Origin of the sequence: Thalassotalea sp. Sam97 (genome assembly GCF_041379765.1) — a bacterium.
GTDB lineage: Bacteria > Pseudomonadota > Gammaproteobacteria > Enterobacterales > Alteromonadaceae > Thalassotalea_A > Thalassotalea_A maritima.
Genome location: NZ_CP166919.1, coordinates 1,441,035 through 1,671,720 on the forward strand (window position 1 = coordinate 1,441,035; position 230,686 = coordinate 1,671,720).

198 protein-coding genes, 25 tRNA genes, 1 pseudogene and 2 riboswitches (2 of these 226 only partly in view) are annotated in these 230,686 nt (G+C 43.1%); of the genes and pseudogenes, 148 read left to right on the forward strand and 76 right to left on the reverse strand.

Annotation, left to right across the window (positions count from 1 at the left end; genetic code table 11):
• Positions 1-761: the 5' portion of a zinc transporter ZntB gene (locus ACAX20_RS06360; protein ID WP_371189312.1), read on the reverse strand. The gene continues 190 nt to the left of window position 1, outside the view; 761 of the gene's 951 nt are visible here — the first part of the coding sequence; its start codon is at positions 759-761; the stop codon falls past the left edge of the window.
• A gap of 305 nt (positions 762-1,066) precedes the next feature.
• Positions 1,067-3,217 carry a catalase/peroxidase HPI gene (katG, locus tag ACAX20_RS06365; RefSeq protein ID WP_371189313.1) on the reverse strand — a complete coding sequence of 717 codons (2,151 nt, stop codon included), beginning with the start codon at positions 3,215-3,217 and terminating at the stop codon, positions 1,067-1,069.
• A 200-nt stretch (positions 3,218-3,417) separates the two neighbouring features.
• Between katG and ACAX20_RS06370 the strand changes: the two genes are divergently transcribed.
• The 14 genes from ACAX20_RS06370 to ACAX20_RS06435 all read left to right on the forward strand — a co-directional run bounded on the left by ACAX20_RS06370 (position 3,418) and on the right by ACAX20_RS06435 (position 21,246).
• Positions 3,418-3,660 (forward strand): YdcH family protein, encoded by a 243-nt coding sequence (locus tag ACAX20_RS06370; protein ID WP_371189314.1) that lies wholly within the window; start codon positions 3,418-3,420, stop codon positions 3,658-3,660.
• 13 nt (positions 3,661-3,673) lie between these two features.
• Positions 3,674-4,345: an NAD(P)H-dependent oxidoreductase gene (locus tag ACAX20_RS06375; RefSeq protein ID WP_371189315.1), complete on the forward strand. Its 672-nt coding sequence runs from the start codon at positions 3,674-3,676 to the stop codon at positions 4,343-4,345.
• A gap of 9 nt (positions 4,346-4,354) precedes the next feature.
• Positions 4,355-6,265, forward strand: a complete 1,911-nt coding sequence (locus tag ACAX20_RS06380; protein ID WP_371189316.1) for a monovalent cation:proton antiporter-2 (CPA2) family protein — start codon at positions 4,355-4,357, stop codon at positions 6,263-6,265.
• 703 nt (positions 6,266-6,968) lie between these two features.
• Positions 6,969-7,424 carry a ribosome maturation factor RimP gene (gene rimP / locus ACAX20_RS06385; protein ID WP_371189317.1) on the forward strand — a complete coding sequence of 152 codons (456 nt, stop codon included), beginning with the start codon at positions 6,969-6,971 and terminating at the stop codon, positions 7,422-7,424.
• Positions 7,425-7,494: 70 nt separating this feature from the next.
• Entirely contained in the window at positions 7,495-8,991 is a 1,497-nt protein-coding gene (gene nusA / locus ACAX20_RS06390) for a transcription termination factor NusA (protein ID WP_371189318.1), read from the forward strand.
• A gap of 23 nt (positions 8,992-9,014) precedes the next feature.
• Entirely contained in the window at positions 9,015-11,654 is a 2,640-nt protein-coding gene (gene infB / locus ACAX20_RS06395; protein ID WP_371189319.1) for a translation initiation factor IF-2, read from the forward strand.
• 90 nt (positions 11,655-11,744) lie between these two features.
• The gene (gene rbfA / locus ACAX20_RS06400; protein ID WP_371189320.1) at positions 11,745-12,140 is read left to right on the forward strand and encodes a 30S ribosome-binding factor RbfA; all 396 of its coding nucleotides are present in this window, start codon (positions 11,745-11,747) and stop codon (positions 12,138-12,140) included.
• A 2-nt stretch (positions 12,141-12,142) separates the two neighbouring features.
• Positions 12,143-13,087 carry a tRNA pseudouridine(55) synthase TruB gene (gene truB, locus ACAX20_RS06405; protein ID WP_371189321.1) on the forward strand — a complete coding sequence of 315 codons (945 nt, stop codon included), beginning with the start codon at positions 12,143-12,145 and terminating at the stop codon, positions 13,085-13,087.
• 170 nt (positions 13,088-13,257) lie between these two features.
• Positions 13,258-13,527 carry a 30S ribosomal protein S15 gene (gene rpsO, locus ACAX20_RS06410; protein WP_371189322.1) on the forward strand — a complete coding sequence of 90 codons (270 nt, stop codon included), beginning with the start codon at positions 13,258-13,260 and terminating at the stop codon, positions 13,525-13,527.
• A gap of 439 nt (positions 13,528-13,966) precedes the next feature.
• Positions 13,967-16,075, forward strand: a complete 2,109-nt coding sequence (gene pnp / locus ACAX20_RS06415; RefSeq protein WP_371189323.1) for a polyribonucleotide nucleotidyltransferase — start codon at positions 13,967-13,969, stop codon at positions 16,073-16,075.
• A 204-nt stretch (positions 16,076-16,279) separates the two neighbouring features.
• Complete coding sequence (gene nlpI, locus ACAX20_RS06420) at positions 16,280-17,170, forward strand: lipoprotein NlpI (RefSeq protein ID WP_371189324.1); 891 nt, start codon at positions 16,280-16,282, stop codon at positions 17,168-17,170.
• Between the two features lie 11 nt (positions 17,171-17,181).
• The gene (locus ACAX20_RS06425; RefSeq protein WP_371189326.1) at positions 17,182-18,573 is read left to right on the forward strand and encodes a hypothetical protein; all 1,392 of its coding nucleotides are present in this window, start codon (positions 17,182-17,184) and stop codon (positions 18,571-18,573) included.
• Positions 18,574-19,093: 520 nt separating this feature from the next.
• Positions 19,094-20,854 (forward strand): SufS family cysteine desulfurase, encoded by a 1,761-nt coding sequence (locus ACAX20_RS06430; RefSeq protein ID WP_371189327.1) that lies wholly within the window; start codon positions 19,094-19,096, stop codon positions 20,852-20,854.
• A gap of 5 nt (positions 20,855-20,859) precedes the next feature.
• A complete protein-coding gene (locus tag ACAX20_RS06435) occupies positions 20,860-21,246 on the forward strand; it encodes a VOC family protein (RefSeq protein ID WP_371189329.1) in 387 nt (128 codons plus the stop codon).
• Positions 21,247-21,256: 10 nt separating this feature from the next.
• Here ACAX20_RS06435 and ACAX20_RS06440 read toward each other — a convergent pair whose 3' ends face one another.
• Positions 21,257-22,024, reverse strand: coding sequence for an ElyC/SanA/YdcF family protein (locus tag ACAX20_RS06440; RefSeq protein ID WP_371189330.1), 768 nt, complete (start codon positions 22,022-22,024; stop codon positions 21,257-21,259).
• 300 nt (positions 22,025-22,324) lie between these two features.
• Positions 22,325-22,499, forward strand: a riboswitch (Lysine riboswitch).
• Positions 22,500-22,591: 92 nt separating this feature from the next.
• Here ACAX20_RS06440 and lysC point away from each other — a divergent pair.
• A complete protein-coding gene (gene lysC, locus ACAX20_RS06445; RefSeq protein ID WP_371189331.1) occupies positions 22,592-23,968 on the forward strand; it encodes a lysine-sensitive aspartokinase 3 in 1,377 nt (458 codons plus the stop codon).
• A gap of 55 nt (positions 23,969-24,023) precedes the next feature.
• Here the strand turns inward: lysC and ACAX20_RS06450 are convergent, their stop codons facing one another.
• Positions 24,024-24,503: a glutathione peroxidase gene (locus ACAX20_RS06450; RefSeq protein ID WP_371189333.1), complete on the reverse strand. Its 480-nt coding sequence runs from the start codon at positions 24,501-24,503 to the stop codon at positions 24,024-24,026.
• A gap of 95 nt (positions 24,504-24,598) precedes the next feature.
• On the opposite strand from ACAX20_RS06450, the gene ACAX20_RS06455 reads away from it, so the two are divergent.
• The gene (locus tag ACAX20_RS06455) at positions 24,599-25,468 is read left to right on the forward strand and encodes an NAD(P)-dependent oxidoreductase (RefSeq protein WP_371189334.1); all 870 of its coding nucleotides are present in this window, start codon (positions 24,599-24,601) and stop codon (positions 25,466-25,468) included.
• Positions 25,469-25,521: 53 nt separating this feature from the next.
• Here the strand turns inward: ACAX20_RS06455 and sbcB are convergent, their stop codons facing one another.
• The 3 genes from sbcB to ACAX20_RS06470 all read right to left on the reverse strand — a co-directional run bounded on the left by sbcB (position 25,522) and on the right by ACAX20_RS06470 (position 29,960).
• The gene (sbcB, locus tag ACAX20_RS06460; RefSeq protein WP_371189335.1) at positions 25,522-26,982 is read right to left on the reverse strand and encodes an exodeoxyribonuclease I; all 1,461 of its coding nucleotides are present in this window, start codon (positions 26,980-26,982) and stop codon (positions 25,522-25,524) included.
• 227 nt (positions 26,983-27,209) lie between these two features.
• Positions 27,210-28,658 carry a sodium/proline symporter gene (locus ACAX20_RS06465; protein WP_371189336.1) on the reverse strand — a complete coding sequence of 483 codons (1,449 nt, stop codon included), beginning with the start codon at positions 28,656-28,658 and terminating at the stop codon, positions 27,210-27,212.
• A 159-nt stretch (positions 28,659-28,817) separates the two neighbouring features.
• Positions 28,818-29,960, reverse strand: a complete 1,143-nt coding sequence (locus ACAX20_RS06470) for an acyl-CoA dehydrogenase (protein WP_371189597.1) — start codon at positions 29,958-29,960, stop codon at positions 28,818-28,820.
• Between the two features lie 236 nt (positions 29,961-30,196).
• On the opposite strand from ACAX20_RS06470, the gene ACAX20_RS06475 reads away from it, so the two are divergent.
• From ACAX20_RS06475 to ACAX20_RS06485, 3 genes are all read left to right on the forward strand, one after another.
• Positions 30,197-30,868: an isochorismatase family protein gene (locus tag ACAX20_RS06475; RefSeq protein ID WP_371189338.1), complete on the forward strand. Its 672-nt coding sequence runs from the start codon at positions 30,197-30,199 to the stop codon at positions 30,866-30,868.
• A gap of 86 nt (positions 30,869-30,954) precedes the next feature.
• Positions 30,955-31,920, forward strand: a complete 966-nt coding sequence (locus ACAX20_RS06480; RefSeq protein ID WP_371189339.1) for a polysaccharide deacetylase family protein — start codon at positions 30,955-30,957, stop codon at positions 31,918-31,920.
• 22 nt (positions 31,921-31,942) lie between these two features.
• The gene (locus ACAX20_RS06485; protein WP_371189340.1) at positions 31,943-32,866 is read left to right on the forward strand and encodes a polysaccharide deacetylase family protein; all 924 of its coding nucleotides are present in this window, start codon (positions 31,943-31,945) and stop codon (positions 32,864-32,866) included.
• 137 nt (positions 32,867-33,003) lie between these two features.
• Here the strand turns inward: ACAX20_RS06485 and ACAX20_RS06490 are convergent, their stop codons facing one another.
• From ACAX20_RS06490 to ACAX20_RS06510, 5 genes and pseudogenes are all read right to left on the reverse strand, one after another.
• Positions 33,004-33,444 (reverse strand): DUF2141 domain-containing protein, encoded by a 441-nt coding sequence (locus ACAX20_RS06490; protein WP_371189341.1) that lies wholly within the window; start codon positions 33,442-33,444, stop codon positions 33,004-33,006.
• A 37-nt stretch (positions 33,445-33,481) separates the two neighbouring features.
• Positions 33,482-33,976: a flavin reductase family protein gene (locus ACAX20_RS06495; RefSeq protein WP_371189343.1), complete on the reverse strand. Its 495-nt coding sequence runs from the start codon at positions 33,974-33,976 to the stop codon at positions 33,482-33,484.
• A gap of 23 nt (positions 33,977-33,999) precedes the next feature.
• On the reverse strand, positions 34,000-34,983 hold the full coding sequence (locus ACAX20_RS06500) for a hypothetical protein (RefSeq protein ID WP_371189344.1): 984 nt from the start codon (positions 34,981-34,983) through the stop codon (positions 34,000-34,002).
• A gap of 238 nt (positions 34,984-35,221) precedes the next feature.
• Positions 35,222-36,532, reverse strand: a complete 1,311-nt coding sequence (locus ACAX20_RS06505) for an NAD(P)/FAD-dependent oxidoreductase (protein ID WP_371189599.1) — start codon at positions 36,530-36,532, stop codon at positions 35,222-35,224.
• Positions 36,518-36,691: pseudogene (locus ACAX20_RS06510) on the reverse strand (rubredoxin); the annotation flags it as partial. The gene ACAX20_RS06505 and the pseudogene ACAX20_RS06510, both read right to left, overlap by 15 nt.
• Positions 36,692-36,996: 305 nt before the next feature.
• On the opposite strand from ACAX20_RS06510, the gene ACAX20_RS06515 reads away from it, so the two are divergent.
• Positions 36,997-38,217 (forward strand): Rieske 2Fe-2S domain-containing protein, encoded by a 1,221-nt coding sequence (locus ACAX20_RS06515; protein WP_371189345.1) that lies wholly within the window; start codon positions 36,997-36,999, stop codon positions 38,215-38,217.
• Positions 38,218-38,288: 71 nt separating this feature from the next.
• Here ACAX20_RS06515 and ACAX20_RS06520 read toward each other — a convergent pair whose 3' ends face one another.
• Positions 38,289-38,870 carry a hypothetical protein gene (locus ACAX20_RS06520; RefSeq protein ID WP_371189347.1) on the reverse strand — a complete coding sequence of 194 codons (582 nt, stop codon included), beginning with the start codon at positions 38,868-38,870 and terminating at the stop codon, positions 38,289-38,291.
• A gap of 180 nt (positions 38,871-39,050) precedes the next feature.
• Here ACAX20_RS06520 and ACAX20_RS06525 point away from each other — a divergent pair, with 180 nt between their 5' ends.
• Complete coding sequence (locus ACAX20_RS06525) at positions 39,051-39,854, forward strand: SDR family NAD(P)-dependent oxidoreductase (protein ID WP_371189348.1); 804 nt, start codon at positions 39,051-39,053, stop codon at positions 39,852-39,854.
• A 103-nt stretch (positions 39,855-39,957) separates the two neighbouring features.
• Here the strand turns inward: ACAX20_RS06525 and ACAX20_RS06530 are convergent, their stop codons facing one another.
• Complete coding sequence (locus ACAX20_RS06530) at positions 39,958-41,283, reverse strand: MFS transporter (RefSeq protein ID WP_371189350.1); 1,326 nt, start codon at positions 41,281-41,283, stop codon at positions 39,958-39,960.
• Between the two features lie 9 nt (positions 41,284-41,292).
• A complete protein-coding gene (locus ACAX20_RS06535; protein ID WP_371189351.1) occupies positions 41,293-41,988 on the reverse strand; it encodes a hypothetical protein in 696 nt (231 codons plus the stop codon).
• 235 nt (positions 41,989-42,223) lie between these two features.
• On the opposite strand from ACAX20_RS06535, the gene ACAX20_RS06540 reads away from it, so the two are divergent.
• The 16 genes from ACAX20_RS06540 (at position 42,224) to ACAX20_RS06615 (ending at position 60,576) form a co-directional block, all read left to right on the forward strand.
• The gene (locus ACAX20_RS06540; RefSeq protein ID WP_371189352.1) at positions 42,224-43,900 is read left to right on the forward strand and encodes a carbon-nitrogen hydrolase family protein; all 1,677 of its coding nucleotides are present in this window, start codon (positions 42,224-42,226) and stop codon (positions 43,898-43,900) included.
• A gap of 3 nt (positions 43,901-43,903) precedes the next feature.
• Positions 43,904-44,653, forward strand: coding sequence for a hypothetical protein (locus ACAX20_RS06545; RefSeq protein WP_371189354.1), 750 nt, complete (start codon positions 43,904-43,906; stop codon positions 44,651-44,653).
• Between the two features lie 80 nt (positions 44,654-44,733).
• Positions 44,734-46,005, forward strand: a complete 1,272-nt coding sequence (locus ACAX20_RS06550) for an acyl-CoA dehydrogenase family protein (protein ID WP_371189355.1) — start codon at positions 44,734-44,736, stop codon at positions 46,003-46,005.
• Between the two features lie 20 nt (positions 46,006-46,025).
• On the forward strand, positions 46,026-47,471 hold the full coding sequence (locus tag ACAX20_RS06555; RefSeq protein ID WP_371189357.1) for an aldehyde dehydrogenase: 1,446 nt from the start codon (positions 46,026-46,028) through the stop codon (positions 47,469-47,471).
• Complete coding sequence (locus ACAX20_RS06560) at positions 47,471-48,910, forward strand: aldehyde dehydrogenase (RefSeq protein ID WP_371189358.1); 1,440 nt, start codon at positions 47,471-47,473, stop codon at positions 48,908-48,910. The genes ACAX20_RS06555 and ACAX20_RS06560 overlap by 1 nt, the downstream gene beginning before the upstream one ends.
• A gap of 24 nt (positions 48,911-48,934) precedes the next feature.
• A complete protein-coding gene (locus ACAX20_RS06565; RefSeq protein WP_371189359.1) occupies positions 48,935-49,762 on the forward strand; it encodes an alpha/beta fold hydrolase in 828 nt (275 codons plus the stop codon).
• A complete protein-coding gene (locus ACAX20_RS06570; RefSeq protein WP_371189361.1) occupies positions 49,743-50,369 on the forward strand; it encodes an isochorismatase family protein in 627 nt (208 codons plus the stop codon). Before ACAX20_RS06565 ends, ACAX20_RS06570 begins: the two co-directional genes overlap by 20 nt.
• 34 nt (positions 50,370-50,403) lie before the next feature.
• On the forward strand, positions 50,404-51,615 hold the full coding sequence (locus ACAX20_RS06575) for an FAD-dependent oxidoreductase (protein WP_371189362.1): 1,212 nt from the start codon (positions 50,404-50,406) through the stop codon (positions 51,613-51,615).
• A gap of 108 nt (positions 51,616-51,723) precedes the next feature.
• Complete coding sequence (locus ACAX20_RS06580) at positions 51,724-51,969, forward strand: hypothetical protein (protein WP_371189363.1); 246 nt, start codon at positions 51,724-51,726, stop codon at positions 51,967-51,969.
• Positions 51,970-52,126: 157 nt separating this feature from the next.
• Positions 52,127-52,282: a hypothetical protein gene (locus tag ACAX20_RS06585; RefSeq protein WP_371189365.1), complete on the forward strand. Its 156-nt coding sequence runs from the start codon at positions 52,127-52,129 to the stop codon at positions 52,280-52,282.
• A gap of 430 nt (positions 52,283-52,712) precedes the next feature.
• Positions 52,713-55,358, forward strand: coding sequence for a TonB-dependent receptor (locus tag ACAX20_RS06590; protein ID WP_371189366.1), 2,646 nt, complete (start codon positions 52,713-52,715; stop codon positions 55,356-55,358).
• Positions 55,359-55,451: 93 nt separating this feature from the next.
• Entirely contained in the window at positions 55,452-56,228 is a 777-nt protein-coding gene (locus ACAX20_RS06595) for a hypothetical protein (protein WP_371189367.1), read from the forward strand.
• Between the two features lie 78 nt (positions 56,229-56,306).
• Positions 56,307-57,317: a hypothetical protein gene (locus ACAX20_RS06600; protein WP_371189368.1), complete on the forward strand. Its 1,011-nt coding sequence runs from the start codon at positions 56,307-56,309 to the stop codon at positions 57,315-57,317.
• A gap of 188 nt (positions 57,318-57,505) precedes the next feature.
• On the forward strand, positions 57,506-58,705 hold the full coding sequence (locus ACAX20_RS06605) for a CaiB/BaiF CoA transferase family protein (protein WP_371189370.1): 1,200 nt from the start codon (positions 57,506-57,508) through the stop codon (positions 58,703-58,705).
• Positions 58,705-59,625 (forward strand): hydroxymethylglutaryl-CoA lyase, encoded by a 921-nt coding sequence (locus tag ACAX20_RS06610; RefSeq protein WP_371189371.1) that lies wholly within the window; start codon positions 58,705-58,707, stop codon positions 59,623-59,625. Before ACAX20_RS06605 ends, ACAX20_RS06610 begins: the two co-directional genes overlap by 1 nt.
• Positions 59,626-59,871: 246 nt before the next feature.
• Positions 59,872-60,576, forward strand: coding sequence for a hypothetical protein (locus ACAX20_RS06615; RefSeq protein WP_371189372.1), 705 nt, complete (start codon positions 59,872-59,874; stop codon positions 60,574-60,576).
• A 166-nt stretch (positions 60,577-60,742) separates the two neighbouring features.
• Here ACAX20_RS06615 and ACAX20_RS06620 read toward each other — a convergent pair whose 3' ends face one another.
• From ACAX20_RS06620 to ACAX20_RS06655, 8 genes are read right to left on the reverse strand one after another with little or no spacing between them, the layout of a single operon-like run.
• Positions 60,743-61,603, reverse strand: coding sequence for an oxaloacetate decarboxylase (locus tag ACAX20_RS06620; RefSeq protein WP_371189374.1), 861 nt, complete (start codon positions 61,601-61,603; stop codon positions 60,743-60,745).
• Positions 61,604-61,615: 12 nt separating this feature from the next.
• Positions 61,616-62,392, reverse strand: a complete 777-nt coding sequence (locus ACAX20_RS06625) for a hypothetical protein (protein WP_371189375.1) — start codon at positions 62,390-62,392, stop codon at positions 61,616-61,618.
• 33 nt (positions 62,393-62,425) lie between these two features.
• Positions 62,426-63,151, reverse strand: a complete 726-nt coding sequence (locus tag ACAX20_RS06630; protein WP_371189376.1) for an alpha/beta hydrolase — start codon at positions 63,149-63,151, stop codon at positions 62,426-62,428.
• On the reverse strand, positions 63,144-63,983 hold the full coding sequence (locus ACAX20_RS06635; RefSeq protein ID WP_371189377.1) for a hypothetical protein: 840 nt from the start codon (positions 63,981-63,983) through the stop codon (positions 63,144-63,146). The genes ACAX20_RS06630 and ACAX20_RS06635 overlap by 8 nt, the downstream gene beginning before the upstream one ends.
• Position 63,984: 1 nt before the next feature.
• A complete protein-coding gene (locus ACAX20_RS06640; protein ID WP_371189379.1) occupies positions 63,985-65,313 on the reverse strand; it encodes an MFS transporter in 1,329 nt (442 codons plus the stop codon).
• An 11-nt stretch (positions 65,314-65,324) separates the two neighbouring features.
• On the reverse strand, positions 65,325-66,149 hold the full coding sequence (locus tag ACAX20_RS06645) for a hypothetical protein (RefSeq protein ID WP_371189380.1): 825 nt from the start codon (positions 66,147-66,149) through the stop codon (positions 65,325-65,327).
• Positions 66,150-66,184: 35 nt separating this feature from the next.
• Positions 66,185-67,063 (reverse strand): SDR family NAD(P)-dependent oxidoreductase, encoded by an 879-nt coding sequence (locus ACAX20_RS06650; RefSeq protein ID WP_371189381.1) that lies wholly within the window; start codon positions 67,061-67,063, stop codon positions 66,185-66,187.
• Complete coding sequence (locus ACAX20_RS06655) at positions 67,060-67,980, reverse strand: NAD-dependent epimerase/dehydratase family protein (RefSeq protein ID WP_371189600.1); 921 nt, start codon at positions 67,978-67,980, stop codon at positions 67,060-67,062. The genes ACAX20_RS06650 and ACAX20_RS06655 overlap by 4 nt, the downstream gene beginning before the upstream one ends.
• A gap of 121 nt (positions 67,981-68,101) precedes the next feature.
• On the opposite strand from ACAX20_RS06655, the gene ACAX20_RS06660 reads away from it, so the two are divergent.
• Both ACAX20_RS06660 and ACAX20_RS06665 read left to right on the forward strand, forming a co-directional pair.
• Positions 68,102-68,596: a VOC family protein gene (locus ACAX20_RS06660; protein WP_371189383.1), complete on the forward strand. Its 495-nt coding sequence runs from the start codon at positions 68,102-68,104 to the stop codon at positions 68,594-68,596.
• On the forward strand, positions 68,589-69,284 hold the full coding sequence (locus ACAX20_RS06665; protein WP_371189384.1) for a hypothetical protein: 696 nt from the start codon (positions 68,589-68,591) through the stop codon (positions 69,282-69,284). Before ACAX20_RS06660 ends, ACAX20_RS06665 begins: the two co-directional genes overlap by 8 nt.
• A gap of 38 nt (positions 69,285-69,322) precedes the next feature.
• Here the strand turns inward: ACAX20_RS06665 and ACAX20_RS06670 are convergent, their stop codons facing one another.
• From ACAX20_RS06670 to ACAX20_RS06680, 3 genes are all read right to left on the reverse strand, one after another.
• Positions 69,323-70,123 carry a DUF5694 domain-containing protein gene (locus ACAX20_RS06670; RefSeq protein ID WP_371189385.1) on the reverse strand — a complete coding sequence of 267 codons (801 nt, stop codon included), beginning with the start codon at positions 70,121-70,123 and terminating at the stop codon, positions 69,323-69,325.
• A gap of 262 nt (positions 70,124-70,385) precedes the next feature.
• Complete coding sequence (locus ACAX20_RS06675) at positions 70,386-71,513, reverse strand: hypothetical protein (RefSeq protein ID WP_371189386.1); 1,128 nt, start codon at positions 71,511-71,513, stop codon at positions 70,386-70,388.
• A gap of 269 nt (positions 71,514-71,782) precedes the next feature.
• Positions 71,783-72,550 carry a GntR family transcriptional regulator gene (locus ACAX20_RS06680; RefSeq protein ID WP_371189387.1) on the reverse strand — a complete coding sequence of 256 codons (768 nt, stop codon included), beginning with the start codon at positions 72,548-72,550 and terminating at the stop codon, positions 71,783-71,785.
• Between the two features lie 268 nt (positions 72,551-72,818).
• Between ACAX20_RS06680 and ACAX20_RS06685 the strand changes: the two genes are divergently transcribed.
• Together ACAX20_RS06685 and ACAX20_RS06690 are read left to right on the forward strand one after the other, a co-directional pair.
• Positions 72,819-73,493, forward strand: coding sequence for a hypothetical protein (locus ACAX20_RS06685; protein ID WP_371189388.1), 675 nt, complete (start codon positions 72,819-72,821; stop codon positions 73,491-73,493).
• Positions 73,494-73,502: 9 nt separating this feature from the next.
• Positions 73,503-74,159 (forward strand): glutathione S-transferase family protein, encoded by a 657-nt coding sequence (locus tag ACAX20_RS06690; RefSeq protein ID WP_371189390.1) that lies wholly within the window; start codon positions 73,503-73,505, stop codon positions 74,157-74,159.
• A gap of 15 nt (positions 74,160-74,174) precedes the next feature.
• Here the strand turns inward: ACAX20_RS06690 and ACAX20_RS06695 are convergent, their stop codons facing one another.
• Positions 74,175-74,882: a Crp/Fnr family transcriptional regulator gene (locus ACAX20_RS06695; RefSeq protein ID WP_371189391.1), complete on the reverse strand. Its 708-nt coding sequence runs from the start codon at positions 74,880-74,882 to the stop codon at positions 74,175-74,177.
• A 233-nt stretch (positions 74,883-75,115) separates the two neighbouring features.
• On the opposite strand from ACAX20_RS06695, the gene ACAX20_RS06700 reads away from it, so the two are divergent.
• The 7 genes from ACAX20_RS06700 to ACAX20_RS06730 all read left to right on the forward strand — a co-directional run bounded on the left by ACAX20_RS06700 (position 75,116) and on the right by ACAX20_RS06730 (position 84,115).
• Positions 75,116-76,501: an MmgE/PrpD family protein gene (locus ACAX20_RS06700; RefSeq protein ID WP_371189392.1), complete on the forward strand. Its 1,386-nt coding sequence runs from the start codon at positions 75,116-75,118 to the stop codon at positions 76,499-76,501.
• On the forward strand, positions 76,491-77,873 hold the full coding sequence (locus ACAX20_RS06705; protein WP_371189393.1) for an MmgE/PrpD family protein: 1,383 nt from the start codon (positions 76,491-76,493) through the stop codon (positions 77,871-77,873). The genes ACAX20_RS06700 and ACAX20_RS06705 overlap by 11 nt, the downstream gene beginning before the upstream one ends.
• A 57-nt stretch (positions 77,874-77,930) precedes the next feature.
• Positions 77,931-79,352: a phenylacetate--CoA ligase family protein gene (locus tag ACAX20_RS06710; RefSeq protein WP_371189395.1), complete on the forward strand. Its 1,422-nt coding sequence runs from the start codon at positions 77,931-77,933 to the stop codon at positions 79,350-79,352.
• A 22-nt stretch (positions 79,353-79,374) separates the two neighbouring features.
• On the forward strand, positions 79,375-80,742 hold the full coding sequence (locus tag ACAX20_RS06715; protein ID WP_371189396.1) for an amidase: 1,368 nt from the start codon (positions 79,375-79,377) through the stop codon (positions 80,740-80,742).
• Between the two features lie 25 nt (positions 80,743-80,767).
• Entirely contained in the window at positions 80,768-81,928 is a 1,161-nt protein-coding gene (locus tag ACAX20_RS06720; RefSeq protein ID WP_371189397.1) for a CaiB/BaiF CoA transferase family protein, read from the forward strand.
• A 190-nt stretch (positions 81,929-82,118) separates the two neighbouring features.
• Positions 82,119-83,078 (forward strand): alpha/beta fold hydrolase, encoded by a 960-nt coding sequence (locus ACAX20_RS06725; protein WP_371189398.1) that lies wholly within the window; start codon positions 82,119-82,121, stop codon positions 83,076-83,078.
• Entirely contained in the window at positions 83,078-84,115 is a 1,038-nt protein-coding gene (locus ACAX20_RS06730; RefSeq protein WP_371189400.1) for an alpha/beta hydrolase family protein, read from the forward strand. The genes ACAX20_RS06725 and ACAX20_RS06730 overlap by 1 nt, the downstream gene beginning before the upstream one ends.
• 58 nt (positions 84,116-84,173) lie before the next feature.
• Here ACAX20_RS06730 and ACAX20_RS06735 read toward each other — a convergent pair whose 3' ends face one another.
• From ACAX20_RS06735 to ACAX20_RS06745, 3 genes are all read right to left on the reverse strand, one after another.
• Entirely contained in the window at positions 84,174-85,016 is an 843-nt protein-coding gene (locus ACAX20_RS06735; RefSeq protein WP_371189401.1) for a hypothetical protein, read from the reverse strand.
• 115 nt (positions 85,017-85,131) lie between these two features.
• Complete coding sequence (locus ACAX20_RS06740) at positions 85,132-85,644, reverse strand: 3-isopropylmalate dehydratase (RefSeq protein ID WP_371189402.1); 513 nt, start codon at positions 85,642-85,644, stop codon at positions 85,132-85,134.
• A gap of 8 nt (positions 85,645-85,652) precedes the next feature.
• The gene (locus ACAX20_RS06745; RefSeq protein ID WP_371189404.1) at positions 85,653-86,963 is read right to left on the reverse strand and encodes an aconitase/3-isopropylmalate dehydratase large subunit family protein; all 1,311 of its coding nucleotides are present in this window, start codon (positions 86,961-86,963) and stop codon (positions 85,653-85,655) included.
• Positions 86,964-87,151: 188 nt separating this feature from the next.
• On the opposite strand from ACAX20_RS06745, the gene ACAX20_RS06750 reads away from it, so the two are divergent.
• From ACAX20_RS06750 to ACAX20_RS06820, 15 genes are all read left to right on the forward strand, one after another.
• Positions 87,152-87,910, forward strand: coding sequence for an enoyl-CoA hydratase/isomerase family protein (locus ACAX20_RS06750; protein WP_371189405.1), 759 nt, complete (start codon positions 87,152-87,154; stop codon positions 87,908-87,910).
• A gap of 225 nt (positions 87,911-88,135) precedes the next feature.
• Positions 88,136-88,885, forward strand: coding sequence for a hypothetical protein (locus tag ACAX20_RS06755; RefSeq protein ID WP_371189406.1), 750 nt, complete (start codon positions 88,136-88,138; stop codon positions 88,883-88,885).
• Complete coding sequence (locus ACAX20_RS06760; RefSeq protein WP_371189408.1) at positions 88,878-90,068, forward strand: class I SAM-dependent methyltransferase; 1,191 nt, start codon at positions 88,878-88,880, stop codon at positions 90,066-90,068. The genes ACAX20_RS06755 and ACAX20_RS06760 overlap by 8 nt, the downstream gene beginning before the upstream one ends.
• A gap of 22 nt (positions 90,069-90,090) precedes the next feature.
• Positions 90,091-90,450 carry a hypothetical protein gene (locus ACAX20_RS06765; protein ID WP_371189409.1) on the forward strand — a complete coding sequence of 120 codons (360 nt, stop codon included), beginning with the start codon at positions 90,091-90,093 and terminating at the stop codon, positions 90,448-90,450.
• Between the two features lie 133 nt (positions 90,451-90,583).
• Complete coding sequence (locus ACAX20_RS06770; RefSeq protein ID WP_371189411.1) at positions 90,584-90,892, forward strand: REDY-like protein HapK; 309 nt, start codon at positions 90,584-90,586, stop codon at positions 90,890-90,892.
• A gap of 8 nt (positions 90,893-90,900) precedes the next feature.
• Complete coding sequence (locus tag ACAX20_RS06775) at positions 90,901-91,743, forward strand: SDR family NAD(P)-dependent oxidoreductase (RefSeq protein ID WP_371189412.1); 843 nt, start codon at positions 90,901-90,903, stop codon at positions 91,741-91,743.
• A gap of 14 nt (positions 91,744-91,757) precedes the next feature.
• On the forward strand, positions 91,758-92,678 hold the full coding sequence (locus tag ACAX20_RS06780) for a polysaccharide deacetylase family protein (RefSeq protein WP_371189413.1): 921 nt from the start codon (positions 91,758-91,760) through the stop codon (positions 92,676-92,678).
• A gap of 1 nt (position 92,679) precedes the next feature.
• Positions 92,680-93,588: a CoA ester lyase gene (locus ACAX20_RS06785; RefSeq protein ID WP_371189415.1), complete on the forward strand. Its 909-nt coding sequence runs from the start codon at positions 92,680-92,682 to the stop codon at positions 93,586-93,588.
• 14 nt (positions 93,589-93,602) lie between these two features.
• Positions 93,603-94,121 carry a MaoC family dehydratase gene (locus tag ACAX20_RS06790; protein ID WP_371189416.1) on the forward strand — a complete coding sequence of 173 codons (519 nt, stop codon included), beginning with the start codon at positions 93,603-93,605 and terminating at the stop codon, positions 94,119-94,121.
• A gap of 128 nt (positions 94,122-94,249) precedes the next feature.
• A complete protein-coding gene (locus tag ACAX20_RS06795; protein WP_371189417.1) occupies positions 94,250-95,425 on the forward strand; it encodes an acyl-CoA dehydrogenase family protein in 1,176 nt (391 codons plus the stop codon).
• Between the two features lie 44 nt (positions 95,426-95,469).
• Positions 95,470-96,660: a CaiB/BaiF CoA transferase family protein gene (locus ACAX20_RS06800; RefSeq protein WP_371189419.1), complete on the forward strand. Its 1,191-nt coding sequence runs from the start codon at positions 95,470-95,472 to the stop codon at positions 96,658-96,660.
• Between the two features lie 22 nt (positions 96,661-96,682).
• Positions 96,683-97,861 carry a CaiB/BaiF CoA transferase family protein gene (locus ACAX20_RS06805; protein ID WP_371189420.1) on the forward strand — a complete coding sequence of 393 codons (1,179 nt, stop codon included), beginning with the start codon at positions 96,683-96,685 and terminating at the stop codon, positions 97,859-97,861.
• A 327-nt stretch (positions 97,862-98,188) separates the two neighbouring features.
• Entirely contained in the window at positions 98,189-101,119 is a 2,931-nt protein-coding gene (locus ACAX20_RS06810; protein WP_371189421.1) for a TonB-dependent receptor plug domain-containing protein, read from the forward strand.
• A gap of 61 nt (positions 101,120-101,180) precedes the next feature.
• Positions 101,181-102,371, forward strand: a complete 1,191-nt coding sequence (gene nagA, locus ACAX20_RS06815) for an N-acetylglucosamine-6-phosphate deacetylase (protein ID WP_371189601.1) — start codon at positions 101,181-101,183, stop codon at positions 102,369-102,371.
• A complete protein-coding gene (locus tag ACAX20_RS06820) occupies positions 102,325-103,233 on the forward strand; it encodes a dihydrodipicolinate synthase family protein (RefSeq protein ID WP_371189423.1) in 909 nt (302 codons plus the stop codon). Before nagA ends, ACAX20_RS06820 begins: the two co-directional genes overlap by 47 nt.
• A 234-nt stretch (positions 103,234-103,467) precedes the next feature.
• Here ACAX20_RS06820 and nagB read toward each other — a convergent pair whose 3' ends face one another.
• Genes nagB through ACAX20_RS06840 form a run of 4 tightly spaced genes read right to left on the reverse strand, consistent with a single transcriptional unit; the run spans position 103,468 to position 108,273 of the window.
• Entirely contained in the window at positions 103,468-104,274 is an 807-nt protein-coding gene (gene nagB / locus ACAX20_RS06825) for a glucosamine-6-phosphate deaminase (protein ID WP_371189424.1), read from the reverse strand.
• Between the two features lie 3 nt (positions 104,275-104,277).
• On the reverse strand, positions 104,278-105,135 hold the full coding sequence (locus tag ACAX20_RS06830; RefSeq protein ID WP_371189426.1) for an ROK family protein: 858 nt from the start codon (positions 105,133-105,135) through the stop codon (positions 104,278-104,280).
• Positions 105,136-105,143: 8 nt separating this feature from the next.
• Positions 105,144-105,839 (reverse strand): N-acetylmannosamine-6-phosphate 2-epimerase, encoded by a 696-nt coding sequence (locus ACAX20_RS06835; RefSeq protein WP_371189427.1) that lies wholly within the window; start codon positions 105,837-105,839, stop codon positions 105,144-105,146.
• Between the two features lie 10 nt (positions 105,840-105,849).
• Entirely contained in the window at positions 105,850-108,273 is a 2,424-nt protein-coding gene (locus ACAX20_RS06840; protein WP_371189428.1) for a sodium:solute symporter, read from the reverse strand.
• A 327-nt stretch (positions 108,274-108,600) separates the two neighbouring features.
• On the opposite strand from ACAX20_RS06840, the gene ACAX20_RS06845 reads away from it, so the two are divergent.
• A complete protein-coding gene (locus ACAX20_RS06845) occupies positions 108,601-109,431 on the forward strand; it encodes an alpha/beta hydrolase (RefSeq protein WP_371189429.1) in 831 nt (276 codons plus the stop codon).
• A gap of 130 nt (positions 109,432-109,561) precedes the next feature.
• Here ACAX20_RS06845 and ACAX20_RS06850 read toward each other — a convergent pair whose 3' ends face one another.
• Together ACAX20_RS06850 and ACAX20_RS06855 are read right to left on the reverse strand one after the other, a co-directional pair.
• Complete coding sequence (locus ACAX20_RS06850) at positions 109,562-110,269, reverse strand: transcriptional regulator NanR (RefSeq protein ID WP_371189431.1); 708 nt, start codon at positions 110,267-110,269, stop codon at positions 109,562-109,564.
• Between the two features lie 194 nt (positions 110,270-110,463).
• Positions 110,464-111,117 carry a DUF2982 domain-containing protein gene (locus ACAX20_RS06855; RefSeq protein ID WP_371189432.1) on the reverse strand — a complete coding sequence of 218 codons (654 nt, stop codon included), beginning with the start codon at positions 111,115-111,117 and terminating at the stop codon, positions 110,464-110,466.
• Between the two features lie 161 nt (positions 111,118-111,278).
• On the opposite strand from ACAX20_RS06855, the gene ACAX20_RS06860 reads away from it, so the two are divergent.
• From ACAX20_RS06860 to ACAX20_RS06885, 6 genes are all read left to right on the forward strand, one after another.
• Positions 111,279-111,611: a DUF4870 domain-containing protein gene (locus ACAX20_RS06860; protein ID WP_371189433.1), complete on the forward strand. Its 333-nt coding sequence runs from the start codon at positions 111,279-111,281 to the stop codon at positions 111,609-111,611.
• A gap of 218 nt (positions 111,612-111,829) precedes the next feature.
• Positions 111,830-115,291 carry an exodeoxyribonuclease V subunit gamma gene (gene recC, locus ACAX20_RS06865; protein ID WP_371189435.1) on the forward strand — a complete coding sequence of 1,154 codons (3,462 nt, stop codon included), beginning with the start codon at positions 111,830-111,832 and terminating at the stop codon, positions 115,289-115,291.
• Positions 115,292-115,293: 2 nt separating this feature from the next.
• The gene (gene recB / locus ACAX20_RS06870) at positions 115,294-119,046 is read left to right on the forward strand and encodes an exodeoxyribonuclease V subunit beta (protein ID WP_371189436.1); all 3,753 of its coding nucleotides are present in this window, start codon (positions 115,294-115,296) and stop codon (positions 119,044-119,046) included.
• Positions 119,043-121,025 carry an exodeoxyribonuclease V subunit alpha gene (recD, locus tag ACAX20_RS06875; RefSeq protein WP_371189437.1) on the forward strand — a complete coding sequence of 661 codons (1,983 nt, stop codon included), beginning with the start codon at positions 119,043-119,045 and terminating at the stop codon, positions 121,023-121,025. The genes recB and recD overlap by 4 nt, the downstream gene beginning before the upstream one ends.
• 4 nt (positions 121,026-121,029) lie before the next feature.
• Positions 121,030-121,539 carry a DUF3087 family protein gene (locus tag ACAX20_RS06880; protein ID WP_371189439.1) on the forward strand — a complete coding sequence of 170 codons (510 nt, stop codon included), beginning with the start codon at positions 121,030-121,032 and terminating at the stop codon, positions 121,537-121,539.
• Between the two features lie 251 nt (positions 121,540-121,790).
• Complete coding sequence (locus tag ACAX20_RS06885; RefSeq protein ID WP_371189440.1) at positions 121,791-123,977, forward strand: winged helix-turn-helix domain-containing protein; 2,187 nt, start codon at positions 121,791-121,793, stop codon at positions 123,975-123,977.
• 133 nt (positions 123,978-124,110) lie between these two features.
• Here the strand turns inward: ACAX20_RS06885 and ACAX20_RS06890 are convergent, their stop codons facing one another.
• Together ACAX20_RS06890 and ACAX20_RS06895 are read right to left on the reverse strand one after the other, a co-directional pair.
• On the reverse strand, positions 124,111-124,497 hold the full coding sequence (locus ACAX20_RS06890; RefSeq protein WP_371189441.1) for a DUF3718 domain-containing protein: 387 nt from the start codon (positions 124,495-124,497) through the stop codon (positions 124,111-124,113).
• Between the two features lie 778 nt (positions 124,498-125,275).
• The gene (locus ACAX20_RS06895; RefSeq protein WP_371189443.1) at positions 125,276-126,463 is read right to left on the reverse strand and encodes a cation:proton antiporter; all 1,188 of its coding nucleotides are present in this window, start codon (positions 126,461-126,463) and stop codon (positions 125,276-125,278) included.
• A 109-nt stretch (positions 126,464-126,572) separates the two neighbouring features.
• On the opposite strand from ACAX20_RS06895, the gene ACAX20_RS06900 reads away from it, so the two are divergent.
• Entirely contained in the window at positions 126,573-128,165 is a 1,593-nt protein-coding gene (locus tag ACAX20_RS06900; RefSeq protein WP_371189603.1) for a Na/Pi cotransporter family protein, read from the forward strand.
• A gap of 69 nt (positions 128,166-128,234) precedes the next feature.
• The gene (locus tag ACAX20_RS06905; RefSeq protein WP_371189444.1) at positions 128,235-128,930 is read left to right on the forward strand and encodes a 3'-5' exonuclease; all 696 of its coding nucleotides are present in this window, start codon (positions 128,235-128,237) and stop codon (positions 128,928-128,930) included.
• 47 nt (positions 128,931-128,977) lie between these two features.
• Here the strand turns inward: ACAX20_RS06905 and ACAX20_RS06910 are convergent, their stop codons facing one another.
• On the reverse strand, positions 128,978-129,385 hold the full coding sequence (locus ACAX20_RS06910) for a hypothetical protein (RefSeq protein ID WP_371189445.1): 408 nt from the start codon (positions 129,383-129,385) through the stop codon (positions 128,978-128,980).
• Between the two features lie 243 nt (positions 129,386-129,628).
• Here ACAX20_RS06910 and ACAX20_RS06915 point away from each other — a divergent pair, with 243 nt between their 5' ends.
• The 3 genes from ACAX20_RS06915 (at position 129,629) to ACAX20_RS06925 (ending at position 134,666) form a co-directional block, all read left to right on the forward strand.
• Positions 129,629-130,075 carry a CBS domain-containing protein gene (locus ACAX20_RS06915; RefSeq protein WP_371189447.1) on the forward strand — a complete coding sequence of 149 codons (447 nt, stop codon included), beginning with the start codon at positions 129,629-129,631 and terminating at the stop codon, positions 130,073-130,075.
• Positions 130,076-130,226: 151 nt separating this feature from the next.
• Positions 130,227-134,096 carry an ATP-dependent RNA helicase HrpA gene (gene hrpA, locus ACAX20_RS06920; RefSeq protein WP_371189604.1) on the forward strand — a complete coding sequence of 1,290 codons (3,870 nt, stop codon included), beginning with the start codon at positions 130,227-130,229 and terminating at the stop codon, positions 134,094-134,096.
• A 255-nt stretch (positions 134,097-134,351) separates the two neighbouring features.
• Entirely contained in the window at positions 134,352-134,666 is a 315-nt protein-coding gene (locus tag ACAX20_RS06925; RefSeq protein WP_371189448.1) for a PilZ domain-containing protein, read from the forward strand.
• 145 nt (positions 134,667-134,811) lie between these two features.
• Here the strand turns inward: ACAX20_RS06925 and ACAX20_RS06930 are convergent, their stop codons facing one another.
• Positions 134,812-136,002 (reverse strand): class I SAM-dependent rRNA methyltransferase, encoded by a 1,191-nt coding sequence (locus ACAX20_RS06930; protein WP_371189449.1) that lies wholly within the window; start codon positions 136,000-136,002, stop codon positions 134,812-134,814.
• A gap of 99 nt (positions 136,003-136,101) precedes the next feature.
• Here ACAX20_RS06930 and ACAX20_RS06935 point away from each other — a divergent pair, with 99 nt between their 5' ends.
• Together ACAX20_RS06935 and ACAX20_RS06940 are read left to right on the forward strand one after the other, a co-directional pair.
• Positions 136,102-136,371 carry an acylphosphatase gene (locus ACAX20_RS06935; RefSeq protein ID WP_371189451.1) on the forward strand — a complete coding sequence of 90 codons (270 nt, stop codon included), beginning with the start codon at positions 136,102-136,104 and terminating at the stop codon, positions 136,369-136,371.
• A 45-nt stretch (positions 136,372-136,416) separates the two neighbouring features.
• Positions 136,417-137,388: an NAD(P)H-quinone oxidoreductase gene (locus ACAX20_RS06940; RefSeq protein WP_371189452.1), complete on the forward strand. Its 972-nt coding sequence runs from the start codon at positions 136,417-136,419 to the stop codon at positions 137,386-137,388.
• Between the two features lie 193 nt (positions 137,389-137,581).
• Here the strand turns inward: ACAX20_RS06940 and ACAX20_RS06945 are convergent, their stop codons facing one another.
• A complete protein-coding gene (locus ACAX20_RS06945) occupies positions 137,582-137,803 on the reverse strand; it encodes a DUF1653 domain-containing protein (RefSeq protein WP_371189453.1) in 222 nt (73 codons plus the stop codon).
• A gap of 20 nt (positions 137,804-137,823) precedes the next feature.
• Positions 137,824-138,138 carry a putative signal transducing protein gene (locus tag ACAX20_RS06950; RefSeq protein WP_371189454.1) on the reverse strand — a complete coding sequence of 105 codons (315 nt, stop codon included), beginning with the start codon at positions 138,136-138,138 and terminating at the stop codon, positions 137,824-137,826.
• A 274-nt stretch (positions 138,139-138,412) separates the two neighbouring features.
• Between ACAX20_RS06950 and ACAX20_RS06955 the strand changes: the two genes are divergently transcribed.
• Positions 138,413-138,994: a hypothetical protein gene (locus tag ACAX20_RS06955; RefSeq protein ID WP_371189456.1), complete on the forward strand. Its 582-nt coding sequence runs from the start codon at positions 138,413-138,415 to the stop codon at positions 138,992-138,994.
• A 192-nt stretch (positions 138,995-139,186) separates the two neighbouring features.
• On the opposite strand, the gene ACAX20_RS06960 is transcribed toward ACAX20_RS06955, so the two are convergent.
• The 10 genes from ACAX20_RS06960 to ACAX20_RS07005 all read right to left on the reverse strand — a co-directional run bounded on the left by ACAX20_RS06960 (position 139,187) and on the right by ACAX20_RS07005 (position 140,560).
• A tRNA-Met gene (locus ACAX20_RS06960) sits at positions 139,187-139,263 on the reverse strand.
• A 67-nt stretch (positions 139,264-139,330) separates the two neighbouring features.
• A tRNA-Met gene (locus ACAX20_RS06965) sits at positions 139,331-139,407 on the reverse strand.
• Positions 139,408-139,474: 67 nt separating this feature from the next.
• Positions 139,475-139,551: transfer RNA gene (locus ACAX20_RS06970), tRNA-Met, on the reverse strand.
• 67 nt (positions 139,552-139,618) lie between these two features.
• A tRNA-Met gene (locus ACAX20_RS06975) sits at positions 139,619-139,695 on the reverse strand.
• A 68-nt stretch (positions 139,696-139,763) separates the two neighbouring features.
• Positions 139,764-139,840 (reverse strand) — tRNA-Met (locus ACAX20_RS06980).
• Between the two features lie 67 nt (positions 139,841-139,907).
• Positions 139,908-139,984: transfer RNA gene (locus ACAX20_RS06985), tRNA-Met, on the reverse strand.
• Between the two features lie 67 nt (positions 139,985-140,051).
• Positions 140,052-140,128, reverse strand: a tRNA-Met gene (locus ACAX20_RS06990).
• A 67-nt stretch (positions 140,129-140,195) separates the two neighbouring features.
• A tRNA-Met gene (locus ACAX20_RS06995) sits at positions 140,196-140,272 on the reverse strand.
• Positions 140,273-140,339: 67 nt separating this feature from the next.
• A tRNA-Met gene (locus ACAX20_RS07000) sits at positions 140,340-140,416 on the reverse strand.
• A gap of 67 nt (positions 140,417-140,483) precedes the next feature.
• Positions 140,484-140,560, reverse strand: a tRNA-Met gene (locus tag ACAX20_RS07005).
• A gap of 247 nt (positions 140,561-140,807) precedes the next feature.
• Here ACAX20_RS07005 and rlmKL point away from each other — a divergent pair.
• From rlmKL to ACAX20_RS07035, 6 genes are all read left to right on the forward strand, one after another.
• Positions 140,808-142,940: a bifunctional 23S rRNA (guanine(2069)-N(7))-methyltransferase RlmK/23S rRNA (guanine(2445)-N(2))-methyltransferase RlmL gene (rlmKL, locus tag ACAX20_RS07010; protein ID WP_371189457.1), complete on the forward strand. Its 2,133-nt coding sequence runs from the start codon at positions 140,808-140,810 to the stop codon at positions 142,938-142,940.
• 2 nt (positions 142,941-142,942) lie between these two features.
• Positions 142,943-143,203, forward strand: a complete 261-nt coding sequence (locus ACAX20_RS07015) for a glutaredoxin family protein (protein ID WP_371189459.1) — start codon at positions 142,943-142,945, stop codon at positions 143,201-143,203.
• Positions 143,181-145,097 (forward strand): ABC transporter ATP-binding protein, encoded by a 1,917-nt coding sequence (locus ACAX20_RS07020; RefSeq protein WP_371189460.1) that lies wholly within the window; start codon positions 143,181-143,183, stop codon positions 145,095-145,097. The genes ACAX20_RS07015 and ACAX20_RS07020 overlap by 23 nt, the downstream gene beginning before the upstream one ends.
• Positions 145,094-146,845, forward strand: coding sequence for a DUF3466 family protein (locus ACAX20_RS07025; RefSeq protein WP_371189461.1), 1,752 nt, complete (start codon positions 145,094-145,096; stop codon positions 146,843-146,845). Before ACAX20_RS07020 ends, ACAX20_RS07025 begins: the two co-directional genes overlap by 4 nt.
• Positions 146,846-147,082: 237 nt before the next feature.
• Positions 147,083-147,712 carry a uracil phosphoribosyltransferase gene (gene upp, locus ACAX20_RS07030; protein ID WP_371189462.1) on the forward strand — a complete coding sequence of 210 codons (630 nt, stop codon included), beginning with the start codon at positions 147,083-147,085 and terminating at the stop codon, positions 147,710-147,712.
• 1 nt (position 147,713) lies between these two features.
• Complete coding sequence (locus ACAX20_RS07035; RefSeq protein WP_371189463.1) at positions 147,714-148,928, forward strand: uracil-xanthine permease family protein; 1,215 nt, start codon at positions 147,714-147,716, stop codon at positions 148,926-148,928.
• A gap of 556 nt (positions 148,929-149,484) precedes the next feature.
• Here ACAX20_RS07035 and fabA read toward each other — a convergent pair.
• Positions 149,485-150,000 (reverse strand): bifunctional 3-hydroxydecanoyl-ACP dehydratase/trans-2-decenoyl-ACP isomerase, encoded by a 516-nt coding sequence (gene fabA / locus ACAX20_RS07040; protein ID WP_371189605.1) that lies wholly within the window; start codon positions 149,998-150,000, stop codon positions 149,485-149,487.
• 172 nt (positions 150,001-150,172) lie between these two features.
• On the opposite strand from fabA, the gene ACAX20_RS07045 reads away from it, so the two are divergent.
• The 22 genes from ACAX20_RS07045 to ACAX20_RS07150 all read left to right on the forward strand — a co-directional run bounded on the left by ACAX20_RS07045 (position 150,173) and on the right by ACAX20_RS07150 (position 158,473).
• Complete coding sequence (locus ACAX20_RS07045) at positions 150,173-150,436, forward strand: hypothetical protein (protein WP_371189464.1); 264 nt, start codon at positions 150,173-150,175, stop codon at positions 150,434-150,436.
• 16 nt (positions 150,437-150,452) lie between these two features.
• A complete protein-coding gene (gene uvrY / locus ACAX20_RS07050) occupies positions 150,453-151,097 on the forward strand; it encodes a UvrY/SirA/GacA family response regulator transcription factor (RefSeq protein WP_371189465.1) in 645 nt (214 codons plus the stop codon).
• Between the two features lie 3 nt (positions 151,098-151,100).
• Positions 151,101-152,933, forward strand: coding sequence for an excinuclease ABC subunit UvrC (uvrC, locus tag ACAX20_RS07055; RefSeq protein ID WP_371189467.1), 1,833 nt, complete (start codon positions 151,101-151,103; stop codon positions 152,931-152,933).
• Between the two features lie 188 nt (positions 152,934-153,121).
• Positions 153,122-154,015: a sulfurtransferase gene (locus ACAX20_RS07060; RefSeq protein WP_371189468.1), complete on the forward strand. Its 894-nt coding sequence runs from the start codon at positions 153,122-153,124 to the stop codon at positions 154,013-154,015.
• 116 nt (positions 154,016-154,131) lie between these two features.
• Entirely contained in the window at positions 154,132-154,737 is a 606-nt protein-coding gene (gene pgsA, locus ACAX20_RS07065) for a CDP-diacylglycerol--glycerol-3-phosphate 3-phosphatidyltransferase (protein WP_371189469.1), read from the forward strand.
• Between the two features lie 304 nt (positions 154,738-155,041).
• Positions 155,042-155,117: transfer RNA gene (locus tag ACAX20_RS07070), tRNA-Gly, on the forward strand.
• Between the two features lie 41 nt (positions 155,118-155,158).
• Positions 155,159-155,232, forward strand: a tRNA-Cys gene (locus ACAX20_RS07075).
• A 4-nt stretch (positions 155,233-155,236) separates the two neighbouring features.
• Positions 155,237-155,323, forward strand: a tRNA-Leu gene (locus ACAX20_RS07080).
• Positions 155,324-155,359: 36 nt separating this feature from the next.
• A tRNA-Gly gene (locus ACAX20_RS07085) sits at positions 155,360-155,435 on the forward strand.
• Positions 155,436-155,462: 27 nt separating this feature from the next.
• Positions 155,463-155,538: transfer RNA gene (locus ACAX20_RS07090), tRNA-Gly, on the forward strand.
• Positions 155,539-155,582: 44 nt separating this feature from the next.
• A tRNA-Leu gene (locus ACAX20_RS07095) sits at positions 155,583-155,669 on the forward strand.
• Between the two features lie 67 nt (positions 155,670-155,736).
• Positions 155,737-155,812 (forward strand) — tRNA-Gly (locus ACAX20_RS07100).
• Positions 155,813-155,839: 27 nt separating this feature from the next.
• Positions 155,840-155,915, forward strand: a tRNA-Gly gene (locus ACAX20_RS07105).
• A gap of 36 nt (positions 155,916-155,951) precedes the next feature.
• Positions 155,952-156,027, forward strand: a tRNA-Gly gene (locus ACAX20_RS07110).
• A 45-nt stretch (positions 156,028-156,072) separates the two neighbouring features.
• Positions 156,073-156,146, forward strand: a tRNA-Cys gene (locus tag ACAX20_RS07115).
• A 4-nt stretch (positions 156,147-156,150) separates the two neighbouring features.
• Positions 156,151-156,237: transfer RNA gene (locus ACAX20_RS07120), tRNA-Leu, on the forward strand.
• A gap of 41 nt (positions 156,238-156,278) precedes the next feature.
• A tRNA-Gly gene (locus ACAX20_RS07125) sits at positions 156,279-156,354 on the forward strand.
• A gap of 41 nt (positions 156,355-156,395) precedes the next feature.
• Positions 156,396-156,482: transfer RNA gene (locus ACAX20_RS07130), tRNA-Leu, on the forward strand.
• 66 nt (positions 156,483-156,548) lie between these two features.
• Positions 156,549-156,624: transfer RNA gene (locus ACAX20_RS07135), tRNA-Gly, on the forward strand.
• Between the two features lie 144 nt (positions 156,625-156,768).
• Positions 156,769-157,413 (forward strand): DUF2959 domain-containing protein, encoded by a 645-nt coding sequence (locus ACAX20_RS07140; protein ID WP_371189471.1) that lies wholly within the window; start codon positions 156,769-156,771, stop codon positions 157,411-157,413.
• Positions 157,414-157,492: 79 nt separating this feature from the next.
• Complete coding sequence (locus tag ACAX20_RS07145) at positions 157,493-158,083, forward strand: DUF4136 domain-containing protein (RefSeq protein ID WP_371189472.1); 591 nt, start codon at positions 157,493-157,495, stop codon at positions 158,081-158,083.
• Between the two features lie 39 nt (positions 158,084-158,122).
• Complete coding sequence (locus ACAX20_RS07150) at positions 158,123-158,473, forward strand: HIT domain-containing protein (protein WP_371189473.1); 351 nt, start codon at positions 158,123-158,125, stop codon at positions 158,471-158,473.
• Positions 158,474-158,617: 144 nt separating this feature from the next.
• Here ACAX20_RS07150 and ACAX20_RS07155 read toward each other — a convergent pair whose 3' ends face one another.
• Both ACAX20_RS07155 and ACAX20_RS07160 read right to left on the reverse strand, forming a co-directional pair.
• Positions 158,618-159,880: an OmpP1/FadL family transporter gene (locus ACAX20_RS07155; RefSeq protein WP_371189474.1), complete on the reverse strand. Its 1,263-nt coding sequence runs from the start codon at positions 159,878-159,880 to the stop codon at positions 158,618-158,620.
• A 228-nt stretch (positions 159,881-160,108) separates the two neighbouring features.
• Positions 160,109-161,059 carry a M28 family peptidase gene (locus tag ACAX20_RS07160; protein WP_371189476.1) on the reverse strand — a complete coding sequence of 317 codons (951 nt, stop codon included), beginning with the start codon at positions 161,057-161,059 and terminating at the stop codon, positions 160,109-160,111.
• A 331-nt stretch (positions 161,060-161,390) separates the two neighbouring features.
• Between ACAX20_RS07160 and ACAX20_RS07165 the strand changes: the two genes are divergently transcribed.
• From ACAX20_RS07165 to ACAX20_RS07200, 8 genes are all read left to right on the forward strand, one after another.
• Positions 161,391-162,722: a serine hydrolase domain-containing protein gene (locus ACAX20_RS07165; protein WP_371189477.1), complete on the forward strand. Its 1,332-nt coding sequence runs from the start codon at positions 161,391-161,393 to the stop codon at positions 162,720-162,722.
• Between the two features lie 329 nt (positions 162,723-163,051).
• The gene (locus ACAX20_RS07170) at positions 163,052-164,005 is read left to right on the forward strand and encodes a hypothetical protein (protein ID WP_371189478.1); all 954 of its coding nucleotides are present in this window, start codon (positions 163,052-163,054) and stop codon (positions 164,003-164,005) included.
• A gap of 166 nt (positions 164,006-164,171) precedes the next feature.
• Positions 164,172-164,285, forward strand: a riboswitch (TPP riboswitch).
• Between the two features lie 96 nt (positions 164,286-164,381).
• A complete protein-coding gene (locus tag ACAX20_RS07175; RefSeq protein WP_371189479.1) occupies positions 164,382-166,469 on the forward strand; it encodes a TonB-dependent receptor in 2,088 nt (695 codons plus the stop codon).
• Positions 166,470-166,521: 52 nt separating this feature from the next.
• A complete protein-coding gene (locus ACAX20_RS07180; protein ID WP_371189481.1) occupies positions 166,522-166,806 on the forward strand; it encodes a hypothetical protein in 285 nt (94 codons plus the stop codon).
• A 10-nt stretch (positions 166,807-166,816) separates the two neighbouring features.
• Complete coding sequence (gene pnuC, locus ACAX20_RS07185; RefSeq protein WP_371189482.1) at positions 166,817-167,443, forward strand: nicotinamide riboside transporter PnuC; 627 nt, start codon at positions 166,817-166,819, stop codon at positions 167,441-167,443.
• The gene (locus tag ACAX20_RS07190; RefSeq protein WP_371189483.1) at positions 167,430-168,359 is read left to right on the forward strand and encodes a phosphotransferase; all 930 of its coding nucleotides are present in this window, start codon (positions 167,430-167,432) and stop codon (positions 168,357-168,359) included. The genes pnuC and ACAX20_RS07190 overlap by 14 nt, the downstream gene beginning before the upstream one ends.
• A gap of 58 nt (positions 168,360-168,417) precedes the next feature.
• Positions 168,418-169,515: a sensor histidine kinase gene (locus ACAX20_RS07195; RefSeq protein ID WP_371189485.1), complete on the forward strand. Its 1,098-nt coding sequence runs from the start codon at positions 168,418-168,420 to the stop codon at positions 169,513-169,515.
• Between the two features lie 5 nt (positions 169,516-169,520).
• Positions 169,521-170,342 carry a LytR/AlgR family response regulator transcription factor gene (locus ACAX20_RS07200; RefSeq protein ID WP_371189486.1) on the forward strand — a complete coding sequence of 274 codons (822 nt, stop codon included), beginning with the start codon at positions 169,521-169,523 and terminating at the stop codon, positions 170,340-170,342.
• Between the two features lie 169 nt (positions 170,343-170,511).
• Here the strand turns inward: ACAX20_RS07200 and ACAX20_RS07205 are convergent, their stop codons facing one another.
• The 3 genes from ACAX20_RS07205 to ACAX20_RS07215 form a co-directional block, all read right to left on the reverse strand.
• On the reverse strand, positions 170,512-171,531 hold the full coding sequence (locus ACAX20_RS07205; protein ID WP_371189487.1) for an ATP-dependent 6-phosphofructokinase: 1,020 nt from the start codon (positions 171,529-171,531) through the stop codon (positions 170,512-170,514).
• A gap of 716 nt (positions 171,532-172,247) precedes the next feature.
• Complete coding sequence (gene pyk, locus ACAX20_RS07210) at positions 172,248-173,687, reverse strand: pyruvate kinase (protein WP_371189489.1); 1,440 nt, start codon at positions 173,685-173,687, stop codon at positions 172,248-172,250.
• A gap of 21 nt (positions 173,688-173,708) precedes the next feature.
• The gene (locus ACAX20_RS07215) at positions 173,709-174,560 is read right to left on the reverse strand and encodes a MurR/RpiR family transcriptional regulator (RefSeq protein WP_371189490.1); all 852 of its coding nucleotides are present in this window, start codon (positions 174,558-174,560) and stop codon (positions 173,709-173,711) included.
• A gap of 399 nt (positions 174,561-174,959) precedes the next feature.
• On the opposite strand from ACAX20_RS07215, the gene zwf reads away from it, so the two are divergent.
• The 5 genes from zwf to ACAX20_RS07240 are packed head-to-tail and all read left to right on the forward strand — an operon-like array spanning position 174,960 to position 180,579.
• On the forward strand, positions 174,960-176,426 hold the full coding sequence (zwf, locus tag ACAX20_RS07220; RefSeq protein WP_371189491.1) for a glucose-6-phosphate dehydrogenase: 1,467 nt from the start codon (positions 174,960-174,962) through the stop codon (positions 176,424-176,426).
• Complete coding sequence (pgl, locus tag ACAX20_RS07225; RefSeq protein ID WP_371189492.1) at positions 176,427-177,119, forward strand: 6-phosphogluconolactonase; 693 nt, start codon at positions 176,427-176,429, stop codon at positions 177,117-177,119.
• Between the two features lie 2 nt (positions 177,120-177,121).
• The gene (gene edd, locus ACAX20_RS07230) at positions 177,122-178,948 is read left to right on the forward strand and encodes a phosphogluconate dehydratase (protein ID WP_371189494.1); all 1,827 of its coding nucleotides are present in this window, start codon (positions 177,122-177,124) and stop codon (positions 178,946-178,948) included.
• Positions 178,949-179,926, forward strand: a complete 978-nt coding sequence (locus tag ACAX20_RS07235) for a glucokinase (protein ID WP_371189495.1) — start codon at positions 178,949-178,951, stop codon at positions 179,924-179,926.
• Positions 179,923-180,579: a bifunctional 4-hydroxy-2-oxoglutarate aldolase/2-dehydro-3-deoxy-phosphogluconate aldolase gene (locus ACAX20_RS07240; protein WP_371189496.1), complete on the forward strand. Its 657-nt coding sequence runs from the start codon at positions 179,923-179,925 to the stop codon at positions 180,577-180,579. Before ACAX20_RS07235 ends, ACAX20_RS07240 begins: the two co-directional genes overlap by 4 nt.
• A 54-nt stretch (positions 180,580-180,633) precedes the next feature.
• Here the strand turns inward: ACAX20_RS07240 and ACAX20_RS07245 are convergent, their stop codons facing one another.
• The 4 genes from ACAX20_RS07245 to gap form a co-directional block, all read right to left on the reverse strand.
• A complete protein-coding gene (locus ACAX20_RS07245) occupies positions 180,634-181,959 on the reverse strand; it encodes an IS4 family transposase (RefSeq protein ID WP_371188834.1) in 1,326 nt (441 codons plus the stop codon).
• Between the two features lie 197 nt (positions 181,960-182,156).
• Positions 182,157-182,462: a Bor/Iss family lipoprotein gene (locus ACAX20_RS07250; RefSeq protein WP_371189497.1), complete on the reverse strand. Its 306-nt coding sequence runs from the start codon at positions 182,460-182,462 to the stop codon at positions 182,157-182,159.
• Positions 182,459-182,764, reverse strand: a complete 306-nt coding sequence (locus ACAX20_RS07255; RefSeq protein ID WP_371189499.1) for a Bor family protein — start codon at positions 182,762-182,764, stop codon at positions 182,459-182,461. The genes ACAX20_RS07250 and ACAX20_RS07255 overlap by 4 nt, the downstream gene beginning before the upstream one ends.
• Before the next feature lie 224 nt (positions 182,765-182,988).
• Complete coding sequence (gap, locus tag ACAX20_RS07260; protein ID WP_371189500.1) at positions 182,989-183,990, reverse strand: type I glyceraldehyde-3-phosphate dehydrogenase; 1,002 nt, start codon at positions 183,988-183,990, stop codon at positions 182,989-182,991.
• A gap of 300 nt (positions 183,991-184,290) precedes the next feature.
• Between gap and gndA the strand changes: the two genes are divergently transcribed.
• The 3 genes from gndA to ACAX20_RS07275 all read left to right on the forward strand — a co-directional run bounded on the left by gndA (position 184,291) and on the right by ACAX20_RS07275 (position 188,084).
• Positions 184,291-185,817: an NADP-dependent phosphogluconate dehydrogenase gene (gene gndA, locus ACAX20_RS07265; protein ID WP_371189501.1), complete on the forward strand. Its 1,527-nt coding sequence runs from the start codon at positions 184,291-184,293 to the stop codon at positions 185,815-185,817.
• A 14-nt stretch (positions 185,818-185,831) separates the two neighbouring features.
• The gene (gene msrB, locus ACAX20_RS07270; protein WP_371189503.1) at positions 185,832-186,218 is read left to right on the forward strand and encodes a peptide-methionine (R)-S-oxide reductase MsrB; all 387 of its coding nucleotides are present in this window, start codon (positions 185,832-185,834) and stop codon (positions 186,216-186,218) included.
• Between the two features lie 420 nt (positions 186,219-186,638).
• Complete coding sequence (locus ACAX20_RS07275; protein ID WP_371189504.1) at positions 186,639-188,084, forward strand: glyceraldehyde-3-phosphate dehydrogenase; 1,446 nt, start codon at positions 186,639-186,641, stop codon at positions 188,082-188,084.
• Between the two features lie 241 nt (positions 188,085-188,325).
• Here ACAX20_RS07275 and ACAX20_RS07280 read toward each other — a convergent pair whose 3' ends face one another.
• Positions 188,326-188,565, reverse strand: coding sequence for an RNA recognition motif domain-containing protein (locus ACAX20_RS07280; RefSeq protein ID WP_371189505.1), 240 nt, complete (start codon positions 188,563-188,565; stop codon positions 188,326-188,328).
• A gap of 365 nt (positions 188,566-188,930) precedes the next feature.
• Between ACAX20_RS07280 and ACAX20_RS07285 the strand changes: the two genes are divergently transcribed.
• From ACAX20_RS07285 to ACAX20_RS07310, 6 genes are all read left to right on the forward strand, one after another.
• Positions 188,931-189,413: a TlpA family protein disulfide reductase gene (locus ACAX20_RS07285; protein ID WP_371189507.1), complete on the forward strand. Its 483-nt coding sequence runs from the start codon at positions 188,931-188,933 to the stop codon at positions 189,411-189,413.
• A gap of 108 nt (positions 189,414-189,521) precedes the next feature.
• Positions 189,522-190,649, forward strand: a complete 1,128-nt coding sequence (locus ACAX20_RS07290; protein ID WP_371189508.1) for a M14-type cytosolic carboxypeptidase — start codon at positions 189,522-189,524, stop codon at positions 190,647-190,649.
• A 167-nt stretch (positions 190,650-190,816) separates the two neighbouring features.
• On the forward strand, positions 190,817-192,292 hold the full coding sequence (locus tag ACAX20_RS07295) for an alanine/glycine:cation symporter family protein (protein ID WP_371189509.1): 1,476 nt from the start codon (positions 190,817-190,819) through the stop codon (positions 192,290-192,292).
• Positions 192,293-192,383: 91 nt separating this feature from the next.
• Positions 192,384-192,707 (forward strand): hypothetical protein, encoded by a 324-nt coding sequence (locus ACAX20_RS07300; RefSeq protein ID WP_371189510.1) that lies wholly within the window; start codon positions 192,384-192,386, stop codon positions 192,705-192,707.
• A 23-nt stretch (positions 192,708-192,730) separates the two neighbouring features.
• Positions 192,731-193,036 carry a YeaC family protein gene (locus ACAX20_RS07305; protein ID WP_371189512.1) on the forward strand — a complete coding sequence of 102 codons (306 nt, stop codon included), beginning with the start codon at positions 192,731-192,733 and terminating at the stop codon, positions 193,034-193,036.
• Positions 193,033-195,804, forward strand: a complete 2,772-nt coding sequence (locus tag ACAX20_RS07310; protein WP_371189513.1) for a DUF349 domain-containing protein — start codon at positions 193,033-193,035, stop codon at positions 195,802-195,804. Before ACAX20_RS07305 ends, ACAX20_RS07310 begins: the two co-directional genes overlap by 4 nt.
• A gap of 317 nt (positions 195,805-196,121) precedes the next feature.
• Here the strand turns inward: ACAX20_RS07310 and sppA are convergent, their stop codons facing one another.
• A complete protein-coding gene (gene sppA, locus ACAX20_RS07315) occupies positions 196,122-197,999 on the reverse strand; it encodes a signal peptide peptidase SppA (RefSeq protein ID WP_371189514.1) in 1,878 nt (625 codons plus the stop codon).
• 235 nt (positions 198,000-198,234) lie between these two features.
• Here sppA and ACAX20_RS07320 point away from each other — a divergent pair, with 235 nt between their 5' ends.
• Both ACAX20_RS07320 and ACAX20_RS07325 read left to right on the forward strand, forming a co-directional pair.
• Positions 198,235-198,918 carry a DoxX family protein gene (locus ACAX20_RS07320; RefSeq protein ID WP_371189607.1) on the forward strand — a complete coding sequence of 228 codons (684 nt, stop codon included), beginning with the start codon at positions 198,235-198,237 and terminating at the stop codon, positions 198,916-198,918.
• A 476-nt stretch (positions 198,919-199,394) separates the two neighbouring features.
• Positions 199,395-199,949 carry a nitroreductase family protein gene (locus ACAX20_RS07325; RefSeq protein ID WP_371189515.1) on the forward strand — a complete coding sequence of 185 codons (555 nt, stop codon included), beginning with the start codon at positions 199,395-199,397 and terminating at the stop codon, positions 199,947-199,949.
• Between the two features lie 75 nt (positions 199,950-200,024).
• Here ACAX20_RS07325 and ACAX20_RS07330 read toward each other — a convergent pair whose 3' ends face one another.
• From ACAX20_RS07330 to ACAX20_RS07340, 3 genes are all read right to left on the reverse strand, one after another.
• Entirely contained in the window at positions 200,025-202,508 is a 2,484-nt protein-coding gene (locus tag ACAX20_RS07330; protein ID WP_371189516.1) for an ABC transporter permease, read from the reverse strand.
• A 12-nt stretch (positions 202,509-202,520) separates the two neighbouring features.
• Positions 202,521-203,204, reverse strand: a complete 684-nt coding sequence (locus ACAX20_RS07335; protein WP_371189518.1) for an ABC transporter ATP-binding protein — start codon at positions 203,202-203,204, stop codon at positions 202,521-202,523.
• 80 nt (positions 203,205-203,284) lie between these two features.
• Positions 203,285-204,541, reverse strand: coding sequence for an efflux RND transporter periplasmic adaptor subunit (locus tag ACAX20_RS07340; RefSeq protein ID WP_371189520.1), 1,257 nt, complete (start codon positions 204,539-204,541; stop codon positions 203,285-203,287).
• 336 nt (positions 204,542-204,877) lie between these two features.
• Here ACAX20_RS07340 and ACAX20_RS07345 point away from each other — a divergent pair, with 336 nt between their 5' ends.
• The 6 genes from ACAX20_RS07345 (at position 204,878) to ACAX20_RS07370 (ending at position 209,334) form a co-directional block, all read left to right on the forward strand.
• On the forward strand, positions 204,878-205,597 hold the full coding sequence (locus ACAX20_RS07345) for an isoprenylcysteine carboxylmethyltransferase family protein (protein ID WP_371189522.1): 720 nt from the start codon (positions 204,878-204,880) through the stop codon (positions 205,595-205,597).
• Between the two features lie 398 nt (positions 205,598-205,995).
• Positions 205,996-206,466 carry a GNAT family N-acetyltransferase gene (locus tag ACAX20_RS07350; protein WP_371189524.1) on the forward strand — a complete coding sequence of 157 codons (471 nt, stop codon included), beginning with the start codon at positions 205,996-205,998 and terminating at the stop codon, positions 206,464-206,466.
• A 66-nt stretch (positions 206,467-206,532) separates the two neighbouring features.
• Positions 206,533-206,778, forward strand: coding sequence for a DUF2164 domain-containing protein (locus tag ACAX20_RS07355; protein ID WP_371189525.1), 246 nt, complete (start codon positions 206,533-206,535; stop codon positions 206,776-206,778).
• 144 nt (positions 206,779-206,922) lie between these two features.
• Positions 206,923-207,861: a phosphotransferase gene (locus tag ACAX20_RS07360; RefSeq protein ID WP_371189526.1), complete on the forward strand. Its 939-nt coding sequence runs from the start codon at positions 206,923-206,925 to the stop codon at positions 207,859-207,861.
• A gap of 303 nt (positions 207,862-208,164) precedes the next feature.
• On the forward strand, positions 208,165-208,776 hold the full coding sequence (locus ACAX20_RS07365; RefSeq protein ID WP_371189528.1) for a hypothetical protein: 612 nt from the start codon (positions 208,165-208,167) through the stop codon (positions 208,774-208,776).
• A 75-nt stretch (positions 208,777-208,851) separates the two neighbouring features.
• On the forward strand, positions 208,852-209,334 hold the full coding sequence (locus tag ACAX20_RS07370; RefSeq protein ID WP_371189529.1) for a hypothetical protein: 483 nt from the start codon (positions 208,852-208,854) through the stop codon (positions 209,332-209,334).
• Between the two features lie 152 nt (positions 209,335-209,486).
• Here ACAX20_RS07370 and asnS read toward each other — a convergent pair whose 3' ends face one another.
• Entirely contained in the window at positions 209,487-210,887 is a 1,401-nt protein-coding gene (gene asnS, locus ACAX20_RS07375) for an asparagine--tRNA ligase (RefSeq protein ID WP_371189530.1), read from the reverse strand.
• Positions 210,888-211,098: 211 nt separating this feature from the next.
• Positions 211,099-212,397, reverse strand: coding sequence for an adenosylmethionine--8-amino-7-oxononanoate transaminase (gene bioA / locus ACAX20_RS07380; protein ID WP_371189532.1), 1,299 nt, complete (start codon positions 212,395-212,397; stop codon positions 211,099-211,101).
• A 138-nt stretch (positions 212,398-212,535) separates the two neighbouring features.
• Between bioA and bioB the strand changes: the two genes are divergently transcribed.
• Genes bioB through bioD form a run of 4 tightly spaced genes read left to right on the forward strand, consistent with a single transcriptional unit; the run spans position 212,536 to position 216,304 of the window.
• Positions 212,536-213,603, forward strand: a complete 1,068-nt coding sequence (gene bioB, locus ACAX20_RS07385) for a biotin synthase BioB (RefSeq protein ID WP_371189533.1) — start codon at positions 212,536-212,538, stop codon at positions 213,601-213,603.
• Positions 213,604-213,611: 8 nt separating this feature from the next.
• Positions 213,612-214,811, forward strand: a complete 1,200-nt coding sequence (locus tag ACAX20_RS07390; protein ID WP_371189535.1) for an aminotransferase class I/II-fold pyridoxal phosphate-dependent enzyme — start codon at positions 213,612-213,614, stop codon at positions 214,809-214,811.
• Positions 214,789-215,583, forward strand: a complete 795-nt coding sequence (gene bioC, locus ACAX20_RS07395; protein WP_371185046.1) for a malonyl-ACP O-methyltransferase BioC — start codon at positions 214,789-214,791, stop codon at positions 215,581-215,583. Before ACAX20_RS07390 ends, bioC begins: the two co-directional genes overlap by 23 nt.
• Before the next feature lie 40 nt (positions 215,584-215,623).
• Positions 215,624-216,304: a dethiobiotin synthase gene (gene bioD / locus ACAX20_RS07400; RefSeq protein WP_371185048.1), complete on the forward strand. Its 681-nt coding sequence runs from the start codon at positions 215,624-215,626 to the stop codon at positions 216,302-216,304.
• A gap of 130 nt (positions 216,305-216,434) precedes the next feature.
• On the opposite strand, the gene ACAX20_RS07405 is transcribed toward bioD, so the two are convergent.
• Complete coding sequence (locus tag ACAX20_RS07405; protein ID WP_371185050.1) at positions 216,435-216,854, reverse strand: type II toxin-antitoxin system HicB family antitoxin; 420 nt, start codon at positions 216,852-216,854, stop codon at positions 216,435-216,437.
• Between the two features lie 545 nt (positions 216,855-217,399).
• Here ACAX20_RS07405 and ACAX20_RS07410 point away from each other — a divergent pair.
• The 7 genes from ACAX20_RS07410 to ACAX20_RS07440 all read left to right on the forward strand — a co-directional run bounded on the left by ACAX20_RS07410 (position 217,400) and on the right by ACAX20_RS07440 (position 225,941).
• Positions 217,400-218,071, forward strand: a complete 672-nt coding sequence (locus ACAX20_RS07410) for an OmpA family protein (RefSeq protein ID WP_371185052.1) — start codon at positions 217,400-217,402, stop codon at positions 218,069-218,071.
• Positions 218,072-218,440: 369 nt separating this feature from the next.
• Positions 218,441-219,748: a conjugal transfer protein TraF gene (gene traF / locus ACAX20_RS07415; RefSeq protein ID WP_371185054.1), complete on the forward strand. Its 1,308-nt coding sequence runs from the start codon at positions 218,441-218,443 to the stop codon at positions 219,746-219,748.
• 220 nt (positions 219,749-219,968) lie between these two features.
• A complete protein-coding gene (locus tag ACAX20_RS07420) occupies positions 219,969-220,274 on the forward strand; it encodes a hypothetical protein (protein WP_371185056.1) in 306 nt (101 codons plus the stop codon).
• 145 nt (positions 220,275-220,419) lie between these two features.
• On the forward strand, positions 220,420-221,400 hold the full coding sequence (locus ACAX20_RS07425; RefSeq protein WP_371185057.1) for a helix-turn-helix domain-containing protein: 981 nt from the start codon (positions 220,420-220,422) through the stop codon (positions 221,398-221,400).
• 391 nt (positions 221,401-221,791) lie between these two features.
• Entirely contained in the window at positions 221,792-222,040 is a 249-nt protein-coding gene (locus ACAX20_RS07430) for a helix-turn-helix transcriptional regulator (protein ID WP_371185059.1), read from the forward strand.
• A gap of 99 nt (positions 222,041-222,139) precedes the next feature.
• Complete coding sequence (locus tag ACAX20_RS07435; protein ID WP_371185061.1) at positions 222,140-224,194, forward strand: hypothetical protein; 2,055 nt, start codon at positions 222,140-222,142, stop codon at positions 224,192-224,194.
• A gap of 478 nt (positions 224,195-224,672) precedes the next feature.
• Positions 224,673-225,941, forward strand: coding sequence for a hypothetical protein (locus ACAX20_RS07440; protein WP_371185063.1), 1,269 nt, complete (start codon positions 224,673-224,675; stop codon positions 225,939-225,941).
• 416 nt (positions 225,942-226,357) lie between these two features.
• Here the strand turns inward: ACAX20_RS07440 and ACAX20_RS07445 are convergent, their stop codons facing one another.
• From ACAX20_RS07445 to ACAX20_RS07470, 6 genes are all read right to left on the reverse strand, one after another.
• On the reverse strand, positions 226,358-226,852 hold the full coding sequence (locus ACAX20_RS07445; RefSeq protein WP_371185065.1) for a hypothetical protein: 495 nt from the start codon (positions 226,850-226,852) through the stop codon (positions 226,358-226,360).
• Complete coding sequence (locus ACAX20_RS07450; protein ID WP_371185067.1) at positions 226,852-227,958, reverse strand: tyrosine-type recombinase/integrase; 1,107 nt, start codon at positions 227,956-227,958, stop codon at positions 226,852-226,854. The genes ACAX20_RS07445 and ACAX20_RS07450 overlap by 1 nt, the downstream gene beginning before the upstream one ends.
• Positions 227,856-228,098, reverse strand: a complete 243-nt coding sequence (locus ACAX20_RS07455; protein WP_371185069.1) for an integrase arm-type DNA-binding domain-containing protein — start codon at positions 228,096-228,098, stop codon at positions 227,856-227,858. The genes ACAX20_RS07450 and ACAX20_RS07455 overlap by 103 nt, the downstream gene beginning before the upstream one ends.
• Positions 228,099-228,249: 151 nt before the next feature.
• Positions 228,250-228,326: transfer RNA gene (locus ACAX20_RS07460), tRNA-Pro, on the reverse strand.
• Positions 228,327-228,437: 111 nt separating this feature from the next.
• Positions 228,438-230,120 carry a DUF3413 domain-containing protein gene (locus ACAX20_RS07465; protein WP_371185071.1) on the reverse strand — a complete coding sequence of 561 codons (1,683 nt, stop codon included), beginning with the start codon at positions 230,118-230,120 and terminating at the stop codon, positions 228,438-228,440.
• 26 nt (positions 230,121-230,146) lie between these two features.
• On the reverse strand, positions 230,147-230,362 hold the full coding sequence (locus ACAX20_RS07470) for a DUF1414 domain-containing protein (protein ID WP_371185073.1): 216 nt from the start codon (positions 230,360-230,362) through the stop codon (positions 230,147-230,149).
• Positions 230,363-230,468: 106 nt separating this feature from the next.
• Here ACAX20_RS07470 and yejK point away from each other — a divergent pair, with 106 nt between their 5' ends.
• Positions 230,469-230,686 carry the beginning of a nucleoid-associated protein YejK gene (yejK, locus tag ACAX20_RS07475; RefSeq protein ID WP_371185075.1) on the forward strand. It continues 934 nt past the right edge of the window, so only the first 218 of its 1,152 coding nucleotides appear in the window; it begins with the start codon at positions 230,469-230,471; its stop codon lies beyond the right edge, outside the window.

A 230,686-nucleotide genomic window follows, 5' to 3' on the forward strand; every position in this document is an offset into this window, starting at 1 on the left:
TTATTCATGGTTTGGCCTAATTGGACGTTAATTTCTTCTTGTAATACATTGGCACGCTCTTTACATAAATCGAGCTCTTCAATATATAACTGCAGGTGGTTAAGTGCTTCTCGTATTTCAGCTTTTTGCTCTTGCTCTATCAGCTTATTCTTATCGCTGATTAAAACGAGTAAAGCATCACGTTGCGGGCCAAGGTAGCGCCGAATGGATATAATTTGTCGACGAAGATTAGCCAGATCTGATTGGGATATCGTCTGTCGGTTGTCAATAACGCCATCTTCAAATGTTGACAGTGTTTCTTCGATAAAATGCACGGTACCCGCCATGTTGTCATTTAGGTTGTATATCAATTCAACCAGCCAATGGCTTGGCGACCTTGGACCACGCTGATGGTGTATATCATCGGCAATGCTCTCGAGCGACACTAGGCGCCGCCTGCCAGTCGACACAATATCATCAGCAGTCATAAAAATTCGAATCGACACCATGTCTTCAGGGTCGGAATTTTTTGCTAAATTAATGCCGCGCAGAGAGACGATAAGACCTTCGTCAATTAAATTCGCTCGCGGTCTGGTTTCTTCCGAAAGCAGTGCATCGACAACCATACTATTGAGCGCTAATTTCTCAAGTTGCTGTTTTGTATCCACATCGGTGTAATTAAGGTGTAACCAACGACAGATGTTTTTCTCTTGGCAATCTTGCGTATATTTGGCTTGCTGTTGCAAGTTAAAGTCATATTCTTGTAATGCTTGATTGTTCATAGATAGCTCAAAAATGTCGTGGTTTATCTAGCGTATTGTTGGGGTACTTGGTCGTGAGTTTATTATGTCACGTGTTATTGATAACTAAATGATATTTTTTCTTAAAAAGCAAGATATTAGCCACGCTATTTTGTTGCCGAGACAAGTAACGGTAGGCAACAAAGAAAGAAGGTAGTGAAATAAGTGGCGTGCTGCAGTTTTGCAGATTAAGCGCTAGATACCGATAAGGCTTTTTATCTAGCGCTTAACACTTAGTGTTGAACATTTGCGCTCAATAACTCGAGCTCAATAATGCTGGCTTAGCGTCACTGGTCGAAGCGATCTGCGTTCATCACTTTTGTCCATGCGCGAACAAAGTCATCGACAAATTTTTGCTTGTTGTCATCTTGTGCATAATGTTCTGCGTAAGCTCGCAAGATGGAGTTTGAACCAAAAACAAGGTCAACACGCGTCGCAGACCAAACAACGTTTTCGCTGTCTCTGTCAATGCCCAGGTAATGATCGCCATCAGGTTGCCATTGATATTTCATATCCAGTAAGTTTACAAAGAAATCATTGCTTAAGGCGCCAACGCTTTGGGTTAACACGCCGTGCTTGCTACCACCGTAATTGCAACCCAATACACGCATACCGCCAAGCAAAACAGTCATTTCCGGGGCGGTGAGTCCCATCAGTTGACATCTATCGAGTAGCATTTCTTCAGCGGTTACCACATAGTCATCTTTTATCCAGTTGCGAAAGCCATCATGCAGTGGTTCAAGTACCGAAAACGATTCGGCATCGGTCATATCTTGTTCTGCATCGCCACGACCTGGTGTAAATGGCACAGTAATGTTAAATCCTGCTCGACTGGCGGCGTTTTCGATACCAACATTACCGGCAAGAACTATAATATCCGCCAAACTGGCGTTGGCATTTTGCGCTATGGGTTCTAGTGTGGTTAGTACCCGAGCTAAGCGACCAGGTTCATTACCCGGCCAATCTTTTTGTGGTGCAAGGCGAATACGAGCACCGTTAGCGCCACCACGCTTATCCGATTGGCGGAAGGTTCGGGCACTATCCCAAGCGGTCGTGACTAAATCACTTATCGACAGGTCGGTATTATTGATCGCCGCTTTTACTTGGCTTATATCAAATGTGCTATTGCCACTTGGTACGGGATCTTGCCAAATAAGTTGCTCATCAGGTACATCAGGCCCGATGTATCTGCACTTAGGGCCCATATCGCGATGGGTTAACTTAAACCAAGCACGGGCGAACACATCTTTAAAATATTCTGGATCTTGATGGAATGTTTCAGAAATCTTGCGATAATCCGGATCCATTTTCATCGCCATATCGGCATCCGTCATCAGCGGCATGGTGCGAATAGATGGGTCTTCTACATCAACTGGCATATGCTCTTCTTTAATGTCTACTGGGCGCCATTGATTGGCACCGGCTGGGCTTTTGCTTAATTCCCACTCGTAATTAAGGAGCATTTCAAAATAACCGTCATCAAATACCGTAGGGTTGCTTGTCCAAGCGCCTTCAATGCCACTGGTGACGGTATCTCGTCCAATCCCGCGACTTTTTTTGTTAAGCCAGCCAAAACCTTGATCTTCAATTTCAGCACCTTCTGGCTCAGGACCTAATATACTTGCATCGCCATTGCCATGTGCTTTGCCCACCGTGTGGCCGCCGGCAGTTAAAGCAACGGTTTCCTCGTCATTCATTGCCATGCGAGCAAAGGTTACACGAATATCATGCGCGGTTTTAAGTGGATCGGGCTGGCCATCAACCCCTTCAGGATTGACATAAATAAGGCCCATCATCACAGCAGCTAGCGGATTTGCTAAATCACGCTCGCCAGAATAGCGGGTGCCTTCGCTACCAGACGGCGCTAACCATTCTTTTTCTGACCCCCAATATGTATCTTTTTCTGGGTGCCAAATATCGGCTCGGCCAAAGCCAAAGCCAAAGGTTTTTAATCCCATTGATTGATAAGCTAAGGTACCAGCGTAGGCAATTAAATCTGCCCAGCTCAATTTATTGCCATATTTTTTCTTTATTGGCCATAGCAAGCGGCGAGCCTTGTCTAAGTTACCATTATCAGGCCATGAGTTAAGAGGCGAAAACCTAAGATTACCGGTACCTGCACCGCCACGACCGTCGGCAATTCGATAACTACCGGCGGCATGCCATGTCATACGGATCATCAATCCACCATAGTGTCCCCAATCCGCAGGCCACCAAGATTGGCTATCGGTCATCAGGGCGGTTAAGTCTGCTTTTAATGCAGCATAATCCAAGCTTTTAACTGCTTCTTGGTAATCGAAGTCGGCTTCCATAGGATCGGTTTTCTGATCGTGTTGATGCAAAATATCTAGATTCAACGTTGTCGGCCACCAACTATCATTTGACTGTTCGTTTTTGGTTAATGCGCCGTGGGCGATAGGGCACTTTCCTGATGACATAAAGATCTCCGTTCTAACAAGTTAACAAGTAATTACAGATACCTATAAGGTATAGGTTAGTTATCTGTGATAAGCATAATTAGCTAAAGAATAAGCAGGCGAATTACCCTAATGATAATTCCTGTCTATACTCAACTTACGAAGACGATCTGGTGCGTTTCGTCATTCTTGTTAGGTAACAATTAATTTGGAGAAAGCATATGTTAGGTGAAAAACACTCGCTATTGGATGACTTCCCAGAGTTTAGTGAGGTAATAAAGAAATTAATGGCGGATAGTCCGCAATTTTCTGAGAAAAACAAACGCTATAATGAGCTCGATAAAGAAATTCGCGTGTTAGAGCTTAATAATGCACCTATCGATGACGAGGCGATGCACCAGTTAAAACATGATCGAGCAGTGTTAAAAGACGAGTTATTTGAGGCATTACAGAGCGCTAATTAACCTCAGTTTATTCATGAAAAAGATCTTGCTGCTGTGTGCTCATCCTTCACCACATCGCTCAGAGGTTAACAAACCGCTTTTTGACAACGCCTCAGCGTTGGATTTTGTAACGGCAGTAGATATTTACCGAGAATATCCGCGCTTTGACATTAACATTGATCGCGAACAACAGCGCTTATGTGAGCATGACGTGATCATCTTTCAATTTCCGTTTTATTGGTATTCAACGCCTTCCATTTTAAAAGAGTGGCAAGATTTAGTGCTAGAATACAATTTTGCCTATGGCACTAAAGGAACTGCACTGCATGGCAAAACATTTTTGTGTGCGATCAGTGCCGGCGGTGCAGAAAACGCCTATCGTGCCGAAGGTTATAATCACTTCACTGTACGCGAACTACTGCAACCGTTGGAGCAAACGGCACGATTGACGGGGATGAATTACTTACCTCCCTTCGCCATATTTTCAAGTCGTTCGGCTAGCGAAGACGAACGACTTGAGCCGCACATTGCTCATTGGCAACAGCTCTTGCGGGCACTACACCTTAATACTCTCGATATAAATAAGGCGCAACATCTCAATACCCTCAATGATGACTTAACGAATCTTATCACCGATACTGTCAACGCAGAGCCTAACTCTGACGCCATCGTGGCAAAGCCTGCTGGTCCCCCCATTGATGATTAAGGTACGACGATGACGGTCTATTTCATTCAAGCCTTTATTTACTTAGTCTCTGCCGTCATTATGGTGCCATTAGCGAAGAAGTTTGGGCTTGGCTCGGTGTTAGGCTATTTGATTGCCGGCGTATTGATAGGGCCAGTGCTTGGTATTGTTGGTCAAGAAACTGTATCCATTCAGCACTTCGCCGAGTTCGGTGTGGTGATGATGCTTTTTCTTGTTGGCTTGGAGCTAGAGCCAAAAATGCTTTGGCAAATGCGCAATCGCTTACTTGGCTTGGGTGGGTTGCAAGTGGTGTTAACCGCGGGGTTAGTTACGCTCATAGCGCAGATGTTAGGGCAACCGTGGAACATCGCTTTGGCAATTGGTTTGATATTTTCTTTGTCATCAACCGCCATAGTTTTACAAACCTTTAATGAGAAAGGCCTCACCAAATCCGAAGGCGGCCAGAATGCGTTTTCTGTTTTGCTTATGCAGGATATTGCCGTTATACCAATGTTGGCACTGATTCCTCTGCTCGCCATGCCGGAAGTCGCCGATGCCGCGCTGCATCTACAAAATGAAGTCGATCACCACCAAGAGTTTAATTTAGTGGCAGGCTTACCAGCATGGGCGTATACCTTAGCGATAATAGCCAGTATTGCGGTTGTGATTGTAGGCGGTCATTTTTTAAGTCGGCCATTATTTCACTATGTGGCAAACTCAGGCTTAAGAGAAATTTTTGTTGCCACTGCGTTACTATTGGTTATTGGTATTGCTGCGTTGATGAGCCTCGTGGGATTGTCTCCTGCACTTGGTACCTTTTTGGCAGGTGTGGTGTTGGCGAACAGTGAGTTTAAGCACGAGCTAGAATCGAATATTGAACCATTTAAAGGCTTATTACTTGGCTTATTTTTTATCACCGTTGGTGCAGGCATTAGCTTTGATATTTTACTAGAAAACTTTACCCTTATTGTCGCTTTAACTTTAGGCCTTATGCTTTTAAAAGCCTTGGTATTGTGGGTTTTGGCGATGATTTTTAAAATTCGTGACTCAAATCGCTGGTTGCTTTCATTGAGTCTAGCGCAAGCGGGCGAATTTGGTTTTGTGTTACTGAGCTTTAGTCTGCAAAACCGTGTCTTGCCGGCGGAGCTCGTTGCTATATTACAAATGGTGGTGGCGATATCGATGTTTTTAACGCCAGTATTATTTATTTTATTTGATAAAGTGATATTACCCCGTTATCAACAAGAGGCTAACGACCAGCAATATGATGATATCGATGATAGCAGTAAAGTTATCATTGCCGGTATTGGCCGTTTTGGACAAATAATCAATCGTTTACTCACCTCAAATGGTATCCATACGGTGGTTCTAGATCGTGAAGCCTCGCAAATCGAAAATATGCGGGCGATCAATATAAAAAGTTACTTTGGTGATGCCAGCAGACCGGAGTTATTACATACTGCGGGTATTGAAGATGCAAAAGTATTTGTTGTAGCAATTGATGGCCGCGATGAATGTAAAGAGCTAGTACATCATGTTAAGCATACCTATCCGCACGTAAAAGTCATGGCGCGCTCGTTTGATAAAGGTCATAGCTATGAACTACGTCTTGCTGGTGCCGACTATATCATGGCAGAAACGTACCATTCAGCACTGGAAATGGGCGGCGAAGTGTTAAATTCAATGGGCTTCCACCCATTTAGTGTTGAGCAGAAAAAACGTCACTTTATTAAAGCGGAACGCGAGGCATCGTCTGCCTTATTTGAGATTTGGCGAGGGGGCAGCGAAGTGGAGCAGTTTGATCCGGATTTTCAGTCGTTATTTATGAAGATGGAAGATACTCTGCGCAATCGCATGCAAACAGATCGACTCGATAAGCACAGCCCAGAAGAACGAGGCTGGACACCTCCTCCCAAAGGTTATGAACGTAAATTAGATTAATGCCAATCATTTTAGGACGAATGTTTTTAAATAATTGAAACCTTTAAGAATATGCTCGTTCAGCACAGTCTACACCTCAAAAAATCGATAAGCTTTTCATACCATTAGCAGCTATAATCCAGAATCACGATTCGAATGAAACAAATAATACGTAGGTGAAGATTTTTTGTTTGTCGTTATGTCATGTCTTAGGACTACTTTTTATCTGCGAGTGTGATGTGAATAAACTTATATCGTAACCAGCGAGTGGTCTGTCACTGATTCATTCATAGCAAGTTTATAATCAGAATTTGCCAACCATAAGGCATTGAACTAACTCATATCGATTGCCATTATCACACCATTGGCTAAAACTAACTCAAGCTTGGTATTGCTCTTTCACTCTCATCCATATATACTTTGCACAGCTTTGACGTGGAATGATTTTTTGCTTACAACTCTAAAGCATAAATCCTAAGTTTCACGGCCTGTATAAGATAAATCGAATCTTACTCGGCTATCTTTTACTGTTCACAGAGGGTTGTTTTAGAGGGCCCCGTGTGAATTGGGGCTTTTTCGTATTTGGTTACTGGTAAGTGATACGTCATACGAAACCCATAAAACCTACTGTTTTCTGGCGCCCTACATTGGTGAAAGAAAATAGCTTTAAGGTTGAGATAATTACTGGGCCAATGGGCCCATTTTTTGTTTATGGAGAATGTTTTTGAGTAAATTTGAGCAAAAATTGACTGAGTTGCTGCGTCCTGCTGTTGAAATGACTGGCAAGGAACTATTAGGTGTTGAATACATCAGTGCCGGTATGCACTCGGTATTGCGCTTGTATATTGATCATGAAGACGGTGTGAATGTTGACGATTGTGCGGAAGTATCGCGTCAAGTGAGCGCTGTATTAGACGTAGAAGATCCGATTAGTACGGAATACAACCTTGAAGTATCGTCACCTGGTGTCGATCGACCTCTATTTGAAAAAAGCCACTTTGAAAAAGTGGTTGGTGAAACAGTGGATGTGAAGCTAGGCATGCCAATCAATGGTCGCCGCAAATTTAAAGGTGAACTACAAGCAGTTGAAGGTGACACTTTAATTGTTATTGTTGATGGCCAAGACTACGAGTTACCTGTTGGTAATGTCGAGCGTGCCTATTTAATTGCTAAGCTCTAGTCGCAAACCGTGTTTGCAGTACGACTAGCGCATCAAAATATTGAAAATAAAGAAGTGAGGCTTTAATAGCATGAGTAAGGAAATTTTACTGGTTGTTGATGCAGTTTCTAATGAAAAAGCATTGCCGCGTGAAGACATTTTCAAAGCGATGGAAACAGCGCTTGAAACTGCCACTAAGAAAAAATATGAAGGCGATATTATAGTCCGCGTAGAAATTGATCGCAAAACCGGCGAGTTTGATACGTTCCGTCGTTGGCAAGTTGTTGAAGACGCGCCAGAAGCGATGGAAAACCCGTTTGCACAAATGAGCTTATCTGCTGCGCAATATGATGAGCCTGAAATTCAAATTGGTGATTTTGTTGAAGAACAAATTGAATCGGTTAAATTCGACCGTATTACCACGCAAACGGCAAAACAAGTTATTGTACAAAAAGTTCGTGAAGCAGAGCGTTCAAAAGTTGTTGAAGAATATCGTGATCAGTTAGGCGAAATCATCACTGGTGTAGTGAAAAAAGCCAGCCGTGAGTCGATTGTTCTTGATTTAGGTAACAATGCTGAAGCGGTTATTTTCCGTGACGATATGCTACCTCGCGAAGTATTCCGTCCAGGTGACCGAGTACGCGGTTTACTTTACGATATTCGCCCTGAAGCTCGCGGCGCACAACTATTTGTGTCTCGTTCTAAACCAGAAATGTTAATCGAGTTATTCCGCGTTGAAGTGCCTGAAATTGGCGAAGAAATGCTGGAAATCAAAGGTGCAGCTCGTGATCCCGGTAGCCGCGCTAAAATAGCTGTAAAGTCAAATGACAAGCGTATCGACCCAGTTGGTGCGTGTGTTGGTATGCGTGGTTCACGTGTACAAGCGGTGTCTGGTGAATTAGGCGGTGAGCGTGTTGATATCGTGTTGTTTGACGATAACCCAGCGCAATTCGTGATCAATGCAATGGCGCCAGCGGAAGTTGCTTCAATCATTGTTGATGAAGACCGACACGCAATGGATATTGCGGTTGAAGAGAGCAACTTAGCAATGGCTATTGGTAAGAGCGGTCAAAACATTCGTCTAGCAAGTCAGTTAACCGGTTGGGAACTGAACGTGATGACGGTTGAAGATATGAAAGCCAAACATGAAGCAGAAAATGACAAGGTCATTACTCTGTTTACTGACAAGCTAGATATCGATGACGACTTCGCCACCATGTTAGTAGAAGAAGGTTTCTCGTCACTTGAAGAAATTGCTTACGTACCAGTGAATGAATTATTGGAAATCGAAGGCCTTAACGAAGATATCGTTGAAGAGCTTCGTGAGCGAGCAAAAGCTGCGCTAACTACCGCAGCATTAGCGACAGAAGAAAGTCTTGAAAACGCTGAACCAGCGGAAGATTTACTAAACCTTGAAGGTATGGATAAGCATTTGGCTTACGTTCTAGCAAGCCGTGGTGTAATTACCTTAGAAGATTTAGCCGATCAGGGTGTCGATGAAATCGCTGACATCGAAGAACTGAACGAAGAAAAAGCGGCAGAGCTTATTATGGCTGCCCGAAACATTTGCTGGTTTAACGAAGAATAAACTAAGCAAGGAGAAAAGAATTAATGACAGATGTAACTGTAAAACAACTTGCTAGCGATATTGGTACCGACGCAGAGCGTTTGGTAACCCAATTTGCCGATGCTGGCATTAAAAAAAGCGCTGATGACAATGTAACCGAGCAAGAGAAACAAGCTCTGTTAGAGCACTTGAAAAAGCAGCACGGTGACACTTCAGACGCGGAACCAACGCGTATGACATTGAACCGCAAGAAAAAATCTACTTTATCTGTAGGTAGTGGTTCAAAAGCAAAACAAGTTCAAGTTGAAGTGCGCAAGAAGCGTACTTACGTGAAAGCAAGTGATCTAGAGCTAAAAGCACAAGCAGAAGCCGAAGCGAAAGCAAAAGCGGAAGCCGAAGAACAAGCTCGTTTAGAAGCTGAAGCAAAAGCAAAAGCAGAGGCCGAAGCGAAAGCTAAGGCTGAAGCAGACGCCAAAGCGAAAGCCGAAGCTGCAGCTAAAGCGAAAGCTGCTGCTCAAGCTAAAGCAGAGCAAATCGAAAAATCTGAGCCTAAAGTTGAAAACGAAGAAGAAAAAGCGATTCGTTTAGCACAAGAAGCGGAAGCTGCAGCAAAAGCTGAAGAAGAAGCACGTAAATCAGCTGAAGAAGCGGCACGTCTTGCTGAAGAAAATGAAGCCCGTTGGAAAGAGCAAGAAAAAGAGCGTAAGGCAAAAGAAGAAGAAGTTGTTCATGTAACATCTTCTGCTTATGCACAAGAAGCTGAAGATCAAGCGGACATGCAAGAAGAGAAGAAAAACCGTCGTAAGAAGAAGAAAAAAGGCGGTAAAGATGATACTTCTGCACGTGGACGCGCTGGTCGTGGCAGACAAAAGGGCACGTTAAGTGCACCAACGTCACTGCAGCACGGCTTCCAAAAGCCGGCCAAAGACATCAAACGTGAAGTGCGTTTAGGTGAAACAATTTCTGTTGCTGAACTTGCTGATAAAATGGCTGTAAAAGGCGCAGAAGTTGTAAAAGTGATGTTCAAAATGGGTGCTATGGCAACCATTAACCAAGTAATTGACCAAGAAACAGCGCAATTAGTTTGTGAAGAAATGGGTCATAAAGCGGTTCTAGTAAAAGAGAATGCATTAGAAGAAGCGGTACTTGAAGATCGTGGTGATGCCGGTGAAGCGGTAACACGCGCACCAGTTGTTACTATCATGGGTCATGTTGACCATGGTAAAACGTCATTACTTGATTACATTCGTGAAGCGAAAGTTGCTGCAGGCGAAGCCGGTGGTATTACTCAGCACATCGGTGCGTATCACGTAGATACTGACAAAGGTATGGTTACGTTCTTAGATACCCCAGGTCACGCAGCGTTTACATCGATGCGTTCACGTGGTGCAAAAGCGACCGACGTTGTAATCATTGTTGTTGCAGCCGATGACGGTGTAATGCCGCAAACAATCGAAGCAATTCAGCATGCTAAAGCTGCTGAAGCGCCGATCATTATCGCTGTTAACAAAATGGATAAAGAAACTGCAGATCCAGATCGTGTTATGAACGAGTTAGCTCAACACGATGTTATCCCTGAAGACTGGGGTGGCGATGTACAGTTTGTTAAAGTATCAGCAAAATCAGGTATGGGTATTGATGAGCTACTTGATGCGGTACTACTTCAAGCCGAGGTTCTTGAACTAACAGCGGTTGTCGACAAAATGGCAAGCGGTGTGGTGATTGAGTCTAAACTTGATAAAGGTCGTGGTCCAGTTGCTACTGTTCTTGTACAAGAAGGTACACTGAAGCAAGGTGACATCGTATTGTGTGGTCTTGAATACGGTCGTGTTCGTGCCATGCGTGACGAATTAGGTCGCAGCATTAAAGATGCTGGTCCATCAATTCCGGTTGAGATTTTAGGTCTATCAGGTGTACCACAATCAGGTGATGAAGCTACCGTTGTTAAAGATGAGCGTAAAGCACGTGAAGTTGCTTTATATCGTCAAGGTAAATTCCGTGATGTGAAACTTGCTCGTCAACAGAAAGCAAAACTTGAAAACATGTTTACTGACATGGCGGAAGGTGATGTGGCTGAAGTGAACATCGTTCTAAAATCTGATGTACAAGGTTCTCTAGAAGCGATTTCTGATTCACTACTTAAACTTTCAACAAACGAAGTTAAAGTGAAAATCATTGGTTCAGGTGTCGGTGGTATCACAGAAACAGATGCAACCTTAGCTGCAGCGTCAAATGCGATTATTCTAGGCTTTAACGTTCGTGCCGATGCAGCAGCGCGTAAAGTTGTAGAATCTGAGAATATCGATTTACGTTACTACAGTGTTATTTACCAGCTAATTGACGAAGTGAAAGCGGCAATGAGTGGTATGTTAGCACCTGAATTTAAGCAAGAGATCATTGGTCTAGCTGAAGTACGTGATGTATTTAAGTCACCAAAAATTGGCGCTATCGCAGGTTGTATGGTTACCGAAGGTATCATCAAGCGCAGTGCGCCGATTCGTGTACTACGTGAAAACGTTGTAATTTACGAAGGTGAACTTGAGTCACTACGTCGCTTTAAAGACGACGTTAGCGAAGTTCGTAAAGGTACTGAGTGTGGTATCGGTGTTAAGAACTACAACGATGTTCGTGTTGGTGACCAAATCGAAGTATTCGAAACCGTTGAAGTGGCACGTACCCTTTAATCGCGTTTCAATTTAACGATAAAAATAGGGGCTAAGCCCCTATTTTTGCCTGTAGTGTACAAACTCAGGTATTTTTAATTGGAGAACACAATGGCCAGAGAATTTTCCCGTACCGATCGGGTGGCGCAACAAATCCAAAAAGAAATTGCGGTAATTATCCAGCGTGAAGTGAAAGATCCTCGCCTTGGTATGGTAACAGTATCGGCAGTCGACGTTAGCCGTGACTTAGCCTACGCAAAAGTGTTTGTGACATTTTTCAATATTGACGATGATAAGATCAAAGATGCGTTGGCTATTTTGAATGATGCGGCTGGTTATATTCGTTCGTTATTAGCGAAAACGTTACGCGCACGCATTATGCCGCAGTTACGCTTTGAGTATGATAAATCATTGGTGGAAGGGGTGCGTATGACCAACCTTGTAAACCAAGTTATCGCTGAAGATGAGCGTAAAATGAATAAAGATGACGTGGATCAGGAAGACTAGCCATGGCAAGACGCAGAAAAGGCCGTCAAGTAGACGGCGTTTTGTTGTTAGACAAACCATATGACATGTCTTCAAACCATGCTTTGCAAGCGGCAAAACGTATTTATTTTGCTAACAAAGCTGGTCATACAGGGGCGTTAGATCCATTAGCAACGGGTATGTTACCGATTTGTTTTGGCGAAGCGACTAAGTTTTCACAGTTTCTGTTAGACACCGATAAAACTTATATTGTTACGGCCAAACTGGGTATTCGTACCACCACCAGCGACGCTGATGGCGAGGTCGTTAGTGAAAAACCGGTTAACGTTTCAGACGAGCAACTATTACGTGCAGTAGATACTTTTCGTGGTAAGTCAAAACAAGTACCGTCAATGTACTCTGCGTTAAAGTATCAAGGTCAACCTTTGTACAAATATGCTCGCGAAGGTATCACTATCGAACGTGAAGCGCGTGATATAGAAGTGTACCGCCTTGATCTGATGCGCTTTGAAAACGATGAAGTGGATATGGAAATTCACGTATCCAAAGGCACCTACATTCGCACAATCGTTGACGATTTAGGAGAGTTGCTTGGCTGTGGTGCGCACGTCAGTATGTTACGACGCACAACGGTTGGTAATTATCCCGTTGATAAAATGGTTACGCTTGAGCAATTAGAGCAGTTATTAGCGACTGCGAAAGAGCAGGGTGTGCAACCATCTACGTTACTGGATCCGTTACTATTACCAATGGATACTGCGGTATATGAATTACCAGAAGTCAACGTAGATAGCGGATCAGGCCACTACTTGCGCCACGGTAACCCCGTGATGGTACCAGGACTCATGGAAACTGGTTTGTTAAAAATCACCCTTGGTGATGAACGCCAGTTTATCGGCGTAGGTGAACTTAACGACGATGGTTTACTTGCGCCTAAGCGCTTAGTGGTTGAGCACAATCCATCGTAAACGCTTTGACAGATAACAGAGTGCGATACTAAATCGATACCTTGGCAATGACCGCGAAATAGCTTGCATAGCCATTAAATCGTGATATTATACGCGCTCTTTTCCGCACTGCTGAATTAGTGTTTGGCTTGCGGGTTTGTTTAAACACTGATTAACACTAAGGTAAAATTATGTCTTTATCAGCTCAAGAAAAAGCAGCAATCGTTGCAGAATACGCGACTAAAGAAGGTGACACTGGTTCTCCAGAGGTTCAAGTAGCTCTTTTAACTACTCAAATCAACCACCTACAAGGTCACTTCAAAAAGCACATCCACGATCATCACTCACGTCGTGGTCTACTTCGCATGGTTAGCCAGCGTCGTAAGCTTCTTGACTACGTTAAGCGCAAAGATGTTGCTCGCTATCAAGATCTAATTCAACGTTTAGGCATCCGTCGCTAAGACAGAGCCCAAACGGTGGAAAAGGCCAGTGCTATGCACTGGCCTTTTTTGTATTTCAACACTTTCTAAAACACTTCCAAATACACCTATAATTACTTTTTGCCTCATTCGGACTTTGTTGGTATTGATTTATATGTCCGGGTGTCATTAGGTTATTAGTGTCCCTTAATGCACGATTCCGCGTCCTATTAGCTTGGCCCTATCCATAACGGTTAAGATCTCACTTAACAGGGCGCTAATGTTGATGATGGTGATTGTATGGTACAGACATATTGGTTCACGATTAGGTTGAATTGTTATTGATTAAACAATAAACACAAAACCACACCAAATAGTTTTGCTTTATCGGTAGCAATCGCAAGTGATTTGCGTATAATTAACCGCGAAATTATATATGAAAAAATGTTAGAGCAAGGGCTCTATAAAATAAGGAAAATCAATGACTCCGATCACGAAAACTTTTGAATTCGGACAGCATAAAGTAACACTAGAAACAGGTGTTATTGCTCGTCAAGCAACTGCAGCTGTTATGGCATCAATGGATGATACCTGCGTACTAGTTACTGTTGTAGGTAAAAAAGAAGCGGTACCAGGCCAAGACTTTTTCCCACTAACAGTAAACTACCAAGAAAAAACATACGCCGCGGGTAAAATCCCGGGTGGTTTCTTCAAGCGTGAAGGTCGTCCTTCAGAAGAAGAAACACTAACGGCTCGTTTGATTGACCGTCCAATCCGCCCTCTGTTCCCAGAAGGTTTTACTAACGAAGTTCAAGTAATTGTTACGGTTGTTTCTGCAAACCCAGAAATTGCACCTGACATTATTTCTCTACTAGGTACTTCAGCAGCGTTAGCGATTTCAGGTATTCCGTTTAGTGGTCCTGTCGGTGCTGCACGTGTTGGTTATGTTGATGGTCAATACGTACTTAACCCGCTACAGTCTGAGCTAGCTCAAAGTAAACTTGACTTAGTGGTTGCAGGTACTGAATCAGCGGTATTGATGGTTGAATCTGAAGCAGATGTTTTATCTGAAGACGTTATGCTAGGTGCTGTGGTATACGGCCATGAGCAATCACAAGCTGCCATCAATGCGATTAAAGAATTCGCAGCAGAAGTAAATACTCCTGCATGGGAGTGGACTGCACCTGCTAAAAATGAAGCGCTAGTAGCAAAAATTGCTGAATTAGCGTCGGCAGATATCACTGACGCATACCAAATCACTGAAAAAGCGAAACGCTACGACGCGATTGGCGAGATCAAAACACGCGTTTGTGAGCAACTTGCTACTGAGTTAGCTGAAGGTGAAGAACTAGACGAGCGTGAAGTAAAAGACCTTGTTCACGATCTTGAGAAGAAAATTGTACGTGAACGCATCACTCAAGGCGCGCCTCGTATTGACGGTCGTGATCCGGAAATGGTTCGTGCACTTGACGTGATGACTGGTGTTCTTCCGCGTACTCACGGTTCAGCGGTATTTACACGTGGTGAAACGCAAGCGTTAGTAACAGCAACGTTAGGTACTCAGCGCGATGCACAACGTGTTGAAACCATCTTAGGTGAACAAACTGATCACTTCATGTTGCATTACAACTTCCCTCCGTTCTGTGTTGGTGAAACTGGTTTCATTGGCTCACCAAAGCGTCGTGAGATTGGTCACGGTCGTTTAGCTAAGCGTGGTATTTTAGCGGTAATGCCAAGCATTGACGAGTTCCCATACTCGGTTCGCGTGGTTTCTGAAATCACAGAATCAAATGGTTCATCATCAATGGCTTCTGTATGTGGTACGTCATTAGCATTGATGGATGCCGGTGTACCAATTAAAGATTCAGTTGCTGGTATCGCAATGGGTCTTGTTAAAGAAGGCGAAAACTTTGTTGTTCTTTCTGACATTTTAGGTGATGAAGATCACTTAGGTGATATGGACTTTAAAGTGGCCGGTACAAGCAACGGTATCACTGCGCTACAAATGGATATTAAGATCGAAGGTATTACCCAAGAGATCATGCAAATCGCGCTTAACCAAGCAAAAGGCGCACGTATTCATATCCTAGGAGTTATGGATCAAGCGATCAGCGAAGCGCGTGATGATATCTCTGATTTTGCACCACGTATCCACACCATGAAGATCAGCGCTGATAAGATCCGCGACGTGATTGGTAAAGGCGGTGCAACGATTCGTCAGTTAACGGAAGAAACCGGCACAACCATCGAAATTGAAGACGATGGTACAGTTAAGATCGCAGCTACAAGTGGTGAGCAAGCACAAGATGCTATCGCTCGCATTGAAGCAATTACAGCTGAAATCGAAGTAGGCAAGACCTACACTGGTAAAGTTGTTCGTATCGTTGATTTTGGTGCGTTTGTTAACGTATTACCAGGTAAAGATGGCTTAGTTCATATTTCACAAATCTCAGAAGAGCGTGTAAATAATGTGACTGATCACCTATCTGAAGGTCAAGAAGTAACTGTTAAAGTGCTTGAAGTTGACCGTCAAGGCCGTGTTCGTTTAAGCATGAAAGAAGCCGATATCAAAGGCGATTCAGCTGAGTAATATCGATTCATTGTAATAAAAAAGCCGGCAATGCCGGCTTTTTTATTATCTATTTATTTCCCACAACCATGATACATTGTGTAATGACGGATAGTTACGAGGTTATCGTCAGTTATTTCAATGACCTTTATTTTTGTGTTTGCATGCTGCTGCGATATACTTAGGCAATAATGAGCTATTTATATCAATATGTTAGGGACATCTGTGAAACTTCTTCGTTTATTTCCGATTGCTATATTCGCTGTAGCTATACAAGGCTGCAATAACACACCTGATTCTTCATTAACACAACCCGCGTCGTCACAAGCTCAAGTACTTATTACCAAACCGAGACTGGTTAGTGCACAAAGTGAGTTAGCTATTGCTCGGTTGACCGAAATTTTAACGCGCGCCGAGATAACCGAAGAGCAACGAGCAAAACTGATGTATGATCGAGGCGTTGTTTATGACAGCGTTGGCCTTCGCTCATTAGCTCACTACGACTTCCAGCGAGCACTTAAACTCCAACCTGACTTAGTCGATGGCTACAACTTTCTTGGGATAAACTTTACGCAGAGGCAACAGTTCCTGCAAGCCTATGATGCGTTTGATACGGCAATTGAGTTAGATCCAGATCATGATTATGCTTATCTTAATCGTGGTATTGCTTTGTATTACGGTCGCCGACCTGAACAGGCGCTCGCCGACTTGCAACGATTTCAGCTTGATGAACAACAAGACCCATACAGAATAGCGTGGCTATATCTTGTTGAGCGAGATATTGATCCCGTTAAAGCCAAGCAGTCGTTACGTGAGCATTTTAAACAGCTACAGCACGATAACTGGGCAAATAATATTTTAGCCTTATTGCTGGAAGATATTAACCAACAGCAGTTCTTATCGACAATCTCAGTAGGCGTTAGCGATCACAATCAGTTATTAGACCGCTTATGTGAAGCGTACTTTTATCTTGGCAAGTACCACCAATATCAAGGTAATATAGAAACCTCACAAGATTATTTTCGCTTAGCGTTGACAACGAACGTTTATGAATTTGTTGAATATCGTTTTGCCGAATTAGAATTGGCGTTGCATGAAAAGGAAATGACGCCTTAATAGGTATGTTTTTGTTAAGATTTTTATTTATTTTTTGCTTGAGCTTGCTGTTATCGGCGAGCTCTTTTTCTTTATATGACTTGCTATCAAAAAAGATTGCAGCAAAGGGCTATTCGTCGGCTCAACTGGAATTAGCAATAAAACATGATGTAACTGAAGCACTGCGTGTCGATATTGAAAACCATAAGACTGGTAGTCGAACATGGTTAGCATTAGCAAAAAAATTAGCGCGAACAGACGCCGATTTTGCTTGGCAGCTACATCACTATTATCAGGCTCACAATGTTCGCAATAGCGCGTATTTTAAGAACCGTGCTTTAGCAATGGGGTTTAAACCTGCGGTTATTGACCAAGCTCAACAACTTGCAACGCGCGGTAGTTATGTCGCCGCGCTTAAGCTACTGCAACCCTTAGATGATGAAACAAAGTTTGAGCTTGCTCTAGATTATGTAATTGCCTCAGGCTCAACTGAGCGGATAACAAAGCTTCTGAGTGAGTCATCAAAATATCTCAATAAGCAAAGATTAACCGAACTGCAACGCTATCATATAATTAAGACGGCTAATACTCGCGAAGAAAAGGTGTATTGCCCGTATCCGGTCCAGTTTTTTGCAACTACGCTTGGCCATTTGCAAAAGATCGATGAGCATATTAAACAATTAGAAAAACAACCGGCTTTGAGTCAGTATTTCTGTTTTTTAACACCGAAGTATATTGCCAAGCAGAACTTACAGTGCACAAATGACGCAAGCACTCGATTGACATGTTCATTTAATCAAATTGCGATTGCTAAAATAGCAAACAATGTACGCTACGTTGGTGTGTTGGCAACGCAAGGCATCGCGAATGTCAATAATGGCATGATATTTATCGATCAACACGATACGTTAGATGTGTTTGAACATGAACTCTGGCATTTACTGGGTTTTATCGACGAGTACCCATTACCTGAGTTGCATGGTGCGTGTGACCGCGCAGGCTCACCATCGCATAATATTGTTGTTACCACTAAGCGTTATTTTACAAATGAGCAAGAGGCTCGTCAGTGGCTTAAAGAGCATGTTCAATGGTCATCGTTGATTTTACCGACTACGCCGATAGGTATGAACACGGCGCAAGGATTTCGCTTAGGAACACCGTTAGACTATCGGGTGCATGTAGGCTTGTATCCAGCACGTACTTGTGATCATAGTAATAATGCCTTGCAAGCATACAAGCCAGTGTATTCGTACAGTAAAATGGAATATTACGAAACGTTATTTCCTGCAGATTACCTTGCATTATTTAAGTTAGCACCGACGCGATATTTAATGCCAAGTTATCAACATTTCTTAGCTCGTCAACAAAAGAACTCGGCTATCGAAGTAAGGCTATCTAATATCAATGCCAACGCAGTTGATTAATCAATTTCAATAATAGGGCTACAGGTGGCAGGCAAAAAAATAGTCGCTGATGCGACTATTTTTATTATTTTATCAGCTTCATCGATTTGGGTACTGCTGTTGTGTCATCTTCGAAGTTGTTATTAATAGATGAAGAATTAAGTTTAACTCGAGCAACTGGCCACACTGTTTTGTTATTATAAGTCAATGTACTACTTTTGCCTCTCAGGGTAAACGTCGATTCCTCTTGCTGGTTATTTTCAAACCAAGAGAACAATGTCATGTTCTTCCCTCTTTATTGTTGTTACATAAAACGTTTTAACATCACACAATTTCATCGTTAACGGGCTTATATCGACATAGTTAACTATGAGAATCGGCCAAGCAATTACCGCTCGCTTAGAGTTATTAGCTTAGTCAAAAAATATTGATTTTGCTTAATAAATTTTTATCTATTGCGCTGACAAACATTGTCATCAAGCTGGTGTTCTGCGTTATAATCGGTGTTATCTAAGATAAAACAAGGTTTTTAAGCTTTTCTATGTCGCACTTTTCTGTTGAGCAGTTCCGTAAGCGTTTTCCGCTGTTTGATGAATCCAATCCTAATCGGAATGTGGTGTATTTTGATAATGCTGCCACCACACAAAAATTCGCCAGTGTGATTGAGGCTATGGACCAGTTTTATAAGCAATACAATGCGAACGTGCATCGCGGTTCACATCGACTCAGTAGTATAGCAACTGAACGTTATGAGCAGGCGAGAGAGCGAGTACGATCGTTCATTAACGCCAAGTATCAGCAAGAGATCATTTGGACCAAAGGTACTACGGAAGCACTTAACTTATTAGCTGCAACAATTGGTGAGCAACGAGTGTCGACCGGCGACGATATTGTTATCTCGGCAGCAGAGCATCATGCTAATTTAGTCTGTTGGCAACAATTAGCAAAACGAAAAAAAGCCAACTTAGTGGTGCTGCCACTTAGCTCAAACGGCACAATCGATGTTGAGCAAGGACGCCGACTTATCACCTCCCGATGCAAAATTCTGGCGATTGCTCATGTGTCAAACGTAGTGGGCAAATATAATGATATTAGCGCACTTATCGGGCTTGCTCGGGGAGTAGGTGCAAACGTTATCATCGATGGTGCGCAATCTATTGCCCATTTTAATATCGATGTCCAAGCGTTAGATTGCGATTTTTTTGTGTTTTCTGGTCATAAGGTTTATGCCCCCACCGGAATTGGTGTGCTCTACGGAAAAAAAGCACTATTAGAAGCTATGCCTGCCTATCACTATGGTGGTGAAATGATCAAGCATGTCTCTTTTGAAGAAACCATTATCAATGACTTACCGCACAAATACGAGGCAGGAACACCGAATATCGCTGGCGTTATCGGTTTGGATGCGGCGATTTCTGAATTGTCTTCACAATCTTCGCTAGCAAGTTGGGAAAATGATTTATTAAACTATGCATATCAGCAGCTTATCACAATACCCAAAGTCAAATTATTGTTTCAAGGTTGCCCTGATATTGGCTTATTTAGCTTTACTGTTGATGGCCTGCATCATCAAGATGTTGCTAGTTACCTTGATAGTCATCATATCGCGGTTCGCGCCGGGCATCACTGTGCGATGCCATTGTTGGCTAGTTTAGGTCTGCAAGGTAGTGTACGCATGTCGCTGGCACCATATAACACCAAAGCGGAAGTCGATTACGTTATCTCACATTTGCGCCAATGTATTATTGAAATGACTAATGGTGACACTTCGCAAAACGTTAAAATTAGCCAAAATAGTACATTGCCAACATCGCAAAATCATGCGGTTAAGCAACAGGTATCAATAGCTGACGAAATACAGCAGATATCGGCGCCACAGCAAGTAGACGCCCTAAACACTTTACCGTCTGCAGAACAAGTCATTGCTCAGTTTGAGACGTGTAAAGGTTGGGATCAACGGCATCGGCAAATTATGTTACTGTCTAAACAACTACCGCGACTCGATAAATCAGCTCGTAACGATGATTTACTCATTTCTGGTTGTGAAAGTAAGGCATGGCTACAACAAGAGCAGCATGACGGAAAATATTATTATCGAGGCGACAGCGATGCGCGTTTAATTCGCGGCTTGATGGTGGTTATTTTCAGCCTGTTTCAAGGCAAGCCCGTTGCACAGGTGAGCACTGATGATGTATCAAGTTATTTTCAGCAATTAGGCTTGTTGCAACATCTGAGTCCATCGCGTGGCAATGGCGTACGTGCTATCGTTGATCGAATCTTTAGCTTACAACAGGGAGGTTAACATCGGTGTCTGCAATAGAAGGTATTGGTCAGATTGCAATAACAACGGATAACCTCAAACGTAGCAAGCAGTTTTATACACAAGTCTTAGGTTTGCCATTACTGTTTGATGTGGGCGAGCATTTATCATTTTTACAATGTGGTGATATCCGCCTGATGCTCACAACTTTGCAGGGTGATAAAGCCGAACATCACACATCGGTTATTTATTATAAAGTCGCTGATATAGAGCAAATGTTTATCAACTTAAACGCTAAACAGGTGGTTATTGAGCGTGAGCCCGCTCTGGCGGCGACATTAGACGATCATCAGTTATGGTTAGGCTTTATCCGCGACCCAGATAATCACTTAGTGGGAATTATGGCGGAAAAGCCTTTAAAATACGGTGCTTAAGTAGGCTGGATTAGTTTGCCAGTCCGGCAAAAATCATTTTAATGAGCTGCCAGACTTGGCCGATAAATTCATAAAAGAAAAGCTCAGATGTTTCGAAATGCTTGCCATGGGGGGCAATAACGCGCCAATTCAGTTCGCTGTGTTTGGCCCGAAAGCCGGTTGGCGCGGCAATAGGAGCTAATCCTCGTTGTTGAAAAAATGTCATCGCTCTTGGTATATCGCTGGCATTTGTTACTAAGGCAAATTGTTTATGAGTAAGTAGCGGTGTTAAATAAATCGCCTCTTCTTCGGTATCCCTAGCTTGTTCAATGGCGATAATATTGCCGCTATAACCGAGTTCAATAAGCGCATCTTTCACCATTTGTGCGTTAGTGACATTATCAGTCATTGCAGCACCTGAGGTAACAATCGTCGCTTCGGGATGTAAATTGGCAATGCGTAGCCCTTCCACCATGCGTTGTAAGGAACAGGTTTTGAGTTGCTGGCTATGTGCTAGGCGCTTATCAGCGCTATGACCGCAACCCAGAACTACAATATAATCGAGCTTTTCAACCTGCTGTTGATATACCGGGTATTGTCCCTCCAATGTTTCGATTAAATGCTCACTAACAGGTTTTGTTGCCAATAAATATAGGGCTAACAGGGCGCATAGGGATATGATTTTCGCCTGAACGTGATATTTTTTTCGCGCAATGAAGGCCAAGATCAATACGACGATAACAATGATCTGAGGCTGTAAAAAAAAGGCGATAAATTTTTTTAGTAAAAAGGTATCCACGTTTATTACTCTCTTGTTGTTTGTTATAGCATACCTGATCTGCATCTGGAGTTAATGGTTATTAGTAACAAAGGTAAATATTATTCAGGTAAAAATTCAATTTGGCGTGTATAAATTAACTAAGATCCGACACTTTTGTTTACCGCGAACTCATCCGAGCATTTAAGTTAGTAGAACTTTTACTCAAATGGTGGTTGCAATAGAACGTTTGATACGCTTTAATGCTGAGAGTTAAGTGTCAGATCCTATTGATATTTATATCAAGTTACTCGCTGTCATAGCGATGATAGGCTTTGATTTAACACCAGAAGAGGCTGCGTTAGCCAGGTAGATAATTCTAGGTACCATCAACCACAGAAAATTATCGAGGGGGACTAACGCCGAGGGTATAGCGCCTGATGGGAGGCCTGTACTCGGTCATTATGGTTGAATCCTGATGACTGTCACCGGTGAACGGTGGAGAGCTTCTGGCTGAAGATGTAGAGATCCTAATCCAAGCTGTTCAGTCATGCTCTTCCTTTGATTGTTTACCTTTATAACGAATAGGTAATATAGGGAGAATATCCAATGGTAAATACCGAAACCAATAGCTGTTTCAATAGCAGACTCAATGTTGCCAAATTTGGTGGTACTAGCGTCGCTGATTTTGACGCTATGTTGCGTTGTGCAAAAATTATCAAAAATAATCCTGATACCCGTGTCGTCGTTGTTTCGGCAAGCGCTGGTGTTACCAATGAATTAGTGCGTTTAGCTAACGACCAACTTGAACCAAATCAGCAACAACAAATACTCGAGACTATTGCTCAAATTCAACAGCGCATTATCACTCAACTAGCTGATGCTAGCGTTGTGCGCCAACAGGTTGATTTGATCCTTGATGAATTGAGTAAGTTAGTTACAGAACAGAGTATATCTCGCTCGGTACGCCATGCAGACGCAATTTTAGCCTGTGGTGAGCGGATGAGTTCGGTGATATTTGCTGAAGTACTACACATGATTGATGTACCAGGGCAAATGTTTGACGTGCGTCGCGTAATGCGCACTGACAGCCTGTATGGTCAGGCTAATGTAAACATTGATGAGTTAAAAAATCGCTGTCAGAGTTTATTGCAACCGTTACTGAGTGATCATGTTATTGTTACTCAAGGCTTTATTGGCGAAGACCAGCTAGGTTATACGACGACGTTAGGGCGGGGTGGCTCTGATTATTCCGCGGCATTATTAGCAGAAGCACTGAATGCAGATAATCTACAAATTTGGACTGACGTGGTCGGTATATTTACCACTGATCCGCGCATTGCCAGTAGCGCTCGAGCGATCCCTGAAATCAGTTTTGGTGAAGCTGCGGAAATGGCGACCTTTGGTGCAAAAATTTTACACCCTGCAACGTTAATACCAGCAATGCGTTCCGATATCCCAGTGTTTGTTGGCTCATCAAGAGAGCCAGAGTCAGGAGGCACCCAGATTCGTCAACAGGTAACATCAAAGCCGAGATATCGCGCCATTGCCATGCGCAAAGAGCAAACGTTAGTTACGGTAAAAAGTCCGGCGATGTTACATGCAAGTGGCTTTTTGGCAGAGGTTTTCGCGATTTTGGCAAAACATCAATTAAGTGTTGATTTGATCACCACCTCCGAAATTTCGGTTGCCATGACGTTTGATAATCCCGTTGGCTCAACCCAAGCATTGATCAATCAACAAGTATTGGCCGAACTCGAACAATTGTGTGATGTCACGGTTGAGCACGACCTGTGTTTAGTGGCAATTGTTGGTAATAATCTACAAAGTACCAATCAATTGGGTAGCAGTATTTTTGATCACCTAGAAGATACTTCAGTAAGAATGATCTGTCATGGTGCTAGTGCCAATAATTTGTGTTTTTTAGTCAATGAGCAAGATGGCCATCATGTGGTTGAAACCTTACACAATAAGCTATTTGCATAACTTTGCTCAACGTACAAGCTCATCAAAATGAGCGCATTATTTAATGCACTTGGTATTACAATAAGCGCTCAATATCTTTACTAATATCTTCAGGCTTAGTCATCGAGCCATAACGCTTAGTTACCTTACCGTTGCTGTCGACCAAAAACTTGGTAAAATTCCATTTTATTTTCTTTGAACCCAAGATACCTTTGGCATTATTTGTTAAATAATCAAATAATGGTTCGGCATTATCACCGTTGACATCCACTTTACTAAACAGATCAAAATGAATGTTAAAGTTTAGATCGCAAAAGTTGCGAATTTCATCGTCAGAGCCTTGTTCTTGTTTACCAAACTGATTACAAGGAAAAGCCAAAATTGCTAAGCCTTTATCTTTATATTTTTGATAGAGCGTTTCCAAACCCTGATATTGTGGTGTAAAACCACAGGCGCTGGCAGTGTTAACGATAAGCATAACCTGATCTTTATAGCTCACCATGGGTACCACGTCGCCTTTATTGTCTGTTACCGTAAAATCATAAATTGATGTCATAAATTTGCGCCTATGTGATGTGCATTGCTTTGCGTTAATTAATCTACTTGATATAAACTAGCACCCTCTAATTTAAAAGTAAAAAAGGGTTAAAAATGACAAACGTTGCCTTTATTGGTTTGGGTGTTATGGGCTATCCAATGGCCGGTCATTTACAAAATTCAGGGTATCAAGTGACGGTGTATAACCGTACCACAGAAAAAGCAAAGCGTTGGGCTGATCAATACGCTGGCGAGTATGCAACAACGCCAGCGCTTGCAGCAAAAAGTGCTGATATTGTATTTTGTTGTGTCGGTAACGATGATGATGTTCGTCAGGTTGTGTATGGCGATGACGGCATACTATCAGGACTAAAAGAAGGCGGTATTTTAGTTGATCATACAACGGCTTCAGCTGAATTAGCTCGAGAGCTTGCGCAAGAAGCGCAGCGTCAAGGTAAGTATTTTATAGATGCCCCGGTTTCTGGTGGTCAAGCGGGCGCCGAGAATGGTCAACTTACCATAATGTGTGGTGGCCCAGAAGATGTATTTGCTAAGGTGCAACCTGTGATGGAAGCTTATGCCAAATTCAGTCAGTTACTAGGACCCGTTGGCAACGGTCAGATTGCCAAAATGGCCAACCAAATATGTATCGCAGGTGTGGTGCAAGGCTTGAGTGAAGCATTGAATTTTGCGCAACGTGCAGGCTTGGACGCTGACAAACTGGTTGAAACCATCTCAAAAGGTGCAGCAGGCAGTTGGCAGATGGAAAACCGTTATAAAACCATGTACGCCGGTGAATATGACTTTGGTTTTGCGGTTGATTGGATGCGTAAAGATTTAGCGATCGCCTTTGCTGAAGCGAAAAAGTACGATGCCAAATTACCGATGACTGAAATGGTTGATGGTTTTTATGAAGAAGTGCAAAAGCTAGGCGGTAACCGTTGGGATACATCAAGCTTAATCGCACGCTTTAAAGATAAGTAACTTATATAATGGCGCCTGGTTATAGCCAAGGCGCCGACATTTGTATTGTCTAATTAGTTTTGCACGTACAAGTACAGCGCCTTTAATATGGCGATTTTGTTGGCATCTGCCTCATGTTCATGAGCTAGATTTTCAATCTTCATCATGTACTCATCAAGGCTTAAGCCGTTTTCACCATATTGCAGTTTGTTTTGGCAATACTGCCGCCATTTATGCTGCTCATCGGTTGCTAGTGTATACGGATAGTTACGCGCTCGATAGCGAAATAATAGGGTATCTAAGCGCTCGTCGATAAAATTAAACGGGTGAGTGGCTAATTGCTCAGGGGCAAGTTCATGCACCATCGCCATTTTATGTTTGTCCGCAGGCGAGAAAAAATCGCCAGAATACAAGGCATGTTCGGCATCGTCTTTGGCTAACTTGTCGTAGTCGCGGGTAAATACATCGATTAACTTTTCTTTAATCGCAACTGCGTGCTCTTTCACCGCTTTAAAGTTGGCTAAGCAAGCCTCACGGTCGATGCCAATGGTCGCTGCTCTCTCAGGGGTTAGCACTTTTGCTGGGGCAACCGCTGGGCACTTATTAATGTGAATTTGTTTAATGGGAATTGGCAGTAGGCCTTCGGCTCGTAATTCATCATGGCGCGTGTATAAACGTTGCTTAATGGTATCGGCATCAAGTTCTAGCAGCGGCGAGATATCCTTTGATAAGTCGATACAGGTCACGGCATTTTTATTACTCGGATCAAAGTCGATAGGCATAAACCAACTGGTATTGCGTTGTTCGCGACTGACACGCCCTGAAGTATGCAAAAACGGTGTCATTTCATAGGTATTGATAAGCTCAGCAACTTTTTGCTTACTGCGCATGGCAAATACGTAGTTATATAATTTGGGTTGCTTTTCTTTTATTAACTTAGCAAAGGCGATGGTGGCGTAAACATCACTCATGGCATCGTGGGCTGCTTCATGACTGATCCCATTGGCGGCAGTTAATAGCTCCAAACGAAAGCTCACTTTTCCTTCATCGTCTGCTGGCCAATTAATTCCATCTGGTGCTAGGGCATAACACATGCGTGCCATGTCGATTATATCCCAGCGACTGTTACCATGTTGCCATTCACGTGCGTAAGGATCGTAAAAGTTACGATAAAACAAATAACGTGACACTTCATCATCAAAACGAATTGAATTGTAGCCTGCAACACAGGTGTTCGGGACCGTGAATATTTGCTGAATACGTTTGGCAAATTCAGCTTCAGGTAAGCCTTCGCGTTGTGCTTTTTGTGGCGTAATACCGGTAACTAAACAGGCACCCGGATTGGGAAGATAATCGGCAGGTGGCTGGCAATAAAATACCTCAGGCTCGCCGATAATATTTAAATCTAAGTCAGTACGAATCGCCGCAAACTGCGACGGCTTATCGTATTTTGGCGAAATACCCCAAGTCTCATAGTCGTGCCACACGATGCTTGGCTGAATGTCGTTATTGTTATTTGCTTTATCGTTACTCATTTTATCTCTATAAAACAGTACTTATTTACCTGCCATATTAGTTGTTCACTCTATCATAGCCTTGCCTTAATGTCCTCGAATTTAACGAGTGGCACCAAAAATTTAAGGCCAGTAGTTGACCGTGAAATAGCAACTTATTTCGATATCTGTAAGCGAGGTTTATCTGAGATGTTAATGTCATTTGAGCCGAGGTGAGTTAAAACTACCTAGCGCCGTTAATGACTTAGCTAAAAACGAGAATCGGTTGCGGTACCTATTAACCGTTGTTTCTCTTTAGCGTAACGACGCCTGCCAAGCCATGCGATAAATAACGCACTCAGAAACGGTACAGTCCGTTCGATGTAGTCCCCTGGCGTTGATGGCAAATAGCTAAGCGCCACAGCAAAGCCAAAACCACAGCTAATCGATGCAAGCGCGTAGCGAGCATCTATTTTGTGACCAATCAAAATAATGATGAGTATCGGACCAAATGCGGCGCCGAGTGCGTTCCATGCGAATAATACCCGTGAAAAAATATCTTCAGGTGCGTACAAGGCGATTAGCATCGATAGTAAGCACATAAACACCACTGTCCAGCGGGCGTTGTTGAGTTTTTGCTTGTGCTTCTTATCTGTTGTTAAGTCACAGCAAACAGCCGCTGAGCTCACCAGTAGCTGGCTGTCCGCGGTTGACATTACAGCTGATAGGATTGCAGCGATAATAACGCCCGCAATGACGGGGGGAAATAATTGGTTGGTTAAAATCAGTAACGCTTCTTCGTTATTGCTAACGGGGTCAATTAACACACGTGCGCACCAGCCCACAATCAGCATGCCAGTGATGACGATGGCTGCCCAAGTGACAGCGATTATTGTGGCCTGACGGACAGCTTTTTTATCACCGATCGCCATCATTCGGTTGACCACATGAGGTTGTCCGGGATTACCTAAACCAATTGCCAACAACCCGGCAATAAATGCCAAACCAATAAAACCACTATGGGCTCCGGAAAACGACAACTGCTGTTCGCTAAATGCGGTTTGCATTTGCAGCCATAATTCGCTTGGGCCGCCGACAGTGATTAGCGCAGCAACCGGCACGATCAAAGCTGCCAGTGCCATTAATAAACCTTGCATGGTATCGGTAATACTGACTGCCCAAAAACCGCCTAATAAGGTATAAAACAAAATGATTGCGGTACCGGTGATAACAGCTTCGGGCATGGAAATGTCAAATGTGCTTGCAAACGTGGTCCCCGCGGCTTGAAATTGTGCGGCGATATAGAAGGTAAAAGCAAACACAATACAAAAAGAGCAGACGACAATAATATGGCGAGTGTTGCCTGTGATGTTATTGGCAATAAATTCCGTTAGGGTGATGGCTTTGTGCTTTTGGTTTTGATCTTGTAGTCTTGGCGCCAGCCAAAGCCAGTTGAATAGATAGCCACACACGACAGCAGGCACAATCCATATGGCGGATAGCCCCATGACGTAGGCTGCACCGCTCATGCCCAATAAGGTCCAAGCCGAAGAAGCACTCGCTGCTGAGCTAATTGCCGCAACCCAAGGACCCAATTGATGACCAGCGATAAAGTAGTCTTCGGTATTATGGGTTCGCTTATTCGCCCATAAACCAATACCAATAAGAACCAGTTTATAGATAATAATGGTGGTGAGAACAGTATCGCTATAGCTCATAGTAAGGCCGTTATGATCAAATACTAATGCCAATATAGCAATCAATCATACCTATTTCATTGATATTAATAAGATTAATTGACCTTTGCTCAATAGTTATAGCTTGCAGGCTACAGTTTCACTTTGATTGCAAAATCAAATGCTATTACGCTCTTGTCGTTAACCAAATGCAGCTAACCCGGTTTGTTGTCGGCCTAAAATTAACGCATGAATATCATGCGTACCTTCGTAGGTATTAACGGTTTCTAAGTTGATCATGTGACGCATCACGTGAAACTCATCGGCAATGCCATTTGCACCATGCATATCACGAGCAACACGGGCGATATCAAGCGCTTTGCCACAGTTATTGCGTTTAATTAAGGAAATCATTGCTGGTTCAAATTGCTGTTGTTCAATCAAGCGTCCGACTCGTAACGAGGCTTGCAATCCTAGGGTGATTTCGGTTTGCATATCGGCGAGCTTTTTTTGAAATAGCTGAGTTTGCGCCAATGGCTTGCCAAACTGTGTTCTATCGAGGCCATACTGACGAGCGCGATGCCAGCAGTCTTCCGCAGCCCCCATTACTCCCCATGAAATGCCAAAACGTGCCATGTTTAAGCAACTAAACGGTCCCTTTAAGCCTCGTACGTCTGGAAACATGTTTTCTTCAGGGACAAACACGTTATCCATCACCACTTCACCGGTGATGGAGGCTTTTAACGACAGCTTGCCATTAATTTTAGGGGCGCTGAGGCCTTGCATGCCTTTTTCTAGAATAAAACCACAAATTTGATTGTCATGGGCGTCAGATTTTGCCCAGACAATAAACACATCAGCAATTGGGGAGTTGGTGATCCACAACTTATTGCCGGTAATGCGATAGCCGCCATCTACTTGACGAGCGCGTGTGGACATACTCGCCGGATCTGAGCCTGCATTAGGCTCCGTTAACGCAAAGCAACCGATCCATTCGCCGCTCGCGAGCTTTGGCAAATACTTTTGTTTTTGTGCATTGCTGCCCCAGGTATTAATGGGGTGCATGACAAGTGAAGACTGTACGCTCATCGCACTACGATAACCTGAATCAACGCGCTCAACTTCACGAGCAATTAAACCGTAGGAAACGTAAGAGGCACCAGCACAGCCATAACCGTCGATGGTTGCACCAAGTAAGCCCAGTTCTCCAAACTGACGCAATATCATAGGGTCAAAATGTTCATCGCGATTGGCCTTTAAAATACCTGGTTGTAATGTATATTGACAAAATTCTCGGGTCATATCGCGGATCATCCGCTCATCTTGGTGTAACTGCTCATCCATTAATAAGATGTCGTCCCAATTAGCATGCCAGCTTGGCTGATTACTTTCCACACTCATTCTCCACACTCATTCATTGTTAATGACTACATGATAGGCAAATTGACAAATGTCCATCTGCAGTATCTGCGTGATTGTCTTGCCACGAGTCGTTATTAATAATGGACATAAGCTTAACAACGCAAATGTGATAAGAATATGTCAAATATCAAGTTTGCTGAGATACACGGTGCCTTGTTATGGAAACAACCTCGAAAACGGCAAAACAGCTTTATCACGAAATAAGAGCCAACCCGGAGCGAAAAAAATTTGGTTTTGGCCGTAAAGCTGTACTGGTGAATATTGATTTACAAAAAGCGTATACCAGTGTCGAACTATACAAAACAGCGTATCAAACCGATCCAAACCAAATGGATTATATCAACGCTTTGGCCACTGAATTTCGTCGCCTAGGCTGGCCTGTGGTTTGGACACACGTCGCCTACATGGACTCTGCTGAAGATGCCGGCGTTTGGGGAACGCGCACCAACACCGAAGATTCGTTGCAAAACATTAAATTTGCTTCGGATCGCAGCGAATTTGATCCACGCTTACAAATCGACCATCAAAACGATGTCATATATTTGAAAAAGATGCCATCGGCGTTTTTTGAAACAGCACTGCAGTCGTTATTGGTGTGGCATCAAGTTGATACGGTTATTGTCACCGGGGGATCAACCTCAGGTTGTATTCGAGCTACGGCTGTTGACAGTTTATCTCGAGGTTATCGTACCATCGTCCCCGAGCAATGTGTTGCCGATAAACATGAGAGTTTTCATTATGCAAATTTGACCGACTTATTGCTTAAATACGCTGATGTTGAATCGGTTGATGATGTTTTAAGTTGGCTGGCAATGCAACACTGCGAGTAAGCATTACGAAGGCTGTATTAAGCAGGTAACAGCAAGTAGGTAGCCCTCAGTAGGCAATACTAAGTTGGTAATATTAGGTAGGCAATATGAAAGCGACTCCGGGTTATTATGATTACTGGCCCTATCACAACAGACCCAAAATAACGTGGCCCAACGGAGCACGCATCGCGTTTTGGGTAGCACCTAACATTGAGTTTTATGAATTAGACCCGCCCGTTAATCCGCACCGAGTGGCTTGGCCACAGCCGTATCCAGCCATCGCAGGCTACTCTATTCGAGATTATGGCAATCGGGTAGGGCACATCAGGCAAATGCGTTTACTCGACAAATACGGTATTCGAGGCTCAATTTCACTGTCGACGGCGCTTTGTGATCATCACCCCGAAATAATCAGTATGTGCAGCGAACGAGATTGGGAGTTTTTTTCCCATGGTATATACAACACCCGTTATACCTACGGTATGAGCGAACAACAAGAGCGCGACATGATCAAACAGTCCATGGAAGCGATATACCAGCACACCGGGCAAATGTGTGCTGGTTACTTGGCTCCCGCGCTATCGCATTCTGAGTTGACCATTGATTTGTTTGCCGAAGTGGGTAGCGAACTGTTTGGTGATCAAGCAGGAATTTATACCTGTGACTTATTCCATGATGATCAGCCAACGCCTATTCGTACGCGCTCAAATAAACGTTTTGTGTCGATTCCTTATTCACTCGAGATGAACGACACCATCGCGTTTGTCGTCAACAAGGTTGAACCTCGTCGTTATGGGCAAATGCTGAAAGATAATTTTGATCGTCTTTACGCCGAAGGGCAGCAATCGGGCACGGTCATGTGTATTCCCACTCATAATTATCAAATAAGTTGCCCACATCGCTTAAAAGCATTTGAAGAAGCGCTTGATTATATTACGTCACATGATGATGTATGGGTGACAACCGGCAGAGACATTGCGCAATACTATCGAGACCATTACTTCGATATGATGCGCCAAGATATCAAAGAACGTCATGCAGTGTCCTTGGCGCCGGATGAAAAGGGTATGTAGCCAGTACTAAAGGTTTAAAGCGATGACATTAGATAAACACTATATGCAATACCCAAAGCGCCGTTACGGTATGGATCACGAGCGTTATACCTGGTCGATGCTCGCACAGCGTAACCCTGTAACGTGGCCTGATAATAAAAAACTTGCTGTATGGGTTAATGCAGGTTTGCAATTTTACCCGCTCAATCAACGGGGCATTCCGTTTAAGGTACCGGGTGGTATGACAATGCCTTATCCCGATTTACGTCACTTTACCTTGCGAGATTATGGCAATCGGGTTGGCATATACCGCTTTTTAGATATGTTCGATCGTTATGATGTTAAACCGACGTTTGCAATCAGCACAGCGTTAGCACAACAAACGCCATATCTTATGGAGCAGTTGGTTAAGCGTGGCGATGAAATCATGTGTCATGGTTGGCATATGGACGCGCTACATTATGGTGGACAAGATAACGCAGCAGAAGCAGAACTTGTCCAGCAATCGCTGTCTATTTTGCGAGAATTAAGTGGCCAGGCGATAAGAGGCTGGGTATCGCCCGCCAAAAATCAAAGTGAAAAAACCCCAGAATTATTGAAGCAAAATGGCATCGACTTTCACTGTGATTGGGTCAACGATGATATGCCTTATCGCTTTCATACCGAGTGTGGTGATATGTGGTCGATGCCGTTATCTACTGAGCTTAGTGATCAATATATTTTGATGAATAATTTACACAGTGAACAAAGTTATCTTGAGCAAATACTTGATGCCACTGACGTGTTGGCAACGGAAGCGAGTGAGCAGGGAGGGCGGATTTTGGCACTCCAAATTCATCCATGGCTGCTCGGTCAACCGCACCGCATTGGTTATTTAGAGCAGGTGTTTCATGCGTTAGCGAACAGAACGGATGTGTGGTTTGCTTCTGCCAGTGACATCTTAGATAGCTTTATTGAGCAACAATAATATAACGTTACCAATTAGCGATAAGCGCGAATAACGTGCATACGTTGTTGAGTAATCTGCTATTCATGGCAAAGTTGTGCATGCCAAAACAGCATGCTCTTTGCGACGCGATGTACTAATGCAACGACAATGGGCAGTTAAATTTCGACGATATTGACAACTTGTGTGGCGCCATCACTGGTCAGTGTAAATTTTGCGTCTTTATAACGAGGTGGCCCCATAGAGCCTTTAGCGTTATTGGATGTAGCAACAGGTTCACGCGGGATCCCTAGCCAATTGGCATCCATTTCTTTGTTTTGATCCCAGTCTTGGAAAATATGCAATCCGTATTCGCCTTCGGGTAAGTCTAAATTGGTGGTGATTACGCCATCCGTCACTTCGTTTTTCAAGGTAACGATGTGCTGATGAAAAATGTCACGTTGTTTGTCTTCCATCCATGTTTTCTTTGATGTGTATACGTTGATCACCAAATCACCTTTATCGGATGTTAAACCGTGTACTTCAACGGTTAACGAGGCGGCAAAGCTTGATGCACAAAACAGTGATGCAGCGCAAGCCAGGGATGTTGTCCAGTTCATAGAGTACCTCTTATAAGCCAGTTGCCTATTTAGTTGCTTAAGCCAATTCTTTCGTCAGTTGCGCGTAACGCCCTGCGTAGAATACTAAGGGCTCTTTATTCGATTTAACATCAAAAGCTAATACTCTGCCAACCATGATCAGATGGTCGCCACCTTGATATTGGTGCTCAAGCTCGCATTGAAATCGAGCATAATAATGGGTTAATAGTGGCACACCATAAGCGCTCATTTCAGTTGTGGTTTGCGCAAATTTGTCGGCACCTTGGCGAGCAAATAAGTTCGATAATTGTTGTTGATCGTCTGCAAGTACATGCACGGCAAAATGCTTAGCTTCAATAAACGCTGGCAATGAATGCGCGCGTTTATCAATACTCCAAAGGATCAACGGTGGTGTTAACGATACGGAATTAAAGCTGGATATGGTCATGCCGATTTTCTCATCACCTAGCGCCGTGGTCATGATGGTTACCCCTGTTGGGAATGTCCCAAGGGCATTTCGAAACAATGTTGCGTCAATTGTGGGCGCAGTCATAGTGTCTCCCTCATAGTGTTTCGTTAACTCACACCGTTACCTAGATAACGTGCTGACAATACGCACTCACCTTGGGTCCAATTTAGGACGCCAAACGTGGTATAGCGCTCTTTGTTTGATTGATAAAATTGCCACACACAACACAAGGTATGATCATCATCAATGAGTGTGTCACGACTTTTTAGCTTGAATGCTTCACCGTAAAAATGCTGTGTACTCCATAGATAACGGCCATACGCACGGCCATTGCCAAACACATCCGGGCCATGAAAACTATGCGTGTTGTTAACGCGAGAACGCTTGTAACTAAATTGTCGATCAATAGCCCCCGTAATGCTCACGGTGACTTGGGCATCGGTCAAGGTTAATGGCAGGTAGTCAATAACCACATCAGCATGACCAAGTAATGTTTGCTCGTCATCGTAAACGTCTAATGTCCCGGTCCAAGAGCCTTGATGTTTTACGGGTAAGATAAATGGTTTGAGTGCGTTTTGTCGTTCACTGTCGAGAAACTCTGCGACCTTTTGTTGAGTTTGCACATTGCTATCGTGATCGTCAGTCACCACATAAAGCCCGTTGAATACAGCAATCAATGTATCTGCTTCAAACAATTGTGAGGAATAGACTTGCAGGCCATGCTCTGGCAGGATGAGGTTAACGGTGCGCAGATCTGTGTTCCAACCCGGTGAAAAATAGTTCGAGTCGACGAGTAAGCCATAAGGGCGCCCTGAACCAATGAAATCGGGTCCGCAATAAACTCGGTCTTGATCGGAGTCGATAACGCCAAATTCAAAACGCGCGCCTGCGGTATCAAAGCGATTACGTAATGGCCCGGCATTTTGAAAGTTGGTTTCCATCCAATAGGTGGTTTTATCGCCTTCAAATACCGATGCTCGATTGACTTTATTAAAACCGGTATGGCTGCCATCAGCATCAAACACACTGGGCAGTCCGTGCCATTCACCGCTGATCGCTTGTTGAAAATTACTGGGTTTTTTATTCGTCATGACTGCGTCTCTGGTTGTAACCTATTTGGTTTAGCTGTTGTTCAGTGCTTAGCGCTTGTTCGGAATATGCTGTTATCAAGCTTATTTGGACCGTACGTCGTTCTTATTACCATCTTAGCTACGGTGATAACAGATATTGTTTATAGCATTTGGCACCTATTGAACAAATGCGAAAAAGCAAAAACACCGCGGATCCCCTGTACTGTTACTTTGCAACTCTCATCTCGCGACTATCACCTTAATGCGAATCAAGCATAGTTGGGCATAAGCGAAGAAGCTCCGCCTGATGCACAACTTGATCGCCGCTAAGGGCAAAACCCAGTATTTCACCGTGATCATTTTTTAATAACGCTTGCACACCTTGCTCACGGTCAACGACTGTGTGCCATTGTCCTAGTGATGGGTTTGCTGGTAAGCAAACAACAACAGGATGTATGGTCGTTTTAATGATGATTGGCATGGCAGGATAGTGCACCTTACTAGGCATACCGCACAATGTCTTTGCTAATGCTTTGGCTTGCTGCATGAGAGGGGCAATGTAAAACATCAATAAACCATCGACTTCGGCGCAATCGCCAAGGGCATAGATATTTGGCTTGGACGTTTGTAAATATTGATTAGTGATGATGCCTCGGTTCGTTTCGATGCCTGCATTTTGAGCAAGCTCTATTGCAGGCTTGAGTCCTGTAGCCGCCAAAACCATGTCCGCTTCAATCGACTCACCGTGCGCTAATTTAACGCAGACGCCGGATTGTGTCGGTTCAACGCTGTCGACGGAAGCGTCAAAATGACAGCGCGCGCCTTGAGATTGTAATGCGTTGGCAAGACGCGTTGAGATACTGTTGGGTGCGAGACGAGTGAGCAGTGTTGGCATAGGGTCAACAATATCAACCTGAAATCCGGCCTGTAAAAGATCGTTCGCGTATTCACAGCCAATTAATCCTGCGCCAATAATAACCACATGCTTTTGATGCGTGGCCACCGTCTTGGTTCGAAAGCACCGATAGTCATCTAAGCTGTTGATGCTATAAACTTTTCCTGGGCATTGTTGTAAAGTTGGGGGCAAATTGCTGTAAGCCCCTGTTGCCAAGACCAGTTTATCGAATTGATAAAGACTGTGGTCATCGCATAGGATCGTTTGCTGGTTGATGTTAATGTCGGTGATCTTGGTATGCACCTGAATGTCGAGTCGGTATTGCTGTGCCATTTGTTCGGCGGTTTTTTGAATGAGATCTCCGGCTGTTTTATCGTTGGCAAACCCTGTTGATAGCATAGGTTTTGAATAGAAACTGCCATCATCAGCAGTGAATAAACGAATAGAAACGTCGGGATCGTTGCGACGAATTTCTTTGGCGAGTGAATAACCGGCAAGCCCAGTACCAATGATGGCGATCCGCTCAGCACTTGCTTCAGATTTTGTCGCGGCGATAGGTGCTTGTTGCGGTTGTGCTAGGGGGGAACGTTGCACCGGCGGTACTGGTGTCAACGACTCGGTGCTAGGTGACGTAGCTTCAGGGACCGCGTCTACTGAACCATGCACTTCAATCATCTCAAAGTCTTCTTTACCGACGCCACATTCTGGGCATAGCCAATCACTGGGAATATCTTGCCAACGCGTGCCGGGTTCAATACCGTCTTCAGGCCAGCCTTTGGCTTCATCATAGACCCAGCCACAAACCTGGCATTCCCATATTTTGTATTGCGTCATTAATGTTTTCCTCAGAGCCGATGGATAGTCGTTTTGGTGCATTCGTCATAGGACAAATCAATGTTATATTGATATAACATAATACTTGATGGTATGGTTTGACAATAGTTAGCTGATAAATACCTGATGTTACAGGGAGATACGTTAGCCATATGAATTGATATAAATCGATTTTACTGGCTAGCGCGCTGTTTTTTGCGAGCAAGTGGACGTATTCTTCTATCTATCAGGCGACTTAATAATATCCATTGCTAGGTCAACAGGCCCTAGCAGGGCTCGTGGCCTCTAACGTAGGAGAATATGTGATGATAACAAACTTATGGTACGTCGCTGAATGGTCTGACACAGTTAAAGACAAGCCAGTGAAAGCGAAACTGTTGGGACAAAATCTCGTACTGTTTCGTGACTTACAAGGCAAAGTGATGTGTCTTGCCGATGTTTGTTTGCATCGCGGTGGCTCACTGTCTGGAGGTTGGGTAAACAAAAAACGAGACTGCGTTGTCTGTCCCTATCATGGCTGGGAATATAACGGCAAAGGAAAGTGTCAAAAAATTCCATCGGAAGGGGATGATTTTAAGGTGCCACCGCGCTTTAAAGTTGATGCCTATCCGGTAGAAGAAAAATACGGCATGATTTGGGTGTTTATGGGCGACTTAGAAGAAGACAAACGTTATCCCATTCCGCCATTACCTGAATTTGACAACCCACAATGGCGCGGCTTAAAAACTGAATTTACTTGGCAGGCGGAAGCATCGCGGGTGGTTGAAAATGGCATCGATATTGCGCATGCCTCGTTTGTTCACCCGGTATTTGGTTATCCATCGACTGCCGAGGATAACTATATAGATGCGGTCGAAAAGCACGAATGGTGGGCAAAATCGACTAATGTTATGTTTCCGCCACAACTTAAAGGTGGCTTTTTAGGCTGGCGTAATTTCATCCGAAAAGATAAGCAGGAAACGCGTGTTCATCCAGAGTGGCACTTGCCTGGAATGGTGGTGAGGATCCAAATTGATTTACGTCCAGGTTGGCACATTGTAATGTTTGATGCCAATACCCCAATTGATGAGCATACCACCCGTACTTTTGCCTGGCAGTTTAGAACCTTTTTCAAACAAAAAATGTTTGATAAAGGCTCAATGAAACGACTAAACACCATTTTGCAAGAAGATGCAGCCATTGTTGAAGCCTCTAATCCGTATTACTTACCTGAAACCTTAGCCAACGAAGTCTCCGTTAAATCGGATAAATTTATGAGTACATTTCGCATGGCTAGACGTAAATTAATTGAGGAAAAAGGCTGGCAAATTGACATGGATAAACGCGATGAGTATCACGGTAAGAAAGTGTTGACCATTGCGTCTCCTGTACGTCGTGAAGCGGAACAAGAAGGACAGGGATGGGTATTTGAAAAAATGCCAACGGTACCAGCAAGTAAGGGGCAAAATGTAAAAAATCAATTTGAGCAAGATGTGGAAAAACTTACTACCGATTCAGCCAATTCAAACGACAGTTTTGTGGTTTAACCTAATGGGCTAAATGTAGCTAAGTAGGTATAGCTCAGTAGATTTAGGAGAGTAAGTTTATCGGATCACGTTTAGGTAACGAGATGTTGCCATATCGTTGCCTTAAAAGGTTGCTCATGTACCGCTCCAGTTGTGCCTCGCGGATCGAGAGGGTGACGTTTTAAACATTGCGATGAAAGCTTTTTGCCATGGGCGGTTAAGGTCCGTATGGCCATTCCGTGACGATATAATACGGTATGACGAATACGTGTTGTCGGACTGGTTAAGACGATGAAGTCCGGTTCCATATAGACATCGGTGGCTTGGTTTAACTGGCGAGAATTAAAAGTGACAATGTTCGGTCCACCACTCATGCCAATGTTTTCGTAAGCGCCCTCGCCGAGTGAATCAAACACCAAGACACCGTTAATAAGGGTTGCCGTAAAGGTTTTTGCTGTTGCTTTTCTGCCATTCAAATGGACATTGGTTAGCTTCAACGTTTGCTCACAAAAATCGATATACACTAAATTTTCAAACGGCGATTGACCGGGCGTACCTGATAGATTATCGCTTTTCAAAGGCTGTCCATCTAACTCAAAGCAGTCTACTTTATCATGCCATATACCGTGCATGTTCGTTAGTGTATGTCCGACGCTACCATGGGGGAATTTCATTATGATGTTCCAGTGTAAAATATCTTTATTTGTGTTATAGATATAACATTATCTCATTATGGTGGTGGGCTCAAGTCCGCAGTCCCTCATGTATGATGATGGTAACATTGTGACTCTGCATAGAGTCACCCCTAAATTGAGTAATCATAAATCGACTAACCACTAATAAGCGAGGTTGTTATGACATCCGTAGTGATAACTGGTAGTACCCGTGGCATCGGCCTCGGTTTAGCGGAAAACTTTCTAAAGCGAGGGTGCCAAGTGGTGATTAGCTCCCGCCATCAAAACGATGTGGATAACGTCGTTTATCGACTTGGCCAGACGTTTGGTGATCAGCAAGTTACCGGAAAGGCGTGCGATATTTGTGATGCAGGGCAGCTTAGTGCGCTTTGGGAGCATGCTAAAGATAAATTCAATGGTGTGGATATTTGGATCAATAACGCCGGTATGAGTATTTCAAGAGCACCACTTGTCGAGCAATCGGCTGACGATCTCACGCATATCGTACAAACCAATTTTACCGGGGCGCTGCTGGCGAGTCATGTTGCCCTTAAAGGTATGCAAAAACAAGGATTTGGTCAGCTTTGGAATATGGAAGGCTTTGGCTCAAATGACGCGACGCAAGCCGGTATGACGGCATATGGTGCAACCAAACGTGCGGTGCGTTATTTAAATAAGTCGCTGCAAAAAGAAATCAAAGGTACAGCACTGCAAGTCAACACATTAAGCCCAGGTATTGTTATTACCGACTTACTTATTGGCGATTATGATACCCAATCTCAAGCGTGGCACAAAGCAAAGAAAATCTTCAATATTTTGGGGGATAAAGTCGATACCGTCACGCCATGGCTGGTTGATGGCGTTCTTAAAGCCAACAAAAGTGGCAGTAAAGTCGTTTGGTTAACGACGGGTAAGGCGTTTCGTCGATTTTTAACCGCGGGATTTAATAAGCGCGATTTATTTGTCGATATTGAAGGGGTCTGATCAAAATACTAACCTATCACCGAACGTTAAGGTGATAGGTTAGTATGTCAACGACTAAGCTTGTTGACCATAGAAATTAACCACAGCGCATTTACCACAGTTGTTAGGCACTGGCTTGAATGGCTTCAGCATTTTTGGCCAGTGTCGCTGATATTTTACTTTTTGCAAGACAGCCCCAAATAAACACTGCTAACGCACATAGACCAATAAATACAAACGGCCCTGATTCATTCCAGTGATCAAATAAATAACCACCGATAATACTGGAGACTAAAATACCAATCGCGCCACTTAAATTAAAAATACCGATCACGGCACCTCGATTTTTCGTTGTGGTTTGCTCAGCAATCAACACCCCAGAGGTAATGATACCGCCAATTTCACTTAGGCCAATGATAACAACGACAACCATCATAGCTGGGCCAAATGGATCACTAATAAAATAGGTGGATGTATAGCCAATAAAGGAAATAAATAAGGCGATCAGCAAGGCCGTAACCCGATTTATTTTATCCGTCAGAATGCCAAAAAACGGTGCGCCTAGCAATGCACAGCCTTGGGCTATAGCGACGACAATGCCGGCTTTTTTAAGGGCCTCCGAGGCACTCATACCGACTTCCGCGGTACCATAATTTGAAAGCCATAAGGTCATAAATGCCCCGACAATGGTTAAGTTTGCTCGAGACACAAACGATGCGGCATAAGCCAAGGCGATACCTTGATCTTTGGCGGCTTTGATCCCTTCTATTGCTTTCTTCACGGTACTGTCATTGTGCGCTATCTCATTTTTGACGTGAGATTTTAAGCCAAGCCAGCTGATGATGGCGATAACAAACGCAATACCAGCGGCAAGCTGGTAGGTTGTTATGCCGGCATCGACGGCCGACATGCCTTGATTTTGAAAGATTTCGGGCAACCTTAACAGCACAAACAGGGCGGTTACTGCGCCGATACCATTACACATCCCTTGAATGCCGGCTGCTTTACCGCGACTTTTATTTTGCGCATAATCAGCAACCAAGGTCACAATCATGCAAGTCGCTGCGGCGATACCTACGCCATAGATGCATCGGTAGATGACCAATTGTGTCACCGAGTCAGCATGCGGGTATAGGTACAAGGCGATGGCGATTAAGGTAAAACCTATCGACATAATAACTTTGCGACCCACTTTATCAGATAACGCGCCCCATAGGCCAACCGTGATGATAATCGCGATTTCACCCCAAAAATTAAGCGTTCCGGTTACGATGCCATGTTCCGATTTGTCAATATTCATGATTTCGGTGTACAGATATGGCTGAAACGCATTAATAAACGTACCTAATAAAATCGTTGCCACACACGTGATATAGAAGGTTGACATATTCCAGCCACTGACCCCTTCATGGGTATAAATACCGAGGTATTTTTTTTGTTTGCTGTTCATTTGTGATCCTTAATTGGTATTCATGGCGGGCGTGGACGATGTCTCGGTCGCGCTTTTAAACAGTAGATAACCGGCGATGGCCCATGCGCCTTGCGTGGCCGCATTAACGATTTCTTCTATCCACTGCATGGCTTCACTTTGATCGCCGGTTCGGGCTAGGCCTGACATGGCGAAGACACCAATGATATTGAGAATAAAAAATAACCCGGCAGCAAGGTTTCCAACATCAAAACTGTGTTTAGCGGCATGAAAAGTAAAGACGCAATTGGCGATGGTTAATGGTAACAGCAGGACTAAAAACCATAAGCGTTGCTCTGGGAACGACATAGCTAAATACAGCGAAATACTGGCAAATAACAGGATTATACTTGCAGGACATCGCCATGCGGTCGGTTTAACCGGATCGTCTCTATATTGGCGTCGATAGACCCACATACAAAATGCCAGTAGCACAAAACCGGGGGTCATGAGTACAAATAACGCATTATTTAAGACACTAATGTGCACATCATTTAAGGCAATAATGAGTTTCCATGTCGCTTTGCAAAGTCCTGCAGAGATGATCAGCAAGGCTGCCGTTACCACGAGTTTAGGGTAAGCAAAATCACCTTGGTTAATGACTCTGACGATAAAATATAGCCCAGTCGCAGACAAGATAATGGGTACATAATCGAACACAGCCAGCGCAACACTGTATTGGTACATAAAGATGTCCTCAATATTCGTTAACAGTTGATAACACCATAACATCACCTTGGTTGATTTGTTATGTACATATGTCATTTTTAAAGATAATTGCCATTGACTAAAAGATATAATGTTAATACTTTAAGTCAATGGTTTTGTGTTTATTTAACTGACAAACTTAGCAAATATCGACACAGTGGTTCAGTACATTTAAGATTTTGATTTGCATTAAGTTTTATATGGTGAGGTTTTTATGGTGAGAGTCGCTGCGGCACAATATGCGGTTACTAATGACGTAGTTGCGAACCTTAAAAATAGTGTTCGTATGATCGAAAAGGCGGGCAAATGCGAGCCGGATCTGATTGTTTTACCGGAATTTGCCAACCACAATTCATGGTATGACAACGCTGAGCACTGTTATCAAGTGGCGATTGACTTAGAGGGGGATTTTGCCCAGCAAATCGCCCAAGCAGCGCAGCGAGTAAGCGCCTATGTGGTCATAAATTGTACCGTTCGACGAGACGGTGGCGACGTAACCGGAACCAGCTTATTGTTTACACCCGATGGGCAAATGATTGGCGAAAACGATAAACAAGTTTTAATAGGCCATGAAAATGACTTTCTTGTAAAAGCACGCAAACCAGGACCAATCATAGAAACCCCCATCGGCCGTTTGGCGATGTACTCATGCATGGATGGCGTAATTAATGAAACCCCTCGGGGATTAGCACTGCGCGGAGCACAAATACTGTGTAATTCTCTTAATTCCTTCGCATTAGATGAAGGTTCGTTGCACATTCCCGTTCGAGCAGCGGAAAATAAAGTGTTTGTTGTAGCAGCCAACAAAGTCGGTCCGCTAATTCCACAAGACATGTTAGAGGCCGTGGCCGAAGGGATTAATATTCCCGTTGAATTTTTATCGGGTGCAGGAGAGTCGCAAATTGTTGCGCCAAATGGCGATGTGCTAGCCAAAGCAGGTCAAGGCGAACAAGTGATTTGGGCAGATATTGATCCAAGCCTTGCCGATATCAAACTGCGTCCTGATGGAACCCATATTTTCAGCAGTCGTCGCAGTGAATTGTATCAATCATTAGGGGAAAACCCGGACTCTCAATCCTTTCCCACTTTTCAAGGGGCTGATGATGTATTGGTAAGCGCATTGGCCGTCACCGACCTAGGTGATGCGTTAACGCAAATTAACTTAAGCATTGAACATGGGGCAAAATTGATCACCTTGCCCGAATTGTTTTGGCAGAAAGATGCGCCACCTGATGTGCTCGCGATGCAAAGTACAGGGGTAGTTGATGCGATCAAGCAAAGTTGCCCGACTGATGTCTATATTGCTTTAAGTATTATTGTAAATACAGAGCAAGGTTATCAGCATCAGGGGATTATCATTAATGACGATAGGGTTGTTTTGCGTCAAGCACAAGTGCATGGTTCAAACCGTCTCGCCTATAGCCCATTAGCCTCTGAATTTGAGGTGCTAGACAGTCCCTATGGCAAGTTGGCACTAATACTTGAAGATGATGCCATTTATCCTGAAAGTTTTCGACTAATTGCTATGCAAGGCGCACAAGTGGTTTTCGCCCCGATTAATTTGCAAGAAGCTTGGCAAGCAAATACTGGCATCATTGAGCGTGCATCTGAAAACAGAGTAAACATTATTGCGGCCAGTCCAAAGCCGCAAGATTGTTTAATTTGCAGCTTACAGAAAGATTTCACCATCATGACACCGTGGCAAGATCGACAGTTTGATGGTTTATTAAGTCAATGCAATGTCCATACATCGCCATTGGTACCACTGCTTGCCACGATTTATCCGCGAGCGGCGGAGAATAAAATCGTTTCCCATCAAACTCATCTTATTAACAGTCGCCCATGGCAATTAATGTCAGCCATGTTAAGCCCCAAGACAGAGCAAAGGTAATTTATGTCATATCAGTCATTAGCTGCCAAATTATCAAACGATACCATTGACAATATTGTCGACCATTTTGCGCTTGATGAAATTAAAGGAGCCGACGATGGCCCATACATGAGCTTAGTTTCCCATGCGCCGATGGCCCAAGGCGTGATTGGTCATGTCAGGGTTTTTGTCGGTAAGCCACTGGAAAAACTGGTGACCTGCTCTATTGTCGTCCCACAAATTATGTTGGACTCGCATATGTTGTTTGCATTTAGTGAATCAGACACGGCCATCCCGCATTTCACCTTCGATTCGGTAAAAGCAGGGGAGCATTATGCGTTTCATCTTGATCTTACCCCACGTGTCGATTTGGCAGAATTTACCGATTACATGAACAACGTCTATCAGCCACTTACGGACATTTTTAATGCAGCGGAAGCGATTGAAAGCATCACGAGTGCGCAAATTTCACCGCGTCAACGGGCAATTATGTCGCCATGGATGCTAGTACATCGTGCTGATGAGGTAGGTTTTAAGGCCTTGGTACCGTATTTAGATGATTATCTAAAGCATTGGTACGCACTGCATCGAGAAGGGGTTGCCTGTCCACTAACTAGCGAACGTTTGGCACAGCGAGATAAGGCCAATCGTGCTGCAATTTTTTCGCCAGAAATTGATCCTGTTTGGCCACGCATCCAAGGCATTATTGGCCCTGATGCTGTAGAACAATTGCGAGCATTACTTAAAGGTGGAGACGTTAACGTTGACGTCTAACAAATACAAGGCAGTTGCTGTTACGAGCTGTTGAAGCCAGGTGGTTCGAGCACCTAGCGAGGCAAAATCGAGGAGAAACTATGAAATACACCGGTGAATATTTTGTTGAAGGTATGAGCGAGGCAGAACGCAGTCGTGCTGAGCGGGTCGAATCGGTTTTGAGCACCATAAAAGACGCATCCGCAGAAGTTGATCGTCGCGGTGAGTTTTGTACAGACCACATCGGTACCCTAGCTGACGCGGGTTTACTTGGTTTGATCATACCCGAGCAGTATGGCGGTTTAGGCGGTGGACTTAGAGATCTTGCCGCCGCAACATTTGCCTTAGGCACGGTATGCCCTTCAACCGCATTGACGTATTTTTTTCATTGTTCTTCGGCCTCAAGGGGCTTGTTAGCACTTGAAGCGATAGAGCAAGGCTTGTTTAGCCAAGAGGAAATACCTCAGGTAAAAGCCTTTGCCGAAAAAGTACTGACTACGATGGGCCGTGATGGCCAGTGGTTGGCTAACTTTGCTTCTGAGTCGGTGAAATCAGAGCAAGCCGCAATTACCATATCTACCAAAGCAAAAGCTGTTGAAGGTGGCTATTTATTGACTGGTGTAAAGTCGTTCGGGTGTGCAACGGGAGTTGCCGACCAATATTTGGTGACCGCAAGTTTAGATGGCTATGATGATGCCAGTGGCTTATCGACTTTTTTTGTACGTCGAGATGCGCCAGGTGTTAGTGAACGACAAAAATGGGATGCAATTGGCATGCGAGGTACGGCAACACATGGGCTTATTCTTGACGACGTATTTGTTGCGCATGAGGATGCGCTTACGATCCCGTCGGCGTTTGTGCGGTGTATGCAAATGAGTCGAGGCAGTTTTGTTGGTAATCAATTGGCGGGCATCGCGGTGTATTTGGGACAAGCATTTGCGATTTATCAAACCACTTTATCTACGCTTACCCAGAGTAAATTTGGGGATAGCGACAAAAGCATCGCTTCATCACCAATGCATCAACAGCTCATCGGTGAAATGCTGTGTGATTTAGAAACCGCGATGCTGTGGTTGCGCCGTCAGCTAGAACTTGAAAGCAGTGAGCAGGATATCTTACCGAAAATGGAGGTCGTCAAGCGCTGGCGTTTGTGCAAAGGGCAAGTGTCCGAATATGGTTTTAAGGTAGCGGTGAACGCACTTAAATGCACCGGTACCAGTGGTACCGGATTTTCACAGCCTAGTGCCCGAGGTTTACGCGATATGGCCATGGCCTTGGTGCAAGCATTTCCGGCTGAGCGTGGGCGATTGATGGCCGCACAAATGGAAGTGGAAGGGGCTGAGCAGCATCAATTTGGCGTGGCTAAGTCGTGAGCAGTGCGAAGGATGTTTTGATGAGTTACCAATTTGCAGAGCAACGCCTCTATATTGGCGATGATTGGCACAAACCTGCTCGGATACTCCCGCAAATGCTTAATGACGCGAATACCGGCGCTGAATTAATGCCTCAGTGTGCAGCAAGCGATGAGCAAATAGAGGTGGCCGTTCAGTCGGCAAAAAACAGTTTTGATACTGGTGTATGGCCTGCGCTAAGTTATCACCAGCGAGCTGATTACCTCGACAAAATTGCAGATAATATGCTCGACAAAGAGATGGACATCGCCATGGCTGACAGCATTCAAACCGGTGTCATACTGGCACTCACTCGCCAATTTGCCAAAGTGTGTTCATTAAGTTTTCGCCATGCAGCTAAGCTGTTACGAGAATTACCAGAGCAACAAGAAATGGCTGGCGAGCGCGGCAAAATTGTTGTTGAACGTTTACCTCTTGGTGTTGCGGGCATTATTGCACCATGGAATGCGCCATCCGGTATTGCCTGCCATAAGCTCGCCAGTGCGCTGGCAGCTGGCTGTAGTGTTGTATACAAACCGTCTGAGTGGACCACAGCCAGTGCGCAATATATCAGCGAGGCGATTATTGATGCAAATCTCCCCAAAGGGGTCTTTCAATTATTGCTTGGTGATGGAAGTGTGGGTGAAAAAATTGTTGCCCATCAATATATCTCAGCCGTGTCGTTTACAGGTGGTGCCGTTGGTGGCGAACATGTTGGACGAATTTGTGGTCAACAGATCAAACCGGCGCAACTCGAGCTTGGTGGTAACAACGCGCTGGTGATACTGGCAAGTGCTGATCTTGACGCCGCGGCTGAAGGGGTTGTTACAGGTTTAACGACGATGAACGCTCAATGGTGTCGAGCCGTTGGACGCATCATTGTTGATGCCTCGGTCAAAACTGAATTGATGGATAAGATCAAACAACGCTTGGCCCATATTCGTCTTGGTCACGCACTAGATAGTGACTCACACATGGGACCTTTGGTACATCAAGGACACTGGCAGCATATTCGAGACCAGGTGCAATACTATCAGCAACAAGGTGGTAACGTGGTGCAAATGACGTCACTACCGGATGATGAGGAGCTTGTGGGTGGGTGGTTTTTCCCGCCGACGCTAATTGAGGGATTAACCCCTGAGCTAACGTTACAAGAAACATTTGGTCCTGTCGCCACGGTGCACACCTTTACGTCGCTGGAGCAAGCGATAGCTATGGCCAATCAAACCAACTATGGACTGGCAGCTTATGTGTTCGGCGAAGAATCACACGCATGGGATGTTGCCCGCCGTGTTATCGCCGGCGTTGTAAAAATAAATAACGTTAGCTTGTTTGCATTACGTGCGGACTTACCGCGAGCAGCTTGGCGTCAAAGTGGTCTGGGTGATGAAGGGATCCGTGAAACGTTCGAATTTTTTCGGGGCACGCGGGTGACAGGGGTGGGCTAATGAGAAAATATCAACTGTTTATCGGTGGTCGCGATGTTGCGCCAACGTCGCAAGATTACTTTGATGTCGTCGCACCGGCAGAGCAAACGGTTATTGCTAAGGCAGCAAGGGCTGGTCACGCGGATGTTAACGCAGCTATACTGGTTGCTCATCAGGGATTTACGCAGTGGTCTTTATTAGCACCGAACGCGCGAGAAGCTGCGCTATTAAAAGCCGCAGATATCATCGCGCAACAGGGCACTGAGCGGTTATTGGATATATTGATTGATGAAAGTGGCTCGACCATTAGCAAAGCGAAAGTGGAAATTGCCTATAGTGTCGATTTGTTGCGCACAGCCGCTGGGGAAGCACGTCGTTTGTACGCAGAAACTTTCCCCAATGATAACCCCCAGCGTATTTCGATGGTGATACGAGAACCGCTTGGTGTGGTGGCTGTTATATCACCATACAATGCGCCGTTAGCGTTGTTGTGTAAAATGGTGGCGTTCCCGCTTGCCGCAGGTAATGCGGTGGTGGTTAAACCGTCGGAGCAAACGCCGATTATCGCCATCGAATTTGCCAAAATGCTGGTGGAAGCGGGGATCCCCGGCGAGGCACTTAATATATTAACAGGGTTCGGCGAGGAGTGTGGTGCACCTTTAGTAGAGCATGAGAGTATCGATGCTATTGCCTTTACGGGTTCTACGGAAATCGGTCAACGCATAGGACGCAATGCCATTCATCGCATGGTCAAAATGCAACTGGAGTTAGGTGGCAAAAGTGCCGCTATCGTCATGCCTGATGTTGACGTAAATAAAGCAGCTGAGATTGTCGCACAAGGCATATTCACCCACGCTGGGCAAATTTGTATGGCCAATTCACGGGTGGTTGTTCATAAAGAGATATACGCTGATTTTATTAGCGCACTGCACAAACAGTGTGAAACTCTTTGTGTGGGTAATTTACGTGATGAGCAGTGTGTCTATGGGCCTCTGATCAATCAAGCCGCGGTCGATAAAGTTGAGTCGCATGTCGCCGATGCATTAGCAAAAGGGGCGACTCTACTCACTGGTGGTCATGTCATCTCGGGCTTAGTCTACGCGCCAACCATATTATTAGAAACGCCACGAACCAGTTTAGCATGGCAAGAAGAGTCATTTGCTCCTTTGCTTAACATTGTTTGCGCCGATAATCTTGAGCAAGCAATAGAGATAGCCAATGATTGTCAATTCGGCTTATCAGCCAGTGTGCTAACAACCAACATCCATTGGGCGATGCAAGCGGCTAGGGGGATCAAGTCTGGCGCTGTTCATGTGGGCATGCATGCGTTTCAATCTAATGCCTTAGCGCCTATTGGTGGCAGTAAACTCAGTGGTATTGGTCGCAGTGGTGGTGCTTACTCGACGCAAGAGTTTACCGATGTGAAGTGGGTAAGCATCGAGGTAAATTCGCCGTTTTAGTGTGCAGCGATGAAGGAAGGTTGAATGACGCATCAATGTAAGATCCATCGCCATTTTGCCGATACAGACTTTGGTCAGCTACATTATTATGCCGCAGGCTCGGCGCAAAACCCCATATTGTTGCTATTGCACCAAGCGCCGAGCAGCGGAGAGATGTTTCTTCCGGTGATGTCACATTTAATGGACAACTATTACTGCATTGCACCGGACTTGCCTGGTTTTGCCAACTCGTTTGCCATTAACAGTAGCCAACATACAATCGCCTTTTATGGCGATTGTATACGGCAACTGGTGAGTGAGTTAATGACTGAGCATAACATGCACCAGTACTACCTACTTGGTCATCATACAGGTGCCGCGGTTGCCAGCTATATGGCAGCAACGGATGAGCATGTGAAAGCATTGATATTGAGTGGGCCAACGTTGTTGCCTGATCCTATTCGAGCGTCATTAGCGGACTCCGTTAGTCGATTATCGTCGGGTAATTGCGCCGATGATCTGCAAGTGTTGTGGCATTACATCCGAGGGAAGGATCCACAAATAGATGTGTCTATCAGTCAGCGAGACTTTTGTATCGCCCTCGCACTTGGTGATGATTATCCTTTGGTTTATCAGGCCGTCGCAGACTTTACTTGTCATGACTACATGCAGAAGATTGTCTGTGCAACGCTGGTCTTTGCCGGTAGCCGAGACGCATTACACGAGTATGTCCCGTTAACTTTAAAGGCCATTTCAAGCAGCACATATATTGATGTCGGTGATAGCAATACCTATGTATTTGAAACACATAGTGAAAAGGTTGCAAAGATCATAAGCAAATTTTTAGGGAGTGATGATGGATTTAGCGCGTAAATCATTAGGTCTTGGCGATAAGCCAGCGCTGATTGTTGTTGATATGATCAACGGTTTTACCGATAGTCGCAGCCCGCTAGGGTGTGATTGTCCTGAGGTAATGTCTGCAAATCAACAATTATTGTTTGCGTTTCGTAAAGCGTCGTTACCTGTCTTTTTCACAACGGTTGTTTATCGTAATAAACACCAAGCGCATGTGTTTCGTAACAAAATCCCTGATCTCAATATGCTCACGCCAAACTCGCACTGGGTTGAGGTTGACGCCCGCTTAGGGGGGAAACAAGACGACGTCGTCATTGAAAAGCAGTGGGCGAGCAGTTTTTTTAAGACGGATTTAGCAACGAAACTGTTAGCACACAATGTCGACTCTTTGGTCGTCACAGGTTTAACCACAAGTGGTTGTGTTCGTGCGACCGTGGTGGATGGCTTGCAACACAACTATCGTGTTGTGGTGGCAAAAGAGGCGGTCGGTGATCGAAATGAGGCCGCCCATCATGCCAATTTACATGATATGCATGCCAAGTATGCTGACGTACTCTCTGTTAATGACGTGATTAGACATATTACGTCAATTGCACAAAAACGCATAGCTTGTACGCCATCTTGATACAACTTGGCTAAATATGAACGAGGAACGATCCATGGACGCAATTCAACAATTACCTGTTATTATCGCTGGCGCAGGGCCTGCAGGGTCGGTATTAGCGCTTGCCCTAGCAAAATACGATATTCCTGTCATGCTGTTAGAAAAACAGCAGACATTGCCTATTGATTTGCGAGCGTCAACATTTCACCCACCAACGTTAGAACTGTTACATAAACTTGGCGTTGTGGATGAGATGATCGCAATGGGCTTAGTGGTCGATAGATATCAATATCGTGACAGAAAAACACAACAAGTGGCTGAATTTGATATGTCGCTTATCAGTGATGAGACGACATTTCCATTTCGATTGCAGCTCGAGCAGTACGAGTTAACGCACATCATTGCCCGTCATTTAAAGCAATATCCGCATGTAACGGTTTTATTTGAACACGAAGTAGTCGATTTTACTCAAGATGAACATGAGGTCAGTGCCGTAGTAAAAACGCCTCATGGCAATATCAACATTGCCGGAAGCTTTTTATTGGGCTGTGATGGGGCATCGAGTAATGTACGAAAAGCCGCGAACATCGATTATTGTGGCTTTACCTATGATGAGAAATTTTTAGTAGCCAGTACGAACTTTCCGTTTGAGCAGGTGTTCGATAATCTATCTTACGTCAATTATGTCTCAGACCCAGACGAATGGTGTGTGATATTACGAACCGACAAAATATGGCGGGTGTTATGGCCAACCGATCCAAATCAAGTTGATGAAGATACGCTGTTAAGTGAAGCCTATATTCAAGAGCGACTGCAGCATTTGTACCCTAAAAAAGGCGATTATGATATTGGCCATCGTACCTTATATAACGTCCATCAACGGGTAGCTGAAACGTATTTTAAGGGCAGGGTGGTCTTGGTCGGTGATGCATGTCACATCAACAACCCATTAGGCGGTATGGGCATGAATGGCGGTTTGCACGATGCGTTTAACTTGGCCGATAAATTGGTGGAGATCATCGTAAATGGTTCTGAACATAATGAAAAATTTGCCCATTACGACAGACAACGAAAAGACTTAGCGGTGCAATTTGTTCAACAACATACCATAGCCAATAAAAAGTTGATGGAAGCGACCGATCCGAACGTACAATCAGAGCGTCAAAAAATGTTTATGGAAACCGCCGCAGATCCTATTAAAGCCAAACAATTTATTATGGAACGGGCCATGATTGACTGTTGGCGAGATTCGTTACGGGTACCGTGATTTTCGAGAATGGTTCTATTTTTTGTTCAGTTGCAATACATACACAACAAATACGTCGCTTTGTAGGGCCGAGTTGTCGTCTTACCCCTAGAATATGGACGAATTGACATGGAAAATGAAGTATGTTTTTGCAAGGCATGCAACCAAGATACAGACCACGCCAGAGTTATAGTTAAACCTCAGCTTAAAGAAGCAAAAAGTAGAAAAGAGAAAGTAAAAGAGTTTCTTTCGGCTTTGATTGCTGGCTGGGGCGCAGGTGCAACTGCTGGTTTCATGGAACTACGAGAACTACATGTGATCTGTACAAATTGCGGTCATAAAAATATTGAAAACTATCGAGGCGACTTAAGCTAACAAGCAACTAAAGCGGGACTTTTAACAATTGGCTCGGTTCCGCTCCGCTTCACATTTTAGGCAACTGTTAAAAGCCTTTAGAGTGGGCGTTGCCACTTCATAGTACGCATATATTAGATCTTGCTAACAGGCCGAGTTTGGTACAAGGAAGAAGTTTATGGCAAATGATATTAAAAAAATTGAAACTCAGACGAAATCTCAGGAACAAAATAAAGAGCTTCAATCCGACAGCAAAACGGATGGCTACGGTTATATTGATAAACCGAACGCAATTGTCGGCTTGATTGACTTAGTTAAGTCGTTATTTAAATAGTTGACGTACTTCCGCTTCTGGCACAACTCGGCCGTCTAAATTCTGGTTAAACATACTAACATATAAACTTATTATCATTTGTTAATGTAATTAATCCCATAGGCTATTTCGTTACACTATCTTTCTACTCCCTTATTTTTTAAGTGTTTTTAGTAAAGTTAAACTGACAAATGTCAGTTTTTTTGCGTCTGCTCTCTTCCTTTTGCGTCATTGTATTAACATTATGTCAATTGTGTTTAAATTTTATTGCAAAACAGCGTTTTTATAAGTAGTTTGGGATTCGGGTTGGCTAAAAATAAAACAACAATCAACCTGTAAGTCGGCAACAAAATTCAAGCATGGTCATAATGTTTGTAAGCGCATGTAAGTATTGTGGTCATGATCGCAAGCAGGCAACGAATAAACGTAAAGGCGTTTCCTGGGGTTGAATATGAAAAACAAAACAAAGTTGTCACTACTGATCTCCTCGATATTATTATCGCAGAGTGGGGTAGCTGCTGAGCAAGAAACTAGCGGCGCGGTCGATGAGTCTGATATCGAGCGTATTACGGTTACTACGCGTAAGTTAAAAGAAACCATTGAAACTATCCCGCTGTCTATTTCGGTGCTTAATAACGAAGCCATCGAAAAGAAAGGGATTGAAACCACACAAGATCTTTCCAAATATATTGCTGGCGTATCATTTGATGTTGGTGCAGCACCAACGGATACCCGTCCAGCCATTCGCGGTCTGACAACAGAGCGTGGTCGCCCAAACGTGGCCATTTTGGTTGATGGCATTGATATTTCATCCGAATCGATGACCTTATCAGGTGGTGGTATGACCGCCAACATGCGTTTGATGGACCTACAACAGGTTGAAGTCGTAAAAGGCCCACAATCGGTTAACTACGGTCGTAGTGCATTTGCCGGCGCGATAAACTATGTTACTAAAAAACCGGGCTTTGTTTTTTCAACCAAAGCCGATTTCAATTTCGATGAACACGATACTCAAGAAGCGGCTGTGCGCATAGAAGGTGGCCTTACTGAGAATCTAGCCGCAAGCTTAAAAGTGGCGAGTTGGGATACCGATGGGGTCTACACTAACCCGAACACCGGTGGTAAATTAGGTACAGGTGAGTCAGTTGGGGCTGCGCTTGGTCTGTATTATGTTGGTATGGATTGGACGGCGTATTTTCGCGTCGAACATTCTGACGAAGAATACAGTCCTAGAGCCATTGCAGTGAAACATGTGGTACACCCTGGTACTTTCCAAGATCTCGCAACCAATCCTTTTGCCACAGGCGTATACGCTGACGGCGTTAAGATAGTGCCGTACGAAGAGGGTGTCGATTGTTCAAATGCCATGCCGTTTTGGGCAACCAGTCCAGGCGTTCAAGCGATAAAAAATGTCCCCGGTATTGGTGCAATGATGGTACCACCTGGCAGTGATGCACCATGTCGTCCATTTTTTGATGGTCGTATCGATGCCGATGAGTCACACATTGACTTGTCTGCTAACCCTTTTACTGGCAAAGACTACGATGGCACTGACGTTGAAAATACTCGAGCGTCGTTGATTATTGATTATGAAATCAATGATGAGCTGATGTTTATGGCTATTACGGGGTGGGGAAACAACGATAGCACGACAATAGAAGACTTTGATTTGTCCGATTTCAGTTTGCTATCTGCGCCGCAAGGCATCCCACCTATGGTGCCACCGTTTACCCAATATGGTATGCAAGCAGAAGCAAACATGATCTATGAGCTACAACAATTTAGCCAAGAGTTGAAGGTGATCGGTGAATACGAAACTTATTCGTGGGTTGTGTCTGCGCTGTTCTTAGATGAGTCTATGGATACCGGATTTGGCACACAATTTTGGATGCGTGAAGGAGTCGATGTTGCCACCTTAATGAATCAATTGCCACCATTTATTCCTATGGCGAATGATGCACCAAGCGCGACACCATATTACACGCCGATGACACGGGACACAGAGCACTGGTCGCTCGCAGCATTGTTTAAATACGCAGTTACTGAAGACGTGAATCTGACGTTTGAAGGACGGTACATTGATGAAACCATCGATTACACCGGCAATGCCGATGATCGCGGTTTCTTGACCGCCCACGGTATGGATAACCGCATGATCTTTGATCCGATGACGCGCTCGATGATACCTAATCCAAATTACTTTACCGAAAATACCGTCAGCAGTAATGAATTTGTGCCACGTTTATCGGTTGATTGGCAACTTAATGATACCGTATTTACTTACGCATCAGCGGCAAAAGGCTTTAAACCGGGTGGTGTGTCCACGACCGATGGTAATGGTGACGTGTCAACGGGTGAATACAATCCAGAAACACTATGGGCATATGAAATTGGTACAAAAGCCTTCTCAGAAGAAAACAATGCCATGGTATCTATGGCGTTATTCTACTGGGATTATACCGATCAACAAGTCCCATTTACGGTAACCGACCCTGTCACCGGTATGGCAAGAAACTCCATACTAAATGCAGGTGAAACATCAGTAAAAGGCCTAGAATTAGAGTCGGTTTGGAATATGACACCAAACTTTAACTGGTCATTAGGTTATGTTTATTCTGATGCGCAGTATGAAGATTTTAATGTCGCCGAAGTGATTGCCGCCAGTGATACCGGTGCTCGTTTGTCTACAGTAGATAAAGCGCTATCTGGTAACGACGATGGTGACTACAGTGGTAACCAGTTACCGCTATCAGCGAATCACAGTGTCACCACCAGCTTTAAGTACAATCGTCCACTTGAAACCATGGACTTATTTGTTGAGTTGTTTGGTGAGTATCGCTCCAAACGTTATATCGACTCGGGTGAACACGCATATTTACCAAGCTATGACGAATGGGATCTGAACATTGGTTTAGAAGGTGATAATTGGATGGTGAACGCCTACGTCAATAACTTATTTGATGATGACAAGGTTAAATCAGCCATTGCCAATGTGAATTATGGATTTTTTCCTGATGGACGCAGCTTACCGTCAATTGTTGCGGCAACATTACCCATGCCACGCACCGTTGGTATTCGTTTTAGTATCACATTCTAATAACGAATTAGGTATCAGTGTTTAGGGATACATTTGTATCCCTTTTTTATTCATTATCCTGCATTACAGGTTATTCAAAGGTAGCAAAACACTATGGACAATTATCAAATTGCAAAGCGTGCGCAAATTGGCGTAATTATTCCGTCAACCAACACCGGGGTAGAGTATGATTTACAAAAGTTTCAGCTCGATGGCGTTAGTTGGCATGCCTCACGGTTTTATATTGAATTACGCAACTGGGCAGATGAAATGGCCAAAACCGGTGAAGACGAAAACACCGTGTTTGAACGTTTTTTAGATATTATGCGTGGTGAAATACCTAATGCTACCCGCAACGTAATGAGTGCTAAGGTTAGCCATGTAATGCTGGGCATGTCGGCGGAGACGTTTTGGGGCGGACTTGAAGGTAATATTGCCTTTGAAAACGACATTAAAGCGCAGATTGGTGATTTAGGGTTAACCACCGGTGCAGGGGCGACAAAACAAGCACTTGAGTTGTTTGGTGCAAAAAAAATCTCTGTTATTACACCATACCCCGAGGTGGGAGATAACAATGTTATCCGTTTTTTTTCAGATATTGGTTTTGATGTGCATAAAGTGAAAGGCTTAAATCGCCCCTCGGCAACGGCCATCGCTGAGACCAAAATTTCCGACGTACTCTCTGCAATTCATGAGGTAGACCATGACAGCGTCGATGCTATCGTCCAATGTGGTACGAACCTATCAACCATCGATTTATTTCCAACGTATGAGCACATCCTTGCTAAGCCGTTGATACCCATAAATGTTGCAACGGTGTGGCACGCATTAAGGGCGTGTGGTGTTAATGACAAAATAACTGGTAAAGGGCGATTATTGGAAGAGTTTTAAGCTGCTGTTGACGATATTGATATCCAGCATTCAGATAACTCTCTTAAGACCCTCGCTTAAGAACTTAGGCTAATCGTAATGCATGATCGTAGCATCATTCTCATACCACCGACGATAGTCGTGCTGTTGTTGATTAATGCGCTGTTAATGTGGCTTATTTGGTGGGTAGGGCCGTACAGTGAGCACATTAACTTTGTCGCCGATAAGGGGGCAACATGGTACTTTTGGCAACGACCGGATCCTAACTGGCTAACCCGCCTGTCAGCGTGGGGGAGTTTTGTCGCCCACCAAGTATTCTTCTGGTGGTTAATTTACGATGCGAAAACAAAAAAGCAGCGTGGCACACTTAACTACAGTCATCGCTTACAACGCCACAATTACGTTGCTTTGCTAGGAAACTTGGCCTTTGTGCTTTGGCACATTATCCAAACCTCACTGTTTTACGATGGCTTAGCACAAGATACACACGTGTTTTCCGGTCAATTTGCGGTGATATTGTTATTATCATTGGTATTGGTTCTGGAGAACAAACGTAGAGGTTTATTGTTTGGTTACCGTATTGGTTGGCTAAGCAATGTCCAGTATTTGGTCAAGGAATATCATGGTTATTATTTTAGTTGGGCCATTATTTATACCTTTTGGTATCATCCTATTGAGATCACCGCAGGTCACATGCTCGGCACGTTTTACGCGCTGATGATCCTAACCCAAGGCTGTTTACTTTACACACGCTATCACCGCAACCGCTACTGGACCGTACTTATCGAAACATTCGTCTTTCTTCATGGCGCTGTGGTTGCCTACTACTCGGTTTATCACAATGTGTGGTCGATGTTCGCGTTTGGCTTTTTGACCATGTTTATCATTACCGGTATCTATGGATTGGGATTGAAACGAAAAACCATTGCCATCATCACCGGCTGCTATGTATTGGGCTTATGCGTATTTTATCGTACTGACATAACTGCTATGTCAGAAGTGGTGCGTATTCCGATTATTTTACTGCTTGTTGCCATAGTGCTTGGTGCATTACTCTATCCAGTTACCCATCGTAACGTGACGGCTAAAAAGCAACTGAAAGGGGAGTAAGGCTCTCATAACATAGCTAGTTGCCTTTTGCTCATTATCGCTAGCAGAGCGCTTGCATCCTCGGCCTCATCATTACACCCTAATACCAGTACAGTGAAATCGCATACAGCAAAAACTAACGCGGTAAAACTAACGCGGTAAAACTAACACGGTAAAATTTAGGTCAATATTATGGAGTGTCTGTTGATATGAGCAAACCACTTTCAGGGTTAAAGGTTATCGATTTAACCCATATGCTTTCAGGCCCGTATGGCGCCATGTTGTTAGCAGATATGGGGGCTGATACCATTAAAGTAGAGCCTCTTGAAGGTGAAGGAACACGCAAATTATTGGCCACCGATCCGGATAATTCAGTCAATGGTTTTGGCGCGTATTTTATTACCCTAAATCGAAATAAACGGTCGATGGCAATCGACTTAAAAACAGTTGAGGGCAAGCAGTTATTTTACCAACTGATCGCCGAAGTCGATGTGGTGATTAATAATTTTGCGCCAGGTGTGCCTCAGCGGTTAGGCATTGATTATGACTCGTTAGCTAAATATAACCCTGCGATCATCACGTGTTCTATCACCGGTTTTGGCTCTGACGGCCCCGGACATAAACGACCGGCCTTTGATCAAGTAGCGCAAGCGTTTGGTGGTGGCATGTCTATTACCGGTAGTGATCCAAACAACCCTATGCGTGCTGGTATTCCAATTGGCGATTTAAGTGGTGGTATGTTTGCGGTGATGGGGATTTTAGCCGCAGTTATCGAGCGTCAAACATCGGGTAAAGGACAGCACATTGATATTTCGATGTTGGATTGTCAAGTGTCGCTGTTAAATTACATGGCAACCATGCACCTGATCTCAGGTAAAGATCCGTTTCCAATAGGCAATGGCCATTTTGTGCACGTACCCTACAACAGTTACCCGACGAAGGATGGTCATATTATTTTGGCCGTTATTACCGACAATTTTTGGCAAAACTTAACGGCTATCATCGATGTTGAGGCTTTTAAAGACAAAAAATACGATACCCAACCAGGCCGATTTGCCGATAAGCAGTTTATTGATGCCACACTGGCGGAAATTTTTGCAACCAACAGCAGTCGCTATTGGCTTGATAAACTTGAGGCTGCGCGCATACCTTGTGCACCGGTTAATAAATTCTCTGATGTGTTGAATGATCCACAAGTCAAACATCGCAACATGGTGGTTGATATATATCATCCGGATGGACAATCGACGAAAGCACCAGGCAATCCAATCAAAATGTCGAGAACAAGTGATGATAGCTATACGCCAGCGCCTCATGTTGGCCAACACAGTGAACAAATCTGTAAAACCTTGCTTGATTTAGATGATCAAACGATAGCGTTTTTACGTGCTAAGGGGATCATTAAATAATGCCTGGTCAGTATATTCAGATCACCGATGTGGGACCGCGCGATGGTTTACAAAATCATGTGGTTTCATTATCCGCAAAACAGCGTGCCGAGATGGTGAATGATTTACTGCATTGCGGTTTAAAGCGTATTGAAGTGGGCGCTTTTGTCTCAGCAAAAGCGGTGCCGAACATGGCAGGTAGCGAGCAAATATTTCCTCTTTTAGAGGAGAGCGATTGCCGTTTCCAGGCGCTAATCGTAAACCCAAAAGGTTATCAGCGCGCAAAAGCTGTCGGTGCCAAACACTTGACCATGGTGATCTGTGCAAGTGAGGCCATGAATCAGAAAAACACCGGCACATCAATAGTCGATGCAATGGCGCAAACCAAGCAAATGATTCGCCAAGGCCACGACGATAACATCACCATTAGTTGTTGCATTGCGGTTGCGTGGCATTGCCCATTCTCGGGACCTACACCGACGGAGCAAGTGGTTAACATGGTGCGCGCATTGGATGAAGCGGGGGCGCACAGTATCGTACTGGCTGATACCATTGGCGCGGCAAACCCACAGCAGGTGAGCGATTTACTTGCACTACTCACTACGGTGGTATCGGTTGATAAACTCGCATGTCATTTTCACGATACGCGCGCAATGGCTCTAGCAAATGTCTATGCGGCACTGCAACATGGCATACGTCAATTTGACGCATCATTGGGTGGGTTGGGCGGTTGTCCGTTTGCTCCAGGGGCGACAGGTAACGTTGCGACAGAAGATGTGGTTATGATGCTAGAGCAAATGGGTTATCAAACAGGCATTGATCTCAATAAGCTTATGCAAGTGAGCGATAAAGTAGGAGCGTGGCTTGATGACAAAATTGGCGGCAGGGCAGATACTTGGCGACAACTACAACGCCATCGAAAGCCATCTATGTTGGCGTAAAAAGGCTACTTTTACAAAGGTTAGGGTTCACCTAAGTTAACCTTCAAAATGGTTAACCAAGCTTTTGATAAATGTATGCTTAGCCTGAGATGTTGAATGTGATTTATTGAGAGTAAGTTTTTGATTTTTAATGCTATAGTGTCATTAATGGTGCTGATTTTAGTGTCAATAACGCAAGTGTTTTCATAAAAATATGAGCAACTAGTAGTCTGCGTGGGTGTGTTATCGTGATCAGGGAGAATGGCTATGTTAACCCTAGTATTTGTGTTTTTTATTTTGTGTCATTTGACAATGCTCAGTGTATCGAGCAAAGCAAATAGCAATCAGTTTACAACCTGGTGGTTGAGGATCCTGCTATGTGGGGTGTTATACGATAACATCGTTGTGATGCTATCAAGCATTTACGGGGCAGACGAGCGGTTATCCATAATGCATCAAATGCGTTGGTATTTACACTCGCTTATTTTACCGTTTTTGACCGTGTTTACCTATAAAATGCTTGAACATGCTGGTTATCAAGGTGTGCGTAGTACCTGGTGTAAATTACTCTTTGTGCTGGTAACAGTCATCTCATTAGGCTATGGCATTTGGCATGAAATACTCAACCTTGAGTTAACGACCCGTATGGTATCAACGCCGCTTGGTGATATTGAACGCTTTGTTGCGGTATCGAAAGCCCCACCGTTTGCGACCATAGGTACCAATTTATTTGCGATTATTTGGTCTGTGGTCATTTGGAAAAAAGCACGCTGGCCATGGATGTTTGCTGGTTCCTTGACCATCTTTTTAATTAATGGCGCATCGGTTGCCTCACCTTATGGCTTTTTATTCGGTAACATGGCGGAAGTTGTGTTTATCGCATCGTTACTGGCTACCGCAATCCACTTTACGCCTAAGCAACGGACGCCGTTAACAACCTCTAGCTATCAGCAAACAGCGCGACAAAAATAGCGCGACTAAGGTAGATCGTCAAAGCAGTGCTTCGAACTAGAGGATCGCACCTTTGCACAAGGCAAGTGCGTTTACTGAGATAAACGCTCACCGTTTCGTTGGTATTGCAACCTATTTCTGATGGCAGAATTGATAAGGTAAGGAATTATTGACGTATTTTACGTTGTTAGGGTTGATACTGATCGCCGACGGCGAGCATGTCGCTTACGTTTAATAGGTCATTGACTTGTTGCAACTGCCAGAGTTCTTCTTGATAATCTACGGTCGAGCCCGATGCCTGAATATGCTGCAGTAAATGCTGTGCTTTGGGTATGAACGCATTAAGCAAAGCAATAGGGTATAACGCCAGTTTATAATTCAGGATCGCTAAGTCATAGCTGGTACTGATTGGACTGTTGCCCCCTTCTACCAAATTATGGACGAGCGGTACACGTTCTCCAAACTCAGCTGAGATGGCTTGCATTTGCTCACGGGTTGTTGGTGCTTCAATAAACAGTAAATCAGCGCCCGCTAATAGGTATTGTTCGGCCCTATATAAAGCCTCATCAAACCCTTCAACGCCTAGAGCATCTGTGCGGGCGATAAGCAAGGTATCAGCTGACCTGCGCGCATCGACAAAGGCATGAATTTTTCCTACCATTTCTGCGCAGGGAATCACTTGTTTTCCTGCCATGTGCCCACAACGCTTGGGCATGAGCTGATCTTCAAGTTGCATGGCATTGGCACCGGCGCGCTCTAATAGTTTAGTCGTGCGCTGGGTATTCAACGCATTACCAAACCCGGTATCGATATCTACAATCAACGGTAAGTCATTATATTCACGAATAGCGCGGATCGTATCTGCGATGTCATGAATACCAAGTAACCCAATATCAGGAACACCAAAACGAGAAAATGCCAAGCCTGCGCCCGAGACAAACGCTGCGTCAAAGCCAGCCTTAGTGACTAAGTGGCAGGAGAGGCCATCAAAAATGCCGGGTACTTTAATGATCCCTGGCTGCTCTAGGCACTGCACTAATGTACGCATAACAATAACCGCTTAACCAGGAATATGGGTGTGCTCTGCCAGTAACGAGCCGTATCCAAATACTTTGTCATGAATACCATTAGAGCGCAGAGCATGCCAAAAGGTTAGGGCATTGATGGCAAGTACCGGTTTACCAAGCTCTTGCTCAAGTTGCGCTGCCAGTTCGACAAAATATAAATTGGTACCGGCTTGTAAAATTAAATCGACGTCATCGCCATTGACCTGTTTTACCAGCTCTCGCGTTTTGGCGAAACTTTCATGGGCAATCTCGACCGGTCCAGATGAGCAATGACCTGTTATGCGCACAACATCATAGCCAATATCACCTAAAAATTTCACCACCATGTTATCGCCTACTGGCATATAGGGCGTGACCACTGCAATGCGCTTGACCTCGGGATAACATTTTAAGGCATCCATGATGGCTTGAGCACCAAAGGTGATTTGGCAATTTCCCTCTTGCATAGCGATGCTATTGTATTTATTAAATTCGCGATCAGAACGGTCTTTACCATCCCAAAACGTCTCTGCAGAGTAGCCGAATATGACATGATCCGGTCGACAGGTGAGCGCATCGCGCAAGCCTTGCTCGGTCGCATCACCAATCGCTTTAACCATGGCCACAAATTCGTCTTCGTTAGTGACATGAAATGGCGGGATAACACAGCCTCGTGTCGCTAAAATGACGCCTTCTGGTTTCATTTTGTTGTATTCGACTTCAACCGCTGTGTTGGTACTTGGCACTAACAGCGCAAATTTTTTACGATAACCATAATAATCGAATGACATAAAGGGCTCCTATTTCGTTAGGTTGTCCTGATGTTAATCAGCAACCTTAGAGACAAAATCCAGCGTGTGTCTTAGCACAAGGTTTTGTTGCTCTGTACGGCTGATCAGATCGTGTTGTTCGTTTAAAGTGTCAGCAAAATGGGCAAAGTGCCAATGGTTTCCCCCTTCGATGTAACTAAACTCGGTGCGTTCAGGCATTTTTTCTTGGTGTGAGGCAATTTTAACCGGTGTCGATTGCAAATCTTTGTCGGCAACAATACTGAGTACGGGGAGTGTCAAGTGACTGATGTCACTGCCTGGGTAGGATGCCCAAAACATCAATCCCGCAAGTTTGTCATTGGCGGATTTGGCATACTCGGCTGCCGCTACGCCACCTAATGAGTGGCCGGCGATAAACCACGTATCGATTTCAGGGTGTTGCTCAATAACGTCATTGGCTTTATTTATCCCTAAAAAGGCGGTATTAAGCGGCATTGGTACAACTGCAACGAACAGGCCATGTATCGCGAAGTTATGGGCGAGGGGGGCAAATGTATCGGCACTGGTTTTTCCGCCGGGGTAAATAATTAAGCCAACATGGGTGCGTAGTTGAGGGGCAAATGACAGATAACCCTCGCGATTAACTGTAATGCCGGTCGTCGACTGTAATGCCTGCTCGGCTGCCGCATGTTGATGTGGGTACGGAATACTCATCCATACAGCGACACCGACAACGAGTGCGAGTAGACACAGTATCAAATATTTAAAGATATTAATCATAATAATATGGTTGTCCGTTACGTTCTTCACCAGCAAGAATTCGCACTAAGCGATCGGCCGCAGGTTTACCGACTAATCGTTCCGCAATCGGATTCGCCGGGTCTAGGTAAACAATGGATCTACGTTGCTGATAGTCGTGTTGGCGGCGCTTTTGGCAACGTGCTTTATCATTATCGAGTTCCGCGTTTTTAACCAGACTGAGCCAGTGTTTAACGACTGCCCAAATGTTAGCTTTTGCTTGCTCTTCAAAAAACGAAAGTGGTCCAACGCCCGCAATAGCACAAGGGCTAAGACTGGCGCGAATAAATGGCATCGCAGCGTTAAAAGGTTTAACGCGTTGTGCAAATAACGCATTTTGGTGTTCTAACACGGTATCGTTTATCGCATCATAGTATTTCTTAACATAGTTAGGGTGCGTCACGAGCTCGCAGCGTGGCATCATATCCACATAATAAAACGCTTCTGGCAGGGTACCAAAGGCCATGCCGAGATGTGGTACATCGTTAGTGTCCTTCATCCAAAACGTTAAATGAATGTTGGTAAAGGTGTTTTGTGGCTGACCAATATCAGAGTGAATAACCCAGTCGATTGGGTTGTTATCGTTACCACAAAAATTACGCATACGTCCCAGATGATTGCCGTCTAAATCATCAAAGTGATGGATATCTTCACACCCCAAATCTTCAGTAAAATCCAGTTCACTGCTAATGTATTGCCAGATTTCATCGCGCAAAGCGAGCACGCGCTGATAGGTTTCCTCGGTATTTTGTTTTATACCATGCTCAACATGGCGGGCAAACTCTTTAGTGATCATCGGTGATGACGTTGTCATGTTACTCTCCTTGCGATAAGAGTGTTGGTTCGCTATTCAGTGTGTTAGATATGTTGATGTCTTCGTGTGGTGCGACTTTCCAACTCCACAGGAAAACAATAAAGTTAAAGGCGCCGAACACCACAAACGGTGTTGAAGGGCCAAATATTGCAAATAACGCACCGCCGCCAGCGGTAGCACATAAAATGCCAAATGCACCAGCGACGCCAAAAAAGCCAATGACGGCTCCTCGCCGGTTTTTGGGAGCGCTCTCGCCGACCAAGGCTTGTGATGAAATAAAAGCGCTGATCTCGGCGATACCCATGAACAACAACAAGGCAAATACCCAGGTGGCGGTGGGATCGCTAACAAAATACATGGCGGTGTAAATGATGGCGGCAAAACCGGATGCGAACGTAACGGCTCGTACTCGGCTGATTTTATCGTTGAACCAGCCCATCAAAACCGATCCAAAAAGTGCACCAACAACCACCGTTAAAATGGCCGGCACGGCGAGTTGTTGCATTGCTTCACTCGGGCTGAGTGCCATATTGGCACTGCCGTATTGCACCAACCATAACCCCATAAAAGCACCGGTTACGGCTAAATCTCCACGTGATATAAATGCCGCGCCGTAACTTAGAGCAATTTTTGCTGACTTACTTTGCCTGGCGCCAAAACGAAGTTGTTGCCAGAATGTTTCGCGCGATTTGTTCACTTTACCGGCGATGTTCGATAAGCCAAAAAAGGCGATTATTGCGCCGATCACGCCCATGCTGCCGGCAATAGCGAATGTCGCTTGTTGTGCGGCGAGTTCGCTTGCACCAGATTGCACAAATGTATTAGGTAACGAGGCTAAAATGGGAGGGATAAATGCGCCAAAGGTTGCGATCAGTGCCTGTAGACCGTTTGCCTTGCCACGATTATGGTTTTGTGCGTAATCGGCAATAATGGTCACCATCATACCAACCATCGCGCCACTGCCAAACGCGATGACGATACGAAATAGTACTAATTCGGTGATGTTTGATGCCATGCCATAGCAAGCAAAGCCGATAGCGGTTGTGAACAAGCCAAAGGTATAAACATATCGACGACCAATGCGATCGGCGATAACGCCATAAAGTGCCAAGGTAATGATAAAAATCACTTCTTGTAAGGCACCAAGCAAACCAGTGACGGTTGCTTGTGTTTTAAAGTCAATGCCCATTACTTGCAGTAATCCAGGCTGTAATATCGACAAAGCGCCGGCATAGCCAGATGAAATCAACACGGCAATAAAATAGGCAATAACGTGGTGACGTTTAATGCCAGAGACGAAATCGATGCCAAGAAATGTAATGGGTCTCATGAATATGATGCCTACTTACTTGTTACTTCGTGCATTTGCGCTCGTCCCATACGGAGCTCAACCATGTTTTGCACTTCGTCTTCGCCAAACACATTTGCGGCCAGTTTATTCATTGGGTCGCGTGCATAGCTAAGCTCGCGGATCAAATGATCTTGCTGCTGTAATGTTGCGCGCTGGTTTAATGGTACAGGCGTTGCTTGGTCAAGCCACATTAACCAGCGGTCGACCATTTCGTGCAAGTAGGCTTCAAAAATGTCGATGTTGGCATGATTTAATTCGCCCATCAGGCTTTGCGTTGCAGGATTAACCAGTGCCCGCATGTAAGGGCCATGGCTGACCGACCAATGAAAGTTATCGTTACCTCTCAAGGTCATATACCAATCATTGACCTCTCCACCATAATATTTATCAAGGTAATCAGGATTGGTGAGCAGGTTTTTGCGCGGAGTGTAATCGCAATAGCAAAATAAATGGGGAACGGTGCCAAAGACAATAACCAGATGCGGAACGTCGGTTTGCTGATCCAAAAAGGCGGTGGTGTTCATATCCAAAATGGATGCTTTGCGGTTGCCAATCCATGAATTAACTAACCATTCAACACCATTGCCTGTCCACGCTTTATATGAACCCTCAAATTCACCGTTAGGTGAGGTGTAATAATCGCGTTCATAGGTACTTGGGTGCTGGGTTAAATCGGAAAAATGTGTGGCGATTTTTTGTTTTAACTCGCTAAGGATCCCCCAGCAACGATGCCAATATTGGCTGACATCCACATTCGGGTTTTCCGCTAAAAATTGATCGAGTGTTTTTGTTTCTTTATTGACTGTCGTTGTCATCTGTTTTCCTATATCCTAGGGGCAATAGACCCACGTTATAAACCATATTGTGCAAATTTATCTTTTGGTGTTTTAAACACAGAGCCAAGAAAACGTAGGGTCATTTTTCGCGGGTTTAACCACGCAATTTTTTCCCCTGTTTTATTGACAAGGAGCATTTTATCGACCAGAAATGGTGCAACGGTGTCAACGTGATCGCATAGCACATTGGCCATTTTGCGACGTTTTGAAAAATTGGCCATGTTCTGTTTGGCTTCACGTATCACACCTTCGGTTATCACCATGCCTGGCCTGACTTTGCCGACAATGATTGGTGTATGCTTTAATTCTTTACTTAGCGCGTTGGTAAAGTAATCTAAGCCACGTTTTGTGGTGCCATAAACCCCCATCCCTTGAAAATATTCACCGTCAGATCCGCCACCCAGCATATTAAATATTTTGCCATGACCTTGTTGTAACATCTTTGATGCAACGGTTTGACAACAGTTTATGGTGCCAAGGATATTGGTGTTAACCATATGCGTCACTTCGCTAAACGGCGTGTCTACAATCGACCACGTTGTTCTGGCAAGACCCGCATTGTTAATCCATATATCGACACAACCAAACCGTTCGATGGCTTGTTGCCATAGCGTATTGATTTGCTCGGGCGATGTGGTGTTGGCGGCGACGCCCAGTAATTGTTGCCTAGATTGTTGTATCGATTTTTGCGTGTGGTGCCCGCTATTTGGACTATCGTCTGATGACGATTGATTGATGATATCTACGATACAAGCATCAACATCGGCTTGCGATCGGCCCGAGATAACGACATTGTGGCCGCGTTGAATAAACGCTTTAGCGAGCCCTTTACCAATGCCCTTGGTCGATCCGGTAATGACGATGGTTTGCTTAACGCTGGCGGAACCTGTCATTGCGATACCACCGAACTTTGTTGGCTTTCCACGACAGCACGATTGGGATCGGTGTGTTTTACCGTGTAGCCGGTTTGGTATAGCTTGTCGGCACTGATCTTGCGATTGGGTGCTTGTATTTGGTTTAAAAATCGCAATCGTTGCCAGCCTTGTTGATCGCATATGGCGTCAAAGACTTGCTTATTGGTGTAGGGCACATGATGGTTGTCACAGACATTATATATACCCGTAAGATCGTGCTCGATAACATGGCAAACCGCATCAACGACATCGTTAAAGTGAATCGCATAAAGTGGCGCGTTAGCGCCAAAAATAGCATTCCCTTGAAAGTATTCTATTGCCATATTCACTCGTTGGGTAAAATCGAGATCGCCGGGGGCACCGTACATATCCGGAAAACGAAGTACGCAACCTTGCGTGGATTTAAGTACGTGCTGTTCGGCCCGTTGATAATACTTTGAACTGGGTTCATCGTGATTTGCTGTCGGCGTGTTTTCGCTGATTGGCGCATGATCATCACCGCCATCACCATAAACCGAAAAGCTCGATAAAAATACCACTCGAGGACATGCTTTGGCGGCACTGGCACAGCTTAGCTCTAACGCTTGGTGATAATGTCGCTCTCGCTCTTCAATGGTTCGTGTATTTTTTACGTTAGGGGCAACCGTCGCTATGATGACATCACAACCGTGGGATGCCTCAACAACCTTATCCGTTTGCTCGCCAGTAAGAATAAACACCTGATCAACCAGGGTTTCAAGCTCTGGTGCTTTAGCCGGTGTCGTGGTGGTGCCAACAACCTGATGACCTTGTGTTTTAAGCTTTTTCGCCACAGCCTTGCCGACATGACCGAGCCCTAAAATTAATACCTTCATATTTATTTGTTCGACTTTACTAATTGCTTTATAAGACCTAATGTATTAACAATATAACAAAGTGTCAAATATTTGATATAGATATATGTCATTTAGTTAGCCTCACTCATGAAGAACTGAGTGTTTGGCTCGATGATGATGTCATAACAAGCAAGGAAAGATCATGAATAAGAGTGCGATGATTGGTAGCGTATTGACGGATTACATTGTCGGCTTAGGGCACATCGGTTACGTGGTGAACGATATTATTGATGCCATAGAAACGTATCAGCGTGTGTATGCACTTGATGAGCGAGATATTGTTGTATTTCCTGAATTGTCTGTACGAGATACAGCAACACGATTTGCATTTATCACCATAAATGACGTTCAAATTGAACTGATTCAGGCGCTGAAACCTCCTTTTACCGAATTACTTGGTCAAGCGCTCTGTGGCGGTGGAGGTATAAATCATTTAGCTTGGCAAGTCACGGATATCGAGGCATGTTTGGCGATATTAGCTGAGCAAAATATTGTGCCAGGATATGTCACACCCAATGGTGTTGTTGATACCGGAACAAAGAAAATGGTCTATTTAGACCCAAACTGTATTGATGGTCATTACATTGAGCTTATTGAAGTTAAGCTAACAGGCGTTAAGGCCGAACCCAGTGGATAATTCGCTGTTAGCATTGCTTGACGAACATACGCCGTTATCGCCCATTCAAAGGCAATACTTTTCGCCTGTGGCACAAGGACATTATCATTATCAACTCAATCAACAGGAAGTTGGTATTCAAGAGCCGTGGCAGATCTTAGAAAATGATCAGGTGTCTATCATACGCAGTGTGCGCTATGTAAAAGACCAAGCGATTGCCTTGGCGGTAGTCAATCACACCACATCGGTGGCTCAAACGATAGACATTCATTTTAAACCGTGTGATGGTGCCGATGTCTTGGCACAATATAGCGTTACAGGAGATGGTCACTGGCACGTAAGTCAACGCCATTGTGGCGATCTGTTTAAGTATTCAGGTCATGTGCGAAATGGCGCAGTTTATCCACTCTTGCGCGTTTTTACCGGCAATATGTTACAACATTGCCAGAGCAAAGATGATCAACCATGTCCCGTTTTGCTACCCGATATTCGTGTTCAAGCGAGTGGCAATAACAAGTTAAAACCACACATAGATTGGCGTTACAGTCGGTGTGTTGAAGAAACCGAAAAAGGACGTAAGTTTACTTGTTCGAGCCAACATTACGATGAAGGCAATGCTCACTTTTATGTTAATCAAGATAACATCCTTGATTTTTACCAATGGCAACAAGATGAGGCTCAGCTGTGGCAAGTACAACTAAGGTCATAACCAGAACTGAGCTTTATACCCTTATCTTTTATACCTGCTTACTCAGCTAATAAGGGGATGACACTTGCAGCTGTTCTGTCTGGGTCGAGTGCAAGCAGATCTTTGAGAATGGCCGTGTGCCCTTGACCACCTAAGACAAAAACACGAGTTCCTGGTTGGGCGTAATGCTGAACATTGGCATACATTCGAAAGTTTCTATGCCACCAACTGGCGGCAGCGTCAGCGCCTTCAAATTTATCGCCACTACCAACGTGATTTAATCGAATATATAACGATTTATTCTGGGTATCTTTGTCGTCTTGGTTATGAACGAGTAAAATATGTGGTAATTCTTTGTTTTGATGCAGTCGTGTATGCTGTTCGGTAATTTCTTTAATGGCATTATCAAAGGCGGACTTATTCTTGCCATTTTCTTTATCAAGCCATTGCATTAAACCTTTAGCGTTCCAACTGATTTCGCGCTCATCGTAACAAACAACGCTCGCATTACTTTTTAACGCGATTCGAAAGCCGAGTTGAAAATTCTCGTTCACAGGTAGATCAAACGCACCAGCTTTATACTCGTTAAATCGATCCGTGTATTTTTCTTGTTTGTTGGGAGGGCACTCAATTAATACGTGCGTGGGTGCGTATTGTTCACTCACTCTACTGGTAAAACGTTCAATATATTGCTGGTTTTTATCGGTACGTACATCGATGATGTGTGTCTTCACCACGTCTTTACCCGGGTTGGCAAAATGGAAGGTGCCCATGATCATGACCGAAGGTTTTTCTTCGGCTTGAACACTTGTTGGTAGACAAAGAGCAGCGAGTAGCAGTAGCCATTGTTGTTTCATCATGGTTTCTCCTGAAAGGCTTAGTTAATTATTCGAACTAATTAAGCAAAAACTGTACCGAGACAAAAGCCTTAAATTATCTAGGCTGGACCTGAGAGGAGATATAACGAGTTGGTGTGGAACACTATTTGTTGTCACATTTACCCACGTGTTGCGTTAAATCACACCAAGAAATGATATTTTCTAGCAACATCATATTTGATGTTAGTTGGTTGAAAAGGTTAATTAACTTAGGGCGAGAGGAATGTTAAATAATTACAAGTTGTTAATTTCCTGTGAGGCCATTGTGATACTCTAATTGATACATAACAATTTCTTCGGATATTAAATTACCTTTAGAGTCAAACTTGTGTTCCGTTTGTTCTAGCGGATGATTATGTTGGTTATATATGTATGATATTTTTATAATGATACTCTCATATGAAGTATTGTCGTAGCGTTTTATGTGATGGCCATGCTCATTAAAATAGTCACCGAGATGTAACTTTCTTTTATATATATCGCATGGTGCGGGTTTAAAACTGATATTATCTCGGTATTTTGTGTTTTCAGTGAAATGGACGTGAAAATTTGTCACTACGCATTCTCTTCCTCTATTTATTTCCGCTAAAAAGTAACTTGTACCGCATGGCTCCGGTTTGAACGTTTCTTTGCTTTTTATGTGTCCATTGTCGTGATGATTATAAAGTGTCACTTTACATATATTGTCGCTTTCCTCGACACGGTAGGCTATCAATCCGTCTTGGTTTTTTGCGTATAAAAAACGTTTATCGCCTTTTTTAGACTTTAGGGAAATATGCACTTTATTTCCTTTGTAAGTGTATAAATAAACTTCGTCTTCTGAACCATCTTCATTATATGTAATATAAGAAGAAATTCGATCCGCTAAGTAGTTTATTCTATAACCTATTTTACCGGATGGTATATTATGTCTAAAAAAGTCTTCAATGCTAAGTTTTACTTTTCCATTTTCTAAACTTATCGTTCTTATGGATTTTACTTCGCTGTTAACTCTTTGAATTATGATTTCGGTAGGAGTATTTTTTAATAACGTTTTTTGAGGTTTAAAAGAAGGAGTGGTTACTTCCTTGTCGCTAAAAACAGAGATCATATTAGCACCAAGAAACCACCCATTAGGGGCATAAAGAAACACCTGTTTGTCATGAAAAAATAGAGACCGTTTTTCTTCTCCAAAAAGCTTTTTAATTGAATAGTTTTTTTGTTCCAAATAAATACTCTTCAAGCCTATATTTGTATCTTTGTTTCTAAATGGGGTTGTATTCTCTATGTGTTCAGAAAGGATGCCATAATGATTATAATAATCCCAATAAACAGCAGCGGATGGGAAGCTAAAAAATATAGTGGCATACACTAGAGTAGCGGCGTTCTTCATGACACGTAAAGCCTAAATAATTTTTCATTAACTAAATCTAGCACAGCAAAATAGGCTCATCCACCCAGAGAAAAAATGCCTAATTTGACCATTTGACGATACTTATAACCTCTTAATGCTGACAGTATTACAAAAAGCTCTAAATGCGGTGAATCACGCATTAATGTATCGATTGATTGTTGATATGAAATTAATTCGGGTATGAAGAGAACTGTTTAGAGTTTTCTTCATACCATTGGTTAAAGGCAGTAGTAGGGTTGGCAGAATCCTTACTTCATTGAAAATTGCATTTCAAATTGATACTTATCTGGGCGAAATACCGCGTACATATGATCAAATAACTTGTTGTTAGCGTCGTACATAGAGCGATCAAGAAGCAGCAATGGTCTGCCAGTAGGTATGTCTAACACCAATGCTGTATCCATATTCGATAGGGTGGCCGTAACACGTTGTTTGACTTGATCTAACTCAATGCCCGCACTTTTAAATATTTCTGAACGAGCGCGTTTTTGTACTTCTTGTTCATTATATTGCTCGCCAATATCACGCGTCCAACTCACATAATAACCAAATGGAATACCATCAATCAGACGTACTCGAACCGACTGAATTAATTCGTCTTCAGGGCCGATACCAAAACGTTCTTGAATATCGAGCGGTGGGACTGTTTTTCGAAATTCAAGCGAGCGAATCTGTGTTTCTTGACCTATCGTTTTAAGGTTTTCTAACAAGCCGGATAGTGGCGCAGTTAACTGCTCAGCTCGATGTTTGTAGATAACATGAGAGCCTTTGCCACGACGGCGAGCAATATAACCTTCTTCGGCTAACTCATCCATCGCGCGTTTTGCGGTAATGCGCGATACGGAAAACGCATCCGACAATTGATGCTCGGTTGGCATCTTTTCACCAAAGGGAATTTCTCCCGAATGAATTTTTTCTTTTAAAAATAAATATACCTGATGATAGAGTGGCGTTGGTACATCAGATTTTAACGCTTGTCCTAAGCGAGGATCACTTAGTAACTCTTCAAATGTCATATGGGTTCTTCTTTTATGGTTATAAATTTATGTCTTCATCGACAGTGAGAACAGAGTCGTTGCATGAGTAGGTCTATTTTTAATTTAGCGCATAATGACATAAAAACATAATGATATAAAGACCATACAAATAAGATTCGGCAATATGTCATATGTCATTTCAACCTGAGCGCTAGTTTGTTTTAATAAATTCATCTTTTCATTGTCCCTTATATTTGATGATGCTTGACCTTAAGTTAGGGTTTAAAACGACAAAGAGACGAAACAAATGACTGAATACTTACTTTTCAAGTTGTTGCATTTACTGTTGTTCGTTTATTGGCTAGGTGGTGACTTAGGCACATTCTATGCCTCTCGATTTGTTGCAAAGCAAGGCGTCAGCGCTCAACAGCGTAAAACAGCATTAACCATCATGATGGGCGTAGATCAAGGTCCTCGCATATGTATGGCACTGATTTTAGGGCCGGGTATGCAAATGGCACATAGCACGGGTTTAATCCATTTACCTTGGTGGGGAATGATGTTGGTTTGGAGTGTGTGTGCCATTTGGCTCGCGTTGGTGCTAATGATCCACTTTTCAAATAATCGCACGTTAGTTGCAAAGTTAAGCCAGTTTGATTTTAAATTTCGTATCGTCGTTATTGTATCGTGCTTATTATTGGCGATTGAATTTTTTGTCTCGTCTAGCCCACAGTTTATACAAGCGAGTTATATTGCTTGGAAGCTAATATTGTTTGCGTTACTCGTTGCCTGTGGGTTAGGCATTCGAGTACAACTCAAGCCTTTTGTTTCGGCGTTTGGGGAAATGCTTAAATCGGGACCGAATGCCGAGGTTGATGGGCGCATGGCAACGTCTTTAGCGAAAGTTAGGCCGTTTGTGTATGTGATATGGTGTGGTTTACTGGTTAATGCGGCGATTGGCTTACATTTAATTTCGCTGTAAGGAATAACAATGCGTCTATTTAGTTCTAATTTTTCTCCGTATGCCACGCGAGTTCGAATTCAAATTCGCAAAAAAAACTTGCCTATTGATATATGCCCACCCGAACCGGCTTTGCGAACCCCCGCGTTTAAAAAAGCGTTTCCCCTCGGTAAAATTCCTGTTCTCTTGTTGGATGATGGGCAACACATCGCCGAGTCATTAACCATTATGCATTACTTGGAAGCGATATCGTCGAAAACTTCATTACTTAGCGACGATGCTCTTAACAATGCGCAACTCGATCAGTTGGCACGCTATGCCGACTTGCATTTAGGTCCGGCGTTGTTTCCCATGTTTAGGGCGTTGCTTATGGGCAGCGAAATTAGCGTAGAAAATGAAATCAACAGTCTGAAAAGCGAATTAGCCAAGGGTGAACAACTAATGAAAGAGCTCGGTAGTGCGCGTTCATTGCATGTCGCTGATATCGCCCTCGCCACAACCATGTTTTTTGCAGTAGAAACGCCGAAACTGTTTACCAATGAAGATATATTGTCCTCATACCCTAATTTACAACAATGGTGGCAATGGGTGTGCGCTGATGCCGACGTTGAGTTTGGCGTTTATGAAATGGCTCAAGCGCTCGATCAGTTTTTGCAAAACCAAACGATTCAGAGCGCCCAGCGTTAAATCTTCTTTAGTAGCTTATCGGTGTATATAGTCATCAAGCGCTTGGTGGTTATTAATTGCGATCAATGAATTACTGCTTATGTTGATCCAACCTTGTCGTTTCAACTTGGTAAAACCTCGACACGCGGTAGATACCGTCATACCTAAATAATCGGCAATATCTTGGCGACTCATCGGTAAATGATACTGACCCTTGTGACAAAATAAGCGCTTCTCCATTTCCAGTAAAAAATGCGCAAGTCGTTGGTGGGCAGTGCGTTGTCCCATGACAAATAAGTGGTCAAGCATACGGGCTAGCACCATTTCCGTACGGTTATGGAATTTTTTCGCGACATCGTGGTGATGATCAAAATACATTTCCAAATCGCGACGCCGTATTTTGATGGCAGTTAATTCGGTTAGGGCTTTGGCGCTGAAATTGTAGGTATCAATGCTAGCCGTTGAAAGGCCAAGAATGTTACCCGTAAACAAAAACGCATACACTTGACGGGCACCATTGGATGCCGTTCGCTCAAGCATTACCGTGCCCGAGGTCGGAATATAAACAAAATCTGCGTTCTTGCCTTCTTGCAGTAAATATTGCTCAGGTGCAACGGTTACTTCTTCTGCTTTTTCGGCGAGCAGTTGAAGGAATTCGTCACCACCGTTTAACGTATCTATCGTTCGACCAAAACAGCTCGATAAGGCATTTTTAATTGAGATTTTACTAATATCTAAGCTCATGATTACCGTCACATTTTGTTGTTTTTTATGCTTAAATTTAAATTTACACAGTATGCTTTAGGTTTGCCAGAAATTTAGCACAAAATGTGTTCAATTTATTTTTCTTGTTGGTAATAACATCTTGGATCTAAATTGATATTAGTCATTTATAAGCGGTTAAAAACGTGCGCATTCTTGCATCAGGCAAGGCTCAGACGATATGTTTACTATGAGCTTATTGATGGATGAAAAATGTGCCAACTCATGATGATAATCATACTCAATCTTTAACAGAGCAGCTGATATTTGAAACTTATCGTAAACCGGTATCTGATGATGACTTGCATCGCAGCGCGCAACATGTGCTGGACTTTCTGGGCTGTGCAGCCGCAGCGATGAACAGTGATGCGGCAAACAGTTATCGACAGCTTCTTAACGACAGTATATCCGGTCCTGTTAGCGCTGTTTTTTGTGGCCGTTATGAATTACAAGCCGGATTGTCGTTCAATGCTGCGATTGGTAACGTGCTGGAGATGGATGATATCCATCGAAGTTCTACTCTTCATCCTGGACCTGTGATCATACCGGCCGCGTTAGCGGTTGCCCAGTGGCAAAAGGCAAGCATGAGCGATTTTCTTGTCGCCATCATTAAAGGTTATGAGCTTACGATTCGTCTCGGCCAATCGATAGGTCGTAGCCATTATCAATATTTTCATAATACGTCGACCTGTGCGAGTTTGGGCGCCGCGTATAGTGCCGCGCTGTTATTAAAACTCTCGCCGGCACAGTGTGTTGCTGCGGTGGGCAATGCAGGCTCTCGCACGGGTGGTGTCTGGCAAATGCGTCATGAATCGGTCATGACTAAACAGTGGCACAATAGTGAAGCGGCCAAAAGCGGCGTTAATGCGGCGGTAATGGCACGCTACGGTGTTACCGGACCGGCGTTTATTCTTGAGGGAGAGCAAGGGCTCTTTCAGGCTATGAGTCATGACGCGGATACCACAATGTTTATGCGCAGCTATGCTCATTGGTTGATCCATGAGGTAAGCTTTAAACCGTGGCCAGCATGTCGGCATGCTCACCCTGCTATTGATGTGTGCCAGCAAGTACTAAGGCAATTAAAGCACCAAGGACAGAGCGTTAATGCTCTTGATATTGAAGCAATCGATATCGACACCTATCAAGACGCAATAACCTTTTGTGATCGTCGTATTATTGAATGTGAAACGCATGCTAAGTTTTCTATTCAACATGCTATTGCCGCCTTGATATTGTGTGGTGAGCCAGCATTGGCACACTATCAACAAGCCATTTACGATGACCCAAGAATCATTGCCTTACGTGAAAAAGTTCGCGTAGGATTGTCAGTCAATATTGAATCGGACTATCCAAATCATTATGGTGCGCGCTGCCAAATACGCTTGCTCGATGGTACCTCTTGTCAGGCTTACAGCAAAGATACGCTTGGTGATCCAGAGCGTCCGTTAACATCACATCAATTAACCAACAAAGCTTTGATGTTGCTCGCACATGGCAAGGTTGACGTCCAAACTGCCCGGCGGCTTGCAAGTCTAGACTGGTATCAGCATAGGGATTTAACGGCACTAACGGGTTTATTGGAGCCGAGTGATGAAAGCTAGTCGAACGCATGGTACTGCCACTGAGCGCCTATTTGATTATTTGCAACAGCTAACGTATAGCTCGCTACCAGCATCAACCTTAACCGCAGCGAAGTGTTTTATGTTGGACTCGATTGGTGTTGGCATCAGTGGCTCACGGGTTGATCGCGTTAGTGAAGTGAAAGCTGCTACGCATTTGTGGGGGCATGCAGAGCAGGCGCAGGTATGGACGACCGGCGAGTGGCTCCCCGCCACATCAGCAGCGCTGATAAATGCGTATCAAATCCACAACCAAGAATGGGATTGCCTACAAGAGGGGGCGGTGGTGCACCCAATGGCCACCATATTATCGGCGTTAATGGCCTTTGGTCAGCGTCACTCCGTGAGTGGCCAACAACTCGTGCTTGGTTTGGTCGCTGGCGTTGATATCGCTACCATTATTGGCCAGTCGGCGACATCGGCACTCAAGTTCTTTCGTCCCTCTGTATGTGGTTGTTTAGGCGCGAGTGCAGGTATTTGCGTGATGATGGGCATTAAAGGGGAGCGCTTAAAAAATGCTTTGGGGATTGCATACAGCCAACTTAGTGGCACGATGCAAGCGCATGTTGAGGGCTCGCCAACGCTGGCAATGCAAGTTGGTTTTAATGCACAAAATGCCATCATGGCGGTAGATATGGCCGAAGCAGGCTTTGCAGGGCCGCATGATATTCTCGAAGGACCGTTCGGTTACTTCTCATTATTTGAGGATGGCTATGATCTTGCGCCGTTTTTCACGCAGTTAGGTCAGCAATTTCAAATTGAAACATTAAGCCATAAACCTTTTCCAACAGGGCGTGCGGCGCATGGCACCATAGAAGCATTACAAACATTACAGCAACGTCATGGATTTAGTGCAGGTGATATTATGGCCGTTGAGGTATTAGCACCGCCTTTGGTTAACCGGCTCGTTAATCGACCGGTTTTAAATGATATGGATGTTAACTATGCCAAACTGTGCAATGGCTTCATAGGTGCGACAACGCTATTAACCGGTGGGGTCGGCGTTAACGATTTTGACAGCGAACATCGTCACGATGCTCAGCGCTTAGCGTTGGCGAAAAAATTTACCATGCAGCAAAACAGCATCGTAGACGCCAATGCCTTAGCACCCATTGAGGTTACCGTGCGACTAAATAATGGAGCTACGTATCAAATCGAGTTGAGACACATCTTAGGGCATCCGCAACACCCACTTACGATTGAGCAACAGTTGGAAAAATTTCATCGCGCCTGTGCAAGTGCACAAAGGCCATTTACGTCCCAACAAATCGATAAATTGATAAATAGCATAGACGCCATCGAGCAAATCCCGAATATTAACAACGTGATAAAGCAAATGGTCGGTGAGCTGTGACAGTAGATGTTCAGACAGCACAGACCACAATCTCTGATGACAAACAAGAGTGATGAAATGACTTGCTATCCGACCTACCTTGAATGTATTGATATTGAGCAATTACTTGAGGACTATCCGCTAGACGATACTTTTTTGCAACGCTTTCAACAGATGAGCAGAGCGCAATTAGTAGAGCTACAAAATCAACGATTTATGCAAGTGGTAGAACGCGCATGGCAAATCCCATTTTACCAACGAATATGGGGCGAGGCTGGTGTCACGCCACATGATATACAATCATTGCAAGATATTGAAAAGCTGCCGTTGATCAGTAAGTCAGATATCATGGCTAGCGTTGAACAGTTTCCGCCATTTGGCGATTTTCATGGTCTTGATGACATACCTAGATCGCAACGGCCGCCGGTGGTGTTTCATACAACCAGTGGCACCACTGGCACACCACAACCTTTGCTATTTGGCCCTAAAAGCCGGGAAATTCAATCGTTATTGGTGGCGAGATCTTATCGTTTTATGGGTTTGCCAGCGGCGGCAACGATTCAAAGCTGTTATGGCCATGGCATGGTTAATGGCGGCCACTATATTCGTGAAGCCATCACCCATTACACCAACTCGATATTATTAACGGCCGGTACCGGCATTGAAACGCGCTCAATCCAACAAGTGCAGTTAATGAAAACCTTTGGTGTTAATGTGTTGGTCGGTTTTGTCGATTACATTATGCGGTTAGCGGACGAAGCGAGAGCACAAGGGCTAGAGCCTGGTAAAGATATCTGTATTGACATGATCATTGGCCATTTTGGCATGGAATCTCGTCAAGCCATCGCTGATGCGTGGGGTAACCCGAAAACGTTCGACTGGTACGGTGTTGGTGATACTGGCTGTATTGCTGCCGAAGGGCCTGATAATGACGGTATGTATGTGTGGGAGGACGCGCATTATTTGGAATTACTCGACCCTAACGATAACAGTCCTGTTAGCCCCGGTATGCCAGGGAATATGGTGGTGACGTGCTTGTATAAAGATGATGTATATCCAATTATCCGTTTTAACACTTGTGACATCAGCGAAGAAATCGTCGGAGCCAATCAATTTAACTTACCGTTTCGCCGCATCCGCGGTTTTATGGGGCGCAGCGATAATATGGTTAAATTGCGCGGCATCAATATTTATCCTCAGGCAATTGGTCCTATCTTATCAGCCATGCCAGACTTTATAGGCGAGTATGTGTGTGAGGTGGTTCGCGATGCCACAGGGCGAGATGATTTAATTGTTCATATTGAAGTTGCAAACACAGAGAATACAAAGGACTCATTGGTAGAGCGCTATCGAACGCTATTAAAACAAAAACTCGGTGTTATGGTACAAGTTAGACTTCATGGCGCAGGTCAATTGGCGTCACTGACACAAGTAGACGTTAAGCAAAAGCCGATCCGGTTGATTGATAACCGTTCTGTCGATGTTAAATCGACCGAATAGGTTATTATGAATTAGGTACGTTATGGATATTGATGTTGAATTGTTGTTTGCTGATTTAAGCGAACAAATTGCCACAGTGCGACAAGGTAAGATTGCTAGCCAACAGTTATTTGCTATGCAATGTGCGTATAACGAACAACTCAACGCCCACATTAATGCCTATATTTCGTTAGCCTCAGGAGATGAAGCCACCGCCAAAGTTTCAGCGACAGATATTACCGAACGTACCTTGGCGGGCGTTGCCATTGCAGTTAAAGACAACATTGATATTGCAGGATCGGTTACTACCGCTGGGTTAGGGATCTTTCGACAAAACATGGCGCAGCACGACGCTATTGTATGTCAACGGTTACGCCATCATGGTGCGCGTTATAGTGGCAAACTCAATTTGCATGAAGGCGCGCTCGGTGCAACCAATCATAATACGCATTATGGTCATTGTTACAATCCTCACGATCTGCAACGAACACCAGGGGGCTCATCTGGTGGCAGTGGTGCCGCTGTTGCAAGCGGTATGGCGGCGTTGGCGTTAGGGACAGATACGATGGGTTCAGTGCGCATTCCTGCCTCATATTGCGGGGTATTTGGCTTTAAGCCAAGTCACGGCGCTGTGCCGAATTTGGGCAGTGTGCCTTGTGCGCCGCAATTGGACACCATTGGTCCATTGGCACGAAGTGCCAAAGATATCAGTTTGGCGTTTGAATTAATGCAAGGGGTTGCTCACCAAGATGCTAGCTCACAATCAATAGATTATCTTACCAGTAACAAACCCTTGACGTTATTGGTTCCAGAGGATCTGTCACATTGGCGTGTTGTTGATGATATCCAACGCGATTTTTACCGCAATGTATTAGCTTTCAAAGATATAGGCTGTCAAATAAAGTACATTGACATGACTGACTTTGATTTGAGCCAAGCAAGACGAGCCGGGTTATTGATTTGTGAAGCAAACATGCGTCATTACTATCAAGATTCATGGCGAGAAAGGCGAGACGAGTTTTCGCCTTACTTGCAGCGTTTACTGGCCTATGTTGACACAAAAACACCCGTCGATTTGATTGATGCCGAGCAATGGTTTGCACGGGCACGAGTCTGGCTAGGTACGATTTTTAGTAAAGGCGATATGCTATTGATGCCAACAACACCACAACGTGCCTTTATGATGACGAGTGATATCCCAGCGAATCAAGCAGATTTGAGTTGTTTGGCTAATTTTACTGGGGTGCCAGCACTGTCGATACCCATGATATCCGATAACCCATTGCCTGCGGGAATGCAGCTGATAGCGCCTTTTGCAGGCGACCGGCAGTTGCTGTCTCTTGCTGATCGCTGGCAAGAGCACACGGGGTTTTCGTGCTCAATACCTAAAGACGTTTTAACGTTGATCTAGTAGATTATCAATAAGGTGAAATGCTATGGCGGGACCACTAACGGACATTAACGTACTGGATTTGACACGTATATTGGCCGGTCCATGGGCGACACAAGTGCTGGCCGATTATGGTGCTACGGTATGGAAAATAGAGCGCCCTCATGTTGGCGATGATACCCGTCAATGGGGCCCGCCATATATTAAGGATCAAGCGGGAGAGAATACTCAAGAATCGGCATATTACGTTGCTGCAAACCGCAATAAGCAGTCGTTTGCGATTGATATTAAAACTGAGCAGGGGCAACAAGTCATCTATGAAATGGTAAAAAATGCCGATATTTTTATCGAGAATTATAAAGTGGGTGGACTGCAAGCCTATGGTTTGGACTACAAGGCGGTCAAAGCGATTAACCCAAACATTATTTATTGCTCTATTACCGGCTTTGGCCAGACAGGCCCTTATGCCGATAAAGCCGGCTACGATGCGATGATCCAGGCGCTTGGCGGTTTAATGAGTGTCACCGGAGAAAGTGATCAGCACCCTGCTGGTGGGCCACAAAAAGTCGGGGTAGCGGTGTCCGATTTGATGACAGGTATGTATGCGGTATCGGCGATTTTGGCGGCATTACACCACAGATCACTAACGGGGCAGGGCCAATACATCGATCTTGCCTTGTTTGATACGCAAGTCGCTTGGCTTGCTAATCAAGCCAGTAATTATCTTATATCTGGCGAGGTACCTGAGCGTCTTGGCAGTGCACATCCTAATATTGCCCCGTATCAAGTCGTGAAAGTGGCTGGTGGGCATATGATGTTAGCCGTCGGTAATGATCGACAATTTCAGGCGTTATGTCAGATCTTAGGCACACCAGAGTTGGCAAAGGATAAAGATTATTCGAGTAATGCACAGCGAGTGCGTCATCGTGATGTGTTAATCAATCGGCTTGAAGCAATATTACTAACTCATGATTGTCAGCATTGGTTGGCACAGCTAGCTAAGGTAAACGTGCCTTGTGCGCCAATCAATCGTCTGGATACCGTGTTTGCCGATCCGCAGATACAACATCGACAAATGCTATTTGAGCTGCCTCATCCTAAAGGGGGCATGGTGCCACAGGTTGCCAATCCGGTAAAATTCTCCGAAACACCGATAGAATACCATCACCTAGCACCGATGTTAAATCAACACGACGAAACGGAGTAATACCTTAATAAACTGATATTTATCAATTTTATTGTTGTCATATAGCATCGATTTGATGATAACTGTCGTTACAATAAGTAAGATTTGCTCGCCAGGCGCTTACTGACTTGATGTGACAGGCTTTGTATTACGAGCTAAGCGTTACAGACTATGCGTTTTCAGGCTAAACGATACGGAATGGGGGATATTTGTGCTCTATTATGTTGGAACATTAATAAAGTGGCTTTTATTGTCATTGCTGATCATCATCGTTAGTTATTGTACATGGGTTTTGATAGCGTTTCGCGATATTCCTGTACAACAATTAGAAAAGCAATATGGTGGCGGTAACTTGCAACGAGTGGTAATCGATGGTGTCGATCTACGGTACAAGGTGGAAGGGCAAGGACCGGCGTTGGTGCTCATTCATTCGCATTTTTATTCAATGCGTCAATGGCAGCCTTGGGTTGACACACTCAGCAATGATTTTACCGTGATCCGCTATGATTTGACCAGCCATGGTCTTACTGGGCCAGATCCAAGCGATGACTATTCCCGAGCAAGAGGCGCATCGTTACTGACCAAATTGCTTGCTCAGCTAAACATTCATCAAGCACACATTGTTGGCTCATCAACAGGCGGCGGCATTGCGTACCATTTCGCCGCGAATCACCCCGACAAAACTCTCAGTTTAACGTTGATCAACACACCGGGCATGCCTAAGGTAGCTAATAAATACATGGATACTGAGTTGCCATCGTGGGGAGGATATCTACTGTATCTGCTGCCTGAGTCGTTATTCAAGCCCTTTTTGCAAGCCCCGGTGATTGATAAGTCGTTAATTGATGATGCCATGGTCGAGGAGTTCCATCATATGTATCGACGAGAAGGTAATCGCCTAGCAGAGTATCGTCGTCTGCAACAATATGATAAATCTGATGTGACGCCTTTGCTTAAGAATATTACGGCGCCAACACTGTTGATGTGGGGCGCAGATAACCCACAACTGCCGGTCGCTCATGTGAGCGAGTTTGCAGAAAAGCTGGTTAATACCAAAACACTAGAACGCATTATTTATCCTGAAACTGGACATGTTATCCCACTTGAGCGCCCGTATCGTTCCGCTAAGGACACCAAAGCGTTTATTGACCGAGTAACAGGGCGATTATAATGAGCGTTTGGCAACGAATCATGGGTATTGTCGGTTCAATCGCATTGTTACTGACGTCACTAAGTGGTTGTAACGACGCGATCAGCTTACCACAGGCACAGCCTTTGTCGGCAAGCTCAGAACAACTTATGGCGATCCCCTTTATTGATAAAGGCCCTTATCAGGTGATTATTAACCGTGATGTTACGCTCCATAATCCTGATCTCCAGCGCGATTTAGATATCAGCGCATTTTATCCTGAGCAAGGACAACAGTTTCCGCTGGTTATTTTCTCACCTGGTTTTGTTGCCCACAAAGACACTTACGATAATGTTATCGCTTATTGGGTAAGTCACGGCTTTGTCGTTCTCGCCGTTAACCATCAAGACTGTTGTAGCATGGTGTCTGGCATTATAAAGAGCATGTGGTTTGGCAATTTTGGTTTGGTAGAGCAACGTGTTAACGATGTTCGCTTTTTACAACAATCGTTAGCTGAACTTGTCAGTCAGTACCCATTTTTGCAAAACAAATTCGATGCCGAGAACTTGGCGATTGCGGGCCACTCATTTGGTGGTTTCACCGCACAACTGTTTGCAGGCGCGGGAACCTATAACCCAGATGATGAACGTTATCACTACATTGCCATAGATAACGTCAAAGCGGTGTTGGCCATTTCCCCCCCTGGGCCGATGTTTGATGTGATCACAGACAAAAGTTGGCAAAAATTGAGTCTGCCGACATTCATCAGTACTGGTACATGGGATGTTGATGGACGTTTTTTTAAAACCTGGCAAGTGCATAATATGTCGTTTGACACGGCCTTGCCAGGTGATAAATACTCATTAGTAACGCAAGGGGCTGATCATTATTTTGGCAACTTGATTTGTCGCCCAGAACGAGAAGAGTTACCACAGCATGATGCGTTGCGCATGCTCAATGCAACGTCGACGTTATTTCTAAAAAGCTATCTGACCGATGAAGTTGTGAGCAAGCAGCAGTTACAAACCCTAGATTTAGGTGGGGTTACTAACGGCTTTAGCACGTTAACACGGCGTTAGTGTTTCGGTGAGTTACTTAGAGTTGATGAGGCTTTATAAATGGCGCCTATAGCAAATATCAATACCGCGCCTCAATAAATTCAATCCACTCTCCTGCCGTACCTTGTACAAACAGCGCACGGCAATTATCGCAATAATGACCTTGATAATGATTATCTAGGTCGATAATAGGGCGGTCTAACTTTTCACTCAGTAGCTCAATATCTTCAGTAGCAATGGTCACCATGGCGATACCGCTTGGCAAACGAGTGTCAGAGAGCGATGATAATTGTTCATCGCTGATTTCGTCTATTTCGAGTAATGTTTGCCCTTTTAATTGTAATGTCGCTACCGGGTACTGGTGCTCAAGCGGGTTGTTTCTTGCTTTGCTTAACGCGGTAATCTTGGTATCAAACATGAGACCTTGATCGGCATCGTGTAACCGTTGATAAAAGCCTAAGGTATGCTCTCGGTTAGTGGTTGCAAGAACCGGGATAAACAAGTCGCCGATGTCCGCTTCGGTCATGGGCAGTTCGAACGGGGGCACAGGGGAATCGATTTGTGTCAAATACAACACTTCACCCATCGGCCCTTGCACCTGCATTGCTTTTATTGCGTTACTCAATTGCAAATAGGCAGGTGGACTAATGATCTCAAAACCAGAGGTTAATCGCTTGGCAATAGCATCAACATCGCGAACATTAATTTCGAGGCTCATCCAACCCGGTCGAAGCAGAGCATTATCATAAGGTGCGTGTTTATCTTCAACCAGTCGCAACCATGAATGACCATTGCTGGCGGCTAAAATATGCATGCGATTACCCGCGAGGTTGGGTTGCTGCCAAAACATCGCTTGTTGTGGTGATACCACAAGGGCTTGTACCAGTTGAAAGCCAAGTTGCTGGCTGTAGGTCTGGCTCATGTGCTCTATGTTATTACAACATAATGTTGCGCCTAAAACGGGGCCGAGTTGTCTGTTTGTTTTGCACATAGATTACGTCCGCTAATGAGTTACTATGTTGAGAGCTGAGACGGAATCATAGAGTGATTTTTTTGTCCAGATCTAATGTTGTTTTTAGATAAGGAATCAATCCACCTGCATCGATAATGGTTAATAACTTTGGCGCCATGGGCTCACACGCAAAGCTTTGCGCGAGTGTACGGTTGTTTATTCTAGCGTTTGCCACGTTGACGGCAATAGAGTGACCTTGCTCGATGGCGGACAAGGTAGGGCATATCAACACGGGTAGACCAAGATTAATGGCATTACGATAAAAAATTCTCGCACAGGATTTTACCACGACGGCAGCGATGCCCAACTCAAGTAATGCCTGTACGGCTTGCTCTCTTGACGAGCCAATACCAAAAGCATGGCCAGCGATAAGGATATCACCCGGTTTAACTCGTTTGGCAAACCTTGGGTCGATAGCCTCTAAGCAATGCTGCGCAAGTTTTTCAATCGGTGCTTTCATGTAGGCACCTGGTGCCAATAAATCGGTATCGATATTATCACCGTAAACCCAAGCGTTACCGTGTTTTTCAATATTCATATGACTTCCTATTGCCGTGCGATTGGATCGCCCTCGATTGCTGGTGTATCAATGTACGGTCGTGGATCGGCAAGCTTCCCTGCAATGGCGCTGGCGGCCACTGTATAAGGCGAGCCAAGATACACATTGGATTGTGGCGAGCCCATTCGGCCTTTAAAGTTACGTGATGTTGACGAGATGCAATTTTCACCGGATGCTATCGCCCCCGCGCCCATTCCCGCGCATGCACCGCAACCGCTAGGCAGTAAAATCGCCCCCGCTTCAGTTAAAGTCGCCAAGGTACCGTCTTTTGTGGCTAACTCGGTTGTTTTTACTGTCGCCGGTGCCACCAATAACCGTGTGCCAGCTGCTACCTTGCGCCCCTTGAGCACTTGAGCAGCCATGTGTAAATCCGATAACTTAGCACCAGTGCAGGCGCCGATGTAGGCTTGTTGAATGTCAACCGAATCTATGGCGTTAATGGCATGGGTATTTTGTGGGCTGTGGGGGGCGGCGATTTGTGGCTCAAGCGTTGTGACATCAAGGTCAATAACCGCATCGTATACCGCGTGCTCATCTGACTGCCACTCAAGTAAACGTTCATCACAGGCCTTACCCAGATCCCGAAGCCATGACAAGGTTGTTTCATCTGCACCAATTACCGCAGTTTTTGCGCCAAGCTCGGCTGACATATTACATAACACCATACGCTCAAACATCGGCATTTGACGAACGGTAGAGCCGGAAAACTCAAGGACTTTGTAATCATTGTTATTGCCGAGTTGTTTGCATAAATAGAGCATGATGTCTTTGGCACTACAACCTTTGGGCATTATGCCGTCGAGATTAATGCGAATGGTTTTTGGGACTTTGATCCAAATTTCACTGGTAGCCAGTACACCGGTCATTTCGGTTGCGCCGATGCCGACCATAAACGTTGAAAACGCGCCACCTGTTGGCGAGTGAGAGTCTCCACCGACAAGAAACATGCCGGGTTGTAAATGCCCCTGTTGCGGTAACATGACATGACAGATCCCTTGCATATCATAAAAATGATCAATGTTGTTGTCGCTCGCCCAGCGGCGCGTTAAAGCCAATATCTCGGCACTGTCCGCATCAGTCGCGGGCACGTAATGATCGCTGACTAACACCACTTTACTGGGATCAAAGACGTTGACGCCTAACTCATGCAAGCGAGGTTGTACACGTCTGGGCCCAGAGGAGTCATGCATAAGCACTAAATCGACTTGACAGGTAACGATTTCACCTTCGACAACCGTGGCTTTACCACAGGCTTTTGCAATCAACTTTTGCGCTAAGGTTTGTGGGGTATAGGTCATAATTTGTTCCTAATCATCCGTCAAAATTGCCTATTATCAATTACTTATTTTATCTTTGTGGGATATATGTATGGCCTGTGCTTAAATCAAAATGTGCTTTCACTGTGAACTCGCTTTCGGGTTACTGTGCGGTTTCACTAAGTCATCAATGTAGCGTGTATCGCTCTAAATTTTAATGATAAATGTCAATGGTTAAGCTAGAACTCAACAAACGTAAGCAACATATCATCGCCACCATCATGATTGATCGCTCTGAAAAGCGTAATGCGTTTACCGAGCAAATGTGGTTGCAACTCCATCAGATTTGTGTGCGACTAAAACAAGACATCAAACCGCATGTGGCCGTGATCCAAGCGTCTGGTGAGCAGGCGTTTTGTGCAGGCGCTGATATTAGCGAGTTACATACCATGATTGGTGACAGCGGACGAATAAGCGCGCATAACCAGCTGATCCAAGATGCACAGATGGCATTACAAACACTTGATTGTGCAACGCTGGCGATGATTAACGGTGATTGTATTGGTGGCGGCGTCGGGATTGCTTTAGCATGTGACTTTCGTGTCGCGGTTACGCACGCCACATTTGCCATTACCCCCGCAAAGTTGGGGTTGTTGTACTCGTTAAATGATACCCGACGTTTGATTGCGCATGTGGGTATCGCTCGTGCTAAGCAATTATTGCTCCTCAGTCAAAAAATCAATGCGCAACAGGCCGTAGAGTGGGGCATGTTGAATGATGTAGTGAGCAGTAAAAGCCTTGCTCTGATCAAGCAGAAGTATATCGACCAGTTAGCAAAGGTTAGTGGACATGCCATCAGTGGTATAAAACAAACAATCCGTCATTTATATGATCAACAATCGGACGAATTACATCTTCGGGAATTATTTAGCCAAGCGTTCGACAGCGACGACTTTCATCAAGCGGCGAGCCAGTTTATCCAAAAATAATGTCATAAAACGTCTCTGTGGTTAGAGCTGAGAGATTAAATAATCGGGGTTAAGCGATCAAAGGTTAGTGTCTCGAATTGACATAAATCATAGCGAGATTATGTGAGTCACGTGAAGATAGAGAAAAGGTCAACAGACGCTCGTTCGAACAATTAGCGTCTGATCGTTAATAGTAACCATGACATAGTGACGACTAAATAGTGGTGGTAGCGGGGATTAATTATCATGCAAAGAACCATTCGTGGCACGATTGCCTATACCAGCCATCAGCCAGAACGTTATGGCCAACACCGAGGTCGGGAATTCTTTACCCTGACGCAACAAGTTGATGGTACACAAGTTCTGCACGCGCATTGTGAAATAGACGACCAACCGAATGTTATTCGCGATGTGATGCTCGCCATGGATGCCGATGCCAGCCCGATTGATTGTTCGGTGAGACTGTCGGTGGGAAATGCCTATGAGGGCTCTGCGTGGATGCGTTTTGCCAAACATTATGTTGAGTGTGAGAGTCATAATCAACGCGATGGCCGAATAACACAGCGTGTCGACATCGATGAGCCGGTAAAGTGGCTACAAGCCCATCCCATTGTTGGTGATGCAATATTAATGAAGTTGTATGATGTCTCTAATGGACCAGGAAAAACATTTTTCCCCAATATTTTTTTAACCTCACCAGATCACCGCGGAGCGACTGGTCCTATGTTGTTTAAAACGGGCTTTGGTATTCGTTATGTGGGGTTGGATACGATCACGGTTGGTGCAGGAACCTTTGCAGCCCGTCACTTTCAAATTGTCGATACCGCTGGTAACTTGCCTGAAGAGCACCCGCCTTACGATCTTTGGTGTACCGCAGATGATGATTACTTATTTTTAAAAGCGCGTGTTGAAGGCTACATGATGACCCACTATGAGTTAATGGATTATCAGATCATCCAAGGAGAGCTAAACAAGGGGGAGCTAAATTATGACTAAACCTTTACCGTCATGGACGACCCTCAACAAACACCAAGTCTTTGCAAATGGTTGCCACGATGATGTGGCTCGCATGGACTTTCTTACCCATTTGAATGCGTACCTTGGCGCAAACGTTTTGCCCGGGGTTAAAACAGCCTATCAACAGCAAGTGTTGCCGGCGTATATTGCCGAACACGGTCATGAGCCTCGCGATCGTCATGAAATCCGTAATGCGATGTTAAACAACAGTTATTTTCAATTTTGGAGTGCATTGCGTCGCAATACCATGGAAATGCGTCATCAAGCAGGCCGTGCGCAAGTGCTTGGGCAAATAGAAGCCTTGATGGCAAAGGTTACTCACTATACAGAGCATGTTGATGGTTTGCAGCTCGATGGCAGCGTAGCCATTCCTGACAATATCGGTTTGGTTGATATTCATTGTCAACCGGGTTGTTATTACCAAGAGTATTTCCCAGATGACATCACCGTCGCTGCAAGTTATGACCTAGGGCTATTTGTGACCACTGCAGGTTTGCTAGGCTCGCTTAACGATGGTGGTGGTCAAGCGATTTGTCGTTATCTTAGTCAACAGTTTCCCGATTTTTCTCCAAAAAAGATCCTCGATATTGGCTGTACCATCGGTCATAACATTGTGCCCATTGCACAAGCTTTTCCAGATGCCGAAGTGATTGCCGTGGATGTGGCTCGCCCGTGTTTGCGTTATGGTCATGCCAGAGCAAAAGCATTAGGCGTAAACAACATCACCTTTGTTCAAGCCAATGCTGAAGATCTTTCGATGTTTGATGATCACAGTTTTGATTTGATCACCACGGCAATGTTTTGGCATGAAACATCGGCTAACGCCATGCCGGCTATTTTTAAAAGCATTTATCGATTATTAAAACCTGGTGGATTGACGTTGCATTTGGAGCAACCGCAATATCTAGGAATGGATGTTTATGAGCAGTTTATTCGCGATTGGGATACCTATTTCAATAACGAGCCATATTGGGGCCCGATGCATGATCTGGACTTGCAACAGGTGGTGAGTCAAGCAGGTTTTCATGGCGATGATTTATTTCAAGCGAAGATGGTGTCACTAGTCGATGAGCAAATTTATGGCAAACGCGAGCATGGCGAACAAGGTGAGGACTATGGTCGAGCACCGGTATGGAATGGGTTTGGCATATGGAAACAATAATGGCAACAAAAGGGGCACTAATATGCTTGATGATGAGCGAATAAAGCTTGCAAACACCAAGGCTAAAGGCAAACGCCCGTACTTTTTAGAAGATAAACAAACCGAGCAGGTGCTATCGATAGCCATGAGTTTAGCGATGGAGCTCAATGTAGTTAGACAACGCACAGCAACGCTGGAGTGTCTCCTTATTGAAAAAGGTGTTTTGTCACAAGGGGAAGTTGACGGGTTTATCGCCGAGCGAGACGAAGCCGAAAAACGCAGCATAGACACTCAACAATATCTTGCCCGTATCTTACGTATTGTCAGCCAAGAAGAGCAAGAGATGCAAAATAATGATGATGACATAAGTACGATTCAACAGAAATTAATGCGCCGAACGTAAGCGGTACAATTGTTACTAACAATTTGTTGCCGTTGTTTTTATGGGCGTCATCAGTTGGATTGGCAAATATCAATTACAAGCGTGATACGAGTGCCTAATATGATTGTAAAGCAATGTGATAGGTAGAGAACAAATGACAACAATCGTCGTGCTGTTTAATTTAAAAGATGGAGTAAGTGAAGCGGATTACCAACAATGGGCTAAAGAAACCGATTTACCGACCGCAGGGGCTTTGCCATCGGTAGACAGTTTTGAGGTTTTACGTAGCCAAGGGCTACTTATGTCGGATATGACGCCACCGTATCAATACATTGAAATTCTCAAAGTGAACGATATGGCGACATTTGCGAAGGATGTTTCCAGTGATGTGATGACAAGAGTCAGTGCTGAGTTTCAGCATTTCGCTGACAATCCCATGTTTATCCTTTGCGAATCGCTCTAGGAGCATTTATGTCACTGTACCCAGAACTCGAGAATAAAGTGGTGGTGATCACCGGTGCCGGTCGTCATCAGGGACTTGGCGAAGCAATGGCAAAACGCCTTGCCGAAGAAGGCTGTAGGGTTGTGATCACTGACGTTGGCCATGCAAGTGGCGAATATATGCCTGAGTCGGCCATTGGCACGACTCAAGAAATGGAACAGATCGTGGCCAAAATCAGACAAGCGGGTGGGGAAGCGGTTGCATATCATTGCAATGTTTTAGATGCCGAAGAACTCAAAGCAACCGTTCAATTTGCGGTCGATACTTATGGCGCTATTGATATTTGGATAAATAATGCCGGTATTGGCTATTTGATGAAACCTATTTTGGATATGGAGGTGAATGAATGGGATACGGTACTCAATGTCAATCTTAGAGGTACATTTTTAGGGATTAAATACGCCGCAGAACAAATGGTTAAGCAAGGACATGGCGGTAAAATTATTAACATTGGCTCGCAAGCATCTAAGTCAGCGTTTGCTCATGCGTCAGCGTACACCACCTCGAAACATGGTATGAATGGTCTTACCCGAGTTGCGGCGCAAGAATTGGGTCCTCATAACATTCACGTCAATCAAATCTGTCCTAATCATGTCACCACGGGGCTTGGCGCGTGGCAAAATCAGCATTTTAGTGAAGTTACTGGTAAAGGCTACGAGCAATATATGCAAGACATGCGTGATCGCATTCCATTAGGCCGACCCGGTTTACAACAAGATATTGCCAATACTTGTGCGTTTTTGTGCTCAGATCAAGCCTCATATATTACCGGCGAGTGCATGAATGTGTCAGGTGGCGAAGAGTATCATTAGCTTGGGAGAAAAGCATGGCAAATTACACATGGCCAAATAATGCTCGGCTTGCCTTGTCACTGGTGGTAAATGTGGAAGAGGGATCGGAATATAGCACTAAGGATGGCGACCGTAAAATGGAGCCGGTTGATGAGCTACAAGTCCACGTAGCGAAGCCTTTGCGTAATTACGGCAACGAGTCAAATTATCAATATGGTCTAAAAGAAGGCGCGCCAAGGATAATTAATTTGCTCGATAAATATCAAATCCCCGTAACGTGGGCAGCCGCCGCCTTATCGCTGGAGCGGGCCCCCGAGTTGACGCAAGCGATTCGTCGTCGAAAAGATGAAGTGTGTGCACATGGCTACCGCTGGGTACATCAATTTAACATGGACAAAGATAGCGAAGCGCAATTTATTCAGCAGGCCACCGAGTCAATCGAGCAAACCATAGGCAAACGTCCACAAGGTTGGCTGTCACGCTATTTATTGACCGATAATACCCGAGATTTGCTGCGTCAATCTGGCTATTTATATCATATGGACGATTACAGTGCCGATGCGCCTTTTTATGCCGATGGTGATAGCAACAGCATGGTGATTATGCCATACGCCATAGACAGCAATGACATGAAAATGTGGGTGGCGCCAAGCTATACGCCAGATGCATGGCTCAAGTATGCAAAAGACAGCTTTGATACGCTATATCAAGAAGGCGCAGAGCAACCAAGGATGATGAGTTTAGGTTTACATTTACGCATCATTGGTCGTCCTGGACGAATTTGGGCACTGCAAGCCTTTTTAGATTACGTGACAAGTAAAACGGATGTTTGGTGTGCTACGCGTGAACAAATAGCACGCCATTTTATCGAGCAATCTGCTCCCCCAAAAACCAATCAGAGCGGTCAGTTTGAGCAACATCCGGTCACCTCGCATTGTACACCGGCGTCGAATTAATATGACATTACCGTTATTGCGAAGTGTATTATTCGTCTCTGGTAGTCAGCCGAAAAGGTTTATTAAAGCGTTTCAATCGGGCGCTGATGCGGTTTGTATTGATTTAGAAGACGCCGTTTTGCCAAAAGATAAGGATGCCGCTCGAAGTCATTTGGTTAACTATCTCGATTCACTGATGACTACACAGCAACAGTCATCATGTCCTTTATTGGTAAGGATTAATCCTATCACCAGTGACGAGGGGCGACGCGATATCGAGGCTTTAATGAGCAGACAAAACTGCCCAACAGCGATTATTCTCGCAAAGACCAATTCTGTTGATGACATTATCACGGCAGATACAGCACTTGCCAATAGCTCAATAGGTTTGATCGCCTTGCTGGAGACGGTTGCTGGCATTGTTAATGCCGCATCGATTGCAACAGCAAGTGATCGGTTAGAGGCTATCATGTTTGGTGGTGCCGACTACAGCGCCGAGATTGGTTGTGATTTTTCCTTTGAACCCCTGTTATTAGCGCGCTTGCAGTTGTGCCAAGTCAAAGGACTCAAGTGCTTACAATTGATAGACGTACCCCATATTCATTTAAATGATCTTGATGCTTGTCACCAAGAATCCGTGCGGGTTAAGGCACTGGGTTTTACCGCAAAAGCGGCGATACATCCCAAACAACTTAGCGCTATCCATCAGGCATTTAGCCCTTCGGTATCTGAGATAAATCAAGCCATGGATATTGTCATGGCTTCGCATAAGGCGAGCGATGGCGCAATATGTGTCAATGGTCAAATGGTCGATAAGCCGGTCGTACTTGCAGCCCAAAGAACCCTTGAGTTGGCAATGAGCGCAGGTATTGATCATTCAGCAATACATTCAGAAATTTATTCTACAACTAACAATCAGCAATCAAGATGACATAGGGATGGCGTATGGTGCAACGTAGCAAACAAGTTGGTGATAATCGTTTTCGAGAAAGCTTTGGTCGCCATTATGAAGAATTTGCCATAGGTGATATATACGAGCATCGGCCAGGGCGGACAATTACCAAAACAGATAATACCTGGTTTACCTTATTGACCATGAATACCCACCCGATGCACTTTGATGATGAATATGCTAAACACAGTGAATTTGGTAAATGCATTGTCTGTTCACCGTTTACGGTTGCCTTAATGGTGGGCATGAGCGTCACCGATTGCAGTCAAAAGGCGATTGCTAATTTGGGTTGGGATGACATAAAAATGACGCACCCGTTATTTGAAGATGACACGCTAACGTGTGAATCGCAAGTGCTCGATAAGCGAGAGTCAGAATCCCGTCCAGGTGCCGGTATTGTCACTATTCGTACAACCGGATTTAACCAACATGGAAAGGTTGTATGTAGCTTTATTCGCAAAATGTTGATCGCCAAGCACGGTTTTTCTGTCGAAGACCAAGCTAACTATTAACGCTGAAAAAATTAACGTGAGTCGCTTATGCAGAACAGCCTAAACATGACACGTAGGGCAAAGTATGTAGGTAAAAAAATTAGGCAGGCCAACACCGTTAGGTTAAGCCATGATGAGGAGACATATTGATGTCTGAGCATTATACCCAAGAAGATGAAATTGCAATTTTAGATATGATTGCAAAGTGGGTCGATAACGAAGTTGCCCCAATCGCCAAAGAGTTTGATCACCAAGATAAATATCCACATGATCTGGTTGAACAAATGGGTGAGTTGGGTTTGTTCGGTGCAACCATTGGTAGTGAATGGGGTGGTATGCAATTACCGGCATCGATTTATGCAAAAATCGTGATCAAAGTTGCATCGGTATGGATGGCACCTGGTGGAATTTTTAACTCTCATCTCATTCAAGCATCGGCAATCGAGCGTTGCGGTACACGTGAGCAAAAGCAACGCATTTTACCACGTATGGCGACGGGTGAGTTACGTGGCGGTATTGCCTTGACCGAACCCAATGCCGGCACAGATCTGCAAGCGATTACCACCACGGCGGTGCGTGATGGTGATGAATATATCATCAATGGTGCCAAAACTTGGATAACCAACTCGTTAAATGGCAACTCATTGGCGGTTCTCGTTAAGACCGATTTAGATATTAACCCACGTTATAAAGGTACCAGTTTATTTTTTATTGAAACCAAGGATAGCGATGGTCATTTTAAGTCCGGCATCGACGTTATTAAGATGCGTAAACTTGGTTATAAATCCATTGATACCTGCGAAGTTGTGTTCAGCGATTTTCGAGTGCCTGCGAGTAACCTAATTGGTGGTGAAGAAGGACAGGGTTTTTTCCAAGCGATCGGAGGTTTGGAGTTGGGGCGGATCAATGTGGCAGCGCGTGGTGCGGGCATTGCTAAAGGCGCATTAGCCTTAGCTGTTCGTTATGCGCAAGAACGTGAAGCGTTTGGTAAACCCATTTGCCAACATCAAGCGATTCAATTGAAACTCGGCGAAATGGCAGCCAAAGTCGAAGCGTCGATGCTGTTAATTGAACAGGCAGCAGCCAAATATGATGCCAATCAACGCTGTGATATGGAAGCGGGAATGGCGAAGTATTTTGCTTCGGAAACAGGCGTGTTTTGCGCCCAAGAAGCAATGCGCATATTTGGCGGCTATAGCTATTCGGTGGAATATGATATTGAACGTTTTTATCGAGATGCGATGCTTATGTGTATTGGTGAAGGCACCAATGAAATGCAACGTATGATCATCGCCAAACAATTAATTGAACGTCACCCGATCTAACGGGAAAAGCTCGTGCATATTGACCGCACTGATCAGGAGGACTTATGACGACACTACCATTACAAGGTATTCGTATTTTGGCAATCGAGCAATATGGTGCTGGTCCCTATGGCTCTATGTACCTAGCTGAACTTGGCGCCGAAGTGATTAAAATTGAAAATCCGAAGGCACGTGGGGATATTGCGCGGCAAACCGGACCTTACTTATTAGGCGACAATGATAGTCTGTTTTTCCAAACCTTTAATCAAAATAAAAAAAGCCTTAGTTTGGATTTAAAAACACCACAAGGACGAGAAATTTTTGCCAAATTAGTGATCAGTGCTGATGCTGTTCTCAACAACTTGCGGGGCGACCAGCCCGATAAACTGGGGATCACCTATGATGCCTTAAAATCATTGAATCCGAAAATTGTCTGTGCCCATCTAAGCGCTTATGGCCGAGATAACGATCGCGCGCATTGGCCAGGCTATGATTATCTGATGCAGGCTGAAGCCGGGCTTATGTCTCTTACTGGTGAGCCGGAGCAGGCACCAAGTCGATTTGGTGTTTCAATGATCGATTTTATGTCAGGTGCCGTGACAGCAATGGGCGTTACCGCTGCGATGCTCGGCGCTCATCGTCAAGGACAAGGTTGTGATGTTGACGTGTCTTTGTTCGATGTGGCATTGCATCAATTATCATACCCGGCTACTTGGTATCTTAATACGGGGCACATTACGGAGCGCACGGCCCGCTCGGCACACCCTTCAACCGTACCGTGCCAGTTGTACACGACCGCCGATGGTCATATCTTTGTTATGGCAATGACGGAAAAATTTTGGCAGGCACTGATAGATATATTGGCGGATCAACGCTTACGTGATATGAAATTTGCGACGGTAGAAACTCGTCGTCAACACCGCCAACAGCTTAGTAACATCATAGACTCTATCTTATCAACGAAAAATACCGAGCATTGGCTGTCAAAATTTGCCGGAAAATTGCCATCTGCGCCGGTCCATAACTTACAACAGGCGTTAACAAATCCATACTTGCAACAAGTTGGGATGATCCAACACATTGCCCACCCAGAAAGCGAACAGTTACAAGTTTTAGCAAACCCGATTAAAGTCAATGGCCAACGCCTATCTGCTTCAAGTGCGGCAGGAATGGGCGCAGATACTGATGATGTGTTACGGCATATGGGGTATCAACAGGAGCATATTGAACAACTTCGCGCTAGCGGCGCGATATAGCTAACTAAATATAGGTAATTAGATGAAACTCAACGGCATACGCGTACTTGATTTATCGATGTTTTTACCTGGCCCGCATCTAACGATGATGATGGCCGATCATGGTGCTGACGTGATTGCACTAGAGCCACCAACAGGCGAACCAGTAAGACAAGTGGGCTTAACACAAGGTGAGCACAGCGTTTGGTTTCGTAATATTTTTCGTGGCAAAAAAAGCATTAACCTTAATTTGAAACAACAAGCAGGCAAAGAGGCTTTACTCGCGTTAATTAAAGAGGTTGATGTGATTGTCGAAGCGTTTCGGCCAGGCGTTGTACAGCGCTTAGGCATTGACTACGACACAGTAAACGAGATCAATCCACGCATAGTTTACTGCTCTATATCCGCATATGGGCAAACGGGCGATAAACGGCTTCAACCAGCACATGATTTAAGTATTCAGGCTGACTCTGGTGCGGTATTTTTAAATCAAGGGCAAGACGGTCAACCGGCGCAGCCCGCAATGCCAGTTGCCGATATGGCGGGCAGTTTAATGGCGCTATCGGGGATCTTAATGGCGCTATATCGCTGTCAACAAACAGGCCGAGGTGACTATATTGACATATCTATGCAAGATTCACTGCTTGCATGGTACGCCAATGTTATGGGCCCGCCGTTTGCAGAGAAACGCTCACCTGTTCCAAGGCACGAGCGAAGCTGGGGTGGGGCGGCCATGTATAATATTTATAAAACGTTGGATGAAAAGTATCTAACCTTGGGTGGTAGTGAAGCAAAATTTGCCCATAATTTATTGAATAAATTTGAACGCTTAGATTTGTATCACTACAGTACCTTGCCACCGGGCCCTGAACAATTGCCGTTGAAGCAGTTTTTCGACGAGACGTTTGCCGCTCAGCCAATGAGTTATTGGCACGACTTTATGGCCGATATCGACGTGTGTTGGTCGCCGGTTCGTGACCTATATGACGCGATTTGTGAGTCACATTTACAGCAACGAAACATGATTTTACGTGATGAACAGGGTAATCAGCATTTAGGTGTACCCATTAAATTTCAGCAAGAGCCAGCACAGCCTGTCTTAACGTTACCATCATTTAGCCAAGATACCGAATATGTGTTAAAGCAACTTGGTTATAGTGATACTGACATCGCTAACATGGCTAACAATAACGCGTTTTATCGAAAGCCTCGTATTGGTTAAGATTAAATTGAGTATTAACCACATCAACCCATAGCGCATGCCATAGAAACCGGTTTTTAATTATTTCATTAATCTAAGACGAAGTGTGACGCTCAGATCATGCAGTCTTCTTTCCCACTTATAAAGTTTTTCTTTCTGTTTTAGACATTTAAATAACCAAATTGTATAAAAAATGATTTTGACAAGAAAATATTTTTAGTGCTATGGTGGTATAACAGGTTGATCGGGTAATGGCTGAATAGCATGAGTGGTACCGTTCGTAATGTTCCATGGATAATTGGGAACACTTGTTAGGCACGACAACAATTAAATCTTGGGAAAACCATAATGAATAAGTTAACCAAAGCAATATCAGGTGAAAAGCGCAATCTTTCTTTAATCACTCTTTGTGTTTTAGGTGCGTTATCAAACGCACATGCATCAGAAGACACTCAAGACATTGAACGCATCGCTGTTACCGGTTCAAACATTCAAGGTACTACGGCAAATTTTACATCCAGTTCTCCTATCACTGAAATCAGTGATGAAATCATTGAAGGTGTGGCATCGATTTCTGTTGGTGAAATTTTAAATAGAATTCCTTCAATGACTAACGAAGCGAGTAATGCCACCAGTAATAATGACACCGGTGGTAATGCTGGTGTCAATACTACGGCACTACGTAACTTAGGTGCATCGCGCACATTGGTGTTGATTAATGGCCGTCGTTATGTATCGGGTGTTTCTGCAGGTGAAGGTTACGGTGTTGATTTAAACTCAATACCTACCGCTATTATTGAGCGCATCGATATATTAACTGGTGGTCAATCAGCGGTTTATGGCTCGGACGCGGTCGCTGGTGTCATTAACATTATTACCAAGAAAAACTTTGATGGCGCAGAATTAAATGTTTATGGCTCGCTTCCAGAAGAGTCGGGTGGCGCACGACAAAGTCTTGATTTAACAATGGGTAAGAACTTTGACAGCGGTAATGCTTGGGTATCACTTGGCGTATCAAATCAAGATAAACTGTTGGCATCGCAACGTGATCACTCTGCACAACTAGTTAAACCCGCTGATTTAGACGGTGATGGTGTTCTTGAAGCTTTGGTGTTTGAAGGTTCATCATTTGTACCAGGAACCCGAATTTTAGGTGGTGGGTTGAGTATTAAAGGTGACGGTACGGCATTTAATGGCGCGTTTCCACAAGTCATTAATGGTGAAATGCAAGGTGATACCGATCGTTTGAACTTTAATGGCTGGCGACATGCGATTACGCCTTTTCGTCGTATCAATGTGGCAAGTGGGATTAGCTATGACTTATCAAGTAAATCATCGATAGAGTTTGAATTAAATTATGCAAGAACCAACACGTCTACGTACATTGAGCCTGTTCCGTTAAATATTACCACCGAAGTGTTCGGTACAAACCGTGGAGGTACGACGGGGATTGATATTGCGACAAGTCCATTTTTTGTAGGCTCAAGTGCCGGTGAGCAGCTTGTTACTTCGTTAACAGCACAAGGTTTAGATACGTCATTAGACAATATTGGTAATGTGTTTCGACGTGGGGTTGAATTTGGTCAGTTAGGTGTCGCTAATGAACGTGATACGTTCCGCGTCGCGACGGCACATAACTACGAGTTTGATAATGGCTTTTTCTTAACAACCTCGGCGACCTTTGGTGTTACCAATCAAAATCAGCGAAATTCAGGTGACGTCAACTTAGAGCGTATCGCTAATACGCTAAGGATTGAAGAAGACGGCAATGGTGGTTACCAATGTGTTGATCCAATCGATAGAGCCAATGGCTGTGTGCCGACCAATCCATTTAACACCCCTGACAGCTTAGCTGGCCAAGCAGGTATTTTAGGTTTTTCTCCGGAAGCGGTGGATTACATTTCAATTGAAACAGGCCAAGTGGGCAAAGTTGAACAACAAGTGGTGAATACCATTTTGACGGGTGACTTACCATTTAGCGTCAATGGCGATGATATTTTATTTGCGGCTGGCTTAGAGTATCGCCGTGAAGCGGGTGAAGAAACCCCTGATGGTTACCGCCAACAAGTCGGTATTTCACGCCGTACACAAGTATTCCCAACGAAAGGATCGTATCATGCTATTGAAGCTTTTGGTGAAGTTATCGTCCCAGTCACTGATAACATTACCTTAGATGCGGCGTTGCGAGTGGGTGACTATTCATCCGTTGGTAACACAACCACATGGAAGTTAGGTTTTGATGCTACCGCAACTGACGAGCTTCGATTCCGTGGTAGTCAATCAACGTCAGTACGAGCGCCAAATGTGAGTGATTTATACGCAGGTGGCTCTGGGTCGGTAGCGAGTAAAGCCGATGCTTGTGCTGATATAACCAACGCATCAACGGGTAATTTGGCTGAAAATTGTCGCTCAATAGACGCAATTCAGGCTCGTATTGATGAAAAAGGATCTTTTGCGCTTGAACAATTTGAAGCCAATAACATTAGAGCGATTAGTGCCGGCAACGAAGAGTTAACTGAAGAGACAGCAGACTCAACGACGCTTGGTGTCATTTACATGCCAACAGAAGAGCTGTCAATGGCACTGGATTATTACTCTATTAAAGTAGAAGATGCGATTCGTATTACACCCGCAGCAACCCTTATTGAGCGTTGTTACAGTGTGAGTCCAAGCGAATTTGATCCAACGTGTGACGGTAAAGTGATTCGTCAAGCGAACGGTCCAATCAGCAAGGTATATTCCACCGCTAACAACCAAGACACCATTGAAACCAGTGGGGTAGACTTAGAAGTTGCATATACCTTAGATGATTTATACGTCAGTTTTGTTGGTACCTACCTAGATGAGTACTCGATTACTGATACCAATACGGGAGTCAAAGTTGATCACAAAGGCGAGGTATTATTCCCTGAGTATCGCTTTAATGTTAACGCGACGTATGACTTTACTGACAAGCTGAGTCTGTTCGCACAAGTGAATTACCGCGCAGAAACCGAAAACGATCTGATGAACGACGAGAAAGAAGTGCCGTTGTCAGATGATCTAAATACTCTAGATAGTGTGTTTTACGTCGATTTGAAAGTCAGTTATCAGGTCACCGACGCATTTAACGCGTACCTTGGAGTTAACAATGCGTTTGATGAAAAACCTGACATCATTCCTGCCAATACCGTAGCAGCGAGCAGTGGCACACTGAGCATCAATGGTACCAATACCGATCCTCGAGCCTATGACATCATTGGCCGCCAGTTGTTTGCAGGTATCAAATATACTTTCTAGCCACGACTTGTAAACGAGTGGGCTGCTATGCAGTCCACTCATATTACAGGAACAATCAATGATGAAGACGACGTATATAGTGGACTCATTGTTCACGGGTATTGAGTGGTTAACCAATCAAGCTATCACTGTCGAAGATGGTCATATTTTAAATTTCGAGCCGTGTAAAAACAGTAAAGAAATTAAACTTCATGGCAAACTTACGGCAGGTTTTATTGATATTCAAACCAATGGCGGTGGTGGTGTTTTATTTAACGATCAACCATCTCTGTCAACATTACAAACTATGGTACAAGCTCATGGTCAATACGGTACAACTGGGCTGTTACCTACATTAATAACATCGGATAGTCATAGACTGCAAAAAGCAGCTGATAGCGTATCACAGGCCATTAAAGGTAATATGCCTGGTGTATTAGGTATTCATTTTGAGGGACCTCATCTATCGGTAATAAAAAAAGGCATCCATAGTGAACGACATATTCGGTCCATAACCGATGTCGAGCTAGACGTATTTTGTCGAGATGATTTGGGGGTGAAAATACTCACCTTGGCACCAGAAACTGTCGACGTGGATATCATTAGAACCTTGGTTGAGCATGATGTATTGGTGTTTTTAGGTCATTCAAATGCCAATTATCAACAAGCTAAAGCTGCGTTGGATGCTGGGGCGCGAGGTTTTACCCACGTATTTAATGCCATGTCGGCGTTAACATCACGAGAGCCAAATATGGTCGGAGCAGCTTTAAGTGATGATAATAGCTTTAATGGCATTATTTTAGATGGCTACCATGTCGACCCCGTTACGGCTCGTATTGCCTATAAAGCAAAAGCAAACGGTAAAACGTTACTGGTCACCGATGCCATGTCGACCATCGGCTCCAAGCAAAAAATCTTTGAATTTGATGGTCACAAGGTGACGCTGTGCAATGATAAGTTAGTGAGTCATACTGGCCAACTTGCTGGCTCGGCATTAACGATGATCACTGCTGTTAATAATGCCCAATCGATGCTCAATGTGGATTTAGATGAAGCCTTAAATATGGCCAGTTTATACCCGGCCACATGTTTAAAACTGCAGTCAACTCATGGACAACTCGTAGAAGGCGCTAGAGCTGATTTTACGTTACTTAACTCAGAGCATCCGAGCCAAGTCTTAGGTACATGGATTGCTGGTAAGCAGATATTTAATTTAGGAGCAAATTATGACAAAACTTCAAGGATTGATCGCCGCACCGCATACGCCATTTGACAAACTAGGTGCAGTAAATCTTCCCGTAATCGACCAACTTGCTGAACATTTAATTAACCAAGGTGTGCGGGGAGTGTATATTTGTGGCACAACCGGGGAGGGGATTAACTGCTCTGTCGCTGAACGTAAAGCTATCGCTGAGCGTTGGGTGCAAGCTGCTGATGGTCGATTAAGCATAACGATACATACGGGAGCATTATCGATTGTCGACACGCTTGAATTAACCGAGCACGCTGGTCAACTTGATATATTCGCCACCTCCGTTATTGCGCCATGTTTCTTTAAGCCGGCCACTGTTGATAGTTTAGTAGAGTATTGTGCACAAGTGGCAGCTGCCGCGCCAAGCAAACAATTTTATTACTATCATTCAGGCATGTCGGGTGTGATGTTTGATATGGAGCAGTTTTTGATCAAAGCTGACAAAGCTATCCCAAATTTAGCTGGAATTAAGTTTAATCATTCTGACTTGTACGAATTTCAGCGTTGTATTCGAGTGTTCGATGGCAAGTTTGATTTACCCTTTGGTATCGATGAATATTTACCTGGTGGTTTAGCTGTAGGCGCTGTTGGTGCTGTGGGTAGTACCTATAATTATGCTGCGCCGTTATTCCAAGATATTATTGACGCATTTAACCGAGGTGATCAGGATACAGTAACTACCCTGATGAGCAAAGTGATTAAGCTTATTCGGCCGTTAGTAAAATATGGCGGAGTTGCAGCAGGTAAAGAGGCAATGAAACTACACGGAATTGACGTAGGTGATCCGCGTTTACCAATTAAGTCATTAACTAAAGAAGAAAAACTCGATGTACTATCGATGATGGAACAAGCAGGATTTTTGCAACACCAGCCAAAATCTTAGTATAAAACTTCATTTCACATAGTAAGGGCCTGCTCTTTGATGAGTGGGCCTTTATTTTTTACATTGTTGAGACAATGTAATCAGGATCGTTTGAACAAAAAGGTATCCAAAATACACTGAGTAAGATGAATAATGTTGGGCTGAATCGAAAGCGTTTCACTAGTGAAATTAATAACAGATCAACTGCGTTTAGTGTTATTACTAAGTCTTTGTTGCACACTGTATTTGTCTGCATTAAAGCTTGTGAAAATAGCCAAACTCTTCAATAAGTAAGCGATTTTTCTCTGCTGTCCATTTGAAATAGTTTTGTTCACTAAGCTCTGAAGCTGCGTCATTGTCGATAATCACTACGGCATTTTCATGCATTTGCAACATGGTTGCAGGGCAGTTCGCTGAAACAGCACCTGTGATCATCTCATTGACGGCTTTGGCTTTATTGGCGCCTGTTGCCATCAGTAACACATAACGTGCATCCATGATGGTTTGTATGCCCATGGTCATTGCCATGGTGGGTTGTACTTCGCCTTTATTAAATAAGCGAGAATTATCTTTAAGTGTTTGCTGCGTTAGGGTTTTTATTCTGGTTCGTGACGCAAGCGATGAGCCTGGTTCATTAAAGCCAATATGGCCATTGGCACCAATTCCTAAAATTTGCAAATCAATACCCCCGGCGTGTTCAATGGCGAGTTCATAAGCCAGTCCTTGCTCGCGTGGGTTTTGTTGGTCTGTACAAGTGGGGAGGTGAGTATTGCCTATATCGATGTCAATGTGATCAAATAACTGCGCATTCATAAATGAGCGATAGCTTTGTGGGTTTGTTTCATGAATTTGATGGTATTCATCGAGATTAAAGGTGGTAACCCCTTTAAAGCTTAACTTATTCTCTTGGTGATATTTAGTCAATTGTTCATAGAGAGGAAGAACGGTCGAGCCTGTTGCTAGCCCTAATACCGCATTAGGGCGTTGTTGTATTAGTGAGGTTATCCATTGCGCGGCCTCTAATGCTACGCTGTTAGCATCTTCACATATGATAATTTGCATTAGCTATTTTTCCATACTTGTATAAAGGTAGGCGCCAAGCAGATCTGCATTGGCGCCACACCGAGGAAACAATAAAGTAAATTGATATAATTTAGGTAAGGCGTCTATAGAGGCGCTAACTTGGCGACGAAAGTATTCATTCATGCCAACGCTACCACCTAGAACAATCATTGATGTGCCAGTAAGTGCTTTGATACTGGCAAATGCATTGACTAAATCATGTGCACATTCGGCGATGAGTTGCTGTATGGCGGGGTGTGCTAGATAGCGTGTAAATACGTCTTTAGCGGAGACTTGTTGCCCTAAAATTGTCGAGGCTCGAGTTGCTATAGCGGTACCAGAAGATAGCGTTTCAATACAATTTTTAAGACCACAGTGGCAGGTGATAGTCGCTTTTGACGGCACCGACAGATGACCAATATGGGCGCAAAAACCATCGTTGGATGTTACTAATTGACCGTTTTGAATAATGCCAGCGCCGATCCCTGTCGATACGGTGACATAGACTAAGGTCTCAGGTTTGCTATCAGGTATGCTTTGATATTCTGCCCATGCAGCGGCTGCGGCGTCATTTAAAATCGTTACCGGTAAGCGCAACGTTTGTTCCAAGCACGCCTTGACGGGTAGCGAGGCTCTTACCGATAAAAAATTCACGCGATCTTTGCCGACCAATCCCGTGCAGGCAATAGCAATATGCTCCGCCTTATCACGCCATTCATGACAAAGTTCGGTAACGACACCAAGTAAATCGTCAATATTGTTATGAATAGGTGAGGGAGCTTTTTTCTGAGCAAGGATATTGCCATGCTCAACTAATGCGGCTGAAATTTTGGTGCCGCCGATGTCTATGCAAATATACACCGTGTCTCCTAAGCGTTGTCGATATGTTGCTTAAACCATCCCGTGATATGTTCAATACGAGTGATGGCCGAGCCAACGGTTACGCTTAATGCCCCTAATTGAATTGCTTTTTCAGCTCGTTGTGGTGAGTTATATCGTCCTTCGGCAATAACGTTTAAACCGAGGTTACTCCAGTCAGCAACAAGCTGATAATCTGGCTCATCAGGCGTGTTATCTAAATCAAGGTAGCCCGATAAAGTACTACCTATAAATGTACAACCATGCTCAGCGAGCATTTTTCCGGTACCAAAGTCGGCACAATCGGCCATCGCTACGCAACCCGATTGGTGAATGGCGTCGAGCAGCTCTAACATTGGCACAGGGCGTACACGGTCAGTGCCATCAAAGGCGATGATGCTGGCTCCTGCATCGGCAAGTGCCGTTACATCTTCGATAAAGGGGGTAATGCGAACGGACGAGCCTGCTAGATCCCGTTTCACGATGCCGACAATCGGTACTTCAACTGCCTTAGCAACAGCACGTACCTTTTCAACCCCTTCAATGCGCAGGCCTTTCGCACCGCCTAGTACAGCCGCTTGCGCCATGGCAACAACATGCTCTATGGTATCCATTGGACCGTCATCAACGGGTTGACAGGAGACAATAAGCGAGCGGTTAAGTTGGCTAATTAGTGTATCAGCAAGTTGTAGATTTACCGTGCTCATAATGCCTCCCTTATTGATTGTAAACTGGCGATTTTTTCATGGTGAATAGCGTTAACCCTGATAAGTCTTTATTGCTAGGTGAAAACGCTAAACTGGCGAGGTAACCAATGACCAAACATGAAACAATACCAATAGATGCGTATAAATAACCATTTGCCCAGCCTAATTGCCATGCCGATATCATTACCACAACGCCACTGACAATACCGATTAATGCGCCTTGCGCATTGGCTCTGGCGCTAAGGGCACCTAGAACAAATAGTCCGCCCAGTGCGCCCATAAACATGCCGATTACCTTAAAGTAAGCTTCCATTAGTGAGCGAATTTCTGGGTTGATAAATATCAAGCCTGCTAAGGTACCGAGGGTGCCCATTGTAAAAGTTAGCCAGCGAGCAGAACGCATATATCCTTGTTCTGTTTTAATGACATTAAATGGACGAATAAAATCCGTTACGACTGTGGTAGCAATAGAATTCATACTTGTGGAAACGGTGGATTGAGCCGCAGCAAAGATCCCAGCAACTATCAGTCCGGCTAGACCTATTGGCAATTCAGAGGCAATAAAGGTTGGAAATATTTGATCGATTTGGATTGTCGGGTCGAGTTTTTCCGGCTGTGCATGATAGAAGGCGTAAAGACCTGTCCCTAAACAGAAAAACAATAACGCACCTGGGCCTGCAATAATTGCGTTAGTCCATATTGATTTGGCTGCCGCTTTGGGATTTTTGGTCACCGTGTAGCGCTGAACGACCGCTTGATCTGCGGTATAGCTCGATAAATTTTGGCCAATGCCACCTAAAATAATGACCCACAAAGCAAGCTCAGTGATACTGCCATCGCCAAAATTCAAGTTGGCCATAGTGAATTTGTCATTCATTTGACCAATGCTGATAAATTCAGCAAAACCGCCGTCTAAATTAACCAGAATAACGGCAAAACATGCCAAGGCACCGATCAGTAATACAATGGTTTGGATAGTGTCGGTCCAAATCACCGCTTCAATACCACCCAGGGTACAATATAGCAAGCAGAGAACGCCCATCAATAGCACGCTTTCGGTTGCTGACAGCGGTGTGACTGCCGACAATGCCAATGCGGTTAAGGCCATGACAATGCCCATACGACCAATGTGAAATAGGGTAAATAAACCACTGGCAAACAAACGGACGCTCATATTAAAACGTTTTGATAAATACTCGTAAGCACTGGTTGCATCAATTTGACGAAAGAATGGCATGGCGACATAAATGGCTAGCGGAGCAACCAGAATAATTGTCCAAATACCTAACAATAATACCCAATTGGTTTGATAAACAACAGCAGGCAGTGCGACGTAGGTTAATGAACTTAACATAGTGGCGTATATGGAGCAGGCAGCAGCCCACCAAGGAATCGATTGGCCACCACGAAAGTAATCGTCCGTCGACTTATTTTTGAATACAAAATACAAACCAACAGCGACCATTAATAAAAGATAAACGACAAGTACACTCATATTAACGACACCAAACTCTTTTTTCGGTGGTGTTAAGCTACCGCTTACTAATCGCCCTTGCTTATTTATCGCCCATGCACGGTTGTTGTGGAATGTTAGCCCTTGAAGGTCACTCGCATCGATAGAAGAACGATATACTGTCCACTGCTGAGTGATGGTATTAAAAGATAAAAATTGATTATCTGTTGTTGTCGCCAGTAGATGAGATTGACCGAGCGGATAGATCTCGTTAATCATAGCGTGTGAGCTTACGCTAGGTTCATTCGCACGCTGGTGTTGTTGCCAAGATGTTGCCGATAGGCTCCAAAATGGCACATATAGCTTATCGTTCACCTGCTGAACGATGCGATCAAATAAATAGAGTTTTTTTCCACTACCATCGTTTTGTGTGCTGAGTAAGCCACTCTGTGTTAACGATTCAGGCAAAGTACTATGTTGTTGCCATGATGTATTCTGACCGTTAATGGCTCGCTGTAAGTCTAAACTTAATATTTGCTTGTTAGTTAATACCCATAAACGATTATCAAAGATGGTGGCATGTTCAACAGCGAATGCTTTTGCAATAACATCAATGGCTTGATAACTTGGCGAGCCGTTATCAAACCATTTGATTAGGGTTAATGTTGGGATGTGATTTGACGTTTTATCATGATGAATAACGACGTTAAACTGTCGATACGATAATATAGTGAGATTTGTTGCTGTCGTTTCAATCGGAAAGTCGTGTATGGAAACTTGGCCATTTTCGATAATCGATAGTGTTTTGCTACTTGGTGATACCAAAAAAGTTTTATTGTTATGATGTGCAATAACGCTATCTGAGGACAGCGGCGCACTTAATGGCTGACTCAACCATTGAATCTCAGTATTCGCGAAAGACAATCCAGCCCAATTAAATAACAAAATAAATGCTAAGGCTTTTATTGTTAAATTATTCATTATTTTTCTATTCCTTGCATGTTGTATACCTGTTATACCACCAGGGGTGTTTTAATACTAGACGATAATTGGGATTTTTTTCTACAAAAATTGGTTGTAAATTGTTTGCTGCGATGGACTGCTTTCATACAAACGCACGAAATGTTATGTGAATGGAACTTCAATAAGTCAGCTTTCAAGGCTTAACGTCACCCGTCTGAAGTGAAACGTAAGCGACGAAGGTGAATTATGCCGTGAGTATATGGCGCTTGACCTCGGCGTTGCTGCAATGTTAATAACGTTGTTATAGGGGCTCATTTTGAGCGTGGCATTATGACGAGATCGGCTGTGGATAACGAGACAAACGACATAAAATTGACAACGCTCAGTCAGGCACCGATGACATACACGCACCAAGAACGTGAGTATGTTTCTGATATTTGGGGCACTAAGGTCGTCACAAATGTGTCTCAACCGACATTAGAAACCTACCGGCCTAGCGCATCACAGCAAACAGATACGGCAGTTATTATCGCACCTGGTGGTGGGCTATACGCGCAAAGTATTGAAAGTGAAGGTAGAGATGTTGCTCATTGGCTGAATCGAAAAGGCATCACCGCGTTTGTTTTACGCTATCGTTTAATGCCAACGTCGTACGACGGCGTCGCTGATCTTGAAGTTGATTGGCAAGCAGACTATCAGCAATCTGTAGCTAAAGCGAAGTTAACGTTACCTTATGCGGTTGATGATGCATTAACAGCAATGGAATATGTAAGGACTAGGGCAAGCAAGTATGGTATCAATCCGAGCAAAATTGGTCTAATGGGTTTCTCTGCCGGGGGCAGTGTTGCGTTAGGTGCAAGTTATCGATACCAGAGCAATTCAAAACCTGATTTTGTAGTGCCTGTTTACCCGTGGATCGACGTTGTTAATATTGAACAACCCAAAGCCGATGCTCCCCCTATGATCATTGTTTGTGCCACCGATGATAGTCTTGGCTTAGCAAAGGGTGCTCTTAATTTATACAACTCTTATCTTGCAGCCGAAAAACATGTCGCTTTACATATGTATGATGAAGGAGGTCATGGATTTGGTATGAACAAACAAGGTTTGCCATCAGATACTTGGATAGAAAGGGTTTATGATTGGCTCGTTGCCGAAAACTGGGTTGGTAATTAGTGACAATTCCTTTAACACGCTACTGAGTTCCCGACTAAATTGTTGCAGGGGGCATTAACTGTTGCGTCAATGGCAATAAAAAAGGACCTGGCGAAGCAGATCCTCATTGGTATTGTCTTATGATGCTGAATTATTCTGCGTAATACTTATCGAATACGTATTTAATATGCTGAGTCAGTGCTTTATCTGCTGCTTGCACATCATGCGCTTTGATGGCCTCGAAAATGGCTTTATGATCAGCGTAACTTTTTTCATTAAGTTCTAAATTATTTTGTGTACTTGGTCTTGAGTCGATAACCCAGTCAACCAATGCCTGATGAACAGCAACAAATATTGGGTTGTTTGGAATCGATGCAATAACACGATGAAAGTAAATATCGGTTTTCTTAAATTGGTTATCGTTATCTAAGGCCTTTTTATTGCGCTCAAGGGCTTGTTCTAATTCGGCTATTTGCTCATCAGTGGCATTTTCGGCAGCGTATCGTACTAAACTTGATTCAAAAAACGTCCGTAACTGATCAAAATATTTTAATCCATTAGGCTGTGCTAGGAAGTCTTTTGATAAGCCGGATAGCTCTGAGATAATCGTGTCGGCAGACGGGCGAGTTACTCGAGTTCTTTCACCTGAACTGATCTTGACTAAGCCTTTACGTTGTAGTGCTGACAGCGCATCACGTATAGAAGGGCGGCCAACGCCAAAGGCAGTCATAAGGTCACGCTCTGAAGGCAATGCTTCACCTTCAGAAAGCTCACCTTGCCTGATCATCATTTCCAGCTCTTCTTCGACTGTTTCAGATAATTTTTTTCTTACAACTGGTTTTTTAATTGATATGCTCATGATATCCATCCTTCTATCACCCTATTGAGCTATTATACCAGTGCAATTGTATTTGTGTAGTAAAAATTTCAATGTGGGTAAATTTTCTATACCAGCATTATGCATTAATCGTGTTTACGCTCGTCGCAAGCATATACGGTGCAATGGCAATGATCCGACACAGCGGTGAATTCGCTAAAGCAGCCATTTAGCGACTAATAATCGTGCCGATATGCTGTACAGCGCTTAAGCAAACTAATAAACGCCATTAGATCGCGGTCGAAACTGTCGGCAGGTAGATAAACATGATAGCCGTACGCCTGTTGTAAGTGTTGGCTGCGATGCAGAAACGCAGCAATTGGTCCACGGTACAAGTGTTTGCCTTTAAAGGGCTCAAAATTTATCACAGCTTTGTCTAAGCTGAGTTGTTTGTATTTTACGGCGATTGCGGCCAAATCTTTTTGTTCATGCAGCAGTTTGTTGGCAAGGCGCGGTGTGATCCCTTCACCAAGGCAATCAATATCTGTTAGTTTTAAGCCAACGTACGGCAGTTGAATATTATCCTGTGCAATTTTCACCTGATTAATATCGAGAATATCATTCCAACTAAGTTTAATATGCCCCCACGGGTGGTTACATTGAAATATGTCGGGGGTTAATATGTAGCTTGCTTTGGGCTGAAACTTTTTAACGAATCCAACGACAATAATGACAATCGCGGCGAGCTTAAGCCCCATTATCGGAAATCGATATTGCTCGTTGATGACCCAACCGATCATGATAGCGACTAACAGTAATACAGTGCCAATAACCATTAAGAATCGATGATGACGTCTTGATAATGGGTATATTTCAATGCGTGGCTTCATCTGTGGTTTACTTAACATTAACAATGTGTTTATCTTGTCAGAACACTTGCTTTTTGGCTAATTTTTTCCATAGTTATAGTCAATCGTAGTGCACCGATATATTGATGTTTTCAATGATATATCAGTGATAATGTCGTTTCTGTTAGGTTCTAGGAGGGAATATGTCGCAAGATCAGCTCAACGATAGTTTGTTCAAGTTAGATAGTCGCACGATTTCCTTGATCAGCTACTTAACCATTTTTGGCTGGGTAGTGGCATTGGTTTTACATGGTAATAACCCATCTCGATTAGCGGCTTTTCATTTACGCCAGTCATTAGGTGTTTTACTGACATGGGTGGTACTTAGTTTTATCCCTGTTATCGGCTGGTTATTGGCGTTACCTGTGCTGTATTTATGGGCGTGCGGTATTTATTACGCATTTACCGAGCAAAAACATGTGGTGCCAGTGTTAGGCGACTTTTATCAACAAAGTTTTAAAACCCTAATCGATTAAGTTTATTTTCTTGGGTGTTTATGCAAATATCCATTTTTACGGTTATTTGCATTCCATATTCTTCTTTAGCAACCTCAAACTCGTTAATACTCCCTTACCTGAACGTGACTCTGGTGACGAAGTCTACAAACGGACTCTTTGCCACGCTTTACCCTAGAGTATTTACCAATAGTGTGATTAAATCGTGATAATTCGATAGGACTTATCCGGAGTTGATTTTGATCTACATATACCCGGCAAACCGCATGGAAGATTTGCTCACCCTGTTTGCCAACATCCGCCAATTTAAACCGCTACCGATACTGCAAAAAGAAGTGGTTGTGGTGCAAAGCCAAGGTTTACAGCATTGGCTGAATATGGAATTGGCTAAGGTCAATAAGATCAGCATGAACTGCGAGTTTGTCCTCCCCGCCCAGTATTTGTGGAAAATGCTGCGCACGTTGTGCCAGGACGAGTTTCCTGAGCAAACACCCTATGCTCGAGAAGTCTTGGCGTGGCGAATAGACGCTCTATTACAGCAACAAGAGGTGCTAGATGATCCTCGTTGTGACGCTGCAACGGCATATTGGCGTAATCAACAAGGTAATGATGCATTAAAACGATTTCAGCTCGCAGTAAAGTTAGCGGATTTGTACGAACAATACCTTATTTATCGCCCTGAGTGGTTAACGCAATGGCAAAACAACCACCCAGCACAGGTAGATGATGCAACCTTGGGATTTCGTACAACCGAGCAGTGGCAAAGTGCTATCTGGCAACATTTACAACAGCAAAGTCGTTATGACGTCGAACAATTGCTGCAGTTAGCGATAGCCAATATCGCCGAGCTAAAACATCTATTACCCTCACGTATTTCCTTGTTTGGCATTAACGCCTTAGCGCCTATGTGGCTGAAGTTTTTGAATATGCTGGCAGAGCATATTGATGTTCATATATTTCACTTAAATCCGTGTTATGAATATTGGGGTGATGTTGCCACCGATAAGATGAAGGTAAAGAAAGCCTATTTGCATAAAATTGGTCAATGGCCAACAGATATTGAGGCCACCGTCGATGTGAATCCATTGCTAGCGAACTTGGGTCAACAAGGGCGAGAGTTTTTAAGTTTGCTGCATGACTTTGACAACATTGAAATTCCTCTTTACGACGAGTTATATGAGGAAAATCAGCAGGATCTCAGCGAGCAAAACACCCCGAATGTGTTAACCTGTATTCAAAAAGATATCCTCACTTTAACGGATCGTCGTCAACAACCCATCATTCAACACGATGATTCTATTGTTATCACCAGTGCACATAGTGCACTTCGTGAAGTACAGGGCTTACATGATTACTTATTGCACCTGTTTAATGACAACCCAACATTAACGCCAAAAGATGTCATTGTTATGTGTCCTGAAGTGGAACAATATGCGCCGTATATTGATTCAGTATTTGTGCGCGGTTGGGAGGACATTGGCGACAATGTTCCTCCGCTGCCATGTTCAATCGCAGATAGGATCAGTAAGGAAAGTGAACCACTGGTGTCGGCATTTAGCCAATTGTTAACCTTACCTGATAGCCGCTACAGTGCCACGTTCATCATTGATATGTTGCGTTTACAACATGTTCAATTGCAATTTGGTTTTTCTGAATCCGATGTCGATTTGATTATTGGATGGCTTGATATTGCCAACATTTATTGGGGGCTTGATGGCGATCATAAAGCATCTATCCTTGGGGCGACAGAGCAAACGGATTCGTTTACATGGCAACAAGGATTAACCAAGTTGTTGCATGGATTTGCTTATGCCGACGAAGATACCTTACGTGGCAATAGCATTTGCTTGCAAAATGTAGAAGGCAACGACGCCATCGTCCTTGGCAAATTGATGCTGTTTATTGAGCAACTACAACGTGCACGCCAGTTATTTAGTGGCGCACATTCACCAAAAGAATGGCATCGGATCTTATCTGAACAAGTACAACGTTTATTTGCTCGCACCGATAATGATAATGGTTTGTTGATCATCGAACACGCGCTTGAACAGCTTTACGAATACAGTGAAGAGGCCAAATATCAACAAGCGGTTGATATTCGTATCATCAGAGATTTTGCCAATCATCATTTTTCACAGCCTGATCCTGGGCGCCAGTTTATGATAGGGCAAATCACCTTTTGTTCAATGATGCCGATGCGTTCGATTCCATTTAAAGTGGTTGCTGTACTGGGTCTTAACGATGGTGAATATCCACGACAACGTACACCGGTAGGCTTTGATTTAATGGCACAGGCGAAAGCAAAAGCTGGCGACAGATCACGTCGAGGTGACGATCGTTACCTATTTTTAGAGGCGTTGATAAGCGCTCGACAATACTTTTATGTAAGCTATCAAGGTAAAGACGTAAAAAACAATAATGATCGTCAACCATCGGTGGTGTTAACTGAATTGCTCGATTACTTGCAATACGGCTATGGTTGGCGTGTTGATCAAGCATCGCCTAAAGGGCACTTGCGACAGTTGCCGTTACAGGCATTCAGTGTCGATAATTATCGGTCAGATAATCGTTTCGCCAGTTTTGATGGTAACTGGTTGCGCTTGTTGCAAAGCGATGTGCACGTGCACAATGGCGAATCTACGACATTAGAGGATAATGGTATTGAAGCGTCGTTAGTCGAAGACGGTGTCGATATATCGGCATTGATCGCCTTTTATCAGCACCCAAGCCAATATTACGCTCGTCATCAGCTTAAGTTGTTTTTCCAAGATAACAACAATTTAATTAACGATGTCGAGCCGTTTCAAAATAACGCATTACAGCGCTATAAATACTGTCAAGGGGTGCTAGACATCGCCCTTAATCACCCTCACAGCGATGTTGTAACACAGCAGCAAAAAACGTCAAAGGTTGATGAGTTTACTCGTTATAGCTTACTTTCTGGTGATCTTGCTGATGATCAGCGAAGCATTGATGATACGCACATGTGGCAACAACAAATGTTAGCGTTTGGGCAGTCCATTAACCAACATATCCAAGCCGTTGCTGAGCAAGCGATGACGTTAGAGCAACAGCAATCGATGGCAATGACAACGACCGTCAACGTCCCAGATGTTGGTCATATCGACTTAACAGGTGACGTGCAATGGCTCGATGCACACGACAAATATATCGTGGTAGCCTATCGCCATGCCAGTGTTAAAGGAAAGGACTTGATTGCCTTGTATTTACGTCATTTGTATGCGTGTGCCGTCGCGTCAGCCAAGCCCGTCTATACGTTCGGCTATTTCTTTAAACAAAGTAAAGATGGTGATGAGCAAGTGGAGATCGTTCAATTCGCACCGACGATCAACTGTACTGAGCGATTAACCCATTTATTGACCTTATTCGCCAAGGGGCAAAAAACGCCATTGTTATTAAACCCAAACATCGCTGCAGATTACATGCTTAAAAAAGGCGAATACACCGATACCGTACCAGCCCAATCAAAGTTTATTAATGATTGGGTAGGTAATGATTTTGGCTATGGTAGCGGGTATAGCAAGGATGTGTACATCAACTATTTTTGGCCGCAGTGTCCAGACATTGACGAGGTATGGCCATTATTGGATGAGGTTTATAGCCCATTATTTAAGGATGTGCGTATGCAAACCATTGCCTTAGCGGAATGTAGCTTTAGCCCTTGGCAAGCTGGAGAGTAACGATGACTGAAAATTTAACTGCCGAGCGCATAGATTTAACTGGCTCGCATTTAATTGAGGCAAGTGCAGGAACGGGGAAAACGTTTAATATTACTCGTATCTATTTGCGTATGCTGCTCGAGCGTCAACTCTCGGTTGAGCAAATTTTGGTGATGACCTTTACCAAAGCGGCGACAGAGGAGATCCGCGGCCGGATTGATGCGTTTTTGCGTGATACCTTGCAACATTGGGATGTTTACACCGCGGATGAAGGCAACCCGTATTTTTACCACCTTGGCCAGGTGGTTGAGCGCGCTTACGCCATTGTTGCCATTAAGCATGCGCTAATTAACCTAGATCAGGCAGCGATATACACCATTCACGGCTTTTGCTCTCGTATATTGAGTGAGCAAGCTTTTGCTTCAGGTGTCAATTTTTCCAGTCAAATGGAAACCGATGACAGCTCGCTATACATTCAGGCGTGCCAAGATCACTATCGCTTATTACAGCATAACAATGAAGCGACTTTTCAAAAACTGGTGCAGTTGTGGCCAACCCCGGAAGACTTTAGTCAGCAGTTTTCCGCTGTCCTGCGCTCTAACATCGAAACCCGTGTCGATACCAAGGCATCGGTGATCAGTCAAATTATTGCTCTGGCAGAGCAAGGCTACCGACAATTACTTGACAACGAAGTCCTACTTGCACGTCATCTCATTGACAACAAATCGGGAAAAACACATAAAGACCGGATTGCAGAATGGCAGCACTTGCTGTCGTTTTGCCAATCGCTTAAGGCTTTTAATCAGCAATATAAGCGACAATTACAAGCCAATGATATCAACGACACCCTGTTGCAAGACTTTGCGCAGTTACTGTCGGAAAAAGCGAATTTTAATTTTGTTTCAACCGGCCGTTTCGGTAAAGACAAAGCCATTAAAGCGACGCTCAATGCGGCGGTGAGTTATTGTCATGCACTTGAAAAACACGTTAAGGCGTTTGCTAAATTACAGCAAAGTGTTGCCAGTTATGAAGTCTTACTTGATGCCATAACGGATATCAAAGCGAAAGTTCTCGACAGTAAAGAGCAATTAATGTTGTTAGGTTTTGATGATTTAATTGTGCAATTACAGCAAGCTCTTATGAATGAACGCCAGTTGCCACAAAAGCCATTAACTCAGGCGTTACAACAGCAATACCCCGTTGCCTTAGTGGATGAATTCCAGGATACCGATGCGCAACAGTTTAGCATTCTCAGCGATGTTTATATTCGTTATATAGACGATGACAACGCTCTAGCTTTGTATTTAATTGGCGATCCTAAACAGGCCATATATGGCTTCCGTGGCGGCGATATTTTTACCTATTTAAAAGCCGCTGATGTTGTTAATAAACGCTGGTTTATGGACACCAATTGGCGCAGCAGTGCCGCCATGGTTAATGCTTATAATCATTTATTTTATGGCGGTGATATCAATCAAGACTATGCACAGGTGTTCGGTTACGGCATTGATTATCAACCGGTATTGGCATCGCCAAAGGCAAGCGAGAGTTGTTTGCTTGATGATGTGGATAGCCCAAGCGCTACGAATATGCGCCAAGCCGCGATGCGGTTTGTGCAATTAGATGATGAACAAGACTACCATTCTCGGGGCAAGGCGAAAGCCGATTTTCGCCAACACCTTGCATCATGGTGTGCAGCAGAAATAACTCGTTTACTGACCACCGCACGCATCAAAAAGGGTGAGCAACAAGCATCGTTAAGCGCCGCTGATATCGCAGTTTTAGTTCGTGATGGTACGGAAGCTAAGGACATACAACAGGCATTAAATGATGCAAATATAGCCAGTGTTTATAAGTCGCAACGTGATAACTTATTCCATTCATTAGAAGCGAGTGACGCCATAAGCGTATTAAAGGCGATCATCAATTGTCGAGATGACAAGCAATTTGTCGCCGCGTTAGCGACTTGCTACTTTGGTTTTGATAGCATTATGCTAACCCGCGTCAATGATGATGAAGCGTATTACGAACAAGTAAAATCTTGGTTTTTCGAGCTTCATCAATTGTGGATGCGCCGTGGCTTTATGGCCATGGCCCTCAAATTACTGCATGACTATTACCCTCGTCACAAGCAGGCCAATGAACGCCAGTTAACCAATATGTTGCACTTGTTTGAGGTACTGCAATCAGCATCACAAACTCGCAAACAACCACAACAGTTATTGGCCTATTTAATTGAGCAGTGCCACAATCCATTTGCCGAAGTGGCTGAGCTGCGCTTAGAAAGTGATGCAAACTTAGTGCAGATTGTCACGCAACATGGCTCAAAAGGTCTCGAATATCCGGTGGTGTTTGTTCCGTTTAGTTCGCGCCACAAAGATCCAAGTAAACAAGGCACGACAACCAAAAAAGTTATTAAATATCATGATGATGATAACCAACTGGCATTACACATCGGTGATAACAAACAGTATTTGCAACGCATGGTCGATGAATCTTACGCAGAAGATATTCGTCTTTTATACGTTGCCATAACCCGTGCTGAGCATTTGTGTTATCTGCCAGTCGCGCAATTTGCGGATTATCACAAATCACCTATCGGTCACGTCTTAAAAATGCAGCAAGGGCAAGATTTTGCGCAAACCATTACCCAGTTAGCGGCGAATTGTCCTGAGGATATGTGTTATCAACGCGTTTCATCGCAGCCTGCTGCGCCGTTACCTGTTCAAGGCGACGGCGATGTGTCGTATCAAGTGCAACATTTTTCTGGACGAATAGAGCGTGACTGGTGGCTTAGCTCGTTTTCGGCATTGACTCGTAATTTACGTCATAGTGGTCGGCAACAAAAAGATCGCGATCAATTAGATGGCAATGACACCGATTCGCAACAGGCCAGTGATGCGATTCGATTCACCTTCCCCAAAGGCGCACAAAGCGGCAATTTATTGCATGATGTACTAGAGCACAGCGACTTTGCTCAGCCTAACTGGTCAAAAGTCGCCGATTTTCGGTTACAAAAACTTGCCAACCTAACCGATGGTTTTAAGTTATCGTCGTTTTATGCTTGGCTCGACAGTATCGTTGCGGCGCCATTTAATCAACAGGGCTTGTCATTATCACAACTACCGTATAGCAATACGTTACGTGAGGCAGAATTTTATTTTCCAATGGAGCAGGTCAATTTAGCTGAACTCAACTTTATATTGACTGAATTTCGAACCTCGCTTGGTCATAAAAATACGCAACTTAAAACATTGAGTTTACCTGAACACCGAGCCTTACAGGGGATGATGCACGGCTTTATTGATCTGATTTTTAAGGACAATGCATCAGATTGTTATTATGTAGCAGATTATAAATCCAGTTATTTAGGCGATAGCATGGCAGATTACACGCCAACAAAACTTTCTGAGCATGTGATAACACATGCTTATGATCTACAGTTTTTGATTTATGCCCTCGCGTTACATCGCTATCTGCAAGAGCGTATGAGTGATTATCAGTTTGCGCAGCATTTTGGTGGCGTATATTACTTTTACCTGCGTGGCATGAGTGACCGTAATCTAGACACTCAAGGCATATTTTATCATCCATTGTCGGCAACCTTGCTTGATAGCCTTAATGCGGTGTTTTCTGGGCATTCATTGTCGGCACAACAAAAACAGTTGTTAGTCGAGGATTTTCAACGATTAGCCACAAGCCGACAATGGCAACCACTGGACGGTGATAATGAGCAACAAAGGCCGCTAATGGATAATAATATGGTGTCAAAATGAATGTAGATAGTAACTCAAATAGCACTCCAAAAAACACCCATGCTGATAACAACACCGTTAGGGCCGACGCAGGTTTGGCGATGCCGTATCGTGATTTTTATCATGCTCGGGAGACGCTTGCCGATATTGAGCCAATAGACTACTTTTTAGCCGCATCCATTATTGATGATATACAAAGAGGTTTGTCAGTAGCGAATGAGCAGACCATCGATGCCTTTACATCGGCTCAGTGTCGGCAATTATGTCACTTATTGATGGCACTTAGTCAGCACCAACGATTTGGCCACAGTTGCCTGCCACTAGCAGATGTGGCACAACAACAATGGTTTGACACTTATCAGAGTGCCAATACTGGCCAATTAGACGACGAGCAAGCATCGTTAGGCTTTCGTTTTGCGGATATCGACACGTTACAGCAACTTTGTCAGCGACTGTTTGGCACTGATCATGAGCAAGCCTTGGTGGTTTTTGAGCATCAAGCACTGTATTTACGTCGTTATTGGCATTTTGAATGTGAAGTTGCTGAGTTTATAAAACACCATGTGAATGTCGCAACGCATATTGATGCAACGCAGCAGAAAGCTATTATCGATACCTTATTTGCCTCGCATTGCGACTCTAGTGTTGATATTGATTGGCAGAAATTAAGTGTAGCCAATGCTTTGAATAGAGCACTGGTGGTCATTGCTGGTGGACCGGGAACAGGCAAAACCTATACGGTTACCAAGCTCTTGCTAGCCTTATTGATGCAGCAATCTGATTTGCATATCGCTATGGTCGCACCAACCGGTAAAGCGGCGCAGCGTTTGAGTGAGTCGATTATCAAAGCAACCGATGATTTGCAAAAACAAAGTGACTTGCCCGCAGATCTGCTAGCGAAGATGCCTCGCCAAGCCTCGACCATTCACCGATTACTGGGTGTACAGCATCAATCACCTAACTTTAAGCATAACCAAAACAATCCGTTATCTTGTGATGTACTGCTGATTGACGAAGTCTCTATGGTTGATTTGGCGATGATGGCTCGAATTTTTAGAGCATTAAAAGCGAATACTAAACTCATTATGCTAGGCGATGCCAACCAATTGCCGTCGGTTGCTACCGGCAGTGTACTTGCTGATATCGCGCCTTTTGGGGAAACCCGTTTAAGTGGCAGTAATGCGGCGCATCTTGAGCAGTTGATCTCAAAATCGTTGCAGCCATATTGCCAAAAACCAGCAATAGATTATCTCACTTACCTTACTCTAAGCCGTCGTTTTAAAAGTGACGGTGGCATCGGTCAACTGGCCAAGTATGTGATCCAATCGCAAGCCGATAAAGCATGGTCATTACTGACTAATGGCGAAGATGAGGAACTGGCGCTTGAGCAAAAGCAGGATTTAGTGACGTTTGTGCGCCGTTTGACAGAGCGCTATTATCAGCCTATTCAACAGTCCGGTGATTTAGATGAAGCATTTCGACGACTCGATGCATTTCGATTTTTAACGCCGACACGCCAAGGAGAGCAGGGGGTCGAAGCGATTAACGTCTTGGTTGAACAACACCTAGTGCAGAAAAAACTGATCCTCGACCCGCAAAAGCCCTATCATGGAAAGCCGATAATGATCAGTGAAAACCATTATGCGAGTGGCTTATTCAATGGGGATATTGGTATCATTTGGCAAGATGAGACAAAACGGTTAGCCGCCTATTTTGTTGAAGAGCAAGGCTATAAAAAAGTGTCACTATCCCGCTTACCAGCGTATGAAACCGTTTATGCGATGACCATTCATAAAACTCAAGGTTCAGAGTTTAATCATGTGGCTATGTTTGTTGACGATCCCTATGGTCGTTTGTTGTCGCGCGAGTTATTATACACCGGTATCACTCGTGCCAAAAAGCACCTTGTTGTGTACGCAAAACAATCCACGTTTGAGCAAGCCGTTGGTCGCCAAGTCCGTCGTGCGTCTCGTCTGAGTACAAGATTATTAAGCAACTAATATTATGCAGTTAAAAAATATCAATAAAACCCGCTATCGCCGTCATTTAAACTATGTCATTGCTGCTTTCGTGATTAGCTTTGCGTTACTGGCATTGCTCTTTGGGCAACTACTTATCACTTTGTTCTCTGAACCACGAGCAGACAACTTTATCTTCAATGCAACAGGTGTTGGACTTGCATTAGTTTTGGTACTGTCATTGATAAATCTGTGTAAGCAACATCCATTTATGTATGAGGTGTACTATGTCTGGCGCTTAAAACAGCAGATTAACCAGATTTATCGTCAACTAAAACACGTTAAGCACGCAGCGTTTGCAGAGCATAATCGAGATGCGCTCGTGTGCTTATGCTTTTACTATCAAGCCTGTCATCAATTATACCAGCTTGATGATAATACCATTACGCTATCGTCGTTGAATAAAGAAGAGCAACACTTACTGGACTTTATAGTTCGCCACCATTTGACTGTTGATGTGACGGACTTTAAACCGCAATTAGTAAATTTTCGATAACGGTTAACTTACAATAAGTTAGACAAGGTTGATTTTATTGTTGCAAGCTTTGGTTACATTTTCTGGCGAGTAGTTAAGGCAATATTTCGGTAAATCCCTTGGTTCAGCGCTAAACTTAAGGTTATTGCGCGTGTTGTGTCGAGTCGATGGTAACATCTCAATCGGCTCGAGAAACACTTAAGCGCGCGACCAATATGTCATCTCAGCATCTTGGTTTGTGTTCACCTTAGCGTGATTATTAGGGGCTGTTTGTGCAATCGAACGAAACGCGTTTAGTTCTTGATAAATGGGTTATACATAGTGATATGTCATCAATTCAACGTGGTGACGAGGTTGTTCATTTAGAGCCTAAGGTCATGGAAGTCCTCGTGTATCTAATGAACAACGCCAATCGCGTGATCTCTCGTGAAGAACTAACCCAAAACGTTTGGCAGTCAAAGTATACATCTGATGAAGTGATCACCAGAGCCATCTCTGTATTGCGAAAAAAACTGGGTGATACCGGCAAGGTCCATAAGTACATCAAAACCATCCCCAAGCACGGTTACATTTTAGAACTCCCCGATGATGTCACCAATACATCAGAAGAATCAGCTCAGAATAAAAATACAACGCGGCGAGGGATATTGCGAAAATTTATTTGGGTGTTGTCCGCGATGGTGTTGGTGATGGTGATCATCATTGCCATTCTGAGCCATAAGCTAATCAACGTGCAAAGCAACGCACATCAGCGCTATCAATTTAAGGTGGATCAATTTCGCTCGATAGATAACCGTCCCGATACCGCTATGGTTGCTCAAGTTCTGTCTGAGCGATTAATTACCACATTGAGTAATTCAGAAGCGGCCAATGTGGTGGTTGAGCATGATCTGTTGCTTAACGAGGAAACCCAGAGTATCGATTTTATTTTTCGAGGAGGGGTACAGTGGTTGGCAGACGAATACAAAGTGACAGTGCAGTTTATTGATGGAAAAAGTGGCGATATCTTATGGACTCAAGGATTTGCTGGTGCCAGTCAAGAATGGAACGAATTAGTTAACAATATTGCTCAGACGATAGAGTACTTCGTTACGGTTGCCGCGCAGGACGAACTCGACTTGCGCGACTTGTCGTTAAAACGTTTGCAGGCGGCTATCATAGTTCATCAGGCCCGGGAACTAAGGCAAATAAATACCCCTGAAAACGCTCAGCTTGTTATCAATTTGCTTGAAAATGCTCACTTTTCATACCCCGATGAAGCCTCGATTGCTGCTGAGTTATTGTGGTCTTATCTGCAATTTGTCGGCGATAGGCAACCGCATTTGGATAAGCAACGCATTGAGCAATTATTTAACAAACTCGAAGCCGACGCATTGAATGAGCCTATGTATATTGCCGCTCAGGCGTTATACGCTTATCAAGTTAATACGCTGACATTAGAACAAGCTATTAGTGCGCTACAACAAGCAATACGCAACCATACAGACAGTAGTGAGCTGAAAACACACCTTGCTCGACTGTATCGAGTGAACGGGCGTTACGAGCTGGCGATGCAACAGCTAACTGAGGTGATGATAAATAAACCGGACTACTCTTTGGCCAAGGTGCAGTGGGCGAAAATACAAAGCCAACAAGGGAATCATCAGCTAGCCATTGATGCGTTGCAGGAATTTATTAAACGCCACCCTGATGACTTTTCAATAAATCACTTGTTGGTGGATTTGTACATGGGTACGGGACAGTTTACGGTTGCGCTGCAACACTTGGCGAAACTTGATGGTAGTCATTGGCACCGTGAATTTCAGCATAGGATGGCCGATAGTTATTACTTTCTCAATCAACCACAATACACCATTGATTATTACCAAAATCTCGATGTTGGTGATTCCGCTGTGATGGTTGCACAACGAAACTGTTTGTTATCAATATTACAACAACATTGGCAACAGGCGCTGAGTATATGCAAACAAGTAGCAACGGATAACAACCCCCGAGGTCGTTTTCATTATGCCCGAGTGCTCATGCTCACCGGTAACTTTGTACAATCGGTTAATGAATATCGAGCGGCATTTAAGTTGGTTAGTGAACAACAATATCGATACAGTAGAGACTTGCTGCTTGAGCAAATTGATTATGTATTTACGTTAGCGCAAGCGGGGTTAAACGATGAGGCTGTTCAGGTTGCCACCCCCATACTTGACGATATTGGTAGCAAAAATCGGCTAGGCTATCTAGGTTATGGCATCGCTGATGTTATTCTTTTATATGCGTTACAACAGCCTAAAAATGCCGAGCAAGCGTTTGATGAAGCACTGTCACAAGGCTGGCTGCATTGGTATAACTGGCGCTACGGCGGTCCTCATCCTGTGCTAAGCCAGCTGACCACCGATGTACGCTATTTACTTTGGCAGCAACAGGTTGATGAGGCTCTTTTGCAACAACTTAAGATCTTAAAGTGAATTAGACAGCTAAGGAGATATTGGCATCGGTTTGTGGCGTTGTCTAAAATGCGATATGTCTCGTTTCTTATATCATAAAAAACCACCAGAGTTACTGGTGGTTTGTGTTATTGCGAGCAAAATCAGGCAGTGATTAAAAGTTGACGTAGAATTTTTCATTGGCATTTAAAGCTACATCTTCAATACTCACGTCACCAAGTGACTCATTAAGTCGCTCTGCCGTTTTATAAGCACCATTGTTTGCGGCGAAATCGGCAATATTTTCACCATTACATACCACCTTCATTGCAACAGTTTTGGTTTTCATGCGGTAGCTGTCTACCGTATCACTGAATCGAATCGTATTGTTTGATAGCGATGATTTACATACGTCGATAAGAGCGGTTTCCATGTAAGGTGACATCGGACTACCAGCGGAACTTGAGCCGCCGCCGTGTGCTTGCACTGTCGTGCTATAAAGTGCGGTTGATAATAACACTGCGGTTAATGCAGCGGTAGTTGGTAGTGTCATAATTTTCATTGTCAGTTTTCCTTTTCAATATCCTGCTAGCTATTGATGCGTTGCGTTGCATTGACAACGAACGAGGCATACTCAAACGTCGCAGTCATGTGTTGGCTATCACGTATCAGTAGCGCGTTGACGCGCTGTTAAACGCTAGTGTTAGAGCACTTGTTTCCTTAATCATTACATGAGTCATTACATTGTTTCCCTTGTTGCCTTAGGTTTAAATGTTAGCTTTACTCACTTTCGTGAAGGCATCGCTTTAGCGTCCATGAGCCGTGATAGATGTCGCCTAACGACACTTTAAGTTAAGTAAATGGTTCGCTTAAAAACCTGAGGGAAATGTGATGAATATTTAATTAATACCTATCGTAAAGCTTACAAAACAAGGTGTTACTAGGGATTTTGTGCTACTTGTGGGTAAATCATGATGAAAACATAACTCTTTTTAAAAGAGTGTAAATTTTTGTTTCGATATTACTGAACAGTCACATTTATCCTCATCACCGTTTGGCCTGATCCGCATTGAGGAAGCGCATCATCTTGGTTAAAAAATAACAAGGCATGCTACATCGGTGGGTTTTCGGGCAGGGCTTGTGATGTACTAGGGCTCTCGTTTATCGTTGCTTACTTCAATGCTATATAAGTTCACGTACATATAATGCGTCACCGCAACCACAGAGCACACTCTGTGGTTTGCTCATATCTGCAGACTCAATCGATACTATGGTGTCGTTATAGCGAGAGCTTTAAGTACTCAGGAATGGGGTTAGTGGTGTTGTTATCTACTAAGCAGTTAATTGTTGTTGCCGCGCTCTATTCGTTTTAAGGCGAAGCTCGTAAACATAGGACCAACGAGCTCAAATAAGACCGTGACCATGATGGTGACAGTAATGATGGTATTGGCATGCTCAGGAAATTGTTGGCTCGCAAGAAGCGCCATGCCCATTGCAATGCCCGCCTGAGGTAATAGTGCAATACCGAGACAGTGTCTATCTTGTCTGTTTAGCGCTTGTTTGGGTAATAAGAAACCAGCTACAAATCGTCCGGCAGTACGTAAGATCAGGTATGCGATAACCAGTCCGATAATGTGGGTGTCGAGGGATAATATCGGCGATGCGCCAGCAAGAATAAAAAACAACACCAGCAGTGGTTGTTCAATAAACTCTAATTCGTGAAGATGTTGTTGAGAATCATCTGAAAAGTTGACAACGACAACGCCCATCACCATAGCGGCAAGTAAAAATGAAAATTGGAAATACAGTGATAAACCGCCGGTCAATAAGATAAGCCCAAGCGATTCGATCAACACCGACTGTTGTTGGCTATCGGCGTATCGTTTCATATTCAGAAGCCATACCAACAATGCACCGACCGCAGCGCCTAGTAATACTGCACCACTGAGCTCCCACGCCATATGTAATAGGGGACCAAATTGTGGTTCGTCAATGGCTAAAACGCTAACGACGGACAAGACGACAGAAAATATAACCAGGGCAACGGCATCATCTAAGGCGACAATACCTTGCAATATTTGAGTGAAGCGATTGTTGAGGCGACTTTGTTTAATCACATCTAAGGTAGAAGCAGGATCGGTTGCAACCGCGACAGCGGCAAGTATCGCTGAAAGCTCTAAGGCAAAGCCGAGCAGCAATAAACCGCTGCACACCACGATGAATGTAGTTAGTGAAATTGCGATAGTACTTATCGAGACGACTTTTGCATAATTTTTTAAATAGTCTCGGGTCAGCTCCGTACCGAGTAAATAGCCAACTATCAGCAGTGTGACATTGGCGATCATGGAAAACCACTGTTGGGTTAACTGATGTAGTTGCTCAGGTAACATTTGACCGATAATAAGACCACAGCTAATAAATAAAGAGACCCTGGGGATATTGAATTTGTTGGCAATGGGCGAAATGATCAATGATACGAGAAACATACTGCCAAGCAAAAGAAGTGGGATTGCTGAAAAGTCTTGCATAACTGTCATTTCATTAGTGACAAACTATTCTAATAATATGAAACAATTACCGATAAAGTAAGACACTATTAATTATTTAACCCTATTCACCGCGATTGGTGGTCTTGGCATTTTTTTACTTGGCATGGTGATCATGACGCAAGCATTGCAGCAACTTGCTGGCAGTGCTTTACGTCAGATCTTATTGCGTTTTACCAAGAGCCCAACATCGGGTGCATTAACAGGCGCCATCACCACGGCGATATTGCAATCGTCAAGTGCCACCACGGTTGCTGCTGTTGGTTTCGTCGGTGCAGGGATCATTACCTTCTCTGAAAGCTTGGGGATCATTTTCGGCGCGAATATTGGCACCACCATAACAGGTTGGTTGGTGGTACTGGTTGGTGTCAAGTTGCAGTTAGGGACGATCTTGTTGCCGGTTATCTTTATCGGTACGTTACTGAGATTATTTGCTAAAGGAAAGTACGCAAACATCGGTATGACCATTGCTGGTTTTGGCTTGGTTTTTGTTGGTATTGAATACATGCAACTGGGTATGGCCGATTTAAAAGAGTTTGTAACACCATCGAAATTCCCAGATGACACCTGGATAGGTCGGCTGCAATTGGTGTTTTTTGGTATCGCCATAACCTTAGTTACGCAATCATCAAGTGCTGGGGTGGCGACGGCAATCACGGCATTATATGCTGGGGCGATAAATTTTCATCAAGCTGCCGCATTGGTTATTGGCATGGATGTGGGGACAACGATTACAGCATTGATGATGACTATTGGTGGCTCAGTCGGTGTTAAGCGTACAGGCTTATCCCACGTCATCTACAACATCTTTACCGCCATAGGAGCGTTGTTGTTACTAACGCCATTTACGTTCCTTTATGAATACATGTTTCCTAGTCAATTGGCACACAATGCGGAAATTGCGTTAGTGGCTTTTCACACCTTATTTAATGGTTTAGGCGTGATTGTGGTTTTACCATTTACGCGCCAGTTTGCGAGGATGATGAGTCGCTTGGTGGGGTATGGTGTCCGAGGCTATACCGATAATTTAGAAAAATCTTTTATTAACGCCCCTGACGTGGCCATTGCCAGTGTCAAATCGGCGTTGCGACCGCAGTTGCTGGTTTTGCTGGAATATGTCAAACATATCCTCAAATCGTACGACACACATCAGACAATAGACTTTACGCAGCTAGAAGTCGCTCTCGATCAAACACACGAATATGTTGACCTGATCCATTTGCCAACGCATGAGCAGCATAACTGGCAAAATCTCGTTTCGCTAATTCACGCCTTAGATCATATGCAAAGATTACATCAGCGCTGCCGTGATCATGATGTGCGTGCATTACATCACCAATCTCAACAGGTACTAGTCAGCGCAATTGACGAACTGGTATATACCGTTGACATGGTGATCGACGCGGTGCAATTAAACCATTTTGATAGGGCGCAAAAAGAAATGTCACATTGCCATGATCACTGGCAATCCGAGCTTGAGCAATTTAGGCATCTTATTATGAACCAAACGGCAGAAGGGCATCTTGATGTGCCATTGGCGACTCAAGCGTTAGATTGCGCGCGGGCATTACAAAGAATGCTCTATAACTTACAACAAGCTATCTACTATTTTACCGCGATCAAAGACACACTAGAACGCTCTCATCGGAATGACAAGACGGCAACAACAGCCGAAACAATGTGAAGTAGACGTGACATAAAATTGCACCTCAATATAATCGTTAACCCATATTGCGCAAAGAGGATAGGATTTATGGATATCGACGTGTATGCAAAGCAATGGTATTGCCGCTATCCGACGTGGCGACAGACAATAGAGCAATTACAGACAGTAAAGCGTAAAGAGGATATAACAAAACTGACGCCATATCGGTTAGCTCAGGAGCAAATTGTTGTCGTTAATGACGATAATCTAAACGAGGCGATTGATGACATCTGTCGATATTCTATATTGGGTTTTGACAGTGAATCGCGGCCAAATTTTAAAGCTACTGATAACTTTCCAATCAGTTTACTGCAAATTGCAACATCCAACAGGTGTTATCTTTTTCATATCGAGGCGTTAAAGTCATTTAGTGGATTAAAATCGGCACTTGAAAATCCGACAATAATCAAATTCGGTATTGGCTTGAAAAGCGACACCAAAGCGCTAAATCAGCAGCAATTGTCCTTAATAAATAGTGTCGATTTGGTTAGCGTGTTTAGGGCGCTAGGGCGGAAAAAAGGCGCGGGTGCACAGCACTTAACCGCGACATTGTTTGATCGATATTTGCGAAAATCTAAACGTGTTGCACTGAGTAATTGGGCTAACTACCCATTAACCGATGCGCAATGCCGGTACGCGGCAGAAGACGCTATGATTGCTTTGCAATGCGGACTGTTTTTACTCGCCTTGATGCGTTACTACCCTGATTCACATAAGGCATTGGTGATGCTATTACCATCTTAGCGTGGCATAGTTTATCGCATAGCAAGTGACGTCAGGGTTTTGCCTTTTTAAAACTGGTAACGTATCCCTAATGCACTCGTTAAATCAAATCGTACATTATCGTTGTTATTGTCATCGCTTGGTAGCTTAATCTGTGGTGAAATCTGCGCAAAAATTTGCCACTTAGGGGCAACGTAAACATTACCACCTAACGGTATACGCATACCAAAATCATCATTATTAACAAAAACACCACCGGCAAGATACCAGTTGATCGCCGGCGAGGATGTTAGTCGTCCACTTTCAAAAAAATAGTCCAAACTCACGCCATCGTTACCGGCAAACAGCTGGACGTTGTTGATTTTAGCAGTAAGGCCTAGGCCCTGATCGACGGCCATACCCAATTGTAAATTAGCGTTGGCGTAAAATGATGCGCTACAAAGTAAGCCTGCAGCAAGGTTTATAATTTTTTTCATAATGGCGGTTCTCTTCATGTCGTTGTCGAGTTGGGCTATGTCGCTCGATGAGGCATTAAGGTAAAGGCAAGGATTTTAAGAAACGGCTGGCCTGTCTGCAAGGGCTTTGCCTAGGTTTTAGTGGATGGCGTTACAGAATTGGCTAAGTTTACATTTTAACAACAAATATTTGTTGTTAATGTTAGGCATTTCTTGATTTTCGTCTAGGCTAAAAGTGAGGGCTAACATAAAAAGGAACGATGTATGCAGTCATTATTGGTAAAAGATTACCTCTGCGCATATCCGGCCAAGTTTACCGCCGATATGTCTATAGAAGAGGCTAGTGAAAAATTGATAGAAAGTCATCACCTGGGTGGACCGGTACTTGATTCAACAGGTCATGTGATTGGTTTTTTATCAGAGTCAGATATATTGGAAAAAATTATCAATACCGGTTATTTTTCGCAGCAGTGTTGCACGGTTGAGCAGCTGATGCGAACTGATGTACTCACCGTAAAACCGTACGATACGATATTGGAATTAGCACAACAAATGCTAAAGCAAAAGCCTAAAGTTTATCCCGTGGTTGATGATTCTGGGCATTGGGTAGGTAATATTAGTCGAACTAGCGTTTTGGCAGCGCTCGATTCACACATTAAAGCCAGTTATCACCTTACCAGGTCGACTGGTAATCACCGAGTGCTGTACTGAAGGTGAATAAAAAAGCAGCGAATAGCTGCTTTTTTATTATCTCGTTTCCCCATCTGTTTGATGTGATACCCAAAGACGAAAATTATTGTTAAAATTGGCGACTTTAACAATTTTGATATTTGGGTAATCAGTGTCGGTAGAAATCGAACAAATGCATGACGCATTGCAGAATAAACTAAAGCAATGCCGCTTATGTGACAAATTCTTGCTAGCCAGCCGTTTAAAAGGCACGTCACGAATAAAAAACATCGATAATAAATTATCGGCGTTGGCTAAGATTGAGCAAGCGATTGAGCAGTCGATCGCTCGTAAATTGCATTTAAGCCAATCGATACCACGTATTCATTACCCTGCGCAGTTACCCGTATCGCAACATGTTGATCCCATCAAAACAGTCATCAGTGAGCATCAAGTCGTTATCATCGCTGGCGAAACAGGCTCAGGTAAAACCACGCAAATACCCAAGATTTGTCTTGAACTGGGCCGTGGCGTTGAAGGTTTTATAGGTCATACCCAACCTCGACGAATAGCAGCCAGAACCGTTGCTAATCGTATCGCTGAAGAGTTAGACACAACCTTAGGTGATAAAGTTGGTTACAAGGTGCGCTTTAGCGATCACGTATCAGAGCAAACGTACATCAAATTAATGACCGACGGTATTTTACTCGCAGAAATGCAACGCGATCGTTTGTTGCGACAATACGATACCATCATCATTGATGAAGCACACGAGCGTAGCTTAAATATCGATTTTATTCTCGGCTACATAAAGCAGATATTACCAAAACGCCCCGATCTTAAGGTCATCATTACCTCCGCAACCATAGATCCGGAACGGTTTTCAAAACATTTTTTTGATGCACCAATTATTGAAGTAAGTGGCCGTACCTACCCAGTAGATATTCATTACCGTCCGCTTGATGAGCAAGATGGTGATTATATCGAAGGGATCATCGCGGCGATTGATGAGCTTTCAGCATTGCCGATGGGCGACATTTTGGTGTTTTTAAATGGTGAACGGGAAATTCGTGACGTCGCGAGTGCTCTAGAAAAAGAAAAGCTCAGAGATACACACATATTACCTTTGTTCTCAAGGCTAACGATTGTCGAACAAAACCGAATTTTTGCCCCACATACGGGACGTAATATCGTCCTGGCGACAAACGTCGCGGAAACATCATTGACGGTGCCGGGCATTCGTTATGTTATCGATCCGGGGACGGCGAGAATTTCGCGGTACAGTTATCGAACCAAAGTTCAACGCTTACCGATTGAACCAATATCACAAGCGAGTGCGAATCAACGCTCTGGTCGTTGTGGGCGTGTCGCAGCCGGGGTTTGTATTCGCTTATATTCTGAAGAAGACTTTTTATCGCGTCCCGAGTTTACCGATCCTGAGATTTTGCGTACCAATTTGGCAACGGTCATTCTACAAATGCTTGCACTTGGCTTAGGCGCCATTGAACAGTTTCCATTCGTACAAGCACCAGACAAACGCAACATCAATGATGGCGTACGTTTGCTTGAGGAGCTAGCCGCGGTTGTGTGGCATAAAGACGATAATGCTCAACTAACGGATAATGGTCGCCAATTGGCAAAACTCCCCGTCGATCCTCGTTTGTCAAAAATGTTATTAACCGCCATTGAGCAAGGCTGTGCTGAACAGGTTGCGATAGTTGTTGCTGGGGTGAGTATTCAAGACCCACGCGAACGACCAATGGAAAAGCAGCAAGCAGCCGACCAAGCCCATGCGCGCTTTAAAGATAAAAGCTCGGATTTTATGAGCTTGTTGAATCTATATGATTATGTCGTAACTCAGCAAAAAGCACTTAGTAATAATCAATTTCGACAGCTGTGTAAAAAAGAATACTTAAGCTATCTTCGTATTCGCGAATGGCAAGATATTATCAGTCAACTACGGTTGACCTGCAAAGAGCAAGGCTGGGCATTTGACCGCGTTGATATTAGCGATGAAAGCGCACAGATGCGCATTCATCAATCCATATTATCGGGTTTGCTAAGCCATGTTGGTAATCTCGATGAAAACCGAGAGTACAAAGGCGCGCGAAATTCACGCTTTTTCATTTTTCCTGGCTCTGGCTTAGCAAAGAAAACCCCAAAATGGTTAATGGCAGCGGAGTTAGTTGAAACCAGTCGACTATTTGCACGTATGTGCGCCAAAATTGAACCGCATTGGTTAGAGCCGTTAGCAGGGCACTTATTTAAACGCAGTTACTCCGAACCTCATTGGGAGAAAAAACAAGGCCAAGTCATGGCCTTTGAACAAATCAGTTTGTATGGTCTCGTCATTGTACCCAAGCGTAAAGTACCGTTTGCGAAAATTGAACCACAGACTTGTCGGGAATTATTTGTACTTGAAGCGCTTGTTCATGGCGATACCACACTAAACGAACCATTTTTACTGCGCAACCAACAACTTGTGCGTGCTGTGGAAGATTTAGAAGATAAAGCGCGGCGTAAAGATTTCTTGGTTGAAGAGGAGGCGCTCGTGCAGTTTTATCTTGAACGTATTCCTGAGCACGTGGTCAATCAAGCCGGTTTTGTTAAGTGGTGGCGCAAGGAGAGCAAGCAGCAACCTAAGTTATTGGACTTTAGCAGACAAATGCTACTTAAGTCTGACGATAGTTTAGCTCAGCACGACTATCCGAAAACATGGCAGCAGGACAATCTCACATTACCGTTAAGTTATCACTTTGAACCAGGCGCTGACGATGACGGCGTGAGCGTTAATATTCCAATTGGGGTACTCAATCAGGTTGAGGATAAAGGATTCGAATGGCTAATTCCGGCAATGCGCTTGGAGTTGATCACCGCATTGATTCGCTCGTTACCAAAACAGTTACGTAAAAACTTTGTTCCTGCACCGAATTATGCCAAGGCGTGTTTTGATGCCATTTCATCAGACATGGGCGAGTTAAGCGCAGCACTTACCAAGCACTTGTTGCGAATGAGCGGGGTGCGTATTGCAGAAGGTAGCTTTGATTTGCAAGGTCTAGAACCGCATTTGCAGATGAACTTTAAAATTCTCAGCAATAAGGGCAAGTTACTCGCTCAAGGTCGTGATCTAACGGCATTACAGGAGCAGCTTCAAGGTCAGGTTAAGGCATCGATCAAACAAGTGGCGCAAAAAGGCATTGAACAACAGCATATCACTGATTGGCATATGGAAACCTTACCAAAGTCTTACGAAAAGAAAATGGCTAATATCACCATGCAAGCTTATCCAGCATTGGTCGATAATAAAAAAGATGTAGCCATAGAACTGTTCGAAGACGAGCAAGCAGCAGAGCAAGCTATGCGCAAAGGAGCGACACGTTTGGTGTTGTTAAATATTCCATCACCAATTAAATACTTAGAGGCGAATTTACCAAATAAAGCAAAGCTTGGGTTATATTTTAATCCATTTGGTAAAGTAGCTGATTTACTTGATGACTGTGTGGTGGCATGCACCGAAGATTTATTGGTACAACATCAAGCGATCCCTTACAGTAAATCTGAGTATAGCCGTGCACGTGATTTGGTGCGTGCTGACATAGCTGATGCCGTATTAGCATGTGCGATAAAACTGGAAGCGATTTTAACCACGCGACACGAGATAGCTAAAAAGCTCAAAGGCAATGTTGCCTTGAATATGATCCAAGCCCATGGCGACATCAAACAGCAATTAGATAACTTGGTTTACAAAGGCTTTGTACAAGCCAGTGGTGTTGCTCGATTAAATGATATCATTCGTTATTTACAAGGTATTTTGCGACGCCTTGAGAAACTGCCGGTTGATACCAACGCTGATCGTTTGAAGATGTTAGAAATCGACAAAGCTCAAGCGTTGTATGACGCTCTGCTAAATCAGCAACCTAAAAATAAGCCCATTAATGAACAAGTTGATGCGATTCGATGGATGATTGAAGAGTTTCGGGTGTCGCTATTTGCGCAAAACCTTGGCACGAATGTGCCGGTATCTTTAAAGCGCATCAAAATGGCGATTAGCGCGTTGTCATAAAGCGAGTCAGGGTATGTGTTGGGTGAGCTTGGTGGCGTTGCTGATGAAACGGAAGAGTAGGGACAATGGTTTAATAACCATTGGTATTCGTGGCGGATATCGAGACATCCTTACATCACCATAGTTATAAATGAGTTGACAAGCTATTAACAACTTTCTATAACAAGTAAAGCGTAATCATGATATGCCAAGCTAGGGGATTGTCTTCATGTGGTATGTCATGTCTATCGCGTTACTTTATCAACTGGGGTACCTATGCAGCATTTTGAGCAAGGATTTGATGATAGCAGATTGTGCTTTCGGACAATGGTCAATCAACAAATTACCATCATCTTAATGGATGACGAGGTGAGTTTGGAGACATCGGCTAACTGCCGAGATATCAGTGAAACAGGAATTGCGCTAGAAATTACGCATCCGGTTGAGATCGGCACCCTGATAAAAATCCATTTAGATAGCGATGATCAGATGTCAGTACCATTGACAGATTGTATGGTTAAGGTAGTCCGTTGCGATCAAGAAAATAGTGATCTATTTTTATTGGCGGCAGAGATCATCGATAACGATTAAATCAGATTGCCTCACATTATAACGACGCTGAGCAACCTTTGATTAACGGCTTAGCGTCAATAAACAGTTATGTGTAAAAAAGGCCTGCATTGATAGATGCAGGCCTTTTACGTTTTCGTTGTTGTCAGCGTTGCTGAACAAAGGTTTAGTCAATTTGACAGACTAAACCCTTTAAGTAGTAGCCTTCAGGAAAGCTTAAGGCGATAGGGTGATCAGCCGCTTGTTGCAAACGCTCAATGATACGTCCTTCGCGTCCGGCATCAAGCGCCGCATCCGCAACGATTTTTTGAAATAGTGATGACTCCATTAAGCCTGAGCATGAAAACGTTAGTAAGGTACCGCCAGGCTTTAACAATTGCATGGCTAACATATTGATGTCTTTATAGCCTCGGCACGCCCCTTTGAGCTGCGCTTTCGATTCGGCAAACTTTGGAGGATCAAGAATGATCATATCGTATTGTTTACCTTGTTTTCGGTATTCACGAAGCAGCTTAAACACATCTTCTTTAATAAAGTTAACCTTGCTGGTGTCTAAGCCATTTATCTCATGGTTACGTTTAGCCAAATCAAGGGCGGTTTGTGATACATCGACGTTATCAACTTGCATTGCACCAGCCTTGGTACAATGCAGCGAAAAGGTGCCTGTATAACTAAAGCAGTTTAATACCGTTTTACCTTTCGCATAGCGACCAGCGGCAACACGCGAGTCGCGTTGATCTAGGTAGAAACCGGTTTTATGACCTTGCTCAACATCGACTTTGATTTTAATGCCGTGCTCGATGATTTCGGTTTCCGTTGACGCTAATGGCTTGCTGATCCAGCCTTTGTTTAATTCCATGCCTTCTTTTTTTCGTACGTCGACATCAGAACGTTCATAAATCGCATGAGCTGGATATAGCTCTTGTAGTACGTCAAAAATGGTATGACGGTGAAAATCTACGCCGGCGCTAAGCAATTGACAACTGATGATGGTGTTATAGACATCAATGGTGAGTCCAGGCAGGTAATCTGACTCGCCGGCGATCAATCGATAGCCCGTTAGTTGGCCATCGATAATAGGCTTTTCGCGCAAACGGGCTGCTTGTTCAAAGCGTTTTTTAAAAAATTGACGATCGATGGTTTCGCTTTCATCAAAACTCCATACTCGTACACGAATTTGTGATTCTGGAGAGTAAGCGCCTTTTGCAATCCAATTTCCTCGACTATCATATATATCAACTGTTTCGCCAGCGATAGGTTTGCCTTCGACCTTTTTAATGGCCTTAGAAAATACCCAAGGGTGGCGACGCAATAATGATTTTTCTCGCGACGGATTTAACACAATTCGAGCAGGCATACTATATTTTTCTTAAGTGGGTAAAAGTGTATTGATTGTAATAAAAGTCGCATGCTTTCACAATTTTACTTTCCAGCAAAAATAACAAAAGGACAAAAAATGAGAGTTTGTTACATTGCTAAAGTGACTGGCCAAGTACAAGGGGTTTACTTTCGCGCTAGCGCACAAAATATGGCAATAGATCTGGGATTGAGTGGCTATGCACATAATCTAGAAGACGGTAGTTTAGAAGTGATGGTGTGTGGTGAACAAAGTAATGTCGAAGAGATGCTTGAATGGCTCAAAACCGGCCCAGAAGAAGCGGACGTAGAACATGTTGATATTGAATCAACTAACCCGCGTGATATTAACCATTTTGCCATTGGTTAAAATACGCTACAGTTAACACTACCAATAACAATTCTAAAGACTACTGTGCAATATATCTCTGTAACCGGACAGCAAGCATTAGCGTTTGCTGTAACGTCTTTGCCTCAAATTAACCCGTATCAAGTATTAATTAACGTTAAGGCGATAGGTATTAATCGCGCTGACTTGCTGCAGCGAGCCGGAAAGTATCCGCCCCCTGCAGGTGAATCTGATATTTTAGGACTCGAAGTCTGTGGAGATGTAGTGGCTGTTGGCGACTTGGTCCATAACGTAACGATAGGCGATCGGGTATGTGGTCTGGTGGCAGGCGGCGGTTACGCAGAGTTTGCAAAAATTAATGCTGATCACATTATCAAACTGCCAGAGCATTATTCCTACGAGCAAGGCGCAGCACTCGCTGAAGTATTTCTTACCGCATATCAAAGCTTATTTACACTTGCCAACCTTACTCCGGGGGAATCCGTGTTGATCCATGGCGGTGCAAGCGGGGTAGGAAGCGCTGCAATCAAATTAGCAAAAGCAAACGGGGCAATTGTCACGACCACCGTCAGTAACCCCGTTAAAGCGCAAGCCACAAAGGGATTTGGCGCAGATCATGTTGTTAATTACAAACAGCAAGACATTAAAGATTGGCAGAAAATCAACATGAAACAAGGCTTTGATGTCATTGTTGATATCGTTGCGGGTGAACAACTTAGCCGAAACATTGACTGTTTGGCCTTGGATGGTCGTATTGTTATATTAGCGATACTTGGTGGTCGTTATTGTCCTCAGCTTGATGTTGCGAAAATGTTGGCGAAAAGGGCGACGATTATGGCGTCGACATTACGCAATCGTAGTGATGCCTATAAAGCGCAATTGGTTAGTGACTTTTGTAACGACTTTTACCAAGCAATCACTCTTCAACAGCTAACACCGGTTATTGATACGGTTTATTCATGGCATGAAGCCGATACCGCACATCAGCGTATGAGTCAAAATGACAACATAGGAAAATTAATATTGCGGGTAGATTAGCAACTAAAGTTAAAAGTAGTTGCCAATCTTTACAAGGGCAGCTACAAATTCGCTAAGTAGCTCAATTGGCAAGCAGTAGCGATGTTTGCGTCTTATCATGATTGCAACCCGACGTATTTAGGCTTCGTTATTACCTACGTTATTGATAAAAATAAAAATTAATTCAGGGGATGGCGGCTATGAGGGGGGAATGTTAGTTGCTTTCACCAACATACTGAAACCGCTTTACTGTTTTGCCATCTCGTTCAACGATTTCCGTAAACATGCTCAATGGACGAATCCACACACCTTGCTCACCGTACAATGGTTGGTAAACAACGTAATCTTCTTCGGTTTCACTGTGCTTTGCAACGTGCAATACTTGGTAAAAATTACCTTTGAAATGTTGATATCTTCCGAGTTTAAGTGGCACCATTACTTATGATACTCCAATTGCTATGATTTGGACGCCATGTTACCACACTGCCAGCATATGGCGAATTGTCCTTCGTTAACTTCTTGACACTGCTCACATTTCCAAGCGGGTAATGCACTAGAGTTGTTGGTCAAGGTCTCTTTAATTATTTTTTCAGCTTGTGGGGCTTGTTCTTTATCCACTAGCCAAAGCTCTGGCCATGTATCAGTAATAGGCACTTCGCCGGCTAATGAGGTTAAGTTATCATTTCTTATATGGCAATCAATACCATGCATATGTAATAGTTGTTTGATGTGATGCACTTGCCAGAGTGTTTCGTGACTATAAATCAGCATGCCTGTCTCCTTAACCGTTAATCACAAGACCCGCACAAAGTTACATTCCTATGTCGTGTTCGTGTTAATTGCTTGATAACTCTTTTTGAGAGTGCTTGTAACAGCCTAAATTGCAACTTTGCGTTAGTCCATCATACTTAGAGCATTGACTGATGCCAAGCGCTGTTTACTACTTGGCCAGCTTAGCTATGTATGCCGAAGTGTATCATTTGTATCAATTATCTGTGCTCAAATGAAACGCATGATGGCGATTATTTAGAGAGAAGGGCATGTTATGAATATCTGGACCAAATTATTAATGGAAATACCAGTAAAGCTTGTTTTAATCACATCGCTGTTGACGGTTTCAATGACTCACGCCGAAGAATCTGATTCAGACAAAATTGAACGGGCAAAATCTGCCGCACCGATTAGCGTTAGTGCTTTAGCTACGGTTATTGATACCGATGGTCGAGTGTTATCGGAAGGCACCAACGGTTGGACTTGCTTACCCGATACGCTACCTGGTGATAAAGCACCGATGTGTAATGACCAAACGTGGATGAAGATGATGCAGGCGATAGGGCAACAGAAGCCGTTCGCGACAGATAAGATAGGTATTTCATACATGTTGCAAGGTGAGCCGACGGGATCAGGTGTGAGCAATTCAACACCTTACCATGCGGATCACCAAAATGCTGAAGACTATGTTGAAACTGGCCCGCATATTATGATTATCGTACCTAAAGCCATGCTATCTGAGATCACGGATGATCCAAATGTTGGTGGACCTTATGTGATGTGGGGGGATACAGATTATGCCCACATTATGATACCGGTATCGCTTGATGGCAAACAAGTGAAAACTAAAAAATGAATGTAGGGATATTGATATTCAATGACTTGGTTATCAGTTTAAATTATCTAGGAAATAGAGCGTAGATATATTGAAGGGAATTACTTAATAAGATTGGTTGTGGGAGCCGGTTCTTGTATTAGCGAACTGACGTCCTCGTCAACAATAAGTGTATCTTATTAATCGCATTTAATCAGAAACGTTTAAAAGAATTGGTTGCGGGAGCCAGATTTGAACTGACGACCTTCGGGTTATGAGCCCGACGAGCTACCAGGCTGCTCCATCCCGCGTCCGAATGTGTTTTATAAGTGTTTATAAAACAAAGCCATAGAAGTTTTAATTCATTCTATAAGGAATTGGTTGCGGGAGCCAGATTTGAACTGACGACCTTCGGGTTATGAGCCCGACGAGCTACCAGGCTGCTCCATCCCGCGTCCGAATGTGTTTTATAAGTGTTTATAAAACAAAGCCATAGAAGTTTTAATTCATTCTATAAGGAATTGGTTGCGGGAGCCAGATTTGAACTGACGACCTTTGGGTTATGAGCCCGACGAGCTACCAGGCTGCTCCATCCCGCGTCCGAATGTGTTTTATAAGTGTTTATAAAACAAAGCCATAGAAGTTTTAATTCATTCTATAAGGAATTGGTTGCGGGAGCCAGATTTGAACTGACGACCTTCGGGTTATGAGCCCGACGAGCTACCAGGCTGCTCCATCCCGCGTCCGAATGTGTTTTATAAGTGTTTATAAAACAAAGCCATAGAAGTTTTAATTCATTCTATAAGAAAATTGGTTGCGGGAGCCAGATTTGAACTGACGACCTTCGGGTTATGAGCCCGACGAGCTACCAGGCTGCTCCATCCCGCGTCCGAATGTGTTTTATAAGTGTTTATAAAACAAAGCCATAGAAGTTTTAATTCGTTCTACAAGAAATTGGTTGCGGGAGCCAGATTTGAACTGACGACCTTCGGGTTATGAGCCCGACGAGCTACCAGGCTGCTCCATCCCGCGTCCGAATGTGTTTTATAAGTGTTTATAAAACAAAGCCATAGAAGTTTTAATTCGTTCTACAAGAAATTGGTTGCGGGAGCCAGATTTGAACTGACGACCTTCGGGTTATGAGCCCGACGAGCTACCAGGCTGCTCCATCCCGCGTCCGAATGTGTTTTATAAGTGTTTATAAAACAAAGCCATAGAAGTTTTAATTCATTCTATAAGGAATTGGTTGCGGGAGCCAGATTTGAACTGACGACCTTCGGGTTATGAGCCCGACGAGCTACCAGGCTGCTCCATCCCGCGTCCGAATGTGTTTTATAAGTGTTTATAAAACAAAGCCATAGAAGTTTTAATTCATTCTATAAGGAATTGGTTGCGGGAGCCAGATTTGAACTGACGACCTTCGGGTTATGAGCCCGACGAGCTACCAGGCTGCTCCATCCCGCGTCCGAATGTGTTTTATAAGTGTTTATAAAACAAAGCCATAGAAGTTTTAATTCATTCTATAAGGAATTGGTTGCGGGAGCCAGATTTGAACTGACGACCTTCGGGTTATGAGCCCGACGAGCTACCAGGCTGCTCCATCCCGCGTCCGAAAACGAAGCGTACTATAGTGATTGCGATAGGCAATTGCAACACATTTTTGTGCTTGTGGTGGGATACAGGCGCTGTTTGTCTAACTATTAGGCATTTGCTGAATAAGTCATCACGCTGTAAGTGTTATATAGGCATTGAATATATTACAACTGCACAAAGCCTAATCAGTTGATTGACATAAGTAAGACAAATCTATCGCTATCCTTTATAATTCACAGCAATTTTTATTGTGGATGTTACTATGAATCAATTTTTGGCGCTTACGTCTTTTGGTATTGAGCAATTGCTTGCCGAAGAGATCGCAACGTTCGGTGGCGAATCAGTCACGCAAAAACCGGAAGGGGTTTATTTTCAAGCAACTGTAGATACAGCCTATCGCATTTGTCTTAAAACTCGCTTAGCGAGTCGTGTGTTGTTGGCTTTATCGGATCCTATTCCAGTTAAAACCAAAGACGATTTATATGAAGCGGCAAAAGTGATCAGTTGGTCACGCCACTTTACCGATGACAAATTTTTTGCGGTGGATTTTGTTGGTAAGAACGAACACATTCGCGATTCACAATTTGGTGCGCTAACGGTAAAAGACGCCATTGTTGATAGTTTTCGTGACAAAGGCTTGAACCGACCAAGTGTGGAAAAGTTTCAACCAGACGTTCGTATTCAGGCGCGTCTACTAAAAAACTCAGTTGTCTTTTATTTAGATTTTTCAGGTCGTGCACTGTTTCAACGTGGATATCGTGAACACACAGGCGCTGCTCCTATCAAAGAAAACTTAGCGGCCGCGATGGTGCTTCGCTCTGGTTGGCTCGAGGATACCTCAAAACCATTAATTGATCCGATGTGCGGTTCTGGCACATTATTATTAGAAGCGATATCAATGGCCGCTGGGATCTCGCCAGGTATCGACCGCTCCAGTTGGGGGTTTGAAGGTTGGAGTAAACATGATGAGGCCACTTTTCAAAGCATTTTGCAAGAAGAGCAAACCTCTTCTGAACAAAGTCTCGCGGCTTGTAAGGCCAAAGTGTATGGTTTTGATATGGATGAGCGCGTGCTTAAGACCGCGCGTAGCAACGCGAAAAACGCTGGCTTAAGTCATCTTATCGAATTTAAACAAGGTCGAGCGGAACACTTAGAAAACCCTTTCAAGACACCAGGACAGATACTGTTTAATCCACCTTATGGTGAACGTTTAGGCTCGTTACCTGAACTAATCGCAACGTTTACCGAGCTTGGCAAGCAATTCAAGGCTAAGTTTTTAGGTTGGCAGGTGGCATTAATTACCTCAAACACAGAAATGCTTAGCTTACTAAAATTAGCGAGCTTTAAGCGCTACAAATTTAAGAATGGCCCGCTAGACTGTCAAATGGCGCTATACCATATTGATGATAAGCAAATTGAGCGTACGCCGCAAGAAACGTCATTCTCGGGTGAACAAAGTGCTTTTGCGAATCGGCTACGAAAAAATATCAAGTCAGCTAAGTCATGGTTAAAGCAAAACGATATTAATTGTTATCGTATTTATGACGCAGATATCCCTGAATATAATGTTGCTGTTGATGTTTATGCGGATCACTTAGTGATATTTGAATATGCGCCACCAAAAAATATCGATGACAAAAAAGCGGCAGAGCGTTTACAAGAAGTGATTTACTTTGCGCCGCAAGTGCTGGGCGTTGATACCGACAAGGTTGCCGTAAAAGTTCGGGCCAAGCAAAAAGGCAAGAATCAGTACCAGCAGCTAAATAAAGCCAAGCAAACCTTAATCGTTAAAGAATACGATGCTTTATTGAAAGTGAATATTTGGGACTATCTCGATACGGGTTTATTTTTGGACCACCGTAAAACCCGTCAAATTGTCGCTCGAAAAGCCAAAGGAAAGCGTGTTCTTAACTTGTTTGCATACACCGGTTCGGTATCTGTACAAGCAGCGCTTGCTGGTGCCGATTTGGTTACAACCGTTGATATGTCAAAAACGTACCTTGACTGGGCCCAAGACAATTTTGAGCTGAACAAGTTGCGCGGTCATAAGTATCAATTTATTCAAGCAGATTGTTTGCAGTGGTTGAAAAATAATCGTCAAAAGTTCGATTTTGTGTTTATTGATCCTCCAACGTTTTCAAATTCAAAACGTATGAATGAGACCTTTGATGTTCAACGCGACCACGTAGAGCTAATCACGTTGGGCATGAACGCCGTTGATACGGACGGCGAGTTGATGTTCACCAATAATAAACGCAATTTTAAAATGGACTTTGAGGCCATGGCTGAGCTCGGCTTTGAAGCCATTAATCTTAGTGAAAAAACCCTAGATTTTGATTTTAAACGCAATAAACATATCCATAACAGCTGGCTAATAAAGCGGGTGAAGTTATAACGATGACAATCGCGATCAGCAAAGACTATGCGCTGTATGGCACTGAAGGGTGTCATTTGTGCGACGACGCCGCTGCGCTATGTGATATGCTCATCAAAGACAAATATCAACAGATTGATATTATCGACGATGAAACACTAGTGGCTTTGTATAGCACGTCGATCCCTGTATTGGAGCATATTGAAAGCCATGTGGCCTTATATTGGCCATTTGATTATAGGCAATTACAAGAGTTTATCCGTGGAACTGATAAGAATAACTAATGCTGAACTGGCGTTTGGCGAAGATAAAATACTCGATAATAGCGAATTACGAATTAATACCGGTGAGCGGGTTTGTTTAGTCGGCCGCAATGGTACGGGCAAATCGTCACTATTGAAAGTTATCAATCAAACCGTTGTGTTGGATGACGGCGAATTGGTGTTCTCGAATGACATCAACGTTGCCATGTTGGCCCAAGACCCACCTAAAAGTTGCGACCAACGTATTTTTGACTATGTCGCTGAAGGTTTGAAAGATAATGCAGAGCTGATTCAACGTTACCATGTGGCTCTGCAACAGGTAGCCACGGATGCAAGTGAACCTAACCTTGATAACCTTGCTAAAGTGCAAACACAGCTTGAGCAAAATAATGCATGGGAAGATGAGCAGCGTATTGAACAAGTGCTGAGCAAATTGTCGCTAAATGGTGAGCAAAATGTGTCGTCATTATCAGGGGGCTGGTTACGTAAAATTGCCTTAGCAAAAGCGCTTGTGACCAATCCTGATGTGTTATTGCTTGATGAGCCAACCAACCACTTAGATATAGATAGTGTATTATGGCTAGAGAATTTCCTTAAAGGCTTTAATGGCACAATCGTTTTTATCTCGCATGACCGGGCTTTTATCCGTTCACTTGCAACCCGTATTGTTGATCTTGATCGCGGCATATTAAAAAGTTACCCAGGAGACTATGACAAATATTTAGAACAAAAAGAACACGATTTACAGGTTGAAGATCAACAAAATCAATTGTTTGATAAAAAACTTGCCGACGAAGAGACGTGGATAAGACAAGGCATTAAAGCACGACGGACTCGAAATGAAGGCCGAGTGCGAGCGTTAGAAAAATTGCGTCTTGAACGCAAAGCTCGTCGTGACGTACGCAAACAAAGCGATATGGTGTTGGCCCAAGGTGAGCGTAGCGGTAAATTAGTGTTTGAATGTTTCGACTTAGGCATGTCATTTGCCGATGAAAACATCATCAAAAATCTCGACCTATTGATCATGCGCGGTGATCGCATCGCTCTAATTGGTGGTAACGGTACGGGTAAATCAACGTTATTGAAGTTGATCACTGAACAGCTCCAACCAAGCAGTGGCAAAATGCGCTTAGGTGTTAACCTTGACGTAGCCTATTTTGATCAATATCGTGACCAGCTTGATGTCAATCAAACGGTCCAAGATGCTGTAGCTGATGGAAAACAAGAAGTTACGGTTAACGGACGTACCCGACATGTGTTAGGCTATCTTCAAGACTTTTTGTTTAGTCCGAAAAGAGCTCGTACGCCTGTTCGTGCGTTATCCGGTGGTGAGCGTAATCGGCTGTTGTTAGCAAAGTTATTTCTTAAGCCTAGTAATTTGTTGATTCTCGATGAACCAACCAACGATTTGGATATCGAGACGCTTGAGCTTTTAGAAGTCGTGGTCGCCAACTACCCTGGTACTGTACTGCTGGTTAGTCATGATCGTGATTTCGTCAATAACTGTGTAAATAGTTGTTTATATTTTGACGGTAGTGGCAATATTGCTCAAATTGTCGGCGGATATTCCGATGTTGAGCAATATTTGCAGCAGCAAGCGGAACAAAAAGCCCAAAGCACCATCAAAGAAAAAACGAAAGCGGTAGACAGTGGTAATAAAAAGCCACAGAAAACACAAAATAAACTTTCTTATAAAGATAAACGCGAGTTAGAATCGTTACCACTACTGATAGATGAGTTGGAAACTCGTATTGAAGAGTTACAACAACAAGTAAATGACCCTGGTTTTTTTAGTCAGGACAGCGAGCTAACCAAAACCGTATTAGAACAATTACAACAATCAGAAGAAGCGTTAGATAAAGCGTTTGATCGTTGGCAAGAATTAGAAGAATATCAAGAGAATAGTAGTAAATGAAAAGCTTAATCAAATCGCTATTGGCGTTAAGTGTCTCAGCAGCTATGTTGCCTGTGCAAGCAGAAGAGGCCGTGTCTTATCAAATCCAAGAATTAACCGCCATTGATGATGTGGTAAATACCTATGGTGTGCAACAAACCAATATTGGCAAGGCAGTTGTTGCAGGGCAAACAACCTATAACTTTCCGATACAATTTCAATATCTTGATGAAGACGACTTTGACTCGATCGTTGCCTACTCAGTGCGTAACGAAGAATCCATTTTCGAACTGGTGAAAATTGAAGGCGACTCCGAAACGTTATTGCGCGCAGGAACGCCGGATGCAAATGGTTTGGCATGGGCTTTACGTTGGTTGCGTTCACTTAGCGGCGCAACGTATCAGAAATATGGTGATGCTTATGTGTATGTTTATGACAATAATAGTCAACAATCGACCCAGTTAAACGTCTTTGATAAGCCATTTCCAAATACCGATATATTAACTCGCTCGACCACGGATGTTGCCCAAGGGATGACTGATGATGGTTGGGTTTTTGGTTATTCATCTGCCCCTTACTTGCCATTAGAGCCGTTCGATGCCGGCGGCGATGAACCGGTTGTATACTGGGTGAGTGAGTTTTCTCAACGCGGTTGGATCAGCTTTGATGGACAAACCGTTGTTGGCTTGACACCGCTAGAAGATAAGTATGGTGGTATTTCGGCCATGTTCGATGTTAACAGTCATCGTCAGGCTGTCGGTGTCTCATCGGTAGCATTAAACCCGAATACCCTGGAAAACATTGAAGCAGAAGGCGAGGTTTGTGATGAAAATGCTGATGACTACCCAAAAGAAGTCTGTATTCAGCTGCAACGCTCAAGTTTATATTACTCGAATGCTGTTATGTGGCAACTTGATCAATCAGGAAGTATAACTGATATCATTGATTTAGGTACCGGTGTCACCAATATCGATGAGGACGACGAGCGTCCGTATACGAGTGCCGCTACGTCTATTAATGATGATGGATTAATCGTCGGTTATTCGCATTTTTGGTGGGATCGCAATGAGAGTAACCCATCAAAAACCGAACGTGTCGGACAATTTGCTGCGGTATTTCGGGATAGTGAAGTAATCGATTTTACTGATCGTGAGAATTATTTTGAATCTCGCGCCCTTGATATCAATAACCAAGGGATGTTTACCGGGTATATGTCCACCTATGTTAATGGTAAACAGCGCACAAAATTCTTTTACGCAAATGCGAACGATGAAACCATTACGCCGATATTTCCAACTGATTTCTTTAAAGGATCTGCAAGTTACCCTCACGCGATAAATGAGAACAACATTATTGTTGGTGAAGGCGAGGTAGAAACGTTTATCGACAGTGCTCAGACACCGCGTCGTCGTCACGGGTTCTTGTACGACATCGATTCAGATAGCTTTTACGATGTGAATCAGTTTTTAAGTTGCGATGACCAGCAAAGATACACGATTGTTGAAGCGCGCGATATTAATGAAAATAACGAAATCCTTGCCACAGCATGGGTTGAGGTTGATAAACGCGATGTTAAAGGTGACGTTGTTGACGGTGAAGTCGACAATGTACTTCGAGCTGTTTATTTGACACCTGTTGGTGTAGATGGCGCCTTCACTGTTAACGATTGTCGAGAAGAATTAGGGCAAACGGTAGAACGTAAGGGAGCGGGTATGGGCTTGTGGTCATTGCTGCTACTTGCCATTGCCGGACTTCGTCGTCGAATGTAGCAACCTATATGGTTGGTTGAAAAGAGCGCAGTGGCGCTCTTTTTTTTGTGTGAAATTCCGTGTAACACTGGCTTTATTCGATAATTTATTGGCTTTGATTGCCCGTGGCGTGCCTTAATTGACTTGTTAACTAAGGTAAACAATCGTAAATAAAGGTTAACAACCATACAGTAAGAAGGGGGTTTAGCATATAATGCGCCGGTTATTCACCTACCTTTTGACTTATAGAGGACGATCATGGCGGTATATGAGATAAAGCACCCATTGGTTCAACATAAGCTTGGCCTTATGCGAGCAAATGGCATTAGTACAAAAAACTTCCGCGAATTGTGTTCTGAAATCGGCACGCTACTTACTTATGAAGCAACCCGTACTTTAGAAACCGAAACGAAAACCATTGATGGTTGGCAAAATGCACCGCTTGATGTCGAGCATATCAAGGGTAAAAAAATCACGTTGGTGCCAATTTTGCGTGCAGGTTTAGGTATGTTAGACGGCGTTATGTCATTACTACCAAGCGCTAAAGTCTCGGTGGTTGGCTTATATCGAGACGAAGAAACGCTAGAAGCTGTGCCTTACTTTGATAAAGTCGTAGCCGATATTGAACAGCGCACCGCATTAATTGTCGACCCAATGTTGGCAACTGGTGGTACATTAATCGCGACAATTGACTTGCTTAAAGCCAAAGGTTGTAAAGACATCAAAGGTCTATTCCTAGTTGCAGCGCCAGAAGGTATTGATAAGTTACACGCAGCACACCCTGATGTCGATATTTATGTCGCGTCAGTTGACGATCATTTAAACGAAAAAGGCTACATTATCCCAGGCTTGGGTGATGCTGGTGATAAAATTTTTGGAACCAAATAATATGAATAATTTTGTAACTCCGTTACTTGGCTTACAAATGTTATTTGTAGCCTTCGGCGCACTCGTGCTTGTACCGATATTAACTGGTCTTGATCCGAATGTAGCCTTATTTACTGCCGGCTTAGGCACATTGGTGTTCCAATTGGTGACCAAGCGTCAAGTACCCGTGTTTCTAGCATCATCATTCGCGTTTATAGCGCCGATTTCATACGGTGTTGCGACTTGGGGTATTGCCAGTACTATGTCAGGTCTCGCAGCAGCAGGTTTATTTTATGTATTGCTAAGTGGCCTTGTTGCATGGCAAGGAAATCAAATCATCCACCGTATTTTACCGCCGGTTGTTGTTGCCCCTGTCATCATGGTTATTGGTCTTAACCTTGCGCCTGTTGGTGTTAATATGGCATTGGGTAAAACTGGTGATGGTGCTGTGCAATTAATCGATGGTACCACTGCATTGATCGTCTCGTTATCGGCGCTAAGTGTTACCGTGTTAGTATCATTGCTTGGTCGTGGTCTGTTTAAATTGGTGCCCATTTTAGCCGGTTTAACAGTTGGTTATATCCTATCGCTTTATTTTGGTATTGTTAACTTTGATGCAGTTAATAACGCCTCTTGGTTTGCGATGCCAAACTTCACCATGCCAGAATTCCACTGGGAAGCGATCCTATTTATTTTACCAATTGCTATAGCCCCTGCGGTAGAGCACATTGGTGACATTACCGCGATTTCAAGTGTTGCAGGTAAAGACTACTTAGAAAAGCCAGGCTTAAAGCGCACGCTTATGGGTGATGGTTTAGCCACCTCGGTGGCGTCATTTTTCGGTGGTCCACCAAATACGACATACTCTGAAGTAACTGGCGCGGTTGCGTTAACCAAATCATTTAACCCGCTGATCATGACGTGGGCTGCAGTCTTTGCTATCGCTTTGTCATTTGTCGGTAAAACCGGCGCTTTATTGTCAACCATTCCAGTACCGGTAATGGGTGGTATCATGGTCTTACTGTTTGGTGCCATTGCGGTTGTTGGTTTGAAAACCTTAATTAACGCACAAGTCGATTTAAGTAAGAGCAAGAACATGGCCATCGTCGCGGTTGCTTTAGTGTTTGGTTTAGGTGGTATGAGCTTTGATTTAGGCATATTCCAACTGCAAGGCATTGCGTTAGCCGCTATTTCGGCGATCGCATTAAACCTAATTTTACCTAAAGAAAAATCGTAAGACACACGCTGTTTTACCGTTGACGAAAAAGCTAGCAACGTTAGGTGCTAGCTTTTTTTATGTGCGTTTGAATATCAGTATGTAGCCACAAGTTATTGTTGACCTTATTGGTAAATTGCTATGGATACACTTGATATGGTTGTTGCGAGAAAGCGCACAATATAATCTTACGGCCTGTTAGACAGAATATAATACCAATCACATTAAGTTATTGCTCATTCAGTGAGAATTTAAAGGCTTTTAAGCAAGGCTTTGATTGCAGAGAATGGTTATTCCATTGTCAAAATCAGTTACGCAGCATAAACGCCTTTAAAACTCACCCGTAGGGAGTTTACCAGAGGCCCATTTACGGTCCTATATTTCATTAATATAGAATGACTATATCAATGAAATCTATGTTGTAACTGAACCTCTGCCCTAACTCTGAGTTGGGCACAAACTTAGTGTAATTGGTATAATACCAACAGCCAAGGTAACCTTTGTCGTGGCTGTAGTCCGTGTTTTAGGTACAAAAAAAAGGCAGCTCTAAGCTGCCTTTCTACACCAATCGCCTTGCTTAGAACGATGAGGTGTCGGTAAATAAGCCAACTTTTAAATCGGTCGCTGTGTAGATGACTTTACCATCAACTTCAACGGTACCGTCAGCAAGACCCATATAAAGTTTGCGCTTGATGACTCGCTTTAGATCGATACGGTAAGTCACTTTCTTCGCGGTTGGCAAGATTTGCCCAGTGAACTTAACTTCACCAACGCCTAATGCGCGACCACGGCCAGGGCCACCAGTCCATGCTAAGAAAAAGCCAACAAGTTGCCACATCGCGTCTAAACCCAAACAACCAGGCATAACAGGGTCACCTTTAAAGTGGCAATCGAAAAACCATAAATCCGGATTAATATCGAGCTCGGCAACGATTTCGCCTTTACCAAATTTACCACCTTCCTCGGTAATTTTTACAATGCGATCCATCATCAACATATTGTCAGCTGGCAGCTTAGAGTTACCTTCACCAAAGAAGTCAGTTGTACCTGCTAATATCAAATCTTGTTTGTCGTATGAGTTCTTTTGCTCAATCATGTTGTTCTCTAATTTATTGTTAGTTGCATAGTCATCAGGCGTCCTGAGACCAAAAAATACAGTCAGCACTTTAGCGTACAGGCGTACACTAAACAACAAAAAAATGTAAATTGATTGCAATTATTTAGGTTATCCGTAACCATATAGAAAAAACCAGAGAGGCTGCGTTATGTCTGAAAAAAAGCAAGTAAAAACAGCTCTGACCAATGCTGAAAAACAACAGCGTTTTCGGGAACGACAAAAGCAAAAAGGCAAGAAAGAAGTGCGTGGGTATTTAAGCGCTGAGGCGATTGAATGCTATAAATTGATCAGTGAGCAAACTGATTGGAATGACAGTACTATTTTATCTAATGCAATTAGAATTACTTATGCAGCCTATAAAAATGGTCAAATCGGCTTGTTAAATAACTGGCTAAACGAGAAAAAGTTATAACAATAAAGGAAACGATGTGATTACAGCACTGTTGGTCGACGATCATGAGCTTGTTCGAAAAGGAATTAAGCGGTTACTTGAAGACTCTCAAGCCATCAAGGTAGTAGCAGAAAAATCATCAGGTGAAGAGGCCGTCAGCTATTGTCGCGAGCATCACCCGGATGTCATTTTGATGGATGTGAATATGCCCGGCATTGGGGGATTGGAGGCGACACGTAAAATATTGCGCTATAACCCAGATGCGCGCGTTGTTATTTTAACCGTTCATGTTGAAGAGCCATTTCCAAGCACGGTGATGCAAATTGGTGCATCGGGCTTTCTCACGAAAAATACGCCGGCAAGCGAAATGATCCAAGCGCTCAAAGCGGTGTGCTGTGGACAACGCTATATTACCCCGGAAGTAGCCCAGCAAATGGCACTGGCATTAACGAATCAATCGGAATCAAATCCCTTGTCGATATTATCCGATAGAGAATTACAAATCATGATAATGATCACGCGTGGAGACAAAGTCGCGGCGATTTCCGATAAATTAAGCCTGTCGACAAAAACAGTTAACACCTACCGTTACCGAATGTTTGATAAACTGTCGATTAGTAACGATGTGGAGTTAACGCATTTAGCGATCCGTCATGGTTTATTAAAGGCCGACCAATTGTAACTTATGTCTGATATCGAAAACGTTTTTGATCACCAAGCCTTTTTAGCATCGGTTACCAACCAAAGTGGTGTATACCGGATGTATGATGGTGAGCAAAACGTCATTTACGTGGGTAAAGCCAAAGACTTAAAGAAACGTTTAGCCAGCTATTTTCGTAAGGATGTCGGCAGTGTTAAAACGCGAGCTTTGGTTAATCAAATTCGCGCCATTGATGTAACCGTTACCCATACTGAAGGCGAGGCGTTGATATTAGAAAATAATTACATAAAAAAATATCAACCTAAGTACAACGTGTTATTACGCGATGATAAATCATACCCATATTTATTGATCAGCGCTCATCGTCACCCTAAGCTTGGTGCACACCGAGGAGGAAAGCGCGTCAAGGGTGAGTACTTTGGGCCATTTCCGACTGCCGGAGCGGTATGGGAGAGTTTGCGCTTAATGCAAAAATTGTTTCCAATTCGCCAATGCGAAGACAGTTATTATCGAGCCCGCTCGCGTCCGTGCTTGCAGTATCAACTCAAGCGTTGCAGTGCCCCTTGTGTCGGCAAAGTCTCTGATGCCGAATATAAAGCGCAAGTCGATCTGGCTCGCCTGTTTTTGCAAGGGAAAAATGAGCAGGTAATTGCGAGCCTAGTGAGTAAAATGGAAACCGCTAGTCAGGCATTGGAATTTGAACGTGCGGCCAATTATCGCGATCAAATCGCTACGTTGCGTAAAGTTCAGCAACAGCAATTTGTTTCTGGCACCGCGGCCGAGCTCGATGTGATTGGATTTTACCGTCTTAAAAACCAAGCCTGCTTGCATATTCTATTTATTCGCGAGCAAAAGGTATTGGGAAGTAAGAGTTACTTTCCTGTGATCCCCAATGATACCAGTGATGAAGAAATTATCACGGCGTTTGTCGCCCAGCACTATTTAGGTGATGGCATTGGTCAGGACAAAATCGCCAAAGAAATCATTTTGCCGATGCCAATTGACGCGCAAGCGCAATTGCATGAGCTGTTATCTAAGCAAGCAGAGCATGATGTTAAGTTATCAGCCAACGTGCGAACAGAGCGAAAGCGTTATTTAACGTTAGCAAATACCAATGCCGAAAATGCACTGGCTGTAAAAAATAGTCACAAAGAGTCGATGCAAGCACGTTTTCGCGAACTGAATAATGAGTTTGATTTAGCGAAGCCGATTGAACGCATTGAGTGTTTTGATATCAGTCATACCATGGGTCAACAGACCATTGCCTCGTGTGTGGTGTTTAATACGGAAGGACCGTTAAAAAGTGATTATCGGCGTTACAATGTGCATGGTATCACCCCTGGCGATGACTATGCCGCGATGTCGTTTGCTTTGCATAAGCGTTATGGCAAAGTTAAAGACGGTGACAAAATTCCTGATATCGTGTTTATTGATGGTGGTAAAGGCCAATTGGCGCGAGCTGAAGACTTTTTTGCTGAACTTGGTTTGGCACAAACGCCGTTATTAATTGGCGTTGCCAAAGGCGAATCACGAAAGCCAGGATTGGAAACATTGATCATGGCGGGCTCTCATCAGCTTATTTCGTTACCGGCAACATCACCAGCATTGCACTTAGTGCAACATATACGCGATGAATCGCATCGTTTTGCTATTGCAGGTCATCGCGCCAAACGCGCCAAGGTGGCGAAGAAATCGACCCTTGAAGATATTCCAGGCATTGGCGCGAAAAAGCGCCAGGCCTTATTAAAGTTTTTAGGTGGCTTACAAGAAGTGAAAAAAGCATCGGTAGACGAATTAACTAAGGTACCAGGTATTTCGATTGAGCTTGCCAAAACCATAAAAGATCATTTGCAATAGTTTTGTGTGTTGTTGCCATTAAATAACGCGGGTAACGAGACGAGTGGACTGGGCCAACCTCAACACCTTAACTACAACAACCACTGAACAATCACTGTACATCTAGGCGGCGTCTAATAAAGGCTATATAAGAGTTGTATTACAAGAATGATAAACTTGAGCAGACCAACAAACAGGGCGTTAAGTCTATGATTAAACAACCTCACATTGATAATAATGCAACTAAACCATTAGTATCAGTCGCATGGCTACACCAGCACCTTGACGATGATAACGTATTGGTCATTGAATGTGACATGAATAAAATCATCGGCATCGAGCCGCTTGTGTATCAACACAAACCGGTTATTCCTGGTGCTTACTATGTTAATGTTGAAATCGACTTGTGTGACAGCACACATGCACAACTGCATAAAATGGCAAGCACCGAGCAAATGCAACGAGTATTTTTGAGCTTAGGTATTGATACAGATAGCGTTATTGTTTTATATGATGCGCAGGGCATTTATAGTGCGCCACGAGCTTGGTGGACGTTTAAATGCTTTGGCTTTCAACATGTTTATGTATTAAACGGGGGGCTGCCTGCATGGTTAGAGCAAGGCTTGCCAACCAGTGAAAGTTATCAATTCCCAGTGAGCGAAACCAATATACAGCGACAAGTCATCGTTGGTAATGATGAGGTTGAGTTAAACTCGCATATGCTGATAGACAAAAATGATATTTTGCCGGCGCTCAATCAAGGAGCAAAGCTTGTCGATGTGCGTTCAAAAGAGCGTTTTTATGGGCAGGTGAACGAACCTCGGCCCGGTGTTCGCAGCGGCCATATTCCAGGTGCTCAGTGTTTGCCTTTCACGTCACTATTAGCAAATCGTCGATATATCGATGATAATCAACTAGACGAGGCTTTTTCCAATTACGTTGATGCGACAGCGCAACCGTTAATATTTAGTTGTGGTTCTGGCATTACCGCTTGCATTGTCATGTTAGTAGCATGGCAAGTAGGTTTAACACATACCACACTATATGATGGCTCTTGGGCGGAGTGGGGCAGTGATCATTCCTTGCCTATCGCGACGGCATAACATCACTGTGTTATCCCAGATTAAGTCACTGATTGAAAAATAATTTACCATGTGTGTGTGACAAGTTTTCCTCATCATGTAAAATAGACGGTAAAACAATAGTTAATAAAACATTTATGTGGACCATTCCTAATCAAATTACTTTATTTCGGATCATCTTAATTCCGGTATTTATTGTCGTTTTTTATCTTCATGACATGATGCCCGAAACATTTTCAAAGAATTGGTCAAATTTTGCCGCCTTTGGTGTATTCTGGCTCGCCTCGATTAGTGACGGAATTGATGGCTATCTCGCGCGCAAGCTTAATCAGTCATCAAAGTTCGGTGCATTCATTGACCCAGTAGCCGATAAATTAATGGTTACCATATCGCTGGTACTGATCGTTTCTGAATATGACAATATATGGGTGACGATTCCTGCGGTTATTATGATAGCGCGAGAAATCATTATTTCAGCTTTGCGGGAATTTATGGCCGATCTTGGTAAACGCTCTAATGTTGCAGTTTCCGATTTAGGTAAATGGAAAACGGCGACACAAATGTTGGCATTAATGGGACTGATTTGGCAGCCAAACTACCCAATTCCGTTAATTGTGTTTGAATTGCCCGCTGACGTCATTATTTACTTAGCTTGGTTCTTCTATTTCTTGGCAACCTTGTTTGCCTTTATATCGATGGCACAGTATTTAAGGGCTGCCTGGCCAGACTTATCAGGAAAGTAGGCACTATAAACCTGATAAAAAAGCGCGTCGTGTGATCTCGATGCGCTTTTTTTTATAATCAAACATCGCGCATCAATATATATTGCAAAAGTTTTTTCTGAGTAACTGTTATTTTTGATGATTGTGAAAGATAATAAGTTCTTCTTAGGTAACAAAAAATAACCGATAAACTCCCGTTTTTAGTGAAAAAATCACCACTTTAGTTGATTTTTGAGCGAACGGAAAAAAAATGAAATTTAAGTGTTGACTCATCAATAGAACGATGTAGAATGCACATCCGTCGACAGGGAGTCGATACGGAAAAGCGGCTGTAGCTCAGTTGGTAGAGCATCACGTTGCCAACGTGAATGTCACGAGTTCGAGTCTCGTTAGCCGCTCCAATTTTTAAAGGGAATTTCATCACCAGCTTGTCGGTGTAAAAGGCGGGTTGGCAGAGTGGCTATGCAGCGGATTGCAAATCCGTGGACCTCGGTTCGACTCCGGGACCCGCCTCCATTCTGCCCGGGTGGTGGAATTGGTAGACACAAGGGATTTAAAATCCCTCGCTGGTAACAGCGTGCCGGTTCAAGTCCGGCCCCGGGTACCATTTTCATCGAGAAGCGGTGTAAAAAACTTAAATTAAGCGGCTGTAGCTCAGTTGGTAGAGCATCACGTTGCCAACGTGAATGTCACGAGTTCGAGTCTCGTTAGCCGCTCCAATTTAAAATATAGAAATAGATTACTAAGCGGCTGTAGCTCAGTTGGTAGAGCATCACGTTGCCAACGTGAATGTCACGAGTTCGAGTCTCGTTAGCCGCTCCAATCTACTTTTGAAACCACCATTGTAAGAACATGTGGCATATAATGCCCGGGTGGTGGAATTGGTAGACACAAGGGATTTAAAATCCCTCGTCTTAACGGACGTGCCGGTTCAAGTCCGGCCCCGGGTACCATTTACAAGATTATTGGTCTTGTATTAAAATGTCATGGTACACCAGTTCTACAATGGAAGGTAATTAAGCGGCTGTAGCTCAGTTGGTAGAGCATCACGTTGCCAACGTGAATGTCACGAGTTCGAGTCTCGTTAGCCGCTCCAATTTATATTTTTGATAATTCTATCTATGCGGCTGTAGCTCAGTTGGTAGAGCATCACGTTGCCAACGTGAATGTCACGAGTTCGAGTCTCGTTAGCCGCTCCAATTTTATCGAATTGTCATAATGTTGAAATATTTAAAGCGGCTGTAGCTCAGTTGGTAGAGCATCACGTTGCCAACGTGAATGTCACGAGTTCGAGTCTCGTTAGCCGCTCCAAATTTCTTTTTAAGAAATTCATCACCAGCTTGCTGATGTAAATAAGGCGGGTTGGCAGAGTGGCTATGCAGCGGATTGCAAATCCGTGGACCTCGGTTCGACTCCGGGACCCGCCTCCATTCTGCCCGGGTGGTGGAATTGGTAGACACAAGGGATTTAAAATCCCTCGCTGGTAACAGCGTGCCGGTTCAAGTCCGGCCCCGGGTACCATTTTCATCAGAAAGTTGTGTGAAACTAAAATTTGATTTAAAGCGGCTGTAGCTCAGTTGGTAGAGCATCACGTTGCCAACGTGAATGTCACGAGTTCGAGTCTCGTTAGCCGCTCCAATCTACTTTTTAACCATCATTGTTAGAACGTGGCATATAATGCCCGGGTGGTGGAATTGGTAGACACAAGGGATTTAAAATCCCTCGTCTTAACGGACGTGCCGGTTCAAGTCCGGCCCCGGGTACCATTTGTAAGGATTTAGCCTTGTATATAATGTCATGGTACACCAGTTCTACAATGTTTGGTCATTAGAGCGGCTGTAGCTCAGTTGGTAGAGCATCACGTTGCCAACGTGAATGTCACGAGTTCGAGTCTCGTTAGCCGCTCCAATTCTCTTCTTATGAAACCTGATTATTTCGCTCTATTTATCTTGATATGTGAATTCTTCACATGCGCCTTATCATGCTTCGTGTCTATATTTTTTTATGACTATGGCGTATGCTTAAATAAAATTCACAAGCAATGATTCATTTATGTTAAAAGCACTGTTATTGTCTAGCGTATTGCTCTCTCTTAGCGCCTGCCAGTCAGCGTACTATTCGGCGATGGAAAAAGTTGGTACTCATAAGCGAGATATCATGGTTGATAGGGTAGAAGCTGCCAAAGAATCTCAACAGGAAGCTCAACAGCAGTTTCAATCGGCACTAGAGCAACTGTCGACACTGATTGCCTTTGATGGCGAAGATCTGCAACGGCAATATGACATCACTAAAGACAATTATGATGATGCCCAAGATGCCGCCGATGAGGTGAGTGATCGCATTGATTCAATCGAAGACGTTGCTGATGCGTTATTTGTCGAGTGGCAAAATGAAATTGAACAATATAATAGTCAAACCCTTCGTCAACAAAGTCGTGATAAATTGCGCCAAACCCAAGGGCAGTACGCCACACTGATCCAATCTATGCGTCGTGCTGAAAGTTCGATGCAACCGGTACTTTCCGCATTAAAAGATAATATGTTGTATTTAAAGCATAATTTAAATGCAAAGGCGATAGGTGCTTTACAAGGGGAGTATGACTTGATTAAGCGAAATGTCGATGCATTGATCAAAGAAATGAACGCATCGATTGAACAATCGCAAAAATTTATTGACCAATTTGAACAAGGCTCATAGTACTGAGCCGACGTTTAAAAACATAGTAGTTAAAATAATAACAATAACACCATCAGCAAGCGGTGAGAATGAGGTATGTATGATGAAAAGAGTATTAATGATATTGGCGTTAACTATATTTTTGGTTTCGTGCGCAACAAGCTACAAGCCGGATGTTGATTATAAGCTTGACTACGATTTTAGTGCCGTAAACAGTTTTGCAATATTGGACCATACGCTTACTGAAACCGCTAAAGTAGATCAATTATCAAGTTCTGTTAGCAGTTTAGATTATGACCGTATTGCTTATGCAATTCGCGCAACCTTGCTGGATAAAGGTATGCAAGAGACAAGCGAAGATTTGGCAGACACTTTGGTTCGCTTTAAATTAATCACTAAAGAAAAACAAGAAATTAGAACCTATAATACCGGCTTTCATCATTGTTGGTATTGTGATCCATTTTATGATCGACCATTTGGTATGCGCCAAGAAGTGAAAGTGCGCAATTATACAGAAGGCACCTTAATCATTGATATGATGGATCCAAGCACCAAAAAGTCAATTTGGCGCTCTGTTGTATCCCAAGCCGTTCGTAAGAATGTTCCAGTGGTCGAACGACAAGCAAGAATACGCACATTAGTTACAACGATGCTTGCTGATTTTAAGCGCCCTACAGAATCACAACCCTAATTTGAATAACAAAAACGACCTATTTATTAAGGATGAACCATGGCAGAAGAAACGATTTTCTCTAAAATCATTCGTCAAGAGATCGCTACGCCGTTACTGTATCAAGATGATTTAGTAACGGCTTTTCGTGATATTGCACCAAAGGCAAACAGTCACATATTAATCGTACCCAACAAACTGATCCCGACCGTTAATGACGTAACAGAAGATGACGAAGTTGCGTTAGGGCGAATGATCACCGTTGCAAAAAAACTCGCAGCAGAAGAAGGCATAGCTGAAAATGGTTATCGATTGATCATCAACTGCAACCAACACGGTGGTCAAGAGGTATATCACATTCACATGCATCTTGTCGGTGGTGAGCCCTTAGGGACAATGTTAAACATTTAACCAAAGGCTCAAGAAAAGATGTAAAAAAGGCTGGGGAATTCCATTGGGATCGCCAGCCTTTTTTGTTAACGTTCAAGCCCAAGCCCGCAATCAAGATTGATAATAAGGTAAAGGCATTGAGTAGCTCACATTTACCAACCCTAATTAAAAGCGATAGCCAAGGGTAAATTCAAATTGCTCCATAGACACGTTTATCTGTTGTTGTTGATTCGCCGGGTGAATGCCGGTGACGTCTTTTTTCGGGGAATACATAACCGTTACGGCTAGTTTGTCGTTATTGCGTAATTGATATTCGTAACCTGCGGTGAAATGCCATTCTTGTACACCAGGCGCTAATATATTAAACAAAACTTCTGACTCTGGAATAGGCTGTTTACCATAGCTTATGCCCGCTCGAATGGTACCGTTACCACGTAGGTATGCCATACCCACTTTATTGACCCGCATATCACGCCAGCCAAATCCAGGCCCTTGTTTAGCGCCTAATAGAAAATCGGTTGAGCCCATCATAATATTGGCAAATGCTGGCATAAAACCATGGCCAATAGCGCTCACTTTGGCATATTCGATAGTTTGATGGTCGAATGTGACGGTTAAGTTTTCGTGTTGCCATGCGATACCAAGATTCCACGTCGTTGGGATATCGAAGCAGCCTTGGTCAGCAAATAGGCCTCGGTATTTGTCAAATTTAGTTAACGAGACAATATCTTGATAACTCGCACCCAATGTTACGTGTTCGTTTAGCTGGTGCACCAACCCTAGACGATAGCCATAACCATAACTGTTATCGTATCCTTGATCTGACAGCGCCTCTGGGGTTGATGAAAAGCTGGCGAAATTAGCTAAGCCTTTGGCTGCAAATCTTTGCTGGACGGCGATCGGGGCAAAGCCTAATTGGGTTTGCTCACTGACTTTGTACGAAAAAGAGGTGGAAATAAACAGTTGAGTTAAATCCACACCGGCATCTCCAGCACCAAATACCGACTGAGTATAATTGGTATTCATGCCACCTTGAGCAAACGCGGTAATGCTCATCGCCCACTTGTCATTTAATGTGGTTTTATAGCCAATGTTTGGAATAAAAAATGCGTTAGTATCTGATTCGGTTGCACCAATTGCCAACGGCATCTGTTGTTCCGAAATGTCTTCAGGTTGTTTACCAGATACTGAGAATTGACGGTCGGGAAGAAAGATACTTACATCCATACTTATTTGATCTTCAAGTTGCCATATGCTGGCAGGATTATAGGCGCCAGCAATCGCATCTTGTGCTGACGCGGTTGTTGCCCCAGCCATTGCTGCATTGTTGTGACCATACCCATGGCGAAAATAGCCGTTCGTGGCCAGTGCGCTTGCTGAATAAATACTCGTAAAGAGAATCGTTGCTTGGATTAAATTAAACTTCATTTCATATGTTCAAAAGTTATTATTGCGGAGGAGTTTATATGTTTTTGCTATATGTCGGTATGCCAAATTTAGATCCGACTTGTCTATGTCATAACGTATTTATATGAATGGGTCGTGATACCATTTCGCAAACAACAGAATTGACAAAACTATTGAACGTCAAGGCATGCCCAGATGAATTTGTGGGAGGTGGATATTCGTTCGTTTAAGGTACGTTCCCCTTGAATGCTATTTAGTCTGAGTGTTTGTATCTGACGTTAAAATGCGCTTGATAACCATCTCATAAAGTGTCAAATGATCTGCAATACCACTCCAGTCCCAGTGCATGTTTACTTCGTCATCAACGGAGTGAATCGCACCAAAAGGCAAACCGGGCGCCTCATGACCATTTAATAATTTAGTGCCTGTCCAAATTGTCCCAGCGGGTATGTTATGTGCTAAAAATTGTGCCGTATCAAATTTATCATCCATGCTATTTTCCCAGCCAGGGGATAAGTATTGCCAGCCAAGTTTTTCTGCAACGTGTTTAATGTTGGTTAAAAGCGCTGAAGGGCGTTTGGGCATAACAAAAAAGTCGAGTCGTTTACCTGTTACATTAAATCCGTCGATATTCAGGTTCGCTATGATCTGTTGTCTATCAAATAAAGGGTTATTAAGGTAGTAGTGAACACCTTGATGACCGATTTCCTCAGCGCCAGTTGCAATAAAAACGATGTGGTACGTCGGCTCAGTCATTTGACTTAATTTATTAGCTAAGGCGATAAGTGCAGCGACGCCAACGGCGTTATCCCTCGCACCATTGAATATTTTGTCTTCACCATGTAGTGATGGGTCTACTCCAAGGCCATCGTAATGGGCCGTGATAACAATGGATTTATCGGTGTCATTAGCTGCAGCTATATAGCCAATAACATTGGCATCAAACGATGCACTATCGCTAAGCGGGAACCTTTGTAAGTAGCCATTTCTATCATATGGTCGTAGGCCAATTTCTTTAAATTCATCGGCGATAAACTGTGCCGCTTTATCGGCAGTCTCGGTACCGGCTTTTCTACCCATTAAGGCATCAGATGCTAAATAGTCTGTCGTTTTTTGTAGGCGTTCAAGATCAAGCGCATAAAGGTTAGGGCAAAAAACTAAGAAAAAGGTGACTAGCGTCAGGATAAAAATATGTGACATAGATGGCCTTACAAGTTAAACACGTTGTTATCGTTTAAGATGCTGGAAGCTTCGGTTTGGTTTAAATGAGCGTATCAAAGAAAACACGTCAGATGTGTGTTGACGGGATATGGCTTTGACGTATTGCAGGAGAAATTAATTGCCTAGCACAATTCATTAGTGAACGAGCAGTTTTCATACCGCCGGTAAACTTTATTAGGCGATACAGCGTTTTAATGCGTCTGAATTGGTAAAAGTCGTTGTTTATGAACTACGCTGATTATATCTTGTTAACACGTTAATTTAGGCAACCAAGGTAATAAAAATGTCTAAATGATATATGAGGGCGATTATGGCAACCGGACAATTATATGCAAAACTTCTACTGATCAGTGCAAGTATCGCTTTTATCGCGTTTACACAAGCTGCTGATAAATCACCAAAGTTTGCTAGTGCAGAAGACTCAGACCCGAAAACCTTGGGGTTAATGCAAGGGTTCCCACCTAGTGCTGATAAATTGATAATGCAGCCGCAAACAAACTACTTTAGTTTTCCCAACTTACGCTGGACGGTATGTCACATTCGCGAACTATTGCCAACCAAACAAGTAAGCCGAGGGCTGGGTGCACCAATACCGTTTGAATACGCGCTAGACGATGCTATTGATGCGGTTCGTTTTACGCCAACAGGATCAGAAGACAGCATGACGTGGCAACAGGCGCTGTCCGCAAATTATACCGATGGTATGTTAATTTTGCATAAAGGTAAGATAGTTTATGAAAAATATATCGGTTGCCTTAATGAATTAGGCAAGCATGCGGCGATGTCGATGACTAAATCAATGACGGGATTATTAGCCGAAATTTTGGTCGCCGAGGGAGCACTTAATGAACACTCTATTGTAGCGACGATAGTGCCAGAATTAGCCAATAGCGCGTTTGGTAGTGCCACGGTACGCCAAGTAATGGATATGACGACAGGATTGAGTTATAGCGAAGATTACGGTGATCCCAATGCCGACATTTGGGTGTATTCAGCGGCGGCTAGTCCATTACCTAAACCTAAAGATTATCAAGGCCCTAATGGCTATTTTGAATATCTACAAACCGTTGCAAAAGAAGGTAAACACGGTGATGCGTTCGGTTATAAAACAATTAATAGCGATGCACTCGGCTGGATCATTTCGCGTGCAGCGAATAAAAGCATCACTGAACTACTATCTGAGAAAGTATGGCGTCATATTGGTGCAGAGCAGGACGGTTATATGACAGTGGATGGTAAAGGAGTGCCGTTTGCAGGTGGTGGCTTAACAGCGAGTTTAAGAGACTTAGGTCGTATCGGTCAATTGATGCTAAACGGTGGCGAATTACATGGTAAACAACTCTTCGCCAAATCCGTCGTCGACAATATTGCTTCAGGCGGTGACAAAGACGCATTTGCTAAAGCAGGCTATGGTAGTTTAGAGGGGGGAAGTTATCGCAGTATGTGGTGGGTTTTCCACAATGAGCACGGTGCCTATGCGGCGCGTGGCGTACATGGTCAAACCATATACATTGATCCAACGGCAGAGATGGTCATTGTTCGCTTTTCATCATTTCCTATTGCCAAAAACGCTTATATCGATCCGACATCATTACCAGCATATCATGCCGTAGCAAAATACTTAGTTAACAAAAGCAAATAATATGTCGGCATTACGTTATGTGATTTGTCTCCACTGTTGGTAGCTAAACTCGATTGATTCAACGTATGGTGAAAATTGAGTCTACGGCATCGATGACTTAAATGTGCATAGCTTGTACTGTCACTTGTGATATGCGCAGTAGCTATGTATCAGCTCAAAACTTGTGCAAAGCTAAGGTGGCCGTTGATGATTGTTCCAAACAAGTCAAACTTACGTCAGTTAACGCTTTGGCGACTTGCTTACCGCGTCAGGAGATTTTTCGATAAGTACGTGGCTAGCTATGAAGTTAGCAGAAGCGTTGTATATTGCTCAAGAATAGGAGGCTAGTGATGTCCACGAAAAATCCTAAAGCGAAGATTAAATCCAGCTCTATCAATAAAAAAGTGATCACCAAGGCAGATGGTTCGAAAGAATATCATTTAGAGTTCGAAATAGAAAATGTGTCGGATGATGATATCACTATTGTCATTTCAGATAACCCATGGTGGCCAAGTGACGATGGTGGTATGGGGCCCAAAGCGCATGAAGACCGTTCACCTTGGCTCGATAAAGATGGTAATCAAATTATTGATCCAGCAACCGGTAAAGCCGCCAGTAAACCTGATGTGAAAAAGCAGCGAAAAAAATCATTACAACGTTGGAAAAATCCCGATGCTGATGGCGATCCGACAATTAATGAGCATGATCCACTCAGGATCCCTAAACAAGGCAAGAAAAAAGTGGTGTTAATTTACGAAAGGGAACCCTGGGCGACGTACGCTGATATTTATGTCGTTCCCGAAGATTTTGAAATAACCGAAGATGTCGATGAGCAAGCGGATCTTCCCGAGTACGATGACCATTTAACGCGAACATGGAAGACTGTCAGCAAGCAAAGCTTTTATTGGCAGGGACCACATTCCACCGAGGCATTCGCTTATGCCTTACCATATCCTATGATTGTTCATGATAGTCATCATGGCGATATAGAGATTGTTATCGATGAAATAACAGGCTTACCACCAGGGGTGCAATTGGTACACGCATTTCCAGCAATTGGCATTGCCTATAGACTTGAATGTGGCGATAGAGGGACGTCCGGTTGTCTGCACCTCAAGCAGACGCAATATACGCCGCCAGGCGACTATGTTGTTGGCGTTCGTTATCATGTACATTGCCCACGTAGATTGAGTAATATCGAGCGTGTGTCACAATTTGACTTGCGGATTCCTGAAGCAGAGCGGGATGTTGATGGGTTTAATGAGCTGTTAGTTGGTTTTCTACGGTCGAATCAGTCTTGCTAGCGTATGTTAATTTAATCGCCACTGAATAAGATGCAATGCTTTGTCTAGGTCTTTGTTTTTTGTGTCAGCCTAGCGCTAGCTGTTTACAACATGGCGTTGTTGTTGAAGCCTGCCAAAATTAGCCAATAATTTTCATTGCCTTTATTAATCTACTTGTTAAAATCTAATTCGAACCAGGGGGTGTTTATCTAGGATTATGCCGAGATAAACTGAGATGCGTAGCAAACCCTTTGAACCTGAACCGGATAATACCGGCGTAGGAATGGTCAGTTTCTCCAATGAGTACGAGCGTGATTTGTATACAACGCATTGCAACGTACACTGCCTTTTTCTAGCCGGATCTCGACTTATATAACGACAAACACAAGAGATCTAAATGTTTTATAACAAATCTATATTGGCTGCAGTGATCAGTACGTCACTTGTGGCTAGCTTTGCGCATTATGCATACGCTGAGCAGTCAATAGAAACCATAACCGTACATGGTGAATTTAGGGCAAAGACGTTGCAGCAAAGCGCGTCCAGTTTGTCTGTTGTTGATGAGCAAGCTATTGCTGTACGGCAAGCACAAAATTTAGAAGAAATTATTCAAACCACAGCGAACGTTAATTTTGCCAGTGGTTCGAATAGAGCGCGCCATTATCAAATACGAGGCATCGGTGAGCGCAGTCAATACAGTGAGCCTATTAACCCATCTGTCGGGGTGATCATTGATGATATTGACTTTACTGGTATTGGTGGGGTTACATCTTTGTTCGATATTGACCAAGTCGAAGTATTGCGTGGACCGCAAGGAACCAAATTCGGTGCCAACGCACTTGCTGGCGTCATCAACATGGTAAGTAAGGCGCCAAGCTCTGATCTGCAAGGAAGATTCAAAGCACTGCTCGGTAATTACAATGCAACAGCACTTGCTGGTGCCGTGTCCGCAGCCATCAATGATCAATTGGCTTACAGAGTCGCAGTAGAGCAATATAACAACGATGGTTTTATCGATAATGTCTATTTAAATCGCGACGATACTAATCGACGAGATGAGTTTTCTAGCCGTGTTAAGCTGGCGTATAAACCCAGTGAGCATGTTGAGGTCGACACGACGTTATTATACATCAACTTCGATAATGGCTATGACAGTTTCAGCTTAGACAATACGAGGGAAACAAGATCGGATAAACCAGGTTTTGATAATCAACAAACCTTCGCCGCGAGTATCAAAGCACGTTTATCAGACGTGGGCTTTGCCAATATGGAATTGATCGCCACCCATTCTTCAAGTAACCTTGATTATGGTTATGACGAAGATTGGTCCAATCCAACGCTGTGCCGTGAGAATTCGTGTCCTTATGGTGATTACGCGTCAACCGATCATTATTTTCGCAATCGTCAATTAACCAGTGCGGAAGTGCGCTGGTTATCAAAACCATCATCACCGTTATTTGACACCACCGATTGGGTTGCAGGCGTTTATCTGAAACACGAAGATAATGACTTACAACGACGATATACCTACGCACCAGATTTTAGCTCACAATACTCAACATCGACGCTAGCTGGTTTCATCGAACTTGATACATACCTATCAGAGCGAGTTGAACTGACAACGGGTTTACGTATGGAGCATTGGCAATTGACATATCGAGATAATCAAGCCTTACGTAACGATATTGACGATGTTATGTGGGGGGGGAAGATTGTTTTGGCGTACCAACAAACAGCCAATACTTTGTGGTATGGGTCGGTTAATCGAGGCTTTAAAGCCGGCGGTATGAATACCGACGGTTCACTTGATGAGAAGCTAATGCCATTTTCTACTGAGCACCTGACAAATTACGAGCTTGGCATCAAGTCGAGCTTTGTCAATGACGAAGTGCGCATTCGCTTGGCCGTGTTTAATATGCAACGCTCTGACATGCAAGTAAAAACCTATTTACAATTACCACGCCCAGATGGTTCATCCGAGTTTATTACCTATTTGAGTAACGCTGCATCAGGTCGAAACTGGGGGGCGGAATTGGAAACCAACGTCGATGTCAGTGAAGACGTTGAATTTTATACATCCTTGGGATTATTAGACAGTGAATATCAGCAATTTATTAATGCCAATGGCGAAGATTATAGTGGTCAGCAGCAAGCTCATGCACCTAATTATCAGTATCATCTCGGCGTTAATTATTATCCGTTTGACGGCTTCAAAATTAACGTCAATATTGATGGCAAGGCTGCTTACTACTTCTCTGATACGCATCGCGATAAAAGTGATTCTATAACATTGCTAAATGCATCTATTCGTTATGATGCTGAGCCTTTTTTGGTGACACTATGGGGCCGAAACATTAACAATAAAGAGTATAAAACGCGAGGCTTCTTTTTTGGTAATGATCCACGTGATGGCTATACAGCGAAAGGCTACTATCAGTTTGGCGCACCAGCGGAATACGGTTTAACACTGGAGTATGTATTTTAATGATTAGCTTCCCGAACGTTGCTTTATTTATTCATGTATTGGTGAGGTAGGTATGCAAGCTTCAATTGATATTAGCCTTTATCCATTAGCGCAAAACTCATTCAAAGATGACATTTGGCGCTTTATTTTCGCATTACGAGAGGTCGAAGGGTTAACTGTTATCACCAACGGTATGAGCACACAAGTATTTGGCGACTATGATCTTGCTGTTACCAATGTGATGAAGCAAATTAAAGTCGCTCATCAACAACTCGGCAGTGCGGTTTTTGTTGTTAAATTTATTGCTGCCGAACAGCCATTAATACACCCTGAAAATGAACCTACTAACATAGAATAAAGGACGTCCTGTGTTTGAAAACAGTTTTAATTACTTCGTTAACGCCCCAGCCTGGGAATTACTGGCGGTAGCGCTTTCGGTTACCTACGTTGTATTGGTCGCTCGTAATAATGTTTGGTGCTGGCCAGCGGCATTAGTTAGCACACTGATATTCACCATCATTTTTTATGATGTGTCGTTATTAATGGAATCGTTATTAAACGCGTATTACATGATAATGGCTGTTTATGGTTGGTACCGTTGGAAAAATGCCCACTTTATTTTAGGTGACAATAGTTTACGTATTTGCACTTGGCGTTGGCAACGACATGTGTTGCTTATTACCATGTTATCGGTGATAAGCGTGGTACTCGGGTGGTTTATGGATAACTATACGCTCGCCGATTATGCCTATCTTGATACATTTACCACCGTATTTGCCATAGCCACGACCTATTTAGTCACCATAAAGCTTCTTGAAAATTGGTTTTATTGGATCGTGATCAATCTTGTATCGGTTTATCTCTATTTACAAAAAGGTCTTGAGCCCACTGCGATGCTGGCAATATTTAATGTTGTCATGTGCTTTTTCGGCATACATAAATGGTATGCAGATTATCAAGTGCAAGAAACCACTGGTAACCATGAACGCAGTTGATGCAGATATAGCGGCGATAAGCACGCGTATCGAAGACTTGATTGCTCAATGCAACATAGGGACTATGTTGCATTCGGTGGTTATATTACACGGCGGCTTAAGCAAGCAAACATGGAAGTTTACCACCGAACGTGGTGTATATGTTTACCAAAAAGGTAATGAACCATGGCCTTTGTCTGACCAGCTACTGCATATCCTATATAAAAACAACATAACCATTGAAGCTCTTTACTATAACGCTGAACAAGCTGAAGCGATTTTTGTACACATTGACGGGAAACAATTAGATCAACAGGGCATAACACGGCAACAACAAATCAATGTGTTAGCACAACGTTTATGTCGCTTACATCAAATAAAACTATCAGCATCGCTTAAAAATATTACCAGATTAGATCACTCGTCGTTGTCTGCGTTGCTCACCAATTTATTATCCAAGGTTGATGATGAAAAGTTGTTAAGGTTTTTAGGCTATGGGCGTCAGCAGATCAAGCAGTTGAGCGAGCGGCTGATTGATGCGCTGGAGATCGACGAGCAGCGCTTATGTGTTAATCACGGCGATGCAAATATGGCCAATGTGATCATAGCAGACAAAGATCTCCACCCCTGGTTTATTGACTTGGACTGTGCTTGTTTAGCTGAGCCTGAATACGATATTGCGATGTGTATGGCGATAAATGCATTAACTGATGATGAACGATTAGCGTTTGCACGCCATTATCAAGCCGGCATAGAGCCTAAAGATGTGAAAATTGAACATGAGAAGGTTACGCGTTACCTTGATATTTGTTTGTTAATCAATGCATTATGGTACTTTCCTGAATTTTCTCGTATTAATCAAATTTCACAAATTAAGGTGGCATTAGGTCATATCGATTCAGCTAAATCGATGTTGCATAGATGGTCGATGCGATAAAATACGCAATTGCTACGACTAACTACCGTGCGTTTCTCAAGCTGATAACAGATAATGAATGTCAGTGTTATTTAGAGTTTGTATTATTTTGAATTGGCAAGAAATATTTGAAAATCGTAATCGTTTCTTTTGGTTTTTACACATCGGTGGCTGGATAGGTTTTGCCTTTGTTCATTACTTAGGTTCACTGTTACACGATTTACGTGACTTATTTGTTTGGGTAATCTTCTTAAGCGCTTATGCAGGGGCGTTGTTTTCTTTACCACTGCGTTATGTATATCGCCGTGTATGGAATAGCTCACCATTAAAAATCGCTATTGTCGTCGTGCTGGCTTCATACATCTCGGGTGTTTGTTGGCAAGTGATAAAAAACGTTACCTACTGGGAAATATACAAGCACGGTTGGCGTCCTGATTTTTGGCTGTATTACACCAATGGCACGTTATGGTCATTTTATATCATGCTATCGTGGAGTGGTTTGTATTTTGTTTTTAAATACTACCAAATGTTGCAAACCGAAAAGCAGAAGGTACTGAGTGCTTACAGCATGGCTAACGAAGCGCAGTTAAAAATGTTGCGCTACCAGCTTAACCCGCACTTTTTGTTTAATACCTTAAATGCCATCTCGACACTGATTTTGGTTAAAGAAAATGACAATGCCAACAAAATGGTGACGCGTCTGAGCGAATTTTTACGTTATTCATTGGATATGGATCCTATGAAGAAGGTTACCTTGGCTCAGGAGATAAAGGCGTTACAACTTTATCTCGATATTGAAAAAGTCCGCTTTGAGGACCGTTTACAGCTGAAATTTGAGATCCAAGCAAATTGCCAAGACGCTTTGGTTCCGAGTATGGTGTTTCAACCCTTGGTTGAAAATGCCATTAAATACGCCGTCGCTGTTAGCGCAAATGGCGGCGTGATTGCCATTAAAGTGTCTCGGTTTGCCAACGATTTACTGCTTGAGTTGTCTGATGATGGCCCCGGCGCTGATATCGTTAATGGTGAATTATCAAGAGAAAAGGGCGTTGGTCTTAAAAACACCCGAGAACGACTGGCGGCATTATACGATCAAAATTATTCGATGGTGATCAGTGACAACGTACCTACAGGCGTTAAAATAAACATTCGAATTCCATATCAACGAGAGCAATAGTTGCCATGACAAAGTTACGGACCTTGGTGGTTGATGATGAGCCGTTAGCACGAAAAGGCCTGCAGATCCGATTGCAGGAGAATCCTGATATCGACATTATTGGTGAATGCGCCAATGGGATTGATGCGATTGAAACAATAAAAACGATGTCACCAGATATCGTCTTTTTAGATATTCAAATGCCAGGGTTTAATGGCTTCGACGTGGTTCAACAGCTGATGTCTTTGAAGATTGAAATGCCAATGATAGTGTTTGTAACGGCTTTTGATCATTATGCGATTAAGGCTTTTGATGTGCGTGCAATTGATTATTTATTAAAACCTGTCGACGATGAGCGCTTAACTAGGGCCATTAGTACGGTAAAAAGTGCGATGGCTGATAAACAAGCCTCACAGCATAAACAAAAGTTAGTACAACTGGTCAGTGAAGTAACGGGCAATGACTGCCAGCAAATTCTTGAAGATCTTGCGAGCAACTCGCCAGTAAATGTTAGCCAGTACTCCGATGTGCTGGCGATAAAAGATGTCGGCGAAACAACCTTGTTACCAACCAAAGATATCGTTTGTATCGATGCTGCTGGTGATTACATGTGTGTTCATACTCATAGTGATACGCACATTTTGCGTAAAACCATGAAAGAGCTTGAAGAGTTGCTTGATCCGCGACATTTTATTCGTATTCATCGCTCAACCATTGTAAACCGAAACTATATTGATAAATTTGGCAATAACGTCAATGGTGAATATTATCTGATATTGACGAATCACAAAGAGCTTAAAGTATCACGCAGCTATAAGGATAAGGTAAAACATGTCTTGCTTGGATAGGCTAATCGACATGGTTACGTTACCATAGTACCAGCTATTGTTAGCACATTGAGCTGTTGCCATAAATCGCCAATCAGCCGTTAGTAGCACAATGACAGACGAAGGTATTTACAGCGTTTCAATCATTATATAACACGTCATTTAATGCAAAACCGATGTGACGAAAAAGTCAGAGGACTTGATTATTGGCGAGTCGAGCAATATCTAATACCGACTCTTGGGCGTTCATCAGCTCGCTGTTCACTTGCTTATTCTTTGTTACCGCGTCTTTAAGTGGTACTTCAACAACATGACTTGAACGTTCGCCAAGCATTATCATCGAATTGTCGTGAACGATGCTTTCAACGGCAGCAACACCTAATTTAGTAGCGAGTATTCTATCTTTGGCAATGGGATTACCGCCACGTTGAATATAGCCCAATATACATGGTGTACAGTCTATGTTGGCATAATTTTCGAGATCATTAGCAAGCTGTTGAACACCACCTGGCCATAAGTTCTCTGCTGTAACGATCAGATAACTTGAACGACCGCGCAATTTTTTACAATCGTTAATGTGATGCGCGAGCTTTTGTAAGTGTTTCCCTGGGTTTTCGAAATTTTCAAAGGTGATGATTTGCTCTGCGCCAACGGCAATACCAACATTGAGCGCCAAGAAGCCACTGTGTCGACCCATGACTTCGATAATAAAAATTCGTTCAAATGCTTCCGCAGTATCGCGAATTTTATCGATGGCTTCTATTGCCGTTTCTACTGCCGTTGCAAAGCCGATGGTATAGTCGGTTCCATCGATGTCATTGTCGATGGTTCCCGGTATGCCAATTAATTGACCGTCATAGTATAGGTCAAGCTTTAATAAGCCATTAAACGATCCGTCGCCACCAATTACCACAAGCGCATCAACGGCTAAGTCATGTAATGTCTTCGCCGCACGCTTGATCCCTTGTTCCGTTTTAAATTCCGCACAACGAGCACTTTTTAACATTGTACCGCCACAATGAATGATATCTCGCACGTCAGATTCAGTTAATGTGCGATATTGCGTGTTGATCAGACCATAATAGCCGTGCTCAAAGCCTAATACACGAAACCCTTGTTGGAGTGCTGCAAGTGTGATTGCACGGATTGCCGCATTCATACCAGGGGCGTCACCACCGCTTGTCACAATACCTATGGTTTTACTTGGCATATTATTAAGCTCCTATCGTGCTGTTATGTATAGTCTAACGCATTGTTATCGTTAACCTATTATAATAGCGAAAGTTAACGGGTTAATTTGATGTTAATCAATATGCAAGCTATTTATACCAATTACACTAAGTTTGTGCCCAACTCAGAGTTAGGCCCGTAAATGGGCCTCTGGCAAACTCCCTACGGGTGAGTTTTAAAGGCTTTTATGCTGCGTAACTGATTTTGACAATGGAATAACCATTCTTTGCAATCAAAGCCTTGCTTAAAAGCCTTTAAATTCTCACTGAGTGAGCAATAACTTAATGTGATTGGTATTAGATTATCGTGGTTCGATGACGAGGTGATTAAAAGCTGAAGGGTAAACGTTTGGTCATACTCTTCTAGAGCACGTCAGAGGCTGACGTGAAAAGCTGGGGTAGTATGGAGTTGACTAAAGCAAAACGTGATAAAGGTGAATTAAATAGCAAAACCCAAAAAGGGCGGCTGGTTATGCGATACAATGTGCGCGGTTATTGCGACTATCGAGATCTCTAATCCAGATATTGTTTAATAGTTAATGACGGATGTTGTTTAGGTCTGTTTGTGTACTATCTGCACATGTTATTTTAGCTGTGCTAAGTCAGATGTTGTCGGTTTACCCGCTCATAAGTGTGAACAAGCCAGCAAGTAATGCTGGCTTGTTCGTTTTATGCTCTTGAGGCTTAGATAGGTGCATTAAATGGTGATGATTTTCATCGTGTTGGTCGCACCAACCGTCTCCATAGTGTCACCGTGGGTGATGATCACTTGATCGCCTTCATTTAGCTCAATAATACCCGCCGCTTTAACTGCTGCAATCGCATCTCGTGACAGCTTGTCTGAGGTTGACGTTGTGGTGTCAAAATAAACTGGGTAAACGCCACGGTAAATAGCTGTTTTCGATAGTGTTTTGTCATGACGAGACAGCGACAGAATAGGTAAGCCAGAGGTGATTCGAGACATCATTTTTGCGGTTTTACCGGATTCAGTTAACGCAACCAGTGCCTTGACGCTTTCCATATGGTTAGCAGCGTACATGGCAGCCATCGGAATAGTTTCAGAGATATCTTCAAAAATACAATCTAAACGGTGCTTAGAGGTGTTAACTGAACGTTGTTTTTCTGCACCGATACAGACTTTTGCCATCGCTTTTACGGTTTCAACAGGGTATTTACCTGCCGCGGTTTCAGCACTTAACATAACGGCATCGGTACCATCGAGAACGGCATTAGCAACATCCATTACTTCTGCACGAGTCGGCATTGGCTGGGTGATCATCGTTTCCATCATTTGTGTTGCGGTGATCACAACACGGTTTAATTGACGAGAACGCGCAATGATATGTTTTTGTTTGCCAACAAGCTCGGGATCGCCGATTTCAACGCCTAAATCCCCACGAGCAACCATAACAACATCCGATGCCAGAATGATATCATCCAAGACTTTTTCGTCGTTTACTGCTTCTGCACGTTCGATTTTTGATACCAATTTTGCTTGGCAACCGGCTTCTTGTGCCAGCATACGTGCTTCACGCATGTCCGCAGCATCTCGAGGAAATGACACCGCAAGGAAGTCTGTATTTAATTTGGCAGCCAGCTTAATGTCTTGTTTGTCTTTATCTGTTAAGGCTGCAGCGGATAAACCGCCACCTTGACGGTTAATACCTTTGTTGTTTGAAAGTGGGCCACCAACGGTCACAACCGTATGCACTTTATCGCCGTCAATGCGTTCAACCTGTAATTGAACACGGCCGTCATCAAGCAATAAAACATCACCAGTTGATACATCTTTTGGCAGCTCTTTGTAGTCGATACCGACAGCTTGCTGGTGACCTTCGCCTTTACCCATTTGTGCGTCAAGGGTAAATTTATCACCAATTGCAAGTTGGATTGGACCATCTTTAAAGGTTGAAACGCGAATTTTTGGACCCTGTAAATCACCTAGGATGGCGACATAGACACCAAGCTCTTTGGCAACCTTACGTACGTTCTCGGCACGTTGCATGTGGTCTTCAGGGCTGCCATGAGAAAAATTGAGTCGAACAACATTGACGCCTGCGGCAATCACGTCTTTTAATACATTAATATCATCAGTTGCCGGACCTAGCGTGGCAACAATTTTGGTTCTTCTTGGCATGAGTTAATACCTTATCTATTACTATTTATCACTGCGCTCAAAACGTGAGCTACGTAAACTATCTTTGACTTTTTTCAGGTTATCGCGGAACTTTGCACCACGACGAAGGGTAAAGCCGGTCGCTAAAACATCGACTAACGTCAACTGAGCGATACGCGAAGCCATCGGCATGTATAAGTCGGTGTCTTCCGCAACGGCTGGCGATAAGACAATGTTACATTCTTTTGCCAGAGGTGAATGTTCATCGGTAATACCAATAACAATAGCATCATTTTCACGAGCGACACTGGCAACATCGACTAGCGATTTGGTACGACCGGTGTGAGAAATAACCACCACTACGTCACCCTGATTAGAGTTAATCGCACTCATACGTTGCATTAACACGTCATCAAAATAGACGACAGGGACATTGAATCTGAAAAACTTATTCTGTGCATCATGGGCAACGATGGCAGAAGCACCTAAACCAAAGAACGAGATTTTATTCGCTTGCGTTAATACATCAACACAACGATTAATGAGATTAGGATCAAGACTTTTTCGCGCCATCTCCAAATTAGCCAATGTCGATTCGAAGATTTTATTAGTGTACTCTTCGGCACTATCGTCTTCATCAACGTGGCGATTTACATATGGTGTACCATTTGCCAACGACTGAGCAAGATGCAATTTAAAATCGGGGTAGCCTTTGGTATCTAAGCGACGGCAAAAGCGATTAACGGTTGGTTCACTGATACTGGCTTGTTTAGCCAGTGATGCGATACTTGCGTGAATAACACTTGAAGGGTTTGCTAAAATAACTTCGGCAACTTTTCGCTCTGACTTACTGAACGAGTCAAATTCGTTCGTAATCTTTTCTAATATATTCATCAATCAGACCTCGTACGTACAATTACTTGTGCACTTACAAAACAATAGCCATTCGACCGCACTTGTTATACTTATTAATGAGTTATACTGTACTTGCCTTGATGTTAGGCGTGTCGATGGTTAAGACTTATGACATTACTTTAATCCATTTCTATACAATAACATAGCATTTTGTAAAAAAATTTCATAAATACTTTCATTTTATTGAAAGGTTTGCATACTTTGACCTATGTTTTGTTGTCTTATTTAGTGGTTTTAGTACAAACCTATAAATATCGGTGTTTTCGGTGAAACTTTGCGCTGTAATTAAATTACAGAAAACTCTTTACCTGGCAAGACAAAATGTTTAGATTAATATAAAATGTAGTTTATTTTCAGTTGAACTAGAGATACTTTCCTATGATTCAAGTAAACCCCAGTGCTGCCGAACAAATCGTCTTATTTGGTGCAGCGGGTGACCTTTCAAGACGAAAACTTTTTGCCGCGTTATATCATCTCTTCAAGGAAAATCTACTGGTTGAAAACGTCAATATTATTGGCGTAGCTCGACTTGACATGGACGATAAAGAATTTCAAAAATTTGTCAAAGAGAGCTTACAGACTTTTATAAAAGACCAGTTAGACGATGATGTAGTAGAACAATTTATTACTCATTTCAGTTATGCCAAATTAGACTTCTCTGACGTTAAGGGATACAAGGCATTAGCTAAAAAAATCCGCAAAGATGCCTACGTTTTGTATTATCTTGCTACCCCGCCAAGCATTTATGGCATGATCGCCGATGGTTTAGAATCGCAACAACTTAATAATGAATTTGCCCGTGTGGTAATGGAAAAACCGATTGGTTCTGATCTTGAATCGTCAAAAGTTATTAACGATCTCGTTAGCCGTCACTTCGACGAACCACAAATCTATCGCATCGATCATTACCTTGGTAAAGAAACCGTTCTTAACCTTATTTCGTTACGCTTTGCTAACTCGTTATTTAGCAGCAATTGGGATCACAATTGCATCGATCATGTGCAAATTACGGTAGCTGAAAGTGTGGGCATAGAAGGCCGCTGGGGTTTTTATGATGACACAGGGCAAATGCGAGATATGGTTCAAAATCACTTGCTACAAATCTTAAGTTTGTTAGCAATGGAACCACCAACAGATTTGTCAGCAGAAAATATTCGTGACGAAAAATTAAAAGTCATAAAAGCGTTGCGCAAAATTGATCGAAGCAATGTTCATGACAAGACAGTTCGTGGCCAATATACCAAAGGTTTCTTAAATGGTAGCGAAGTACCAGGTTACCTTGAGGAAGAGGGGGCGAATGTTAACAGTACAACCGAAACGTTCGTAGCCATTAAAGCTGAAATTGATAACTGGCGTTGGGCAGGTGTGCCGTTTTATTTGCGCACAGGTAAACGTATGCCACAAAAATACTCTGAGGTTGTGATTTACTTCAAGCATCAACCGCATAATATTTTTGGTGACAGTTATAGTGAATTACCTCCGAATAAGTTAGTTATCCGCCTACAGCCAGATGAAGGCGTAGAGTTATCGGTAATGAACAAAGTGCCTGGTATTAGTAAAGAATTAGAAATTCGCGAAGCGAAGCTAGATTTGAGCTTCTCAGACTTTGCCGATGCAACGCGCGTTGTTGATGCCTATGAACGCCTTATTTTAAGTGCCATCAATGGTAATGCTGGCTTGTTTATTCGTCGTGACGAAGTAGAAGCATCTTGGGAGTGGGTTGATTCAATCATGGCTGCATGGGATTCATCAAACGAACCACCTAAAGGTTACGCCGCAGGCTCTTGGGGTCCGGTATCTTCTATTTCATTGATTGCACGCGACGACAGAAATTGGGACGAATGAATGTTTAACAATAATAATTTTAGCTCTCGCGCAGAGCTTGACAATGCATTTGCAAAGCAAGTAGCAGCGCAGTTACAAGATGCCATTAGCAAAAATGGTAAAGCGAGTATTGCCTTTTCTGGCGGTAGCACACCCAAGGGATTTTTTGCGGCTTTGTCCGAGCAGGATATTGCATGGGATAAAGTGACCGTGACATTAGCCGATGATCGTTGGGTCGCAACGGACCATCAGGATTCGAATGACAAGTTGTTACGCGAAAACTTATTACAGAATAAAGCGAAAAAAGCGACCCTGTTCTCTTTGGTTGAAAATCAAGACTTTGATTCTCAAATCCTAGCGAATAAAAATCAGCAAGCTCAATCATTATTACCACTTGATGTGGTGATCTTAGGTATGGGTGAAGATGGTCATACGGCGTCAATATTTCCGTGTTCAGAGCAAGTCGAGCAGGGCTTAGATGAGTCTGTTGCACCTTGTTTAATGGCTACGCAACCAACGACAGCGCCATATCAGCGCATTACTTTTAACTTTCCGGCATTAATCGATGCGTCACACCTGTACCTTCACATTGTTGGTGACAGTAAACAGCAGGTCTTAGAGACTGCGTTATCATCGAAAGACGCGATGGCTATGCCAATACGTGCATTCTTACATCATCCGGAAAAAACTATAGATATCTTTTGGGCGGAATAACCATGGTAAAACCACAAATTCAAGCCGTTACTGAGCGTATTATTGAACGCAGCCGAGCAACGCGTGCTCAGTATCTGGAAAAAATTAATCGTGCTAAATCTGACAAAGTTCATCGCTCTGTATTGTCGTGCGGTAACTTAGCGCATGGCTTTGCAGCTTGTTCAAAGCAAGACAAAGAAAAGCTTACTGGTTTAAATCACAGCGATATTGCTATCGTATCGGCTTATAACGATATGTTATCTGCACATCAGCCTTATGAAACGTATCCGCCTATCATTAAAGAAGCGGTAGCGGAAACCGGTGGCGTGGCCCAATTTGCTGGTGGTGTACCAGCGATGTGTGATGGTGTTACCCAAGGTCAACCGGGTATGGATTTAAGTTTGATGAGCCGTGATGTGATTGCCATGTCGAGTGCTGTCGGTTTATCACACAATATGTTCGATGGTACCTTGATGCTCGGTATCTGTGACAAAATCGTGCCGGGCTTATTGATTGCGGCAATGACATTTGGTCACTTGCCGACTGTGTTTGTTCCAGCAGGTCCAATGCCATCTGGGCTACCGAACAAAGAAAAAGCGCGTGTGCGTCAGCAATTTGCTAAAGGCGAAGTTGGTGAAGACAAGCTACTTGAAGCGGAATCTGCATCGTATCATAGCCCAGGCACGTGTACCTTTTATGGTACTGCCAACTCAAACCAATTGGTTGTTGAGATCATGGGCTTGCACTTACCGGGTTCATCATTTGTTGCCCCAAATACCGAGTTACGTGAAGAGCTTACCAAAGCGGCCGCTCGTCAGGTTACGCGTTTAACTCAGCAATCAGGTAATTTTATGCCGGTTGGTGAGATGATCGATGAGAAATCTATCGTTAACGCGATTGTTGCATTGCTTGCCACAGGCGGCTCAACCAACTTAACAATGCATATTATCGCTTTTGCAAAAGCGGCGGGTATCATCATCAACTGGGATGACTTTGCTGACTTATCTGATGCCGTGCCATTAATTACCCGTATTTATCCAAACGGTTTTGCCGATATTAACCAATTCCAAGAAGCTGGTGGGATGGCATTAGTGTTTAAAAAGCTTATTGCTGACGGTTGCTTACACGAAGATGTACAAACAATCTGTGGCCCAGGTTTAGATAAATACACGCAAGTACCAACGTTACAAGACGGTAAACTTGTTTGGGTTGATGGTCCGGATGTAACCGGTGATGACGGTATTATCGCAAAAGATGGTGAACCATTTAAAGCCGATGGTGGCTTAAAACTTCTTAAAGGTAACTTAGGTCGCGCAGTGTTAAAGACCTCTGCATTGCGTCCTGGTACCGAAGTTGTTAAAGCGCCTGCCGTTGTGTTTGAAGATCAACATGATTTAGAAAAAGCGTTTAAAGCGGGTGACTTAGACAAGGACTTTGTGGCTGTCGTTCGTTTCCAAGGTCCGAAAAGCCGTGGTATGCCTGAGCTACATAAATTAACTCCACCATTAGGGGTGTTGCAAGATAAAGGTTTCCACGTGGCGCTGTTAACCGATGGGCGTATGTCTGGTGCCTCAGGTAAAGTGCCTGCTGCAATTCATTTGGTTCCCGAAGCATTAGACGGTGGGCTCATTAATAAAGTACAAAATGGCGACATGATCTTAATTGATGGCGTTACAGGTGAACTCACCTTAATGGTCAGCGAAGAAGAACTTGCTAAGCGTGAACAAGCACGTTTTACCGCATACGCAGAGCATCAAGGCGTTGGTCGTGAAATGTTTGGCTTCATGCGAATGAATTTAAGTAGTGCCGAAACGGGTGCTTGTTCACTATTTCATGACGGAGATCTATAAATGTCGGCAGGTGTAATTAATGTAGTCGCTGATATTGGTGGTACTAATTTACGCATCGGTATGGTTCAAGCCGATGCGAGCATCGAAAATTTAAAGCTATTCCAATGCGCTGAGCACGGCAGTTTACAAGAGGTGTTAGAACTTTATTTTAATGAGTTTAACATTGACAGTCGCCAAGTGAATGCCTGCTTAGCGATTGCGTGTCCTGTTGATCAAGACTTGATCAGTATGACCAACTTGCCGTGGGAATTTTCAAAATCTCAATTAAAAGCAAACTTGCAATTGAATCGTTTATACTTGATTAACGATTATACGGCGATTGCGTGGGCTGTACCGCAGCTGAGAGATGATCAGAAAGTTAAAGTAGGTGGTGGCGAGTCTGTTGCGCAAAAGCCTATCGCGATTTGTGGTCCGGGTACTGGATTAGGTGTTGCTAACGTTATTTGGGGCAATGACCAGTGGGTGAGCGTAGGTGGTGAAGGAGGTCATGCCGACTTTGCCGCCGTAGACGAAACCGAAATTGAAATTTTACGATTTTTAAATGGCAAATACCCACGTGTATCGTACGAGCAACTATTAAGTGGCTTAGGTATTGAACAAATTTATCAAGCGTTATGCCACATTAAAGGCGTTGATGCCGAATCGCTACTTGCGAAAGACATTTCTGCTCGTGCGTTAGATGGTGAATGCGATATTTGTTCACAAGCATTGCATCAGTTCTGTAAGACCTTAGGCAGTTTTGCAGGCAATTTGGCGCTTACAACTGCTGCGTTTGGCGGTGTGTACATCGCTGGCGGCATTGTACCTCGCTTTATCGAATTTTTAGACAACAGTGAATTTCGTGAGCGTTTTGAAGCAAAAAATCGTTTCCGAGCATTCAACGAAGCGATACCAACGTATGTGATCACTGAATCACAACCAGGTATTTTAGGCGCGAGCGCTTACCTTTTACAAATGAACAGTAATGAGGCCTTATGACTGTAACTAATACATGGCTAACTCAGCCAAAAGATGTTTTCGCTATGGGCTCTATCGTCCCTGTTTTGGTCATTGAGCACGTTGAAGATGCAGTACCTATTGCTCGCGCATTGATGAAAGGTGGTATTAAGGTATTGGAAGTAACGTTACGTACACCTAATGCCTTAGCCGTTATCAGTGAAATTGCCCGAGAAATACCTGAAGCTATGATTGGTGCTGGTACGGTAATTAACCCTGAAACGTTTCAACAAGTTGTTGAAGCGGGTGCTAAATTTGCAATTAGCCCGGGTTTGACTCGCGAGTTATTAGCAGCGTCTAAGTCATCAACCGTACCTCTGATCCCGGGTATCGCTTCAATTTCTGAGCTAATGGTAGGTATTGACGCAGGCTTTGATCATTTTAAATTCTTCCCAGCTGAAGCTATTGGTGGTGCTAAGGCGATCAAATCGATTGCGGGTCCGTTCCCAAATATTACGTTCTGCCCAACAGGTGGTATCAATCAAGATAATATGGGCAACTATTTATCACTTAACAGTGTTAAATGCATTGGCGGTTCGTGGTTGGTCCCTGATGATGCGGTGAAAAATAAAGATTGGGATCGCATTACTGAAATTACCAAGAAAGCGGTAGAAGCCGCAGCAAAATTTAAGTAATTTGCGCGTTATATTATCGTTTTAATAAAAAACCGAGCTCTGCTTTAATGCCGTTCACTTAAGGTGAGCGGCATTGTTTTTTCTAGGATAACGACTAGGTCGTTTTTTTACACTCCTTGGGAATGTTCTTTGTCTTCTCGGTTCTAATATGAGGCTTCCAGCCATACTATAGAAGCTTTTAAGGTGCTGTGGAACTGCGCCTGGCGATGAGTAAGGAAGACCGACTAGCAATCTCATAATATGAGCAAGCGCGCCATTAAAGCTGAGCTGATACGGTAAATAGTCGCCTTTGAGACTGTAGCACATCTGGACCATTTGATACCGAATGAGGTTATAGGTTAACAGTACGCCCCAGAGCTCCTGTTTGACGAGTTCGGGTAGACGACTTCTCAATGTCAATCTGTTGCCAAACATATATTGCTTCTGCTCCCTGTAGCCAAGTTCAATTTCCCATCGATGACTATATAAATCGGCTATGTCCGCACTAGGATAGCGCATAGGGTCAACCATGGATGTAAGCACATCATATTGCTTTCCCTTTACCGTTCTGGATATCAGTCGGACAATAAGCTCTTTTGGTAACTCAGGAAATAGTTTTCTCGCTCGGGGATTGCTTGTCAGTTTGATAAGCTTATCCTGACGACCTAACTTACGTATAACTTCATATTGAGTATTCTTTTTTAACGGTATAAGCCAATGGCGTTCAGTCCCCGTTGTTTGCCATTTGTGCAGCAAGCCAAGCGAGTAAAAACCACGGTCAAATAGGGTCAGACTATTATCTGGTGTCGTTTCAATTAATTGCTGGGCCAGTACCATTTCATTCACGCTATAACAATCAAATGCGCTGCCGGTAATTAAATGACTGCTTAATTCCATTTGGCAGACCATACGTACTTGTGGATACTGGGTTTCAAGACCATCACGGTTAGTTGGCTTAAGGAAGGATTCATTATTCTGTGGCGTATCTTCTGTCCGCCAAACTACCCCGTCTACGCCTAACAACGTTAGCCCATTCCACGTCGGTAATTTTGCATGTTCATACCAATGACGTCCCGTACATTCAAACAAAGCTTTGGCAGCCGCCTCTCCTAAATCCTTTCGACGTTGAGTGAGCGCGCTTGGAGCAACAAAAGGCTTACCTTCTCTATCAACAATATCAAGCATGTTTACTACATCTGCCATAGACTTGTCGTTATAAATAGCCATACCGACAAGTAACCATGCCATAGATTCTAAAGTTAACTTTCGCTTTCTCAGCGTCACAGTATCCGAAAGCTGATAGGCCTCTTCGATGAGTTTTAACGGCAGCATGTCTGCCAATGTTTCAACTTGATTGGGCTTGAAGTTGTTGATGATGTCTAGAGCCTGAGATACGTGCATAAAAAAATCCGATAAACGATGTTTATCGGATTTTTACATACTGTGCGGATCGTTCAACTGATCCTTTTAATAATGCCTAACTGATCGGCATTAGAGCTCTGCTCGGTTTTTTTATATTCCTCTTGACGGTATTTGTTAAATACGGGACCGCGGTGATATCAGTCCTCAATAATCACATTAACACCTCGGTATAGAACTCATGACTCATTACAGCTGATACTTACTGTCCTTGGTGACCATAAAGGACCAATAACTAATTGAGAACCAAAGTCTGCTAAGCCATTTACAAATGACGTTTCTGTTTTTACCGTTACCCATTCCTGTTCGTCACATGTACTTTTCAAATCAACAGGAGATGAGCCTTCATACAGTGCCAATATAAAGTTGTGATGCCACTGTTCTTTTGCCACGCTGGCTGTCGTTTTTATCGGTGTTTTATCAAAGTGAATGGTCGTACATGCAGACATAGAAAACATAGCGATTAAAATTAATAACTTTTTCATGATTCTACTCCAGATTCCTGGCACCAAACTTTTACCGAATGAGGAGCATAAACACCTAAGGTGACAATACCTAACACGCCGTCAATAAATGTTTGTTGAGATTGCATTTGTGTAACCTTTTGATCACCGCAAATCTCAGTAACATTTACTCTATGCTCGCCAGCAAGTCCCCATAAAAAAAAGTGCTTTGATTCTTGGTATGATGGTTTGGTTGAAAGCTTCACCGTTTGTTCTGGTTGTATGGTAACGGTTGCACATCCTGATAGTACAATGCTGGTTGCCAGCATTAATTTCTTAATCATATTTAACTCCTTGAAGATAAAGAAATACCTGTAGATACAGGAGTAAACACGATATCAGAAAAATAATTATTATTAACTATTTTTTTACATCATTTGGAGCTTTACACCTGAACAGTGTGATTTCACTATTAGTATCAATTTTACTTAGTGTTTAATGATTGTCTTTTTTCTTGGCAAAAAAAACGAGCCGCTATGGGCTCGTTTTCAATCAGAATTGCGTTGCCTTAAGCATCGTAGGCAAAAATATGCTCAGCTAAGTCCAATACTTTTTGTGAATAACCCATTTCATTGTCGTACCAAGATACAACTTTTACGAACGTGTCCGTCATGGCGATGCCTGCAGTGGCATCGAACACGCTAGTGCATGATTCACCAATAAAGTCGTTAGACACAACGGCATCTTCGGTGTAACCGATAATACCTTTTAAAGCACCTTCTGACGCATCTTTTACAGCCTCACAGATTTCAGCGTAGGTTGCTGGCTTTTTCAAATTAACAGTAAGGTCCACAACCGATACATTTGGTGTTGGCACACGAAATGCCATACCGGTAAGTTTACCGTTAAGCTCAGGAATAACACGACCAACAGCTTTTGCTGCGCCCGTTGATGAAGGAATGATGTTTTGACCAGCACCGCGGCCACCACGCCAGTCTTTTGAGCTTGGTGAGTCAACGGTTTTTTGCGTTGCAGTGGTCGCATGAACCGTGGTCATTAGACCGGTTTCGATACCAAAGTTGTCGTGCAGTACTTTAGCAAGCGGTGCTAAACAGTTGGTGGTACATGAGGCATTCGACACAATGTCTTGACCTTGATACGCATCAAAGTTCACACCAGCAACAAACATTGGTGTTTCATCCTTAGATGGTGCTGACATAATGACCTTACGAGCACCCGCTGTTATGTGCTTACGTGCTGTTTCATCGGTTAGGAAAAGTCCCGTAGACTCTACAACAATTTCAGCACCTACTTCATCCCACTTTAAATCTTCTGGGTTACGCTCTGCGGTGACTCGGATTTCATTGCCATTGACAATCAGTTTGTTGCCTTTTACTTCAACCGTACCGTTAAAACGACCGTGAGTTGAGTCGTATTTTAACATGTAGGCCATGTACTCAATATCGATCAAATCGTTGATAGCAACAACTTGAATATTATCTCGCTCACAAGCGGCACGAAAAACCAAGCGGCCAATTCGACCGAAACCATTGATTGCAATCTTTTTCATCGGAAAAATCCTTCGTTTTCAATTAATGTAGTAAAATTACAACAAATAAAGAATATATCAAGTTTTATTTACCATTTTATGTAGTTTTATTAGATTTAGTAAAAACTTAGGTATCAATATTACATATTGTCTTCAATTATGGCAGAATACGCGCAAAATTTTGTGGCCTGTGACTTATTGTTATTTCAAGGCGTGCCTCGCTTAGCGCTTATCCTTTGCTAAGATCTTGATTGCGCTACCATTACCCGATGAAATCACACCGCAAAATAAAATCGCTGTATTTTTATGGAAACTTATAATATGTCTGAAAACACCACCAAGTGTGACATTGGCTTTGTAGGCCTGGGCGTTATGGGTAAGAATTTGGTTCTTAACCTAGCAGATAATGGTTACAAGATCGCGGCATTTGATCTTGATTCAGAAAAAGTCGCTGCGGCGATGGCACAAGACGTTGCTGAAAATCCTACTAAGGAAGCTCGCGTTATTGGTTGTTCTTCATATACAGAGTTGTTATCGCAACTTAAATCTCCTCATTTAATCGTATTATCTGTACCGGCTGGTGCCGTGGTTGATCAAGTATGTCAAAACCTGATTGGTGCGGGTATTCACCCTGATGATATCGTTATCGATACTGGTAATAGCTTATGGACAGATACGGTTGAGCGCGAAGCGAAATATAAAGATAACTTTATCTTTTTCTCATCAGCGGTGTCTGGTGGTGAAGTTGGCGCGCGCTTTGGTCCAGCACTGATGCCAAGTGGCTCTGCGTATGCATGGACTCGTGTTAAGCCAATTTGGAGTGCTATTGCTGCTAAAGTTGATGCACAAACGGGTAAGCCACTTGAACGCACAAAACCTGGTGACGTTGTTAATACTGGTGAACCATGTGCCGATTACATTGGTCCAGCAGGCGCTGGTCATTATGTAAAAATGGTACACAATGGTATTGAATACGCTGACATGCAAATGATCTGTGAAGCATACCATGTATTACGTGAAGGCTTATCATTATCATGTGACGAAATTGCCAATATTTTTGAACAGTGGAATGAAGGCGTGTTAGACAGCTACCTGATGGAAATTTCGGTAGAAGTGTTACGCCATAAAGATGCAGAAACTGGCAGTCATTTAGTCGATCTTATTCTAGATAAGGCAGGCCAAAAGGGCACGGGCTTATGGACTGCGGTAAGTTCATTAGAAGTGGGCTGCCCAGCACCAACAATCTCGCAAGCTGTTTACGCTCGCTCGATTTCATCATTTAAAGAGTTACGCGGTGAAACGTCGCAAAAACTATCACAACCAGAAGCGGTAAACTTTACTGCTGAAGAAAAACAACAAACCATTGCTCAACTACACGATGCGTTATATTGCGCAAAAATTTGTGCCTACGCCCAAGGTTTCCAATTAATGAAATTGGCAAGTGTTGAGCAAAACTGGGACTTGAATTATGGTTCAATTGCCAAAATTTGGCGTTCAGGTTGTATTATCCGCGCAGCATTCTTACAATCGATCACCGATGCGTTTGAGCGTAACGAAAAATTAGAAAACCTATTATTGGATGATTTCTTTGCTGACCAGTTAAGTGAGTGTCAGCAAAACTGGCGCTTAGCGGTTGCTAAAGCAACGATGATGGGTATTCCGGTTGGCGCAATTTCAGCATCATTAAGCTACTATGATTCAATGCGTAGTGCGGTATTACCAGCCAACTTATTGCAAGGTCAACGCGATTATTTTGGTGCTCATACGTTTGCTCGTGTTGACAAACCAGAGAGCCAAAAGTATCACGTTGAATGGACCGATACTGAGCGCCCAATCATTAAACTGTAATTACAGGATAGAATATGGCATCAAATGACGAGCAGTATAAACAACAACTGAGCGCTGATGCCTATCGTGTTTGCCGCTTAGGGGCTACCGAAGCCCCTTACTCCGGCAAATACTTTGATCATTGGCAGCAGGGCACTTATGTGTGTGCCTGTTGCCAAACACCACTATTTACCTCTGAAAGTAAATTCCAATCAGGGTGCGGTTGGCCGAGTTTCTTTCAATCCATTGCCGATAACATCACTTATCACCAAGATCTTTCGCATAATATGGTACGCACTGAAATAAAATGTGCAACGTGCGACTCTCATTTAGGACACGTCTTTGACGATGGTCCAGCTCCTACCGGTAAGCGCTACTGCGTAAACTCGTTAAGCCTGCAATTTACTGAAAGTGCAAAGTAAACATTTCCGCTAAAGACTAATAACAACAAAATAATTTAAAAGCATTTGGCTTTGCATAGCTGTTTTCGTATATTTTTTGTTCGTTTGAGCGGGTGCGACCTCATTTTTATGAAAGTTGCAGTGAAAGTGGTGGTGTATGGTTACATTCTTAGTTACAATGGCGTCGATTTTGCAGAGTGGTAACGCAGAATTACCGCCTGCAAATCCAACTTAACGAATAGATTTGCGCCTAGCTGCATAACGACCTAAAAACAATAATAATGTCGACCCCGATTGTTTGTTGTTCAACCTGGTTAAAGGTAAGAAGCAAGCTTAATTTCCTTCGGTTAGCTGATGACGGTTGATGACAATTAGGGCATTTCTACTTCGTGTTGTTGGATATATCTCATTTTTATTACAACAAATTTAAAAGGTAGTGTAATGACTTGTCAACACGAGGAAAATTATCAAAAAAGCTGGCAAGAACGTCAGGAGTTCGCGGAAAAAATGCAGCCAATCATTGGTCAGCTATACCGTAACTTCGGTGTCGAAGTGTCTGTATACGGTCGTCCTCTGGTGAATGCATCAGCAATCGATATCATCAAAGCACATAAATCAGTGCGTATCCATGAAGAAACTAAGTTACGTTTGCGTGAAAGTTTTCCATTTGTGGAAGCGTTAAGTAACATGTCACTGCGTCCAGCAAATATCGATATTGGTAAGCTTGCCTACCGTTACCTTTATCATGGGGAAGCTAACGCGCTAACAATTGAACAATATTTAGAAGAGCAACTGTCCCCACTAAAAGAGCAAGCTGCAGCTGAGCCTAAAGACGTTGTTTTATATGGTTTTGGACGCATTGGTCGTATCTTAGCGCGCCTGTTAATTGATAAAACAGGGCCAATGTCTAACCTACGTTTACGTGCAATTGTTATCCGTCCAGGTAAAAAAGGCGATTTAGAAAAACGCGCGTCGTTGTTACGCCGTGACTCAATTCACGGAGCATTTAACGGCAGTATCTCTGTTGATGAAGAGCAGGGCGTTATCCGTGCGAACGGCGCTTACATTAAAGTCATTTACGCTAAATCACCGAGTGAAATCGATTACACCCAGTACGGTATCAACGATGCCTTAGTGGTTGATAATACCGGTATTTGGACCGACGAAGATGGCTTAGGTCAACATCTTGAATCTAAGGGTGTAAGTAAAGTATTGCTAACCGCGCCAGCAAAAGGTGAGATCAAAAACGTTGTTTACGGTGTAAACCACGAGATGATCGAAGATAATGACAAGATCGTATCCGCGGCATCGTGTACAACTAACGCTATTACGCCAACGTTAAAAGCGCTAAACGACAAGTACGGCATTAAAAACGGCCACGTTGAAACCGTTCACTCGTACACCAACGATCAAAACCTAATCGACAACTACCACAGCAAAGAGCGTCGTGGTCGTAGTGCACCATTAAATATGGTTATCACCTCAACCGGTGCAGCAAAAGCGGTTTCAAAGGCGCTACCTGAGTTACACGGTAAGCTAACGGGTAATGCGATTCGCGTACCGACGCCAAATGTCTCGATGGCGATCATGAACCTAAACCTAGAGTGTGCAACAACACGTGACGAGTTGAACGACTACTTGCGTGGCGTATCACTTGATTCGCCATTGCGCGATCAAATCGATTACACCGCATCAACTGAAATCGTATCGTCGGACTTAGTCGGTTCACGTTTTGCCGGTGTTATTGACTCACAGGCAACCATCGTTGATGGTGACCGTGCGGTACTTTATGTGTGGTACGATAACGAATTTGGTTACAGCTGTCAGGTTGTCAGTGTCATGCATCAAATGTCTGGTGTGAAAGTTTTAAGTTTACCAAGAAGCTGATAACAGCGCTTGTTAACGCCTATCATCACAAATAAAGCCAGGTTCATCTTAGGCTGATACTTTACTAGGGAGCTAAAATTTAAGCTCCCTTTTTATTTCTATGTGAAGTTGACAATATAAAAAACCGAACATGCAAAACACCATTCGCGATAAATTGATACTTATTTAAATCAGCGATTTAGATGGGGCTCTGTCATTTATTGTTCAGCAGTGTTTGAGGTGATAGCTGGGCCCAACCGTTTTACTTTTGGGCTACTTTTACTCTGATTTTGTTCTTTGCAACTCTTGTTTCGTGCAGGGCTGATATCGCCGTTTTAGCCTCATCTTGGTTTGGCATTTCAACAAAAGCAAAACCTTTGGATTTACCCGTTTGTTGATCTAAAACTAAATTACATTCCGTTACCAAACCGTGGTTAGAAAATAATATACGGATTTCTTGTTCTGTAGTCGAGCGTGCAAGGTTGCGAACTAAAAGTTTCATAATAAACCATGTGATAATTATTCAGTCGCTATTATCTCATACTTTCGTATTACTAATGATTTTTTATTTACCTTGGCTTTATGGCAAGTTCACTAACCATCACAGAGGGTCAATCTTTACAGTTGGTTTTCGTAGTGGTTAACATATATGCAGCAAGATAGTCCATCCCAAAACATGGTGGAGGACAGTGCCCGTTTTCAAAAACGTAAGTGACGAACATCGCAAATTACAGTCGCTTAGAATTCTTTAGGTGTAGACGAATATATGTTTAGCATAGGCGTATAAGCTATTTAGCGGTCCACGTAACTTGCTTTATAATCGACACCCTAATGTTTTATCGTTAACACTTATCAAGGATTGAACTTTTGAAGAGCTTTATATTACAACTGCTCATTATCATCGTGATTTTTCAGGGCGTAACTATGTATCGGCAAGCCAATATGCTGGACTCAGATACCGAAGCCGCACCAAACTTTACGTTGTTGGATGTGAGCTATCAACCGCAACACCTATTAGCCAAAAATGGTCAACAAACCGTTGTCTATTTCTTTGCACCGTGGTGCACCGTTTGTCGGTATAGTATGGGTAACTTGCAAGATATTTATGAGGATAATGACGACATTAACATTGTTGCGGTTGCACTGGATTTTGCCAACAAAACGGCGGTAGATGATTTTATATTGGATCTTCAGTTGACCATGCCGGTACTGCTTGGTAACGAGCAAGTAAAACAAGCATACCAAATTTCAGCTTATCCAAGTTACTATGTGTTAAGTCCGCAGCATACTATTGAGTATCGTTCTATGGGCTATTCCACGCAAATTGGTTTAATGATGCGGATAAATTAACCACTATCAAACACTAGGTATTCTTTGCAAAGATTTTTTGTTTCTTCGGTTCTTCTTAAATCGGTCAAGGTTGTGTAAACTGGGGGCAAAATATTACGGGGATACCTTATGCAAATCACCTCTCATTTTGATAGCGGTAATATTCGCGTTGTTACGTGCGAAAAAGCCGACGATATCGAACTCGAAATTAAACACGATAATCAATCCGAGTTTTATCAATGGTTCCATTTTAAGTTATACAATCCCGAGCGATGTGAACACAAAATGCGAATCACCAATGCCGGTCAATCTGCTTATGTTGATGGCTGGAAAGATTATCAGGCGGTAGCGTCATACGATCGCCAAAATTGGTTCAGAGTACCAACCGAATTTGACGGCCAAAATCTCACGATTACCGTCACCCCAGAATACGACGCCATGTATTTTGCCTATTTCGTGCCTTATAGCTACGAACGCCACCAAGATTTAATTCACCAAGCTCAACTCGATAACGATTGCCATCTAGAAGTGTTGGGGCAGACATTAGACGGTCGTGATATGAGCTTATTGCGTATTGGCCAACCTTGTGAGTCAAAAATGAATATTTGGCTAACCGCTCGCCAACATCCTGGTGAAACCATGGCCGAATGGTTTATGGAAGGCTTTATCGATCGCTTGCTTGATGAAGACGACGGTGTTGCAAGAGCCTTATTAAATAAAGCAGTGTTTTATTTAGTACCGAATATGAACCCTGACGGCAGTGTTCGCGGTCACCTACGTACCAATGCCGCTGGCGTTAACTTAAATCGCGAATGGCAAAATCCATCGATGGAAAAGAGCCCTGAAGTATTTTTAGTTACCCAGAAAATGCATCAGGTGGGTGTCGATATGCATCTAGACATTCATGGTGATGAAGCGTTACCAGTAAATTTTGTTGCTGGTTGTGAAGGCATCCCATCGTATGATGCTCGTCATAAAGCATTGGAAGACAGTTTCAAGCAAGCGTTATTAAATATCACACCTGAGTTTCAAGATACCCGCGGTTATGACAAAGACGAACCGGGTAAAGCCAATTTAACGGTTGGGTCAAACTGGGTAGGTGAGACATTTAAGTGTTTGGCTTATACCGTTGAAATGCCATTCAAGGATAATGACTTATTACCCGATCCTGTGGTAGGTTGGAATGATACGCGTTCAGCATTATTAGGTCGCGATGTTTTAACCGCAATCTATCATGTGGTTGACGACCTGCGATAAAAACTAATTAATCATACGGTAAACGTGCGTGCTCAGTGTTGTTTTTTATGGCGCTGAGACATGCACGCTATTGCGCGTATGATAGTCATAACAACGATAAAAATGTATAAGGCTAGTGACACTAGCCAACACAATAATAGCAATATATCAAATTAAAGGGGTTTGTTTTGCTTGATATAGTTAACTTTTTAAATGGCATTATATGGAGTCCAGCACTAATTTATTTGTGTTTGGGTGCCGGCCTATTTTATACCTTTTTAACCCGCTTTGTGCAGCTGCGCTACTTCAGAGAAATGTGGCGTTTACTGCTCTCAGGGCAAAGCTCGAAAAAGGGTATTTCATCTTTCCAAGCGCTATCAGTATCGCTATCAGGGCGCGTAGGTACCGGTAACATTGCCGGTGTTGCCGCGGCAATCGGTTTCGGTGGTCCAGGTGCCGTTTTTTGGATGTGGGTCGTTGCCTTTTTTGGTGCCGCAACAGCGTATGTCGAATCGACGCTCGCACAAATCTATAAAGAGGAGCACGATGGTCAATACCGCGGTGGTCCAGCGTATTACATTGAAAAAGTGTTAGGTCAAAAATGGTACGCGTGGACGTTTGCTATTGCTACTATCATCGCAACCGGTGTATTGCTGCCAACGGTACAATCAAACAGTATCGGTAACGCGGTTGAGATGGCGTTTGGTACAGGTCCTATGATTGACACAGCAATCGGTACCTTAAGCTCGGCGAAAATTATGTCGGGTGCCGGTATCGTGTTACTGCTAGGTTTTATCATTTTTGGTGGTGTTAAGCGTATCGCGCGTTTTACTGAGATTGTCGTACCATTTATGGCATTGGCTTACATCATTATTGCCTTGGTTATTATTGCGCTAAACATCAGTGCATTACCAGGAGTGATCAGCTTGATCCTTTCTGATGCATTTTCTCCTATGGCAGGTATTGGCGCAGCAATTGGTTGGGGTGTAAAACGTGGTGTTTACTCGAATGAAGCAGGTCAAGGTACCGGCCCTCACGCTGCTGCAGCCGCGGAAGTTGATCACCCAGCGCAGCAAGGCTTGGTACAAGCGTTTTCCGTTTATATCGATACTTTGTTTGTCTGTTCAGCAACCGCATTTGTGATCCTTATCACAGGTAGCTATAACGTCCATGGCGCAGGTGATGCCTTTATCGTCCAAAATGTAGCAGCAACCGCTGCCGCAAATAGTCCAGCGTTTACTCAGCTTGCTGTCGAAAGTATGTTCCAAGGCATCGGTAAACCGTTTATTGCCATGGCGCTGTTCTTCTTTGCGTTTACCACCATATTGGCATATTACTTTATCGCCGAAAATAATGTGGCCTACATAAAGCGCAGCTTCGATGTACCGGGTTTAATGACAGCCCTTAAAATCGTGATCATGTCAGCCACGTTTTACGGCACAGTTAAGGCTGCCGATGTTGCCTGGGGATTAGGTGATGTTGGTGTGGGTCTTATGGCTTGGTTAAACATTGTCGGCCTATTGATCATTTTCTTTGTTGCAAAACCTGCGATAAAAGCATTACAAGATTATGACCGACAACGTAAAGCTGGTGTCAAAGCCTTTAGCTTTGACCCTAAGAGCATCGGTATTGAAGGTGCTGAACTTTGGGAAAAGAAAAAATAACCCAATAATTTAAAAAAAAGCGCCCCACGGGGCGCTTTTTTTAGGTAAAATCATAGCCATCTATGATCTCAATTATTATCTGAGGTAATCTATGGCATTAATCAATTGCCCAAGTTGCGGGCAACGCATCTCATCAAAAGCGGCAGTCTGCCAAGGCTGCAACACCGTCTTGACCGACATGAGTGACGAGCAGCGCCAATCCATGTCGCAAATGGCAAAAATCAAAAAACAAGAACAGTTAAATACCCAATCGATGTTGGCGATGTTGCTGTTTTGTGCAGGCGTTGGTTTTATGTATTGGGGCCAGCCTCAACCTGAGTCATTGCAATATATCGCTGCTGCAGGCGCCACAGGTGTCGGCTTTATCTGGTACATCGTTAATCGTGTACGGATCTTAATGTTTAAACGTAAATAATATACTGTTCAATAGGTAATAATGTGGATGTAAAAGCAGTGGTTGCCAATATGGCACCTGACATGTATGAAAGACTAAAACACGCAGCCGAAACGGGCAAGTGGCCTGATGGCACGCCTGTGGACCAAACCCAGCGAGACTCAGCAATACAGTTGACCATGGCATACCAAGCAATGCACATGAATAATGATCAAATGCTTACGATTGGTAGCGATGGTGAAATTATTCATAAGAGTAAAGCTGAGCTTCGCAATCAATTTAAAAAACCGGTTACTGAATCAACATGCAAGAAGAGCCCAGAGGACATCGCTAGGTTTACAGAGTTATGATTTTTAAGAATTTGTTTAAAGCAAAATGGCAACATCAGGACGCCAATATAAGAATACGTGCGATCAAGGAGTTTGATCTCAATAATGCCGATAACAAAGCCATCATTGACTCGATGATTCACTCAGATAGCAGTGACTTGGTACGCCGTTGTGGTTTGCTGACATTAGCGTCTGCTGAACGTTATTTGTATCATTTAACGCACAACTCGTCGTCCAAAATTAGAGCCTTTTGTGATCAACAACTGCAAAAACATATTCTTGATAACACCTTAATAACCAAACAAGAAAAGCACGACTACTTGCTACATCATGCCAAAACGGCGTTTATCGAACAATGGTTGCACCTTGAAAAAGACAGTGAGCTTTTAGCAACGTTGCTCGATAAAGTACAAAAGCCTAATCAGCTTAGACAATTTGTTGTCCACAGTGATAATCAAACATTACGTTTGCAAGCATTACAGCGTGTAGTTGAACAAAGTCAGTTGGAAAAAATTGCAAAAAAACTAACCGATGGCTCGGTTAAGGATGAAGTGGATAGACGCTTAAAGGCGATGTATCAAGCATCAGAAAAACCTCAACTTATTGCCAAGCAAGTACAACTAATACTGGCGAAATTAAATGCCCTTAAAGAGCAATTTGATTACCCCGCCTTAGTGACTAAGCAACAAAACTTGATGCAGCAATGGCAAAAGTTAGAAGCGGAATTTGACTACCTAAGTGATAACGACAAACAAAGTTATCACAAAAAATATGTAACCATCATGAAGTCGGTTGGCCGTCATATGGCACCGTTGCAGGAAAGCTATGAACACCAACGAGCGATTGAACGTCTTAACGAACAAAAACAACAGCAATATGACGACATCAAGCAACGTTTACACGCTATTTCACAGCAAATTGGCGCTGCGATAGCTGAGCAAACGTCATTTAAAGGGTCTGCTGTTGAACGCAATCTTGATAGCATTCGTGCCGAATTGGACGCTTCGCAGATAGAAGACACTGATCGCCGCACTCTATTAGCGACGATACGCGACCTAGAAAACAAGCTGACGCGTCTCCCGAAAATCACTGATGCCATTGTCTTAGCCACGTCGTTGGTGACGAAATTGTCAACGGTTACTGTGCCAAATAGCATGAGTGAATGGAACGAACAACAACCTTTGTATGATGAATGGACAAAGAAGTGGCAACACATTGATAACACGGTTGCTGGTTTATTACCGGATCCCATCGACAAAGCTCGCCAAGAAATAGACACACAGTGGCAACAGGCGGTGCGCCCATTGCAAAGCGAGCAGACTAACTTGTATCAGCACGTGCGTAAGAAAATCGCAGAACTTAAGCGATTAATTGCCAGTGGTAAATACAAATCGGCTTTTGGTTTGCATAAAAAAATTAGCTTCCAGATGCAGGACTTATCTGAAACGCAAAAACGATACCTTGCGAATGACTTTAACGATGTCACGAAGAAGATAAACGAGCTACATGAACTTGAACATTTTGTGGTCACGCCTCGTAAGCAGATGCTATTGGATGAGATACAGTTATTAGCCGATACCCCATTAGCGGATCCTAAACAACAGGCGCAAAAAGTTAAAGAATATCGTCAACACTGGAATAAACTGGGCAGAGCCGACGACGCATTGGAAGATACTCTTAATGATGCATTTAATGATGCGTGTGAACGGGCGTTCGCACCATGTCGCGCATACTTTGCAGAGCAAGAACAATTGCGACAACAGCATTTAGCACAAAAACAACAGGTGTTGGAAAAACTGCGAGCCCTCGAACAGCAGTTATCTGTTGGTGATGTTGAAGTGAAACACTTAGAAAATCAACTGAGTAAACTTAAGCAAGAATGGCGACAAACTGGCGAGGTAGAGCGTAGTGTCTATCATAAGTTGCAAAAACAATATCAACAGAGCGTAGCCCCCCTCGTTAAGCACATCGAGCAATACCATTTAACCAACAAAGAGGCTAAGCAGGCACTGATAGAGCAAGCCAAAGCTCAGCTTGAAAACGACAATTTACACGCTGCGATAGAAGAGTTAAAGCAATTGCAAGTCAAATGGAAATCGCTGGGTTTTGCTGGCCAAAAGTTTGATAACCAACTTTGGAAGTCATTTCGTAAAGTGAATGATGCCGTGTTTGCTAAGCGCGAAGAGCAAAAGCAACAGCAAAAACAAGTGACGCTAGAGGCTGTTACTAAACTTGAGCAAACGTTTGTTGATTTAGTGCAAAACGCTGACACCGAGGCTGTTAACGGTATTGAGCAATATATCGCTGATTTGTCTACATTTATTGACCATGTTGTATCGCAAAAACCTGTCGCTAAAACGGTACTTACTCGTGCTGAACAAGCAAGAGTCAAAGCGAAAAAAGCGCTGTACGAGAAACAACAAGCACAGCGTTCTGAACGCTACCATAAGTTGTTTGACGTCGTTGAGCAGCTGTCGCTAGGGCACGATATTGCGCTTGAGAACACAGCTATTCCAAGCGCATGGCAAAAGTTGCTGAAAGAGGGGCAACGTCAGCCCAGCAAAGATCGCGGTGAGCTAACGCTGATGCTCGAGATCACAGCGAATGCCGAATCACCCGCCGAGTTTCAGACGCAGCGCATGCAGGTGCAAGTACACATGTTATCAGAGAGCTTAATGCAAGCGAGTAACAATATTGATGAACTGTTAAAACGTTGGCTAGCACATGGTGCTTTTACCAAACGTGATATCGGTTATGTATCTCGGGTAAAAAAGCTTTTCATAAAGTAATCTTATAACGTAACGCAAGCGAAATTAACCTCAGTTTACGTAAAATGTGTTGTTAATCATCAATGCTGGCCTTTTATAAAGGCTGGCATTTTTTATCCTTAAATAAAAACGCTAAGGCAAGGTTCAAATATGTTCAAAGCTTATGAAGGTAACCTGTTGTGGTCAACTGAAAGGGATGTGAACGGCTTAACTCTTTTGATGTTTGAAACGTCCATAAATACGTTCTAAATGTGTAGACCTATTTCAGGACGATACAGCAATAAAAAAAAGCCCAGACGTTAGACTGGGCTTTATATATTTTAATTTACGGCTTGTAATTAAAACTGAGCATCACATGTTAAACAGAATGAATAGATCCCTTTTGGATCGTTAAGCTGATTAATTTGCTCATACTCGTTAATTAACTTAAGAATATGCTGTTTCAGCGATGGGTTATTCGCTGCTTGCTCAATGGCACTTTGTTGCTCTGGCATAAAAATACTTGCTGTCTCAAATAGGTTGCGCAAGAAAAGTTCTTTTGCAGACAGTTCTTTTTCTATAACCAATGTGTCGTAGCTTTTCAGTCCAGCAAGATCCGCCGCTGCATTCACCGCGTCATTAAGATCACCTAGCTTGTCAACCAAACCTAGCTCTTGCGCTTTAGCACCGGTCCACACACGGCCTTGGGCTATGGCGTCAACTTGCTCTAGGGTCATGTTACGGTTTTCAGCAACCAGCGTGATGAACTCGTTATAGCCACGCTCAATACTTAATTGAATGATATTGCCAATGTTTTCAGGCAGTGGACGGCTAATACCGAAACCAGCGAAGTCTGTTGTACCAACACCGTCAGTGTGTATACCGATTTTGTCTAGCGCTTTTTCAATGGTCATAAACATACCGAAAATACCGATGGAACCGGTAATGGTGTTTGGTGATGCCCAAATCTCATTGGCTGACGCAGAAATCCAGTAACCACCAGACGCTGCATAGTTAGCCATAGAGGCTACTACCGGCTTACCTGCAGCCTTAAGCAATTCGACTTCCTGGCGAATAATTTCAGATGCGTAAGCACTGCCACCCGGGCTATCGACTCGCAGTACAACCGCTTTGACTTTGTCATCAAGGCGAGCTTTGCGTAGTAACTTAGCCGTTGAGTCACCGCCAATGGTGCCTGCTTTCTGGGTACCATTTAAAATAGTCCCCTTAGCAACTACCACGGCAACTTTATCAGTCATTGGATTAACCACAGGGATAGGGGGCTTAACCGTTTTTAAGTAATCTTTAAAACCTATTTGATTAAAGCTATGGTGATTGTCACCTTTTCCAACTTTATCAATCATTGTTGTACGGATTTGCTCGCGATTTTTTAAATCATCCACTAATCCAAGGTTTAGTGCGTAATCGGCAAAACTTCCGCCAGCTTGCTGCAGTTTGGCATAGACTTGTGCGGCTGATTCATCGAAACTCGCCATATCCATTCCGCGATTATTAGCAATATCGACTTTGAAGTTGTACCAAAGTTGATCAAGCCACGCTTTATTGGCTTCTTTCGCCGCATCGGACATGTCATCGCGAGTATACGGTTCAACAGCTGATTTATAGGTACCAACTTTAAATACGTGCTGTGTTACTTCAAGTTTGTCTAGTGCTGACTTGAAATACGTAGGGTAGCGACCGAAACCTTCAAGCAATACCGCACCTTCTGGATTCATCCATACGTGATCGGCATACGATGCAAGGTAATATTGGTATTGGCTAAAGTAATCACCAAAGGCAATGACTTCTTTGCCAGACTCTTTAAAGTCAGCAATCGCTTGGCCGATGACTTGCAAATGATGCAAACCGCTGCGGCCAATGGTTTGTGGATAAATAACCAATGACTTTACTCGGTCATCGTTCTTGGCGTTTTCAATGACTAATAATACATCACTAAGAAGCACCTCAGGAGCTTCCTCTTCAGCGCCTAATACCTCTTGCATTATTTGCGCGGTTGGATCAATTTCACGTTTTTGTTCAACGATATCGCCTTTTAAATTCAGAACTAACGCTACGTCGCTGGGTACGGAGACTTTATCAGAGTCGTCGGTTAATACGTTGAATAAAATGATGATAAAAGCAAAAAATATGAGATTTAAAAAGATTTTTCGAGAGGTATTTAAAATAACCCACAACTTTTTAAATATCCGTTTTATAACACTCGGTTTTTCTGACATACACCCTCACGTCTACTTTCGAATCAAAATGGAATAGAAATTATTATTATCAATATACCGTGGTCGCCAAAAAAGATCTTTAATGAACCCAGTATATTAAGAAATATTTACAAATATTAAGGCTTTTTCTTTGATTTACCAACGATTTTTGCCCTTTTGGACATTTATTGCTAGTCCTTGAAAGATTCCGTCGACTAAACTGTTCTCTTAGTTATTCTCAACAATAAAATGAATCATTATGAAATTGATCACAATTTACCAACGTATAGTTGGTTGGCTATTACAATTCGATGCACTGCCTGCACTGCTAATTCGCCTATTTTTAGCGCCCGTGTTCATCATCGCCGGATATAACAAAATGCAATTTGGTGATCAGGAACTCAACTTTTTTGACCAATTCTTTGCCGATCCTAACGTCATCGCTTGGTTTGGTAACTCAGAATGGGGGCTTGGTTTACCGTTTGCCGAGGTCTTAGCCAACTTGGCGGCGTGGACGGAGTTTTTTGGCGGTTGGCTGTTACTCATTGGTTTTTTGACACGGCTTGTCTGTATTCCCTTAATGTTTACCATGATTGTTGCCGCGACAACCGTCCATTTATCAAATGGTTGGTATGCCATTACGCCAACCGATGCGAGTACAAGTTCAGCACAAGTCTTTTCTTGGTTAGGGATTGAACAGGCTGACGAAAGTTTAGCGAACAGTGTTGAGGCAAGTAAGCGCTTGGAGCGAATTAAAGCTATCGTCGATGAACATGGCAGTCCTCAATGGCTTTATGAAAAAGGTAATGTTGTCTTGTTAAATAATGGTATTGAATTTGCGGCAACGTATTTCATTCTGTTACTTGCGCTGTTTTTCATTGGTGCGGGGCGTTTTGTTAGTGTCGATTATTGGTTTTGTAGGCGGGTGAAATCACAGTAAATTAATGTATTTGTGTTGCTCTGTATCGGAAGCAGGGTATTTGTTGCTGATCTACGCTTAATGTCATAGTTGTGAAAAGTAATCCTAACTATCAACTGGTTACGGAGGTAACGCGTAACTTTTGATGTGCCAAAAAGGCGTTAGTACAAGGTTAGTAGCGACACAACCCATGGACAAACAGAGCACTACGCATGTTTTGTTGCTGATAAAAAAAAGCCCGAACAGGTCGGGCTAAAAAGGGCTGTTGAAAATTAAATCGTTTATATAAACGTGTGTGCAAACTCAGTAGATCACTTTTTTATCTATTTTTTTAGATTATTGTCACTAAATGATTGTCCATCAACAAGTCGCCTCACGTACAGAAGAATATCATACAGCTAAAGCTGTAAATCATATTAACGTTCAATAACCGATAATGAGAATAAATACACATTATGATATTCTTGGCTTATCTCAATGTATAACGTATAAAAATCATGTCTAACGCATTACAATTTCTTATTAACCGTCAATCTAATGGCTTTTTAGAAGCCCCAGCACCTAATCATGAACAATTGCAACAAATGTTTGCTGCGGCCGTCGCTGTGCCTGATCATGGAGCACTGATGCCATATCGCTTTGATGTCGTTACGGGGGACGGACTAGATGAGTTAACCAACATTTTTGTTGAGGCGGTTACTGACAAAAGTGACGATGATGTAAAAATTGCCAAAGCACATAAGATGGCTTATCGGGCACCGATGATCATTGTTGTCTCGACTAAATATCAACAGCACCCTAAGGTGCCCAAGTTTGAGCAACTGATCACCGCAGGCCTTGCTACCAATGCGCTGCAAATGGCGGCAACGGCATTGGGATTTGGCGCCATTTGGCGTACAGGTGACATGGCAACGAGTGAGATTGTAAAACAAGGTTTGAATATCGCATTAGAAGAGCAAGTTGTGGGATTTTTATATGTTGGCTCGATAAGCAAACAGCTTGGTAAAAAGCCTCGTCGATTGGAAAATGCCGATATTCGTTACATTGTATAGCAGCGAATATTCGTCTACGTAAAAAGGGAAACCATTTGGTTTCCCTTTTTTAATCAAAACATTTTGCAATGTACTTTATTCGTAGCGCAGCGCCTTGATAGGGTTTGCTCGAGCCACTTTAATTGAATTACTGGCAACTGTTAGCCAAGCGATCAATAAAGCGAATGCACCAGATACAGCACATATCACCAAGATACTGCTTGGCTCAATACGATAAACAAAGGTCTCTAACCAATCCATCATAAAGTAGAAAGCGACAGGCCAGGCAATCAAACAAGCAATAAGGACTGGTTTAGAAAACTGCATCACTAACATCGATACCACATTAAACACACTAGCGCCCATGACCTTGCGGATACCGATTTCTTTGGTGCGACGATCCGCACTGAAACTTGCTAAACCAAACAACCCTAAACAAGCGACAAAGATAGCCAGGCCAGAAAATGCCGCAAATAATGTCGCTTCGCCTTGTTCTTGCTGGTACAGCTCAGCAATATCGTCTTCAACAAACGAGTGCGCAAATGGAATGTTAGGCACTTGAGTTCGCCACATCGCCTCAACATCGTTTTTCAAGGTTTCTGGGTTGCCTTTAAAGCGAACGCTGATGCTACGCACGAAGTTTGTATTTAACGGGTATACCTCTGGACGAATACTCGAGCGCAAGCTTGCAAAGTGAATGTCTGCTACCACGCCAATTACCGTTAAGTTAAGCTGTAGATTTTCACCTGGATCGCCTCGACCGATAATAACGGTTTTACCAATGGCCTCTTCTGGGCTACCTAAGCCTAAGCGTTGTAGCGCCGATTCATTGACAACGATGGTGCCTTCTGCTTTTTCACCGTTACGCAATTGCTCAGTGCTTGGGCTTTCATCATTACGGTTTTCATCGTACGCACGGCCAGCGATCAATTTGATTTGGTAGGTTTTGAAAAAGTCGTAACCAACGCTGCGCTGACCGATTAGCATGGCATCTTCTTCTGCCATATCAGGAGTACGCATCATGGTATTGTTTTCGTTACCATTACCCGGAGTTTCGCTAGAGTATGTCACGTCAGTAACTTGAGGATGTTTACGTAATTCGTTAATCATCACCTCGCGCTTTTCAGACGCTTCGTCTCTGTTTAGGCGAAATATCACCATCATGTTGTCTTTGTTGTAGCCAGCATCCATGTTTAAAGCGTATTGCATTTGGCTGTACACTACGGCGGTTGATACAAATAAACCAATCGATACGGCAAACTGGATCACAACCAACGTTGCTCTTAATCTCAGTGATGCTTTGGTATCAGCAGACTTATTGGCTTTTAACACCATGGCCGGGCGAAAACCTGATAAGACAAACGCTGGGTATAGGCCACTTAACAAACCAACCGCAATGGCAAATAATGCCAGACCAGACAGGTTACTCGCGCTGTAACTCACCGCTAAGTCTTTGTTCAGCACATCGTTGTAAAACGGTAGCGTTAATTCAACTAAGCCAAACGCTAACACGAAGGCAAACAAGGTCATTAGAATTGATTCACCCAAAAATTGTGCGATTAAGTTGCCGCGTGATGCGCCTAACACTTTACGCAAAGACACTTCTTTAGCTCGCTTGCTTGCTTGCGCGGTAGAAAGGTTCATAAAGTTGATGCAGGCAATTAATAAAATTAATGCCGCTACCGCTGAGAAGGTGACCACCATGGCTTGATTACCTTGTGGGCGCATTTCACCAAAGCCTTCAGCGTTTAAATGCAAATCTTTGATGTTCATTGCGCTTAGATCGATAAAGTCTGAGGCTTTTGCATCGTCACCGCCAATAGGCATTTGTGGGAAGTTGTTGTTGGCAAAGTTATCAAATTGCTCATTGATGGTTTGTAAGTCACTCGCTTGCTTGGTGGTGAAGTACATCTGCGCGTTAATTGAGAACCATGCATGAAACATATAATTTTGATCTTCCCAATCTTTTTCGTCGATCAATACCAACATGGGTAAATCCAATTGGGTATTATCCGGTAAGTCTTTGATAACGGCCGCTACTTTGTAATCGCGTTGGAAGTGATTAAAGTCAAGGCTTAACACCTTACCTAAAGGCTCTTCATCGGCGAAAAATTTATAAGCCATGGTTTCGTTTAACACAATGGAATGGTTATCCGAAAGTGCCGCTTTTAAGTCACCTTTAACCACCTCGACATCAAAAACATCGACAAACTCGCTATCGACTAGTTTCACATCTTCAATGTAAACATCATCGCCTAGGGTAATGGTAGGGCCCCAGCCGGCGATACGTGTGGCGTATTCAACTTCAGCAAAGTCTTTCTTTAGAGCATGGATCAAAGGACCCGGCGATGAAACACCACTGACAGGATCACGACCAGGCACATTAAAGGTCACATGCGTGCGATGAATGCGATCAGCATTTTGCCAAAATTTATCGTAGCTGGTTTCGTGATTAACGTACAAAATAATCATCACCACCGCAGCTAAACCAATGGCTAAACCAAACACGTTGATGGCACTGAACAGTTTATTGTTCAGCATATTGCGCCATCCGGTTGTTAAATAATTAGACAATAACATAATTAATTCCTTTTACGATGCAGCTTTTAGTTGTTGTAATTGCAGCTGACCATCCAGTAAGTTAACCACGCGACTAGCGTATTCTGCATGGCTTGGTGAGTGAGTTACCATGATGATGGTGGTACCTTCTTGGTTAAGTTGTTGCAACATTTCCATGACTTCTCGGCCATGCTCAGTATCAAGGTTACCGGTTGGCTCATCGGCAAGGATAACGCTTTGGTTACCCACCACAGCACGAGCGACAGCGACACGCTGTTGTTGACCACCGGATAATTGGCTTGGCATGTGCTTGGCGCGATGATCAATGCCCACTTTTTTCAATACCTCGGCAACACGACGCTTGCGCTCACTTTTTGAAATATCGTGATAAAGCAATGCCAGTTCGACGTTTTCAGCAACGTTTAACTCGTCAATTAAGTTAAAGCTTTGGAAAATAAAACCAATATTTTGCTTTCGAATATTCGCTAAATTGCTTTCTGAATAGTTAGCGATATCTTCACCGTTGAACAAATACTTACCTTCTGTTGGTGAGTCGAGCATGCCAATGGTGTTAAGTAGGGTAGATTTACCACAACCACTTGGCCCCATAATGGCAACAAATTCGCCTTTTTTAATCGTTAAATTGATGCGATCAAGTGCCGTGGTTTCGATGTCTTCGGTTTGAAAACGCTTGCTTAAATTTTCTAGTGTTAACATAAGATTATCCCTTTTTGTTACTGTCTAAGTTAATTGTTTATAAATGTTATTATCAGAAGTTTTTATAAAATGGATCTCGATTAGGACGAGGTCAGTTTGAGTTGGCTCATGTCAATAAAGCTACTGTAAGGTGAGGTGATCACTTTCTCGCCAACCTCTAAGCCGTCAAGTACTTCAATAAAGCGGTTGTTGCGACGCCCTAAACGTACGTTACGACGCACGGCGGTTTCACCATCGGCGCTCAGTACAAAAACCCAGTTACCGCCGGTGTCTTGATAAAATGCACCGTTGGCAATAAGTGGTACATCGCTTGGATCGCCTAACGTTAATTTGGTTTGTAATGATTGACCACGACGAATGCCAGTAGGTTTTTCGTCGCTAAAGGTTAAGTCGACACGGAACTGACCATTGTTGACTTGCGGGTATATTTTTGACACTTCGAGTTGATAGTCTTCACCATTTTTGCTGATGATGGCGATTTGACCTAAATCAACGCGCTCTAGATAGAATTCGTCGATTGACGCTTCTAATTTAAAGTTATTGGGATCATCGATTTGACCAATACGCTCACCGCGTTGGATTGATTGGCCGACTTCGATATTAAATCCAGACAACTTGCCGGCAACCGGCGCTTTCATATTTAAGTTATCCATGTTTTGACGGGCAAACAGAAGGCTTTCTTCAAGACGTTGCCCGGTATCTTTCAAAAAGCGCAATTGCTGCTGTTGCATCAGGGCATCGGTTTTTTGGCTTTCTATGGTAACTTGTTTGCGATTTTTGTAGTACTCAAGTAAGTCTTCGTTTTCCCGTAACGCACTGTCGGAGATTGCGCCTTTGGCAAACACCGCGCGTTCACGCTCTACTTGGCGACTTAAGCGTTTAATTTGATAGTCAATTTCAATGAGATTACGCTTGTGACTCAATTTGTTTTGCTCTAACGACAATTCAATGCTGCGCATGTTATTGAGCTGCTCGGTAACCGCTGCTTCGTTGCGCATAACATCCAGTTGTAATTGGGTGTTGGAGAGTTTAACAATCGCTTGGCCCGGTGTGACTAAGCTACCGTCTTCGATAAGCACTTGCTCGACACGGCCACCTTCAACCGCATCCAAATAGACGGTTTTTAACGGCGTGACTTTGCTGCGTACCGGTATGAAATCCTCAAAGGTACCAAATTTAACGTCCGAGACCGTGATATTTTGTGCCGCAAGCGATAATGATTTACCGGTTGTTTGCGCGGAATATAAATTGGCAATAAAGGCGATGGCAACAACGGCACTTGCGCCAACTGCAATCTTGGCCCAAGGATTTGATTTTCGTTCTATTTTTCTATCCATAGTGGTTACTGTTCAATCTCTTAAATTAAAAACATGGCAAAAATCACCATTCACGAACTTTAAGAGCAGTAATTGTGCCAATTTGTTAACCCACTGTAATTAAACGTTATTTTATGCTTTTTTGTCATGGCTTTAGTGAGTAAAAAGCGATGTATTTAAGTGTTCTAACCAATTGTTAGCGAAAATAACTATTTAAAAGGAGGGATAAAACGAATGCAGGTGCACGTTCACCTGCGCTGATATATGAGAAGTTAGCTAATATCTAAGATATACCTTGTCGATAACATGAACCCGCACCGTATTCGACTGGCCCTGAAACAGCGCTTAGGCATATCAATGACAGAGAAAATATCTCATAACGAGACAGCTGACACCTTATCTTTTCGGCAGTGGCGAAAAATCGTAGTGAGCTATCTTGTTATGCCACTTATATTATTGTTATGTGGTGGTGATTTTGGCTGGTGGCAGGCGTGGGTATATTCTCTAATTCTTGTGGTTGCCGGAATTGTGGGCCATATGTGGGCTGAGTATCGACACCCTGGCATCATTACGGCAAGACAAAGCGCAAAGAGCTTCCATCACGCCAAGCCTTGGGACAAAATACTGGCGCCTTTGATGGCGATAAGCATTGTCATTCCATTATTGATTGTTGCCGGTTTAGATCATAGATACCAACTCTCGCCCGAGTTTCCTTTGTGGCTTAATATACTGGGCTTGCTCTTCGTCGCGCTTGGTTATGGTTTCGCGTCATGGGCGATGGCAGAGAATCGCTTTTTTATAAGTGTGGTACGGATCCAACATGAGCGCGGTCATCAAGTGTGTGATACAGGACCTTACCAGTTTGTACGCCATCCTGGTTATACTGGGAGCCTGCTACCATTATTTGGGATTGCGCTGGCGTTGGGATCGGTATGGACATTGATACCCGCACTATTAGCAACTTTGATTACAATCATTAGGATCATGCTTGAAGACAAAACCTTGCAGCAAGAATTACCAGGTTATCGGGATTATGCGCAACGCGTGCGTTATCGGTTATTGCCCGGGCTATTCTAAACCCACAGATAGAGACCCACATAAGTATGGATTTTGCAGACTTAACATTCTTTGATTGGCGTTTTATCAATGTTTCTAGAGTGGTAAAAGCTTGGACCTCACAATATTATCCTAATTTATTATTAAACTTTATCCGAAAAAGCAATTGGATTTGCGTTCATTCCTCGCTAAAGTATAAACCTTTGATTTGTCTTGTACTCTCAGCACTCTCATCTCAATGTTAAAAAGTTTTGTTGGCACAGCATGATTGAAATTGCCAATGCTCGATAACATGCGACACACGTAAAATCAAACAGGCGGACTAGTTGCAAAATGCGTTGCAAGTGAAGCTACGGGTATTTGCATGGTAATAGAGTGTACAGCCAAGCCAATTTCACAAAGGAAAAGTAGTAAATTATATGGATCATCCAGTACTCATAAGAAAAGCAAATACAAACGATCACCCATTTATTTTTCAGCTTTCTCCGCGTCTAGCCGAGGTTGCGCAACTTGGTTGGCATACGGATGAGGCCGTGCAAGACATGCAAGATAACTATATTTTTGAAATGCTTGCTGAAACGTCGATGCCCAATACCACCTTAATTGCAGAGTTGGATAGTACACCGCTAGGCTTTATCCATGTTCGTACTCACCGTGATGGTATTACCGGTGAAACCTGTGGCACTGTGCCTCTTTTAGCGGTGTCTCCTGAATCACAAGGGTTCGGTGTCGGTAAGCTTTTGATGAGTGCCGCAGAAACTTGGGCCAAGAATTTGGGTTGTCGTTTATTACACCTCGAAGTATTTGCCAATAATTCAAAGGCACAGCACTTTTATCAAAATCTTGGCTTTCAGCCAGAAATGCTACACATGATCAAAACGCTAGAATAACATTATCTTAGCCAAGCTAGTACCAGCGCTTTCTTTGCTACTGAACCTAGGAGTCTCGTTTCATCTATGTCTGATATTGAATTTACCAAGCAACAAAAAGAGTTAATGGTTGCAAAATTACAGTCTTATTTTGACAAAGAGTTACATCAAGATTTAGGCCAATTTGATGCGGAATTTCTGTTGGACTTCTTCTCGAACGAACTTGGTGCCTTTTATTATAATCAAGGCCTACATGACGCTCGTGCGGTATTTGAACAAAGGGTTCAGTCTATTGACGACGATATTTACGCCATAGAAAAACAAACCAATTAATGGCCCTGTACCTTAAGGGTTAAACACGTGACGCGCTAATTAGCTATTGTTAATTTGCCTTGCCCACTACCAATGAATAGTAGCAACGGATCTAATGAGCGATAAATTGCGTGTTCCTGTTAGCAACAACGACAGCAAAATACGATGAGAAATTCTTTACAATGGGACTCGCCAGAGTGGATTGAGTCTGCTCAAACGTGGGTAAATGAAAACTTAAAACAACGAGGTGTTGAACCTGTTGGTAATTTAACAAAAGTATCGGGTTGGGCGCTAGGTCAGATATTCAAACAAAATACTAAAGATGGGTTTTACTTCTTTAAAGCAACGGCTTTTCTCCCGTTGTTTTCAAATGAATCATTACTGTGTTTAAAGCTTGCTGAATTAACACCAGAATATGTCCCGAATACTATTTGTTGTTCTGAAAGCGAGCAATGGATGATAAGTAGAGATTTTGGCGGCGGTCTTCCCGAAGGTGCTGATATTACTCTTTGGGTTGAAGCGTTTAAGACATTTGCTCAATTACAAAAACTCTCTTTCAATCATATTAATGAATTAATTGAAAATGGCTGCTTGCAACGAGAAATTCATGATATACCTAAACAATTAGATGAAATCCTTAGCGATAATGGCATTGTTCGGCACTTGCCTGAACAGTTTAAAATCAAGAGAAGAGAGATAATATTCAAAGTTAAACAGTCCGTGGAAGCGTTAGCAAAATTCAATATTCCTAACACGCTTGTCCATGGCGATCTTCATATTGAAAACATAGCAAAGATTGGTGACCGTTTTCTTTTCTTTGATTGGAGTGATGCATGTATTAGTCACCCCTTCATTGATGGCACGTATATATTCAGGATGCCTGAAGGTAAAGATAAAGACATCATCGTTAATACTTATTTATCGCAGTGGTCGAATTTATATAAGCTCGAAGATTTGAAAAGCGCTTGGAAACAAGCTGAATTGGTTTGCTATACACATCAAGCAATATCATACGCTTCCATGAAGAGGGCGCTATCAAATGTTCAAATGCAGGATTTAGGACAAGCGTTTACAAATGCATTTAATAGGTTGCTTGCTAGTTGAATGAACGGCCAAAAATGGTGCGTTTGAGTTTGTCGGCAATAACCGAGAGTCCGCTCTATATCATTTTCAAGAAAGCCTCTGGGACTAAATGGGTCTGAAACTGGCACATTTGCGCCTGTCGGTTAAATAGCGTAAGTTATTGATTAATAAATGCAGTGGCGAACGGCTGTTGCGAGCGAACAACAGATCGTTACATAAAACGCCCTAGACATTTCTGAGAATTTTCATTAACCCCAGAAAACACCTCGTAACCAACCTTTAACATATTGAAAAATGAATAAATGATGGACGTTAGCTTCATATATGACAAAAGAAACCAATAGATTTTTGGAAGCTTCTCTCGAAGCTGCCGAGGTAATCGCCGATTCACTAATAGATAGTGAAATTATCAAAAGCATACCTGTGGTTGGTACTGCCTTGAAAGTATTATCTGGCACTCGGGATTTACGAGACAAGATATTTGTGTCAAAAATACAGCGTTTCTTACTGGAAATTGAACATCTTTCAAAAGAAGAAATATTAGAATTTAATGAAAGAATTACTTCAGACGAGGAGGCGATGAGAAACGTTGGGGAAACTACTTTATTAGTTCTTGATAAACTATCAGATATTAAGAAAGCTGAACTACTAGGATTTTATTACTCCTGTTTTCTAAGTGGGCATCTAGATCAATATCAATTCAAAAGAATAGCCGCAGCAATTGATACAGCATTCATTGACGATATTGAATTGTTCCTTAAATCTGGTTTAGATGAAATACTTTCCCAAAAGCAATTCATGAAAGCCTTATTTAGTTCGGGAATGACTGTGATTTCTGCTGGCAAATCATGGAATGACACAGGTGAACTTTTCTATGAGGCTTCTTCAATAGGACGTCACATAATTGAATTATGGAAAGATTTTAAGCAAAGCTAAGAATGTGTTCAAAAATGGACGCCGCAAAAATCGCAGCCCTGTTTAACTTAACCTTTAGACACTAAGGAGACAATATTGCCTTTATCAACAATGGGTATAGCACATCAAATAGTTTCTTCTCTTTACACTTACCGTGTCGATAATCTAGGAACTGTTAATGATTGCAAAGTTGTAGTTAATCATCTTATTAGAAAATTCAGCGAGCCATTAACAAAGGAGGGGTTGCAGAAACAATATAAATCAACGCTGCTCAAGGAAGGTGACAAAGTTATCAAAGAGCACTTAATACCAGTGAAAGAAATTATGGAAACCTTGCTGGAACTAAATTTAGATGAGCCTAAGTTTGAATTAGCCGAACAGATTCATCAATTTCTAACGGAAGCATTAGTGATTGTGCGCGTTTCGGAAGCAGAGGATGCAATCCTCAATAAACAGGGATTTCAGCAGAAAATGCCTGCAAGCTATCGTGATTCCAATAGTGTGTTGCACAATGATATCTGGGCTAGATATAAGTCAGCTGGAATATATGGAAATATCTGTCTCAGTGTAGGCGATTAATACCACAAAATTATCTTATATTAAAACTACTGACAGGCCGATTTTGGCACAACTCGGACGTACAGCGTTACTCCATATAGTTTGAGAAGAGCCCATCAAAAAGGCGCCGAATAGGGCGCCTTTATTATCTTTGAAAATCTAATAACTAGTTATTAGAAATCAGCTGTTTTTGGTGCGCGTGGGAACGGGATAGTGTCACGAATGTTGCTAACACCTGTTGCGTATGCCACTAAACGTTCAAAACCTAAACCAAAACCAGCGTGTGGTACGGTACCGTAACGACGTAAGTCGCGATACCAGCTGTAGTCTTCTTTGTCTAAGCCCATTTCTTCAAGGCGTTGATCAAGCACGCCTAAGCGTTCTTCACGTTGTGAACCACCAACAATTTCACCAATACCTGGTGCTAAAATGTCCATTGCCGCAACGGTTTTGCCGTCATCATTTAGGCGCATATAGAAAGCTTTGATGTCTTTCGGGTAGTTTTGTAATACAACTGGACCACCAACATATTCTTCTGCAAGGTAACGTTCGTGTTCAGAGTTTAAGTCAACACCCCATTCAACTATATTCTCAAACTTCTTGCCTGATTTAAGAAGGATGTCGATGGCATCGGTGTAGTCCATACGTACGAATTCTGAATTAGCCACAGACTGCAAACGATCAATAACGGTTTTATCAACACGTTGTTGGAAAAACGCTAAATCGTCCGCGCGCTCTTCAAGCACGGCTTTAAATACGTAACGAAGCATTTCTTCCGCTAGGGTTGCCGCATCTGATAAATCAGCAAAGGCGATTTCTGGCTCAACCATCCAGAACTCAGCCAAGTGACGAGAGGTGTTTGAGTTCTCAGCACGGAACGTAGGACCAAACGTGTATACTTTTGATAATGCACATGCGTAGGTTTCAACGTTTAACTGACCTGATACCGTAAGGAACGTCTCTTTACCAAAGAAGTCTTCTTTGTAATCTACAGTGCCTTGCTCTGTACGAGGCAGGTTTTCAAGATCAAGGGTACTTACTCGGAACATCTCACCTGCACCTTCGGTATCTGAACCGGTGATAAGTGGTGTCGCGATCCAGTAGTAACCTTTTTCGTGCATGAAACGATGAATTGCTTGTGCTAAACAGTTACGTACACGTGTTACTGCTCCACCTAAATTAGTACGGGCGCGCAAGTGTGCTTGTTCACGCAAGAACTCAACCGAGTGACGTTTGGCCGCCATAGGGTAAGTGTCTGGGTCTTCAACAAAACCTAATACAACCACTTCAGTTGCTTGGATTTCAAAAGACTGACCTTGACCTTGTGACTCAACCAATGTACCAGTTACTTTTACTGATGAGCCTGTGGTTAGTTTTAATACTTCATTCTCATAATTATTGAGGTCATTCGGCACCACGGCCTGAATAGGATCAAAACAAGAGCCATCGTGAATGGCTAAGAAAGATATACCGGCCTTGGAATCACGACGCGTGCGAATCCAGCCTTGGACTGTTACCGTTTCACCTACTGGTGTTTTACCGGCTAATACATCAGTAATTGCAGGAACTGACATTATTGACCTCATTATTGATATTCGAATGAAAATTAAATTTTAAGACACCGTAGTTTACCTGTGCCTGTCGCTAACTCAAGCAATAGTTAACAAGTTTTGTCGATTTTAAGCAATTTTTTTGTAGCCAAGTGGCTAAAATTGCATACTTGCTTATTTAATCATCATTATCGTGGCTTGTTTGTCATAAAAGCATAAACACAACAAAGCGTTATTACTGCCAAACATCGTCCATATTAACCACGTCATTGATTGCTTTTGTCACACAGCTTAGTTCAGATTCACTGATAATAAAGGGAGGCATAATATAGATAAGCTTACCAAACGGGCGGATCCACACGCCACGTTCAATAAATCGGCGTTGGATCAATGCCATATTGACAGGTCTTTTTGCTTCAACCACACCGATAGCACCCAATACACGAACATCTTCTACATGACGGTGGTTAGCAAGCGGCGTTAATTGCAGCTTTAGTTGCGCTTCTATTTGCTGAACTTTTTGCTGCCAATTATTTTGCATAAGTAGATCTAAGCTCGCGTTTGCAGCCGCGCAGGCGAGCGGGTTGCCCATAAAGGTAGGGCCATGCATAAATACACCGGCTTCACCGTTACTAATAACTGTTGCTACATCGCTGGTACACAAGGTCGCTGCCAATGTCATGTACCCACCCGTTAATGCTTTACCAACGCATAAAATATCGGGGGTCACTTGTGCATGTTCACACGCAAACATTTTACCCGTACGTCCAAAGCCAGTAGCGATTTCATCGGCGATTAACAATACATCGTATTGCTCACAAAGATCACGGCACGCTGTTAGGTATTGCGGGTGATAGATACGCATACCACCGGCACCTTGTACGATGGGTTCAATAATTAGCGCCGCTATATCTTGATGATTATCCTTTAATATTGTGGCTAAAGAATCGATATCGCCCTCATCCCACGCTTGGTCAAAACGGATTTCCGGCGCATCAGCGAAGAAGTTTTCAGCGATAAAACCATTGAATAATTGATGCATCCCATTAACCGGATCGCAAACGGACATCGCAGCAAAGGTATCGCCATGATAGCCGTTTTTAACGGTAATGAAGCGATTTTTGCCACGCTTACCGCAGCTGTGTTGATATTGAATGGCCATTTTCATCGCAACTTCGACGGCAACGGAACCACTGTCGGCTAAAAACACCTTATCCAACCCCTGAGGAGCCAAGGCTATTAACTTTTTTCCCAATTCAATGGCTGGTTCGTGGGTTAAACCACCAAACATGACATGTGAAAACGAATCAACCTGTTGCTTAATTGCCTTATTGATGTCCGGGTGGTTATATCCATGTACTACTGACCACCACGATGACATGGCATCGATAACTCTATCTCCCGTATGCAATTGCAGACAGACACCTTCTGCATGTTCAACTAAATATGAAGGCAAGGGATGAGTCATTGACGTGTAAGGGTGCCATAAGTGGTTGGCGTCAAATAGCAATAGATCTGTATGTTTTTCACTCATTAGTTAACCAATGTGTTTTCGGTAGGTTGACAGGGTAACGATGGTGGCTAGACTAGCGACTTATAATGATAAAAGCAACATGGCGTACAGGAACATTTTTAGCTGGCGCATATTGCAAATAACGTCTTAAGGATATCCATGTCGATTCAAACCAACTCCCAAGCCATTATTCGTCATAACTGGACATTAGATGAAGTTAACCGCTTATTTACCATGCCGTTTAATGATTTAATGTTTGAAGCACAAATGGTACATCGTCAACATTTTAACCCCAATGAAGTACAAGTATCGACTTTATTATCAATAAAGACCGGCGCTTGTCCTGAGGATTGTAAGTATTGCTCACAAAGCGCACGTTATAGTACTGACGTTGAAAAAGAGCGATTAATGGAAGTTGAAAAAGTGCTCGAAGCGGCAAAACGAGCTAAAGCCCAAGGTTCAACCCGCTTTTGTATGGGTGCCGGCTGGCGTAATCCAAAAGATCGCGATATGCCACATATTGTAAAAATGGTAAAAGGCGTGCGTGAGCTTGGCATGGAAACGTGTATGACACTCGGCATGTTGTCCAAAGAGCAAGCCGATACATTAAAACACGCAGGGCTTGATTATTACAATCACAACTTAGACACCTCGCCAGAGCATTACAATCAAATTATTACCACACGTACCTATCAAGACAGATTAGATACCTTAACTAATGTGCGAGAAAGCGGCATGAAAGTGTGTAGCGGTGGCATCGTCGGTTTAGGCGAGAAAGCGGTCGATCGTGCGTCTTTATTAATGCAATTAGCGAACCTTGAGAAACACCCAGACAGCGTACCAATTAATATGTTGGTAAAAATTGAAGGAACGCCACTTGCCAATGTTGATGATTTGGATCACTTTGATTTTATTCGCTGTATAGCCGTGGCGCGTATTATGATGCCAAAATCACACGTGCGCTTATCTGCTGGGCGCGAAGCCATGAATGAGCAAATGCAAGCCATGTGCTTTATGGCGGGAGCCAATTCAATTTTCTATGGTTGTAAACTATTAACTACCGGTAACCCAGAAGCAGATAGTGATATGGCGTTGTTTAAAAAGCTAGGGATCAATACGGAACGCATTCATGCAACAACCGAAGCTGAGCAAGCCTTACAAGAACGCGCGCTTAAAACCGCTATTGTTGATGAGCAAAATAAAGACTTATTTTATAACGCGGGTTAAATGGTTAGATGAGCTACAGTTTTTTCAACGAGCGGCTAGCGGCCACAAAGCAAGCTAACCGGTTTCGTCGCCCCCTGCAAACCGACAATAATGTTGGCCGTGAAATTATTATCAATGGTCAACGTTATCTTAATTTCTCGAGTAACGACTACTTAGGGCTAGCCAGTCATCCCGATATAAAAAATGCGTTTAAGCAAGGTATTGATGAATACGGCACGGGCTCTGGCTCTGCCAGTTTAATAAGTGGTTATTCTAAAGCCCACGCCTATTTGCAGTCACAATTGAGCGATTGGCTGGGTTTTGGTGATACCTTGTTATTTAGTAGCGGCTTTGCGGCGAACACAGGTACACTGCAAGCGCTTGGCCACAAAGACAGCTTGTATTTATTGGACAAACTTAGTCATGCATCATTAATCGATGGTGCATTCCTTTCCAACGCAAAGAGCCGCCGGTTTTTACACAATGACCCTCAAAGCCTCGATAAATATTTGCAGGCAAGTTCATCCATCGATAACACCATTATTGTTGAAGGTGTGTATAGCATGGACGGCGACAAAGCGAATATATCGGAAACGTATCAGTTAAGTCGAAAACATAATGCCCACTTATATATTGATGATGCACACGGTATCGGTGTATTGGCCAACGATGGTTCGGGATCATTACATGCTGCGAGCATAGTAAACAAACGTAACGTTGTACAGATGGTCACCTTTGGTAAGGCGATAGGCACTCAAGGCGCCGCGATTTGTGCTGGTGATGATGTGATCGAATATTTGCGTAACTATTGCCGAGAATATATCTATTCAACCGCAATACCGGCTGCGTTAGCTAGGGCTACCAGTAAGAGTATTGAGATTTGCCAAAGTGAAGCATGGCGTCGTGAAAAATTAATCATTCTTACCACACTGTTTAAACTCAAACTCGATACCAGTATTGAAGTCACCCAAAGCGATAGTGCTATTATCGGAGTGTTGTGCGGCAGTGAAGCTGATGCATTGGCTTGCCAACAAGCACTGTTTGCAAAAGGCATTTTTGTTAAAGCAATTCGCCCACCAACGGTTGAGCCTGGCAAATGCAGGTTACGCGTTACGTTGACAGCAAATCATACAGAAGCTGACGTGTGTACGCTAGCCCTTAATATTAATGAGGTTTTTGGTGAAATCCAAAACCGAGCAACCATAAATGGCAACGACAATGGTCAATGAAATGTTAGAACAAAAAATTGCCAATACGTTTGGTAAATCATGTCAATCGTATGACGGCTCGGCGCGATTGCAGCGTTTAAGTGGTCAAAAAATATTGCCAATGCTAACAAAGCAACACTCATTCAATGTTTTAGATTTAGGTTGTGGGACAGGGTATTTTACCGAGATCATGGCAAGGCAATTTGATCGCGTCAGTGGTGTTGATTTATCGCGACAGATGCTTGAGTTCGCCAAAATCCATAGACAGCCCGACATTGATTTTTATCAAGCCGATATGCATCACTTACCGGTTTATAACGAGACCTATGATTCGGTATTTTCAAACCTTGCTGTGCAGTGGAGTTATGATTTAACTGCTCTGTTCACTGAGGTTCATCGTGTACTTAAACCGGGGGGCACGTTCGTGTTCACCACGTTGCTCGACGGTACCTTATGTGAACTAGAACGAGCGTGGCAACACGTGGACAATGATAAACACGTGTTGGATTTTCTCCAATTTGATGATCTCAACCAATGTGTGCTGCAAAGTGCATTTGATGTAAAACACCTAGAGAAACAAGCTATCGTTTTACCTTATAACAGCGTTAAACACCTTGCCCAAGAGTTAAAAGCGCTTGGCGCAAGCCACGTGCCAGGTAAACAAAACAAAGGGCTAGCTAGCCGGCGTCGTTGGCAGGCGATGAGTACGGTGTATGAGCAGCTATGCCAAGACAACATTGTCGCAACATACCAATTATGCTGCGTGAAATTAATCAAGCCTTTGACTTGTTAAGCTGTGTTTATGGGCTTGTTATACGACAAGGAATAGGTTTATGAAACAATTATTTATTACGGCAACCGATACTGATGCAGGTAAAACAGTATTTGCGAGCGCGTTAATTCGAGAACTAACGAAACAGTATCGTGTCGGCGCGTACAAACCTTTATCAGCCGGTTGTGAAGACATTGATGGCAATTTGATTAATGATGATGCGTATCAATTACAACAGGCAGCCAATATTGGCCAAAGTGTACAAAGCGTCAACCCCATCGCTTATCAAGAGGCGATAGCACCGCATATTGCCGCGGCGAAGTACGGTGATACCCTTGATATCGAATGCATAAATCAAGGTTTATCCGCTATCAAATATCTAAAACCCGAGATCATTATTACCGAAGGCGCTGGCGGGTGGCGTTTACCACTGGGCGATGATCGCTACTTGTCTGATTTTGTGCGCCAGCAGTCGATGGATGTTATTCTTGTTGTCGGCATGAAATTGGGCTGTTTGAATCATGCTTTGTTAACATACCAAGCGATAAAAGCTGATGGCTTAAATGTTATCGGTTGGGTGGCGAATCAAATAAGTGAACATCCAATGGCATACCACCAAGAAAATATAGCGCATTTAAGCCTTTCGATAAACGCACCGTTATTGGCAACAATCCCATATCTTAATGAGCCAAACCAAGCAGGGCAGTTTATCGAACTCTCAAAGCTTAACTGTACTCATTAGCCTAAACCTAGATTTACCTACTTTAATCTAGGTTGATTCGTCATCAGCAAACCTTGCGCATTTATGAACCTCAATCATGTGACTAAATGCGCACAAATTACTTTTTAAATACAATACCAGCTTTTGCTCGTTACGAGCGCTGACTCCCCTTATTTAACTCATGCATCGCTGCTGTTGCTAAAAAACCCGATCGGGTTTGATAGTTTCCATCTGTAGCGACGCGTTCGTCTATTTTCTTTATTAATAGCTCGGGTAGCGTGACATTAATTTTGTGACTTTTACCAAGGAATGGGGTGATATCGATATCAACCACGGCCCATACGCCCCCCCTAAATTCCATCTTACTCACGTGTTGCTCAAAACTTGAGGCAACAGGTATGTCTTCCGCGTATTCAGCCAACAACGATAAGTGTGACTCAATGACACTTATCACCTGATCGAGCGCATTATCCATTGTCGTTGCGCGACACTCACACCCTGGCAGATCTGGCACCACAACTTTATAGTCATTCTTTTCAGGGTTAAACAGTAAAACGATAGGGAATCTCATGCTGTGTTCCAGTAAAAATAGCAAACAATTCGATAACTCTAACAACTCCGTATCAGGATTTCAATATAACCCTGATAACCCTATAGGTTCAATTCACAATAACTCCGATAACCCCATCCAGGCATCTGCTGACAACTCCGATAACTCTGCTGACCGATGTGTGTAACTACTCACGTAACCCTTAGGTTCTAATAATATTGGCTATGAGTTTTAGCGTGCTTATATATTGATGTTTGTAGAGCTCAAATAGGAATCGATTTAAGCGACGATAATGAAACGAAATCTGAGAGTTATTAGAGCTTATTTATGAAGTAGATATTTGGATTGCTATGTAGTGATATTTATCGTTTTTCGCTGAACATTGTCGCTCTTCGTTGGAGAGATAACGTTAAGTGTTGTGAGTTTTCAAAACAGTTCAGCACCAAGTTTTATGATCAAGAATCATGTTGCGTTAAACCGATTCAAAGGTATTATGCGCTCTATTAAAATTACGTAAGTCGTAACGAATGACGTAGACATTTAACAACAATAACGAGGTAATGCGAATGAAAAAGTCAGTAGTAACATTAGTGATCAGCAGTCTATTGTTAACGGGCTGTCAAACGACTCGAGAAAATGCCCATACAGGTGAGTCAGAAACGAACGCAACAACCATCGGTGTGATTGGCGGAGCGATCACCGGCGCAATTATTGGTGCTGCAGTATCAAGTAAAAGTGATAGAAAGAAAGGTCTTGTACAAGGCATGCTAGGCGGTGCGGCGGTAGGTGCTGGTATAGGTCATAATCTTGATAAACAAGAACGGCTATTGCGTGACAAAATGCGCAATTCAGGTGTTCAAGTGAAACGTCTTAACGATAATCAACTGCAATTGGTTATGAGTAATGGCATTGGTTTTGATACCGGATCATACTACTTACAAACAAAGATAATGAATACGCTAGAGGGTGTGATTGAAGTGCTTAGAGAGTTTCCGGCAACTCGTATTCATATTGGTGGCCATACCGATAGCGTCGGTAGTTTAAAGTCAAACCAACTATTATCTGAACAACGCGCTATGGCGGTAATGAGCTATTTTACTCAGGAAGGGGTTGCCCGTAATCGCTTAATCGCTGAAGGCTTTGGTGAGACCCAGCCGATTTGTAGTAACAATACAGCACACCAACGCCAGTGCAATCGTCGCGTTGAGATCAATATTATCTCGTCTGATAATAGTTAGTTGATAAAAAATCCAACATATCCTCCCTTCACAAGACAATCGTTCTAAATATTTCCCATTTAATAACGTACGATTGTCTTTGTATGTTGAGTTTGAAACGTTGCCACCATTTGTATTGGCTTGAACATTTTGCATACAACTGTACGTAAATTGTAACTTTTAGTACTAAATCGAACCATTTATTACAAAAAGGCATAAGTTAAGTAACCATTTCATGTAAATTCGCCCTCCAATTTATTTCTCATAACTTAACGATGTAAAAAGTAACTTTGGGAAGAGAAAATAAGCAACGTACTGTACGCCTTAGTTATTCAAAACTCTCGTTACTCTTATCGTTAAGTAATTCATTAATTGTGTAGTAAGGTACATATGAAAACAAAAATAGCGATGAGCGTTGGCTTAGGCTTGTTAACTTTTAATGCAACTGCGTCGAACCTTGTTAAAGCGGGTCAAGCAAAGTCTTTAGCAATGGGTGGCGTCGGTATAGCGGTTACTGATATTACCAGTGCGGTAACGCATAATCCTGCAGTGCTTTCTTCTGGGAAAATCAAAGATGGTTGGTTCTTATCATTGCCAACGATTACCGTTGGTGCGAGTGATGAAGACGACTTTATCGATGCCTTAGACGAGTTTCAAGATACCAACAGTATTGATGAATTGGAACTTGCTATTGATTCAGCCGGTTTACCTGGTAGCTACAGTTATGCTGCTGATGTCGCACAGCGTTTGTCGGGTGAGTTAGCGCAACTTTCTGATCGACGTATTGAAGCCGATCTAGGGGCATTGTTATCACTTGCAGTTCCGGGTCAAACATTAGGTTTTGCGTTAAAAGCAACTGTTGGCGCAAGCTTAGGTGGTGAGATCCAATATCGTGATGCTGATACAATTAATGATTTAACGAGTGAGCTAAATGCTTATGAAGAATGTTATGCGGCCAATGCCCTAGTTCCTGGCAGTTGTATTCCTGACAGCTTAACTATGAATTATGTTGACCTGGAGACTGGTGTCGTAAACTTTGATGTAGATGAAGATCTAAAGTCACAAGTTCTCGCACAGGGTGTCGTTGTAGGAGAGGTTGGTTTAGCATTCACTCACATGCATAAATTTGGCGAAACGCCTGTTTCTTTCAGTGTGATGCCGAAGATGCAACATATTAGTGTTTTTCACTATAATGATACCGTAGAAAATGCTGATCTTGATGATGCATCAGAAGATGAATACATAAGCGATGACACTTTTTTCAATGCTGACTTAGGTCTGTTGGTAGAGGTCAACGAGTACGTAAATTTTGGTGTTACGCTAACAAATATATTGTCACAAGAAATTGAAACGGTCACTCCGATCACCGAGGGTGGTGAAGTAGTGGAACTTTCACCTCAGTTAAGGGCTGGTGTTGCTTTTGAGTATGGCTGGTTAACTTTTGCGATCGATGCAGACCTAACGAAAAATAAAGTACCGTTTTCTGCTGATGAACAGATTATTGCAATGGGAGCTGAATTAGATGCTTGGGATGTTGCAAAGCTTCGTGTAGGTTACCAACAAGACTTAGAAAGTTCAGATAGCGATTTAGTTAGTGCTGGTCTTGGCTTAAATCTACTTGGTTTAACACTAGATGTTGGTGCAGCGGCTAATGATCATAAAGCAATTGCTAGCATGCAATTAGGCTTTAAATGGTAATAATGCCATTGAGCGCTAAAGTATTTATACTTTAGTTGGTTATGTGTTTAAAAAGAGGCCTAAATTTGGCCTCTTTTTATTTGTCAAAATCTAGCAACAGCTAAAATATCGATAATCAACGTAGAGTAGAGCAATGTCCCAACGCGGTATATTGTTCTCTTGCCAAACTCTTTCTACACATACCTGTTTAGCACATGGTTTAGTACTAACAATCCTACATATGGATAAATCGTTGTTATACCGTTTCAAGTGCCATCCTTATATCGCTTATATGAAAGATAATCTCAACCGGCTCGATGGAAATCGAATATATTTTGATTATGGCGATAAAACTCTTGATGTCTTGTGTCCATCATTGCAAGCTAAGGTGGATACAATGTTACCGCAAAACTTATCAAGTGATTCATGGCATAGTAAATTCTTTCCCGGAGATGATCATAGTGAGTTGTCTTGGGCTAAAAGATTGCGCTATCCACTGCTGTTCTTATTTGCTAACAAAGATAAAGATATTAAAGAACTAAACTAGCATTTAAATTTCGCTTATGTACCGAACAGTTGCAGCATTTAGCGAGTTGCAACCGGTGGTTGACAACTTATTTAGCCTGGTTGCTAGCATGCAATTTACTGATTCTATAGGATGAAGTAACAATTTTACGAAAACGGATGGATTTATGATATTGGCTGAAAAAATCAGTAAATTACGGAAACAATTAGGCTGGTCGCAAGAAGAACTCGCAGAAAAGCTGGATGTCTCTAGACAGTCCATTTCAAAGTGGGAAAGTAATATAAGCATCCCCGAGCTCAATAAAATTATTAAACTTGCGGAAGTATTTGAGGTGTCAACTGACTTTTTACTTAAAGATGAGCATGACATGGTTCAGATAGAACACGTTCCATCACGTGTAAAGGATCACCAGGTGTCTCTCGACCAAGCAGAGCACTATATTCAGACCAAAATCAATGTAGCAGACTTCACAAGTAAAGGTGTTATTTTATGTATCTGCTCACCAGCCCCCTTGCTGTTCTTTTTAGCGATGGCACAAACGGATCGTTTAGGACTGTCGTTCGATAGTGCAAACCTGCTTGGCGTTATCGGTGTCGTGGTTATGGTGGCTTTGGGGATAAATAACTTTTTAAAAACAAATCAATTTAAAAAAACTGTAGATGCCATTGAGCAAAATAGCTTTGAACTGGCTTATGGGGTACACAGTATAATTCAAGATAAAATGGAAAAGTTTCAAGCGCGCTACAGCACACAACTATCGCTTGGAATATTTCTTTTTATCGCAAGCTTTATCCCTTCTATGGTAGCCATTATATTTTTTAATGGCGTAGACATTTTACTATTAACAATCATTGCACTGCTGTTCATAGTTGCCTTGGGAATATTTGTAATATCGCCGGTGGCGGCAAAACAACAAGCGTTCGACAAACTTGTTGAAGAAAATAAGGCTAATAGCAAAGAATATCTTCGCAACCAACGGTTCACAAAACTTGCAGCTTTCTATTGGCCTTTACTCATTGCCATTTTTCTAGGTTGGAGCTTGTGGACTATGAATTGGGGTGTTACGTGGATAATTTGGCCAGTCGGTGCACTGTTATTTGCCACTTTGATTGGCTTAATGGAGTTACTTCACAAAGAACCCGCTTGATACAAGCGAATCATAATTAAGAATACGTGAAACTTATATCTGAGGCGTCTGAAATTGAGTTCTATTTGAATACCCCAAAGTGTTGCTCGATCAAAAAAGCCCTGACATAGTCAGGGCTCTTAAATATGGTCGGGATAGCAGGACTTGAACCTCGTTTGTAACTATCTAATTAAAAAGCTTTTTTATGAATACTTAGGTTGAGTTTACTGCTATAAATACTGTTTAAATGTACTGATCAAACTCATATTAAGCCAGCGAAAATAGCTTGTTTTTCCCAAAATACAATAAAACCTTATCATTCTTTTGTTATTTAAAAACAGTTTTTAAATAACGTGAGTATCTAAAAAGTCCAACTAGTCTAAAAATATCTTATATTGATTGGACAACGAAGATGAGAAAACTTATCAGACTCAACGAAGTACTAACACTTACAGCATATCCACGCTCCACATTATACCAACATATCAATGATGGACTATTCCCACCACAACTCACAATTGGTAACCGCTCAATAGCTTTTGTTGAAGAGGAAGTTGAAGCTCTCATTCAGGCACGTATTGCCGGAAAATCTAATGAGGAATTGAGAAAACTTGTAGCCGATCTTAAATCAAATCGCTCGGAGTATTCCTCTAAGAAATAAAAAACGCTACTGAAGTAAAAACAACAGTAGCATCCTTCTAAACAGTGCGTGGATGTTTTGCAGACGTAAACGCACTATCATCATAAGGATAACATACTTATGAAAGATATCCCCTTATGTTCGGGTTACGGCCCGTATCACACAGATAAAAAGAGCCCGTTGATTGGCGTTACTTTTGAGCATATTCAAAACTTAGTTGACTCACCTCAACAAGTTAGTAAAGAGAATTCCCTTTGGGCTATACCTAGCTCATTATTCACTCGCGATTCTAATAAGCAATCAATAGATGGCAGTTACTATTTTTTATGGGCAGACATAGATGAAAGTCATTACTCGATAAACGAGTTAGCTAATATAGTTGGGACCTTGGATTGTTGTTTTGAACTTTATACGACTAAAAGCTCTATAATTGAAAAGCCGAGGTTTCGAATATTAATCCCACTTCCTTACCCAATCACAATGGTTAATTGGGTGTTGTCTCAAAAATGCTTATCAACGTTTTTACAGACTCATTCGATAATTACCGACAAATGTGCAGAGCGTCCAACTCAATTATGTTACTTGCCTAATAGGGGAGAACACTACGATTCTATTTCTGAACGTGCTAAGGCACTATTTGATATAAATATTTGGCAAGGCCAAATGGTACATTTTCAAGAAGAAGAAAAGCGAAGAGAGCAAACATCAATCCAACGTATGCATGAAAAAACGCAACTTAGACAAGCATCAAGTTATGCTCAAGAAACTTCACTTATAGACCAATTTGATAAAGATTATCCGGTTGAAAAAATTTTACTTATGAAAAATTATGAGCAGCTAGGTGCTGATAAATTTAGACATCCAGCCAGCGAATCAGGAAGTTTCAGTGCAAGAGTTTTAGATGGGAGAGTTCATTCACTAAGCAATGCCGACCCTTTGTTTTCGGAAGAAGGTGCACATGATAGCTTCAGTGCCTTTACTGTTCTATTCCATAATGGTGATATAGATAGAGCATTAAAAGATGCAGGCGATCATTGGGTATTCGTAAATGGTCAATCATGGAATGAAGCTCACCGAAGTAATCAAGCTACTCTAGATAGCAATCATAATAATTGCGTTAAACATAACATTGGCGATAACTCAGAAGATTGCGTTGTTGACTTGTCCAAATTTTCAATATGTCCAGACATAGATGAAATGAAAACCCAGCTCAAAAATGATATTTATGTACTTTCGGGGATGGCAATACTTGGACAAGGTACCGTTTTCTATGCTGCACCAAATACAGGAAAAACTCTAATAGTATTAAAGTTACTTGCAGAGTCGATATCGGATGGCAATATCAAAGGTGAAGATGTTTATTATGTTAATGCCGATGATAACCTTTCAGGGTTAACGATAAAAGGAGAAATCGCTAAAGCAAATGGCTTTCATATGTTAGCACCAGGCTATAAAGGTTTTGAAGCTCATCAGTTATTGTCTTTGCTGGATCAATTGTGTGAATCAGGCCAAGCGAAAGGCAAGATTATAGTTTTAGATACTCTAAAGAAGTTTACAGACTTAATGGATAAGAAAGTAAGCTCTAACTTTGGAAATAAAACCAGGAAGTTTGTTGCACTGGGCGGAACACTTATTGCGCTGGCACATACAAATAAGCACCGTAACTCAGATGGCGAACCTGTTTTTGAGGGTACTGCTGATATTGTCGCTGATGTCGATTGCGTATATATACTCGACCTTAGGTCTGACGAAAATGACAATGGTGTCATAGAGCGCTGTATAACATTTAAGAACTTTAAAAGCCGTGGAGATGTACTCTCAGAAGTAACATACAAATATCAGAAAGTGCCAGGCCATGGATACAATGACTTGTTTCATAGTGTCAGAAAAGTCGATAATGACGAAGTTAAAAGAATTGCTGAGGAGCGAGCAATTTCTCTATTGCTTCTGGGTAATGAAGAAGCAATTGGAGCGATAACAAGCACGATAGAATCAGGTATAACCAAGACAGAAGCCGTTATTAACCATGCTAATAACGAGTCGGATATATCCAAACAAACGCTTCGCAAGGTTTTAAGAATCCATTCTGGTGAAGACTATAGCAAAGGACATCGTTGGAAGAGGGTTAGGGGTGATAAAAACACATATCATTATCACCTTCTCATCAACTTTTAGCCATTGTGTGGGGTGAAGTATATAAAGTATTAAGAGTATTAGATGAAAAACAAAAACAATGGCTTATTTAAAACTTCTAATACTTTTAATACTTAGGTTTTACGGGGGGTTGGTTTGACGTTGCTTTAGGTTTATTTCTACCGCCGACTCCCTATTTCTCACGTAAGTTGCATATATAGGTTGATCCCCATTGTATACATCTCCTGATGAGCCGTTAGTAGCAGAAATATCGCCGCCAGTTCCAAAGGGTATGTCTGAATACTTATACCCTCCCAAAATAGATAATTGTTTAATATAAGATCTTTCTACTAGGAAGATCTTTTACTTTACAGTGACGATAGTTTAAGTACAAACTTGCTCGGTACCTATATCTCGACACCGCTAGGGCCAACAATATCAAATAAGTACAATTTAATACGGTATGTAACTTTTTCTAAGAGTAATCTACTCGCGAATAGTTCTTTAGGTAAAATGAATAATGCGTTTAAAAAGTCAGATCATGTTTTTGATATTGGTTACTCTCATATTTAGTGGGTGTGGTGGAGGCTCTGAAAATGCACAGGAACAACCGGAGCTAGATGTTCCCTTACCTCCAACATATACACAGTTAATAGTAGACGAGAATGTTACAATTAAGAGTCGTATAAATACCGATATTCCGATAGAAGTATCTGGAGATAATGTCAGCGTTAAAGTGACCAGCTCATCGGAATTGTTAACTGTGAATGTCTCAGGCAGTTATTTGAGCTTTTATACTTCCAGTATAGAGCCGTTAACGCATAAGGTTACTGTCACGGCTAATGGTGATAGTGGTCAAGTATCTAAAGATGTAATGGTTGCAGTAGATCCATCTGTCAATTTTAAGGATATATTTATCGGCGGTGACATTGACTACGGATGTATTTTATCTGAACACTATAATGATTGCTGGCACATTATCGGTGATACTGGCCCTCAAGATTTTGGATTCACTTGGAAGGATGTTGAATCTGTTTTCGTCAATTATTTTGATGCTTGTTACATTATAGGCGCACAGATTTATTGTTCTGATGTTTGGGGGGATGATCCTATCGATACTTCCCTTTTTCCTAGTCGCCATTACTTAAAAGCAATTAGAAGTGCTTTTCTTCATAGTTACGGAATTGTTGTACTGTATCGAGATGATAATGGGGATTACTATACTCATGAACTAACAACGAGATCATCACCGATAGATTATGACCGTTGGCATTCTGTTGCATACTTGGAGAGTGGTGGAATAGAGTGCTTTAGACCAGAAATGTATAACGATGAAATATGTGATACTTCAAACTCTATAACAAGTATTCTTGAGTTTGATTTAGAGGACATTATTATATACACCGATAAAAATGGTTTTGGTTATTATGTTAGGCCTGACGCAAAAAAGTATGAAGAAAAAGTAACCGCACTAGAAGCGTTCAAGCCACTAGTCTCTGAAGGTTCCCTTATGGTTAAGCTGCATAGTTATCCAAACAAATTTGGCTTTATTGATAAGGATGGCTTTATTACATACTTCGATATTACAAGCGAAAACGGACAAGATGTTGACCATACTTTACGTTACTATATTTGGCATCATCGTACTGAAATAAAAGCTAAAAAACTTTTAAGAGATATGGGAGGGCCTGAGGTTTGTTATATAACTGAGACGTCGCGGGTAGAGTGTCTGAATAGTGATAAAACGATTAATAAATCAGTTCCATGGGAAGTCTCAACATATGACTAATTTAATGAACCTATGAACACCTAAAAATTTAATATATTTTGTTTTGAGGTAATATGTGCCGTTTGTCAAGATGCTTAGCTAATTGAAAGAGCTGGTTTAGTATGTGATTAGTTAATTTTATTTGTAGTGGTCAAGTTAAATTGGCCACAGTTTTATAAGGGTGGGTAACTGAGTAAATCTATATAATAAATATGTATATTTACCGATTGGGTAAGATACAATTTATAGTGTTAATTGGGGCTTACGCCCCCTATTATTAATCAGCAACACTACAACCATCGACTTCAGGTATTTCATATTCACCAGCTTCACTTCCAAAATTTAGATTTAGTATGGTAGTCGTGCTTACCTTTTTATGAATAGCTCAGAAGGAGGGCTGGCAGGTTATTCAGCCAAGATAACCGTTGTAGCTTAAATTAATAACCCCGTTTGATTAATAACTGACGCAAATGTTTTACTGTTTGAATTCCTAAATTAAAGCCATCCTTAAATGATTGATCACTGATCATTTTATCCAAGTCACCATTAGTAATTTGAGGGCGTTCAGACTTAATTTTTAAATAAAGTTCTTTTACATATATAACCCTAGCTTCTTTAACATCAAAGGGAGTGTTTGATTTTCTAGTTAACTTGCCAACCTCATTGTATTTCTCACTTGGAGAGTAGGGGTGGCCAGTCTTCTTAAGTTGCATAGTAAAGTGCTTTGCCATAATACGGCCGGTCAGCTGTAGTTTTCGGCTTTCAGGTATATCAGTCTCGTCTAGTTCTTTTAATAAGTAAAAAAATACCTCTTGCAAACCATCAATAATCCATTGATCGCCTTCGTCCACAGTTTTAATATCTCTGCGGATAAGCAGTTTGAATAGTGACATTGGGTTGTGGGTCCCATCAAGTACTCTTAATATGCTCATTAATACGCTCCTATTATGTTTGTTATAGCGCCATCAAACTTAGAGTTTTGATCGATATGATCAGACCAATATTGCATTAACTCTCGGCGTTGGGTTATGTATTCGGCGCGGTTGTAGGCTCTTCGCACTTGGTTTTGGTCAACATGCGCCAATGCTGCTTCGATTACGTCATAGTCTTTGCCATGTTCATTCAAGGTGGTACTAGCTAACGCGCGCAAGCCATGGGCTACTAGTCGGCCTTTAAAACCATTTCTCTTAAGCATCATATTCACTGTTTGGCTATTCGCGTGTGAAAGGGGATCTTTGTTGCTTGGGAATAAGTAAGGACGATGGCCATTTACTAATTGAATATGTTTTAACAAAGCAAAGACTTGCTCAGACATTGGAATAATGTGCGGTTTTCTCATCTTCATCCGTTCTGGCGGTAAAGTAATTAAGCGCTTATCAAAGTCGATATATATCCATTGCATGGTAGCCGCTTCAATAGGGCGTACCATCGTGTGGAGTTGTAATAAAAACATCCAGTAAGTATTTTTAGAAATACTGGCAGCGGATATCCGTGACATAAGCTCAGGTAATTCGTCTGGTGAAATTGTTAATTGACTTTGCTTAGCTGGCGCTGGAAGCGTTTTTGTTAAGTCAGCTAAAGGGTTGAACTCTATGACACCTGAAGCTACTGCTAGGCGCATAACTTCGTTCAAAAACATCGATATTCTTTTAGCTGTTTCCCTCTTATCTTCGAGGATTAATGGTTGCATGAGAGGGGTTATATGCTTAACTCTGACGTCACGGATAGGTAAGTCTTTTATGTAGGGGAGGATATAATTTTTTAGCGAATTATAGGCTTTGGTTATTGTCGTTTCCTTAACCTCTTTAGCTTTTTTCTCTCGCCAATGCTCAACCCAGACTCCTAGCGTATTTTCCAAGCTGTCTTTCTCAAACTCATTATGACTATCGCGTTCAGCTTTTGGATCGATGTTCTTAGCAAGTAGCTCACGAGCATTTAACCGTAATTTTCTAGCTTCTGCGATATTAATTGAGGGTAGAGGCCAAAACTTATTGTGGTACGTTTTTTGGTATATGGGCGGGTATAGTTGAAAATCCATGACTTTGAGCCATTGGGTTTTACCTGCAATTGAAGGCCGTCACCATCTGATAACTTATAAACTTTAACTTTGGCTTTAGCTTGTTTTACTTCGGTATTGGTAAGAGGTTTAACGATTCTTGCCACGTTTAGCAGTACCATTAGCTACTATTTTTGTCTGGTACTGCTAAGAATACTGCAAGATATTCTGGATGTCACGAGACTAACTGGACAAATTCAGACATTAAAAATTGTCTAATCCCATGTTTATTATGGTGTTTAGGACATCTTCAGATGTCCTAAGACAAGTATATGGTCGGGATAGCAGGACTTGAACCTGCGACCTCACGTCCCCCAGACGCACGCGCTACCAGACTGCGCTATATCCCGAAATGTTGTTTTTGTTGGCAACGACGTCAATTGTTATGAAAAGTGCGTTGATTTGCAATAGCTTTTTTATCGTTTTGACTTGTTCGGTTAAATTAACACCACTCTGGTCAACTACTGTTCAGTAGGATTGTTCTTTTGACTAAATAGATTGAGTTGATTCACACCATCGATCAGCATCGGCAAATCGCTTTCTTCGCTGATTACCGTATCCAAGGTTGTCGAATAACTGGTGAAATTACCTTGCTGATCAACCAAAATGTTTTTGTCTTTTTTGACGACAATTAAGCCGTCGCTGGTTGTGTTGGCAAACACTCGGTCATCACGCACTCGATAAACATTTACGCCATTGCCATAACTTTTGTAATCTTGGCCGCAATCAAACCAATAGCGCATTAAGGTGGTTTGCATATCCATATTGGACGTGACACGAGTAATCGCTTGGCCTTGTTTGTTTGGCCATATCAGCAATGACGGTTTGATGGATATCGCGTTTAGCTCTTGGTTGTCACCAAGCGATGCAATCCACACCACGTCTTTTTGAGCTTTTTGTTGTTGTGCAAGTAACAACGCATTTATGAATAACTCAAATTGATAGTCACTGGTTGCTTTGAAATAAAATAGGTGTAGGCCTTGTTCTAACCCATTAAGCTTATCGGCATAAACAAACCTTGAAATGTCTTTGTGCTGCTCCACTCGATTAAAGTGTTGTTGTAACCAAGAGGGCACAAGTTCGTCATTTTGTTCATCGCTGATGATACTCAGACTTGCTGTAACCTCACTTGCCGCCATCTGTTGAAACAGCATAGGTGTAGCGTTTTGCTTGCGCATGTCATCTTGATAAATCGTTGGTAGCGAGAACATTAAATTAAACCACGCATCGTGCTCTGTCGCGTTGTCAATGTGATTGAGTAACGGGCTGCCCTTAATAGCTGAGCTACTATTAAAGCGTTCGATTTGCGTTGTCGATAATCCTTTATCACTCAGTATAACAAACACTGAGTGGTTTTTGGCAGGATTGGCTGCACATTGTGCTGACAAGGTTGGATAGGTCGGCGCCGACTGAGTCAGTCGGTATGGGCTATTACGGCGTTCTTGGTAATCATTGATATCAAATAAGCCATATTTCGTTAATAAGGTTTTTGCCGTTGCCGGATAAGACATAGGCAACATGTTGTCTTGGCGCAGTACATTGTAGTCAAGCTTCGCATCCGCATAAATGTGGGTAACGTGGCTAAATACAAAACAAATCAATATAATGCCAATAACAAACTTAGGGAACATACGTTGCTGCAGTTCACGCAGGTGCTTCCATGCGTAGTTACTTACCAGAAGTTCAAACGCTAAAATCGCGATGACTGAGGCGAAGCCAATCGCTGCAAACGGGATCTCGGTATCACTTAAACGGGCGCTAACCAAATCAATAATTTGACTACTGGCGTCTAAATTTAGATGGTAACCAAGCTGATGGTAGGTAAATCCGTCTAACAATAACAAACTTAACACAACGGTAAATATTAACGAGGCTATACCACGTATCACCCGTGTTACCGGATACAGTAAGGTAAGAGGAAACACCGTTAGTAAGTACGCAACGAAGGTTAAAAATGCCATATGACTAACCCAAGTGGTTAACATATATGCTTTACTTAACCCTGTCGCTGGTACGCCTTCAGCGTCGAGAAAAATAAAGGCGATCAAAATGGCAGCACCAATATTGAAAAAGGTGAACCAATGGCCCCAACTAATTAATTTCAGTAATCGCTTACTGTAAGGAGATTTTTCTGTGTTAACCATGTAATTGATCGCCAAATTTTGTTATTTTATTGCGACGTAGACTGTTGTAGTGCTTTTGCGAAGTTTTGCACAATCGCTTCTCGTTGCTTTTCAGGAACCTGATTGGTGATGATAGTAGACAAAGCATTACCAAGACACATCAGTGCTAAATCTGTTGATACTTCTTCTTTAACAAGAACATCAAGGACATCCTGAACAATTTTTTCTACACGTTGGTTAGAATATTTCGATACAATAGGCATTATTTTTACAAATCCTGTTGGAAGATGGCCCTTATCAGGACGCATCGGATAGATAACAGTTTTTAGTTTATCAAAAGCTTACAGAAGATAAAACAAGCCAAAGCCCATGAGTTTAATTATAACGAACATTGATCTGCACTATATCACTAAATCCGAAAGCTCTTCGGACGTCACCGTCACGTCAAATAAAGGCATGATTGAAGTTAACGATAACATCAATGCCTTTATGGAAGCGCTTCATAAAACCTACAACAATAAAGGCAGTAAGTCATTTGGTGGCTTTAAGTTTGGTCCTGAAGTTGATAATGCACAAAGTTTTATGAA

What these genes read in the sequence shown, in the direction of transcription:
- ACAX20_RS06695 (WP_371189391.1), bottom strand. Translation starts at nt 74,882, where the DNA reads ATGAGCTTAGATATTAGTAAAATCTCAATTAAAAATGCCTTATCGAGC.
- ACAX20_RS06370 (WP_371189314.1), top strand. Translation starts at nt 3,418, where the DNA reads ATGTTAGGTGAAAAACACTCGCTATTGGATGACTTCCCAGAGTTTAGT.
- ACAX20_RS06515 (WP_371189345.1), top strand. Translation starts at nt 36,997, where the DNA reads ATGATAACAAACTTATGGTACGTCGCTGAATGGTCTGACACAGTTAAA.
- ACAX20_RS06585 (WP_371189365.1), top strand. Translation starts at nt 52,127, where the DNA reads ATGGCAAATGATATTAAAAAAATTGAAACTCAGACGAAATCTCAGGAA.
- ACAX20_RS06570 (WP_371189361.1), top strand. Translation starts at nt 49,743, where the DNA reads ATGATGGATTTAGCGCGTAAATCATTAGGTCTTGGCGATAAGCCAGCG.
- rpsO (WP_371189322.1), top strand. Translation starts at nt 13,258, where the DNA reads ATGTCTTTATCAGCTCAAGAAAAAGCAGCAATCGTTGCAGAATACGCG.
- ACAX20_RS07045 (WP_371189464.1), top strand. Translation starts at nt 150,173, where the DNA reads ATGTCTGAAAAAAAGCAAGTAAAAACAGCTCTGACCAATGCTGAAAAA.
- ACAX20_RS06490 (WP_371189341.1), bottom strand. Translation starts at nt 33,444, where the DNA reads ATGAACTGGACAACATCCCTGGCTTGCGCTGCATCACTGTTTTGTGCA.
- ACAX20_RS06795 (WP_371189417.1), top strand. Translation starts at nt 94,250, where the DNA reads ATGTCTGAGCATTATACCCAAGAAGATGAAATTGCAATTTTAGATATG.
- ACAX20_RS06580 (WP_371189363.1), top strand. Translation starts at nt 51,724, where the DNA reads ATGGAAAATGAAGTATGTTTTTGCAAGGCATGCAACCAAGATACAGAC.
- pnp (WP_371189323.1), top strand. Translation starts at nt 13,967, where the DNA reads ATGACTCCGATCACGAAAACTTTTGAATTCGGACAGCATAAAGTAACA.
- ACAX20_RS06930 (WP_371189449.1), bottom strand. Translation starts at nt 136,002, where the DNA reads ATGCCTGCTCGAATTGTGTTAAATCCGTCGCGAGAAAAATCATTATTG.
- ACAX20_RS06560 (WP_371189358.1), top strand. Translation starts at nt 47,471, where the DNA reads ATGAGAAAATATCAACTGTTTATCGGTGGTCGCGATGTTGCGCCAACG.
- gndA (WP_371189501.1), top strand. Translation starts at nt 184,291, where the DNA reads ATGTCTGAAAACACCACCAAGTGTGACATTGGCTTTGTAGGCCTGGGC.
- rbfA (WP_371189320.1), top strand. Translation starts at nt 11,745, where the DNA reads ATGGCCAGAGAATTTTCCCGTACCGATCGGGTGGCGCAACAAATCCAA.
- ACAX20_RS07465 (WP_371185071.1), bottom strand. Translation starts at nt 230,120, where the DNA reads ATGGTTAACACAGAAAAATCTCCTTACAGTAAGCGATTACTGAAATTA.
- ACAX20_RS06715 (WP_371189396.1), top strand. Translation starts at nt 79,375, where the DNA reads ATGGATATTGATGTTGAATTGTTGTTTGCTGATTTAAGCGAACAAATT.
- ACAX20_RS06590 (WP_371189366.1), top strand. Translation starts at nt 52,713, where the DNA reads ATGAAAAACAAAACAAAGTTGTCACTACTGATCTCCTCGATATTATTA.
- ACAX20_RS06555 (WP_371189357.1), top strand. Translation starts at nt 46,026, where the DNA reads ATGAGTTACCAATTTGCAGAGCAACGCCTCTATATTGGCGATGATTGG.
- ACAX20_RS07350 (WP_371189524.1), top strand. Translation starts at nt 205,996, where the DNA reads ATGGATCATCCAGTACTCATAAGAAAAGCAAATACAAACGATCACCCA.
- bioB (WP_371189533.1), top strand. Translation starts at nt 212,536, where the DNA reads ATGTCGATTCAAACCAACTCCCAAGCCATTATTCGTCATAACTGGACA.
- ACAX20_RS06495 (WP_371189343.1), bottom strand. Translation starts at nt 33,976, where the DNA reads ATGACTGCGCCCACAATTGACGCAACATTGTTTCGAAATGCCCTTGGG.
- nagA (WP_371189601.1), top strand. Translation starts at nt 101,181, where the DNA reads ATGAAGACGACGTATATAGTGGACTCATTGTTCACGGGTATTGAGTGG.
- ACAX20_RS07200 (WP_371189486.1), top strand. Translation starts at nt 169,521, where the DNA reads ATGACAAAGTTACGGACCTTGGTGGTTGATGATGAGCCGTTAGCACGA.
- ACAX20_RS06430 (WP_371189327.1), top strand. Translation starts at nt 19,094, where the DNA reads ATGTCGCACTTTTCTGTTGAGCAGTTCCGTAAGCGTTTTCCGCTGTTT.
- ACAX20_RS07355 (WP_371189525.1), top strand. Translation starts at nt 206,533, where the DNA reads ATGTCTGATATTGAATTTACCAAGCAACAAAAAGAGTTAATGGTTGCA.
- uvrC (WP_371189467.1), top strand. Translation starts at nt 151,101, where the DNA reads ATGTCTGATATCGAAAACGTTTTTGATCACCAAGCCTTTTTAGCATCG.
- ACAX20_RS06905 (WP_371189444.1), top strand. Translation starts at nt 128,235, where the DNA reads ATGGATATCGACGTGTATGCAAAGCAATGGTATTGCCGCTATCCGACG.
- ACAX20_RS06775 (WP_371189412.1), top strand. Translation starts at nt 90,901, where the DNA reads ATGTCACTGTACCCAGAACTCGAGAATAAAGTGGTGGTGATCACCGGT.
- ACAX20_RS06615 (WP_371189372.1), top strand. Translation starts at nt 59,872, where the DNA reads ATGTTAACCCTAGTATTTGTGTTTTTTATTTTGTGTCATTTGACAATG.
- ACAX20_RS07170 (WP_371189478.1), top strand. Translation starts at nt 163,052, where the DNA reads ATGTCCACGAAAAATCCTAAAGCGAAGATTAAATCCAGCTCTATCAAT.
- ACAX20_RS06645 (WP_371189380.1), bottom strand. Translation starts at nt 66,149, where the DNA reads ATGACAACGACAGTCAATAAAGAAACAAAAACACTCGATCAATTTTTA.
- katG (WP_371189313.1), bottom strand. Translation starts at nt 3,217, where the DNA reads ATGTCATCAGGAAAGTGCCCTATCGCCCACGGCGCATTAACCAAAAAC.
- ACAX20_RS06450 (WP_371189333.1), bottom strand. Translation starts at nt 24,503, where the DNA reads ATGACATCAATTTATGATTTTACGGTAACAGACAATAAAGGCGACGTG.
- ACAX20_RS06530 (WP_371189350.1), bottom strand. Translation starts at nt 41,283, where the DNA reads ATGAACAGCAAACAAAAAAAATACCTCGGTATTTATACCCATGAAGGG.
- ACAX20_RS06820 (WP_371189423.1), top strand. Translation starts at nt 102,325, where the DNA reads ATGACAAAACTTCAAGGATTGATCGCCGCACCGCATACGCCATTTGAC.
- ACAX20_RS07250 (WP_371189497.1), bottom strand. Translation starts at nt 182,462, where the DNA reads ATGAAAAAGTTATTAATTTTAATCGCTATGTTTTCTATGTCTGCATGT.
- ACAX20_RS06745 (WP_371189404.1), bottom strand. Translation starts at nt 86,963, where the DNA reads ATGACCTATACCCCACAAACCTTAGCGCAAAAGTTGATTGCAAAAGCC.
- upp (WP_371189462.1), top strand. Translation starts at nt 147,083, where the DNA reads ATGGCGGTATATGAGATAAAGCACCCATTGGTTCAACATAAGCTTGGC.
- ACAX20_RS06620 (WP_371189374.1), bottom strand. Translation starts at nt 61,603, where the DNA reads ATGCGTACATTAGTGCAGTGCCTAGAGCAGCCAGGGATCATTAAAGTA.
- ACAX20_RS06475 (WP_371189338.1), top strand. Translation starts at nt 30,197, where the DNA reads ATGGAAACAACCTCGAAAACGGCAAAACAGCTTTATCACGAAATAAGA.
- ACAX20_RS06730 (WP_371189400.1), top strand. Translation starts at nt 83,078, where the DNA reads ATGAGCGTTTGGCAACGAATCATGGGTATTGTCGGTTCAATCGCATTG.
- ACAX20_RS06465 (WP_371189336.1), bottom strand. Translation starts at nt 28,658, where the DNA reads ATGAGCTATAGCGATACTGTTCTCACCACCATTATTATCTATAAACTG.
- ACAX20_RS07165 (WP_371189477.1), top strand. Translation starts at nt 161,391, where the DNA reads ATGGCAACCGGACAATTATATGCAAAACTTCTACTGATCAGTGCAAGT.
- truB (WP_371189321.1), top strand. Translation starts at nt 12,143, where the DNA reads ATGGCAAGACGCAGAAAAGGCCGTCAAGTAGACGGCGTTTTGTTGTTA.
- ACAX20_RS07160 (WP_371189476.1), bottom strand. Translation starts at nt 161,059, where the DNA reads ATGTCACATATTTTTATCCTGACGCTAGTCACCTTTTTCTTAGTTTTT.
- ACAX20_RS07145 (WP_371189472.1), top strand. Translation starts at nt 157,493, where the DNA reads ATGATGAAAAGAGTATTAATGATATTGGCGTTAACTATATTTTTGGTT.
- lysC (WP_371189331.1), top strand. Translation starts at nt 22,592, where the DNA reads ATGGTAAATACCGAAACCAATAGCTGTTTCAATAGCAGACTCAATGTT.
- ACAX20_RS06535 (WP_371189351.1), bottom strand. Translation starts at nt 41,988, where the DNA reads ATGTACCAATACAGTGTTGCGCTGGCTGTGTTCGATTATGTACCCATT.
- ACAX20_RS06635 (WP_371189377.1), bottom strand. Translation starts at nt 63,983, where the DNA reads ATGACAACGTCATCACCGATGATCACTAAAGAGTTTGCCCGCCATGTT.
- ACAX20_RS06895 (WP_371189443.1), bottom strand. Translation starts at nt 126,463, where the DNA reads ATGCAAGACTTTTCAGCAATCCCACTTCTTTTGCTTGGCAGTATGTTT.
- ACAX20_RS06705 (WP_371189393.1), top strand. Translation starts at nt 76,491, where the DNA reads ATGAAAGCTAGTCGAACGCATGGTACTGCCACTGAGCGCCTATTTGAT.
- ACAX20_RS06670 (WP_371189385.1), bottom strand. Translation starts at nt 70,123, where the DNA reads ATGATGAAACAACAATGGCTACTGCTACTCGCTGCTCTTTGTCTACCA.
- ACAX20_RS06575 (WP_371189362.1), top strand. Translation starts at nt 50,404, where the DNA reads ATGGACGCAATTCAACAATTACCTGTTATTATCGCTGGCGCAGGGCCT.
- ACAX20_RS06860 (WP_371189433.1), top strand. Translation starts at nt 111,279, where the DNA reads ATGTCGCAAGATCAGCTCAACGATAGTTTGTTCAAGTTAGATAGTCGC.
- ACAX20_RS07445 (WP_371185065.1), bottom strand. Translation starts at nt 226,852, where the DNA reads ATGAGCATATTAAGAGTACTTGATGGGACCCACAACCCAATGTCACTA.
- ACAX20_RS06950 (WP_371189454.1), bottom strand. Translation starts at nt 138,138, where the DNA reads ATGCTGATTTATAGTCACGAAACACTCTGGCAAGTGCATCACATCAAA.
- ACAX20_RS07345 (WP_371189522.1), top strand. Translation starts at nt 204,878, where the DNA reads ATGACAGAGAAAATATCTCATAACGAGACAGCTGACACCTTATCTTTT.
- ACAX20_RS07450 (WP_371185067.1), bottom strand. Translation starts at nt 227,958, where the DNA reads ATGGATTTTCAACTATACCCGCCCATATACCAAAAAACGTACCACAAT.
- ACAX20_RS06805 (WP_371189420.1), top strand. Translation starts at nt 96,683, where the DNA reads ATGAAACTCAACGGCATACGCGTACTTGATTTATCGATGTTTTTACCT.
- ACAX20_RS07205 (WP_371189487.1), bottom strand. Translation starts at nt 171,531, where the DNA reads ATGCCAAGTAAAACCATAGGTATTGTGACAAGCGGTGGTGACGCCCCT.
- ACAX20_RS06470 (WP_371189597.1), bottom strand. Translation starts at nt 29,960, where the DNA reads ATGGATGAGCAGTTACACCAAGATGAGCGGATGATCCGCGATATGACC.
- ACAX20_RS06525 (WP_371189348.1), top strand. Translation starts at nt 39,051, where the DNA reads ATGACATCCGTAGTGATAACTGGTAGTACCCGTGGCATCGGCCTCGGT.
- ACAX20_RS06855 (WP_371189432.1), bottom strand. Translation starts at nt 111,117, where the DNA reads ATGAAGCCACGCATTGAAATATACCCATTATCAAGACGTCATCATCGA.
- ACAX20_RS06710 (WP_371189395.1), top strand. Translation starts at nt 77,931, where the DNA reads ATGACTTGCTATCCGACCTACCTTGAATGTATTGATATTGAGCAATTA.
- ACAX20_RS06890 (WP_371189441.1), bottom strand. Translation starts at nt 124,497, where the DNA reads ATGAAAATTATGACACTACCAACTACCGCTGCATTAACCGCAGTGTTA.
- ACAX20_RS07215 (WP_371189490.1), bottom strand. Translation starts at nt 174,560, where the DNA reads ATGAATATATTAGAAAAGATTACGAACGAATTTGACTCGTTCAGTAAG.
- ACAX20_RS06610 (WP_371189371.1), top strand. Translation starts at nt 58,705, where the DNA reads ATGCCTGGTCAGTATATTCAGATCACCGATGTGGGACCGCGCGATGGT.
- ACAX20_RS07235 (WP_371189495.1), top strand. Translation starts at nt 178,949, where the DNA reads ATGTCGGCAGGTGTAATTAATGTAGTCGCTGATATTGGTGGTACTAAT.
- ACAX20_RS06595 (WP_371189367.1), top strand. Translation starts at nt 55,452, where the DNA reads ATGGACAATTATCAAATTGCAAAGCGTGCGCAAATTGGCGTAATTATT.
- ACAX20_RS06660 (WP_371189383.1), top strand. Translation starts at nt 68,102, where the DNA reads ATGAATAAGAGTGCGATGATTGGTAGCGTATTGACGGATTACATTGTC.
- ACAX20_RS06625 (WP_371189375.1), bottom strand. Translation starts at nt 62,392, where the DNA reads ATGTCATTCGATTATTATGGTTATCGTAAAAAATTTGCGCTGTTAGTG.
- rlmKL (WP_371189457.1), top strand. Translation starts at nt 140,808, where the DNA reads ATGAATCAATTTTTGGCGCTTACGTCTTTTGGTATTGAGCAATTGCTT.
- ACAX20_RS07425 (WP_371185057.1), top strand. Translation starts at nt 220,420, where the DNA reads ATGATATTGGCTGAAAAAATCAGTAAATTACGGAAACAATTAGGCTGG.
- pgsA (WP_371189469.1), top strand. Translation starts at nt 154,132, where the DNA reads ATGTGGACCATTCCTAATCAAATTACTTTATTTCGGATCATCTTAATT.
- ACAX20_RS06690 (WP_371189390.1), top strand. Translation starts at nt 73,503, where the DNA reads ATGCGTCTATTTAGTTCTAATTTTTCTCCGTATGCCACGCGAGTTCGA.
- ACAX20_RS06485 (WP_371189340.1), top strand. Translation starts at nt 31,943, where the DNA reads ATGACATTAGATAAACACTATATGCAATACCCAAAGCGCCGTTACGGT.
- ACAX20_RS07455 (WP_371185069.1), bottom strand. Translation starts at nt 228,098, where the DNA reads ATGGTACTGCTAAACGTGGCAAGAATCGTTAAACCTCTTACCAATACC.
- ACAX20_RS06770 (WP_371189411.1), top strand. Translation starts at nt 90,584, where the DNA reads ATGACAACAATCGTCGTGCTGTTTAATTTAAAAGATGGAGTAAGTGAA.
- ACAX20_RS07140 (WP_371189471.1), top strand. Translation starts at nt 156,769, where the DNA reads ATGTTAAAAGCACTGTTATTGTCTAGCGTATTGCTCTCTCTTAGCGCC.
- ACAX20_RS06630 (WP_371189376.1), bottom strand. Translation starts at nt 63,151, where the DNA reads ATGATTAATATCTTTAAATATTTGATACTGTGTCTACTCGCACTCGTT.
- ACAX20_RS06735 (WP_371189401.1), bottom strand. Translation starts at nt 85,016, where the DNA reads ATGAGCCAGACCTACAGCCAGCAACTTGGCTTTCAACTGGTACAAGCC.
- pyk (WP_371189489.1), bottom strand. Translation starts at nt 173,687, where the DNA reads ATGCCAAGAAGAACCAAAATTGTTGCCACGCTAGGTCCGGCAACTGAT.
- ACAX20_RS06810 (WP_371189421.1), top strand. Translation starts at nt 98,189, where the DNA reads ATGAATAAGTTAACCAAAGCAATATCAGGTGAAAAGCGCAATCTTTCT.
- ACAX20_RS07325 (WP_371189515.1), top strand. Translation starts at nt 199,395, where the DNA reads ATGTCTAACGCATTACAATTTCTTATTAACCGTCAATCTAATGGCTTT.
- sppA (WP_371189514.1), bottom strand. Translation starts at nt 197,999, where the DNA reads ATGTCAGAAAAACCGAGTGTTATAAAACGGATATTTAAAAAGTTGTGG.
- traF (WP_371185054.1), top strand. Translation starts at nt 218,441, where the DNA reads ATGAAAACAAAAATAGCGATGAGCGTTGGCTTAGGCTTGTTAACTTTT.
- ACAX20_RS06640 (WP_371189379.1), bottom strand. Translation starts at nt 65,313, where the DNA reads ATGAGACCCATTACATTTCTTGGCATCGATTTCGTCTCTGGCATTAAA.
- edd (WP_371189494.1), top strand. Translation starts at nt 177,122, where the DNA reads ATGGTAAAACCACAAATTCAAGCCGTTACTGAGCGTATTATTGAACGC.
- ACAX20_RS06500 (WP_371189344.1), bottom strand. Translation starts at nt 34,983, where the DNA reads ATGACGAATAAAAAACCCAGTAATTTTCAACAAGCGATCAGCGGTGAA.
- ACAX20_RS07240 (WP_371189496.1), top strand. Translation starts at nt 179,923, where the DNA reads ATGACTGTAACTAATACATGGCTAACTCAGCCAAAAGATGTTTTCGCT.
- ACAX20_RS06740 (WP_371189402.1), bottom strand. Translation starts at nt 85,644, where the DNA reads ATGAATATTGAAAAACACGGTAACGCTTGGGTTTACGGTGATAATATC.
- nusA (WP_371189318.1), top strand. Translation starts at nt 7,495, where the DNA reads ATGAGTAAGGAAATTTTACTGGTTGTTGATGCAGTTTCTAATGAAAAA.
- ACAX20_RS06720 (WP_371189397.1), top strand. Translation starts at nt 80,768, where the DNA reads ATGGCGGGACCACTAACGGACATTAACGTACTGGATTTGACACGTATA.
- ACAX20_RS07410 (WP_371185052.1), top strand. Translation starts at nt 217,400, where the DNA reads ATGAAAAAGTCAGTAGTAACATTAGTGATCAGCAGTCTATTGTTAACG.
- ACAX20_RS07245 (WP_371188834.1), bottom strand. Translation starts at nt 181,959, where the DNA reads ATGCACGTATCTCAGGCTCTAGACATCATCAACAACTTCAAGCCCAAT.
- ACAX20_RS07175 (WP_371189479.1), top strand. Translation starts at nt 164,382, where the DNA reads ATGTTTTATAACAAATCTATATTGGCTGCAGTGATCAGTACGTCACTT.
- sbcB (WP_371189335.1), bottom strand. Translation starts at nt 26,982, where the DNA reads ATGAGTAACGATAAAGCAAATAACAATAACGACATTCAGCCAAGCATC.
- ACAX20_RS06760 (WP_371189408.1), top strand. Translation starts at nt 88,878, where the DNA reads ATGACTAAACCTTTACCGTCATGGACGACCCTCAACAAACACCAAGTC.
- ACAX20_RS07015 (WP_371189459.1), top strand. Translation starts at nt 142,943, where the DNA reads ATGACAATCGCGATCAGCAAAGACTATGCGCTGTATGGCACTGAAGGG.
- zwf (WP_371189491.1), top strand. Translation starts at nt 174,960, where the DNA reads ATGATTCAAGTAAACCCCAGTGCTGCCGAACAAATCGTCTTATTTGGT.
- ACAX20_RS07335 (WP_371189518.1), bottom strand. Translation starts at nt 203,204, where the DNA reads ATGTTAACACTAGAAAATTTAAGCAAGCGTTTTCAAACCGAAGACATC.
- ACAX20_RS07035 (WP_371189463.1), top strand. Translation starts at nt 147,714, where the DNA reads ATGAATAATTTTGTAACTCCGTTACTTGGCTTACAAATGTTATTTGTA.
- ACAX20_RS06380 (WP_371189316.1), top strand. Translation starts at nt 4,355, where the DNA reads ATGACGGTCTATTTCATTCAAGCCTTTATTTACTTAGTCTCTGCCGTC.
- ACAX20_RS06545 (WP_371189354.1), top strand. Translation starts at nt 43,904, where the DNA reads ATGTCATATCAGTCATTAGCTGCCAAATTATCAAACGATACCATTGAC.
- ACAX20_RS06650 (WP_371189381.1), bottom strand. Translation starts at nt 67,063, where the DNA reads ATGACAGGTTCCGCCAGCGTTAAGCAAACCATCGTCATTACCGGATCG.
- ACAX20_RS07275 (WP_371189504.1), top strand. Translation starts at nt 186,639, where the DNA reads ATGACTTGTCAACACGAGGAAAATTATCAAAAAAGCTGGCAAGAACGT.
- msrB (WP_371189503.1), top strand. Translation starts at nt 185,832, where the DNA reads ATGGCATCAAATGACGAGCAGTATAAACAACAACTGAGCGCTGATGCC.
- ACAX20_RS07195 (WP_371189485.1), top strand. Translation starts at nt 168,418, where the DNA reads ATGTCAGTGTTATTTAGAGTTTGTATTATTTTGAATTGGCAAGAAATA.
- pgl (WP_371189492.1), top strand. Translation starts at nt 176,427, where the DNA reads ATGTTTAACAATAATAATTTTAGCTCTCGCGCAGAGCTTGACAATGCA.
- ACAX20_RS06455 (WP_371189334.1), top strand. Translation starts at nt 24,599, where the DNA reads ATGACAAACGTTGCCTTTATTGGTTTGGGTGTTATGGGCTATCCAATG.
- asnS (WP_371189530.1), bottom strand. Translation starts at nt 210,887, where the DNA reads ATGTCAGTTCCTGCAATTACTGATGTATTAGCCGGTAAAACACCAGTA.
- ACAX20_RS06680 (WP_371189387.1), bottom strand. Translation starts at nt 72,550, where the DNA reads ATGACATTTGAAGAGTTACTAAGTGATCCTCGCTTAGGACAAGCGTTA.
- ACAX20_RS07155 (WP_371189474.1), bottom strand. Translation starts at nt 159,880, where the DNA reads ATGAAGTTTAATTTAATCCAAGCAACGATTCTCTTTACGAGTATTTAT.
- ACAX20_RS07190 (WP_371189483.1), top strand. Translation starts at nt 167,430, where the DNA reads ATGAACGCAGTTGATGCAGATATAGCGGCGATAAGCACGCGTATCGAA.
- ACAX20_RS06915 (WP_371189447.1), top strand. Translation starts at nt 129,629, where the DNA reads ATGCAGTCATTATTGGTAAAAGATTACCTCTGCGCATATCCGGCCAAG.
- ACAX20_RS06835 (WP_371189427.1), bottom strand. Translation starts at nt 105,839, where the DNA reads ATGAGCACGGTAAATCTACAACTTGCTGATACACTAATTAGCCAACTT.
- ACAX20_RS07360 (WP_371189526.1), top strand. Translation starts at nt 206,923, where the DNA reads ATGAGAAATTCTTTACAATGGGACTCGCCAGAGTGGATTGAGTCTGCT.
- ACAX20_RS06605 (WP_371189370.1), top strand. Translation starts at nt 57,506, where the DNA reads ATGAGCAAACCACTTTCAGGGTTAAAGGTTATCGATTTAACCCATATG.
- ACAX20_RS06550 (WP_371189355.1), top strand. Translation starts at nt 44,734, where the DNA reads ATGAAATACACCGGTGAATATTTTGTTGAAGGTATGAGCGAGGCAGAA.
- ACAX20_RS07330 (WP_371189516.1), bottom strand. Translation starts at nt 202,508, where the DNA reads ATGTTATTGTCTAATTATTTAACAACCGGATGGCGCAATATGCTGAAC.
- ACAX20_RS06765 (WP_371189409.1), top strand. Translation starts at nt 90,091, where the DNA reads ATGCTTGATGATGAGCGAATAAAGCTTGCAAACACCAAGGCTAAAGGC.
- ACAX20_RS06685 (WP_371189388.1), top strand. Translation starts at nt 72,819, where the DNA reads ATGACTGAATACTTACTTTTCAAGTTGTTGCATTTACTGTTGTTCGTT.
- ACAX20_RS07180 (WP_371189481.1), top strand. Translation starts at nt 166,522, where the DNA reads ATGCAAGCTTCAATTGATATTAGCCTTTATCCATTAGCGCAAAACTCA.
- ACAX20_RS06780 (WP_371189413.1), top strand. Translation starts at nt 91,758, where the DNA reads ATGGCAAATTACACATGGCCAAATAATGCTCGGCTTGCCTTGTCACTG.
- ACAX20_RS07365 (WP_371189528.1), top strand. Translation starts at nt 208,165, where the DNA reads ATGACAAAAGAAACCAATAGATTTTTGGAAGCTTCTCTCGAAGCTGCC.
- recD (WP_371189437.1), top strand. Translation starts at nt 119,043, where the DNA reads ATGAATGTAGATAGTAACTCAAATAGCACTCCAAAAAACACCCATGCT.
- ACAX20_RS07290 (WP_371189508.1), top strand. Translation starts at nt 189,522, where the DNA reads ATGCAAATCACCTCTCATTTTGATAGCGGTAATATTCGCGTTGTTACG.
- ACAX20_RS06850 (WP_371189431.1), bottom strand. Translation starts at nt 110,269, where the DNA reads ATGAGCATATCAATTAAAAAACCAGTTGTAAGAAAAAAATTATCTGAA.
- ACAX20_RS06790 (WP_371189416.1), top strand. Translation starts at nt 93,603, where the DNA reads ATGGTGCAACGTAGCAAACAAGTTGGTGATAATCGTTTTCGAGAAAGC.
- ACAX20_RS07340 (WP_371189520.1), bottom strand. Translation starts at nt 204,541, where the DNA reads ATGGATAGAAAAATAGAACGAAAATCAAATCCTTGGGCCAAGATTGCA.
- ACAX20_RS06750 (WP_371189405.1), top strand. Translation starts at nt 87,152, where the DNA reads ATGGTTAAGCTAGAACTCAACAAACGTAAGCAACATATCATCGCCACC.
- ACAX20_RS07280 (WP_371189505.1), bottom strand. Translation starts at nt 188,565, where the DNA reads ATGAAACTTTTAGTTCGCAACCTTGCACGCTCGACTACAGAACAAGAA.
- ACAX20_RS07440 (WP_371185063.1), top strand. Translation starts at nt 224,673, where the DNA reads ATGCGTTTAAAAAGTCAGATCATGTTTTTGATATTGGTTACTCTCATA.
- ACAX20_RS07025 (WP_371189461.1), top strand. Translation starts at nt 145,094, where the DNA reads ATGAAAAGCTTAATCAAATCGCTATTGGCGTTAAGTGTCTCAGCAGCT.
- ACAX20_RS06480 (WP_371189339.1), top strand. Translation starts at nt 30,955, where the DNA reads ATGAAAGCGACTCCGGGTTATTATGATTACTGGCCCTATCACAACAGA.
- ACAX20_RS06520 (WP_371189347.1), bottom strand. Translation starts at nt 38,870, where the DNA reads ATGAAATTCCCCCATGGTAGCGTCGGACATACACTAACGAACATGCAC.
- ACAX20_RS06505 (WP_371189599.1), bottom strand. Translation starts at nt 36,532, where the DNA reads ATGATTGAAGTGCATGGTTCAGTAGACGCGGTCCCTGAAGCTACGTCA.
- ACAX20_RS07430 (WP_371185059.1), top strand. Translation starts at nt 221,792, where the DNA reads ATGAGAAAACTTATCAGACTCAACGAAGTACTAACACTTACAGCATAT.
- bioA (WP_371189532.1), bottom strand. Translation starts at nt 212,397, where the DNA reads ATGAGTGAAAAACATACAGATCTATTGCTATTTGACGCCAACCACTTA.
- hrpA (WP_371189604.1), top strand. Translation starts at nt 130,227, where the DNA reads ATGCATGACGCATTGCAGAATAAACTAAAGCAATGCCGCTTATGTGAC.
- ACAX20_RS06540 (WP_371189352.1), top strand. Translation starts at nt 42,224, where the DNA reads ATGGTGAGAGTCGCTGCGGCACAATATGCGGTTACTAATGACGTAGTT.
- infB (WP_371189319.1), top strand. Translation starts at nt 9,015, where the DNA reads ATGACAGATGTAACTGTAAAACAACTTGCTAGCGATATTGGTACCGAC.
- gap (WP_371189500.1), bottom strand. Translation starts at nt 183,990, where the DNA reads ATGAAAAAGATTGCAATCAATGGTTTCGGTCGAATTGGCCGCTTGGTT.
- ACAX20_RS06945 (WP_371189453.1), bottom strand. Translation starts at nt 137,803, where the DNA reads ATGGTGCCACTTAAACTCGGAAGATATCAACATTTCAAAGGTAATTTT.
- ACAX20_RS07435 (WP_371185061.1), top strand. Translation starts at nt 222,140, where the DNA reads ATGAAAGATATCCCCTTATGTTCGGGTTACGGCCCGTATCACACAGAT.
- ACAX20_RS07470 (WP_371185073.1), bottom strand. Translation starts at nt 230,362, where the DNA reads ATGCCTATTGTATCGAAATATTCTAACCAACGTGTAGAAAAAATTGTT.
- bioD (WP_371185048.1), top strand. Translation starts at nt 215,624, where the DNA reads ATGAAACAATTATTTATTACGGCAACCGATACTGATGCAGGTAAAACA.
- ACAX20_RS07255 (WP_371189499.1), bottom strand. Translation starts at nt 182,764, where the DNA reads ATGATTAAGAAATTAATGCTGGCAACCAGCATTGTACTATCAGGATGT.
- ACAX20_RS07420 (WP_371185056.1), top strand. Translation starts at nt 219,969, where the DNA reads ATGGATAAATCGTTGTTATACCGTTTCAAGTGCCATCCTTATATCGCT.
- nagB (WP_371189424.1), bottom strand. Translation starts at nt 104,274, where the DNA reads ATGCAAATTATCATATGTGAAGATGCTAACAGCGTAGCATTAGAGGCC.
- ACAX20_RS06880 (WP_371189439.1), top strand. Translation starts at nt 121,030, where the DNA reads ATGCAGTTAAAAAATATCAATAAAACCCGCTATCGCCGTCATTTAAAC.
- ACAX20_RS06955 (WP_371189456.1), top strand. Translation starts at nt 138,413, where the DNA reads ATGAATATCTGGACCAAATTATTAATGGAAATACCAGTAAAGCTTGTT.
- ACAX20_RS06375 (WP_371189315.1), top strand. Translation starts at nt 3,674, where the DNA reads ATGAAAAAGATCTTGCTGCTGTGTGCTCATCCTTCACCACATCGCTCA.
- ACAX20_RS06675 (WP_371189386.1), bottom strand. Translation starts at nt 71,513, where the DNA reads ATGAAGAACGCCGCTACTCTAGTGTATGCCACTATATTTTTTAGCTTC.
- bioC (WP_371185046.1), top strand. Translation starts at nt 214,789, where the DNA reads ATGGCAACGACAATGGTCAATGAAATGTTAGAACAAAAAATTGCCAAT.
- ACAX20_RS06935 (WP_371189451.1), top strand. Translation starts at nt 136,102, where the DNA reads ATGAGAGTTTGTTACATTGCTAAAGTGACTGGCCAAGTACAAGGGGTT.
- ACAX20_RS07060 (WP_371189468.1), top strand. Translation starts at nt 153,122, where the DNA reads ATGATTAAACAACCTCACATTGATAATAATGCAACTAAACCATTAGTA.
- ACAX20_RS06600 (WP_371189368.1), top strand. Translation starts at nt 56,307, where the DNA reads ATGCATGATCGTAGCATCATTCTCATACCACCGACGATAGTCGTGCTG.
- ACAX20_RS06925 (WP_371189448.1), top strand. Translation starts at nt 134,352, where the DNA reads ATGCAGCATTTTGAGCAAGGATTTGATGATAGCAGATTGTGCTTTCGG.
- recB (WP_371189436.1), top strand. Translation starts at nt 115,294, where the DNA reads ATGACTGAAAATTTAACTGCCGAGCGCATAGATTTAACTGGCTCGCAT.
- ACAX20_RS07310 (WP_371189513.1), top strand. Translation starts at nt 193,033, where the DNA reads ATGATTTTTAAGAATTTGTTTAAAGCAAAATGGCAACATCAGGACGCC.
- ACAX20_RS07390 (WP_371189535.1), top strand. Translation starts at nt 213,612, where the DNA reads ATGAGCTACAGTTTTTTCAACGAGCGGCTAGCGGCCACAAAGCAAGCT.
- ACAX20_RS07300 (WP_371189510.1), top strand. Translation starts at nt 192,384, where the DNA reads ATGGCATTAATCAATTGCCCAAGTTGCGGGCAACGCATCTCATCAAAA.
- ACAX20_RS06785 (WP_371189415.1), top strand. Translation starts at nt 92,680, where the DNA reads ATGACATTACCGTTATTGCGAAGTGTATTATTCGTCTCTGGTAGTCAG.
- ACAX20_RS06755 (WP_371189406.1), top strand. Translation starts at nt 88,136, where the DNA reads ATGCAAAGAACCATTCGTGGCACGATTGCCTATACCAGCCATCAGCCA.
- ACAX20_RS06565 (WP_371189359.1), top strand. Translation starts at nt 48,935, where the DNA reads ATGACGCATCAATGTAAGATCCATCGCCATTTTGCCGATACAGACTTT.
- ACAX20_RS06910 (WP_371189445.1), bottom strand. Translation starts at nt 129,385, where the DNA reads ATGAAAAAAATTATAAACCTTGCTGCAGGCTTACTTTGTAGCGCATCA.
- ACAX20_RS07405 (WP_371185050.1), bottom strand. Translation starts at nt 216,854, where the DNA reads ATGAGATTCCCTATCGTTTTACTGTTTAACCCTGAAAAGAATGACTAT.
- ACAX20_RS06840 (WP_371189428.1), bottom strand. Translation starts at nt 108,273, where the DNA reads ATGAATAATTTAACAATAAAAGCCTTAGCATTTATTTTGTTATTTAAT.
- ACAX20_RS07150 (WP_371189473.1), top strand. Translation starts at nt 158,123, where the DNA reads ATGGCAGAAGAAACGATTTTCTCTAAAATCATTCGTCAAGAGATCGCT.
- ACAX20_RS06800 (WP_371189419.1), top strand. Translation starts at nt 95,470, where the DNA reads ATGACGACACTACCATTACAAGGTATTCGTATTTTGGCAATCGAGCAA.